Genomic DNA, 230,686 nt, shown 5'->3' on the forward strand with positions numbered 1-230,686 from the left:
CATAAATAGATGCCGCAATGAGCGCAATCGCTAATGCCAGAGCTACAAAACGATTAAAAGTAATGCGTGTAAATAAGATCACTAATAATGCAGGTAAAAATAGGGCCAGTATTAGTTTCCCAGTAACATCCATTACATATCCCTCTGCTCAGCTAATAGTAAACCGATACGATAATGGTCATTACTATAAATGACATGCTGTGTTAAACGGACTTCATTGTTACGGTCTAGCACTTCTAAACGACAATGCGCCGCATTAATTTGTAGTGCCTCATACAACTCGTTTTCTGTAAATACTGGCTGACCATTAACCTTTTGAATACACTCTCCAACCAGTAATCCCATTTTTTCTGCTGGTGAGTCTGGTAATACTGCTGCTATTATCGCACCTTTCGTACTCGGTGCTACAGCATACACATCCTTTTTATCTTGTACAGCGTAATAAATAGAGATCGCGAGACGAATGCAAACTCCTACCGCAAGTGTAATAAAACCAATAATAGGCTCAAAATATGCCCCAAGTCCCCCCACTAAAATCAGCTGTCCTAGCAACAAGACGGCACGACCAATTTTCGGAAGTTGAATGACAGGTACATATTTTCTCGTTTTTTTTGAAAAGCCAATGACTATAGGAAATAACACCAATGCAAATGTAGTTCCATCTATTGTAAAATGTGGCCAATACGGAAAATATGCTGGTATCGCTCCCCCAGGTATCACAAAGAGAATCGGCAACACCCATAGTTTCCTAGTACGATAAATAATCGCCTGCATGCCCCGCTTTGTTTTTTCTACACGTGGAGATGTCACGGTCGTAGCTACACGGCGAATAAGCATACCCTCAGCAATTACACAAAGTCCGGTTAAAATCGTAATCGTCACAATCGCGCCGTCCAATAAATCCATGCCTTCGATTGAAATCTTCCACCACGAATATGACCAATCATACGTATACATTCCCCATACAGCGAGTGTGGCAAGTCCCATCGTATAAATCGGGGATAACGCATTGACGAAGAAAAATACAAGAGCCACAACAGAAATTGCTAACAATACAAGTAAAAATGTTTTCGGTACTGTCAAACCAGCTACCACGCTAATGATCGAAATAATAAGCGCATATAGCCAGCCATGTTTCCATTGTCCAATGAGCTCTGTCCAGCCCCATACGATACGTCTATTGAAAAACTTACGCTCCTGCTTCACACGGCTATATCCTAAAAATATCGCTAATAAAATCGCTATATATACTACTGGATTCAATAAAAAGCGGCCAATCGCTGTTACAATCTCTATTAAAATATTACTAGCCATACGAACACCCGCCATTTCTATTTCAAATACTATGTTTTCATTGTATCAAACGACTCCTCGCTTGCGTAGTACAAACTCGTAGGAAGCATCATGCTTCTATCATTTTTACAATGAGTTCTATGACTATTGTTCAAGATTATGCATTAAAAAACTTGTTGCCATTTGGAACTGCACATCATTTTTACGATCTTCTTTGTAAGCCTTCAATGTTTCATTTAAACTATTAAAGAATGCGGTATCTACATAAACATCTTTTTCTTCTCTAGGTAACTTCTTATGTTCTCTATAAAGTTTAACGGCTGCTTCTGTTGCTTCATCTAAATAACCATCTAAACGAACAATATTATAACCTAGTTTTTTCAGAGCATTTTGTGTATACGCAATTTCTTCACTCATGTCCCCAGTTTTAAATTGCCCCGTTAATGGATGCAATTGAATTGCAAACAATTCATTTTGTTCGATTTCTAAACTTGCTTTAATGCCTTTTCCGTGAACCCATTCTCGTTTCGGTGTAAGCCATTTATTTGTCGATAATTTCAGTTCACCACCATTTGGCAGTTCCCACGATTCCTGCACCGTTCCTTTACCAAAACTCGTCACGCCTACTATTGAAGCACGTCCCCAACCATCTAACGCGCCACTCAATACTTCACTTGCCGATGCACTACCCTCATTTTGTAAAAGGACAATTGGTATTTTACTCATCGTACGTAAATATTTTTCATCAAAGCTTTCTGTACTCGTCTTTAGAGGCTCCATAGCTCCCTCACTATTTTGCATATAAGCAAATACCTTACCGTTTTCCATCATACTACTCACTAGCGCCGCTACGCTATGTAAATACCCACCCGGATTATCACGTACATCAATCACTAGTCCTTCTACATCTTTTCGTAATAATTTGCTCGTTTCAGCGACCCATTCTTCTGCAGTTTTCTCGCCAAATATAGAGATTTCCACATAACCAATCGCCGTATCTTCTACCATCACGACTTCACTTGACACTGTCTTATTGGAAATCGCAGCCCTCTTCATCGTCATTTTAATATGCTTATCCTCACTAGGACGGTAAACAACAATTGTAAGAGATGTTCCCTTTTCACCTTGAATTAAATGCATTAACTCACTCATCGTTTTACCGTCTACCCGCACATCGTCAACTTGTACAATTTCGTCAAGTGAACGCATACCCGCTTTTTCAGCTGGAGAAGATCGAACCGGTGACACAACAATAAACTTTCCGTTATTTTCTGATAATTCAATACCAATTCCAACTCTTTCTTCTGCCAACATTTGTCGATGTTGTGCCGCTTCTTCCTTCGAGTAGTAGGTGCTATACGGATCTTTAATGGCATCTGCCATCCCTCTTAGAGCACCTTCAACAAGTTCATCTTTCTTTGTACTATATACGGATTGATCTTGAATTAAATCCATTGCCTTATTAATCGAATCAACCTGCGTTACGCTTTGTTTGTTTTCCGCAATATTAAACCACCCAAAGTATAATCCACTACTTATCAACAAACCCATGATAAGTACGCCGACAATTGACGCAACTTTGCGCAAACTTTCCCTCCTTCGTCTCTTTACTGTATGACAAGCTTTTTTCAAAAATACAAAAAAAAATTGTCTCAAATATTTTGAGACAACTTTTTTCTAAAATGACAACTGTATTGACTTAGTCTAGAGCTTTTACATAACTTTCAAGCATCTCCACGTTCATCGGACCTTGAATTGCATTTTGAATGTAACCGTTCGAATCAATAAAGTATGTCGTTGGAATTGTTATTACCTGATAATCCAAACCAGCTTCATTTTCAGTGTCGAGTAAAATTGGAAATGTTAGTTCATAACTATCTTTGAATGTCATGACTGTATTTATCTTCGCATCATCTGATACATCCCGTTCAGCAGTGGTTAAATTGACTGCCAAGATTTCAACATTATGTTCTTTTGCATATTGCTCGTAATAATCTTGCATATGTGGCATTTCCGCTTTACATGGTGGACACCAAGTAGCCCAAAAATTTAGTATAACTTTTTTTCCACGTAAATCACTTAATGTTACCTTTTGCCCATCTAGCGTCGTTAACGTGAAATCAGGCGGTGTATCTCCCTTTTCTAGACCAATCTTTCGGTCTTCTACTTCTTGTCCGAGTGAAGCCGCATCGATTTCACGTTCCTTATCAATTTGCTGTTTCACATATGTACCAATCATCACCGCAACTAGTAATACTATGACAAGTAAACCTATATTCTTTTTCATTTCCTTCCCTCCACTTGTTGAATCATTATATAGCCAAGTACAAAGAGCAACATACTTACTCCTACAGCCGTTTGCCATAAGCCTTGTGGTTGAAACACTGCTACTATCATTAAAACCAATGTATATATCAATAATACGGTTTTAATAGCTGTCTTTTTCCATAGTATGAAAATCGTTAGTATACTTAGCACTATTAATGTCACAACTTCACTTTTCACTGGATTATCATTTAATAATACCACGAACCATTGATAAATAGATTGCGTTAAAAGTATAGCCCAAATACCCGCTGTTACTCCTTCTTCATCCAGCTGTATCTTTTGTTTCTTCCAGACAAATTGTACTAACACTGCTATCACACCCAAATAGACACCAGTTGTTCCCCCATTAAAATAAATAAGGCCTATTGGTTGCTCAATTACCGAACTGAAATCCGTCACGATTAAACTAAATTTCCACACAATGATAAACGTAAAGATGGCATCCCCATATAATCCCGCCCATTGTTTTGAAAATTGCATACGCAAAATGAACCACACAATAAAAAATGCCAATAATAATGCAATGGCGGTTGCTGGTAGAGTTAACGCACGTATTGAAAACCATTCTGTATTAATCACTCTATAAATCCTCCATCATGATTGATGGTATCAGCATAGCATACAATCATTTTCCATTATGAACATTTCATACCGTGTTCAAGAAAATGCCGTAAACATTTCTCCCACCATCAATTGGTGAGCAACAAGTTTGCAAAAATCCCATTTTATATAATAGCCAGCAATAAGTGAAGTGTATTTGGGCATTATCGGACATGTTTATTAGTTTATCACCCTACTCTCTATTTTTATTACCCAACTATTCAAGTTTATCGCCCACATTCCCTAATTTATCGACATCCACCTTACAACAAACAAAAAAAGCTATAAACTAGAAATCTTCTAGTCTATAGCTTTCAATTATTTATTATAGTGGAATATAACGTAGTGGATTTACACTACCCACTGCTTGTCCTTGCCATGTACCATTATGCAGTTCAAAGTGTAAGTGAGGACCAGTTACACGTCCTGTAGCACCCATTGTTGCAATTTGTTGACCTTTCGTAACAACATCACCTTTGCTTACATTAAATCCATTTAAATGCGCATAAACTGTTGTATAAATTGCTCCATTGATAGAATGCGTCAGAATCACGGCATTCCCATATGTGCTAAGTGGTGCAGCATATGAAACAACACCGTCTGTAGCAGCCCAGATTGGTGTACCAGTCTTATTGGCTAAGTCAATACCATAGTGGAATTCTGAACCACCACCAAAATTACGCCAGCCATAAGGAGACGTTAATCGTCCGTTTGTTGGCTTAACCCATGTACCATTTGACACTGGTGCATTTACTGATGAAGAACCATTATTCGAATTGCCTGCAGCAGCTGCTGCTTTACGTCTCGCTTCTTCTTGTCGAGCAATTTCTGCTAAACGATTTTGCTCAGAAACAATTTGCTTTTGCAAATCTGCACTAATCTCAAGTGCTTCTGAGTATTCTTTTTCAAGTAAAACTTTTTCAGATTTCAACTTTTCCTGCTCTTTTTCTAACTCGTCTACTAATTTATTTTTCTCAGCTTTTTGACCATCTAATGATGATTTTAAAGTCTGTAACTCTGTCTTTTTCTCTTCAAGCTTTTGACGTTTATTTTCAAGCGATTGCTTTTGCTCTTCTAGCGATTCCTTATCTTCCTTTTGGTCACGCATAATTTGACGATCCGCTTCTAGTAATGCATTTACTGCAGAGAATCGGTCGATGAAATCTACGAAGCTATTAGATCCTAGTAAAACATCTAAATAACTAACAGAACCACCTGCTTGAATCGCACGTGCACGCTCTTGTAAAAGTTCATCACGTTCTTTTATTTTTCGCTCTAACTCTACAATTGAAGCCTTTAAAGCTTCAATCTCAGCATTAGCAACATCAATTTCCGCTAAAACTGCTTGAATACTACTGTTAGTTTTGTTGATTTCTGTATTTAACGTTTGGATTTGATTAACTAATTGTTGTTGTTTATCCTCATTCGAACTAATAGCATTCTTTTTCTCATTAATTGATGAATTCAATTCGTTCTTTTTCGATTCTACTTGATTCTTTTCATCTTTTAAATCAGATAAAGTTGTTGCATACGCTGATGGAGTTTGGATAAAAAGAAATAGTGCAGCTATTGCTACAAAAAATTTTGTTGATTTACGCTTCGTACTTTTCACCGAACGAACTCCCTTCGACTGTTCCATAATTTTTTTTACAAATTGAACTATATCTTCAAGTGTTTTTTATAATACTGTTAAATTTTTAAGAACTTTCGCACTGACATGAAACTTCCCCAAATACCGATAAGAACACCTATTAGTAATAGTAAACTGCTTACTTGGTATACAAGTGGTGAGAAACTTAGTAATTGGATAAATTCGCCCTCTAATTTTGGAGCAACACTGTTATATACATTGTAGTAAAGGGTTATGACAACAGTAATAGGAATAATTGATCCTAAAATCCCGAGCCACATACCTTCCAACAGGAATGGTATACGTACGAAAGTATTCGATGCCCCTACAAGTTTCATAATTTCAATTTCATCACGACGTGCAAAAATTGTAATACGAATTGTATTTGAAATTAAGAAAATGGCTGTAAATAATAATCCTAAAATAAGCACAATCCCTACATTACGACTAGTATTTAACACATTAAATAACTTTTCAACTTTCCCTTCACCATACATAACTTCATATGTAAAGTCGTATTTATCAATTTTTTTCGCCAAACTTGCTGTTTGTTGTGGTTCTGAAGCCTTCACATAAACAACGTTACGTAATGGGTTACTTTGCTCAAATAGTTTAAAATCATCACCGAAATCTTTTACTAAGTCTGTTAACTCTTCTTCTTTCGTTGAATAAGTCATCTCATCAACTTCAGGTAATTTATCTATTTTAGCAAGTAATTCTTTTTCAGCTGCTTCATCGGCAGTTTCATCAATTAAAACTTTAATTTCGACATCGTTTTCTAAATCCGATGCTACCTTATTTAAGTTCATCATAATAAGCGCAAAGACACCCACTAATAATAGTGTAACTGTCACAGCACTAACTGAGGCAATCGTCATCCAGCTATTACGCCCAAGTGATTTAAAACTTTCCCTAAAATGACGTTTTAACGTATTAAATTTCATAACCGTAGTCACCTCCGTGCTCATCACGGACAATCATACCGCCTTCAATGGCAATAACGCGTCGACGAATTGTATTCACAATTTCACGGTTATGTGTAGCCATTACAATTGTTGTGCCACGTGCATTAATTTCTTCAAACAAATTCATTATCTCCCATGACGTTTCAGGATCAAGATTCCCTGTAGGCTCATCCGCAATAACTACTTTTGGTACATTAACAATTGAACGTGCGATTGAAATACGTTGTTGTTCGCCACCTGAAAGTTCATTAGGAAACATGCGGGCTTTATGTTTTAATCCCACAAGATCTAAAACTTCCATCACTCGACGACGGATTTCCTTTGGTTCTTCTTCAATTACTTCTAAGGCAAATGCTACATTTTCATATACATTTAAACGCGGCAATAATTTAAAATCTTGGAAAACAATGCCGAGTTGTCGGCGTAGAAAAGGTACCTTTTTATTTTTTAATGTCGCTAAATCAATACCGTTTACGATGATTTCTCCTGATGTTGCTTTTTCCTCACGGTACATCAGTTTGATAAATGTCGATTTACCTGCGCCACTTGGCCCCACGACATAAACAAATTCGCCTTGTTTTATACTGACGGAAATGCCATTTGTCGCAACGACTCCATTTGGATATTTCTTTGTCACATTTTTCATTTCTATCATATTTTAAAACCACCTAAATCTCTTAAACGTAAGATATATTTCACCTTACTATTATAACACTCAATCTATGTTTTTTTATTACAGTTTCATTTCATTCTACGACATTTTTTTACATTTAATATCTTCATTTCCAATGATCAAACGTTTCTACGCTAAAAAACTACAATAAGAATTAATATATATTAAGGTATACAAATAAACAGAAGTTGATTTTTGCTCCGAGTGGACGCTTTCCGCGGGCTTGGCTTCAATCTCCTCGTCACTGCGTTCCTGCGGGGCTTTCAGCTCAAGCTCATCCCTCTGGAGTCGCCACTCTCTGCAAAAACCAACTATTTCTCATTTAATTGATGAATCACAAGGTGAAACAATAATAATAATCTTTTACAGGAATGAAAAAGGACAAATAAGAGTATAGATTTGCCTATTATTTATACAAGGCAAGCCCCGCCACGTAGACTTCTGTGGGAAAACGAAGTGACAGCAAGAAAAAAAGCATTCAAGCTATACGTAACTTGAATGCTTATATCTAATTTATACTTGCTGCTCATCGGTTGTCGTATAACGTACTAAAACCGCACCTGTCTTTGATTCACCCTCGATAAACAAACGGTTCGCACCTTCTACTTCTTTATCGAAACGTACTAATTTTGATAAAAACTGATCTTGAGCTTCAATTTTCGATACATCCTGAATACCAACATCTACTTTACCAAAATTCGTCACAATTTTTCCGCTGAGTGACATTGTACGTGGAACATATAATTCAACCGTGCCGGCAACAGTCTGCGCTTTAATTTTAGACGAATTACTCGAACATGTTGTCACAACAACATGTCCATTCACTGATTTTGCCTCAACTTCATCGAGTGCACCATCTAGATAAACACGCCCATTTAATGTTTCAGCCTCTAGATCTTTGCCGCGAGCACCTGTTAATTCAATAGAACCGTTGGATGAATCGACTTTTGCTTTATTGAATGTTAGAGACGACCCTTTAATGGCTCCATTTAATGTTTTTAATTTCAATTCTTCAATCACTGTATCACGTAATGTAACGCTACCGTTCATAAGGCGAACTGATAATTTTTCAAGCTCCTGCACAGGAACAAGGACCTTCACATTTACTTGCGCTAGTTTTAAATGACTAAGAATACGCAATGTACCTTCTTCATTTTTCACAACAAATTGATTTAAGAAATTTGTACGTGTTTCCTCTTCACTTTCATTAATCACAGGGGCTTTCACCTTACACATCACTTGGATATTATCACTCTCGCTTGGCTCGAGCGAAAAACTCCCATTCGGTAAATCCACTAAAATATTTTTCACATCAGAAGCGACTAACTCTTCCGTATGTGCAAATTCCAATCTATCACCAAAAGGTGTGGATACATCAAATTCTTTTACTTTTTTCACAGCAGTATTCATCATATCCATAAAAATCGACCCTATTTGTGATAAATCTTTACGGAAATCATGCATTTCCTCTTGGAAATATTTCATATGATCAGCATCACTTTTCTTATGCTGCTCTTCCTTTTCCGCTTCTTTAAAGAAAGTATCTTCTGTCGGCGTCTTATCCATAACACTTTGAGTGGTATTGCTAGGTTTCTCTAATGCTTCTAATAATATAATCGCCTCTTGCGCTGAAATTGTTCCTTTTCCCACCAGCTCTAAAATTCGTTGACGTTCATTTTGCATAAATCAAAAGCCTCCCTCAGTTCGTTATACTATTATTACGCTTCGCACTATAAAAAGTTTCACTATTCAAAAAGAAAATGTCCGTATAATGCATATGACTGCACAATACGGACACATCGTCCAAACGTAAGGTTGATTTCCGTTCCGGCTAGACGCTTTCACACGAAAGCGAAGCAACAGGAGCACTCGCCTAGCCTCCACTACAATAAACAAAAATTCTAAAATCACGACGGACACTAATCCATTTATTTTGAAGCTTGTTCTAAAACCGCATCCATACGCTTACGATCACGTACTAGGATTGGTTTTAAGTATTTCCCTGTATACGAGCCTTCCACTTCTGCTACTTCCTCTGGTGTACCTGTTGCAATAATAGTACCACCTTTGTCGCCACCTTCAGGCCCAAGATCAATAATATAATCTGCTGTTTTAATCACATCTAAATTATGCTCGATGACTAACACAGAATCTCCATTTTCTACAAGACGCTGCAATACAACCAGTAATCTCGCAATATCATCCGCATGTAAACCAGTAGTCGGTTCATCTAAAATATAGAACGATTTACCTGTTGAACGACGATGCAATTCAGATGCTAGCTTAACTCGCTGCGCCTCACCACCTGATAGCGTAGTTGCAGGTTGTCCTAATTTCATATACCCTAAACCAACATCGACAATAGTCTGCAATTTACGCTGGATTTTCGGAATATTTTCGAAAAATACGACTGCATTTTCAATCGTCATATCTAAAATATCTGCAATACTTTTATCTTTATATTTCACTTCAAGCGTTTCACGGTTATAGCGTTTACCATGACAAATCTCACACGGTACGTACACATCTGGCAAGAAGTGCATTTCAATTTTAATAATACCGTCTCCACGGCAAGCTTCACAGCGTCCACCTTTTACGTTAAAACTAAAGCGACCTTTTTTATAACCACGCACTTTCGCTTCATTCGTCGTTGCAAAGACATCACGCACATCATCAAATACGCCTGTATATGTCGCAGGATTGGAACGTGGTGTACGACCAATTGGAGATTGGTCAATATCAATCACTTTCTCTAATGCCTCGATACCAGTTACCTCTTTATGCGCGCCCGGCTTCACTTTAGAACGATTCAACTTTTGTGCCAGTGTTTTATATAAAATTTCATTGATAAGCGTAGATTTTCCTGAACCTGATACACCCGTAACAGCAACGAATAATCCTAATGGTACATCAACTTTGACGTTTTGAAGGTTATTCTCATTCGCGCCTTTAATAGACAACTTACGACCATCTGGCTTACGACGTTCAATAGGTAAAGGAATAAACTTTTTACCGCTTAAATACTGCCCAGTTAACGATGCCGGATTTCCCATCACTTCTTGAGGGGTCCCAGCAGCTACAATTTCACCACCATGGACACCAGCGCCAGGTCCTACATCGATTAAATAATCAGCTGCTAACATTGTATCTTCATCATGTTCAACCACAATTAACGTATTACCAATATCACGCATATTTTGCAATGTACTAATTAATCGATCATTATCACGTTGATGTAGCCCGATCGACGGCTCGTCCAGAATATAAAGTACACCTGTTAAACGTGAGCCAATTTGTGTCGCTAGGCGAATACGCTGTGCTTCCCCACCTGAAAGAGTTCCTGCTGCACGACTTAGTGTAAGATAATCTAATCCAACATTCACTAAGAATCCAAGACGTTCCGCAATTTCACGTAATACAAGACGTGCAATTTGCATATCTTTTTCAGATAACGATAACTCTTTAAAAAAAGTATCTGCATCTTGAATCGAATACTGCGTTACTTCCCCAATATGCTTATCAGCTATTTTCACCGCCAATGTTTCTGGCTTTAAACGATAGCCTTTACATGAAGGACATGCTTGCTGTGCCATATATTTTTCCATTTGCTCACGCACATAATCCGATGTAGTCTCTTTAAAACGACGCTCAACATTATGTACTACGCCTTCAAACTCAATCATTTGGTCACGTACATTGCCAAATTCATTTTCATAATGGAAGTGAATTTTATCTTTACCCGAACCATATAAAACTTTATCCATCTTTTCTTTCGGAAGATCTTTTACTGGTACATCCATTGGAATGTCGTAATGATCACAAACTGCCTTTAATAACTGCGGATAATATTGCGAGCTTGTCGGTTCCCACGGTGCAATGGCATGTTCTAATAGTGAACGGTCCCAATCAGGTACAACAAGTTCAAGGTCTACTTCTTGCGTCGTTCCTAATCCATCACAACTCGTACAAGCCCCAAACGGACTATTGAATGAAAACATACGAGGCTCTAGCTCTCCAATTGAAAAGCCGCACATTGGACATGCATGATGTTCACTAAATAATAATTCCTCATGCTCCATCACATCGACTAACACGCGTCCTTCTGCTAAACGAAGAGCCGTTTCTAATGAATCACTTAAACGTGACGCAATACCTTCCTTTACCACGACGCGGTCTACAACAACTTCAATGGAATGCTTTTTATTTTTATCAAGGTCAATCGCATCATCTAAATCACGTAATTCCCCATCAATACGCACACGTACAAAACCTTGCTTTTTCAAGTCTTCCAGTAACTTCACATGCGTTCCTTTTCGTCCAGAAATCATTGGCGCTAGTAGCTGCATTTTCGTACGTTCTGGATATGTCACGAGTCGATCTACCATTTGTTCAATTGTTTGCGATGTAATTTCAATTCCGTGTTTTGGGCAAATTGGCTTACCAACACGTGCGTACAATAATCGTAAATAATCATAAATCTCTGTTACTGTACCGACTGTAGAACGCGGGTTACGACTTGTCGTTTTTTGGTCAATTGAAATAGCTGGTGATAGCCCTTCAATCGCATCAACATCCGGCTTGTCCATTTGCCCAAGAAATTGACGTGCGTAAGCAGACAGCGACTCCACATAACGACGCTGCCCCTCCGCATAAATCGTATCAAATGCAAGTGAAGATTTTCCCGAACCAGATAAGCCCGTTATAACAACGAGCTGATCACGTGGAATTGTGACATCGATATTTTTTAAATTATGTGCACGCGCACCTTGCACAACGATTTCTGTATTTTTCACAAAATCACCCTTCTGCCTTCAATTCAAAGATGGTATCACGAAGTTCAGCTGCACGCTCAAAATCAAGTGCCTTCGCTGCTTCCTTCATTTCTACTTCAAGAGAAGCAAGTAACTTCTCTTTCTCAGCCTTCGTTAATTTCTTACCTTTTGTTATTTTTGTAACATAAGTTTCATCTTCCTCCGCTACTTGTGTTGCACGTATAATATCTGGAATTTTCTTAACAATGGTAGTTGGTGTAATCCCATGTTCTTCGTTGTATGCCATTTGCAATGTACGACGACGTTTTGTTTCATCAATTGCTTTTTTCATCGAATCGGTCATCTTATCGGCATACATAATCACACGCCCATTAGAATTACGCGCTGCCCGTCCAATAGTTTGAATCAGCGAACGCTCAGAACGAAGGAATCCTTCCTTATCTGCATCTAAGATCGCCACCAGTGACACTTCTGGAATATCTAGACCTTCACGCAATAAATTGATGCCAATTAGTACATCATATGTACCTTTGCGAAGCTCTCGAATAATCTCGATACGTTCCAGTGTTTTAATTTCTGAATGTAAGTATTCCACTTTTAAGCCCATTTCCTTCAAATAAGCACTTAAATCTTCCGACATTTTCTTCGTTAATGTCGTCACAAGTACTCGCTCATTACGCGTAATACGGTCTTGTATTTCATCGATTAAATTATCAATTTGTCCTTCAATTGGGCGTACTTCAATAATTGGATCGAGTAAACCTGTCGGACGAATAATTTGTTCTACCATTTCAGGTGTATGCTCTATTTCATATGGCCCTGGAGTTGCTGACACATAAATGGCTTGATGAATATGATTCTCAAACTCCTCAAATCTTAATGGACGGTTATCCAGTGCGGATGGCAAGCGAAAACCATGCTCAACAAGGACACCTTTACGCGCCTGGTCACCATTATACATACCACGTACTTGCGGCAGCGTCACATGGCTTTCATCCACAACAAGTAGAAAATCATCAGGGAAATAGTCAATTAATGTGTAAGGTGTTGCCCCTGCTTCGCGTAAAGTTAGATGACGCGAATAGTTTTCGATACCTGAACAAAAGCCCATTTCACGCATCATTTCTAAATCATAGCGTGTTCGTTGCTCTAAGCGCTGTGCCTCTAATAACTTATCTTCCGAACGTAGTAAGGCGAGTCTTTCCTCTAATTCTTTTTCAATATTTTCAATGGCTTTTAACATTTTTTCTTCTCGGGTAACGAAGTGGGATGCTGGGAAAATCGCTACATGATCACGTTCTGCCAAAATCTCACCTGTTAACGCATTCACCTCACGAATGCGATCAACTTCATCACCGAAAAACTCAACTCGAATACAGTGTTCATCACGCGAGGCTGGAAAAATTTCTACAACATCTCCGCGAACACGAAATGTCCCGCGGGTAAAACTTACATCATTGCGCTCGTACTGAACATCTACTAGTTTTCGTAATAACTGATTGCGTTCAATCTCCATACCCGTCCGAATAGAGACGACCATCTCACGATATTCCTCCGGCGAACCTAAACCATAGATACATGATACAGAGGCAATGATAATAACATCCTCACGCTCAAATAGGGCGGAAGTTGCAGAGTGGCGCAGTTTATCAATTTCATCATTGATACTCGAATCTTTTTCGATATACGTATCTGTTTGCGGTACATAAGCCTCTGGTTGAAAGTAATCATAGTAACTAACAAAATATTCAACTGCATTATTCGGGAAAAATTCTTTAAACTCGCTATATAGTTGACCCGCAAGTGTTTTATTATGTGCCATTATTAGTGTTGGCTTTTTCACTTGCTGAATAACATTTGAAATCGTAAAAGTTTTACCCGTACCTGTTGCACCAAGTAAAGTTTGATGGCGTTTACCTGCATTTACACCTGCAACAAGCTCTGCAATGGCTTTTGGCTGGTCACCATTGGGCTGATACGATGATTGTAAATCAAATTGCTCCACATTTCCCCATCCTTTCCGTTTAACTCATACATTTATTCTAGCATAGCAGTATTAAAATATCGAACATTTAACGAACGTACGTTTCGATTGAGCGCAAGAAAAGTGGGAGAGTAATCATTTATCCTAGTGTCGACAAATACACTAGGTCTCATAGCTTTTTGCCTAGAAAATAGTTAAAAATACTGGTTTCGTCTTGCAAATACATATTTTATCCTCTGCTATTTTGTTATAGAATCCATGGATAAAAATTTCTCCGTTTGGGTGTCGTAGTTTTTGTAAGCGAATTACTCCCTGGCTCTTCGGATCACAACTACGACAAACCAAGTCTTTCCTCAACATATCCCATGAAAAAACCCGCTCTCCTATTACAGAAGAACGGGTTTGTCATATTATTCACTCGCAACTTGGTGTAACTCATCAAGTTCGCTTGCATAAAGATGAAAAGAGTGTTCATCTTTTTCATCGAGTGCTTTATCTATCAGAACAGTCAGTTGTTCTTCACGATACGTACGCTGGATACGATTTAAAAATAAATCTAAATAAATCTCGTTCAATAATTTTTCTGCCTCATTAACCTTTTCCGACTGACCGACAGCTCTCAAAAAATCTGTGTACGAATAATATTTATCCAACGATCTCACCTCGATCCTTTTCTAAATTATAAGAAAATTAAAATTAAATTGCAATGTACAATTAACTAAAAAACATTCCATTTACCGAATTTTCCGAAAATATCAACTGAATAATCCTACATTATTTGGTTAATTTTCTTAGTAAAATTCGTTAAATAGGCAATTATCTAATTTTACATTTTACCGTTATTCTTAGTATTACATTCAGAAATAAGGAGGAAATGCTATGTCAAACAAATATGTTAATGCTTATTTAATGTCATTTAATACGTATTTATTGCAACCAATAAAACACGAATCAAAAATTTTCACATGTGTAATTGACAAACACAATGAGTTAATCGTGACTCGTAAGCCGATGCATGTCATTCGAAAATCTTGTCTTTCTCTCGGTACAACCTATGAAGCTGCTAAAAATTCAGCTAGACGTTTCTTTGGAAACCAACATAAACTACCAATTGTTGTTGCCTATGATTTCGGACTTCCTTGTATATTTCTACCAACATATTCACCAAACTCTGAACATAATATCTGGATTGGATTGCATGCCATTAAAAATATTACTCCTAGTGAATCTGGTAGCCTTCTAACATTAATTAATGGCGTCCGAATCGAACTCCCTGTTAAATACGCATCAATTAGTAAGCAATTTGTCAACGCCTCGATGCTCTATAAACACTATGTAGAGGAACGAGAAAGGTTATCACATCACTCGCCTTTTCAAGAATTTAAGTGAATAACAATTCCACCTCATTCAGTCGGCACTTGGGTATCCACTAAAACAAGACTAAACCCACCTCTATCTCTCAACCAATAGAGGTAAAAGTTTTCTACCTAAATGAAGATAAAAAAAGCCTCAGGAAATTCCTGAGGCATTTCTATTATCCGATGCGTGAACGTAAATATGCGTTGATGAATGGATCTACATCGCCATCCATTACTGCACTAACATTCCCTGTTTCTTCATTTGTACGATGATCTTTTACCATTGAATATGGGTGGAATACGTAAGAACGAATTTGTGAACCCCAACCAATTTCTTTTTGCTCACCACGAATTTCATCGAGTTGTGCTTGTTGTTTATCAATTTCTAATTGATATAGTTTACCTTTTAACATCGTCATCGCTTTTTCACGGTTTTTAATTTGTGAACGTTCTGCCTGACATTGCACAACTGTCCCTGTTGGAATATGCGTAATACGAACGGCAGAATCGGTCGTATTAATATGCTGACCACCAGCACCTGTTGCACGGTACGTATCAACTTTCAAATCCTCTGTACGAATATCAACTTCAATATTATCATCAAATTCTGGCATTACATCACAAGATACGAACGATGTATGACGGCGACCTGACGAATCGAACGGTGAAATACGCACTAAACGGTGTACACCCTTTTCAGCTTGTAAATAACCGTATGCATTATGACCTTTAATAGATAACGTAACCGACTTAATGCCCGCTTCATCACCAGGAAGATAATCCACTGTTTCTACTTTGAAACCACGTTTTTCAGCCCAACGTGTATACATACGTAACAGCATAGAACCCCAGTCTTGTGACTCGGTACCACCCGCACCTGGGTGTAATTCTAAAATCGCATTGTTTTGATCATAAGGACCACTTAATAATAGTTGTAACTCAAAATCAGCGATCTTTTGTTTAAATTCTACAAGCTCATTGCCAAGCTCTTCTTGCAATTCTTCATCTGGCTCTTCACGCAAAAGCTCTAATGTCATATCTAAATTTTCATGTGTATCCACTAACTCTTTATACTCATTAACGATTGCCTTTAAGCCATTCCCTTCATTGATCACCACTTGTGCTCCTTGTTGGTCATCCCAGAAACCTGGCTCTAGCATCATTTCATCTAATTCTTGAATACGTGCCTCTTTGTTCTCTAAGTCAAAGAGACCCCCTGAAGTCCACCAATTTCTTGGCTGTAGTGTCTAACGTATTACGTACATCTGATAATTCAATCATGTATAAATCCCCCGAACATTTTTAGTGGATTTCTTTAAAATGAAATCCGTATCACTTTATTATAGCTTTTTTATTGTAGAAAACATACTTTTTTCCATTGAAGGCATATAAAATAACATCATCCTACACCATTTTAATTCTCTCATGTATACCTATGTCCAATAAGTTCCTAAAAGCAGAACAACTGGCCTTCTATATGGTAAAAATCCGCTTCGCTTTCGCGGGCACAGCGTAAGTCGCAACCCTTGCTACGCGCGGTTTGTTGCGCCTAACTTCTTGTGCTATTCCAGCAGGAGTCTACGCGGATTTTCACCTGTATATCAAAAAAATAGCTACTCTCAGCATACTATTTTTCTTTTAGGACAGCTCCCTATAAAAAAAATCGCCCCATGACGAGGCGAATTTCTATTTATTGTGCTGTGCCGTGGCAGTTTTTAAATTTCTTGCCGCTACCACAAGGACATAAGTCATTTCGACCAATATTTTCAGCTTTACGTACAGGTTGCTTTTTAGGTGCAGGTGCCCCGTCCTCTTTAGGATTCACAGCCTGTCCTTTTGCAACTTCCTCACGCTCTAAGTTGCTGCGAATTTCTGCTTTCATCGCATATTTCGCAACGTCTTCACGGATAGACGCTACCATATCCTCAAACATCGCAAAACCTTCCTGTTGATACTCACGTAGTGGGTCATTTTGACCGTATGCACGTAGGTGAATACCTTGACGTAATTGATCCATTGCATCGATATGGTCGATCCATTTCGTATCGATTGAGCGAAGTAAAATAACTTTTTCGAACTCACGCATACGTTCTGGTGTCAATTCCTCTTCTTTTTCATCATAACGTCTAGTGACAGCGTCTGAAATAAGCTTAGTAATTTCCTCTACAGATTTACCTTGTAAATCAGCTGCTTTTACAACACCTTCATCTAGAAGGTTTGCTGCAACATAATCTTCAATTGCTTTTAGATTCCACTCACTTTGCTCACCTTGCGTATAAAGACCAACAACATTATCAATTGACTGTGCAATCATTGACTCAACAAGCTCACGCATGTTTTCTGTTTCAATCACTTCATAACGCTCTTTGTAAATGATTTCACGTTGTTGACGTAATACATCGTCATATTGTAGTAATCGTTTACGTGCATCGAAGTTATTACCTTCAACACGTTTTTGAGCCGATTCTACAGCTTTCGATACAACTTTCGATTGAAGCGGCTGTGAATCGTCCATACCAAGCTTCATCATCATTGCTTTCATATTATCAGAACCAAAACGGCGCATTAATTCATCTTCAAGTGATAGATAAAACTGCGTTACCCCTGGGTTCCCTTGTCGACCAGAACGACCACGTAGCTGATTATCGATACGGCGAGATTCATGACGCTCTGTACCAATAACTGCTAAACCGCCAATTTCTAATACACCTTCACCTGGCTTAATATCCGTACCACGACCAGCCATGTTTGTGGCAATCGTTACCGCACCTTTTTCACCAGCAGTTGCGATAATTTCAGCCTCACGCTCATGGTTTTTCGCATTCAGTACGTTATGCGGGATTTTATGTTTATTTAATAAATTCGAAATAATTTCCGAAGTCTCAATCGCAACTGTACCCACAAGAACTGGTTGTCCAGCTTTATGGCGCTCCGCGATATCAGCAGCCACAGCTTTATATTTCCCTTCCATTGAAGCGAAAATTAAATCAGGACGATCATCACGAGCAATTGGCTTATTTGTTGGAATCGCAATAACACTCATATTGTAAATATTGCGGAATTCCTCTTCCTCTGTTTTCGCTGTACCCGTCATACCGGCAAGCTTTTCATACATACGGAAGTAGTTTTGGAACGTAATCGTTGCCATTGTCATCGATTCGTTTTGAATATCTACGCCTTCTTTAGCCTCAATTGCTTGGTGAAGCCCATCAGAATAACGACGACCTTTCATTAAACGACCTGTGAAACCATCAACAATAACGATTTCACCATCTTGTACAACGTAATCAACATCATTATGCATACTTACATGTGCCTTTAATGACTGGTTAATCGCATGGTTTAAACGTACATGTGTTAAATCGAATAAGTTATCGATCCCAAATGCTTTTTCCGCTTTTTCCACACCAGCATCCGTTAACGTAACACCCTTTGTCGATTCTTCATACGTGTAGTCTGTTTCCGCACTTAACATGCGCACAAATGCATTCGACTGCTTATACAACTGTGCTGATTTCCCAGCCTGCCCCGAAATAATTAACGGAGTACGCGCTTCATCGATTAAAATCGAGTCAACCTCATCGATAACAGCATAGTGTAATGGACGTTGTACACGCTCTTCTTTATAAAGCACCATATTATCGCGTAAATAGTCGAATCCTAATTCATTATTCGTACTATACGTAATATCAGCTTCATAGGCAGCACGTTTTTCTTCTTTGGATAGGCTGTTTAAGTTTAAGCCCACTGTTAACCCTAAGAAATTATACAGTTGACCCATTTCCTCAGCATCACGTCCAGCAAGGTATTCATTGACTGTAACAACATGCACACCTTTACCAGTAATCGCGTTTAAATAAACCGCCATTGTAGACGTTAGCGTTTTACCTTCACCCGTTTTCATCTCTGAAATATTACCTTCATCCAGAGAAGCGGCACCCATAATTTGCACACGGAATGGATACATCCCAAGCACACGTCTTGATGCTTCTCGGCTGACCGCAAATGCTTCAGGTCGAATAGACTCTAAACTTTCGCCATCTGCATAGCGCTTTTTAAATTCTTCTGTTTTTGCTTGTAATTGTTCATCTGAAAGCTGTTCCATCTGCGAAGCTAGTGCTTCTACCTGGTCAGCTATTTTTTCTAATCGTTTTAACTCACGTTTGTTGAAATCGAATAATTTATTTAATAGGTTTGCCATGAATTTTTTTCACTTCCTATATAGTCTCAACTTTCATTTTACCATTGTCTAACAACTTCATGCAAACTGTCCCTCTATCAAAAGGTGAGGGCACAAAAAAACTCCCGCATTTGCGGGAGCTTTATGAGCATATTAAGTTGTTTCAATTAATCCATACTTACCATCGCTACGTTTGTAAACGATGTTAGTACCATTCGAATCAGCATCAGTGAAGATGTAGAAATCATGTCCTAACATATTCATTTGTAAAACAGCTTCTTCTTGGTCCATCGGTTTTAAATCGAATTGCTTCGTACGCACAATTGCGTATTCTTCTTCATCTGTGGGCGTATCTCCCACTGCCTGAGTTGTAGCAAAGTAATGCCCTACACCTTCACGCTCACGGAATTTACGATTCACCTTTGTTTTATGTTTACGAATTTGACGTTCTAATTTATCGACAATTAAGTCAACTGCAGCATACATATCATTATGACGTTCTTCTGCACGAAGCGTCAAATTTTTCATTGGAATGGTTACTTCTACTTTTGTTTGTTTGTCATTATAAATTCTTAAATTTACATTTGCATTTGCGTTAACATCTTCATTAAAATAACGCTCTACTTTTTCGATTTTGTTCTCTACATATTCTCGAATTGCTGGAGTTACCTCAATGTTTTCACCGCGAATGTTAAAGTTTAGCATGTAAACTCCTCCTTCTATAACTACCTATACTATATATTTCAACACAAGTGTGCGAAATCCTTCTAGAAAAACAAATTTTTTAAAAAAATTAAGCATTAATTTTCAGCTTTTTTTCTGCCATTATTTCCTTTTTTCGACGAAGTTTTAGTTCTTCGACAATTAAATCTTCAAGTGGTGCTTGGTTATTAAAGAAAATTCCATATTGCTTACCTTTCATATAAGGGCGGCTCCACATCACTTCCCCATAGGCCACAATTATTTGTGAATCAATAACAAATCGTATTTCCAATTGAGGACATATCGCTTTGCCAGCATTAAGATCCACTGTCGAGAACATTTTAATTCCTCTAGGGCTAATATCAATAATTCCGCCTATTGCCGCTTCACCTGCTTCTGCTTTTCCATTCTCAACAATTGTAAATGTTGTTTGTAGCGGCTCCTCAAATTTATATCGAAACCCTTCTGAACGTTTGAAAAACATAAACTACACCCCCGCGAAAATTCCCTTTTTTTTACTTAAGTATTATTATCCATAAAAAGAAAGAATTAAACTAGAGAAGGAAGTATCAGTTTTCATGAACATTTTGTGCCTATATTATACAAAATTACGAAACAATAACAAGCCTTTTTGTTCTTATCTCAAATTCCCTTTTACACCTAATATCAACCAACTAACAATCACAAATAAAAGGTTATAAAGACCCAATATAGCTGTCTGCTATAAGGTATTTAAAACTACTTAAATTAAAGAAAAAAATCATCTTGTTATTAACAAGATGATTTGTCTAAAACACGTATTTTATACATGTACTTCATTTCCGCTTCCGTACTGTTGTTGGCGGTTTATGCGAAGAACTTCCTTCCATGTATCACGGAATTCCGTCATTAATCCCTCAATTTCTTCAATAATAGTAATATCACTTTGAATATTCGCCTCTACAAGACGATGATTCATATATTCATATAATGGTAACATCTGTTTAGATATCTCAATATCCATATTCAATGTAGACATTAACTCAGCAATAATAGCTTGTGACTTTTGAAGATTCGTATTCTTTTCTTGAACATTCTTTTCTTGAATAGCTGCTTTTGCTTTATTCAAAAACTTCAAGCAACCGTTATATAACATTAGTGTTAATTCACCAGGTGAAGCTGTTGTGACACTATTTTGTTTATACGCGTTTTGTGCTGTTAAATTTGCTGCCAATTAAAGACAACTCCTTTTAAGAATTACTTAGTTACTTTTAGTTTAAACGATTTTACTCACAAAGGCGAATAAAGAATTACAATTTATTTCTTTTTACCGTAATACATACCATCCATTACTGGTGAAGCTGTTGTTAATTCTTTTTATCATAATAACGTCCATCCATCACTTGCACGTTTGCATAAGGATTCAAATATTGCTGTTCATTTTTCTTCGCATTTTGTAAATCTTTCATATCTGCTTGGATCGACTTCATCACTTTATCTAGGCGCTCTTTAATTCCTGTATCTAGCTCTGCTAATGTCGCATGTGCCTTGTTCGTTAAATCCACCTGAAAGCCCTCTTGCTGTAACTGTTCAACCAACACACCTCGTTCATCTAAATATTGATGAACTTTTTCAATAAACACATCGCGTTCGTCCTCTGATGGTAAGATCGTTAAATGTTGGTATAACTTTGCAGACACCTGTAATAAATCTTGTACGGTATTCATATTTGCACCCACCTATTTCCTATCCTTGTTGCATGAACATTGACGATTGTGAATTTGCCTTGTTAATGGCTGATTCCATTGCTGAGAACTGCTTCCAGTAACGCGCTTCGACCATTTCTAATTTTCGTTCCCATGTTTTGATGCGAGTTTCCGTATCCTTTAAGCTCTTACCAATTGAATATTCAGAATCTGTCATTGTCGAGCGTCCGGCTTTTTTCTCAATAGAAATTTCAAACGATTTCATTGATTCACGCAATTTATCTACATAGCCACGTGTATCAACTACTTTACCATCTACAACGTCGTCCTTTTTACCACCCGAATTTTTAAATAACTTTTCAACTGCATCCGGATCTTCTTCTATTGCTTTACGCAATTTGTCCACATCAATTTCTAATGTGCCGCCTTCATTGTATTTCTTAGATGTAGTAATACCGATATTAAATAACGAATTAAATTTAGAGTCGCTTAATCCTGGATTGGTTTGGTACACTAAAGAACGCATATCCGTTAGACCATTTCGAATCAGTGAATCACTTCGGAGTAAGCCGCTCTTCGCTTTTTCTTCCCAAAGCTTAATTTCATTCTCAGACATGTCCTTTTTTTGCTCAGCTGATAACGGTTTATAGTCTCGGTATTTAGATTCCTTCGTTTGATCTGTAAAATCTTTTACTAAAGCGTTATACGTGTCCACAAAGTCCGTAATTGTTTTCATCATGTCGTCTACGTTTGTAGTAGAAGTTATTGTGATAGGCGGTGCTTTCGGTGCAGCATTTACTTTAGCATCGTCAATGATTTTATAACCGTTTCCGTCAATTTCCTCAACATTATTACTATCCAATTTAAAAATTCCAGCTGCTTTTGCATCAGCCTCAGCTTTAACAAATGTCTCTTCTGCATTTGTACGGCGATTAATTGCAGCAGTTTCATTAGCTTCTGCTGTATTCTTTAATTTCAATTTTGAATCTTTATCTACCTCAGCTTCGGCAACCGTTTTATAACTATCTAGCTGATCACTTTCTAATTGACGTAAGGCTTGCTTTTGATTACTACTTAATGCGCCTAATTTTTTACCTAATGCTTGATCCGCCTCATCCGTAGATTCTTTTAAGCTAGCAATCTCAGCATTAAAATCCTTTTCTGATTTCCCAAGTAAACTTTTGATTTTAGTTACTTCCCCTGATTTCAATCCATTTAAGAAGCCTGCACCTATTGTTTCATATTCTTTCAACTTTGCTTCATTTTGCATTTTATTAAGATCATCATCACTTAATGTTTTTAAGGTTGTAAATTGTTCACGAGAAACCCCTGATAACTTAGCTTTTAAGTCGTCCGAAACCTCAGTAGAAGGAGCCTTTTTTAACCAATCTGCGAATGCTACATCAGAAGATATATCTGGTGATGATCCTCGAATCGCAGCTAAATCACCTGTATCACCTGTACTTAACTTTTTCAATAAATTAGGGTTTTTAATTTTGTTATAGGCTTCTTGTTGTTCTTTAGTTAACTCGGTATTTGAAAAGACTTTATTATATTCAGATTCATAAGCACTTTTTGCGGTATTATATGCACCTGTTGCATCAGTAACTTTATTTGCTAAATCAGTAAAATCTGCATTTTTAGCATTCTTTAATTCCGTCAACGCTGCTTTATATTTATCCGAAATCGTTTGTGTGCTATTAAATGTATCTTTTAATGTTACATTATAGCCATTCATTTCAAATGAGTTTGATGCACGCTCGGTAGCAATGCCATTCACTTGGAAAATGGCATTTTGACCAGCTTCTGATTTTAGCTTCATTTCACTTACATTACCGGTAATTTCAACATTACCTTTACCAGTATTTTTAGCAGTGAAAGAAAATCGACCATTTTCAAATACAGCCGATACACCAGCGTTACTTTCGTTGACCTTTTTGACAAAATCGTTCACTGTCATATCAGCAGTAATTTCGATTTTTGTTGTGTCTGCTGGCATCTTCCCATTTGCATTAATTGCTTTGAATTCAATTATACCCGATGCAATTGAACTCATTTTAGTTGAGCCAGTCGCGTTAATTTGCTCCCCGACTGAACGCGCAGCTTTAGCTAATTGCGAAACACCCTCGATTGATAAAGTACCCGATGCCTTCCCTGTTGCTTTGGCAGAAACTAAATTTGAGTTTGAGCTAGTCGCTGTCTTAGAATTCAAGGGTTTTATCGATAAATTTTTTGAAAGATACGTATCAAATGTTTTTAGCTTTGTGTTGACACTACGATAGGCTTCACGCTGCCATTCATATGTTGTTTTCTTTTGAAATAACTTATCTAAAGGTGCTCTCTCTGCAGTCATTAATTTTTTTACTAACTCATCGATGTCCATTCCGGACGCTAAACCTCCAACTCGCATTACCATACTATTTTCCTCCTTATTTTTAAACCGTTTTAAATTTTTTCATCTACAATCATGCCAAGCATTTTTTGCATTTCATAAAATGCATCTAAAAGCTTTTTCGGCGGAATTTCTTTTACTACTTCATCTGTATCGCGATTTACCACTGTTACGTAATAGCGTTCTAGGCCTTCGTGATACATAAATTTAGAAGCGCTATGATTAACTTCAAGCATTTCGTTCATTTTATTGACTGCCTCTTGAACCTTTGCCTTCGTTTCCTCGCTATTATCAGCTGGCTGTACTTGTGTTGCCGACGTTACATCCATCATCTGTTTTTTAGTAGCCTCGCTTCCTTGCTTTACTACCTTCTCAGCGACAAGTGAATTCGACATATCGTTTGGCTTTGCCGTTGCAACATCAATATTCGTATTGCTTGATATACGCATGCTCTCCATCCTCCTTGAATCTATTACAGGCGTTTTACTATTTATAATATCGGATAATAAAAAGAGAATTCCAGTTTTTCTTTGAATCATCAAGAAAAAACTGAAATCCTTTTATTTTTTGTAATAAACCTCCGCTTACTTTACTTGTATTTACATCAAAGAAAATATAGGTAACCCATTTGAATAGTCTACTCGGATTTGTGTCAGAGAACTTTCAACTATGTAGTTCACTTGTTGCTTATTTAGATTTTTATGCTTAGGCATTTTCACTAAAGCATATTCCACGAGCTCTAAAAAATTCGCATCCAAACCGTGATTAGTTGATTTGAATATAACTCCATCTACTTTACTTTGATCAATTACTTCAAAGTTTACATACCTCAAGTTATTGAATGCATGTTGTTTATCCTGTACTTCTACTAAATTATCTGTTGTTCCGAGACAAGAATAAATATATGCTCCATTATTAAAATCCTTGTATATATTATGAAGCGATAATGATTTTTTATCCTTTAGTAAATTTTTCGCAATATAGTCAAATTCCATAGATATAGTTGTTTGCCCATATTTAATATATAAGTATCGATTAGAATTCAAATAAGCAGGCTGTACCCATGCTGCGTTATCAATGATTCGCTCAAATAAATGGGGGGCTAGCTTATTTGCTAAATGGAGTAAATAAGCTCCTTGTGATTGTCCATAGCCAATTACTCTCGTATCATTAAACATTAATTGATTTTCCTGTAAAATAATTTTAACTGCCTCAATTGCTGTTACTACATCGATTGCTTGCATATAACTCATATCTACAAATTCATTAACAGTTTCATCTACTATTGCAACAACAGGTACTGTTATTTCATACTGACTAACTACCGTCAAGAAATTTGAAGGGTTCTCTTTAAGGTTAGCAACATCTTCCTTTGTTAATAGAGACTCGAAATTATTCAAATTATACCTAAAATAGTCTGTATCCTGCATAAAACGACTACCAAAATAATCACATTGTACCGTTACAGTATTATATTTATCCGCAAACCTAGCTCTCATTTTTTTATAAATATTGGAATCAATATGTCCACCAAACCCTGGTACAAAAACAAAAATCCCTGTATCTTCATTCGTTCCAGCTTCAGGAATTGAAAAATCAATTCTTAAATTCCGATTATTATATCCATTATATATATTGGGATGTGCGGGTATATTTATAGATTCATTGATCGCCAATTTAATGCCCCCTATTAAATTTTTATCTATCTATTCAAAATAAATTGTTCGGAAATATATCCTCCTCAAAAGGAAGATGTATATTATCAAGCTTTATTTTTTCTAATCTCCTCAAACAATTAATTCATTCGAAAAACAGATAATACTCATGATTTAATTACTAATCATCACAAACATATACCCATAACCCAAAGCTTCTAATCCCTCACGTACACCTTCTAAATAAGCAGGATTATGCTCAATAACTTTTGCAAGTTGCTGTATATATACAATTACCATTTCTTTCGTTAATTTTTGTTCATTTGCAGCAAGACCAATTAGATGCAGCTTAATAAGATTAAAATAAGATAGTCATATGGAAAAAGGTTTTTAAATACATAATTCACTACATAGTTTTCAAGCATATATTTTTGCTTATTCATGAATGATTCATAAAAGTCCATATACGACTTTAGAGCCTTTCAATAACTGAATCATTTTCTTTTTATCCGCCACTACTTCTGGTTGATCAAATGGATTCACTTCAAGTAAGCTCGCACTAATGATACATGCTTTCATAAAGAATATCATCAAGTAACCAACATGATATGCATCCAGCTTTGGATACTGCATACACTTCATTTAAAGAACATCCCGCTAAATAATTTAAAACCATCTAGATTATCCGAAATAAATGGAATCTCAATATTTTCTTCCGTTTTCTAGAAATAAATGAATGTTTCAAACATGCTACGACTAACTTCTTGGACAAACTGACCAATCGCATGCAAATCTGTTGAGTAATTAACTGTCGAAGGATAAAACCTTTATGTTCTTTCCCTTCACTTTCACCAAATAATTACTTCCACTATTCGTGCAACTTGTTTAGGCGTGGTTCGAAGAAAGCTAACAGTTCTAGACTATACCCTTGTTTTTAAAGCTCATATCGTACAAAGCATATTGATACGAATCATTGTTACTATTAATTTCGACCGCTACTTTATAGTTTCTAGCTTTTTTAACAAGGTTTCCACAATATAGCTTACTTGCTCATCAGTTAACCCTGGATGTAACGGCAATGTCAGCGCTTTTTCATACCAAGCCTCCGCTACTGGACAAAGACCTTTCTCATAGCCAAGCTCTTCGTAATACGAGTGCCAATAAACTGGAATGTAATGCACATGCACACCAATATTCGCTTCACGCATTGCTTCAAATACTTTTTTGCGATCCACACCTTCTAGTTGAACAATATAAAGATGCCAGCCTGAAGCTGTTTCTGAAAGCTGGGCAGGCGTTTTAATTCCAGATACCTCAGCAAAGGATTCATCATATATCTTAGCAATTTTACGGCGACGAGCAATAAAATCATCAATTTTCTTAAGCTGGGAAACGCCTAGTGCGGCCTGCATATCGGTCATGCGATAATTGTAACCAAGGTCGACCATCTCGTAATACCAGCCACCTTGTTCAGCAGCATAATCCGTTGCCTCAATACCATGCGAGCGGAATTGGAGTAATTTCTTATAGTAGTCCTTATTGTTTGTCACAATGATACCACCTTCAGCTGTAGTTACTGGTTTCACGGGATGAAAGCTAAACATTGTCATATCAGCCTGCGACCCTACTTTATGCCCTTTGTATTCCGCACCTAATGAATGTGCACCGTCTTCGATTACGACAAGATTATTTTTACGCGCAATTTTCATAATCGCGTCAATATCGACAGGCTGTCCTGTGAAATCAACCGAAATAATTGCCTTCGTTTTCGACGTGAATTTTTTTTCAATTTCAGTTGGTGAAATATTGTAAGTTACAGGATCAATGTCTGCAAACACTACTGTTCCACCCTGGTAGCGCACACAATTTGCGCTCGCAGCAAATGTAATTGGGGACGTAATAACCTCATCCCCCTCACCAATCCCAGCTGCATAGCATGCACCATGTAGGGCTGCTGTTCCATTGCAAAACGCAACTGCATATTTTGCACCTACGTAATTCGCCACTACTTGTTCGAATTCAGCAATTTTTGGACCTTGTGTTAAAAAAGGAGAACGTAAAGTTTCGATAACCGCTTGAATATCTTCCTCATCAAGATTTTGACAACCGTAAGAGATGAATTCAGTTGATTTTTGCATATCTTTTACTCTCCTTTACAAAAAGCAGATATTAATGGTGGATCTAGTTTTGGTAACTTACCATCTAAAAATTGATCGACAATATCATTATTATATGTGTTATAAACGAAACGTAGATGCTGCGGGAGCCAATCCACTCCCACCCAAATCTTCCCATTCCCTTTTTGTGTTACATACTTAATTTCTTCTAATGACAATTCCGAAATAATTTTGGACAAGTCTTCAGTAACTTGTGTGACTGCTTTACACGCAACATCATGCAGTCCATCACCGTAAGCAAGTTCTGGCACGGAATGATGGACAATGCCACCTGCATCTAAACGCTCTGTTAACCGATGGATTGTCATACCTGCCCAATTAGGTCTCAACATGAAAAATGGCCAAAATAGCGTTGTATTTCCTTTATACCATGGCGATAGTCCCCCATGTATATTCCATGAATGCTCTGGCATTACAGATAATAACTCATTGCTCAATTTATGCACTCCGTAACTAATCGCTAAGTCGAATTGTTGAGTTGCTACCCATTCCATTGTTTCAGGACTATTTAGATTTTGCATCGAAACCTTTAATGTAGGAATCTCAACATTTATATGCTCATTCCCTGCAAAATGACTATGTTCTGCCTCATCACGGTCTGAAAAATGGCGAATAAAATTCTCTCTGTCAATGTCCTCTAACCCTATTGGTGGGGTTGGAACAAAGCTTCCTCGAATTTCAATTATATGTGCAGCAACAATTCCAAGCTCAGCCATTTTATTTACTAAATATAAATGTCTCGGGTGTGAGCCTGTTAATAATAATAATTTCATATTAAAGCAACTCCTACTCTTCATAAAATGGTCCAGCGAGTAGCCCATTTTCTATTAATAAGTTGATCGTTTGGATATAGTCCACCATTTTATAATTTTGTTTTGAAATAATGTCAGATAGTAAATGCTGTCCATCAGAATAATTCAATACATGCATCATTTGATTCAATTGTTGACGATTGTCCAATGTTGTATTATTAGAGCGACCTCTTAATGCTGGTGCATTGATATCTGGATATAAATTATATTTATCCAGCTTAGGCTCACCAAAAGGCTTTAAATTCATATAATAACCGTTTAATTCTTGAAGTTTTAAAATCTGTTCTAGTTCATTTACACTTTCCTCCAAAGATTCAATTGTCATATTTTCTTTAGTATCTAGTGAATTGTGATAACCCTGATATTTGCCATACGTCATTTTGGAAAATTGCGTAATAGGTAAATTAAACCCAGGTGAGCAATAGTGACGCTCGTCAGACCCGTTATTCGGATTGAATGGTAAAATATTTATATTTTCGCCTTCTTTATTCACTAAATAGTCGAGTAATTTATTTAAAGGTGTACTATCTTTTCGAGATCTTTTTAAAGTTAAATTATAATCTTTTCCACCAATGCAAGTAATGACAGCTCCAGAATAAACCTTCTTACGTAAATGATCACCATATTTATTTAAATACGAAATAGCTCCAATTGTTTCAGGAATAAACACAAATCGGTACGTTAACTCTCGATCTTCCCATTGTTTAATTCGGTTATATAGAAAAGTCGTAACAATCGGTCCACTTAGTTCATTATTCGCCATCGAAGGATGACAAATGTATGTACTTATTAAAACTTCTTTGTCCGATTTACCTGGAAGAACAACCTGTGCAAAGTTTAACTCACCATCTACTTTTTCACTATCGATATATGCATAATAATTTCCATCAGTTAAAGAGTCTAGCTGATTTTGGCTCATACAAAAACCCCAACGTTCCTTATAATAAGAAATCACATATGGAACTGCATCCGGTTTATTTGGTATCGTATGAATATTTTTTTTCAGCTCATCTAATGTGAACCACCCATCAACCGGTTCACTATAATTTACAACATGTAAATTCAAATCAGTAATATCGATAATTTTATTCCCTTGCTTGTCCTTAATCCACGCTTCACGAATAACCCATTCTTTTGGAATTTCCCAATCAAATACTTCAGTTCCCGTTGGAATTCCTTCCATTTTAAGTGGAATATATTCTTGTAAAATTCGAATCGTTTCTCGTACACCCTCACCTGTAATACTGCGCATAATTGGAAAAAGGCGGTCGAATAATTCATCCATTTTTTTTAGTTCTTCACTCACAATAATAACTCCCAACTTAACGGTGTACCTTTTTGTACATCTTTCTTAATCGCTTTTCCTAAAACTAAATCAAAATATTTCGTTGGCAAACCTAAACCAGGTCGGACATTTCGGACATTTTCCTCCGTTAAAATATCCCCAGCATTTAAATCTTCACCAATGTATAATGAACGGCGGAATTTCGTTGAATCTTTTTCTGCATCTGTTGGTCCATACTGTATATACCCTAAACTTTGCCAAGCACGCTCTGTTTCCTCAACCAGCATTTTCAATTCATGTGGCTCCATTGAAAACGCTGAATCTACCCCACCATCAGCGCGTGATGTTGTAAAATGTTTCTCAATGACTGTAGCACCTAATGTAACCGCAGCAACAGATACCCCCACACCCATTGTATGATCTGACAAACCAATTTCTGTCCCAAATAGCTCGCGCATATGTGGTATTGTGGCTAAGTTTGAATTTGCTGGTGTAGCAGGATATGTACTCGTGCATTTCAATAAAATGAGTTGGTCATTACCTTCTGCACGCATCACACGGACCGCCTCATCCAACTCCGCAGCAGTAGCCATACCTGTTGAAATAATTACCGGCTTCCCTGTACGCGCCACCTTGCGAATTAATGGAATATCTACATTTTCGAAAGACGCAATTTTATATGCAGGTACATTTAATGATTCTAAAAAATCTACCGCTGTTTCATCAAATGGTGAACTGAATGCCAATATGCCAAGTTCTTTTGCTCTGTCAAAAATCGCTTCATGCCATTCCCATGGTGTATACGCTTCTTTATAAATGTTGTATAGCGAGTTTCCCTTCCAAAGATTAGCGTCATCTTGAATGAAAAACTCATCTGTATGGACATCCAATGTAATTGTATCAGGTGTGTATGTTTGTAATTTTAAAGCATCTACACCAGCCTCAGCAGCTAGCTCAACTAAGTGTAATGCACGCTCAAGTGATTGGTTATGGTTACCTGACATTTCCGCAATAATGAACGGTTTTGTATGACGCCCAATTTCTTTCGGTCCAATTTTAATCATTTCATCAACTCCAAAATTTTTCGTAGCCAAGCATTGGGGTGCTTGTTTGCGGTCAATTCAAGCCCCTTGTTTCCAACTTGTTGAATATGTAAATTATTTAGTAGCTGTTTATATGTGTCGGCAGTCACTTGCCCATGCCAACCAAGGTTAATAACAGCGCCAAGTTCATGCGCATATTTAGTCGTTACCATTTGATTATCGGCAACAATTGTCGCACTTGAAGGAAGTCCAACATAACAGCGCTCCCAAGTAGTTGCCCCTCCTGCACCAAGTGCAAAATCTGCTTCCTTCATTAATCGTGCCATATAATTTATTTGACAGTGGAAATGGTAACCACGCTGTGCACAAGTTTCTTCAATTTGCTCTTTATACACATTGCTAATTCCTACAACGACATCAATATGTTCAAATTTAAACGACGTTAATGCCTCTAACACTTTCATCGTTTCATTTGTTGGGTCGGACCCACCCATGAAAACGAGTAATCTTTCCACTTGCTTATTTCGCTCACGTATATTTGCCCTTGCTTCTATAAACTCATCACGCATCATCAAATATTTCGGACCTAATAGCTTCACACAATGCGTTGGTACAAGCCCGTTATAACGCTTTTTAAAATTCGCTACAACATTTTGATCCAGTAGTAAATCACAATCATGTGGGCGATTTGCTAAATCATCAATAATCATGATGTTCGTGGTGAAAGCTCGGATATCACGCTCCCAATTTTCATCAATCTTATAATGATCAATTATGTATAAATTCGCTTGCTCAGCCTCAACAATATTATAAAACCCTTCAGCTGCCACATAGTCGATCAAATTCCCTTGCAATGGCTCCATCCAAAACTTCACGTCACAGCCATTGTCACGTAAATTTTTCGCTACCGTTAAACAACGTATAATATGTCCAGAACCAATCTCTACGGAAGCATCTGCACGAATAATTACTTTTCTCATTAAATCACCGGCTTTTGCTCGATATGGGCATTTATTTTCGCTATTTCAGGTGTATCTTTTAAAAATCTAATGACTTTTCCGCTTGAAACAAGAGGGTCATCAAAATGTTCTGCCACCGTTTGAATGAGTACATAGTCTTCCTCAGTATCAAGCGTAATACGCAACTCTGGAGCATTGCGATTCTCTGGTGCTTTATACGTTACCACTTCAAACTGTTCTTTAAATTCATACCCATAATACGTAACATGCTCACGATGACGCGGCTCTTGTCCTACTTCATGAATTTTTAATAGTGCTTCATATGAAATTAATTCCACTGCTAGTCCACGTGGAAGCTCACCATCAATTAGTACAATATCTTTCTGCTCTTGTTCCATTAAAGATACTATTTCTGACGCCATTTCATAGTCCACAAATGGACAATCTGATGTCACACGCATTACATAATCAGGCTCATATTCCTTTGCACAATCTACAAAGCGAGATAATACATCATCCTCTGAACCACGGAAGCATTTAACATTATGCTTTAAACACCAAGCAACAATCGCATCATCTAGTGTCGATAAAGTAGTTGCGACAATCACTTCTTGCACGCCATAGATTTGCCTACAACGTCTTATTACATACGTCAATACCTCTGAATATCCCAGTGTTTTTAAAATCTTACCTGCAAGTCTAGTGGACCCCATTCTTGCTTGAATAATTACGATTGTCTTCAAATAATCACATCCTACGCTCGCTTAAAGAATTTCTATTATATTGTTCCATTATCCACATGTACCACTGTACCTGTAATCGACTTAGCTTGATCTGAAAGCAGGAAAAGCACTGTACTTGCCACGCTTGAAATATCCGTTTCCTTTTTCAAAGATGTTCTTTGATAAATACGTGCTTTTTGATCCTCTGTCAATGTCGTACTCAAAGCCGTTTCCATAAAGCCTGGTACGACACAATTAGAACGGATACCTTTGCTTCCCCATTCTCTAGCCGTATTTTTAGAAAATGCCTCCATTGCTCCCTTTGATGCTGCGTACATACCCAAACCTTTATATCCTGTATGAGCACTGATCGAGGATATATGCACAATTGAACCTCGTGTTTTATGCAATAACATATCTCTAATTGCATATTTCGATAAATGCATGGCTGAAAACACATTCACTTGGAACATTGTCTGCAATTGTTGCACCTTTAAGTTAGAAACAATATCGTCATAGGCCATTGCTGAATTATTAACAAGCCCGTAGATTGGTCCTATTTTACGAATCTTTTCCCTATATAATTGTTTTATGCCATCCACATCCGTTAAATCATAAGAAAGTGGTTTGAAACGGCTTGGGTATTCTGCTAACAGCTCGCCAGCAGCTTCTTCACTGGAACGACTAATACCAATAACGCCAAAGTCTGTTTCAGCTAATATTTGTTGAACAATTTCTCTCCCGACGCCTCTTGAATCGCCAGTCACAATAATCCACTTCATTTTCTGACCTTCTTTCCAGTTCGTGTAATAGGCAGTTCATCTACGAATTTAATAATGCGTGGAACTTTCCACTCTTGTAAATGAGTGGCTGCAAATTGTTTTATTTCTTTTTTCAACTCTTTTTCATCCGCATCATCACTTTTTATAACATCTGCAACAAGCAGTTCGCCCGTAACACTGTTCTTTTTAGACTTCACAACAATATCAATAACACCCGGTACTTGAACAAGTAAATTCTCCACTTCAAGTGGATTGACTTTGTACCCTCCTACATTGATCATATCCGATTGACGTGATAGAAATTTAAAATGTGTTCCATCAATCATTTCAACAAGATCTCCTGTATGAAACCATTCATCCTCTAACGACAGTGAAGCTGACTGTCCAAGCAAGGAGCGATGTATACATAATTCCTGTTGTGTTGTAATTTTCACCCACTGCCGATGCTCTTCTCTAATTTCAAACGTATCGCTTTGTGCTGCGAATAGGCTCCCCGCCTCCGTCGATGCATAAATATTCCGCATTTTCGCATTTGGAAAAACAGCCTTTAGCTTCTCTTCTAAAAACAAATCAAATTTTTCCCCACCAAAGGTTACTCTTTTGACCATCTGATACGTATTTTTCTGCAGGTATGGAAGAACATTTCTATAAAATGTTCCTGTAGCTGAAATATTAGTTACCTCATATTCCTCCAGTAATTCAGATACCTTTTTCATAGATTCACCAAAAATATAAATCAAGGTATTTTGATTGAGAAACGCTTGAAAGAGCACTTGCAGCCCAGCCATATGAGTTGGATTATAAGCAAAAGCCCAGACGTCATTTTCAAACTTCCTATGCATCTTTACGTTTCTTGTCAGTGTAAGGAAAGAATGGCTCACTTTTTTAGGACGTCCTGTTGTGCCAGATGTATACAGTGTTAAATGCCCTTTATCTATTTCTTTTATTCGTCGCACAATTTCATCCATGTCGTAGAAATTAAATCTATCCTCTATTTTGTTTATCCTTGTTATTGCATTAGCATCAATAGCTAATTCACTCATCTCTTTTTCTGAAAAATCACCATCCAATACTTCAATCGGATAGTCATAAAGTAAGCTATGAATAATCGCTAAAAAAACCTCATAGGGATGGTTATCCTTCACATATACGTAAGCAAATCCAACTTTCCTCTTATTCAAATCTACTAGCAGCTGTTCATATGTATAGGTAGTTTTATTATGTACTAAAAAAACCTTTTCCATATTATTCACCTTCGATTTTAACCATGATTTCACCGATTGTTTGAACGATGCCATCTTCAAAGATGTCTACATCAAACTCATCCTCAATGCGAACTGTCAATTCCGCTAACATTAAAGAATCTAAATCCAAATCTTCTCTTAAATCCATAGCAGCTTCTAAAGATTCAAAGGACTCACTCCCTGCTTCTTCTCGCATTTCATTAATAATTAATAACAACCTATTCATGTATTCATTCTCCCATTCTGAGCTTCAAATTCACATGTATACTTTTGGTATTTATGTAGCTTGAGCCAATCTTCTTTTAATAGCTCCAATAAGTTCAAATCAGCGTACGAACCATTTTTCAAAATATGATTTTTATATACGCCCACCATTCGATAACCATGCAACACATTCAACTTGATGACATTGCTATTCCCTTCCATCACTTCGGCCGTGATTTTGTGGAAGTCATATGTCGAAAACACATAATTATAAAAGTATGGAGGTATAATACCGCCATACAAGCGATACTTTTCTTCTCCAATATAAAAGCCCCAACTTGTTCTTTTATTCACATAATCAATATTATTTAAAGAAATTACTCCTACTAGTTCTCCCTTTATTTCAATAATCCAATAGGCATCAGTTTCAGAACTTGAAATTCTTCTAAACCACTTTTTCTGTTTATCCATATCTTTTTCAATATCCGTATTCATGAATCTAGTAACATCTTCCTGCGTTCTCCATTCCAGAACTTGCTCAAGATGTTCTTCTTTAAGTTTAATAAAGCGAATCATTCAAACCCCCATCAAACAACATTAGTATTAGCTTTTTATTACTATCAACTATATATCTATTTTATCGGCTTATTTAGCTATTTTTCCAAGTATTTATACAAACAAAAACGACCTTCATAAATTATTGAAAGTCGTTTAAGACGCGATTTAAAAATGACTAAATAGCATAGATTGAAGGCGTTAGAAAATCTATTTCTATTTCAATTTTAAAATTCATTAATTACTTCGACATCTCTATATTATAACTTTCTATCTGTTTTCTTAGATAAATTTAATGCTAATTCCAGATCATTATAATTTTGTAGCTGATTGAATTCATACCCATCTAGTCCATCAATTATCACATTTTCAAAGCCAAGTCTCCTGAAGAAACCTAAATACATTAATCCAGCATTATCCACGACATCTAGGTTTGAAACCTCATCTATTAAATATATGTGAACTTAAAGGTTGAAATCATCATTCAAAAAATTCCTCAACAAATTGCTCTGGATTTAAAAATAAGTTAAGGTTATTTTTTATTTTTCCATCATCCCAATTCCACCATTTTATTATTAATAATTTCTTTATTACTGTTTCGTTAAAACGGTAACGAATTAATTTAGCAGGTACGCCCCCAACTATTGCATATGGCGGAACATCTTTCGTTACAATTGCCCCCGCTGCTATTATCGCACCATCATGTATACTTACACCCGGCAAAATCACAACATTTGCACCAATCCATACATCATTTCCAATCGTAATTTTACCATTATATTCATCCCAATCTTCATCTGTTAATAAATTTGGAAAAAAACTATATTTTTCACGATATAATAGAGGGTGAGTAGTAATTAAGTCAATAGGGTGATTTCCTTCTGTACCAATCTTTACAGATTTGTTAATGGAACAAAATGAGCCTATTTCATTTATTAATTCGGGTCTAGCTATTGTTTCAAAATTTGCACCATAAGTATATCTTCCGATTTTCACTTTGTTATTTGAATAGACTTTATTACTAAAAGGGGAAAAAATAAGAATATTTGAGTCAATATCCCTTATTTGTTTTTCTATATCATCATACCATTGACTCGCTATTATTATAATATCAACGTCTACTTTATGTAATTGCTCAATTGAATATAACGGTTTCCCGTAAAACACTTTACTACTATTATTATTATCAAAAAAACATTTAATTTTTGATTCAAGTATACCAAATGTCCACATTACTTTTTCAGAAGCTGAACCAGTTCCAAAAACCGCAAAACTTTTATCAAAATTATTACAAATAATATCGTCAATTTGTTTTTTCCAAAGTGGAATAGTCAATAGTTACCTCCATAATACATTTATATAAATTTAAAATAATTATTCATTTAATTAAAATACGTGTATTTAATTTTAGATTTCTAATCATTAAAGACATGGTAATTAACCATGTCTTTAATGATTACTACTTGAGTACATAATAATAATTCAAATTTTACACAACTCTACCAAAAAGCAAGCCTCATAAAACCAATAATCTTACTAAGACTATATTTAAGAATTTAACTTTGCATTAAAATATAAATCCTCTGACTAAAAATTTAATTCAGGTTCACCATATTAGGTTAATTTATTTAATAAATTCTTTTTCAGAAATATAGTCATAATAGTTTACAGATTTATTTACTTTCTTTGATTCCTTATATGATAATGAATTATCATAAAAGGAAGTATTCTTCTTTGGGACTTTCCAATCTCCATAAGTATATTCTAAATATTTTTTATGTTGTTTAGGTGCTTTAAATATTTGATTTCTAAATTCAAGTTCATCATATCCTTCAAAAAAATGTTTAGGTGTTATATTTACTTCCTGTGTATACATTCCTTTTTCCATTTCATTTAAACAAGCCAAACTAACATGAAATAGGTCTTCCTCATTATGGTAACAATGAATTGAAATGTTAGCATAACTGTTATCAATATATTGCCTTTTGAAAATTTTCAATTGAAAATCTTCGGAAAGAAATTTGATATTACTCATTAACTTAACTAAAATACTATCTATATCTTTTGGGAAAATTGAGAGATCAATGTCATCATCCCAAGATAGCAACTGCTTTTCTCTAACAATACCTAATAATGTACCGAAAGAAATAAAACATTTTTCATCTTTTAATACTTCATTAATTTTACAAAGGAGGTTTGTTGCTTTTTCCCTTAATTCAGCCGTTTCAAATGGCTTCTTATTGATTTTTAGCTGACTTTTTGGTGGGAATTTCAGTTGATTTTTTGAAATACCTAATTCAAGTAATTGTTCTATTATTGAATCTATATACATGCTAGTGACTACAACAAAGTCATATTCTTCTTTACTGATATCTTTAAGTATTTCTGGATTAGAAATCGATATTCCATCAATCTGCTTACCTTGTTTTTTTTTATCATTATCTAAAAAACCAATTACTTCAATGTTATTTCTCTCTAAATTATAATACGTTTCGCCACCTATACTTGCTCCAAAAATATATACTTTTAATTTATCCATTAGTTCAACTTCTTTCTAAAATGACTTTCAATTATTTTGTACAAAATTTCTAAGTCTACAATTGAATTTTTTGCTCTTACATTCGATTCTAATTGTTTAAAAATCTCATCAAAATCATTCATTGTTAATCCATATACTTCAAATGATAAACTCAAGTTACATTTTTCAAATAAATCATATAAGTTAGGGATCAAGTCCATGGAAAAGCTAGTATTTTCACCAAACGCTTCTGCAATATAAGGTAAAGTTATACTCGCTGCAATTCCATGCGGAATATTTTTTTCTAAAGTCATATAATAAGACATTGCATGTGCTATTGACGTTTGGGTAATAGAAAATGCGACCCCAGCATGATAGGAGGCTAATAGCATTCTTTCACGTAATTCTATATTCGATAAATCCTCTAAAAGCATTGGAAGGACTTCTAAAATCGTACGAATTGCGTTATCTGCGTATATTGAAGAAATTTCATTACTATTTCTATTCCATATTGTTTCAAGGCTATGAGATAGTGCATCTAAACCTGTTTGCAATGTGATGTCTTTCGGAAGCGTTAAATGTAATAAAGGATCAAGAATAGCGGCTTCACAATAAAGTTTTTCATCTGAAATTGAATATTTCTTTTTGTTTACATCATCCCAAACTGTTCCCCACATTGTTACTTCTGAACCTGTACCGGCTGTCGTTGGTATAGCTATTATTGGTTTTACATCTACATTTTTCGGTAACCCCGTTTGTAATAGCGTTTTGAAATCTAGTTTATTACCAAAATTAGTCGGTGCTATGGCCTTAGCTACATCAATCACACTTCCTCCACCCAAAGCAACAATTACATCGAATTCATCATATTTTATTGATGAACGCATTTTTATAATTTGTGTTATTGTTGGATTGGATTGTACTTCATCAATAACACGAATTATCTCTGAATTATCACTTAATAATTCAGAAACAATTCCGCGTTTAACAAAGCCTTGTGAAGTGATCAATAATGCTTTACGACCATTAATGAACCTTGGTAAAAATTTTATAGCGCCTCTTCCAAATTCAATTTGTACTGGATTATTAACTCTATTCATTCACAAACATTTCCTTTGCCTTTTCATAGTCCTCAATAAAATCAATTTCCACCCAATTTTGCTCATCAATAGAAAGACAACGAATCTCACGACCATCATTAGCCATTTTTGTGAATGCATAAGTATCGTAAACTGTTAATTTCTCATCAACTAGTGCATCTTCAATATACTCAAACACTACTTTGGGATTATTAATGGCTGCAAGTCCAATCCATTCACCTGCACTTTCGTGTAGAGGGATTTCTTTATCCGATTCAATTAATTGTTTATTGGAATTTATTCGAACTTTCATCGCTTCTTCATCCGTAGGTTTAAAATCAACTGCTAAATCGATATCGGCTTTTACATTTATTTTGGTAATAAATTCGGTCATTAATTCTTCCGTAAATACAACATCTCCATGTAAATACAAAAATGGTTCAGCATTTAAAGTTTCTTTAACCGCATAGAGAGATCCCATATTATTACAATATTTATAATATGGATTGAAAACTGTTTTAACAGTGTCTCTGTCTTCAATAACATTTTCTATTAAATGTTTCTTAAAACCTGTCACTATAAGAACCTTCTCTATCCCATTTGCTTTAAGAATACGTAAGTTTCTTTCTAAAATCTTTTCCTTACCTAAAGATAACAAACATTTTGGAGTTTGTTCAGTTAATGGATATAATCGACTAGACAGTCCTGCTGCTACGATTACAGCTGTTTTCATCTTATTGCACCTCACTCAGTTCTTTAAACTTCATATTTAAGCATTAATATATTTCATAAATCTTTCTTTCACCTGTACTGGGGTAACAGTAGGACGCCCTAAATTCTCTTTAATTCCTTTTTGTGTTTTAAAATAACCAAATGTTAATTTTTTGTCCTCATTCCAACTTACTAAAGATGATTTTAAATCTTCAAGTGTTTTTAACTCATCTACTTTTTCATAGTTTGAACCATCAGCAATTTTCATGAAATCTACTTTTGAAGATACTGTTTTTTGACCGCCAGTTGATTCGTGTAAGCCATTATCTAATAATAAGTGATATAGATTTTTTGGAGAGTAATACGCATTTGTCGTCAGAGAACCCATTCTCATTAATAAAGATCCATCTCCATCAATTACAATTACTTTTTTATCTGGCCTTGCCATTGCCAAACCTAGGCCTACTGAGCTAATACAGCCCATTGACCCAACCATATAAAATTGATTACTATAATCACCTAATTCAAACAATTCACGACCAGTGACACCTGTTGTTGCCAGTAATACTGTATCTTCATCAGCTTGATTTTGTAACACTTCCAGAACTTCTAATCGTTTATATTCACCCTGTTCACTAGTACTTTTAATAATATTCGTAGGCTGATAACTAACACTTGATTGCCCCGTTAACTTCATAGATTCAAATGTATCCTTCCTAACAATAAAAAAGAACGAAGAACCACTTTCTATCACTTTATTAGCATATTCAAGTTGTTCAATTGCTTCATTGAAATCATTTGATAAAATTGCATTTTTCACATGCATTACATCAAGCATCTTATCAGTAATAGTTCCCATTAACTCATGTTGCGGCTCATCAATTACACCCGGTTCCCCTCTTAAACTTACGAAGCCCAATACCGGAATTTCAAAAGTATAATTTAATGAGGTTAGGGGAGAAACTGCATTTGTCAGACCTGAATTTTGACATAAATAAACACTCTTTCTTCCACCTAAATATGCCCCAGCCGTAATTGCTACAGCATCTCCCTCATTAGCTGCCATTACAAATTGATTATTATTTATTGCATAATTAATCATTGGTTTTAAAAATGAGCATGGTACTCCACTAAAAAAATCAAATCCTAATGACTTTAATTTTTCTCCAAAATACTTCATTGAAATCATTTTAAATCCCCTGCCTTCTGCAACTCTACCAAACTATCTACATCTACCCATGAACCACGAATATATTTAACTTTAACTTCAGCAATTTCACTTAATTTATTAAATACATCACTGATACGTAACTGTTCAATAGTTTTTTCAGTTTTAATCAACTCCAAAGCCTCTTTAAATTGTTGTACGCCTTCTGGAGAGAATTTACATAGGCCGATAAATTCACCTTGAATTTCATTCTCAACTAAAGTACTAGACATAGTTACTAAATTTGCATGTTGTTCAAATTTATTTTTGTTATATGCTTCTGATGTCTTTACATAATCTTTATAATCGCTCGTTACTTCTACATCAGCATCTACAATTATTGTAATATCAGCATCAGAAATTAGTAATTCATTTAAAACAAATGATTTAAATAGTACATCTCCATATGTTACTACTACATGATTTTTAGTTTGTTCTAAAGCTAAGTTTAGTGAATAGACTTCATTAGTTGTTTCAAATAAATCGTTATCAATAAATTTAATATTTGGATTTATAAATTTATCTTTTCCAAATCCACGGACAACTGAAATATCTTTAATACCTACCTCATTAAAATTTTCTATTAAATGATTTAAAATAGGTTTGTTATTTACATTAAGTAATGTTTTAGGAATATCACGAGTTAATTCATCAAACCCTTCACCTTTAGAAGCAGCTAGAATCACAGACTGGATATTTTGTCCATATGTAGGCAAATATTTCTTTTCAGCTTCTTTTAATTCATCTGCCCCCTGTAATTCGAAAATATGACTTACAGATGCGACCTTACCTTCAATATTAATTAAACTTTGATCTTCAAAAATTCGTTTTGTCGTTTCCTCCATTGCAGTAATAGCAGCACGTACATTATGATTAGCCCAAATGACTAAATTCACACCCCATTCAGCAAAATGACTTGTCGGGGTTGAATAGTATTTAGTAGGTACGATAATCACTGGATGGCGATTATCCCAAGCTTCCATAAATGCTTTAATCTCCGTTGCATCCGAGCGCTTACTATGCATTAAAATAGCATCAGCTCCAGCTTGACGATATGACTCTGCTCGTTTTAATGCTTCTTCTAATCCCCACCCTGCAATAAATGCTTCTACACGTGCAACAACAACAAAGTCCGGGTCTGAAGCAGCATCTTTTGCAGCTTTGATTTTCCCACAGAATTCATCAATATCAGCTAATGGTTGGGCTTCGCCATTGATAAATGAATTTGTCTTTGGAAATAATTTATCCTCAATACATACTCCCGCAATACCGCGTTGCTCTAATTTATGTACTAAACGGCGCATATTATTAAAGTTTCCATATCCAGTATCGCCATCAAGAAGAATTGGAATATTTGTAGCATCGCTCATAAACTCAATCACTTCCAGTACTTGAGTCCATGATGCTTCATTGTTATCACGAACGCCTAAAGCAGCTGATATAGATAAACCACTCGCCCATATTCCTTTAAATCCTGCATTTTCAACAATTTTTGCAGACAATCCATTATGAGCTTCCATAATAAATTCTAATTCCCCAGAATGAAGCATATTTTTTAGCATTGTTGTTTTTTTCATAATAATCCCCTATCTTTCTTTAACATATTAATTAGTTTATATTGCATTAAACAATTTCTTCCACTTTTTTAGTTGATAAAAGTTGTACTAGTCATTTTGTTCACTTATAAAAAAGAAAATCCCCAAGATAGGTGCACACTGCTTAGTCCTACTAAACAGGGAAAATCAAAAAGATATAGCTTACCAAATTTTCTAAGTTATATACCTTTACATTTCTGCAGATAATTCAGCTAATTTTTCAATAGTCAACCATTCTGCATTCTTATCACTCGTATACTCAAATCCTTCAGGTAACTCTTTCCCACCTTCTGCAAATTTCTTCGACCAAAACGAAAATTCTGGTTGAATCACGTAATATGTATCAAACTCTACTGTATGGCGTGCATCATCTTCCATAATCATCGCCTCATGTAGTTTTTCGCCTGGACGAATACCTACAATTTTTGTTTCACACTCTGGTGCTATTGCCTTCGCTAAGTCCATAATGTTCATGCTCGGAATTTTCGGTACGAAAATTTCTCCACCATGCATACGTTCTAAATTATCTAGTACAAATTGTACACCTTGATCAAGGGTAATCCAAAAGCGGGTCATACGCTCATCTGTAATGGGTACAACTCTTGTTTCACGTACCTTTTTAAAGAATGGTACAACACTACCTCGACTGCCCACAACATTACCATATCGTACAACCGCAAATCGCGTTGGATTGTCACCTACATACGAATTCGCAGCAACAAATAATTTATCTGACGCTAATTTAGTTGCGCCATATAAATTTACTGGTGCACACGCTTTATCAGTTGAAAGAGCAATCACTTTTTCTACACCACGATCGATAGCAGCTTCAATAATATTTTGAGCACCATTAATGTTAGTTTTCACCGCTTCAAAAGGATTATACTCACACGCATCTACATGCTTCATTGCAGCAGCGTGGATAACGATATCTACACCATCAAATGCTCGGTATAAACGATCCTTATCACGTACATCACCGATAAAAAAACGAATACGAGCATCTGTATATTCTTGCTTCATTTCATATTGCTTTAGCTCATCACGGCTAAATACAATAACTTTTTTCACACCTTGTTGTAGTGCTTTTCGAATGAATTTCTTACCAAAAGACCCCGTGCCACCAGTTACGAGTATTGTTTTACCCTCTAAAATATTCATCTCTTCACTTGCCCCTATCTATATGTCTATGTAATATGTATTCATTATATATAAATCTCTAACATTTTTATCGGTTAGTTTTAAAAAACATATAGACAAACCTACGAAATCATAATTTTTTCAGCAATTTATATAATTTTTGTTCATTCACATAACTAACTTTGTCAATCTTTGCCCCGTTATATGCTGTATTCGTAACAGTTAACGCTGTACGTTGCATTTTCGAATTGAACCAACGTAAAAATGTTTGTAAATTTTTTGTAGAGTAAATATTATCGCCATTATTTGCTTTTATTTTTGTGAGTGAATTAGTTTTCGTAACAATTCGGCCAGATGTCGAAGCTTCTGCATGTGTTGCATTCCCCGTAAACCCTAGATCCTGTCCAAATAACACAAGCTGCTTATACCCTAATTCCTCTATTAAACTAAAAGCAGTGGTTGCAACTGAACCACCTGATTCAATAAGCGTTAAATTTTTTTCAGCCGCTAATGATTCTGCTAATGGATAACCTTGCTGACAAAGTAAATAACGGGGCCCTTTATGTAGTTGCACAGCATCTGAACTTGCTGTACTTAAGTAAAACAGTGGTCCCTTATAGTCTACACCTTCCAGTTGACGAGTAATTGTTGACTTGGCATCTGAAATAATAACTGCAGTAGGTTTTATTTGATGAGCGAGCACCATTTTTAATGCGGAGCCAACAACAAAAATATCTACATGATTTTCAATATTTTTTATCCAATAAATTGTTTCGTTTAACGAAGGGCCAGAAGCAATTAAACAAGCTGCTTTTTTATGAACTACAGGATATGGTTCAAACAGTTCGTTAGCGACGTTAATATGGAAGTTTTGTTCCATTTGATACGCAAATTTTTTATAAGTTATTTGATTTATTTTAATATCCTCTAAAAAAGGAAGGATCGGATGATTCCCGAGTGCATTTAAAAATGAATTTGGAATTAATATTTGGCAATTCGTAAAATCAATGTGCGAAATATCATTGACCGCTTCCTTGATTGGTGTAAAATATAATTCCCGTTGGTCAAAGTAATATACATAGACAGGCTTTCCATTTGCTAATGACACTAGCTTTTCTGCATGGTAACCGAGTCCTAATCCAATAATCAAATAGCAAGTATAGGTAGAATCAAATTGCGATTCCACCCACTTCCAAGCATCCTCACGCGGACGATAATTACTATATAATTGTATGTCATTTAGCTTCAGCGTCTGTTCCCCATTTTTCGCTAAATCGACTTCCCAGTTCATTAATTATCGAATCCTTTTATTACTTCTACCTGTTCAAAGAAAGGTGCAATTTCATATTCAAACATATCGGCTACAAGCACATAATCTTGTTTTTCTAAGCCATTATTTATTTCAATCAAAAACTCTTGTATTTTCTCCATATTTAAATTAGCTGTTACACCATTACTCTTTAATAATTCGCTTACTTCCGAAAGCCAAAGAACCCCCTCTGAAAAGTCTTTAATGGCTTGCAAAGCATCAGTTTCTCTATCTTCTCTTAGACTGTTCGCAATATATTCCGCCCCAGCAGGCACTTTATTCACGTACAAATTATAGCTGCCAATTGTTTCATTTATTAAGTTATCCATTTTACTTACCTCACTTTTATATTTTTTTTGCTTCTTCGATTACATCCATTGTAAAACCTTTTGTTTTTTCGATAGCTTCTAACAGCCTTGAATACATTTCCTTATTTTGGTTATACACCCTTCTGTATGTATCTCTAGAACTTTCATTGAAAGTTGGTTCATAATTTCTCAAAACATCTAAAGTAATAGGGTTAGTAATATAATTTAGAGAGATTTGCTCAAATTTCATTTTTAAAATCCCATCTATTTTATCTAACTTTTTCAAAGTCTTTGTTTCAAAGGATAGATTTGATTTATTTTGACTCAAGACTTTCAGCGCTAATTTTAATTCTTTAATCAAATCATTATAACTCGCAATGTATTCATCCATTATTCTTATAAATTTCTGAATATCCGCGTTTGTTCGATCATTTACAACTTCCTTATTTAGTTGAGTTTGATCATCCACATACATCTCAAAGAAATCACTGAATGGGAGTTGATCTATCTCTTCAATTTTTGCCCCTCCCTCTGTACAATTATAAATTGCAGCATCATGATTACTATGCTTATGTAGTGCTTCAAAACTATTTTTCATTGATAGAAAAACATAATCTGTAGACACCATGTCTCCAGTATAACCAGGTATTTCAAAGAGTTCTCTTTTTTCTCTAAAGTTTGTATCAATTTTTTTGAAATGTTTATTACTTTCTGCATGTGATCTATTGTCCGTATAAGCTAAATCTTGACCAATCATTGCTATTGGTCCTGTTGTTATGTAGCTTGCTATCGAATAAGCAAAATTTGCTACTGAGGCCCCCCCTATTATAAGTGGTAATTCAATTGAAAGGATTTTATTAATATGTTCTTTGTACTCAATATTCAAAGAATCTACAAATGCATATTTATCATTTACAAAATCCCCCTGAATTTTATAATGGCTCGTCATTGCATAAATTAACTTCGATTTAATATTTTTTATCCCCTTAAAATGCTTGTAATTCTCGATGGCCCCATCGACAGTTACAATATAATCAGGTTCAATTTCTTTGTTTAAAAGGGAATTAATCGTAGATCCTGCTGCAATAATGATTACATGATCTTGCATTTTCTTTAACAGTGGTAATTGCTTTGTTAATGATGGCCCTCCAGAAGCGACCACCACTGGGCATGAATAATATTTTTGAAGTTTACTCAAAGAATTATTTTGATACACATCTAATAAATTGTGAAGATAATTTTCCTGCCATGAATCTGCATATCTTCTTAATGTATTTTCATTCACTACGTTAGACATTTGTACATCTTTTATTACTTTTAAAATTCCCTTCAATTCTTCAGGTAGAATTTTATCATAATTCGGAGAACAAATAACCTTTACTTTTTTATTAAAATTTTTTAGTGCTTTTTCAATTATTGCTTCAAATTCTAACTTTTCAAACTGAGAAATAACGCTATAACCCTTTTCACTTTCTCTCAAAAACGAATAAATTGGATCTATTATAATTAATTTTGAAGGATCATTGATCTTTGCAATCAATGTTTCTGCTAAATAACCTAATCCGTAACCAAATAATACGTGAACAACATTGGGTTCAAATTCTTTCTCAATAATTCTAGTTGACTCTTGAACAGGATTGTATTTACTATGTAATAAATATCCATTAACCATAACAGTTTCTAAATTATTTTTAGTTGGTAAATATTCAATATGATATTTAGACAAATCATTTCACCTCAAGCTTTATATCGTCAAAAACAAATAAAAATAAAGGAATCCATTCAAATATTCGAATGGATTCCTTTTTTATTATGAGTAAGTATTAACTAGATTAAGGATTAACCTAATAATTGTAATACGCCTTGTGGCTGTTGGTTAGCTTGCGCTAGCATAGATTGTGCAGCTTGCATTAAGATATTGTTCTTCGTGAAGCCCATCATCTCTTTTGCCATATCTGTATCACGGATACGAGATTCAGCAGCAGTTAAGTTTTCTGACGTTGCACCTAAGTTATTGATTGTGTGCTCTAAACGGTTTTGAATAGCACCTAAGTCAGAACGAGTAGCTGAAACTGTTTTTAATGCTTCATTAATCGTTGTAATTGCTTTATTAGCAGCAGATTGAGTTGAAATATCAACGCTATTAACCTTTAATGCAGTTGAACTCATATTATCAACTGAAAGTTTAATACTTTGATCTTGATTCGCTCCGATATGGAATGTTTTAGCTTTGAATGAACCAGTTAATAATTTTTGCGTGTTGAATTCTGTATCAGTAGAAATACGAGTGATTTCTTCAGATAAAGCGTTAATTTCTTTTTGAATATCTGCGCGGTCAGTAGAAACGTTTGTATCATTCGCAGATTGTACTGATAATTCACGCATACGTTGTAGGATAGCATGTGTTTCGTTAAGAGCACCCTCAGCAGTTTGGATTAAAGAGATTGAGTCTTGTGCGTTTTTCGTAGCCATATCAAGACCACGGATTTGTCCGCGCATTTTTTCAGAGATTGCTAAACCAGCAGCGTCATCGCCTGCACGGTTGATTTTGTAACCTGAAGATAATTTCTCAAGGTTTTTAGAAGCTTGTGCGTTGTTGAAGCCTAAGTTACGGTGTGTGTTTAAAGCTGAAATGTTATGTTGAATTCTCATTTGGAATTCCTCCTTGAATGTTTGTTTTTGTCATTCCACATCCGTGTGGAATGCTGTAAGTTCAGATCGTATTATGTACTTCTGTGCCTTACACTACTTATATCGTATTTAGTTTAGAATGTTTAATAGTTTTTTATAATATTTTTTATTTTCTTCTTTTTTATTTTCTATTTACTAATTACGCTAGCTTTTTAGTAGTTTAAAGCTACAGAAAACACCCTTATATGCTATAACTCATACACATGAAAGTTAGCAAACTAAATCATTATTGATGGAAACTTTTGAAATAAGTATTCCAATTATCAAATACAGATTCTCCATCACACAGAAGAGGAGGATATAAACAAAATTAGTGACATGCAACAAACACCGCAGGAAAACCCAGAACTATCCAAAATCCAATCGTAATCACGAAGAAGCATTTGCACAGATTAATGTAGATTATAGGAATTTTTGTATTATCGTACGAAATCGTTTCGACTAAGACTGATACTTTGATGTTGAAGAGAGTAAAATAATAAAAATGCCCCTATTATTATTTATGCCTAACGAGAGGGGGCAGTTTTTGTATCATTGTTTCTTTTTTAGTTGTTGTAAGAAGTTCGGTGCTGCAAATAGAGCTTCCTTATTTTGCTCTTGAATCGCTTTAAATACTTCCGAGCGGTGCACTTTTACTGTTTTAGGCGCAACAAAACCTAGTTTGACTTGATCGCCCTCGACAGCAAGGATTTTTATTTCAATTTGGTCACCAATCATAATTGATTCGTCTTTTTTACGTGAAAGGACTAACACTATTTCGCACTTCCTTCCAAATCACCTATTTGATAGCGTAATGGGTAGGACTTGTTATCCTGCAAAACAATTTGTTTACCTTGTTTTCTACTGACATTAATTATAATTGGTGCTAGTAAGTTAAGTGTAGAATCTTGAATAGTTTCCTTCATCGTGACAATCGAATAGGTAAGTACATCTTCTTCTTTGTCAATTTGTAACTGCTCTCGGTCTTCTTCACTAATCTCAAAGCTATAATCTTTTTTAAATGCAAATGGATAGGCTATTACAAAGCCAATTTCCACATGTTCAATAGACTGTAATAGTGCTAGTGGCAAATCTGCATCAAGTGGCAATAACACGAATTCTTTTTCGTCCTCTAGCCCGAGTAAACCTTGCTCAAATAGTAGGATATCCTGTTCTGTAATCTCTACTTCACCTAAAAATTTCGTATTTAGTTTCATCTATTTCGTGCACTCCTTATCCAATAACGTCAATTTGAACATCTGGTCTTTGTATCATTGTACCTGTTACGTTCCCTGGTGTGTAGTCATGTATCGGTTTGTTCACTTGTGCGTCAATTTTCGGATTTTGCCTTGTAATATTAATGTCAGTTGTGCCAGGTGTATAATTAATTTTTACCGAGTCGACAGATGGGATGAACTTTATATTGAAAGGGATGCGCTTTGGACCATGATTTTGCTTAGCAATCCCTTGAATTATCGCTCTCCCCTGATCCTTCCCTGCACCTTCCATCATTTGACGCCCTTCTCTTGCTCTACGGGCCATCCCTTGCATTGCTTCTTGTTTACCTTCTTGTGCGTACTTTGCACTCGACTCAAACGGACCTATTAAACCGAGATCGCGTCTTGACTGTGAAGAATCGATACGAAGCACGCCCCGTTTGGTGTTAATTTCGAGAATAGCTGCTGGTTGTTCGATTCTTTGCGTTGCATTCGGTTGCTTAATGATCTGCTGCGGTTTGCTAATATGTAAATCTACTTGTGCATCGGTTGTTCGTATTTGAATTTGCGGGAGTCTCATAGCTCTTTCTCCTTTCAATAAAAGCGTCTGAACAAATTGTCCAAACGCTTCTTTCATTTATCGAATAAAGTCTACTAATGTTTGTTGGATAATTTTCGCACCAACTGATAGCGCCGCTTGGTGTATCGATTCATTCGTTACTAATTCTGTAATAGCTTTTGAATAGTCAACAGATTCGTTATCACTCAATTGCTTTGTTACACTTACCTCACGAAGAGCAAGTCGGTTATCCATCATCTCTACACGATTTTGACGTGCACCAATGTCTGCTTGTGCTGCAAGTACCTGATTATGTATGGCTGTAATATCATCACTTGTACTTGCTGAAGTAACACCACCTAGTGCATCACCGATTTCTGCACCTGTTGTATTTGAATCTCCTAGTAAATCAGAAATTTTCCCCATCAAATCATCAATATTCTTAAAAAGTGTTTTCCCAGGTGTATTTACTTGAAGTTGAATACCATCGTAAATTTCTATTTTCACTTTCTCTTCGTTAACTGGTGGTGTTCCTTCAGGATAAAGCGGTTGACCTGTATTCGTGCCACTAAAAATATAGCTATCTGCTACTTTTGTATTGGCCACATCTTGAAGTTGTTGACGAATTTGGTCAATTTCCATTTTCATTTTTTCGCGATCTTCTGGTGTATTCGTATCATTAGCGGCTTGAATAACTAATTCACGAACACGCTTCATTTGTTCGCCCACCTGATTCAGTGACTCATCCGTTGTATCTAACCAACTATTTGCCGTAATCATATTGCGTTGATATTGTTCTACCTTCGCTAAATCACGGCGGTAGCCCATTCCATTTACTGCAATAACAGGATCATCGGACGGACGATTGATTTTTGAACCCGATTGGATTTGTTCTTGTAGTTTCGACATTTTACCGTAGCTATTGCTTAAATTACGTATCATATTATTAGAAAGCATTGATTGTGTTACACGCATATTATTGAAGCTCCCTTCTTTTAAGACGGTGGGCTATACCACCGCTTCATTCTTTCTATAATGGAAATGACATACCTGACACAGTAGATTTAATTTTTATAAACCTACGCGTCCCATGCCGTTAATAATTTTGTCTAATGTCTCATCAACAACGGTAATCATACGTGCATTTGCATTATAAGCTTGTTGGAACGTAATCATATTTGTCATTTCTTCGTCTAAAGACACGGCACTCACGGAGTCACGGCTATTTGAAATCATCAGGAGTTGAGACCCAGAACTGCCATAGCGCGTAAGTGCTTCCTCTCCATCTACACCAAGCTTACCAATCATACCTTTGTAAAAGGTTTGCATAGTTGCATTACCAATAGATCCAAAAGTTTTATGTTGCATATTAGCTAGTATAATTGCATGTTTACCGTTACCTTCTTCACCGTATCCTGAAGATGCTGCTAGAAGGTTTGAATTTTCTTTAATTGCATCCCTCACCTTAATACCCGCTGCACCAGTACCTTCAAAGAACTCAATACCATTTACAGAATCAAGGACAGCACCTGTCGTCTCGTCTACTCCCTTAAGAGTGTAGCCTTGTTTATGGAAGTCATTAAATTCTTTAATAAATGCATTGGCAAGTTGATCTAATTTCGCTAATGTTTCTGGGTAGTATCCTTTAACACCACCGCCCGCATTTTGGTATCCGTATGAATTGATTAAAGATAAGAACTTTCCTTTAGAAGCTTCAAAGTTTTCTTGTTTAATAGCTGGTTGAGCATTAGGTACATTGCCCGCTTCATGAGTTTCAGCTGATTCTACATCTGTTAACTGCATTTCTGTGAATACATTTTCTGTGTCATCACCATTAATCGGCCCTTTTGCTCCCATTGCTGTAAATTGCGCGAAGTCTTTCCCATCAACCAAGTCTCTTACAACACCATCTGCACCTTTATATGTAATTTTCAAACTACCCTCGGCAACATGAGATGCGTTCCCACCTGAAGGGACACGTTCAATAGAAACAGGTAGATAGCTATTTAACTCATCAACTAATACATCACGTGTATCGTACAAGTCATTCGGTACATGGCCACTTGGTTCTACCTCTTGAATTTGCTGATTCATCGCTGCAATTTGTTTAAGGAGTGTATTAATTTTCTTAGTAGAAACATCAATCTCATTACCAATATTACCCTGTATTGTCTTTAGCTGTGTATCCATATAATTAAATGATTCTGCCAAATGTTCCGCAAGACCAATGGCTACTTTACGTGCCGCAGCATCCCCAGGTTTTGCGCTGACATCTTCTAGTGACTTCCAAAAATTCTCGAATGCTTTATCTATACCGAATTCAGACGGCTCATTCATGATATCTTCCATTTGAGAAATTGCCTTTGTACGTGATTCCCAGTAGCCAAGCTTATTTGTTTCTTGGCGGAATTGACGATCGACGAATTCATCTCGAATACGTTGAATTGAGCCTACTTCCACCCCCGTTCCAAGATGACCAGGGTAATTAGGTGAATTCAACCCTGGTGTAGGAAAACCAGGTGTTGCTTGCATATTCACTCGTTGGCGAGAGTAGCCAAGCGTATTGGCATTCGAAATATTGTGTCCTGTTGTATATAAAGCTGATTGCTGTGTAAATAAACCACGTTTACTTGCTTCTAAACCCATAAATGTAGAACGCATGTGAATTTCCTCCTTTTAGTTGGTCATGACAAAAATAAGCAAACACAGATTTTGCGCAGGTGCAAAACCTATGCTTGTGAGTCAAAGTATGTTTTTTTGGCGATTGTGTTTGTGCCTCGTACCTCATTGCCAGAGTAATTGATTTGGCCTGGTTGAGGACGTAACATATCGAGAGTGAGATTGACGAATTGTAATGATTGGAAAATAAGCTTTTGATTGAGATCATTTTGCTTACGTAAATCGTCTATAATAAGTAATAAACGATTACGTACTTTTTCTAACTTTTCCTTATCAGTATCATTGTCAGCAACTTTGATGACATCGGCGACAGTCATTTTGTCAGCGGGGGCAAATCCTTTTGCTCCAAGGTATTCCGTTACCAGTAACTGACGCTGTTGCTCGAGCTTATCAATCGCTGCTACGTGCGCCTGCTCATCCTTGAGCATTTGGTCGAGTGCTTCCGTATTGTTCGTTTTTAAAAGCTCTGTTTTTTTAAAAGAAAGCTCTAGTAAGCTTTTGTGCATTCTTTCTAATTTTTCTAGTGTTGCATAGATGTTTTCTACAGACATACTGTCAGGCACCCTTTCTGTCGTTCTTTAGAAACGATAATATTTCAGCATATCTTCTGCGACTTTACGTGCATTTACTTTGTATTCACCTGAATCTAAATCTGCTTTTAACTGTTGCACACGTTCTGCACGTTCTGTACTATAAGTAGTCACGCCTTGCATGTTTTGTGCCGCTTTTGAAATTTCAATTTTGTCGGCAAATGATGCTTTATTGTCTGCTGATTTTACATTACGAACTTGATTTTTGTAGGCATTAACAGCGTTAACACCGTAAGTTGTAATTTTCATTGGTACTCTTCCCCCTATCTAAAAAGCTTATCTATCTATTATTTCGGACTGTACTAAACAATGTTAAGTTTTTCAAAATAAAAAGTGTGCTAATCCTTTTTCAATTAGCACACCGGCATATTAATTGTTTTTACGATCTGCATGATACGTGGCACGATCACGTTGCTGTACACTGTCACGGAATTCCTTTGCAGCATCAAACGTACGAAGTTCTTTTTTCAATTCATCCTGACATTTAGAACACAGTTTGCCCTTTGTCGTTAGATGACCACAGTTATCACATGGGTAACCCAAATTAGGAAACATTGCTGGCTGTAATCGACCTTTACGCACCCATCTGTATAATAAATCTTCGTCAGCTCCAGTTGCTTCTACTATTCGCTCAACCGTCGCTGCACGATTTTCACGCTTACGTAAAAAGCGATAAACTATTTGATATAAATCTTCTTCTGATTGTGCACATTTGTGACATACTTCTCTTAATCCTGTGTAATTAAAAAATTCATTACATTTTGGACAATTACGAACTTCTGCCATTTCAATTGCCTCCCCTTTGAATCCTATACATTAAATATAATTAACTAGTTTATACGCCAAATCAATATTCTCTCGTACATATTATACATGATGCTTTTGTAAATTCATCCACTGATTAACGTAAAAATACGAACGTTTTTTGCACCTGCTTCTTTCAAAATCGTTCTTGCATGTTGCAAAGTCGTACCTGTTGTTTTTATATCGTCAAATATCAAATATTCTTTATATTCAACTGTAGAATCATTACGTAGCCTAAATAATGGAGCTGTTTGTAAACGTTCTTTCCTCGTTTTAGAACTTTGTCTTTCTATCGTAGTTTTTTCTAACAGTTGAGTATAGGGGATTTGTGCTGCCTTTAATAGTTCATCCATATGCGCAAAAGTGCGTTCCTTTTGCTTTTCCACATGCATCGGGATAGGGATAATCGTTGCTTTTTCGTGTTTAAATAGTTTGTGAAGTTCCTGTCTAAACACCTTTGCGAGCGCAACATCTTGGAGAAATTTGTATTGGTGAAGGAAATCTTTCATGGCATCATTATAACGATAGAGGGATGTGCTTTCTAGCGAGGAATTTCGTTCGAATTTCGCTAAACAATTTTCACAAATACTTGGTGGAAATTGCTTGGATAAGAGTGTTTTCCATGAAGAGTTAGTTTGTAAAGGTCTCGAGCACAGTAAACAATGTGTCTCATTTTTATTCACGTTGAAAACCCCTCCTTATTACTGTGTAAAATAGTCGCTTTAGCCTCGTCCATTTCAACTGTAATGCCATGATGAAAAAATACAACATCTCCATCTGCATACGCTTGGTTTCGACCTACTCTTCCAGCTATTTGAATAAGTGCACTAGCCGTAAATATGGCCGATTCAGCTCCTACCACAGCAACTTGAACATTTTTAATCGTAATACCTCTTTCTAAAATAGTTGTTGTTAGCAAACCTGGGATTTCCTCATTTCGAAGTTTAAGTACTTTTTCTTTTCTTTCAGGGTCTTCTGCATGTACCGCTAAAATGTCAGGATGGATAGCTTGGAAAAGAGGTGTAACAACATCCATTAATGCTACTTTCGGTAAAAAAATAAGAAATGGTTCTTGTCGAGCGAGTCGCTCTTCTGTCCAACGCAAAAGTTTAATTGGGATTTTCCCTTTTTTAAATTTATTTTCATAGCTCCATAATGAACTGTAACGAGGCACAGGTAATGGATGGTTATGATAACGTTTCGGAATAAAGGAATATCCATCCTTTTTGTATTGTTGTAGTAACTTTTGTGAGGGGGTTGCGGTCACAAAGACAATAGGGGCTTCTTGCTTTTTTGCTATCTGGACGGCCGTCTGAAGTGTTTTGTCGAAGGTGTAAGGAAAAGCATCTGCCTCGTCTACAATGATCAGATCAAAGGCTTGTTGAAATCGGTACAATTGATGAGTCGTTGCCATAATAAGCTGAGCGTAGCCTGCTTGTTTTGGTGCCCCACCATATAATGCATGGATATTCGTGTTCGGAAAAACAGATTGAAAACGAGGAAATAGTTCGAGTACAACGTCTGTTCTTGGCGTCGCAATGCACACGCGTAATCCCTTCTCCAGCGCATAGTGAACAGATTGAAAAAGAATTTCAGTTTTTCCAGCCCCACATACCGCATTTATCAAATGGCTACGCTTGCGTTTCACACTTTCTAACATTTCTTCCGCAGCTTGTTGTTGCAGAGGTGTAAATCGACCTGTCCATTCAAATGAGTGTCGCCTTTGCTTGCACACTTTCGGCCCTCGCCAAACTAGTAATTTTGTACAACAACTAATCCGCCCCATATTCAAGCAATGTCTACAATAGACGCAGATTTTTTGACATTTTGAACAGTCAAAGTACGTAAATTGCTGTAAGTTATCATTGTAACATCGCATGCATTTTAGGGAGGGCTGTTGCTGGATACCTTCTATTACTTGAAAATAGTTATGTTGAATCGCTCGTTTAATTTCCATCTTTGTAAAAGATGTATATTCCTTTAGCCAAATTCGTCCCTCGTGAAAATCTCGCAATTGTGGATTCATAATCCAGCCTTTATATGATTTATACTTAGCTTTTTCTCTTTTCATCATTTCCTCCTTTTTCTGACTCATCATCATAACTTGGGGTTGATTTCCGCTCCGCCTGGGCGCTTTCCGGGGGGCGTCTAGCCTCCACTCCAATCAATAGGTACTTTAATAATATATCTCCATCGACTGTTGGTATTGAACCCTCTTTCAGCGCTTTTTCAAAGTATACGAAATAAAAAAACAGCCTCTACAAAATATGTAGAGACTTCGACAAAATTATTATTTACTGCTTCGTCCAACCAAGCCCCATAGCACCTTCACCTAAGTGTGTACCAATGACTGGTCCAAAATAGCTCAGTTTAAAATTAACGTTTGGGTAGTTTGCTGCAAGTTGTGCCATCCATGCCTCTGCCTCTGTTTCGCAGTTCCCATGAATCACAACGGCATCCATCGCCTCAAATTTACTAGCATCTGCTGCTAATAATTCTTCCGCTCGTTTCAATGCCTTCTTACGTGTACGAATTTTTTCAAACGGCACAATTACCTTATCTACAAAATGTAATACAGGCTTTACCTGTAATAGACCGCCGATTAATGCCGCCGCTGAAGACAAACGACCGCCACGTTGCAAGTGAGCCAAGTCATCTACAATGAAGTAAGCACGAACGTATTGCTGCATGTCTGCTAATGCATCCATTATTTCTTTTGCTGTTGCGCCCTCTGCAGCCATCTCAGCTGCACGTAATACATAAAAGCCTTGCACGGCGCAAGAAATTTCACTATCAAATGTGTATACATCAATGCCTTCGACCATTTCTCCGGCTTGGACCGCTCCTTGATATGTACCACTTATACCACTTGATAAGTGAATAGATACCACCTCATCATAGTCCTTGCTGAGCTCCTCATATAAAGCTACAAACTCGCCTATTGGTGGTTGCGTTGTTTTTGGAAATTCCTTAGCACCACGTACTTTATCGTAAAATTCGGATGCCGTAATATCTACTTCTTCTGCAAATAATTCTCCAGCTATGTTTACACTTAAAGGAATCATGCGAATATTTAAGCGTGATCGTTCCTCTGGTGTTGTATATGCGGTACTGTCTGTGACGACTGCCGTTCTCATGAATTTCCACTCTCCTATGTCTCATAGTTTACCGTATAAAGAAATGAATGTGAAACGAAATCTTACTTTCATCTCACATTCATTCACTATGTATTGAAGAAAGCATTAGAACTCTTAAAATAAAAGTGCTCTTTCAACTTTCACCCGAATTATCGAAGCAATTTCAAGAGGCTGTTGCTTTATCTAGACATCGATTAAAACTAAAACTTTCTAGTTTTTATAAAAATGGGTAATCCCTTCTTATGTGATTAATTACCTGTACTAGATTTTGAGTCATCTCCGATATAAAAGACACTCGTCACTTTCCAAGCATCATCTTCCTTTACAAAAACCGTAACTTGACGACCAGCACTTTCATGCTCAACATTCGTTTCTAATTGCAATGAATGCATCGACATATTTGCATAAACCTGCGCTTCATTTTTGCTATATTTAGCGATTGTTACATTTTCAACCTCACGTTTAATATTAAATTTCTCAAAAACTTCAGCTGCATAATCATGTTCTTCCTCATACTTAAAGCCCTTTGGATTCTTTGATACGGTATGCATATAACGATTGATTTCTTCTGCATTTAATGCCGCAATATATTCGTCAAATGCTGCTAAAATCGCCCGTTCTTCGTCAGCCGGTACATTTTCTGCTTTTTCTACTTCGCCGCCGTTCATTTCAAAGCCAACTGTACCATCATCAATAGCTTGTTGTCCTTCTTTGTTACTTAACTCATTCTCTTTATTACCACAGGCAGTTAACATCAATAAAGTTAAAACCGCCAGTATACTTTTTTTCAACATTTCAAAACCTCCCGCGCAATATTGTAGCATATAAACAAGTAATAATCTTTAGTAGGAATTTAGTTGCGCATTTCTATTTTTTACATTATATCCTTCTTTATGACGCTCTAAAAAGAAATTTGTTGCGCAGTTATTTAATTTTCAATACAATAAAAAACTGTCTTAAAAGCTACTCTATGCTAGAGTAGCTTTTAAAAACAGCTTTTATTCATGCCATATGCAATTTATCGTACTTCAACCCAACCATTTTTGATGGCTGTCACAACAGCTTGTGTACGGTCATTTACATTCATTTTTTGTAAAATGCTAGATACGTGGTTTTTCACTGTTTTTTCTGAAATGAATAGTGTCTCACCAATTGTACGATTTGATTGACCATCTGTTAATAACTGTAACACTTCACACTCACGTTTCGTTAATAAATGGAACGGTCTGCGAATTTCTGTTTGATGGAAGTTTCCTTTGTTTTCATGTTCAGAAAGACGACGGAATTCTGCCACTAAATTTTTTGTTACTTTTGGATGTAAATAAGAACCGCCATTTGCTACGACCTTAATCGCTTCTACGATTTCATCTGCATCCATTTCTTTTAGCATATAACCTAAAGCACCTGATTTTAAAGCATGCGTTACATATGTTTCATCATCATGTATCGACAACATAATAACTTTTGCATCTGAAAATTCACTGATTAAATCTGCTGTTGCTTCCACACCGTTTTTACGTGGCATATTAATATCCATTAACACCACATCTGGTCTGTTCTCAGCATATAAACTCACTACATCTGTGCCATCATCACCTTCAGCAACAACATCAAATGTATCTTCAAAATCTAAAATACGTTTTACTCCTTCACGGAATAGTTGGTGATCATCTACAATAATAATTTTAGTCATAAGTCTTTTACCCCCTAAATTTCTGCAACAAATTAATTCACACTGTTTCTAACGGAATTTTAAATAATACCGTTGTACCTCTATTAACTTCACTTTGAATAGACATCTTACCATGTAGTAAATCAATACGCTCTCGCATGCCTATAATACCAAAAGAGCTGTCTTTGACAACTTGAGGATCAAACCCAATACCATCATCTTTGATAACAATATTGACAGCATCCTTTAACCATTCAAGCTTGACCCAAATATCTTTTGATTCCCCATGCTTCATCGCGTTCGTCACACTTTCCTGTACAAGTCGGAAAATGGATACCTCATAGTTCGATGGAATACGCTTCTCTGTACTTCTTGATTGAAAATGAATCGACACCTCTGGATTATATTCAGTCACTGTCGATAAATATTTTTTAAGCGTTGGTATAATTCCTAAATCATCGAGTGCCATTGGACGTAAATCGTAAATAATTCGGCGTACTTCTGATAGTGCATTACGCACCGTTTTCTTCAAATCTGTAATTTCTGCAATGGCTTGTTCAATACCTTTTTCACGATACGTTCTTTCGATTAAATCCGTACGCATCAATACATTCGCCATCATTTGTGCAGGGCCATCGTGTATTTCTCGTGACAACCGTTTACGTTCTTCTTCTTGTGCTGAAATAATACGAATACCAAAATCCTGTTTTTGTTTTGCTTGTTCTAACGCTAAACCAACATGTTTCAAATCTGAAGTTAAATAATTTAAAACAACATTTACTTGATTTACAATATGATCAGCGCGTTCGATAGTATCCAGCAAACCTTTTAATCTTCTTTCCAAATCATCTCTCTTATCACGTAACTGCTTTTCCTCTGTTTTAATAACCGAGAGCTTCACTTGAAAATCATTGGCTGTTTCATATGCATCTCTTACTTGTTCTTCGGTATAATTATTAAAAGCTTTACTAACTAAGACGAGTCTTTGTTTAGCAAGTTGCGTGTTTTTCTCTAGTGCATCGCCTTCATCGATGACAACAGATATTTGTTTCCGAACAATTTCTAACTCTTTTTGCATATCTTCGAAGCTTCTACGGCTTTGTTCGCTTATAATGAAGATATCATCTTTAGAGCTCATAATTGTTTCTAACATTCGATTGAATACGCCATCAAGCGACTTTAGATCGAAAGTTTCAGTTGAAAACATAATGTATTCTCCAGTCTTTTTACCTTATTGTTTCAAAAAAAAATAACCAATTGCTTTTCATTCTATGTAAATTTAATAGGCTATTCTTATTATAGCACCTCAAACATAAAAATTAATATTTTTTCTTTACTAAATAAATAAATTCCTATTTATCCCACAGGAGGCTTACTCATATGAGAGAAAATTATCTAACAGTTAAAGGTTACGGTGAAAGTGAAATCATAATTTCCAAGTCGCGCTTCCTTACCTATATAGAGCGTGCAGAAACGGAAGAAGATGCGCTCATTTTTATTGAACGCATTAAAAAGATGCACCATCAGGCAACACATAATTGCTCTGCCTATATAATTGGTGAACACGATCATATTCAAAAAGCAAATGACGATGGGGAACCTAGTGGTACGGCTGGCGTCCCTATGCTAGAAGTGTTAAAAAAACAAGGGTTAAAAGATACGGTCGTTGTCGTCACTCGCTACTTCGGTGGCATTAAACTTGGCGGCGGCGGTCTTATTCGTGCGTATGGCAAAGCAACAACTGAAGGCCTACTCGCTGCACAAGTGGTCGAACGGAAATTACATCATTCTATGAAAATTGCCATTGACTATACATGGCTTGGAAAAGTTGAAAATGAAATTCGAGGTTCTGACTATACATTAGAGGACATTCGCTATTTAGAAGGAGTTGAAATCATTGTGTCTGTATTAAAAGAGCATGAAGATGAGTTTCGGAATTGGATAACTGAAATGACGAATGGACAGGCAATAGTCTCTTTTGAGCACGCACATTTTATCGAATTTAATGTAAAATAGACAATATTGATTGTCGAATATAGAACTAACATAGTATAATTTTAATATTGAACTATTTTTAAAGTAATATCTATTCAAGATCCCCCAAACTTAGAGGAGAATAACTACTAATATGAAAAAATTAAATACAAAAAAGAGGAAGTCTTCTAAATTTTCATTAACAATAAAAATTACGCTACTACTTGCTGCCAGTTTACTTATCTGTGCCACAGCTTATGGAGTATATATAACAAAACAAGCTGAGTATGCAGCAAATGAAGCCCATGAAGTTTTAGAAGGCCGAAATGTTTCAACACAACGTGAAGAAAAAGTAGAGGCAGTCAATGATAATGTATCTATTTTATTTGTTGGGGTGGATGATAGTGAAAATCGCGGACAAGGTTCTGAAAACTCTCGTTCCGATGCACTCATTTTAGCAACATTAAATAATACGACAAAAACAATTAAAATGCTTAGTATCCCACGTGATTCGTATGTCTATATTCCACAAGCTGAACGCAAAGATAAAATAAATCACGCACATGCTATTGGAGGAACACTCGCAACAATTGAAACAGTAGAAGAACTGTTTGATATTCCGATAAATTATTATGTTCGTATGAACTTTAATGCCTTTATCGATGTAGTCGATGCGCTTGGTGGTATCGAAGCAGAGGTTCCATATGCACTTCATGAAAAAGATGAATTTGATCGTAATACGGTGAATCTTCAACCAGGTTTACAGCAGTTGAATGGCCGTCAAGCACTAGCACTTGCTCGTACACGTAAGCAAGATAACGATATCGAACGCGGTAAACGTCAGCAAGAAATTTTAACAGCTATCATTAAAAAAGTCACTTCAGTTGGATCAATTACTAAATATGACGATGTCATCAAAGCTGTCGGTAATAATATGAAAACAGATATGACCTTCGATGAAATGAAGTCATTCCTTTCATATTTATCACAAGGTATGCCACGCATTGATTCTTTAACATTAGATGGATACGATGATATGTCTACAGGTGTATACTACTATCAACTAGATGAAAATTCAGTCGAAGAAGTGACAAACACACTAAAAAGTCATCTTGGATTAAAGGAATCATCTTCAAGTTTAACAAACGTGAAAACAGGTATTGATAATACGGCTACTGAAGATGACTCTTTAGCGAAAGAACCAACACAATAAACTTAAAATACCTCTCCTATTAATTGTAGGAGAGGCATTTTTTATTCAATGATAAAGCTATAAATACCGATACTCTCACGTCGAATGCTGATAAATGGCTATGAGTGCTGATTTCTTCACAGCGAACGCTGATAAAAGCTTACGAGTGCTGATTTCCTCTCAGTGAACACTGTACATATCGCCTGTATAAACAAAAAGAAGTTATCATGCATCTATACATGATAACTTCTTTTGTTTTATTTATTAAATATTCGTACGAAATTCAACAGTGGTTTGTAGTTTTTACCTGCCAAACCAATTATCTCAACGAAAATTTCTACGGCCACTAGAATGACTGTAATCAGTAAGATAGCACCCCATAATTTTGCCATTGAGAAGATGATTGCTGCTAATCCGAACATCATTGCAATACCATAAATAATGAGTACCGTTTGACGATGTGTAAAGCCCATATCGAGTAAACGGTGATGTAAATGTGATTTATCTGGATCTGACCATTTTTTCTTCATACGAACACGACGAACGATTGCAAATAATGTATCAGAAATCGGTACACCTAGCATAATAACTGGGATAATTAATGAAAAAAATGTTACGTTTTTAAAGCCGAGTAATGCTAATACGGAAATCATAAACCCAAGGAATAATGCACCCGTATCCCCCATAAAAATCTTCGCTGGGTGGAAATTATAAAACAAGAAGCCTATTGTCGCTACTGCTAAAACTGCAGCAATAGCTAATACGAACATATTGCTCATAATAAATGCCATTCCGGCCAATGTAATAAGTGCGATCGATGAAACACCGGCTGCTAGTCCATCCAACCCATCAATTAAATTAATGGCATTTGTGATACCTACAATCCAAAGAATTGTTAAAGGAATACTTAAAAGGCCAAAATTCAATTCACCGACGAATGGTAAGGTAATAAATTCAATTTGAATTCCGCCAACAAAAATAACAATGAGTGCTGCCACAAGTTGACCAAGCATTTTCGCCTTTGCTGATATTTCACGCATATCATCAACGACACCTGTTGCCACGATAATACATGCTCCAATAATAATTGCTACTAAAAGATATTTACCAGTATTTTGTGGTTGTGGAATACTTATTAAAAATGGATATAAAATACCTACACCTATTAAAAACGCAAGAAAAATCGCCAGACCTCCAAGTCGTGGCATAATTCGTGCATGGACTTTTCGATAATTCGGTGCATCAACAGCACCTATTCTGAACGCTAAGCGTTTAACTAGTGGAGTTAACAAAATGGAAGCAACAAATGCTGCTATTAAAGACACGTAGAGCATGTCTCTCCTCCTCAAAAATAATGATATGCAATTCAAGCCACTCTGATTATAGCACGAACTAATGCTGAAATATACTCTTTCTGTCCAAATCCAACATTTTTCTATTGGAGTATTTACCTATATTATATCTCCTTTATCTTGTAAGAAATGTAGTCAGTATACATAAAATTTGATAGAATAATGAAGTGTCTAACCACTAGACAACATTAAAGGAGCGTAAATTCATGTTCTCAATTTTCAAACGTAATAGTGAGCAAACTAGTGCTCGTCAATTAAAACGCTACTACAAAATAGTAGACCAAATTAACAGTCTTGAAGAAAATTATGTAAATAAGTCAGATGCTGAGCTAAAAGCTATGACTTTTGTTTTCAAGGAGCGATTGGAGCAAGGTGAACCAATCACTTCTATTATCCCAGAAGCATTTGCTGTTGTACGCGAAGCTTCAAAACGTGTATTAGGCATGCGCCATTTTGATGTGCAGCTAATAGGTGGTCTTGTATTAACAGAAGGAAATATCGCCGAAATGCCTACAGGTGAAGGAAAAACACTTGTTGCATCTCTGCCATCTTACGTACGCGCACTTGAAGGTAAAGGTGTACACGTTATTACGGTAAATGACTATCTTGCAAAACGTGACTACGAACTTGTTGGTCAAATCCACCGCTTCCTTGGTTTATCAGTTGGACTAAATGTACCGATGATGGAACCTGATGCAAAAAAAGAAGCTTATAATGCGGATATTACGTACGGTGTCGGTACTGAGTTTGGATTCGACTACCTTCGTGACAATATGGCGCACAGCTTAGCAGATAAAGTACAACGTGCTTATCACTTCGCAATTATCGATGAAGTCGATAGTGTATTAATCGATGAAGCGAAAACGCCACTGATCATCGCTGGTAAAATGGCGGCGAACGAAGAGCTACACCGTATTGCAGCCATGCTCGCAAAACGCTTTAAAGCGGAAGAAGATTATGATTTCGACGATGAAACAAAAGCGACTTCACTCACTGATCAAGGTATTGAAAAAGTAGAAGCAGCCTTCAACGTAGACAACCTATATGACCTTGAACATCAAACACTGTATCATTACGTCATTCAAGCGGTACGTGCGCACGTCATGTTCAAACGCGACGTGGATTACATCGTAAAAGAGGACAAAATCGAGCTTGTCGATATGTTCACAGGTCGTATTTTAGAAGGTCGTTCCCTTTCTGATGGTTTACACCAAGCCATTGAAGCAAAAGAAGGTGTGACGATTACTGAAGAAAACAAAGCACAAGCGCAAATCACAATTCAGAACTACTTCCGTATGTATCCGAAACTGTCTGGGATGACGGGTACTGCCAAAACTCAAGAAAAAGAAATTCGTGAAGTATATGGCATGGACGTTATTCAAATTCCAACGAACCGCGTACGCCAACGTACAGACCAACCTGATTTGGTTTTTAAAACACAAGAAGCGAAATACAAATACGTAGCGGCCGAAGTCAAAAAACGCCATGAAAAAGGGCAACCTGTATTAGTAGGTACTACTTCAATCCTGCAATCGGAAACAGTTGCTGATTACTTGAAGAAAGAAGGCCTAAAGTTCCAACTACTAAATGCTAAAACAGTAGAACAAGAAGTAGAGCTTATTTCTGAAGCAGGTCAAAAAGGGCGCATTACAGTTGCGACAAATATGGCCGGGCGCGGTACTGATATCGTATTAGGTGAAGAAGTTCATGAACTTGGTGGTCTGTATGTAATAGGTACAGAAAAACACGAAAGCCGTCGTGTTGATAATCAGCTACGCGGTCGTTCTGGGCGTCAAGGTGACGTTGGTGAAAGTCGTTTCATCCTGTCTATTGAAGATGATATGTTCCGTCGGTATGCAAAAGAAGATGTAGAGAAATTTACAACGAAAATGATTGTCGATGAAAACGACATCATTCAAAATAAAGAAGTACAAGAATTAATCGATCGTACACAACGTATCGTCGAAGGCTCGCAATACGGTATGCGGGAATACAATTTAAAATTAGACGACGTCATCAATGACCAGCGTTCTGTAATTTACGGTCTACGTGATAAAATTTTACTTGGTGATGATCTAATGGATCATTTGAAGCAAATGTTCTATGAAACAGTTGATTTCGCAGTTCGTGATGCAGCGCCTGATGAATTACCTTTCGTAGAGTGGGACTATGATGGTATGGAACAAGCTTTAAACAGCCTCTTCCTTTCTCCTGTAACTGTGGATAGAGAAGTCGGTAAAGTAACTGCAATATTAGACTCATTACAAGATGCAGTTGATGAGTTAACAACAAAAATGGAAAAATTCGCAGAGAATGATCGTGTCATTGCGGTAATTCCACAAGTAATGCTAAGCTACTTGGATAGTGGATGGGTCAAACACTTAGAAGCTATGGCTCACTTAAAAGAGGGTATCGGCTTACGTCATTACCAACAAGAAGATCCAATGCGTATTTATCAACGCGAAGGACTCGAATTGTTCGGTAAAAATTTCCAAGAATTACGTCGTGCAATTATTATTGAAATTACAGGCTTCATGAAAATGGTTGAAGCTGAACAGGAGGACCAACAATAATGGGTTTATTTTCATTCTTTAAAAAAACAGACAAAGTTGGACAAGAAAATACAATTGATTCTCAAGACTTATTAGGCAATGTGACATCTGATTCTCAAAATGATAACAGTAACGTTGTAACAAAATTATCATTCCACCCTGATTGGAATGTGCCACAAGAACAAAAATACATTTTCAACTTCCTTGCTAATGAGTTAGAACCATTAAAACCTAACCAATTATCACTTTCTTCGATTAGTATTGAAGAAGATGCTCGCTCTAGTAAATGGTTGGTACGTGCATTCTTCCGTTCTTCACTAGCTGAAGCGATTGAGCTAGGCGAAATCGAGCTATTTATCATGGATAAAAATGATGAGCTTGTCGCTTCGAAAAAATTCGACTTCAAAGCACTTGGCACAATTCCTGCCGAAAGTGCCCGCCCTTGGGTATTTGAATTTGAAAAATCAACTTTAATAACTAAAGAAATTCCTGAAGAAGGCTGGAAAATTGCATTTAACTTAGTGTCATTACGTGGTCACCAATTAGAATTGGATGCAACATGGGAAGAGCAATTACCAGAGGAACAAAAAGAAGAGCTTGCAAAAATCGTCAAAACTTTACCTGAATTAGGAGAAACAGAAGTAAACTTTACAGGTCTACAAGCTAAATTCGCTAATGATGGCAGTTTAAATGTTTCTATCTTTATTCGTAACGGCCATAACAAAGCTATTAATCTTGAACAATTACCTTTAGAAATTATCGATGCTAGAGATAAACAAATTGCGAAGGGCTCATTTAAAATGGATCCTATCTTAACTGTTCAACCTAACTCAACTAAACCATGGACGTTCATTTTCCCTCCAACATTAGTAAATCCAAAAGGTGCAGACCTTTCACGTTGGACAGCACGCGTTACACAATAATAATTTAAGTAACAAAGTCCATAAAATGAATTTTAGCCATTGTGGAAACGATTAATCGTTTCCACAATGGCTTTTTCTTCGGTGCCGTTATTTTCCGTTCCGGCGGACGCTTTCGCCCCAAGGAGTCGCCGCCTGCACTCCAATCAACTAGTTTTATCAATTTTTCTAAGTGCTTCATTCTTTAGGATTCATACCCACCCCTGAACAAAGAAAACCAACACTTTCTGTTCAAAATCGAACAAAAAGTGTTGGTTTTTACTTTTGAAGAACATTACATTTTAAAAAAGTTTTTAGTGCCCTCCTATGCAGAAAGAATTTAGCTGTCTATCTAATAATTATTTGGCCGTTTACTAGATTCTAAATTTCTCACATAAGCATCTTTATTATTAATAGGAAGGAATATCATTGAAACGTTTATAAGCTACTAATCTCGATGACCAATAAGAGTTAGTTACATCAGAGACTTCTACACCAACAGTACCTGCATGAATGAATTTGTTATTTCCTATATAAATACCCATATGTGAAATCCCAGCCTTATACGTATTTTCAAAGAAAACAAGATCACCTGCTAAAGGATTATTCACCTTCGTTGTTTTTCCGAAAAAGTAGCCTTCACTGCTATCCCGAGCAATTTTCAGACCCCCCTGATTGAATGCATAATAAATAAATCCACTACAATCTAAACCTATAGGCGAATTTCCGCCATATAAATATGGAGTTCCGATTAATGTATTAGCTACGTCAATTGTTTTATTATATATAGCTTGCCCGTTTGCAGTAGGGTTTTTTGATATAACTTGCGAGAGCGCATCTTCATAAGTTGGTAGATTTGTATATATCTCGTCTTTTTCACTTTCTATTACAACGGGATTAACCTTTAAGGCTTGTCCGATATAAATATTATCGGTTGTTAGAGCATTCCACTCTTTAATCTCTTTTAACGTCACATTATATTGGCGCGCGATTTTTGATAGTGTATCACCTTTCGCAACCGTATGTGTGACAACGGTTGGCTTTGGTACTTCGACAGGAGCATGTAACTCTACTTGTAGCTTTTGCGAAACAAATATCGTATCCTTCGATAAATTGTTCCATTTTTTTATATCTGCAATTGTTACTTGATGTGTTTGGGCAATTTTGGATAAGGTATCACCTTTCTGCACTATGTATGTTGCTGCATCTGCTGTCTGAATTGCGAAAAATGAAATTGCAATAGTACCCAAGGTGAATATTCCCCATTTTTTTGACTTTTGCATATCCAATTGCCTCCGTTCATGTTAGAATGTTTAATTGTATGTCTATCATACTAGATATTATAGCATTTATATATCGGAAATACTGACTATTTTCTGAACATTATAGCAACTCATATAAAATGCTATGATTTGCTACTAGATTACGATAGTAATTTAATTGTATAATTAATAATAATATGATAACATACACATCTGTATTTAAAATTATTTGAAAGTTTCATCTTTTCAATTTAAAGGAGTTTCTATTTTCTATGAAAAACATCATGTGCTTCATCAAAGAGAATCTAGCAGTTGGCTTATTGCTTTTTGCCTTGTTCCTTGGAGCAGGAAACATTATCTTCCCACCACTACTTGGTCAACAAGCCGGCGAAAATATGGTCCCGGCAATGTTTGGTTTCTTAATAACTGGTGTAGGTTTACCGCTACTCGCCATTGTTGCTGTGGCAAAAGCAGGAGGCGATTTACAACTTCTTGCGAATCGTGTGGGACCTATTTTCGGCATAGTTTTTACTTCAATTGTTTATTTAGCTATTGGGCCATTTTTCGCAGTACCTCGTACAGGCTCTGTGTCCTATGAAATCGGCATTGCACCTTTCCTATCAGAGGCAACAGCCAATCACTGGGCACCATTATTCATTACTTCTGTACTATTTTATATGTTAATTCTTTACTTAGCTCTGAACCCAAAAAAACTTGTCGATCGTGTTGGTAAACTTTTGACACCTATTCTTTTACTTGTAATAGTAGTATTAGCTGTCAAGAGCTTCGTGACACCAATGGGCAATCCTGGTGATGCAATTGGTAACTATGTTACAGCACCATTCTCTGAAGGTTTCATTCAAGGCTATTTAACAATGGATGTATTAGGTGCACTTGTTTTTGGAATTGTTATTTTACAAGCATTACGCGGTATGGGCATGCATGATCCTAAAAAACAAGTGAAAACTACAATTTTTGCAGGTGTTGTAGCAGCAATTGGGTTAGCATTTGTTTATATATCTCTTGGTCAAATCGGTAATACTAGTATAGATGTAATTGGTGCTTCTGATAATGGTGGTATTATCATTGCTAAATCAGCAGCTGTGTTATTTGGTAATCTTGGTAGCATTATTTTATCAGTTACTATTTTACTCGCTTGTATTTCTACAGCAGTAGGTCTATTAAGTGCCAATGCGCAATATTTTAACCGATTATTCCCTAAAATATCTTATAAAACATATATTATTGTTTTCACGATTTTCAGTTTAATCATTACTAATTTTGGACTATCAACTCTTATTAATACTTCGCTTCCAGTTTTATTAATCATCTATCCACTTGCGATGGTATTAATGGTATTATCTCTTGCAGATAACTTTTTCAAAGGTGGACGTATCGTCTATATTTTAGCGTTAATCCCTACATTCTTTGTGAGTATATATGATGGATTAAAACAGCTGAATGTCCAAATTCCGCTTTATGAGAATTTGTTGAATACACTACCATTTCATGAGCAAAGTCTTGGTTGGCTTATTCCAGCAATAGTCGGAGCAGCAATCGGTATTGTCATTCATAAATTGTCCAAATAGAGGACATCATAAGAGACACGTAAACCTTTATCGGTAGCGTGTCTTTTTTGTATTCGCTGTATTTCAAAAATTCATATATAATGGAGATATTTAGAAAAGAGGTGCAGATATTGAAAAAAGTATTGTGGTCTTTACTTTTCATCATTAGTTTGTTTGTCTTATCATTAGATCAGTCTTCTGCTGCTACAAATGAACAGCTCGTCAAAGAAATAAAAGAAATCATTACAGAAAATTATGTTGGTACAATTGATGGAAATTTAAATACTGCAAAGACCATACCAGAAATTATTGATATGCTAGATCCTTATTCAACGTACTTTACGAAAGAAGAGTATTATGAATACACAAATAGCATTAACCTCTCTACAACTGGAATTGGGGTTGTTATTGAAGAACATGATGATGGGATTCATATTTTACAGGTCATTGACGGCAGTGGTGCCTCTTCTGCAGGCCTTGTAGCTGGCGATATTATCACTACAGTAAATGGTCAATCCATTATCGGAAGCTCTGTACAAGAAGTCTCTACACTTCTTACCGGTAAAGAAAACACGCAAGTAAAAGTAACAGTGTTACACGAAGATGATCGTACTTCTGAAAAGACCATTACCCGTAAACTATTCACATTACCGAATGTTGAATCTGGATTATTATTTGGAGATATCGGCTATATTTCAATGTCATCTTTTTCTGAAGATGGGGCAAAATTAGTGAAAAATGCTCTTACACAACTTAAGCAAAGAGGCGCTTCATCCTTTATTTTAGATCTACAAAATAATGGTGGAGGTTATGTAACTACAGCAGATGAATTATCCGGATTATTTCCGAAAGCAAAGATTGCATATTTACTGGAAGAAGCACATGCATCTAAGGTAGTAAAAACTGTACAGCAAAGCATCAAATTCCCTGTAAATACACGTGTACTTGTCAATCGCTATAGCGCTAGTGCAGCAGAAATGGTTGCTGCTTCACTACAAGATCAAAAAGCGGCTATTTTATACGGTGAAACAACTTACGGCAAAGGCGCCATGCAAGGCTTCTTTGAATTACAAGATGGTAGTTATTTAAAATTAACAGTCGGAAAGTTTACAGGACCAAACGGTAAAACGATTCATGAAAAGGGTGTTACTCCAAGTATTCAAACTAAGTCAGACCCTATTTATAAGGCGCATTATGATGCTTTAAAAGAACAATATACAAATTATCAAGAACAAAAAAGCTTAAAAAATGTATCAACTACAAAAAATTTCACAGTGAATTTTTCACAAAAGTTAGCCACTACTGTTCCTAAAGAAAGCGTTCAATTAGTTTCTCTAGGAGGCGATGAGGTCGCCTGTACGGCCACAGTTCAAAAAGGCGATTCATTACTTATTACACCAACAACACCTTTAGAAAAAGGACAAGAGTACATGTTACTCGTACATCCAACACTTCAAACAGCAAAAGGCACTAAGTTAAAACAAGGTACCTACCTTCATATAGCTGTTGCAAAGTAAAAAATGGAGAAGTCCAATAAGTCCCTTTAAGCAGAACAACTGGCTTTCTATATAGTAAAAATCCGCTTCGCTTTCCGCGGCACAGCGTAAGTCGCAACCCTCGCTACGCGCGGTTTGTTGCGTCTTACATCTAGTGCTGTTCCCGCAGGAGTCTACGCGGATTTTTACCTGTATATCAAAAAAACAGCTACTCTCTGTATAATATCTTTCTTATAAGTCCCCTCCATTTTCATTGCACTTCTACCTTTCATTTCTTCTTCCATTCCTTTTGCCTCATTCCCCCTACCTACATTTTTTAAAACAAAAAACAGTGGTTTCCTCAAAATTAGGAACCACTGTCTTTTTGTTAGTGTTTTAAAAACTTTCGTTTCAATTTGTCCGTTAATTCTTTAACTTCTTTTACACCAAACAACAAATATGAACCGACTACTGTAGCACTAAAGATTAAAAGGCCTACAATAAATGTCACCCATTTATAGTCAAACACTAAGTATTTACTTGAGAAATATACGACTATAAAAATAATAATCATTGGTGGAATCGCTCTTAGGAACTGCAATTCTTTACTGAAAATACCCATTTTCAGATCATACTTGAAGCTTGCGTATACAACTAACATTACAAAGTTCACAATCGAACTAATTAGTGTACCCCATGCAATTGATACTACCCCAGTTGAATCAACAAGTAAAAAAATCACAGCAATATTTACAGCAAAAACATTTAATAAACTAAATACTACTGGTACCAACGAGTCTCCCTTGGCATAGTAAAAACGCGTAATATAGGTGTTCGCTGCAAGGAAATACATAGACAGTACGAAGATTGCAAACACTGGTACAGTATTTGCTGTTGATTGCTCGTCGAAATTTTTGTATTCGAAAACAACCTGTATCAAGTTTTCCGAATAAAAGTAAGAGTAAATTGTCACTGGAACAAGTAACAAAAGTAAATAATGTAACCCTTTAGAGTACAAGCGTTTTATGGAAGCATGGTCATTGTTGGCTTCCTTCTGACTTAAAATAGGATAAATAACTGTCGTTACGGCCGTAATTAAAATAGCCTGTGGGAATTGCATCAATTTTGATGCAAAGTTAATAGATGAAACTGCCCCTTCTAATTGTAGTAGTCCCGCAACATAGCGTTGTATCAGTGCATAAAGTTGAATCGTTGCACCGCCAAGCATAATAGGCACAACCATAATCCATAACTCTTTCGATGATAAATTACGTTCAAACGAAAAACCAACCTTATACGAATCTAATTTACGGTAGCCGATAATTAAAAAATACACCATTATCGCCGCACTTGCTAATGCACTAATACCATACCCTATTGGTCCGATTTTAATCGATAATACAACTGCGATTACTAAGAAAATTGCATTGTAAATTAATATCGCAAAACTCGATAAATGGAATTTTTGATTAACATTTAGTAAACCGCTGTACCAAGAAGACAAAACAAGTAAAATAGATGACGGCATCATCCAGTAATAGAGATTCTTCGTCGTCTCTAAATCACTTTGGCTAAGGCTTTTATCCTGATTAAAACTTTCTAAAATTGGATTTGCAAAGACTAACAAAATTAAAGTCATTAGTGATACTGTCGTAATAATAATTGTAAATGACTGTTTGACGAATAATGGGCGGTCCGTCGTTTCCCTGTTATAAATGGAGATAACAGCAGTCGTAAATGCCCCACCCACTACCAAATATAAAAAATTCGGAATCATATACGCAGTGAAAATACTATCGGAAATATGGCCACTACCATATTGAATACCTATGATCATTTCACGTAAAAAACCAAACACACGAGCAACAATATTAATAATAGCGACTGCCCCAACAATTTTTATAAATTTGTTCATAAGCCTTCGCCACCTTTAATGGCCGACTTATAAATCTCAATACATTGTGCAGTAATATTCTTTTCATCATGAATGGCTAACACATTTTCAACCGCTTCATGATTCATATATTGCTCTTTTGGTGTATTTACTGCTCGCAGTAGTTCCTCTGACAATGCAATAGCATTCTTAGGTGCAACTAAATGCCCCGCACCGTTACCAAGAAGCGACACCAGTCCACCTACCTCTGAAGCAATGACAGGTGTATCTGTCGCTAATGCTTCTAGGGCAACAAGTCCAAAACCTTCTAAATGCGATGGTAATACAAAGACATCACTTGCTTGGAACCACTCAACAAGTTCTGTCTGCTTTAATGGATCTACAAAGCGAACCTCTTCACTAATGAATGGGTGCAATGACTGTACAAAATTCTCATCTCTTCTTGAGCCTATAATCACCAGCTCCACTGGGCGACTAACTTTCGTCTTAATCATTTGAAATGCTTGTAGCAGCTCCTCTACCCCTTTTTGTTTAATAACATTACCAACAAAAAGGAAAATAAATGGCTCAGATGCTAATTGCAATTTCTTTCGAACAGTAGCTTGTTCTCCCTTTGTGAATACTTCGCGGTTCACACCCATACTGACAATCGAAATCTTTCCTTTAGCAATATCGAAATCCTGTTCAATTTGCTGAGCTAGTACAGGACCTACTGCGATAATATGCTCACTTTCATTTAAAATACTCGCCGTCCAGTTACGTATTCTTAGGCTCTTTTTAGCCATACGTTCAATATCTCCACCGTGTGCCGTTACAATGAACGGAATACCAAATAGTTTCTTTAATAACAACGACAGCATACCTGATGGAAAGACATAATGTGCATGTGTCACATCAATGCTTTTCCGACCTTTAAAGCCTTTCATCAATGTGGAAATTCCCCATTTTGAATATTTCGCAATCGTGTTTTTCTTGCCGGTCGCTGGGTTTGTATTAACAGCTATTTCTACATTTAGCCCTGCCTTTTCTAATGCAGTGACTTGATTTTTCACAAAAATGCCAAATGATAAATGATTAGATGTTGGATACATATTACTAATGACGAGAATTTTTTTCATAGACGTGTCACTGCCTTTTTCATTAATTCCTGACCATGCATAGCCTCTTGATGAACATGTGTAGCAATTTGTTTCGTCTCTGCAATTGATTGTTGCCAATTGCTACTTAGTCTTCCAACTATATCTGATAAAGCTCCCTCATCATCCTGCAAATCTTGCATTTGTAAGCAACGATCTGATGCATCAACAAAGGACATAAAGTCTTGCACTTTCGTATGGTAAGACACAGCAATAATCGGTGTCTCAGAATTTGTTGCAAGTATTAAGGAATGTAATCTTGTCCCAATCACGATATCTAGCGCACCTGTTACTTCTAACAAACGCTCAGGTACAAGATTTTCATCAATAATGCTTGTCTGCTGACTAAATTGCATTTTCTTTTGAATATCTTTTGTAACTGTTACATCCTGCGGAAATTTCGTTGCAAAAAATGTGATATTTACATTTTGATTGGCAATTACATTATCGAGGTTTTTTGCCATGCTTGTAATATACTTTTCATATTTTATAACGTCACCCTCTGGCCAATAGTTTGCATTATAATAAGGAACCGCCGAAACGCCAATATTCATAGGCTTTTCAGAATAGCTTTCACGGTCCATTTTCAATGTAAACGCTGGGTCACCGATAACTTCTATTGGCTTCTTTACACCAATGCTTTGTAGTAATTGTTTCGACTGCGGGTCACGTACAGAAATATTGGCTGCATAACGACACATTAAACGAATACTAATTTTCCCTGATAATGTATCAAGTGGGCCTGCTCCACATCCATAAATAATGTACGGAATATTACATTGCTTTGCCATCATTGCATACGTTAAATAAAGGTGGGCCTCACGTCTATAAAAATCCATCAAAATACCGCCGCCACCAATAATAAGGAGGTCAAAATTCGATACATACTCTTTATTGTTTCTAAATGTATGGATAAACGTTTTATATAAATTACCCTTTTTATAATACAATGGATAGCTATGTACCCCGTAGCGTTCGGATGTTTGTTGTGTGTTATTACTAAAAACGGTAATGTCCTCATTGGTTACCGAAAATGTTTGTTTTACTTGTTGAAGAATGCCGAATAATATGGATTCATCACCATTATTATCATTGCCGTAATTCCCCACAATACCTATTTTCATTCAACTACATCCTTTTACTTTTTAATACAGAGATTATACCACATATGAGCATTTTCTTTCTTTTTAAAAATAGTAAAAAGGCGACTTCACATAAAATTATATGTGAAATCGCCTATTTTTATTGATGAATTGCTCTGTATAAGAACAATCCAAAGTGAACACGACTAATTGACTCGTTTGGTTTATAAAGATTACCTGCATAGCCTGTTGTAATGTTATTAGCAGCTAGCTGCTGAATGTACGTGTATGCCCAGTCATTCTTTGGCACGTCCTTGAATACGATATTGCTCGTCCCTTTCAAGTCGTAAGCTATTGCCACAATTTTCGCCATTTGGGCACGAGTTAATGTTGCATCTGGGTCAAACTTATTATTTTCTCGACCACTCATAATACCCGCTTCAGCAACTGCTGCAATTTCCTTATAGTAAATATGATTAGCTGGTATATCCTTAAAGCTTGGATTTTTCACATTTGACGTATTTAAACCTAATGCACGGCTAATAATTACCGCCGCATGTGCACGTGTAAGCTTGTTATTTGGTTTAAATGTGCCATCAGAATATCCAGTAATTATTTTATTCGACGTTAAATACTCTACTTCCTTAAAATACGTATAGTTGTTTGGAATATCTTTAAACAAAGCTGGTTTTGCTACAGTCACAGTGACAGATTCACTTTTCGTACCTAATGTAGCAACTATTTTGCCCGTAGAACCTGGATTTTGTGCGGTAAATTTACCGTTACTTGTAATCGTTCCAATATTACCTTCAACTGACCATTTTACTTGAGAAGCATCGTAGACAATCGCTTTACCGCTATCATCTTTTGCATCTACTTTAAAGTCTACCGTTTCGCCTGCACTTACTGTTTTCGCGCTTGGCGCAATCGTTAAACTCGTAGGTGCGTCTACAATCTTAACAGGAAACGATTGAACAGCTGTGCCATCATGTCCAATATAAATACGATCATCACCAGCCTGAGTAGCTGTGTAGCTTAAGCCGTTAATCGATAATGTTTCATTTTGTGAAGCTAATGATAAATGCCCATCAAGTGGGAGTGCATTATAGTTTTCATCTAACACATATTGAACAGCTACACTAGAAGATGCGCCTACTAACATCGTTGCATTGTTTGTACTGTTAGAGAACTTAATATGCGTTGCCTTACCAGTTGGTGCATTACTTGCTGCAAGTAATGTTGCTGATACTAAACGTTGTGTGTTACCTGAATTGGAAGGTAGATTTGCTAGTACGACATTATTACTTCCATAATTACGAATACCCATTGTCGTCGAACCACCACCGTCAAGGTTTATGGCCTTTTCGACTCCAAGTGCTACTAAGTAGTTTGCTAGCTGGACCATGTTCATGCCTTTACTATGGCTTTGACGACCATCTACCGTAATGAAATGTACCTTATTCCCATTATCACTTGTTGCTACAACTGTACGTGGAGCAATTTCTTTTGCACGCGCGCTTGTTGTGCTCATCATAATATAAGGTTTGTTATCTCTTACTAGATACGGTCCACTTGCTAGCATAAATTGTGCGTTTTGCCATAGTTGATCGATTGAGAAGTTTACACTCATTTCATCACCAATTGCTACGTGACCTAGCTTATTATGCCAATCCCCACCTTGAAGTGATACGACAAAGCCAGTAGAAGGAATTGCTAATTTTTCTTTAGAGCCATACGGTTTTATTTGTGTAACTGTCCCTGTTAATGTTTGACCGAATGTATTTTCAGTAATCGGTGCTCCAGTATCCACTACGATTTCAAAACCGAACTCATTCGTATCTGTTGTTTTACTATAAAACTGAGGTGTATAAATCACAGCCTCATGAATATTTCGTATGCGATTTAAGCCAGACATTTCATAATTCGAACCTTTATGAGAAAGTGCTATATCAAAATCAAAATAGTCGATCATCCCTTTACCATCTGCAGTCATCCCGAAAGCAGTAGGCACGTTCATATATTGGTCGGAACCGCTTGAAACAGCTCCACCATTTAGGATTACATTATTTCTAGCGAGTAAAAACAATGGGTACCCTTCTGACATATTGTAAAAACTTGCATTAATGGCACCAACTACTCGATTACCTTCGCGTGAATGCCGATTTGCATTTGCTACTGTAGATTCTTTCCCATTGACAGCTGCAGGCATACCAAGTTGCACTTCTGTCGTTGGATCACCTACATTGATTGCCAAATGATTGATCGTATTTGTATTGGTATTACTGTATGTATATTGCTTATACTGAACACCTTTAGAAAGTGGATAATCCTTTTTGACTGTTTGAAATGCATATACATTTGCCGGACTATAAACCATTGACACCATTACGACTAAAATCAATAATAATTTTGCTATTTTTTTCATTTTTTTGCGCTCCTCTTACTTCCTTCAGCACGCATCTAAACGCTTATTGAATGAAGTTAATGCCTCTACTGAATGTCATAGTGTTTGAAAATCAGTTAGTAGCATTGATTCAATCCACTTTTGCTGACCCAAACTAAATTCAAAATCTGACATTAAATACACCGAGGTGTATTTGATAGAGTAGAGCTCTCACCTTCCTTTCTACATTTTACTTCTATAACACTATCAAAAATATTCCTAGATTGCTATAAAACATTCGTGTCATTTTACTCAATTTCACATAGTTTAAGAACTAATTTTGTCGTTGATACAAATAAAGTTCAAACAAATTACTCTTATAACCCCTATCATTCTCTGTTAAAATAAAGTAGAAATATAGGAGGTTAGAATATGAAAAAAACATTAAACGTCACACTACTTTTCGCACTAATAACTACATTATTATGGAATCCTGGTATTGCTACTGCAGATGAACTTACTGGTCATGCCCATGAAAATGGCCTACGTTACTTAATCTCTAAAAATGCTTTAGTCCCAGATACAAATGGTAGCTATAATGCAAATAATAACGTTACACGTGGCGAATTTGCTTCTTACCTATCAAAAGTATTAAATCTAACAGAGAGCAACGAGATTCAATTCAACGATGTCCCTGATACATATGCTTATGCGCTAGATATTAAATTTGCTGCAACTGCGGGCATCATTACAGGTTACAGCGACGGCTCATTCAAACCAACTGCTGCCATCTCTAGACAACATATGGCTGTAATGCTTGAAAGAGCTATCGATTATTTAAAAATCCCTAAAGGTACTTCTTCTATTACATTTAAAGATAATGATTCAATTGTCGCAGAGTACCGTCCTGCCGTAGCAGTTGGTGCGCATTTAGGAATCATTAATGGCTCAAACGGTTACTTTATGCCAGAAAAAAATGCAACTATCGGACAAGCTGCTACGTTTATTCAACGTTTAATGCTTCTTGCTGGTGATCAAGAAGCTAATGTTTCTACCTATATAATTAAAGAAGTTTCAAACGGTGCACTCGTTGGCAACCAAAGTTTCACAAACTTTGCAGATGCAGAAAAAGCACTGACAAAAAACAATCAAGTCATCGTACAAAATGACAAAATCATCAAAATGTCTTCTGGTTTTGTCGTAACAAATAAATATGTAGCGCTTGCTTCAGAAACAATTAAAGATCAAATCCCTGTTGCCGGGAACACAGAGATGGAATACTTAGGAAGCGATGCGACGCAAGTAAAGGTGCGATTAGCTGGCCAAGTAGGTTATTTAAAACAAACGGACGTTACTTTATTCCCATTCGCACTAAAGAAAGATCGTTCATATTATTCAAATGAAAACGGTGAAATTAAACATGTGATTTACGATCATACCACGAATAAATATTCTGCTAGCTATATTTATGGAAAAGCACCTGCTTTCATGAAGCCAAATGAAAAATACTATAGCTGGGATGGTATTTATTTCACAAATGACAGCGGTTCATCAAAAGGTAATGCTTATAACTACTATCAATTCCTACCTGCGCGTGCTACTACACAATATACAGCACAAGAAATTGATGATTATATTACAAATAAACTTGCTGAAATGGAAAGTTCCGGCGCCAGCATTTATAAAGATGCTACAACGAAAAGTAAATTAATTGGCTTAGGAACTACCTTAAAAGACATGGAAGCGAAACATCAGATTAATGCGATGCTTATATTAGCTCTTGCTCAACATGAAAGTGCTTATGGTATGAGTGACCACGCACAAAAGCTAAATAATTTATTTGGACTGTATGTATACGATACAAATCCACTTAATAAAAACTTTGAAAGTGTTACAGCCAATATCAATGAACTTATTGAGAAATTTTTACAACCAAACTACATTACACCTGGAGGCGCTCCTGGTAAAAATTTCGCTAATGGTGCTGTGATTGGCTCAAAAGCAATGGGCTTCAATGTAAAATACGCATCTGATCCATATTGGGGGGCTAAAATTGCTGGCCATTATTATCGGGCTGAAAAGGCAATGGGCTTTAAAGATGCAGGTAATCCGTATACAATTGGCCTAACAACAACGACAGGGTTAAACGTACGTCCAGAACCGACAACTGGCAATAGCCCACTATTTACGTATGCACGTAGCGGCATGCCTGTCATTGTGACAAATTCTGATGCAAATGGCTGGTATGAGGTTATTTCTGATAAGCTTCATACTGGACCTGCTTATATTAGTAAAGAATACATTCAAATTATTGAAACAGTTAAATAACAAAAAGGTGATATCCACGCTGCAGTGAGCAACGATGGATATCACCTTTTTAATAACGAACTTTATTATTTTCTGTTTTAATGACAGACGACGCAATAATAACGAAGCCAAGCATTAATATAAATATTAAATCGAGTAAACCTGTATGCATCGAAACCGTAAATAACGTAATCACAAATGCGTAGGCTACTGAATGGAAGCTACGAATACCACTTTGTTTTACTTTGTTGTAAATAAGTGAAATCAGTACTCCGTATAATAGGAATCCAATCGCTACTAGTAAATAACCACCATCTAAGAACAATTGCCCAATAAATGTCGGCGTTGTTGTTCTTGTTGGACGAGTAATATATTTACCCTCCTCCACACTTAACGAGTTTACAACCTCTGTTACTTTCATACGTGGTGAAATTTGCTCACCTGGTAAAACGGTATTGAAGATACCACGGTGAATTTCTCCTTTTAAGTAACCTTCCTCTTGCGTATATTCGATAATTTTACTCAACACAATATGTCCAGTTACAGTTTCACCATTCAATGCCCGCATCCATTTTGGTGTTAAGTTTACCTTTTGTTCAACCGTCAATAGTTTTTCTTCTTCCTCTACAGACAACTCAACATCTGGCTGGCTTCGGTCATTAAATTCTTTCGTTGTATCTTCAGTCACAACACGCATGAAACCGAACATCGTGAAAGCAACACCAATAACGAATAATGCCGAAAGGAACCAAGTTAGTTTCACTCGTTTAACAACGTAGTGGAAAATAATGATGCCTGTAAATAGCATAATGATTAGTGGCGTACGATAGCCCATTAATAAGAATAAGAACATTACGACTGCAAAAATCGAACCATACACTAGAGCCTTTTTCCACGTCATGTTCTTTTCTAAAATCATTTTGTACGACAATAATAACAAAATGCCGAACCATAATAATTGGCTAAAGAAGTTTAACTTTGGATCAAGATTTCGACGATTCGACTCATCAGAAATACCTAACCCACCGCCAAAAATCATCATTAAATAAGAAGCTAACCCAATCAATGTTAATAGCACAATAAAGTGGATTACATATTTCCCAAAGAAAGATAGTCCGAATGATGGAATTGTCCATTGCAGTTTATCAATGACATACACACCGATGTAATAGCATACAAGCGCTAATATGACAGCAGGCCAAATTGACACACGTACATTAAATAAGTCAAATCGATGGAAATCAAATAAGCTTGTAAAGAAATACAGCACTAATATAAAAGGTAAGAAGAAATACGGTGAAAATGTATCAATCTTATTGACCTTTGTAAAAACTTTTTTCAGTTTATCCATACATGTAATACATCTAATAGATGTTATTGCCCTCCTCTATGGTAAATTACGCATTGCGTTTAACAATGCAGTTATTTTTATTTTCCCCAATAAAACAAATGTTATTATATCATAAAAACAAATAGACTTATAGAAAGGATTCGACCGTTTTCGCAAGAAATAAATTCATTAATTCCATCTTTCTACAATTTTCAACAAACTATCTATTATTCGATAAATGTTGTGCTATATTAGCAAATAGAAATAAAAAAAATACCAAAAAGGCGGAAAATTATGAAAAAAATTTATACTTTGCTTATCTTAACTTGCAGTTTTATGCTATTTACAGCATTATCCCCTTCACAAGTTCAAGCAGCAACTCAAAAAATTGGTGTCGTTTTCTCAGAAAGCAGTGAGAAATATGCCAATACAATACATCCCGGCGGTACATATGAAGGACAAACAGTGTCACCTAAAGTGGATTATAGCTCGACCTACAACAAGGAGTTAAAAGCATTCCTTCTCTATCAACAACAAGGTTTTAATGTTGAAAAAATTTACGAAAAAGACCTAAATAACTTAGAATCATTAAGTCAATATGACGCTATCGTTTTTTCTTATACAGTCATGATGAATCATAAGCAACGCGAAAACGTAAAAATGTATGTACATAATGGTGGAGGCGCTATATTTGCTTTTCAAACAGCACGTAACGAATCTGCTAAATTCCCCAAACCAGGCCAAATGGATTTATCTCCATTAATTTATGATGTCGACTCATGGGTAATGGAATGGGATAACTTAACCGAAGTATTTAACGCTCGATTTATTGATGATATACAGTTGGGTAATTCTACAGTAAGTAACAAAAACACAGCACATCAAATTACTCAAAATGCTACAAAGGAACTTGGAAAAAACACATTAAATCTGAAGAAATCCGACACAGAGTGGGTCGAAATCATTAAGCCTTGGCAAGGTGGAAATTCCACACCAATATTGTTCTTCTCGAACTACGATTCTACTGATAAACCACAAACTATGAAGAAAAATGAGTTTGGTGCAGCACATGCCATTCAATATGGTAAAGGTCGTGTTGTACAAATTGGCTTTAAAATTTACGACTACATCAACATTACGGAAAAAGCAGATTGGCAAGATGGCGAAAATGGAGTTGCTTTCTCTACAACACAAGGGGATAAAGATGCACAAGCCTTCATGAAACACTCTCTAAACTGGGTTGCAGAAAATCATAACGACAATGTACCAAGAAAATATAGCATTTCTTTGAATTCTGACGGTGTGCAAAGCTATATTGCACCATCAGGTAAATTTGTCTTCTACTCTACTGTCACAGTAAAGAACAACGGTAACGTACCTGCACGTGGAACATTAAAAGTAGAAATTCTAGATGCAAATGGCAATGTAGTTGGTAAAGGACATGAACGCTATATTCCCGGGCTAGCTGCTGACACTACAACTGATAATGCCGACAAAAAGGATATTAGTACACACTCTGAGAAATACCAAATATTTATGCCAGGTAATTTAGCAGTAGGCACTTATACAATCCGCACTTCATTTGTAGAAGGTCGCGATGATCGTAAAAATGCCGATGAAAAATTTGCAACGGTCGCAGAAATTAAAACGCTCTCACGGGTAAAAGGTTCCAATAAAGCGGTAATTGGTACAGCACCTTTATTTTCAGATGTAGCCAATTCTGGCGGTGCTTACTACGATATTAAAAACTTACATGCACTTGGCATTATTAAAGGCAGCGGTGGAAAGTTCAATCCACAAGGTACTTTAACACGTGTACAAGCAACTGAAATGGTATTACGTGCATTAGGCATCGCTCCTTCTGGATCAGCTACACTCAATGCTAGTGACATTAAACCCGGAGACTATGGATACGCAGTTTTAGCAACTGGCGCTCGTCAGGGTATCATTTCCTTAGAAAATGGTAAGATTAATGCGCATCAGCCTATGACGCGAGCCAACATGGCACGTGCACTAGTAAACGGCTTCAAGCTACAAGGCTTCTCACCTAATACATTTACAGATGTACCATCTTCGCATGCTTATTATAAGGAAATACAAGCACTTTATGCACTTGGTATTACCACAGGCTACTCGGATAATACATTTAAACCAAACAACACTGTAACACGACAAAACTTTGCACAATTCGTCAATCGCACACTATACGCAAACTCAAAATAACATTACAGGCGTATTGATTATCTACGCTTCACCATTGTAGGAAGTTGATTTCCGATCAGGCTGACGCTTTACGGAGGCGTTCAGCCTGATCGGAAATCAACAAACATTCTAAAATCAAAACACTCCTTTTCGGAGCATTCCTTCACTCAGCCGGTTCCTTGAACAAACTCTAACGACCATTCATATAGATTTATTAATTCATAATGAGTAAATCGACTTCAAATATCTACCATAATAAAAACTACCATCTATTTTCATGCACATGGACTCGTCCTCACGCCTTGGCACAGCACTTGACCCCTGACCTGAGCGATTACATCACTTACCTGAGCGATTACATGGCTTACCTGAGCGTTCCCTTGGCTTACCCGAGCGGTTACATCACTTACCTGAGCGTTCCCTTGGCTGACCTGAGCGATTACATCACTTACCTGAGCGTTCCCTTGGCTGACCTGAGCGATTACATCAATTACCTGAGCGTTCCCTTGGCTTGCCCGAGCGATTACATCAATTACCTGAGCGTTCCCTTGGCTGACCCGAGCGATTACATCACTTACCCGAGCGTTCCCTTGGCTGGCCCTAGCGAATTGCTAAAGTATTAATCCATTCATAATACAGATACGATCTGCAAAAGCATTTACTTTAATCAAAATGGCATATTCTTTTTCAAATTTTTCTTTGTGTTAATTATCGGATTTGCATTTGCTCATTTAGAGTTATTAACTTAATTATGGATCCATACTAAAACATGTTCTTGACTTGATAACTATGTAAGCAATGGAACGGAAGGCGGCGACTCCTTGGGGATTAGTGATCTGACCCCCGGAAAACGTCCGCCTGGAACGGAAATCAACGGGTTCCTTGAACAACCTCTAATAAATCCTCACAAGAAGTCATTGACGAAATTGTTTTTCACCAACATGAAAACAGCGATTTCCCGAATTGGGAAATCGCTGTTTTATTTATTTAATAGAATCACTACCTTGTCTTTGAACTTGAGGTATCCCATTCTATCAATCTATTATTGTTTCGAATAATATTGTAAAATCCCGTTGTAAATAGATTGCGCATATAACTCTATATAACGTTCATTCGTTAGTTTGTTACGATCCGAATCATTCGTTAAAAAGCCTAGCTCTACTAAAATCGCAGGAATTAACTGATTACGAATTACATAGAACTGTTGCTCTTTAACACCACGGTTTTTCATATCTAAATTCGTTACAATTTGATTATTTACAAATGAAGCTAAATCAACGTCTTCCTGATGCATATCACCTGTTGAAATAGCATAATATGTCTCAGTACCTTGGGCTGAGGTATTTGCAGCCGAGTTTACATGGATACTTACAAAGATTTCACCATAGTTTGCATTTGTAAAGTCTACACGATCTTGTAAAGAAGGGTACGTATCACCTGTACGAGTCATTAATACCTTCGCACCAGCAGCTTCAAGCTTCTGCTTCACAAGTGTGCTGACCTTTAATGTAATTGCTTTTTCTGAATTAGAACCGTTCACTGTGCCCGGATCTTTACCGCCATGACCTGGATCAATAACAATAATACGATTTTGCAATGCATTACCGCCTTGGTTTAACAGTTTTAAATATGATTTATGGACAAAACCTGTTTGACCGCTAAATGTGATTTCTGCCCAATAGCCATTTATTTGACCAACTTGGACATACTCTCCTTTCTTCAGCTTACCTACAACAGTAGAAGTATTATTTGCCCCACTACGTACATTTAGATTATCAACCGTTACTCGTCCTAACACATTTCCTGAAACAGGAGGTGTCGTAGGTGGTGGAGTTGGTTCAACAGGCCCTTCCGTTTCAACATCAACTGTACTATTCGCGACAATATAGCCTGGTAGACCATCAACTACCGTTAAATAATAACCACCAACAGTTTTATAAACTGGTAATTTCACATCTCTTTTTATAGTTGCAATGACTTTAGAAGTAGAAGTTGCTTTTACGTATAAATTGACAGCAGCTGCCGTTGTCACTTCTTTCTGAACGGACCCTAAAACTTGTCCATCAGCGTCTAAAAATTGAGTATAATCTTTGTGAATATATGCGTATGCGCCTTTATACGTTACTTTCAACCAGTCACCTTCAACGGCATACACCGATAATTTACCGCCTTTATTGACAGTTCCCACAATATTTGCAGATGAAGATGAATCCTTAGATTTACGAATATTTACGCCATTACCTGTTACTTGGATTAATCCAATCACTTGCGACGTATCTGGTACTGATTCACCCTTTACAGGTAGCTCTAAACGATACTTTTCACTCTTTGCACGTGCGACAAATAATGCAAATTGTGAACGTGTTACTTGACTATTCGGATTATAATATTGTCCACTGCCTCTTGTAATTCCATTATAATAAATCGTATTTACATATTTAAGATAAGGATGTGTGATCCCAACATCCAAAAATGGAGAATCTATCTTTTCATATTCACTCGTATCTAATTTAAATGCCTTCGTCAAAACATGACTCATTTCATCACGTGTAATAGGCTTATTTGGTAAAAATTGTCCTTTTGTATTTGTAGAGAAATACCCTAATTGTATGGCACGTTCTACATAACCTGATAACTCTGTCCCTACTTGCACATCTGAAAAACTAGACTTACTTACGACTAATGGCTTATTCCCTGAAGCAATAACTGCCATTTTCGCCGCTTGTCCGCGTGTCACACTGTTAGCAGGTTTATAATATTGTTTCCCGTTTTCTGTATATCCCTTAATTACACCTAAATTAACTAAATAATTGATCTCTTCATAAGCTTCGTGCGTTTGGGGTATATCTTGAAAACCTCCACTTGCATTTGCACTATGTATAGTAAACATAGAAGCCGAAATGAATAAGACGCATAAAATAAGACTGATTTTTTTAATGTTCAATGTCTTATTTCCTCCCTTCCTGTTCTCTTAACCTGTATATTCTATCAAAATTCGCTAGATAAAGCATCATACAATATATAACTCTTTAGATTTCTTTTTTCTTTCATATCACCTCATTTAACTATAATTTTTCATAAAAAGAAGAGAGTTCGCTAGTGCAAACCCTCTCCAAATTATACATTATTTAAAAGAACTTTCCCTGCATTTTTTCAATTTAAATGTAGCCCCTATTCAAATTGAAAAAGAAAGATAATGAATTTGATTATTTTTGAATTCGCTCAATAAATGTTTCTAATTGTTTTACTTTTAACATCTCGTTATAACCAAAGCTTCCATCGTCGTTTCCAGATGTAATGCCGTTAGTTGCTAGAATTGAAATATACTCGGTAGCCCAGTGATTTTCTGGTACATCAGTAAATATAATACTTTCACCTTGGTTCTCGATATTAAAGGCAATTACTAATACTTTAGCGATTTGCGCTCGTGTCATTGGTGAAGCTGGGTTAAATTTTCCGTTTGAATCACCTTCGAAGATACCCAATTTTGCAACAGCAGCGATTGCCCCTGCATGCTCATACGTTGGTTTTATGTCAACAAAACCAGTTTCTTTATTTGAAGTATCAAGGTTTAATGCTTTTGCAATTTGGACCGCTACTTCAGCACGAGATGCATATACTGAAAAATCAATAGCTGAATCTTTTACTTCTGCTACTTTTTCCACTTGTGCTTGCTGCTCGCTATCTAATGTTGCAACACGCTTAGCGCCAATATATCTTGGACCCCAATAATAAGGATCATTCACATTTGAATAACTAACACCCTTACCAGTTTGTGAGTGTATCATTTTGTTGTTGCCTATGTATATCCCAACATGAGAGATACCACTGCCACTAGTATTAAAGAAAAGTAGGTCTCCAACTTGAAGATCACTTTTTGCAACCGCTGTACCTTGCTGATATTGTGAACCTGATGAACGATTAAGTTTAATGCCTAAGTCTGCAAACACTTTAGAAGTATATCCAGAGCAATCAAAACCACTTGTAGTTGTCCCACCATATACATATGGAGTACCTAAATATTTAGTCGCTGTTGCGGATAAGTCAGATGCTGTTGCCGCTTCAGCGTTATCTATTGGAGTTGTTGTAAATAACATAAATGATGCAAAAATCGGTAATAACCATTTCTTATTCATACTTTTGTTATACCCCTCTCGACTGCTCTTTTTTGCCTATTAATAGACTAACACAAATTTTACCGTTTATATTTTTCAATTGTGTAACGGTTTTTACCACAAGAGAAAACGCTGGTATATCAACGTTTTCACGTCTACCAGCGTTTGGAAGAGGGCTTTTTTTCCACATTTCTCAGTTCTTTGTAACATTCTTGTAATATATGATACGCTTTGTTACATAAAGACTTATTGACTAGAAAACATTTGTACCCAGTAATAATTTCCTTTGCTATCCTTCTCTACTGCAACACCCGTATTCGTATAATGAGCCTTCAAAATATTGTCTCGATGTGATGGTGAAGTCATCCAAGCCTTCACCGCAACTACTGGAGAAGGAATATTTCGTGCAAGGTTTTCACCCAAACTAGTATAAGAGTAGTCAAATAATGTCGCTAAATCCCATGCTTTACCGTAATAAGGTGATTCGTGCTCAAAGTAATTACGATTCACCATATCTTGTGCTTTAATGATTGCGATTTGTGTCAGTGGTGCATCATATGAAAGTGGTTCTACTTTGTATTTCTGCCGTTCAACATTTATTAATCGAATCACTTCTTGTGACCAATCTGTCGAAAAATTTACTGTAGGAATATAATCTTTTGATAGATAATCATAAGCTACTTCTAGCTTCGTCACTTTCTGACGAAAATCGATACTGCGCTCCACTAAAGCTGCTAACTGTGCACGTGTCACCAATCCATTCGGAGCAAAATGTTGTCGATCTACCCCCTGAATAACTTCGATATCTGCTAAAGATTCAATATAATCTTTAGCCCAATGTGTGGATGGTACATCATTGAACTTACTGTTATTTTTGGCGTCCACTTCAATTCCATACGAGAGCGTTAACATTTTTGCTAAGTGCATACGCTTTAAAGGCGCTTCTGGATGGAAGGTATCACTATTTTGCAAAACACCTATTTCTACTAATTTACAGATTTCTTTGTAGTATGGATGCGTTACAGGTAAATCCTCAAAGTTAGGTAAAAAAGAAGTTTCTAAATCTAGTTGCATGGACCGAGCAATAGCACTAGCCGCCTCCGCGCGTGTAACAGATTGATCTGGCTTAAAATTCCCATCGTCATATGTAGTCATATATTGCTTTGTCAACATATGTTGGATTGAGGAATTTGCCCAGTACGATACTGGTACATCTTTCACTAGGTTAGATGCTGCAAAAACTTTATTAATGCTAGCTGAACTTCCAAAACAAAACGCAGCTTGTAAAACAATAGATAGTAAGATAATGCTTGATATTTTTTTAAACATAGATGCCTCCTAATAAGCATTACTTGTATAAAAACTCCAAATTAATATCTCCCAAAAACTTTTTTCAATTGTTAATAATTATTTTCGCCTTGTCTAAATATTCATTATTAAGTATTGTGCTAAATTCGATGTTTGAGACTGGACAAAAGCTATTGACTTATACTAATTGGGTTACATGCAGCCTACAATCTGCATATTCTAAGATAACACCATTACCTTAATTTTCCTATAATTTATTAAAAAAACCACTCTAAAAATGACATTAGAGTGAATTTTTGTTTATTCAATACCTGTGATATAAAAATCGTCCTCAAACTTTTCAAGCGCACGATAAATGAATAACGTCATTTGCCCTCTTTTCACATACGTATAAGGAGAAAATTGAGTAGTAGAAGTTCCTTGTGTGATTGAATAGTTTACCAACGTCTGAATATATCGATTTGTTTCAGTATCATTAGTGAAGTCAGTAAAAGGTGCCGATATTTTCTTCGCCTGCTCCAAATGAAATCCAAGTGTTATAATTTTCGCCATTTGACTTCGTGTAATTAGGTTACTTGGATGATAGTTTTCGCTTTTTTGAATAATATCTCCCGTCGCAAGTGCCGCGATGTGTCCATAATATAAATGAGAAGTTGGGACGTCTTTAAAACCTGGATTTTCTACATTTTTCACATCTAACTGAAGTGCTTCTGCTAAAAAGTACGCCGCTTCCCCTCGAGTTAAATTCGCATATGGACTAAATGTTGTAGAAGTCGTGCCAAAGACAATCCCTTTACTATATAAGTCACTAACCGCCTTGTGTAATTCCTCTTCACTACCATCATTCTTAACATCCGTAAATGGAATGCTAGCAGCAGTTGTTGGTACCGCATATACAAAAGATCCCGCTAAAACTGAAATTGCTAAAGCCATCATATACTTCGACTGCTTACCTTGTTTCATGAATACACTCCCTCTTTAACTAGTAAAGGAGCCATCCTAAAGTATTTTTTAGGACAACTCCTTCATCATGGCTCAATATTGCATGTCCAGATATTCTTGCAGTACGCGGTAATTATACACAAGACCCTGTTGTTCAATAGTTAGTCCGCTATATAATTTTTGCGCAGATGAAACTTTCTTCTCAAAATTTCTGTCTTCTGGGTCAATAACTGCGATAGCATCCACTACTTTTAATACTACTGCTACATCTTTCTCTGCTTTTTTTAGTACATCTTCGTTAAGTACTTGTCCTCTTAACTTTGAATTTAAAGCTTTATAAGCAGCCGATGCGTTTGCTACATCTTGGACATATGTGCTAGAAGTTGTCGATAAACCCGCAATAAGCGCCACTACTTTCTTAACATCGCTCATGTTTTGCTCTGCTTCAAGCAAGATAGAATAATTCGGAACTTTTTGCTTATCTGTAGAACTTAAACTGTTATAATCTCTACGCGCCGATTCAATCATACCCAAGTACATTTTGTCGCTTGGTTTTAACTCAGCAATGCTCTTAACCACTTTAATGACACTATCTAGTGATAATACAATTTGTTCATTATAGACATATCTGCGTTGCGTAGCTGACAATTTATCATAAGCTTTTAAAATCTTTTGATATTGACTCTCGATGTCCTTCGATGTCATCAACCTATCAATATCTTCAACAACGCTTTTAACCGGCTTCATAAGCTTTTCTTGGTCTTGTAGCGTTTTGTAGTTTTCAACTGCTTTCTTTTGATCGCTAGGCAAAGCATTATACGCAGCTCGGATTTCTTCGATACGTTTAATATATTGCTTTGGATCTACCGAAGGCAATTCATTAATCATTTGCGATACGTTAGCAGCACCTAAAATACTTGTTTCTGCTGCTTGTAGCAAGTAATAGTTCGTTACATATTGCTTTGCATCCGCTGTAAGTGCATCGTAAAGCGCTCGTGCCCTTGTTGTATCTGCATGGAATGTTTTACTAGATGATTTTAGTTTACCAATTAACTCAATTACTGTAGATACTGGCTCATAGTTTTGTAATATAGCAATGTTATTGACATATTTCTTCTGGTCTCTTGTTAATTTGTCATAAGCTTTTCGTGCTGAATTTACTTTACTTACAAAGTTTTTCTGCTCGGGATCTAGGCTTTCAATTTGTACCATTACATTCAAGATTGGTTTAACTTCTCTTTCACGATTTGTTAGATCTTTAATGTTCGACACTAATTTCTTTTGACCAGACGAAAGCTTGTCATATGCTATACGTGCATTCATCAGCTTTGTTAAATAATCTTCTTCCGCTGGTAAAGCTGCATCAATAAGAGCAATAACTGTATGGGCCGATGTAAGCTCTGTTTCTGCTTTTACAAGTAATTCGTAGTTAATGATGGCCTCCTTTTTAGCTGCAGGAAGTGCATCATAATTCGCACGCGCTGTTTGTAAATCTTTCAAGAAAGTCTTACTCGTTGGCTTTAATGAAGCGATTAAGCCGATAAGTGAGGCCACATCCTCAACAGCTGTTAAGCTTGCATAGTTTGTCACACGTTTTTGCGACACTTCATCCAGTGCGTTATATGCTTTACGCGCTGCGAGCACCTTTTTCGTATAATCTTTACTATTAGGGTTAAGTGCTGCAATTAAATTAATGACCTTTATAACATCTTTATTATTCTTTTCATAAGTTGATAAAGTTTTTTCCTTCTCTACTAGCCTTTTCGCATTTTTGTTCATTGTTTTATATTCAGCGGTTAATGCTGCTACTTTTGCAACAAATGTTTCTACTGGCTCATTTGCTAATGCATCGATACGATCATCAAAAGCCTTTGCAGTTGTAATGTAGCCTCTTGCTGTTTGAAGTGCACTGTGATTTGTCACGAGTCCTTGTGCTGTTACTGCAACATAAGCATTCTCAGCTGCAAGAACATCATCTTTGTATGTTTTTTTCGAAATACTTAATGCTTCGATTTGGGCAATCACCCCAATTGCTGCAACTTTATCACTTAGATTGTTGTAGCTTTTCACAAATGTACGCTTTGCTTCATCCAACTTTAAATACGCACTATTTGCTGATTTTGCTTTTTTAATATAGTCCTTATTTGCAGGATCTAACTTTTCAATAAGTGCAATCACGTTTAACATAGATTTTTGTGATTTCTCAAAATCCGTTAACACTTTAATGTTTGTCACACGCTTTTTAGTAGCTGCGTCAAGTTTTTCATATGAAGCTCGTGCCGTTAGCATATCTTGCACAAGATCTTTCGAGTCACTTAAGCCATTAATGTTAGCGATCACAGTAGCTAATGCTGCCTCTACATTCGAAAGATCAGAAAGCTTTTTAATTAGATTTTCTTTAATATTATCTAGTGCTACTTCTCCTGTTGCATTTAATGCTTCGACTGCTGCTTTTAATGTCGCGATTTGTGTACTGTAGTCTGCTGTTGTCGGCTTAAGTGCATTTACTTTTCTCGATAAATCTACGTAATTAAAATACAAAGAAAGCTTTTCTTTATTCTGTACCAAATTTTTTCCTGTAGCGTCTAATCTATCGAAAGCTGCTTGAGCATTGATTGTTAGGCTTTCAAATGTATTTGCACCTGGTTTTAATGCATCTATTAATTTATTTACATTATCTGCTGCTGTTAAATTCGTTAATGTATTCGTATACTTTTTATAAGGTGTAACCGCATCATTATTTGGATTATAAGCTACAACAATTTTCTTTTGATCCGCTGAAAGAGCATTATAGGCTACCGTTACCTGGTCTGCCGCTACTTTAATCGTTGCAGAATCCGCTGTAGAGTTATCTAATAGTACAACCAAAGCATTTAGATTTTTAACAGCTGTAGTTGTTGCCGTATTATCATCAACCATTTTTAAAAGCTTTGCGATATCCGCTCCGTTAGTTTTAAAATAATTATTACGCTCCGCATCATTATAACCAAATTGTAGCGAAGTACCACGTATAGTCGGAGCAATAGTACGAGCTTCATTCACAAGTGCTTTATTCACAGCTATTTTATATTTTTCTTGGACTGCTAGATAAGATAAGTCCCCCGCGTTTACACTATCTAAAAATGTTGAATATGTACTTTCAACAACAGCTACATCATTTGAAAAAGTCTTGCTTGAGTAGTTTAATAAATTTATACTCGTACCAATTTCTTTTAACTTAGTTAGTAGACGTCTTTGCTCCACTATGTAGTTATATTTTGCTGTAATAAATTCAATCTCATCGTCATGAAAATCTGCTTTATCAAGGGCAGCTACATCACCTTCTGCTATAACCATTTCATCTGGTGTTGACTTTACAGATAGTTTGCCGAATTGTGCAATCATTTTTTCCCTTGTTTCCGTTGTCGCTACTGCATTTATAGATGAAGTTTGCTCCGTTTTTGGTGTTATTTGCGACTGTGCTTCAGTTTCCTGCGCGTTAGCGATTGCTGCTGGGGCTAATAATAGGCTTGTTAATACGCCAACTTTTAATTTACTTTTCAAATGACCCACCCTTTCACATTTTACTTATATAGGAAAATCGATATGTACATTTTCATTTTTAATTCCTTACTTTAGTATCGGTTTGGACAATATGTTTTCAAGCTATTTTCACAATCCGCTCTCTACTCTATCGTAAACTTAGAATAATTTGTGGTTTATGATGTTAATATACTGTAAATAAAGGAAGTTATTTTCATAATACTATATAATTGTTTTGTATGACGTTTTATTTGGATTTATCGATAGGATAAACGGTAAAATTCAGCTATTTTCATATATAATAATCATCAAACAAGGTGTATACTACATCTTTGACATTTACTATTTTTATAGAAAGGAAGCTGTGTATGTTCTATCATTACAAATTTTGGCATAGTTTAACACATCCAACCTACTTCACACAAATCGTAGAGAATGGTGAAATAACAGGATACAAAAAACGTTCATTCACGGTTTTCATCTTATTTATCCTCTTATTTGCTGCACGTGAATTTTGGGGAATGGGCACAGAAAGTTTAACTACGTTGTTCGCAATGGATTCTCATGATGAATATTATATGGCTCGCCTACTCTCAATGGTTGGTGCAATATTGTGGGCCATTTTATATTTTTGCTTCCACTATTACGGTGTTACTTATTTTTTGCACCTCTTAACGGAAATTCCGTATAAATGGATTCAAAAAGTCCAGCTTTATGTCGTGACGTTCTTGCTGCTGGAAAAAGCTATTTTATTTGCAGTTTTCTACGGAGTTGGCTATTCAACGACCTTCTCATTCTTTTCACTAGCACCACTGGCACAGCGGTTTATTGATACTGATTTCGTTTTATTCGCTATCAATCAATTAACAGTCGCTACTGTACTAACAATCGTCGTGCAATTTACATTCCTCTCAAAATGGGAAGAAGAAACAAGTAAAAAATCATTAATGGCAAAAATCATTTTCTTACAAATCTTCATGGCTATTTTCGTAGGCATGGTTAGCGTTTTACCTCTTCAAGAATGGCTTATTAGGGGGTTAGGTTGATGCACTTTCTAAAAGCGAGACCTTGGACGAGCATTAGCATTGTCGTTGCGGCTATTTTAATTGGCTTAAATGCTTATTTTGTTTTTAAAGATGATAGCAAGGTTGCACGCTCATATTTTATCGATGAATTTCAAAAAGCTTATACTGGTGACAATGTAGAACGTATCAATAAGGAAACAATTGTGGCACCAGCGGAAACATACACAATCTCTGCTGATGCAAAAAGCTTATCGGCCATTTCTGTTAAACGTGGTCAAGAAGTGGCGGCAACCGATTTACTTGCTACCTATAAAACAGAAGAAGTAGATGATGAATTAACAAAACTCGAGGCGGAGCAAGCGGCTTATGAAACGGAGTTGAGTGATTTAGAATCAGCTCTCTCTCAAATTGAAACTGACTCTACTGATCCGACAAGCTCCATTAACACAGACCAAATAAGCGAAAAGTTGGCAGTTACTGTCGAAATGGAACTGGCTGGTCAAAATTCGACATCGACAGCAATTGCTATTTTAAATCGACATATTGCCGAGACAAATCGACATATTGCATTAATAGAAGCGCAAATAGCACAATTACAAGCTCGTCAAGGCGTTATCAGTCCTGTTGATGGGGTTATCTCGAACATTACAGAAGAGGCTGGTTCAGTTACTTTTGAAATTTATTCTTCTGAAAAAGCAATGCTAGCGTATTTATCTGAAGATGAATGGCAAAAAGTTATAGCTGGACAAACTGTGGATTTTGAATTGCAGCATTTCGAGGATGCCTTAACTGGTGTTGTCATCGAAAAACAAATGATTGCAACAACTAAGGATTCAACTTGGGCAAATGAATTAGGAAAATCTGTGAAGCTACCACAACCTTCTAACTATGAAGTAATGTTACAACAAGACGATGTTCTAGAAGGAATCCCATTTTCAACAGTCGGCAAAGCTTCCATTATAGTAAATGAAGCTATCGATTCATTTAAAGTAGATAAAAATTGGGTGAAATCTTCAAAAGATGATGGACACAGTCTTTATATTGTTGGTCAAGACGGTAAAATCCGTCTTGAAGATATTCAGATCGAATTCGAAACAGCAAAATCTACTATTTTCACTGGCTATTTAGATGAAGGAACACCGATACTATCTAATGAAAAGCGTAATATCATGGCACGTACATTCCGTACGATGCCCGTTGAAAAAATAGAATGGCAACACTTTAAAGAGTTAAGCTGGAAAGAGTATATAAAATATATTACTTTTTAATAGAAGAAAACTCCTCGCACATGAGGAGTTTTTCTATTTATTTCAAGACCATTATCATTAATATGGCGGCTCTTCCATTTCTTCTTGTGTAGACAGCTCATAGTACATCGATGTCACGCCACTAACTGCGTAAATTGAGCCGTGCACATATAACTTCTGCCCATTCTCGCCCATTAGACGAACTGAAAAGACCGCATTGCCCGTACCAACTCGCTTCACCGTCACGCCATCTTTCGAAAACGCGACATCTAAAAGTTCCTCATCAATTAAAGCCCCTGTATACTGCTCAACCTTATAGCTTTGTACTTCAAAACCAATTTCTTTGGTTGGTACAAATAATTCTTTTATCTCTTTTGCTTCTGATAAATAGATATCATATCCATCTACGGCAGCGTGAATACCTACACGTACTGACTTTCCTGCATCGTCTGAAAATGTTGCAACGTACTCGCCGGCTTCCAACAACGTCAGTTCATAGGCTGTACCACTCGGAATACTTTCTTTTTCCCATCCATCAAAACGGTAAGGCTTATACGAATATACTTTTGGACTTACCGTATGGCCATCCTTTGTTTCTAGCTTTAGATTCTTGGCGTTTATGCCATGATCCTCCTCAAAGAATAACACAGTTCCTGGTGACAATTCGTCCGTTTCTTCACAAACCATTTGCAGTTTGCCATCAACCATTGTTACCGTTACGCGGTACTTATTCAATCCAATGTACTCATAATTCTCATCACCATCTAATTTATAGGAAGCTACTACAAAAGAACCCGTTCCTTCATGTAATGCCTCAATATCAACTTTATCATTTTGCAAACGTACGCGGAAAAACTCTTCCTCAGTCCCCGCTATCCAGTTGTTCGCCGCAATAACCTCAATGACATCTCCACCTAAATCCTTCGCTTTAAATGATTGCCTTACTCTATTTTTCTCCAAATTCTCAATGCGTTGAATGAACAACGCTAACTGTGAACGTTTCACTGTCTCCTTCAAGCCAAAAGTATCTGCTGTCACGCCTTTTGTAATATTATTTTCATAGAGTGGTCCAATTGAATAATATGCATTTGAATTTCTCACAATATCTTTAAATGGCAAATTTCCATCGTAATCATAGTCAGTTAAATTAAATGCAGCTGTCAGCATACTTGCCATCTGTTCTCGGGTAATTGCTCGATTCGCACCAAATGAACCATCTGCTAATCCAGACACAATGTTGGCATTTTGCAACGCAGCAATCGCACCGTAGTACTCATCATTAGGCAATAGATCAGTAAACTTTGGATCTACTACTTTTTCTGTATCTAACTTCAGTAGCCCTGCTAATATTTTTGCTGCTTGTCCACGTGTCACGTCCGCAAATGGCTTAAATGTCCCGTCTGAATAACCACTAATAATGCCCCGCTCTACTAAACTTTGTACAGCCGCCCCGTATTCTTTTGTATAATCAACGTCTGTAAATCCTTTCGCTGCTTGTACAGTTGGTGCGGCTACAATTGCACTCGTCATGAGAGCCGTTATTAGTGCTCCCTGATATAGTTTATAATTCTTCACCTGTCCATCCCCTTAATGTTCTTATAATCTACTATATAATAATACGTTAAAATCGCCTTTTAGTCTCAGTATTTTCCATATCAATACTACTGTCTAGGTTGACAATATAATATTATTTTAGATACCTTGATGCAGAAACTTATTCACAAATTCATAGTTAGTAACTAATACTCCTATTTTATTGTTAAATTCTTCTCTAACTATATTTATTTCTGTTCTCTCCTTAATATTCATCACTTTCATGTAGTAACTCTATTTAGTTTTACATTTAAAACTAAATAGAGTTACTATATTCACAAAAAAAGAGCACATGCCCTATGCCGCATGCACTTTCCAAATTCAATATTTGATTAAAATTTACTAAAATATTGTTTCTCATAGAAAAAATATTTTTCAAAAGGTACTTTTACAAAATAGGTAGTAAAGTATAAATCTATTCATTAACAAACAGAGGAAAAAATGAGCCTTACTAGCATTTATTTCTAATCACTTTATTTTGATTTAAAATCACTAATTACCCCAAATGTATCCAATATTAAAAAGAATACATTTCAATCGTTTGTTTGAAAAATAGAATATTCAGAAATTACAACATAAAAGAAAGGCTTAGGTTTCCCTAAGCCCTTCCTTTACTAGTTATTATTAAGGTTTTACAACGTTAACTTTAACTTCTTTTTTGTGCTCGTTTTTCGCTTTTGAGTTATCTGTAACTACTTTTGAAGCTGGGTTAAGTGTTTCAATTGTAATATCTTTTGTTAAGTCTAATGTTACAGCATTAGATCCACTACCTTTAGCCACTTTAAGAACTAATTTGTTCTCGAAGCCAGATGCTACTGTTGCTGTTAATTCACCTGTTGCTAATACTAAAGTATCTGTACCTTGTACAATTTTGAATGAATCGAATACATCAACATCGATACCTGATAAATTCATTGCTTCGCTGTATGTTAATTCAATTGTTTTGTTGTCAAGAATTTTAGCACTTTGTAAAACTGGTGCAGTGTTATCTTCTACAGCTACAGTACCTGTGTAAGATTTAAGTGTTTTAGTACCTACAGTGTTCTTAATGTTAGCTACTGTGAATACAGATGCTTTATCATCTTTAGCAATTGATTCTTCTGGTAATGTAATAGTAGCAATTGTTTGGTCTGTATTAAGAGTGATTGTAGTGCCAGCTGGAAGTGGCTTGCCGCCTAATGTATAGTTTGCAAGATCTGTTGCTGAACCTTCAACTGCGCCACCTTTTACTGCCTCTGGGAATGTTACAGTAATAACATCGCCTGAAGTAGTTGGTACGTTAGTTATTTCAAACTCAGAATCTTGTTTACCTTGACCGAAATCGATTGTGTAGTTGAACGCATCCGATTTGTTACCTGCTTCAGAGAAATCTTTTACAAGATCTTTGCCAAATGAAACTGCAAATTTACCTGTGATAGTTTTAGGTGTTGATAAAGTATAAACTAATTTCTTACCGTCAGCTGAAATAGTTCCTGTTAATCCTGCAAATGTTGTATTATCAATTACACCATTTTCGTTAACTACTGAACCAAAGTCAGGAGTAGTAGTAACAGTAGTTACTTTTTCACTGAAGTTAAATTCGATTGCTTCAACTTTTCCATCAGCATTTTTAACTACGTTATAACCTGTCGCTACTGGTTTAGCTACATCTTTTGTTAATGTAACATTTTGTACTGAATCAGTAGTTTTGTTACCTAAATTATCTTCCATATCTTTAGGTAATACAACACTTAATGTACGGCTATCTTTGTTAGTGTACAAAGTTTCTGTTACAGAAATTGTGAATTGAGTGTCGTTTGTATCCGCCACTGGAGTAATGACACCAGCAGTAACATCTTTAAGCGTTTCATCTTTAACTGTAATACCTTTAACAGTAGCAACGTTCATTGGTTTGTTGAATGTTACTAAAATTTCTTTGTCACTTCCACCAGCTGAAACTGTTGCTACTGGAGTAGTAGCATCTACTGCTACTGTAAAGTCTGCAGACATTGTTACTACTTTGTTACCAGCAACATCTTCTGCATTGATAACTTCTACAGTATGTGATTTACCAGCTTCAAGACTTAAACCAGTTAATTCAATTGTATCTGAAGTAGTGCCTGTGAATGAAGTTACTGTAGCATATGCACCATTAACTTTCACTAACGCTCCAGCTTTTACTGGCTCAGATAATTTAACTTTTGCTGTTTTAGCAAAGTTACCATTTGTTTTAGCTTCTACGCTTACAATTGTTGGAGCTACTTTATCTTCATAAGTCATTTTACCAACATATTTTTCTGTCTTAACTTCTTTATCAGCTTTTGTTTTGATAGCTTCAACTACTACAGTTGCGTCTTCAACTTTAATAGCACTTGCTGCTGTTAATGTTAATGTTTTACCATCTTCTGATAATTTCGCATCTGATAAAGTAACACCTTCAATTTTCACTTTATCAGCAACATCTGTTTTATCTACAGGTTGTGTAAATTTAACTTCAACTGTTACACCATTAACCGCAGTTACTGATACTACTTTATTTCCAGCTACTTCATAAGTAACAACTGCTGAATATGTTTTTCCATCGATAGCAAATTCTACTGTTGTTTCTTCATTTACTGGAAGTGCTTTTTCTAATGTTACTGTATGAACAGAATCATCTGATAACGTTACTGCTAAAGTTGTTGCATCCTTAACTGTTACTGTTTTAACAGTTAGTTCTGCTGGAGTAACGTTTGTAATTGCGCGGTGTAAGAATGACGCGAATTGACCACGAGTTAATGAATTTTTCGGATTAAATGCAGTAACTTTTGTAATCTCTTTGTATTCTAATGCGATAATCGCTTCACGGTTTTCGTCAGACATTGCTTTATCTAAGTCTGTGATTTTAGATTCAAAGTTTTCTGCTTTATAATCAGCAATTAAATCTTCACCGTAAACAGTTTTAATAGCACGTACTAATACAACTGCCATTTGTTCACGAGACATGTTGTTTGCTTGCATTAATTTGTTGTTAGAACCTTTGAATACGCCAGCATCTTTAACAAGTGCTGCATATTGTACTAATTCTTGGTCTGCAGAATCTGTTGCTAGGTCATCGAAACGAGCTACAGTTTTGTAGTCCTCTGGAATTTCGTATCCTTCAGATACTAACCATTTACCTAATAATTTTGTTACGTTACCACGAGTTACGATAGCATTTGGTTTAAACGTACCGTCTGTATAGCCGCTGATGATTCCAGCTTCAGCTAAAGCTAAAATTGCATCCTTGTGATCATTGTTTTCGATATCTGAAAAGCTTGCTGCGCTTGCTACTGGTACGATCGCTGATGCTACTAATGCCGCTGATGCTGCGCTTACAACCCATTTATTTTTAGTCTTGTTCATTGTAAAACCTCCAAAACAAATTTAGCCAACTAATATGTGACTACTAAAATTAGTATAAGGGTAATAGAGAGACGGTATCAAAGGTAAGATATGGAGGGAATATTATGGTAATCAAAATTTAGGGTTGTTTCCATGTAATTTGTAGGTGTTTTTATAGAAACAATAGGTTAAAAGAATTATTTTCTATAAATGTATTGTGTATCAATGCCAAAAACCCATAAATTACAAGAATAATTTTGCACTTTAAATAGTGAATTTTTGTGGTATATCTTGGATAAAACTAGTGAACAATTGCTAATTTTACGTTACAATAAGATAGATTGATTCTCATTTTTTTTTGACCATATTTACTATATTTTTTCACTTTTTTTATAAGGATGGGGATTTTAAGAAATGGTTTTTAGTAGTCTTATATTTTTATATGTATTTTTACCATTAGTACTAATTTTGTACTTCATATCCCCTAGGATGTTACGAAATACAATTCTACTGTTGGCTAGTTTATTCTTCTACGCATGGGGCGAGCCGAAGTATGTGTTTTTAATGATGCTATCCATCCTACTGAACTATGTATTGGGCATTGTTATTGAAAATACCAAGTCTCGTTCTAAGAGAAAAACGCTGCTGTGGCTCGTTATTGCCAGTAACCTAGCGATTTTAGGTTATTACAAATATGCAGGTTTTTTTGTAGATTTAGTGAACAATTATTTGAATGAGCCAATTGAATGGCAGGCTGTGCCGCTACCTATAGGCATTTCGTTTTATACATTCCAAGCACTGAGTTATGTCATTGATGTGTACCGAATGGATGTGAAGGCCCAGCGGAATTTCCTAAATTTATCACTATTTATTACATTATTTCCACAGCTTGTCGCAGGACCAATTGTACGCTATCAAACTGTTGCTGAGCAGATTAAAAAGCGACTTTCTACTGCTGAGGATTGGATGATTGGTGCCCGCCGTTTTGTACAAGGCTTGGCAAAAAAAGTGCTCATAGCAAATCCTATGGGCGAGGTGGCAGATCACGTCTTTAGCCTATCAGGCGGGGATTTGACAACAGGTACAGCATGGCTTGGAATTTTAGCGTATTCGCTTCAAATTTACTTTGATTTCTCTGGTTATAGTGATATGGCAATTGGGCTTGCGCGCATTTTCGGTTTTAAATTTGAAGAAAACTTCAATTATCCGTATATCGCACAATCCGTGACTGATTTTTGGCGTCGCTGGCATATTTCACTGAGCAGCTGGTTTAGAGATTACGTATACTTCCCACTCGGCGGAAGTCGTGTAAGTCATCAATGGAAGTTGTATCGAAATTTACTCATCGTGTGGACATTAACTGGTTTTTGGCACGGGGCAAGTTGGACCTTTATGGCATGGGGCTTTTACTACGGTATCTTGATTTGTTTAGAAAAGTGGATACTTCTGAAATGGCTTGACCGCATTCCACGCTTCTTCCGTCATGTTTATATGCTGATTATTGTGTTAATCGGGTGGGTATTCTTTAGAGCGAATGACTTTACATATGCTTTTATGTTCATTAAAACAATGTTTGGCCTAACAGATGTTGGTCTCTATAATTACGAAACGATTTTACTGGCAAAAGATTATGTGATTTACTTTATCGTCGCCCTTATTTTTGCGTTACCCATCTATAAAGTCTATCAAAGTTGGAGCGAGGAACAGGCTACAAAGTACACATCTTTTGACTGGGGGCTACGCTTTGTACAAGCAATTTACTACGGCGCTCTTTTACTATTCATCACAATGTTTTTAGTGAACGCAACACATAATCCATTCATTTACTTTAGATTCTAGGTGGTACATCATGCGAAAATTTCAATATTACCTTTTTCCTATAACGTTTTTTTGCATTATTTTCGGTGGCTTTTTGATCCATGTACTAACTGTGGATCGCTCACAGTCTGAAATGGAAAATCGACCACTCGAGTCTGCAAACCTTTCTCCTAGCTTGAAAGAGTTTTTTTCTGGCGAATGGTCGAAGCAGGTCGAGTCTTATGTTTCAGATCAGTTCCCTGCACGTGACTGGTGGATGCGTGACTACGTCTTCTTCCAGCGTGCTATGGGCAAAACCTATTTAAACGATAAATACGCTGTCGATGAAGCGAGTGGGTGGATAATTTCTAAGCCTGCACCTGCGAAAACTGAGCAAGAGCTAGTTTCATTTGCCAACGATTTGCAAAAGCTTAGTGAAGAATTAGCTACAAATAATATCCCGTTTACGTTTTATTCTTTACCTGCAAAAGCGACTTACTCACGTGAGCCAAGTCCGAAATTTATGCCCGCTGATGCCGGTATTGAAAACAATACCAATATACATACACTCTTAACAACTGCTGGCGTAGATAATATTAAGTTACAAGAAAACATGACTGACAACTTTTCAGCAGAAAGAAATTTCTTTAAAACCGATCATCACTGGACGATGCGCGGTGCTTATTCTGGTTACGAGGCACTAATCGCAACACTAAGCGACAGGCTTGGTGAAGCAGTGCAGCCAATTCCTTATAATGAAGCGAATACAAAGTGCTTGCCAAATGACCTTGCTGGCTCATGGAATAAAATTCTCTACATGACCGTCGAAAATAGCGACCAAATTTGCTACAACGAGCCCGCTTCCTTTGCTACACAGTTTACAATATTCGACGGAACAATCGAGGGGGGCGTGACAGCTCCTTATGAGGCGATATACGGTCGCGCGAAGCATATGGATCCCAAGACACTTGTAAATTATGCGGATGCCTATAGTCGCGACTTCGCAGAGTTAACGATTGTGAATAAAGATTATGACAGTGACAAACATCTCGTTGTCATTAAAGATTCATACTTTAACGCTATCCAGTTCCATGTAGCGAGTCATTTTAAAACACTTACTATTTTAGATTTGCGTTACTTAGAGAAAGATGTAATTTCTTATTTACAAAGCATGCAACCCGATCATGTTGTGCTTGCATACAACGATCGTAACTTACGTCTGATGCCGGAATAACATTGGTTGTGTGAGATCTATCGGCGGTTGTTGATGCTTTATCAGTGATAGTTGAAGTTCTATCGGCTATTTTTACTTTTCTATCAGCGATGCTACAATTTCATTCTACTGTATATAAACAAGGCAGCGATTTCCGTTAATCAGAAATCGCTGCTTTTGTTTTACTATTCGTATTTTTTATTTTTCCAACGATCCACTGACTAAATGGTAATAACGAAATAAGCTTCGTCAGTATGATACAAACGAAGAGTGTCCATAGTACTAACAAAGGTACTCGGACTAGCGTCTTGTCAAAATGCTCTACAAACCAGTCTGTCGAAAATCGTAGCACTTCCCAATGCATCAAATAAATCATAAACGCATACTTGCTAATTATGCGTATTGGCGCAACATATGGTATAGACTGCCCCCACGCTATGACAAACAATACGATACTTGCCACGAGTGGCACTAAATCAAGACGTCGCGAATGTACCTCCGTATATCCAAGTTGCATGCGAATATATAGATATACACCTGATAACAAAACAAGGAAGATTGTCGCCACACGGTATCTTTTCGCAAGCACCGCTATTTGTGAATAGTACATGCCTATTAAATAAGCTAACGCAAAATATCCAAGCCAGCCAGTAAAGAATAAACGCATGATAAGCATATTGTCTTCAAAAAATGGGTACGGCAGTAATATGACCGCATGATGAACAAGCGACATAATTACACACATTGGTAAAAACCAAACTGGCGACCACTTAAAGCGCTTCATCAACGCAAAAACTGCATATAACTGCATAATTACTACGACAAACCAGCCTGTAAACCCACCAAAAATCAAATTTTCTATGTATTTTTCCACTAACAATCCATTTCGATAAATCGATTCTACTATTAGTGCATCCACAAACGCCCACACTAAAAAAGGCACAAAGACAAACTGTAACCGACTTGGCCAAAAACCAGGCGGTACCTGTTCGCGATAACGATTAGCCAATATTAATATCGACAGCACAATAAAAGATGGAGTCGCAAAACAGAGGGCAATCCGTAAAAACATATACATCTCATGCTCTGGCGACTTCCCGACCGTTGAAATGATCCATGACGTGGCGTGTAGTAGCAAGATTGATAGACACGCCATCACTCGTAGCATATCCCACTCTTTAATCACAAGCATTCTCCTAAAAATTATTTCTCTATATCTATAAGGATTTCATATTTTGCTATGAAATGCAAAGAGTAAATTCTATTAATGCACTAACAATAAGCATCAAATAAGAAAACCCACTTTCAAAATCAACTGAAAGTGGGCATTTTTTAGGTACATTATAAACTTAACTATTGAAAGCAACTTGCATACGCTCTAGCTTCTCACTAGCCGCTTCTGCTGTTTCTCCAATAACACCGAAATAGAACTTACATTTTGGCTCTGTACCAGATGGACGGATCGCAATCCATGATCCATCAGTCAGCACAAACTTCAGTACATTTTCTTTTGGCAAGACAATCTCTTCAGTGGTACCGTCCGCTAAAATTGCGATACCTGTTAAATAATCTTCATAACGTTCAACCGCTATACCTGCAATCGATTCAGGCGCATCCTGACGTAGGTTATCTAAAATAGCCTTCATTTCTTCTTGGCCATTCTTCCCTTCAAATACCTGCGACACAAGAGCTTCTCGATAAAAACCATATTGACGGTACAATGCTTGTAAGCCATCTAATAATGTCTGTCCATCTTTTGCATAATGTGCAGCCATCTCAGCTACCTTTAACGCAACCTGCACAGCATCCTTATCACGCACAAACGTTTCGATTAAATAGCCATAGCTTTCCTCATAGCCAAATAGATAAGTATATGCACCACTTTTTTCATACTCTGCAATCTTTTCAGCGATGTATTTAAAGCCGGTTAACGTATCCACTGTTGTCACACCAAACTGCTCGGCAATCGCTGTTCCTAACTCAGACGTCACAATTGTTTTCAATAGCACACCGTTCTCCGGAAGCGTACCATTCGCTTGCTTTGTCGATAATAAATAATGCAATAATAATGCACCAAGCTGATTACCTGTTAGTAGCTCATACCCTGCACCGCTTTTCACCGCAACTCCAAGTCGGTCGGCATCAGGATCTGTTGCTAGTAGAAGGTCTGCGCCTACTTCCTGCCCAAGCGCCATCGCGTATGCAAAGGCAGCTGGCTCTTCAGGATTTGGATAAGAGACAGTCGGAAATTCCCCGTCCTGCACAGCTTGCTGCTCCACAATATGTACATGCTTAAAACCAAAAGCTTTTAACCCTTCACGAACAGGCACTAGCCCCGCTCCATGTAAAGGTGTATACACAAGCTTCATATCTAGCTCAATATTGTCATTCTCTTTTAATGTTAAGAGTTTTGTTAAATACGCACGATCAAAATCCGACGACAACCAAGTAAGAAGACCTCGTTGCTCTAACTGCACAAGTTCCTCAACCTCAATTGCAAAAATATCCTCAATTGCATTCATATGTTGGACAATTTCATTTGCATATTCTGGCGTTAGCTGTGCGCCGTCTGTTCCGTATACCTTAAAGCCGTTGTATTGCTTCGGATTATGGCTAGCCGTAATGACAACGCCCGCGTACGCATTTAGCTCACGCACAGTAAATGACAACTGTGGCGTCGGTCTTGCGTCCTTGTATACATACGCACGGATATTATGTGTGCCTAGAACGCGTGCTGTTTCGCAAGCAAATTCATAAGAAAAGTGACGAGTATCATAAGCAATCACAACGCCGCGTTGTTTCGCCGCTTCACCATTTGAAGAAATATAGCGAGCTAGTCCTTCTGCCACTCGACGAATCGTAAAGATATTCATACGGTTTGTACCAGCACCTAACACGCCACGCATGCCACCCGTACCAAATGATACATATTGGTAAAAACGATCTTCGATAGCATCGGTATTCCCTACTATCTCTTCTAGTTCCTCAGACAAATAACCCGGTAGCTCTACTTTCTGCCACTGATGATAAAGCTCTTTCACAACAACCATTACTTTGCCACCTTCTCTTCTTTCAACAACTCTAGCATTTTACGTTTATATGCCTCGACACCAGGTTGGTCAAACGGATTGACCTCCAGCAAGCACGCACTCATCGCACAAGCCTTCATAAAGAAATAAATCAAATACCCGAGATGATAAGCATCAAGCTTAGGCAACTCTAACTGAATAACAGGTACCTCACCCTCGGCATGTGCGAGCGCCGTCCCTTGCTTTGAAATCGCATTGATTTCATTAAAAGTACGATCCACTAAATAATTCAACCCATCTTCATTACGCGAATCAAATGGCACCGCTAAATCCCCTTCAATATCGTGGAAATGCAGCAATGTCTCAAACATCACACGACTACCTTCTTGGATAAACTGCCCAATCGCATGTAAATCTGTAGAAAAATTCACTGTCGAAGGGTACAAACCTTTATACTCTTTTCCTTCACTTTCACCAAATAGCTGCTTCCACCACTCATGGAACTTGTTTAAGCCAGGCTCAAAAGAAGCTAACAATTCAATTGTATAACCCTTTTCATAGAGCATATGACGCATCACGGCATATTTGTAAGCATCATTGTAGGCCAAATCCGACTCCGCAAGCTCCGTTGCTGCATGCCTAGCACCATTCATTAACGCACGAATATCAACACCAGCTACCGCTACAGGCAATAAACCAACAGGCGTCAACACCGAATAACGACCACCGATATCACTCGGAATCACAAATTGACGATAACCAGCATCATCGGCAATACCTTTTAAAATCCCTTTTTCGGCATCTGTCGTCACAACAATACGTTCCGTCACCTTTTCGCCATAACGCTCTTCCATATACAAACGCATCACGCGAAACGCAAGTGCAGGCTCCATCGTTCCACCCGACTTCGAAATCACATTAACGTATACCTGCTTTGTATCTAAATACGCCAGAAGCTCCTTGATATATGCCCCACTCATATTAAGACCAACGTAAACAACCTCAATACCGCTCTTAGCCAGTCCAAAATAAGGCATCAATGCCTCTTGAATCGCACGTGCGCCTAAAAATGAGCCACCAACTCCTACAACAACGAGCACATCTGCACAAGCACGTATTTCACTTGCCACACGTTCAATCGAAGTTAGTAGTACTTCATGATCCTGTAATGGCGAACCCATCCAGCCTGTCAACTCATATTTCGGTAAAGTTTCATGAATTGCCTGCACACGTTCCTTATATTTTAAAATATCGCTATCATCTAGCGAACAATTCAGCAATGTTGTTTTCACTATTTCTGTAATCACTATAGAATCCTCACTTTTTAAGGAAAAATTTGATAAGTACATTATGGCATACAATGAAAAGAAAACCAACTCGAATTGTATCGAGTTGGTTAGTTGTTAACATTGTTTTAAATGCCAAGCCCAAGCACTTTTCACAATACCTTCAATATCGATTTTTGCCTTCCATCCTAAATCCTCATAAATCTTCTGAGCGTTTGCTACTAGCTTGGCAGGATCACCTGCACGTCGTTCTACATAATTCACTGTAGCCAGCTTTCCTGTAACATCCTCACAAGTTTTAATAATCTCTTTTACAGAATATCCGTTGCCATTCCCTAAATTATAAGTTGCTGTTTCAATAGTGCCATTTAACAATCCTTGAAGTGAAAGTAAATGAGCTTTAGCTAAATCTGATATATGAATATAATCACGAATACAAGTACCATCTGGTGTGTCATAGTCAGTTCCAAATACTGAAATAGATTCTCTTTGACCCAATAAGTGCTGAAGGATAATCGGAATAAGATGTGTCTCTGGATTATGACTTTCACCTATCTCTGCTGTTTCATAAGCACCTGCCGCATTAAAATAACGCAATACAACATAGTTCATTTGATAACTTTCGGCAAAATCTGCAAGCATCTGTTCAATCATTAATTTAGAACGCCCGTAAGGGTTAATCGGATTTGTAGGCGTTTTTTCATCAATCAAAGCAACAGTTGGAATGCCATATGTTGCAGCAGTTGAAGAAAAAATAAACTTATCAATGTTATTATTCTTCATCACTTTTAACAAATTTAATGTTGCAGCTACGTTATTTTCATAATATTTCATAGGATCAAGTACTGATTCACCAACTAAACTAAAAGCCGCAAAATGCAACACCGCATCAATGCTATATGTATCAAAGACATTTTGGATCGTAGCAGTATCTCCTAAATCACCTTGTACAAAAGTCGCTCTTGAATCCACCGCCCAGCGATGGCCCGTACTCAGATTATCTAGTACCACAACATTATGTATTTTGACTAGTTCTTTAACAAAATGGCTACCAATATAACCAGCTCCACCCACAACTAAAATCATACAGTTTCACCACTTAACTGTTTAGCTTTTCTCAATATTAGTTCCTTGACGCCTTCACTTAAATCCTCTCGGTCGAGTGCAAAATCAATAGTCGTTTCAATAAAACCAAGTTGCTCACCCACATCATAGCGGCGTCCCTCAAACTCATAGGCAAATACACGTTGAATTCCATTTAAGGATTCAATTGCATCTGTAAGTTGGATTTCGCCACCCTTTCCTTTTTTCTTTTCATCTAAGAAACGGAAAATTTCAGGTGTTAACACATAGCGACCAATAATGGCATAATTTGATGGTGCATCTTTAAGCGCAGGCTTTTCTACAAATTGAGTTACTTGCATCAATCGCTCATCTGTATTAACAGGGTCAATTACACCATAACGATGTACATCCTTATCAGATACTTCCTGGACCCCTATCACACTAGATGATGTTTTTTCATATTGTCCCATTAACTGTTTTAAACACGGTTCATCACTTCGAACTACATCATCGCCTAACAACACAGCAAACGGCTCATCTCCAATAAATTTTCGCGCGCACCAAATTGCATGCCCAAGCCCCAGCGGCTCCTTCTGACGAATATAATGTATTTCCACATCAGCCGATTCCTGCACCTTTTCAAGCATATCAAGCTTTCCTGTTTCAATTAAGTTTGTTTCTAGTTCAAAAGCATTATCGAAATGGTCTTCAATAGCACGTTTCCCCTTACCTGTAACAATAATAATATCTTCAATTCCAGAAGCAATAGCTTCTTCTACTATATATTGAATCGTCGGCTTGTCTACTATTGGTAGCATTTCCTTTGGCATTGCTTTTGTAGCAGGAAGGAAACGTGTGCCTAGACCAGCTGCTGGAATAATAGCTTTTCGGATTTTTTTCATAAAGCATCACTTCCTAATAAAAATAGAAAAAAATTCATTTTTTGAATCATTCATCATTATTAAATCATTTATTGTGGTACTTACTCCATTAAGAAAACGGCAATTGAGAAAATCAGTTAATACAACTAAATATAATCTTACCTGTTTGACACACACTAAATACATGGCTAGATTTCTTTATAACTGATTTTCTCAGGAGTAATTTCTCCTTAGGAATTATGCAAAACTAAATATACCTTGGATACAGAATCCTTCAAATAAATATATTTTTGAAGTGCTCCAATCCTTATTTATCCCTATATAATTCATCCTATATAATTCATATAGATACTTCAGTTAATAAGCATTTTTATTTATAAACCCATTGATAATCGTCTTCAAAATAATTCTAATATCAAACAACAATGTCCAGTTTTCAATGTACTGTATATCATGCTCTATTCGATCTTCAATTGAAGTATCTCCACGCAACCCACATACTTGAGCCCATCCAGTGATCCCTGGTCTCACATGATGTTTTATCATATATTTTGGTATTTCCTCTTTAAATTGATCGACGAAATACGGTCGCTCAGGTCTTGGTCCTACAATACTCATATCACCTTTGAGTACATTAAAAAATTGGGGGAACTCATCAAGACTTGTTTTTCGCAGAAAAGTGCCAAACTTAGTTCTTCTTGGGTCATTTTCTACAGTCCATTGCGTATTAGAAGCCCCGACAGCCATATGCTTCATAGACCTAAATTTATACATATAAAACGTTCTACGATTCAGCCCTACACGCTCTTGTTTAAATAAAATAGGACCTGGAGAAGTTAGCTTCACACCAATTGCGATTAACAATAGGATAGGTGATATAACAATAATCGCACAAAATGCAAAGACAATATCAAAAATACGTTTAAGTACTCTATTTACATATTCATCTAAAGGTATATCTCTCACATTGATAACTGGTAAATCCCCAAATCGTTCAAAATGCGGGGTAGCTGGGAGTATGTCATAAAAGTCTGGAACGATAGATACTCGAACACCAGCTTTCTCGCAAGCTAAAATAATTTGATGGTATTTAGAAAAAACATTTAAAGGTAATGCAATAACTACTTCATCAATTATTTTATTTTCAAGTATTGTTGGTAGCTCCTCTATTTTACCTAATATTTTCTGTTTACTATTAATTTGTTTAAAATCATCCAAAAAACCGATTACACTAAGCCCATATTCAGGATGGTTCTCCAAGTTTTCAATATACCTTTTTCCAATAGAACCCGCTCCTAAAATTAAAACAAACTGTTGATTATAGCCTTTTTTTCTCATTGCTCTTAAAAAATACTTAACTAAAAAACGATATGTAACGATAATTAAAAATCCTGTAAGTATATATATTGCTAAGAACATCCTTGATATATCAATCGTTTTAACGATAAATAAAACACTTAATAAAACAAACATACTATAGATTTGCACTTGAACTATTTTTGAAATTTCGTTTGCAAACCTCATTTTCCTTTTCGGAACATATAAGCCAATCAAAAATCCAGTAGCTAGGAACGCTACAGAATAAACAATGTTCCAAATAAAATAATCTGTTAGTGGTAAATATGATCCTTGTTGCTCTTTATTAATGACAAATCGAAAATACCATGCAACAAAAAATGAGATTTGAATAAAAACAAAATCTGTTGTCATGTATAATTGTGTAATAAAGCGCTCTTTCCCTCTTATCACTTCAATCACCTATTTATTTTTCAAATTTAACGAACTCTTTTTAAAAAGTTATTTATTGTAGCAAATGTTAGTTTTAAAACTATTCCCATATAGACTACACTATTAACGAAAAAATTATATTTTGTTGCAAAATGCTTTATGTGGAATAAATACATTGCTCTATGAAACTCATACACAATTTTATATGGTTTTCTTCTGCTACTTGCGCCTTTATAATGGGTAATTGATACAGTAGGGTTATAAACAATTCGCCAACCAGACTCTTTGATTCTATAACACCAGTCTATATCTTCTCCATACATAAAAAATTCTTCATCTAAAAGACCTACTTGCTCAATTGCTTCCCTTCTAACCATCATAAATGCGCCGACTAAACAATCAATGTCATGTACTTCGTTCATATTCATGTAACTTTTATGATAGCTATTATATTTAGGGCTATTAGGAAATTTTTTTGCTAAGCCTATCAGATAATAAAAGGATGCTTCTGGAGTAGGAAAACCTCTATGACAAGCCTTATCCAAGGTGCCATCAGGTAAATTCACTTCACAACCAACAGCTCCAACATTCGTTTCTCCATCCATAAAACGTATCATTTCATCTAATGTATCTTCATTTACAATAGTATCAGAATTTAACAATAATATATATCGACCATTACATTCTTTTATCGCTTGATTATTCGCCTTGGAAAATCCGACATTTTCCTTATTAGATATAACATACACAGGAGGGAATGTCTTTTTTATTTGTTCTACAGAGCCATCTGAAGAAGCATTATCTACTACAAAAATCTCATATTGAAAATTCAATTTTGAGTTTATAACAGATTGGATACAATCAATTGTTAGCTTTTTTGTATTATAATTAACGATTACTATACTTAAATCCATTTTTTATTCTTTTACCATATCCCTTTAAAATATTGATAAATTTTTTTTGAAGGAACCTTTCTATTTGATCTTATATACTTTCTTTTAATTTTTAAAGCATTGTATTCTTTAAAAAAAAGTTTATATGCGCTAAAAAGCTTTGGTTCTTTGAGAAGCATATAGATTAAACAAGCTGTTTCATATATAAAGATAAAAGGAAAATGCATTAAAAAGTATAATAAACTATCATTTTTGAACACATAATAATGCCTATTAATATATGAATGTTTTCTAGTTTTAAGAGTAATATTTTCCCTCGATTTATTATCCTTCCAGCCCCGTTCATGTTTCGCTATTGCTTTAGGAATGAGACATATTTCCCAACCTGCTAATCTAGCTCTCCAACTAACATCTACATCTTCTTTATAGGCAAAAAAACTTTCGTCAAAAAAATGTCCATCTTCTGAAATCATTTCTATCATTTCTCTTTTATAAACAGCAGCTGCCCCAGAAACCCCAAAAACACTTATATATGAATCATACTGCCCATCATCCACTTCGCCACTACCTCGATCAATGGCACGGCGATTTTTCTTAATATTAATTCCCGTACTATCAATAATACGTTTATCTAAGTCTCTATATAATTTACCAGTAGTTGCACCAACATTTTCATTTTGCTGCATATATTCCATAATATACTCAATATAATGTTTATCTAATATCACATCTGGATTTAATACTAAAACATAATCTGTGTCAGCATAACGTAAGGCTTGATTATGTCCACCTACAAATCCATTATTCACGCTATTTTGAACAAAGTAGACATTCGAATAATGGGAAAGAACATCTTTAATATTATCACTTGAATTATTATCGACTACTATTATTTTTTCAACTGGATATGATTGAGAAATTACTGAATCTAAACATGCTTTAATATAATTCGCACTGTGATATGTAACTATTTGAACAGCTATACTAGCCAAATTACCCCTCTATTCCATTTATAATACATTTTAATTATAACTTTATAAACAAAAATAACAATCTATAGAAGATTGTTATTTTTGTTTAAATAATCATATAAAGCGTCTTTCCAATGCCTTCTAGGAGTAAAACCATTAACATGTAATGATAAATCCCCTAATACAGAATACGTAGGACGTTTTGCTGGTCTTGGGAATTGCTCTGAAGTTAAAGGATTGACCACGATATCCTTTTCTGTCACCTTAAATATCTCATTAGCAAACTCGTACCAAGAGCATGTTCCGCTATTCGTACAATGGTAGATACCATACTTCTCCGTCTGCACTAATTCAATTAAAAACTCTGCTAAATCAACTGTATAAGTAGGAGAACCAATTTGGTCATGAACAACACCAATTTCTGGTTTTTCTTCAGCTAACTTCAACATCGTTTTAACAAAATTCGGACCAAATTCACCATAAACCCACGCCGTTCTTACAATAAAATATTTAGTACTCAAGGTTTTTGTTAAAAACTCACCTTCATATTTGGATTGTCCATATATACCTAATGGATCTACATTCATATATTCCGTATAAGGCGAATTTGCTTGACCATTAAAAACATAATCTGTACTAATATAACAGATTTTTGCTCCGATTTTTTCGGCTGCCACAGCTAAATTACGCTGCCCTATTCCATTTACTCGAAAAGCAAGTTCTTGGTTTGTTTCCGCTCCATCTACATTTGTATAGGCAGCAGCATTAATAATGATATTTGGTTGAATATCATTACATACAGCAACAACTTTCTCTATATCAGTGATATCTAACTCCGTTTTAGTAAATGCAAACAATTCATGCTCGCTACTGGATAATTGCCTAACTAGCTCCTGACCTAGTTGTCCATTAGCCCCTGTTACCATAATCTTCATTACAATTTACCACCATATTGTTGTTGATAATAGTTTTGATAATCTCCTGAAATGATATTTTCCCACCAAGATTGATTTTCTAAATACCATTGCACAGTTTCTTTTAAGCCTGTTTCAAATGTATACTTTGGCTCCCAGCCTAACTCTTGCTGGAGCTTAGTTGGATCAATCGCATAACGACGGTCATGACCTAAACGATCTTCTACATATTGGATTAATGATTCTGGTTTATTAAGCTGCTTTAAGATTTCTTTGACAACTTCTAAGTTCGTTTTTTCATTATGTCCACCTACATTATAAACCTCACCATTAATGCCTTTATGTAAAACTAAATCAATCGCACTACAATGATCTGTTACATGTAGCCAATCTCGCACATTCTTACCGTCGCCATAGACTGGTAGTTGCTTATCATTTAATGCATTAATAATCATTAAAGGAATTAACTTCTCTGGGAAATGGAATGGTCCATAGTTGTTTGAGCAACGTGTGATATTCACAGGTAAACCGAATGTTTCATGATATGCAAGTACTAAAAGATCTGCCCCAGCCTTACTTGCACTGTATGGGCTATTTGGAGATAATGATGTTTGTTCAGTAAAATAACCTTCTGCTCCTAGAGAACCATACACTTCATCAGTCGATACTTGTAAATATTTTTTCACATTGTATTTCTTAGCTGCATCTAATAACACTTGTGTTCCTTGAATATTCGTTTGCACAAAGATTCCAGGGTTTGTAATACTACGATCTACATGCGATTCTGCTGCAAAGTTGATCACAGCATCTACGCCATCGCCAATTAGTTGATCCATCATTTGAGCATCTGTTATGTCAGCCTTTACAAACTGATAATTGAGTTTTCCTTCAGATTGCTTTAGATTCTCTAAATTTCCTGCATATGTTAAATCATCAACATTTACAATTGAGTACTCAGGATACTTATCCACCATGTAATTTACAAAATTACTGCCAATAAACCCTGCTCCACCTGTTACTAGAATTTTCATCAATCTATCATTCCTTACCTTTATAAATGAATTGAGTTTCTAAATCTTTTAAATTTGGATGCCTTGTATCTTTATCAGATAATATAGGATTCGTTATAGGCCAGTTTATTTTTAAATCTGAATCATTCCAGGCAATACCACGGTCATGGTCTGGAGAATAGTAATTATCAACTTTATATAGAAATTCAGTATTTTCTACCAATGTACAATAACCATGTGCAAAGCCTTGTGGTACTAACAATTGCCTTTTATTATCCTCACTTAAAATAAACCCTTCCCACTGTCCATATGTAGGGGAACCTTCACGAATATCAACAATTACATCATATACCGCACCTTTTGTAACTCGCACTATCTTTGTTTGAGCAAATGGCTCGAGTTGGTAATGTAAACCCCTTAGTACGCCACTTTCCTTTGATAAAGCATGATTATCTTGTACAAAATTAAAAGAAAACCCTTGTTCTTCCAATAATTTAGCGTTATAGGTTTCCATAAAAAAACCACGATGATCCCCAAAAACTTTTGGTTCCAAAATATAGGCATCTTTTAGTTTTGTTTTAATAAAATTCACTTTATAGGACCCCTTATATCTTTTTATTTGCGAGTGAAACTAAATACTGACCATAACCATTTTTCTTTAAAGGCTCTGCAAGCTCCAATAGCTGTTCCTTAGAAATATAACCTTTACGAAAAGCAATTTCCTCTAAACATGCTACTTTTAAGCTTTGACGTCTTTCAATTGTTTCAATAAATGTTGAAGCTTCTAATAGTGATTCATGTGTTCCAGTATCAAGCCATGCAAAACCACGACCTAATAATTCTACATGAAGATTTCCAGCTTCTAAATATGCTTTATTTATATCAGTAATTTCAAGCTCTCCACGTGGAGATGGTTTGATTGATTTTGCGATTTCTACAACACTATTATCATAGAAATATAGACCTGTTACAGCATAAGTAGATTTTGGCTCCTGTGGTTTCTCTTCAATAGAGATAACCTTGCCATTGTCATCAAACTCTACTACACCGAAACGTTCAGGATCTTTTACATTATAACCAAAAACAGTCGCTCCATTTCTTCTAGTAGCAGCTCTTTCTAACATTGATGTAAATTTGTGTCCATAGAAAATATTATCTCCTAAAATTAATGCTACAGAATCATCTCCTATAAATTCTTCACCTATCATAAAAGCTTGCGCTAAACCATCTGGAGAAGGCTGTACTGCATATTCCAATCGAATTCCTAAATCCTGACCATTACCTAGTAATTGCTCAAAACGTGGTGTATCCTCTGGTGTTGAGATAATAAGGATTTCCTTAATTCCTGCTAGCATTAATACTGATAGTGGGTAATAAATCATTGGTTTATCGTATATCGGTAATAACTGTTTGGATACTGATCGAGTAAGCGGATATAGACGTGTACCACTACCTCCAGCTAAAATTATTCCTTTCATGAAATTCACTCCTAAGCTGATTTTTTTTCTAAAATATATTTCGATAAGATATATGTTACCGGTAATGAAATTATTATAACTAAAATGGGTGCGATCATTTCGTTGACAATACTATTTTTCACTAACAAATTCAGAACAATAACATTAATGATATATTGAACAACATATACAATAGGGTATTTGATTGCTTTACTAAATGTTAACTTAACTTTAAATACATATTTGCTATTCAGTAAAAAAGAAATAGCAATTCCACTTATGTATGAAATAGAGTAAGAAATATTATAGCTAAAAAATAAAAGTAGCATTAAATAAATACCATAGGTTGCTATAGTGTTAAATCCACCTACAAATAGAAAACGAATAATCTCTTTATTCATATACTTCGTCCACAATATAACCTGGTTTTTTACGCGTTTCATCAAGAATACGCCATAGATATTCTCCTATTATTCCTAGCATCATCATTATAATTCCTTGTAATAATGTCACTAAAGCTATAATTGTCGTCCACCCTTGTACAACTACATAGCCAGCTAAATAAGCTCCTATCGTAAAAAAAGCATATATAAAACTTAATGCCGCTACTATAAACCCTAGCATCGTCATGAAACGAATTGGGGCATATGAAAAACTCACAAACGAATCTACAAACAACTTTATTTTTTTCGAGAGTGTCCAACGTGATTTACCATGTTCTCTTTCTTTTCGGACATATGGAATAAATTCTTGGTCATAACCTAGTGAGAAAATTAAACTCATAATATTCGTATTCTTTTCACTAATCAAAACTAACTCTTGAACAACTTGTCTGTCAATTAAGACAAAATCGAAACCGCCTTTCGGATATCCTTTAATGGCAAACTTTTCCATTAAATAATAATACGTATTAGAGAATAGTTTTTGAGAAAAACTTTCTTCTCGGTCAGTTCTTGTTGCCATCACTACTTTTTTACCTTGCTCCCAGCTTGCCACCATTTTCTCAAATAACTCTGGTGGGTCTTGAAGATCAGCTGAAATAATTCCAACACAGTCTCCCGAAACGTAATTTAGTCCTGCCTGAATCGCTTGCATTGACCCATAGTTTTTACTTAATTTTATTACTCTAATTCGAGAATCTTTTTTCTTTTCTTCAAGTAACAATTGTAAAGAATTATCCTTAGAACCATCATCAACAAAAACAAATTCTAGTTCATAATTCGGGAACAAATCTGTTAATGATTGAAGTTTTGGTATTGTATGCGGTATGTTCAACTCATTAAAATAAATAGGTACTAAAATTGAAAAAACTTTCTTACTCATAGTTATTTATAACCTCTACAACTTTTTTTACTTCATCCATAGTCATTACAGGGCTAATTGGTAAACTTAAAATTTCATTATGAATTTTTTCAGATATCTCAAAACTTAAATGGTTCCATTCTTCATAAGCCTTTTGTCTATGTGGAGGAATTGGATAGTGAATAATCGTTTGGATAGCGTTGTCAAGTAAATATGTTTGTAGATTTTCACGATTTTCTGTACGTACTACAAAAACATGCCATACGTGCTGACTATCAACTTCAACTTCAACTTCAACTTTTGGAAGTATAATTTTGCCATTCTTAATATTTTCTAAATAGTACTTTGCTATTGTACGTCTATGATTATTTTCATCATCAAGAGAATCTAACTTTACAGATAGGACAGCAGCTTGAATTTCATCTAATCTACTATTAACTCCCTTATAAAGATTTTCATATTTTTTATGAGAACCATAATTTCTATAGGCCACTAATTTAGTGTATAGTGCTTCATCATTTGTTGTTATAGCTCCACCATCACCAAGTGCCCCTAAATTTTTTCCTGGGTAAAAACTAAATCCTGCTGCATCTCCAAGATTACCCACTTTTTTGCCTTCATAAATAGCACCATGAGCTTGAGCACAATCTTCTATAACTTTTAAATTATATTTTTTTGCAATTTCATTAATTGGACCCATGTCACAACTTTGTCCATATAAATGAACAACCATTATAGCCTTTGTTTTATCAGTAATGTGCTTTTCAATATTTTCAGGATCAATATTATATGTACTTAAAGCTGGCTCTACTAAAACTGGTGTAGCGCCATTTGAAGAAACAGCTAAAATTGAAGCAATATACGTATTTGAAGGTACTAAAACTTCATCACCTTCGCCAATATCATATGCTTTTACTATTAGAGAAAGTGCATCTAATCCATTCGCTACCCCAATACAATACTTTGTCCCACAATAAGCTGCAAATTTCTTTTCAAACTCATTTACAGATTCACCAAGAATATACCAGCCAGATTTTAGAACCTTATCTAATGCGGCACTAATTGAATCATAATGCTTTTCATTTAGTTTTTTTAAATCTAAAAATTGAATCATTTATAGTTCACCCCTATTATAATTGAGCCACTTCTCCTGTTGGAGATTTTATATATTCCTTGCCGCAACTACATTCAGCTTTTTCAGAGATAAAATGCAATTTCTCTGTACATTCACAAATATGATATTTAAACTTTGCAGGATTCCCAAATACTACTGAGTACGCTGGAACGTCTTTTGTGATAACCGAGCCTGCTCCAACTAAAGAATATTTACCAATTACAGTACCTGCGATAATTACACTATTTGCACCTATACTTGCACCTTCTTCGACTAAGGTTTTTAAAAATGCCTCAGGATATTGCTTACTTCTTGGCATTAAATCATTAGTAAAGACAACATTAGGACCTAAAAATGCATTATTTTCAACTTTTACTCCATTCCAAATATATATCCCCGATTTAATCGTAACATTATCGCCAATCTCAACATCATTCTCTATAAAACAATGGTCACAGACATTACAGTTCGAACCTATTTTAGCACCTTCTAAAATATGTACAAAAGCCCATATACGCGTGTCTTCACCTATATCCTCGGTTTCAACAAGTGCATGTGAGTGTTTAAAATAACTCCCCATCTCATACCTCCTGAACTTTTTGTGAATATACTTCTAAAAATTTATCATAGTCACGAATATAATCATTGCTATCATATAACTCTGATGCTAATACTAAAAGCACACAATCCTCGGAAAAATCATACATCTCATGCCAATCATTGGGTTCTAAAATTAATACTTTATTAGGTGAATCCAGTATGACATCTTCTTGTCGTTTAGTATTATCTAAGTATACTTTACAGGAACCTGATACACTAATCAAAGCCTGTCTAGTTTTGTAATGACCATGAAACCCCCTTCTTACACCATCTTTTGTTCCATAAATATAAAATACTCTCTTAATTTCAAATGGTATGTTCTTCATTTCTTCGATTACCGATAGATTACCTCGCTCATCACCAAGCGTAGATATTTCTGTTATTACGCTGTTTCTCACAATAATTCCTCCGAATTTAATGTTGTTTTGTATAAAAAAGCAAACTGAAATTTTTCAGATTCAAATTTTGAATAAAAATTCAAACCAATTTATTCTATCTGTTTGTAAATCTAAAAGAAACGAAATTATGAAAGCCGCTACTATCAAAGAAATCGCCCCTATTATCCACCTTTTAGTTAGTCTACTTTCAACAAAAGTATATCCAGCAAAAGGAAGTAGTAATAGGAAGATAGGATACCCAAACCTTGATTCTATTGCTGTACTTGCTACGAATAGTGTATAACAAATCGCTGAAACGAGAAGACCAATAAATTGAAAATCAATTTCTTTTTTTCTTATCACTTTAAATATTCCATAAAAAATTAATATCCATATAAAATATAAAAACCCAGATCCTAGTATTCTACTAATTGGGTAAAAATCATTAATATACGTATCAATATATCCCCAGTCTAAAACACCAAAAACATGTACTACATATACAAAAATAAAAACAAAGAAATCCTTGTATATAAGTTCATAAATACCTATATCTTCTTCAGACTGAATAGGGTTAGCCCAATAAAGTTGTGGTTGCTCATCTTGAATAACAACTGTACCATATTTCAACATTTCCACAGCCCATTTACTTTGATTTTCATATAGATTTTCATGTATTAATGGTGTAAAATCGTTAAATTTCGTTACATTCATATATAACTGTGGCAAAAAAACAAATGTTGATATTATTGCAGCAAAAGCGCATTCTACAAATAATCTTTTTTTTCTCCTCTCACTATATTTAACGATTTTATAAACTATCAATACTAAAATTATAGGTAAGAAAATAAGAGATGATGGTCTTATCATAATTGCTGAATAAATAAGGATAAATGCAATAAAATTATTTCTAAATTTTGTATTATCACAAAATTGAACGATAACAATTGCCAGTACCGAAAAACAAGTTGCCAATATATCTGTTAAAAAAAGTGTAGTTGATTGAATTAAATAAGGATTCAATAACCCAAACCCCGTAATAAACAAAAATACCTTCTTTTGGTTTTCAACTTTAAATCTTTCTATAGATTTTACCGCCAAAAAAAAGATTGTATATAGATATACCCCATACTGAAAAATGCTCATCAATATTTTACTAATAAATGCATCCTCGCTCGATGAAACAACTAAAAAAAGGGAAATAATGAATGAATATAAATATGTTCTCAGTTCATTTTGAATTTCAAACAAACCTAAATTTTGTATATCTTTTGCGAAATTAAAATACCCTACTTCGTCATGGTAGCTAATCTTGTAGTTTAACGACAAATAATATATAAATATTGCCAGTGATAGTACAGTTATAACCGCATATACTAACTGTTCTTTCAAGTTCAGTGTTTTTAAAAACTTAATAATAAAATCACTTCCTAATTGTTTCTTTTATTAAAATCTCCAATGTATCAACCCTATAGTTATGCAAACTATTCCATATTAAGTTAATTATATCGAAATCGCACTATATAAGTTTAAATAAATAATTACAAAAGGAAATTTGTGGACTACTCTTGTTACAAAACAAAATCAGCTACCGAGGTAAATTTACATAATACCAAGAGCCTGATGGTTCTGATAACTTAACTATAATATATTCTGAATTTACAATAATACTTCCTTCATGAGGCCAATTAGGTATTTCATCCATATTTATTTCATTAACACATTCTTCAATCATTTCTGCAGATGGTTCCAAAAATTTATATCCCAATATCCGCAAGAAATTATGAATTCTAACATTGTTCCCATTATCCCATTCGAAAAATGATGCTCCCAATGTATCAAACTCAATAATTCTTGGATTTGATTGATGACTATATGCCCCTATAAACACTACTGGTTTTGATAAATCTCCTCTTGAACTTGTTAGAATATCCTCCGAAATAACATTTCCAATATTTTCATCCATTTTGTATCTTACATTATCACCATAAAAAATCATATTTAAAGATTGGATTTGGACAAATAATAAAAGACATATCACTATTACAGATATCCCCTTAACCCATACTATTTTTTCTAGTAAATAAATTACAAAAAACCATACAAAAGCAACGAATAAAGGTAAAGCTAATAAAGTTCTATAAGGCATCATATTACCAGTTAATATACATAAAGAAAACGGAAGTATAGGTAAAGTTAAAAATATTGTTACCAATAAACTCTTTTCGTCGCTGCTTCTTTGATTAAATAGCATTAACATAAGAATCATAACCATAGCAATTAGTGAAAAGAATAAAATATTATCTAATATATTTATATTAAAAAACTTCTGATACATTCCTTGATATATATCATTAATTATTACTTTTGCTGGTGCATTTCCCCATCTAATGAAACCATCCACATAACCACTACTTGGCCAAAAGAGTTGAAACAGTTTTTCTATTAGATAAAAGAGTATTAGACTTGAAATAAAAGTAATAATCGCATTAAAGATAAATTTTTTGCTATCCTCTTTTTGCCCAAAATATATCCACAAAAAACAGACAATTGTTACCCCTAACATAAATACAGTTGTAAACGCTTGATACAATGATATCGCTAGCGTCAAAAATATACTTGCCCAAAGTATATTTAGTTTCTTGTTTTCAGTGGCTCTTATTATATAAATAATACTCATTGGAACTACTATCAGTCCTAAAGCAATTTCCAAGTTATAAGTGCTGAATGAAAAGAAAGAGGCATTCACGCTTGGCAGTGCTAAATACATTCCTATAAAAATAACCATTGATATTTTAGACAATCTATTTATCGATAATTTATTTATTATGTAAACCCAAATTAATGCTGAAATAGCCATAAATACAGCTGCTAATAAAGTAGTTAAGTATGGTATGTACGCAGTATTTAAAAATAACAACTTGGTTATGCCTATACCAATCCTTCCCTGTACAAACCATGGAGCATAATCATTCCCTCTATAATTTACTTTTTCTTCATCAATTGATAATGTGAAATTTACTATTTCATATCCATAGCATAGTATTAACAGAAAAATAGTAGGCCATATTATTTTTTTCTTCTCACAAAAAAACTTAAATTCTTCTAAAAAATTTTTCACTCATACATCTCCCTATTTATTTAATATTAAATTCTATAAACGGAAAATATCTAATCACTTGTTTGATTGTGGGTATTCATTAAATGATATACATTTTTACATTACCTTAACTCCCCGTATCCAATTTAGAGAAAAAGGAAAAAGAGCTACCTCAAACTTTAATTCAAAAGATAGCGCGACTCTCTCCTTTAAAAGGTTCATTAAAGGGAAAATAAGGGTTGTCATATTCGGTAATTCAACTCTATTTTCGTTAGATGGAATGATATAGTCATATTCCCCAAAACATGTAACAGGTTGTGTACTATAATAATTAAAATAATGAATAAATTAATAAGTTGAAAGTCAACTCTTTTTTATTCAGTCTATATTATATATTTGACTTTTAATGAGAGTTATATCAAGTAAATAAAAATCCCTCGATTCAATCTCTTCCCCTCCCATTTTCTTCAAATTATTATAGACTATAAACACAGGATCAAACCCTTCTATTTTTTCTTTAGGGATTATCACATAATCAATTTCAGCCCACTTTAAATACCTTAAAAATTCATCTTCAGATGAAACAATTTCAGGGTTACCATACCACGCTGAACCCAACCCACCATTAATGTTTTCAAAACGACAAGAAAGATGATTCAATACTTGTTCTGAAACTTCATTTGTACCAAATCCTACTGCTCTAGCTTTATCGGATTTAGAAACAATATATGTTTCTATTTCAGTTAATCCAGACTCTTGGAACATCTCTTTATTTCTTACATCATCATCTAGCTCTTTTTCTACAAGTGAATAATTAACCACATCAGTTCCCCATTGCCAAGACCAATGCGAAACAAAAGTTATCATTGTTTGGGTTGGAATAAACAATGCTAAAGAAAAGTAAATCATAGTTTTAATAAGATTTTTTTTCAATTTAGTGAATCCTACATAAAAAATTAGAGATGTAGAAATCAATGGAACGATGTAATAATTACCATCCCCACCTTTGTTAAAAATTGAAGCAGAAATCACACCTGATACTAACCAAGGTAGAAAAATGATAAAGTCATTCAGAAGTAAATTCCGCATTTTTACTTGACGAAAAATTAGCAAGCATATAAAAACAACTAACATATAAAATGATAAATTTCCTGTCCATGAGTTAATAATATGAGGAAAATCCTTTGGATCAAACAACAAATTATACCATCTACCTATATATGTAAACGTCTCTTCAGAAAAACCAGGTAACTGAGGGATTTTATTGAATGGATATTTCAATTCAAATCCTAACCTATCCCATAAATTAATTAATAGTGGAAAGGTTGGATACCCTGTCAAAATATACGTTCTGTAAAATATCCCCCCTAAAACAAATAAACTACTCGAAAGAATAACAATCTCAAGTTTTAGAATTTTTAAAACCCTATTCTTCATCATACCAAAAAACTTTAACGCTTTTTCTTTATCTTGCACTAAATAATAAAACAATAATAACAACATACCTAAAACTAGCAAAGGAACATATAGAAAACTCGTTATTTTTCCTCCTAATGATAAGATAAGAGGACAAATAATCATAAAGGCATACTTATAATAAATAGGTTTTCTCAATAAAAGTAAAAAGTAATATGCACTTAACAACAATAAAAAGGATGTAAATAAATCTGTTTTAGCTGTGGAAGCCATATTTGCAATGGTTGGAATACTAGATAATAAACATGACAGAAAAAGAGCTTCAAAATCACTTGTTCCCATTAATTTAGCAAAGGAAAATATTAATATTATTAGCAATAAAAAGATTATAGTGTTAGCTGCATAAATAAAACTATAATCACCAAGTCCACTTATTGGTACAAAAAAAAGTTCCATCAACTTAGGATAATAATGAACAAACTGTACTAAGCCTAAATTATCGAAAAATGAATTAGTACCCACTAATACATGCTCTGGTCTTAATCCATACCATATAGAGTCATAGTCTATCGCTCTATTAGATTTAGCGAATTCTACCAGAATTAAACTCAATAAAAAAGAACTTAACATTAGTTCCCCACGATTGAATCTATATACTGACTGAACTATTCTCCATGTTAAAAAAGGTACTTTCTTTTTTTTAATAAAGTAAAGCAGACTGAAAATCGAAAGAATAACTGTAAGAACTCTCAAATCATCAATTGTTCCTTTTCCTAATAAAGAAAGAAACATAGCAAACATGCTCCAAAAAGATAACCCTACTACGAAATAAGCAAGATAATTTGAAATATTTTTCCCCCTAGATATTTTAAAAATCGAAAGAATACAGCCTCCCAAAACTATAATACACTCTATATAAGTATAAGTTACAATCGTACTCACTAAGACTTGATGGAATTTTAAATAAAGTAACGATAAAAGGAATACCAAAAACAAAGAGATGTATGGTTTAAAAACTAATATGACTAAGGCGAAAACCAAAAGTAATATGAGCAGTTCTATCCCTCCCTGTATTGTTTCAGGCTGAGATAAATGCCAACCATAAATATCTACTATTATGTTCTCAAATGCCACAAATTGAAAAAGCGAAGAAATTACTATAATAACAAACAGAGATATTTTTAGATTAATTCTTTTTTGTTGATTTAAAGAAAACAATATTTTCGCCTCCCCACTAATAGAAGACTTTTACTATCACTCATTAATCTACTCCTCCAAATCTCTCTTTCATATAAACATTCATATACCTTTTTAACAAAAAGTATTCATGTGTAATCGTCACCAACTCTTATTCATCCATTGCCCCTATGCCAATACTAATCATATCCAAAATTACATTTTCATGATAAGTATTAGCATATCCGTGTTATGTAAAAAAATAACAATTTTACGAATTAAATACATCATATGTAAGTATTATCGAACATTGATCGTATTACTGGGCAAGTTCAATCCACATAAAATACTCTCCTAGTATGGCAATGATTGTCTATCTTGTGCAACAGCCACGTCTATTCCTGCTTCATAAAATTTTTATGATTGTAGCTCTCTATAAAATAGCCGCGAATAAACTCCGAATACAGCAGGTTCTATGATATATTCACCTACCAAACGAAAATGAAATCCTTGCGGTAACATCAAAATTTTTGTTTGATTTTAAATTTTAAAATTTTCACCACTTCACACTGATTAATTTTAAAGTTTGATACTATCTTCTTTTTAAAATTAATTTGCTTAGAAGGTATTTGTATATTTTCCACTGCATATTTTTCACGTATATATTTTGTTTGCTCAATTAGTTCTTGTTTTCTTTTTAAAAAAGCTGTTTTCTGAAAAGGAACTTTATAAATGGAAGTAATTTTTTCAATATACAAGAACTCGTACATAGTAGAAATTTTAAGCCAAAAATCCCAATCCTCTAAAACCTCCAAAGATTCATCCATTCCTCCTAATTCATCATATATCTCTTTAGAAAATAAAACAGATTGGATTGGAAAGTAATTTTGAATTAATAATAATTGCTTATTAAATTTCAAATTAAACTCAATACTATAGCATACTTCTTCATAGATATATGGGTTCATAGAAATTAACTTTGTCGGTGTCTCAAATGCAACACTATACGCTACTTTGTAACTACGATTATTTATTAAAGAAGTAACTAATACTTCTATATGATCTGCATATAATAAATCATCATCATCCAAAAAACTAAAATATTCCCCTGTAGCAAGTGCTAAACCTATATTAGCTAGTTTTGTTCTACCAACTTTTTCGTTCGTAGCATAATATTTAATGTTTAAACTCTTAAAATTGTTTTCCACTAATTCTTTAGATTTTGGAAAACCATCTTCTACGACAATTATTTCTATATTTTCGTATGTTTGATTCTTTATGGTAGTTAGCGCTTCCTTTAACATTTCAGGTCGTTGATTCGTTCTTACAATGATAGATACTAGTGGGGTTTCAATTGGTAAGGCATTATGAAATTCATGGCCTAGTCTATGAATTTCATAATTCCAACCACAAAAATTCCCCTCCATGTTATTTCGTTTACTTTTAAACATCTTAGAAAATGACTTCATTAGTATCTGGCCCAATTTTAAGTAGAATTTTAAGTTCCTATGCTTTATCGTCCATAGTAAGCACATTACGTAACCTAAAATAATATCTTTAAAACTCCCATATTTATATCTTAAAAATAAATTACTATTTATTATATTTAAAAGCTCATTTTCTTTGTTAACATTACTTTTCTCAAAAGTATAGTGATAAATTATACTTTTTGGTACATATAAAATTTGATAACCAGCATTTCTAATTCTCCAACTTAAGTCTACATCTTCCCCATACATGAATATTTCCTCATCGAAGCCACCTATCTTTTGAAAACATTCTCTTCTTACTAATAAAGCAGCTGCACTACTCCAAGAAACCTCAAGTGTTACTGGATTATAATGCTTTGGATGTTCATAGGGAAATTGTCGTGACTCCCATGCTCCGACTGTAATACCATCATCTATCAAAGCTTGGTTTATTAAGTTTACTAATGTATCTTGATGTAACTCTGTATCAATATTTAAAAAATAAATATACGATTGATCAGTTTTGGACACTGCGATATTATTAGCAGCTCCAAATCCAAGATTTTTTTCTTGCTTTAAAATCGCATAACTCCCAAACTTCCCCTTAAAAATGCAACTATTCAACAAATCATATGAATTGTCTTTTGAATTATTATCAATAAATGTTAAATGAATCTTCTCTAAAGGATAATTTTGTTTTTTTAAGGAATTCAAAAAATCTTCAATCCATCTTTCAGAATTATAGATTACAACAATTATATCTATAGAAATCTGCATTATATAGCTATCCTTTTTAATTTAGTTAGAAACTTCTTCTTTTATACTTTTTTTAAATACTTCCGTAATTTCCTCATTAGCCATTTTTCTATTATTTAATCCGTTTGTAGAGAATACATAATCATCATTAATAATTAAATTATTATCAGCATAAAATTGAGATATAGATTTTAACATTAATTTTGGATGATATCTAAAATTCAAATAATCTTGCTCTTTTTCTTTTCTCTCTTCATCAAACATAATATGATGGTGAATTAATAACGAATTAGGTGAATTAACTAACAGCTTTCCCTCTTTACGTAATTTATACGATATTGCTGCATCTTCATAGACGTTAGGATAACCCTCTACTATCGGAAACCATCCTTTAAACAAAGTAGCTCCTACTGGATTCCAATCAGTATTATATCTTTCTAAAGTACTCAAATCATGTACATTTTTATTAATATTATAAAGCTTAAATTCTACTCTTCCATCATTTATCTCCTCAAACCCACCTGTAAACTGTAATGTTTGATTAGGAAACATTACTCTACAAGTGACCGAACCAATATTGTCATCTTCTTCAGCCCTAACAAGCAATTCCTCAATCCAGCCTTCAGTTACTTCAATATCATTATCTAATGATATATAATAACTACCTTTCCTTGCATAATTGAGTGCTTCTTTCCTACCTAATGACGGCCCAATATTTTTATCAGAATATATAACTTTTACATTTGGAATTGGTTCAATATGCTTTTTAATAAACTCTACACAGGTTGTAGAAGAACCATTCTCATATAAAATAATTTCATGTGGGATATTCACTGTCTTTTTAATAGATTGAATAGACATTAAAGTTTGATCTTCTTTACCATATGAAACCATAATAAAAGAAATAAATTTATGGAAAGTTCCATTTTTTATATCTCTGCGCATTTTCGCTTGATTGCTTATATTAATTGACATTGCATATTGTTTTTCTCTAACGGTTTCCGAAGTCTGTTTGTCATGGATTCTATGTTTGTATAAAAACTTTGGTACATGTACAAATGCGTTGTTAGGGTAATGGAATGCTACTCTAAGCACCATATCATAATCTTGTGCTCCGTCGTATTCTGAATTAAAAATACCAACCTTTTCAAATACATCTTTACTTATTAATTTAAAATGCGAGGCATACATTCTAACATCCAAATGATCCTCAAAAATACTATCTTTTGGAAGATGATCACAACCAAATCTCCCAATCTCTTGTGATTCATCATTTATATGAATTCTGTTTGAAAAAGAATATTTAGTATCTGGCTCCCAATACTTTAAAGACTCTTCCACAGCATTTAACATTAATATGTCATCACAGTCTAGAAAAGCAATTATGTCACCTGTTGCTTTTGCTAAACAAACATTTTGAGTGGCAGATATTCCTATATTTCTCTCGTTTTTATAAATACGAACAAAATCATAATGTTTAAAATTGTTTAAAATTGTTTCAACTTCTGACATTGGAGAACAATCATCAACAAGTATAACCTCTTTATTCTCATATGTTTGATTAACTGCAGATAATATACAACTTTCTAAATAGTCGATATTATTATAAACAGGGATAATTATAGATACTTTTTTTAATCCCTCTTCATTGATTAATTCTGTTTCTTGATTTAACATTGCCTTTTGATTAACTCTATTCAAATAAACCTTTTTAGCAACTTTTCTTAAAGGTGAAGGTAATTTCTTCGCAAATAAAAAAATAAATCTTTTAAACCTTCTACTTACTACTTTCAATTGATTCTTTCCTGTTCTTAACATTCTACCAGCCATTCTCATTGGTTCTGTTATTCTCCACGATTTCGAATTCATTAATGATTCTAATTGTTTGTTTACTAATTGTTTCTCAAATTCTACTTTACTAATTTCATTTTTCATTGATAAAATTTCATTTTTCATTGATAAAATTTCATTTTCAAAATGAGTTATTTCTAGATTTTTTTCGTTTAAACTACGATTTAAAGAATCATTTTCATTTTCAATATTCGATATTTTCATATCTTTCTCATCAATAATATCTATTAAGTGATTCTCAGGGATACCGCTTATAATTTTCAATCTAACGTTCACATGTAATTCTCTATTTATATTTTGAGATATGTTATTAATATATATAATAGGATGTTTTCCTAAACTAACTAGCTTTAAAGAATTTTGAGATGGTAATTTTATTAAATTTCTTGTCTCCAAATCTTTATACATATTTTGTGAGGATATAGTTTTAATCAAATGCAAATCTTCTTTACCGATATCTTTAGAAAAAATCTCGATTTTTTCTAAAGATATTACTGATTGCTGATAGCATGGCTCTAATCTAAGTCTATTAATATCTAAACCTTTTAACTTTAAAGCATAATCTTTATACTCATTGTTCAATTCAATAGCTACCATATTATAATTAAGTTCTTCAGAATCATTTTCTACAAAAATATGCATAAAGTCTTTTGGAGATTGTTCATTATATAATTCATCTATTTTTATATTGTTCTTTAAATAATTTAATTTGTACTCTTCAAAATCTTTTCCAACATATTTCGAAAAATTACTCTCCATTTCCTCAAAATAAGGAATATTTGCTGTTTCCATTTCCAACATTTCAAAAATTTCTTCAATTATAAGTTCTTTAGCAAAATGCCCTGAATATTTTGTCTTAAAAATCAATACTGCTCTATAAATTATATAATCAATAGGTACGGGGAATTTAAAAATCCACTCATAATCTATAGTTATTATTTTAGTATCTTTCTCTAAGAAGATTATATTATCAAAATTCAAATCAACATTAGCCAAATTCATAGCTGCAATACCTTCAAGGTTTGAAGCATCACCGAAAATATTTTTAAAGTCGATTGTTTGATAAAAAGCACATTGTTCTTCATTTAAAAATAAGGACTTATACCACTTAAGCTTTTCTACAAACCCATTTTTATCCTTATTAAAAAGCTTTTGAACTAAAATTCCATCAAGACTCTCTCCCTCAACAAAAGGAAAAACTATGCCTTTATCCTGCATTTTTACTTCAACTGGATTAAAAAAAGATTCTTTATATTCTTCATAATTATTATATATATTCTCTAAATGACTCTTTGCCGCTTGAGAGTACGCTTCTTTTAACACATATTTCGAATTTTTTTCTTCATATATTATGGTTTTTAATTGAAAAGCTTCTCTACGATTAATGCTATATTTTATACTATTAATCCTCAAAATAATTCCCCCTACTCTACACTAGCAATGATTAGGAAAGAATTGGCGAAGAAACTAAAATTATCATTTATATTTAATAAATCATACACAATATCTTCATTAAATAATTCAAACCTGTCATTATCATAATTATGGATTAAATCTCTAAGCTCACCTGCTTTAGGCTTCCTATTGTCTGAAAAAATCTGAAATGGTAGTTTATAATCTGGAAGAGGATAATAAAATTCGGTATTACCTAACATACATTCTTCTAGTAATCTTTGTAACTCATTCTTTGAAAATGTACATACTCCTTTGGGCTCCCTATATCCCTCAATTGAATCAAAAAATTCACCTGTATGATCTTCTCGTGCTCCTGCCCAATATTTCAAACCAAATTTATTTTCAATAGCAATAAATAATTTACCATTTGGCTTTAATAAACTTTTAATATAATTCAAAAATTCATGGAATGGTTTACTTGAATTGGAGAATGAAGGGGCATATTCTAAAACACCAATTAATGTAATATAATCGAACTTGCGTTCAAATTTCATTTCGTTAAAATTACCAACAAATATCTCAATGTTCTCCGAATTTTGGTGCCTATAAGCATTAATAAGCGAACGTCTTTTAGACAATTCTACACATGTCACGCTCTTCACATTTCTACTTAACGCACCTGTAATAGCTCCACAACCTGCTCCTATTTCTAGAACATCACTATTTTCATTAAATGGATACCATTCAATAATATGTTCTCTATATTTAGATAAGTGATATAAAATAGGCCACCTCGTATCATTTTTTATCACATCATCAAAATCTTTATGGCCTTGAACGATTCTTAGTAACTCATCTTCAATCTCTCCATCACTATATTGATCTTCCCCTGTATAATATGTTAAATTCATTTTCACATTTCCAATTTGCTCAATCATATTTTTCACCTATTGTATAGTGGATATTTCAATCATAGAGTTTAAATCAAAATAACCTACTGTATTTTTAGAAGATATTACTTGAAACGAAATAATATCGTATAATCGATGATATACTACAAATTCACCATTTTCAAAACCCGTACATCCCAATGATAAAAGGTAATTACCAGCTTGTAGACTCATTTTTTGAGTAAATGAAACTTCCATTATCGTTCCATTTCTAGATGTATCAATTACAATATTCTCAACCATTGTATTAGTACCTGTGATTTCAGTACCTTTTAAATCTTTAATTGTAAATGCAAAAATAGGAAATTCTAATGAACATTCAAAATGTACTCTTACTTTGAATTGACATTCACTTCCTTTTTCTATTGTTGAAGTTAATTCGTCAAATTCATCAAAAATCCCAAAATCAATAATCTCAGCTTTATTATCACCATAATTTAGATGGCCAGAATTGATTTGATAAAAACTTTTCCATTCATCTAATTGAACTTCCTTTTTAACATATTCATTTGTTAGTGTAGGTTTATGTAAATTAACTACAAGCTTTTTAAATAAATCTACACCCTCTTTTGCATTGTATACCCCTAAAGATTCTCCATCGTTTAAAACTAATACATTATCACAATATTTAATCACACTACTTAAATCATGTGTAACTAGTAATATTGTTTTCCCCTGTTTTTTAAATTCTTCAAACTTCTTATAACATTTTACTTGGAAAAACATATCTCCCACTGCCAATGCCTCATCTACAATTATAATATCTGCATCAACATTAATCGCTACTGCAAAGGCTAAACGTACATACATGCCACTTGAATAAGTTTTTACTGGTTGATCAATAAAATCTCCAATATCTGCAAACTTTTCAATTTCTGAAAATCTAACGTCCATCTCTTCTTTTGAAACACCTAATATAGAACCATTTAAATAAACATTCTCTCGTCCTGTATATTCTGGATTAAAACCGCTTCCCAACTCTAATAAAGCTGCAACACGACCATTTACCTTAATTTCACCTTCAGTAGGAGTTAAAGTTTTTGCTATTATCTGAAGCAATGTACTCTTTCCTGAACCATTTTGTCCTACTATGCCAAAAGTTTGTCCTTTTTTAACCTCAAAACTAATATCATACAATGCACTAAATTCTCGATAATACATTTTATTACCAAATGATAAAGTTTGTTTTAGGCGGTCTATTGGCTTTTCATATATTTGATATTTTTTAGATAAATTTTTCACTTCTATTGCAACATTATTACTAGAGGACATCTGCAAAACCCTTTCTCGTCTTTTTAAACCAAATATATCCTAAAACAGCAATTACTAAGCCTACAAAAAATTCAATAATTAACCAACTCCAATTTGGCTGTTGGCCCCAAATAATGGCTCTTCTCATATCTTCAACTACATAAGTAATTGGATTTAAAGAATAAATGAATTGAAATTCTTCTGGGATTGAAGATATAGGGTAGAATATTGGACTCATAAACATTAATGCTGGAACGGCAATAGAAATAATTTGACCTATATCTCTTATATACACACCTAAAGAAGCTAAAAACCATGCTAGTCCTAAAGAAATTAGTAGTAGCGGTAAAATAATTATTGGAAAAAGTAAAGCAGTCCAATAAAACGTCCCTGTTAATACTAAAATCGCCAACAAAAGTATTAAATAACTGATTAATGTTTGGAAAAGAGCGGAGCCTAAAGCAACAATGGGTAGTATTTCTAGAGGGAATATTACTTTTTTTACATAGTTACTATTGGCTATTATTAAATTAGGTGCACTTGATACAACTTCCGAAAATACATTAAATACAATTAAACCTGTAAATAAAATAAGAGCAAATTCAACTTTGCTAGTTTCCCCAGTTGTACCCCACCTCGCTTGAAATATAACACTAAATACAAAAGTATAAATTGTTAACATCATTAATGGTGTGATAAATGACCAAATCATTCCTAAATAAGACCCTTTATATCTGTTCGAAATTTCTCTTCTCGTAAATTGATTTATTAAAGACCTTTGAGAAAAAATATACTTTATTTGCGTTACCACTGAATCCAACATTTTGCATACTCCTTATTAAAACCATTTCATTACCGATATAGTTACTAACTGAAAAAAGAATAGAGGAACAACGTTATTCCTCCCACTTTTCTATTATCTTAATTTCCTATAGAAAACTCTTTTTTATTTGTCATTATCAACCCCATAACAATCATCCACGGCGCTGCTATTCCCGGCAGTGTATCATTAAATATTGCTTGGAATAAGAAGGCTAATACCGCTATAGCTAACACAGTAACACTACTGTTTCCTATTAAAATATGTTTAAGACTCTTCGATAAAGTAAATACTACTAACACTAAAAAAGCAATAAACCCTATAATCCCTGTACCATACAAAACGCCAACATACATATTATGAGGCTTATCCACAATAACCGCTTCGGTTTCAAGATTCGCTCTTGCATCTTTATTGTAATGTGGGAAATTGTACATTAATGTATCAAGACCGTAACCAAGAAGAGGTCTATCTTTGACTAACTCCATGGTATATGTCCAAATATAAACACGCCCTGAACCAGCACCAATACCTGTGCCTGCGATTTCTGGCAGCTCAAAGCTATTGTCAGATGCATATGCTCGGTTGTCAAAATTGAAAAGACTTTCGTTTAAAACCACTGCCTCCTCTTTATATGGATTACTAGACATAAAGAATCCAAATGTTTCATCCCAAACTTTCGAATTTTCTCCCGCTAAAACATGAATACTAGCTACTGAGATAGCACAGAATGCGGCAATTTGGATGAAAGCAACTACTTTCTTTTCATTTTTAAATGCAATCCATAGGAGTAAAATCATCATTGCTAGTATAGTTAAGAAACCACTAGTTGATAAAGACATGAATACTATAAATACAGAAAGTACAGCCATAATAAAACTAAAGACTTTATCAAATATCTTCTGATCTATTATACTTTTAGATAAAAACATTACCGCAATAATTGCAAACATCCCACTCATATAGTTCCCGTGGTTTAATGTTCCTAATAACACCGATCCTTCACTTAAAGATGCTCCCTCAGGTAAAAATAAAGTAAAGAACTTTTGAGCCCAAACTTTTTGAAGTAAATCTTTACCGTAAAAATTCAATGTAATAATAATAAGATTTATTAAAACAAATGGAATTGTTGCATATACAATATATTGAATAGCCTTTTTCGGATAGTCAATATTCATTGCAATGAAGAATAGCGCTAGGTAGCATAACCAGCTAATTGCACCGTCTGATCGGTTGGATAAACCATCTAGTGCGATAGAAATATTCGGTGAAAAAATTGTAGACAATACAATTGCTACAGCAAATGCACCAATCGCATAATTCAATTTTGTTTTACGAATTTCGCCATTCATAAACAAAATTTTCGCTAAGAACATTAAACTTGCTATCACAGTAATTATTAGTAATGTTAAAGCCTTATAGTATGTAAAGAGATCACCTTTCATCCCACCTGTTAAGGCACTTAAATTTGTAATAAGCGGTGATTGGACTTCAATAACACTTGCCATCACAATTAATGGAACTAAGCCAATAACAATAAGAAGTAATCTAAATATCCATTTGTCTATAGATTTTTGTGATTGTAAATCTTCTTCCACATCGTGATAAGCTACTTTTTCGTAGAACTTACTCATTTTTATGTACCTTCCTTTATTGCGGATTTTCGATTTGTGCTAGTAATGAAGTAACGTGCTCTTGATAATTTGGCATTTGCTCTAATGTCCAAGCCGATTCTTGGCATTTCAGAAGTACAGTTTTTGCATCCTCGTATCTTTCAGCAGCTACAAATACCTCGCCCAATTGAATCATAAACATCGCATCTTCAGCCTTATATGGATTAATATCTAACGTTTTTTGCATATATATCGCCGCTTGCTTTGCATCACCCTTATTAACAGAGATGATTGCTGCTAAATAATTTGCAATCTCCGAATTCGGCTCAGCCTTTAAAACCTGAGAAATAGCTTCCCATGCCCCTTCATAATTGCCATCTGTTTGTAATTGTACGGCCTGACTATATAGTACCCCATTCGTTGCAAATTCCTCATCCTGCTTGCTGGCCATAACATTCGCCACAATCAGACCAATTACAACAAATGCCACCATGCCCGACAATATATATTTTCGTACTGGTTCAGTAAATGTCATTAAACTCTACCTTCCTTAATTTACTTCTATTTTACATGCATGGTTATTATACTATAAATTAGCACTTAAATGTCGTAAAACTTGCCGTCCTCTCAGGTTCGATATCAAACATCATTATCATCGCAAACAATATTATTAATTTTTTGTGATTTTTAGAGGTGTAGGTAAGCTATTTCAAGGACCCTTTCCTTCTACCAATGACACAGCTTTTAGTTAATGAATCTTTCTTATTCATCGAAAACTAACTTTTTAGTTTTTCCGCTTCAAAAATAATACATTGAGTACACCATTTTTCGAAAAAATAAATAAGTTCACATATAAATTTAAAAGGAGAAAATGATGTCCCAAAGATAAATACTCTTATGTAGAAAATTTCTGATTTCCAGAATTAATTTTTTACAGTCTTTTTCATTATTGAAACTACAGTTTTACATTCAACGACTACTTTTGGATTAGCTTTTTACTAATATGCCGCTTGCAAAGTAAACTTTACATCTCCACCAGGCCTCTCTGGAATAAGAACATACTCTTTCTCTCCATCTTTTAAGTATGACACTTTCGTTAGAGAGTTTTAGGTTTTATTGATGTACTTTTTGAATCATATTCAGTCTTTTATATGGTTACTATTTCTTAACATAGAAAGTTGTCACATTTTTTGTCCCATGTCACTAAAGACAGCGTTACTTACTGCTAATGGGTACTCCAAAGTTTTGAAACCGTAACAATGTCTACACCTTTTTCAATTAACCTTGTCGCAAATGGGTGTCGGATTATGTATGTGTAAATTGGAAATCCAAGTTTTGAGCCAATTTCCTGCTACATCTGTCGGATGCCTTCTCTGTACAATTTCCCTGCCCGTTGGCTCAAAAATAGAAAGGGACTTTCTTTGTGTTTGCTGTCGTTCCGTTCCCCTTGTAGGTACTCATCAATTGCTTCCAGCACGTCTTGACGCAACGGAATGATGCGCTGTTTGCCACCTTTTCCATTAACTTCCAGATGACCTGTGAAGCGATCAATGTCTCTGAATTGAAAGTGAATGAATTCACTTTCACGTATGCCTGTAAATAATAAAACTAAAAATATACAACGATTTCTGGTGGTTTCGCTTATTAGCTGATTCAGTACTTTTTATACTTGTTTCTTTGTCAGAATTTCAATTTCTTTCTTTAATTAGTAAGCAATTTTGATTCGATCACGCTTTAAAATGATGTACTGTTGCTTTCCTAATCCCTGCTCTAATAAAAAATCATTGAATACTTTGAGTGAATTGGTTGTCTTATTAATCGTAGCTAGTGATTTGTTCTGCGCTTGTAATTGCTCCTTAAAACGGTCAATTAAGTATCGGTTGATGATTACTGAACCTTCCCGCCTCACACGCTGCTAAAAGGCGATATAGCTCTTTACATCCCTTGTGTAACTTTCAACGGTCAATACAACGCTTCTACTATATTCTACAATGTAAGAAATGTTGTTATTATTGGGTTTGTCATGTTTTTTCTCCTTCAAAATGCACATTAATGAAAAAAAAGATAATAAACGTTCTTCGCTCATTACCTTCTTCTTTAATTACTTCCCATTATTTTCAGCTTCCTTTTTCAATTCACCTGTCAGCTCAGCACTGTTATAACTGCAATTACAGTCGCTATGAATACTTTTTCCCATAGGAATGCCTCCCCCCCCTTATCATGACCACTAATGGCAGAATAATAAATAATGTCATCAATTTTTTGGTACGCAAAATAAGCACATGCTATGTGTAGCATGCACTTTTCAATTTCTAACCCACAGGAATTTATTTTTGTCATGAGTTCGGCCTTAGAAATGTCATGAGTTCAACTAAAAACAAGTTAATCACCCAACACTTATTTTTTCTAAATAGGCAATGTAATGACGAATTACGCTTCGTAGCTTTACATCCTGTATTTGATTGAGTAAATAAAGATTCTCATCTATCACGATTTTTTACTTCTTCTACAATCTCAAATGGCTTTACTGGCATAGATCGGAAATTAGTGTAATAGCCCATGTATTCTTTTCTCGCTAAAACGTTTGAACATTTATCAGTATTTGCACATATTTTTTAACGTACATGATCATCACTTCCTAATTTATTGAGAATTACCTCATCTTTTAATAACCAGACTTCATTAGGATCAACAAAACCTATTTCTACTAAATATTACAAGGTGTTCATCTCCATTTTCATCAATGTAACTAGCACTTTCTGTTCCAATTTAACCTTTTAAATGGTCAACAACTTCTGCTGGTACAAGCCTTTCATCTACATCCTCTTTTAAAGAAGTACTGTTTCATAGCTTACTTCACTAAGCGGAACATAGACACCGTACTTTTCCATCATCACTTCTGCTAATCGTTTGAATGCGTTCAAGACTCTTCACTTCCTTTACATGTAGCCTGATTCTTTTAATGAGCGGAATGAATCTGATACCATTATCAAATGATCCAGTACTTCCACCCCAATGATTTTACTTGCTTCTACTAAACGTTCAGTTACCTCTGAATCTTCTGGACTTGGTGTTGTATCGTTCAAGGGATGATTGTGAGCTACCAAACAGCTAGTACAATTAGAAAATTATGAGTGCTTTCATTTCTTCTCTCGGATGAACGATGCTAGCATTAATTGATTCAGTGTGAACCACCTTCAAAAGCTGTGGTTCATTCTTTATCGACAATCCAAGCACCACAAATTTCTCCCTGTCACTTTCTCCGATGAAGTACCGAATGATGTTTGCTGCATCCTCTGGTGATCGCACACGTCTCCCCTCGAACATCTGTGAACCCTTTCTCTCCAACACCACATCTACTAGCTGAATTCTCTTTGCAGGTACTTTCTTTTGTTTCTCTTCCATATGAACTCATCCTTTAAAATTTGAAATAGCCCTTCACTCCATTTGGAATGAAAGGCATTAAATCATTGCTTCCTATTTATATTAACTATTTGAAAGTCGAGTTGTTACGGCTCAAGACATGAGCGAAGGCTAAAGATGCAATAGAAAAGCCCTACACAGCCGTAGCCATGTAGAGCCTTTCTCTCCTAACTTCACTCAATGTATTTTCATAAATTGTAGTGTATTGTCAGAATCATTTGCGCACTCGGTGCGCGGTATTAAACGAATACTCTTAGTATTTACGAGTAAATGTTAATGCCGAGATACCACCTGTGTATGTTGCAGTGTATTCTTTACCACCAAGTGTTAATGTAACTACTGAACCAGCTGCTAAAACTGGAGAAATAGTAAATGTTACAGTATCACCTGAAGTAGTTGCTACTGTACCATTCGTTACAGCTACACCAGTTGTATTAGTTCCAGCAGTAAATGTAATTTCTACTGTGTCACCAGAAGTTGTAGTAATTTTAGCACTTTCTACTGGTACTTCTTTAGTTGCAGTAGGAGCGTTTAATGCTGAATCAATTACAGGTGGTGTTACTCCAGCTGCAAATGTTACTGCAGCAACGTTACCTGTACCTGTTACTGATGAACCAGTTACTTTAGCAACTAATTCCGTAATAGTTGAGTTAGTTAATGCAATGTGTTCTTTAATGTTTAGGATTACTACTGCTAAAGATGAACCTGTAGCATTAAATGTATTACCATCTCCACCATTAACAGTAGTTGTACCTGTAACAGTTACATTATCTAGAGTGAAATCATTACGAACTTTATCTGTTACTTCTAAATCACCATCTAATACAAGGTTTTTAAGTGTTACGTTATTACCTTGAATTTCAATAGTAGCCTTTTTAGCAGCTCCAATTGTACCAGCAGTTAAAACTGGTGGTGTAGCTGATGAATAAGATCCAAAGTCATATACAGAGTTATCATAAGCTAACACAAGTTTAACATCGTCTTTTAAGGCTACACGAGATGTAGCATCTGTATTTTTAAAGATCTTTTTAGCTGTATCAGTTGCCTGAGTAAATGTTAACTCATCATTTACAGATAAATCATGCTCGAAAGTATCTTCAATAAATTGACTATTTCCTGTGTATAGAACTGCATCATCATAAGAAAGTTCATATACTACTGAACCATTAGAGTTTGATAATAAAATACGGTTAGTATTTTTATCAATTGCAATTACTTTACCAGTTACAGATTGTCCTGGTGCGATACCTTCAGTAGTTACTTTGCTGAAGTATGCTGAAGCTGATAAGCTTGGTAGGCCTGCAGATGTAGCGTGTACGCTAACTGTGTTACCATTTGTTGAAACAGCTTTAATAGAAGCGATACCATCTACAGTACGAACAGTGAAGTTACCAGAACCTGCGCTACCTTGGTTTACAGTACCTAAATATGCATTTGTTTTAGCATTATAAATTGTTGCTGCTGAGAATGTTGTATCAACTTGGAAGTTAACGTTAAACTCAGTACCGTTGAAGTATGCTTTATTGTTTTGATCAACTGTTTGGTAAGAGAATGTAGCTGCTTCTGTAACAGTAGGAGTTGTTTCATCTTTACCATTTACAGTTAACTTAGCTGTTGTAATTTTTACATCACCAAAGTAAACAATTTCCCCAACTTCTTGTAAGTCATTTTTGTCTAAACCAGTTTTATCGCCAGTTTCAACAAATACTGTCGGTGTTGCATAGCTATCTTTGTTACCGAATAAAGTGAATGAAACTTCACCCTTTGAGTCCGTAGCTAATGCAAACTCTTCTGTTTCTTTAGTGTTGTCTAATTGGTAAACAATGTGACGGTTGTTATCAACTAAGAAGATAGGACCAGTAGTTTTTAATGCTGAACCACTAGCAACAGATACTTTTACAACTGTTCCACTTGGAGCAAGCTTGCCAGCTTTATCAGTTACTACAGCTTTATAGTCACGACCACCAGTGTTTGCAGTATCTTCTGCTAATTTAGTAGAAGCAGATTTACCAGTAGCAAGTGGTGCATCATCGCTATAAGAGAATACTCTTGCAGATGAATTAGAATTTTTTTGACCAAACGTTGGTACGGTACGGTATGCTGAAGCATCTTTTGTACCCACTGAAGTTAATTTAACACCCAAAACTTGGATTTTGCTGAAGTCAACTGTTGGAGCCTTAGCAAATAATTCTGTTGGGTTGAAACGACCATATTGACCAGAAGCGTTTGCTGGATTTTCTTTTTGGTCAGCAAAAACGATTGGTGTTACTTTACCGTTGCTACCTGATAATGTGAACGTAGCTTCACCATTTTTATCTAATTTAAGTTTTACTACTTTAACGTCACTTTGGTTACCTAAAGAAGTAGTAAATTGACCTGGATAGCTTAAGCTAACTCCATTTGCATCAATTACATCAACTGCTTTTACAGCTTTATCAGGAGTTACATTTAAATTTTCCTCGAAAGCGATATTTACATAACTTCCAGCATCATATGTTTTACCGTTAATTGTAAATGATCTGTCTTGATATTCAGTGTGTTCAAGAGCTGCTTTCACTTTGTAAACTTTTTTAGCACCATTATTAACTGTATTGCCCTCTGTTACTTCAGCAATAGTTAATGGTTGGAATGCTGCCCAGTAAACTTTACCGAATGAACGAGCTGTTGGATTACCAGTTGAATATGCTTGTACTTCGTCGCTAGTTGCTAATTGGTTAGCAGTCGAAGCGTAACGAGTGTAAGTATAAGTAGCTACACCGTTTTCATCTGTATGTGCTTCAGCAACGATTGCAGGATTTAAAGAACCACCTGGATTTTGAGCGTTACCTTGAGCATTAACAATGTTAAATGTTACAGGAATCCCTGCTTTTGATTGACCTTCAGCAACTTTCACTTGAGCTTTTACAGTTACTTGTTTACCAAGTGGAGCCTGTACTGATTGCTCAACAACGTCAATAGCAGTTGGAATTACAGCTGCTAAACCTTTGAATGAACCAATTTTTTCGTCATTTAAAGTCACAGTGTATTCTACGTCAGCAGTTTGAGCAGATGTTGTTAATACAACCACTTTTTTGTTTGTTTGTTTTACAGCTTTGTTGCTGATTTCTAAACCTTCGATAGCGAAGTTAAGCTCATTAAGGTTTCCAACTTCTTCGTCGAATGTTACTTCAACAGTTGTGTTATTGATAGCTTTAACTGCAGCATCAACTTCAGCATTAAGTACGTTTTCGATTGTACGGTGTAAGAATGAAGCGAATTGACCGCGAGTTACGCTTTCAGCTGGGCGGAAGTTAGATACGTTAGTAATACCAGCGTACTCTAATGCTACGATCGCGTTACGTTGCTCTGCAGAGAAAGCTTTGTCAAGGTCAGAAATTTCAGTAACGTGACCTTCTTCTTTGTACTCAGCTACTAGATCTACACCAGCGATTTCTTTAATAGCACGTACAATAACAACTGCCATTTGTTGACGTTGCATGTTTTGTGTGTAGTTTAATTTGCCGTTTGAACCAGCGAAAACGCCTGCATCTTTAGCAAGTGCAGCATATTGTACTAGTTCTTCTTCAGCTGTTAGAGCTAAATCGCTGAAGCGTTGTTCAGTTTTCCAGTCTTCTGGAATTTCTTGGCCTTGTGCTTCTAACCAACGACCTAACATTTTAACCACTTGTCCGCGGTTGATTGTTTGGTTTGGTTTGAATGTGCCGTCAGAGTATCCGTTAATGATACCTTCTTCAGCAAGTGCGTTGATTGCTACTTCATGGTCGCTGCCTGCAACGTCCTTGAATTCAGCTGCTGATGCAACTGGTACGATTGCAGATGCTACTAAAGTAGCTGTTGCAGCCGTTGCTACGAATTTTTTGTATTTCTTTGGTTGGTTAGCCATAGAAAAATTTCCTCCTCTTAAGTTCAAAAATTATGTTTATACTACATAGTCATGCAGTAAATAAACAACTACACATAAAAGTATAGTTGTATCGCCAAAAGTTGTCAATCATATTTTGGAAAACTTACGTAAAATTTTCCGGAAAATATAGGATACCAACTCTCTTACTCTATTGTCGGTTATATACAGATTTTTTTCAAGTCTATTCCTCTATTTTCCTTAACAATTTTAATTTTCCATTATTGGTGCACGAAAAAAGCTCAAGCATATAATATGCTTGAGCTTTTTTCGCTTGGGCTACCAACCGTTTTTTCCTTGCAGGGAATTCTATTATTTCATAGAGGAAATTCCTATACACATATAGTCTAACATTTTCCATTTCAAACGACAATACAATTTTCAAAATTTATTGACGCTTTTTTCGTGCTACCTCAATTAAGAATAATGGTAATGCCATTTGACGCTTGATACGCTTAGGCTCTTTCAACAATCGATAAAACCATTCAAGACCAAATTTTTGAAAAATCTCTGGTGCACGCTTTACTGTGCCAGCAAGTACATCGAACGATCCGCCAACACCTTGGTAGATTGTTGGATGCAACTGATTGCGATTCGCGTTAATCCAGTTCTCTTGTTTAGGACTACCCATTGCGACGAAAAGTAAATCGGGCTTGGTTTCGTTAATGCGATTGATAACAACTTGCTCGTCCTTTTCGTAGCCGTCCTGCGTACCGACTATTTTAATAGAAGGAAATAATGATTCGAGCTTCGCTTTCGCTGCATCCGCCACACCTGGCTTCCCACCGTAAAGGAAAATTGGTTTACCTCGCTTAGCCGCTTCTTCACAAAGTTTCATCATCATATCGACGCCCGTCACGCGTTCACGAATTTGCCCTTTTTGAATTTTTGAAGCAAGAATGACACCAATGCCATCTGGAATTTGAAATTCCGCTTCATTTAAAAGCTTTTTCAGTGCAGGGTCTTCTTTCGCTTTAATAATTTTTTCAGGATTGATGGCCACAACGAGCGCTTTTTCTTTTTTCTCTATGCGCTCGAAAGCCATGTCCATTAATTCATCGTAACCTTCCGTGTTGACGTTGATGCCAAGTACTGTTTCTTTCATTAGTTTTTCGCATCCCCTAGTAAGTGGAAATCAAAGCCTGCTTGCTCCCAGTTTTCACGGTTAAGACAGTTTTTCGTATCGAAGACGATTTTAGATTTTGCTGTGATTTCTGCTGCGTTAAGTGTTTTAAATTCATTATGATCCGTTAAGACAACAATGATATCGGCATCTTTTGTTGCTTCTTCTAAACTTTGCGTTTGTGTTACGTGTTTGTTTTCTTTGATGTGTGGATCGTAAGAAATTACATCCAAGCCTAGATTTTTTAGTTCATCGATGACGATTGTAGATGGGCTTTCGCGCATATCGTCGACGTTACCTTTGAAGGCTAGTCCAAGAACAGCTACTTTGCCACCTGCAATTTTGTGTTGATTTAGGATAGCTTGCGTTTTTTGTGCTGTAAAACTTGGCATGCTGTCATTCGTATTACGAGACATATGGATAATTTGTGCTTGCTCGCCACCAAGTTCTACTAAGAACCATGGGTCAACTGCGATACAGTGTCCACCTACACCCGGGCCTGGGAAGTGTACATTGACACGTGGGTGATAGTTCGCAAATTTAATGGCTTCCCAAATGTTAACGTCCAACTTATCAGCCATTTTCGCAAGCTCATTGGCAAATGCAATATTAACATCACGGTACGTATTTTCCATTACTTTCACTAGCTCTGCTGTCGTAGCATCCGTAATGTGTATTGTCCCTTTTACAAAAGTTTCATAAAGTTCTTTTGTTAGTTCTGATGATTTTGTATCAATACCACCAACGATACGGTCGTTATTTACCAATTCTTCAAACACACGACCTGGGATTACACGTTCTGGTGAATGCGATACAAATAAATCGATACCAAATTCAAGATTTGCTTTAATAAGTTCTGGTAGCATTACGTTCTCTACCGTCTTCGGTGGTACAGTCGACTCAAGAATAACTAAGTTGCCCTTTTTTAAGTAAGGTACTATTGACGCCGTCGCTTGACGCACATACTCAAGGTTCGCTGTATTATCTGGATTGATCGGTGATGGTACAGCAACGATGAACACATCTGCTTCTTGTGGTGTCGTTGATGCTGTTAGGAACCCATCATCTACTGCTTTATTTAAACGCTCTTGTAAGTCTGTCTCTTCAATATGAAGCTTTTTCTCTTGAATACTTCTTACTGCTGCCGGATTTACATCCACGCCGTGTACTTTTATGCCATGATTGGCAAACATTACCGCCGTTGGTAAACCAATATAACCAAGCCCAATAACACAAATTGATTTTGTCATCATTTAAACTTCCTTTCGTTTCAAAAACGAGTTGATATTTTATGTGAATGTTTCGAATGCAATCGCATTTGTTCTGCAATATAGTATACATCTTTCAGCCGAAACTGTGAATAAATTTGTCGTTTCATGTATGCAACCGTGTTGAAACTTGTGAATTAATGACTATATTGTGGTTTTTTCAGCGTTTGTGTCTGGAATTTCAGCGGTCACGGTAGCTCAGGTAAAGTATAAATCCGATTTTTAGTGGAGCCGCCACGTACTTTACAAGAGGCTTGCAAAATTCGTTTAGCAAGATGGGTGTTTTCAATATTTAAAAGCTGTCGGCATTGTTTATTTGTAATAGTGTTACCAATAAGCATGTAATAGTCACGCAAAGCTTGGATATGCGCACGTACACAAGTATGCTGACAGTTAGCACAATGCCAAGTTCTTTTTTGTCTTGTCATGGAATAGTGTAGACATTTTTCACAGCGAATACCCATTTGTATAGAATTAATGTCGATATTATAGTAGCGGCATAACGGATACGGTGTCTTTGTTTTTATGTTTTTCATTATTTTGCTTGTGATGTTTTGTATGGAAGTTGACTCGGTGCAAAGCGGAAGCGTGTGTATATACATAGGTAGATCTTTTGCCATAAGGATTGGCAGCCCCTCGCCCTCTCTTTGAATTTGAACATTATTGAAGGGAAATACAATAGCTCCATAAATCGGTATAGTAATATTATGCTGCTGTAGGAAGTGTTTCATTCCTTGTATATATTGTTCAAGTTGAATTTCTGGATGTGTAAATACTGTAACTTCTCCAGTTTCAGTTGTGCGGACTAGTTGTCTCGGGTTATTTTTCAAAAGGACGGTTCCTTTTATGTTTTTAATCTCTAGAATAATAATTCCATTGGGAGTTACGATGAGGATGTCTATCTGCACTGCGAAGACTGAAGGAAGGATGACATTATGGAAGAGTTGAAAATCTGTAGAGAGTGTTTGAAGTTCATTCATAATGTATTGTTCGCCAAAATCACCTGCTTGCTGGCGTTTTAATTCTTGTTCAAACTTTGGAAATTGTGGGTGTGCTGGATGAAGCCTTGCGAGGAGTGCCTCTAAACCAAGAGTGAAAGGGGATGGTGAGAATGGTTTTACAATCAAGTCGATTTCTCCTTTTTCACTAACTATAGCAGGTAATTAGAGGCAAAAAAATAGTGTGATTAATAATAAAATCTTTCGCATGTTTCCTACAACCTTTTCCCTACATAAAAAATTATAACCTTCAAAACGTGATAATTCCTTTGCAAATTTTATAGATTGGATTACTTTCTTCCACTATCCAGCAACATTAAAATCGAATGCGACTGATGCATGTGCATCGCTAATACATATTGACTTGCCTGCAACAATATTTGTGCCTTCACCATGTTCATCATCTCTTTCGCAATATCAGCATCACGAATACGAGATTCAGCCGCTGTTAAATTTTCTGCGGTGTTCATCGTTGCATTGTATGCGTGCTCCAAACGATTGTGGTAAGCACCGAGTCGTGAACGTTCTTCAGAAACAAGCTTCAATGCCTTGTCCATTGTAGAAATTGCTTTGTCTGCATCCTCGCGTTTAGCAATCGATACCGTGTCATCAAGACCGAGCGCCCCGGCCCCCATATCGTTAATGTACATCTCGATTGTCTGTCCAGCGTTTGCCCCGGCTTGAATTTTAAGTCCATTCTTTGCATTATCTCCGTTCAACAGTGTTTTTGTGTTGAACTCCGTATCTTTTGATATACGGTGAATTTCTTTTTTCAGCTCCTGAAACTCCAGATTTAACAGCTCACGGTCACTATCTGTCAACGTATCATTCGACGCTTGAATCGCCAACTCACGCATTCGCTGTACCATGGCATGTGTTTCATTGAGAGCACCTTCTGCTGTTTGAACTAGTGAAATACCATCTTGGATATTTTTCGCAGCCATATTCAGACCGCGAATTTGCGCCCGCATTTTTTCTGAAATTGCAAGACCTGCTGGATCATCTGCTGCACTATTAATGCGATAGCCCGAAGAAATTCGTAAAAGTGATTTATTCATCGCATTATAATGCCGATTCATATTACTTAAGATAGACATCCCTGTTGCCGACCATTTGCCAAGCATATTTCCACATCCTTTGGGTGTAATATTTTTGTTTATTTCAGCGGTTTTGGTACTAACTATTTCAGACTGTTTTATCAGCGATTACTTGGTTATTTCAGCACTCACTGATTAGATTTCAGCGGGCACTGGCTTTTTTCAGCACTCACTGACTGGATTTCAGCGTTCACATGTTTTTTTCAGCACTCACTAACCCGATTTCAGCGTTCACACACTTTTTTCAGTACTCGCTAACTGGATTTCAGCGTTCACATGCTTTTTTCAGCACTCACTACCAAGTTTTCAGCATTCCCCTACTTTTTCAGCACTCATACCCGCTCTACCCTACTCTATCCAACAATATTCTAGAAGTTAGATAAAAACACCCTATTTTTCTCATTAGAAAATGGGTGCTTGTTAGATATATCTTGTATTCAATTTTCGAAACCTCCGAGTTGAATGTTCTTTTGTTCTAGTAACTCGTAAAACAGTACTTCATCACGATATAATAGCGCTCGGTCAATTTGATATTCGAAGTTTTTTTCTTCGATTTCCGCCATCAACTGGTCAATTTCGTTGACTGGTACAGAGGAATGTATCGGTGCAGGTAATTTTAGAGTTGCGCCTTCAAGTATCGGTACTAGGTGTTCGTGGACATTTGTAATCAGTAAGAGTTGATAAAGAGGTAGTCGAATGAATCGGTTCCCTTTTTGAAATACGAATACTTCGGATAGGTTTTCAATTTGTTGCGTATGCAGATTGATGATCATTTCTTTACCTTCAATGGGAATGAAGTGAAAAATTTCCTCATCTTTTAAAATAGAAAAATATTGATAGGCAAAGACTAGACGCAGCTTTTCTCCTGTTACTTTTGTATAGAACGGTTTCATATATTGAACGTGCATCATTTTTCATCCCTCCTATTTATCTGATTATTCAGATTTTAACATATAAAAAAATTTTTGTTAACACGCTTTTCCACTATTTACATCTTTCTAATCATTCGACTTATCATGCGCCGATTTTAAACGTATAATGGAGAGACAGTCTTTTTTTTGGAGGAGAGGTTTTGGCTTTGTCTATTTCGCAATTGGCTAAGGAACATCAACAATTTATATTCGCAAAATTGAAGGAGGCTGAGCAACATCTACACCCATCCTCTACAGAAGACGAGGAGCTCGTGCGTCGTGCTGTCTTTTCAGTACGTAATAAATCAATTGCATTTGAACGCTTCAATCCGACGACTTCTATATTATATGCAATCGTACAGGATGTAAGACCAGCTTCACTAGAAATTGATTTTGCTCGTGAAACATTAATATGTAGTTGCCCGCAGGATAAATGGTGTCGCCACAAGGTTGGGGCATTGCTAGCACTTTATCAATATTTCGATTCTGTGCAGAATTGGTCTGCGACTTGGCGTGCGCAAAAATCTGTACAATTGAAAACACTTGCCGATGAGCGTAGTCCTGAGAGCTGGCAAACGATGGCCGATGAAGTCATGAAACGTCTGCTTCCACCAGGTCGAGTTCTTGAAGGTTACGGATTATCTGCGATTCGGACGGATGCGTTAGAGCGTCTTCGTCGGCACATGCCCTTTGAGCGCGAATGGCAGCCACTTTATAAATTATTTATGGAATTGACAATACTCAATACGATTTGGCGTCATTTAAACGAAACACCAGGCCATTCTTTTGATACGCCTTATATGAAGTATTTCGTAGAACAATGTGTACATGGGCTAGAGGATACATTTAGTGAATTTAATGCACGCTCTCGCCTTTTTGCAACTGACCCTTTTTATGATGCATTGCAGCTAATCGCTCGAGAATTCCTAGTAGAGCGACAAGAGCTTTTTGCAAACCGACTACAAATCTATATGCTACTATGGGCGGTGATTTTTTATGAAAAACCACGCCGTGAACAGGAATTAGAAGCAATGATAGTGTTAGAGCATGACAATTCTGATGTATCTTTTCATGCGGTTAAGCTCATGTTTTATGTATTATTGCAAAAAGAAGAATTGTTGCAAGCAAATATGACTGATATATCTATCGAAAATATGTCAGACCTTTTTGAACTTGCTATTTTCGCAAAACGAGCAGGTGAATTCGCTTCGCTTACGACCATTTTACGGACAATGTTGCCATTACTCGGTCCATTTTTACAAGAGGTCGTTCCAGTTGCACAGCGAGCACAATATGTTCGCAATTTGCAGAACCTTTATGAAGAGATCACATTAAATGAAGACGAGGAGGCATCTCTTTATAGTGCATTCGGTATGCACGGGTTACAGCCGTTTTCGTTCTTCCTTATAAAAAAAGAACGTTATGAGGAATGGGCAGCCTTGCACCAAGTAAATGTATCTTCACTTTCTTATTTAGAAATGTGTGGTTTAAAGGATGTCTTACAAGGAGCCCCGGCTACAGTACTTCCGCTCTATCACGTTTATGCGATGTCCGAGGTGGAACAAAAATCGCGCATGAATTATAAACAAGCGGTACGAATTTGGAAAAGTATGCGCAGTGCTGCAAAACGTGCTGGAAAGACGGCTTATTTTGAAACATATATGCAAACGATTCGTGCAGAATTTAAACGTCTACGCGCCTTACAGGAAGAGATTGAGAAAGGAAACTTAGTATGATGACTTTAAGTAATGCCCCATCCTCATTTATGAAAAAAATCAAACTCCATATAGAGGCAGTTCGTGATGGTTATTTTGCGGTGCAGGGCTTTACAGCTGGTGGCGTACCACTTGAGGCAGGTTCACTCATTTCCTCGCTTTTTTTCAAATACGAAGCGAATGTGTATGGCTTGCTCGCTAATCGTACGGACTTATCTGTAGAAGTATCTACTGCTGAACTACTCGATATCTTTTCGACTCGCTATCAGCACCCCTTTATTGATTGGGCTGGTATGGATGAAAACAGTAACACGCTATTAGAGCGTGTTGCAACTTTGCAACGCTATTGGCAGGAACCATCCCTTTGGGAGCACGCTATAATAGCTGATGATTTTTCATCACTAACATTTGAGCTTGAAGACATTGACCACGTTCTACTAGATACTGCAGTGTCACAAAAGCTTATGTCTGCTGGACTTTTCATATCAGATATACCAAAGCTACTGCCATTTTTCTCACGCGGTGGCTGGCCGCTAGAGCAGGACCGCCAGTCTGGAACTGTGAAGGTATCACTTCGCTTAAGTGAACCCGAACCGGATTCCGATGTTTGGCTTCTTGAAACAGTCCTCAGCTCTGCGACGACCAAAACTTATTGGACTCCTGCAGTACGAAAACGTATGTTACCGATACAAGATGTGTTGCCTGCAAAATGGCAGGATGCCGCGACAGACATTCAAATGCAACAGGCTCAAATTGTAGAATTACTTTCATTAGAAGATGTCCGAAGTGATCTATTTATTTATCTGACACTAGAAGATTTAGAGGTACGAGCATTTTTGCGTGAAGATTTAGCACGACTTCAGGCACTTGGCTTTGATGTCGTGCTGCCAGCTTGGTTAAAAGATTTAAAGCAGTCCAAAATGCATGTACGTGTAAGTACAGGGAACGTAGCAACCAAAAAAGTTGCTGGTCTCGATGATATTCTGACTTTCAAATGGCAATTTTCGATGAATGGTGGATCGATTTCAGCCGAGCAATTTAAAAAGCTTGTCGATGAGAAGCGTGAATTTATCCGTATCGGTACGGAGTGGTTCCGTGTTGATGCCAATTGGATGCAGGAAATGCGTGCACTTATGGAGCAAGCTGAAAATGAAAGCTGGACGGTGCGAGAATTATTATTCCGTGAACTACCAGAAGATTTGTCGATTCCACTTGAAGAAGAAGATGCCGATGATGCTATTCGAGACGATCCTCTATTTGCATTTGAATTACAAAAATCACTTAAATCTTATATGGATCAATTACAAGAGAAAAAAGGCTTACCAGCTGTCGCACCACCCGCTTCACTACAAGCAGAACTGCGACCTTATCAGCAAGAAGGTTTTGAGTGGCTTGTCTTTATGCGGGAACAAAGTTTTGGTGCCTGCTTAGCCGATGATATGGGCCTTGGTAAAACGGTGCAGCTCATTTCGTATTTACTACATGTATATGAGACAACTGATGCGACAAAGCCAACCATCATTATTTGCCCTACATCTGTACTGGGTAACTGGCAGAAGGAATTAGCGCGCTTTGCACCGTCATTAACAGTCTATACGCATTATCAGGCAAATCGAGCAAAGGGTGAGGATTTCACACAAATTATCGAGCGAGAGATGCCACAAGTCATCCTTTCAACATATGGCACAGTGTCGCAGGATACTGAATTCTTACAAGAGATTAACTGGACGGCAGTAGTACTCGATGAAGCCCAAAACATTAAGAATATGCAAACGTTGCAATCCCGTGCCATTCGCAAATTACAGGGTACACATCATATCGCTTTAACAGGTACACCTGTTGAAAACCGTTTATCTGAGTTATGGGCTATTTTTGATTTTATTCATAAAGGTTACTTAGGCAGCTTTGGTCGCTTTAACGAAGAATTCATTTTGCCTATTGAAAGAGATGAATCTGAAAAACATAAGCAAAAATTACGCGCAAAAATTCAGCCATTTTTACTGCGTCGAACGAAGCGAGATCCGCATTTGCAGCTTAATTTACCTGAAAAGCAGGAATCACATGCTTACTGTCCATTAACAGCCGAGCAAGCGTCTTTATATGAAGGATATATTTTAGAAACGTTAGATCAGTTAGAGACATTAACTGGCCTTCAGAAAAAAGGCCGTGTATTAAAAATGTTAAGTAAGCTTAAACAATTATGTAATCACCCTGCCTTGTATTTAAAGGAGCCGTTTGAGGATGCTTCATCCATGCTTACACGATCTGTAAAATTAGAACGTATTGTGCATATGGCAGCAGAAATTGTGGACAATGGCGAACAGTGTTTAATATTCACCCAATATATCGGTATGGGGCAACTGTTACAGCATTGCTTTAGTGAATTATATAATGTGGATGTACCATTTTTAACGGGTGCCATGCCAAAAGCACAGCGGGACCGATTAGTGGAGGCATTTCAGGCGGGTGAGTTTCCGATTTTCATCTTGTCATTAAAAGCTGGTGGTACTGGTCTTAACTTAACTGCTGCAAATCATGTCTTACACGCCGATCGTTGGTGGAATCCTGCTGTCGAAAATCAAGCGACAGATAGAGCCTATCGAATCGGGCAAACCCAATTTGTGCAAGTGCATAAATTTGTAACGATTGGCACAATTGAAGAAAAAATTGATAAAATGTTGGCACAGAAATCTTTATTGTCAGAAGAACTGATTCAATCAAGTAAATGGTTAACTGAACTCGATGATCATGAACTTCGTGATTTAATGACACTGGATTACAATGTAACAACTTAAAGGATATGCGCCAAGATACGAACGATCTTGGCGCTCTTTTAGTTGGCAAATTTCATAGAACAATGCTTCTTCTTCCTACTTACTTCATAAATTCATATTTAGTTGTGAGAAATGTCCATCGCTGTGCGGTCAACAGCAATGATGATGTTATTTTTTAGTACATCATTCCCTTCCCTTAGAGTCAATACGGTTCAAGTTTCATCAACTACAATAGGAGAGTGGCGGATCAGATAATTGTAATACTTGCTCCGTATGTATAGCTTAGACGGCTATACTACTGGCAAATTAACTTCCTCCTGCGGCAGTATAAAGTCCTTCAAGTGATTTTGTTCACTTCGTACTGATTGTGGCGGTAATACTGCATTGTCACTGTCACGTGGCTTTAACTTGTAAAACCGGACATCTTCTACAACAACTTCCGTAATGTATACTTTCGCACTTTCTTCGTTGACAAAAGATCGAGATTGGATCCTTCCATTTACGCCAATTAACGACCCTTTTCCGCAATATTTCACAATATGCTCTGCCAGTCTTCCCCATACTGTACAAAGAATAAAATCAGCTTCAACTTCACCTCGGCTATTTTTGAAATTGCGGTTGATGGCTAAAGAAAAATGCGATTGTATACGATTGCCTGAAAGTTCACGTAACACAGGATCTTTCGTTAATCTACCAACTAAACCAACTTGATTTATATGATTCACCTCCTCTGTTTTTGATTAGTCTCATCGTACAAGATAACCTTAAGATATGGCAAAAATCGATTTTTAACATTTGCTTCTATTTCCTTAAGTAAAATTTAAATTTGATGCATTTTATTTCTTCTTATTTCGACATTATGTTTATCACATCCCTTAGGACTGTAATAGGCAAAGAACTTTCACGAAATATTAAATTTCGTATTTTTTTATATGTTATACTTAAGCCAATGATCGACTCAGGAGGACTCTTAATGAAAACATTTAAAATGCTTTCCTTCGACCTTGTCACTGAGGATGGTATGCAAAACTTCCCACTTGTCGATGGCATTGTGATTAATCAAGAAAACAGTCATCAATCTTGGATTCTTGAGCTGTTTATCTCTCAAAAATACCATTCTACTTTTAGCGAATTACTTGAAAAAAAGGCCGTCTTCGATGTTCGAGCTGTTATTTCATTTCCTGAAAATGACCCCGCTCCCTTTCGCGTTGCAGTCCATACTATTCAAGAAATCGGCGATAATTTATCCGTGCTTTTAAAAGGTACTTTAAAGACTAGACGTTCAAAATATGCTGAGCAATTACTTGCCGAGCTACTCTCTGAAGGTATTTCAGTTGAAGAATTACTTAATCGCTTCTCACACGATATGAAGATGCGCCCCAAACTTAAAAATGATTGATTTATGCTAATAACGACACGTTAAATTTACGTGTCGTTATTTTTTTTCTGGACAAGAAGGAAATATACTGTACAATTTGGTGTAAAAATCAGGGGGATTTTAAATGGAATTTGGTGTACGTCAAAAATCGTTAAAATTATTATGGCTGGAGGCCTTACAGCGACGGTTAGTAGAGGGAGATTGGGAAGCCGATTATTATGCTGAGCAATACCGAAGGCTAGATGCAGGCTTTGCTGGCGAAAAACGTGTGGACCGTGAATGGCAGGAAATAATATGCCCAAATACTTTTTTTATAATGCATAATTTAATATTCTACAATGCAGCAAATCATTCACACCAAGTCGATACCCTCTTTATTTGCAGTCATTTTATGTTGATTATTGAAATCAAAAACATTAGTGGTCGACTGGATTTCGATGAAACAACACATCAATGCACTCGCACAAAAGCTGATGGCGTAGTTGAGGGATTCCCTAACCCCATCACGCAAATTCAACGGCATGCTCAATTTTTTGATACTATTCCCCAAAAACGTTCTCTTCCCAGCGAATGCGCCATTATTTTCTCCAATCCATCTGCTATTATTGGCAGACATCCAAATACTATCCCTATATTACATGTGGCAGGACTTCAACAGCATCTTAATGCACTGTTCAAAAAATATCCAAACCCACATTTAACTGATGAATATGTAAATAATTTTGTACAAACATTGCGTGATCGACATCATCCACAAGTCGTACCTACTAAAATTGTCCCTTCCCGATTTCGTCATGGTGTTCTCTGCCCAAATTGTCGGTATAAACGTCAAATGGTGCATCTTCGCGGTACTTGGTCATGCCCTAGTTGCAACTATAAAAGTGCTGCAATTTTTGCTGAAGCATTGCATGACTACAGATTATTAATTGGGCCTACTATTACAAACCGACAACTACGTGCATTTTTCGGTATTAATTCTAGCGATGTTGCAACTCGCCTATTGAAAAAATTTCAATTTTCTAGTACGGGTACTTATAAAAATCGCGTATACTTTTTACCCGACAACCTTCTTGAGTATATGAAAACTTTTTATGAATGATTTTGAGGGTATTTCTTTTCTTCGAGCGTATTTACACCGGTTTCGCGGGTTTTTCTTCTCACCAAGCGTATTCACAACGGTTCCGCGGGTTTTCACTTTCTCTCCGAGCGTATTCACAACGGTTTCGCGGGTTTTTCTTCTCACCAAGCGTATTCACAACGGTTCCGCGGGTTTTCACTTTCTCTCCGAGCGTATTTACAACGGTTCCGTGGGTTTTCACTTTCTCTCCGAGCGTATTTACAACGGTTCCGCGGGTTTTTACTTTCTATCCGAGCGTATTCACAACGGTTCCGCGGGTTTTCACTTTCTCTCCGAGCGTATTTTTAAATAACAACAAAAGAGTGACTCCAGCTAATGGAATCACTCTTCAATCTCTAACGTGTATTTACATTTTCACGTTAACGTACTACTTTTTCTTCAACTACGTCTTCTTTAATAACATCATTAGTACCATTCACATTTGGATTTCTTACTTCTGGAACGACACCATTTTCATTAACAGTACCATTATTATTGACACCATTTTCGTTTACAGCGCCATTGTTATTGACACCATTATCGTTTACAGTACCATTTTTATCGACACCATTTACATCACGATCATAGGTGTCATTATTTGTGTCTGGAGTTACGGCATCCTCCACATCATCTACGCCTTGACGAATGTCATTGCCTAAATCATTCATTGGGGTTTCTTCGTTTGCTTTATCTCCCCAGTTACAGCCACCCAACAACATGGTAGCCAGAATCATTGTGAAAAGTGGAATTTTCCACATAAAAAAACCTCCTTTCTCCTTTATGTTCTATGTCACACAATACAAATGGATGTGTATTTGTGATCTAACATAGATTGCCCGAGAAAAGAGGGAACTATCCGATTTTCTTTGAAAAACTATTTTTGTTTTTCTTTTAAAAGCTGTTCGATATAAGCTGCTTCTGCTTTACAAGCGTAGCTATAATCTGTACCTAGCTCTTTTTGCAGTGCCTCAATTGTTTCGATTTGTTTCGCTGTCGGTTCTTCATTTAAAATTTTTGCAATTACCTCGTCAATTTTTCTCGCCATCTCTTCATGGAATTCCGAACTCATTAAAATTTCAGTTGGAATTTTTTCTACCCAAGCTGCATTCTCTTTGAAATATGCTTGCCAGCTTGCAATGAAGTCCTCCATTGAAAAGCGTTCGCCATCCCAACCAATACTTGCTAAGTACGATTCAAAAGATGTAGAAATTGAACGTGTAATGCTAATTTTAACCCCTGAAGACAATTGCTTATACATCTAATATAATCCTCCTACATTTTAAAGCCTCAAATTACCTATAATTATCAATACCGAAATTCTTTAACCTTACCATTTTATATCCTATATCCTATAAATGCAAATTAACTCTGTTTCGGTTGTTCAGGTCCAATCGCAAATAAAATATCCACTTCACACGCAAGTTCACCGTCTACAGTTGCAATGCCATGACCTTTTCCCATAGAACCACGTAATTTAACAAATTCTACTTCTAATCGAAGCTGATCACCTGGCACAACTTGACGTTTGATACGACAATTATCAATACCTGTTAAAAATACGATTCGTCCTTTAAACTGTTCTGCATTTAATAACGCAACACCACCGACTTGTGCAAGTGCCTCTACCATTAATACACCCGGCATGACAGGGTAGCCTGGAAAATGCCCATTAAAAAATTCTTCGTTTATCGATACATTTTTTAAACCAACTGCACGTTTACCTTCTTCTAATTCCAAAATACGATCCACTAATAAAAACGGATAGCGATGCGGTAAAATTGCTTGAATTTGCTCTACTGTTAACATTCCTTTTCCCCCTAAAAGTATGTATTGATGTGAAAAGAAAAGTATGGTAAAGAATATCGCTATTCTTTACCATTCATTATGTCAAAAATATGCTGCCATGTTCCTGCTTTTAGGACATCCATTGCTTTTCCTTCACCAATCACGCTATAACCAACCATCGCACCTACTACAGCAGCAACCACAACTACAATAAGAACAATTACGACACGTAACCAAATCGGAATTAATCGTATTTGCACCCATCGAACTTCCTGTTGCTCGCCATTCGAACGACTTTTCTTCTCTTCTGATGGCGTATCAGTTGTACGTGTCGGTACTGAACGGCGACGTGAAATCTTTGTCATAAATTGTACTCCTTCATACTTAATCAATTACGCCTTTGCGTAATTGCATCCAGATTTTGAATTGTGCTCGCACAATTAACTCCTTTCAAAATCTGTGATATCCGTCGGAGACTTTAGCATGATTCCAGTGGATGTTTATTCACCACTGGAATCATGCTAAACGTGAAAAAATGAGCACAGCTTATCGGATACCATTTATTAGCCCTAACATTTGGTCTGCTAGTGTCACAGATCTCGCATTAAACTGATAAGAACGCTGCGTTTGAATTAAGTCTGTCATCTCTTTGGATAAGTCCACGTTAGACATTTCAAGCATACCACTTTGTAAGCCAATTTGCTGACGATTTGCTCCCTGCATATCCATCAGCACTTCCGCTTCTGTAAATCCAAGCTCTGCTAGATTATTCGGTAAACCTACATATGTACCAGAAATATGCTCCATCACCTGAGGTTTTTGGAATTCTGTCACTGCTAGATCTGTACGAATAACATCTCCATTTGCATACGTTGCTTCTAATGTACCACCTTCACGTATAGCAAATCCAGTTACATTTTCAGGAAGTGTAATAGCTTGTCCTGTCGCATCAGCAACTGGATAACCATCTGCATTAACAACCATCACTGTACCATTATTTAATGGAGATACGTAGAAATCACCTTGACGTGTATATACCGTTTGTGTTCCGTTTTCACCGTTCGGCATTAACACATTAAAGTATTGCTTTGGCTTATTAAAAGCGAAATCTAGATCGCGATCTGTCTTTTGTAATGAACCTTGTTTATGATTTGTTTGAATTTGACCAATCTTTGCTCCGGCACCATAACGGATACCAACAGGCGTTTGACGCTGAGCAGGGTCTAATTTATCGTTGTTGAATTGCTGATACAACAATTCATTAAAAGTCGATTCCTTTGTTTTATAGCCATGTGTATTACTGTTAGCAATATTATTACTTATCGTATCAAGCTTACTTTGCAATTGCCCCATTGTGTTAGTTGCGGTAATCATTGTACGTAGCATTCGAAAACGCCTCCCTATCGCTTATTATATTTTCCCGATTTCGTTTACAGCCTTTTCCATGCTACGGTCATATGCTTGCAAGACTTTCTGGTTGGCCTCAAATGCACGGTATGCCGTCATTAAATCCGTCATCGTTCGTGAAGAATCCACATTGGAGCCTTCTAAAAAATTTTGACGTAGTGTAAAGTTTACACCATCTGTACCGTAAGCAGTTGGTAAATCTCCACCATCTTGCATACGTAGTATACCATTATCTTGCTTCTGTAGCAGGTTCGGGTTCGCTGCATACGACACCCCAACACGTGCCACTTGTTGATTATTCACGTAAATGGCACCATCTTGATCTAATTGGAAATCATCATTCTGTAATTGAATACGTTGCCCTGCATCGGATAACACATATAGACCTTGTGCATTCACTAAATAACCTTGGCCATCTAAAGTAAAGTTCCCATTGCGTGTATAGGCTTCGCCACCTTCAGGATGCTCTAAGCGGAAGAAAATCGAACCAGTTACGCCATCTTCATTTTGCGGTAAATAGCCATCGATTAACGCCATATCCGTTGTTAAATCGGTGCTATAGATTTGACCTTGTACATAGTTTGGTAACGTTTCTTGCATATAAACACCTGTATTTAACGCACCGACTTGATTCATATATTGCGCACCAGCTTGTTGGTTTGCAGGTGCATTTGTTTTTCCAACACTGGACAACAACATATCTGGGAATGACCGAATTGAAGACTGATCTGCTTTAAAGCCTGGAGTATTGGCATTGGCCAAGTTATTGGATAGTAATTCTGTTCTTCTTTGTTGAGCTATCATACCTGTTGCTACTGTATAAAACCCTTTAAACATAGGAATCACCTCGTCTTATTTTTTCGTATGTCTAGACAAATGCGCCATCCTTCTCAAGGTCACTACAAATCCTCAAGTAATCATTGCTTGGCAAAGCTAGACGGGCTCATTAGACTATTTCTTATAAAGCTGTAGGTGCACGATCAATATTTTCAAGCATAATGCCTGTACCAATTGCCACACAGTCCATTGGGTGCTCTGCAATAAAAACAGGTACCTTTAACTCTTCAATTAGTAATTGGTCTACACCGTGAAGTAATGCGCCACCACCGGTAATGATGACACCACGATCGATGATATCTGCCGATAGTTCTGGTGGAGTCTTTTCTAGTACGTTTTTTGCTGATTGCACAATCATAGCAACCGATTCATGTAGAGCACGCTCAATTTCATCTGAATGAATACTAATTGTACGAGGTAGCCCCGTCACCATATCGCGACCTCGGATATCCATAGAATCGTTGCGGCCACCCTTAAATACAGTACCTATCGTCATTTTAATCGCTTCAGCTGTACGCTCACCAATAAGTAATTTATATTCTTTTTTAATATATTGTAAAATATCATTATCAAATACGTCACCAGCTACTTTAATGGATTCACTTGTGACGATATCGCCCATTGATAGCACAGCAACATCTGTTGTACCACCGCCGATATCAACAACCATATTGCCGCTCGGTTGGAAAATATCCATACCTGCACCAATGGCAGCTACCTTTGGTTCTTCCTCTAAGTATACTTTTTTACCACCAGACTTTTCAGCTGCTTCACGAATGGCTTTTTGCTCGACACTCGTAATATTTGTTGGACAACATATTAAAATACGTGGCTTCGTAAAAAAGCCCTTTAAATCTAATTTATTTATAAAGTGTCTTAACATTGCTTCTGTTACATCAAAATCAGCAATGACCCCATCTCGTAATGGACGAATAGCTATAATATTACCAGGAGTACGCCCTACCATTTGGCGAGCCTCTTCCCCCACAGCTAGTACTTTATTTGTTTTTTTATCAATTGCCACCACAGATGGTTCATTTAGGACAATCCCTTTACCTTTTACGTGGATTAATACGTTCGCGGTTCCTAAGTCTATGCCAATATCTTTTGAAAACATTCAATTTTCTCCTTCCCACCAGTTCCAACTACATAACGTTCGAGTTTATCTATTTATCTAGAATATTTTATCATAAGCCATTGGTAATTTCACCTAAATTCCGAGGAAGATATTTACTATGTAAAAAGTTTTATACCATTTTTCCTATATTATATCCAAAGTGATTTAAGATATTAAAAAAACTAAAAAAAGAACGAATCATTCTTGACTCGCTCTTTCCTTCCATTTGTTCTTCGTTGCCTCTCCTCCACGAATATGGCGTACGGCCTTGTGGTAGGCAAGAATTTCTTTTACTTGCTCGGCTAATCCTTCGTGAATTGTTGGTAATCGTTCCGTCAGATCTTTGTGTACCGTACTTTTCGAATAACCTGTCATTTTCGCGAGGACACGCACAGTTTCACGCGTCTCAATCAATAATTCACCGAGGCGAATGCAGCGCTTCCGAATGTGCTCGTGCACGTTCTTCGTCCTTTCCACAAAATTTCACAAAATGGCTTGGGCATCTGAAGCTCGCCTGCGCATTTCTTCACCTTATGTAAGGATAAAGCTATTCAGAACAAAAATTGCATTTTACGAGTAAATTCGCCTTGGTGTCTTTTTGATATCGGCCGAGAATTCCCCTCTATTCTGAGGGTGTAAAGCCTAACAATTTTTTAGGATTAACATAGGCTCCATTATCTAGCACCTCAAAGTGCATATGATTGCCTGCAGTCGGATTCCATTGGTTATCTGTTGAAGTAGCGATCTGTTGTCCTTGCGTTATCTGATCACCCGTTTTGACTACAATGTCTTTCACAGAACTATAATGTGTTTGCATTCCATTTGGATGCTCAAGCATAATTTTATTACCAGTAAACTCATCTAGCTTTACTTCTAGTACTTTACCACTCATCGCAGCTACAACTTCAAACTCTTCACCATTCATCGCAAGTGATACACCTGAAGATGTTTTAAATGTTTGATTAAATACCATTAAGGCCTTTTCACGCGATTTCGGATCAGCTTCTACATCATAAAACTCTTGTAAAACTTGCACTTTATCCAGATTCGCTTCCTTGAATGGATACTTCATCGTTTCTGTACGTGCATTTGTTTCCACAACTGGGCCTGGTTCTACTTGTGCTAAATCTGGTTGTGGTGCCTCTTCAACTTTCGTTACGAGTGTACTATAACCGAATAACATCGCTGCCAACATTACAGCGCCTCCAGCATACACAGCTGGCCAAAACCATGGTTTCTTCTGCCATTGTCCTTTTTGAGAAGGTTGACTATTTTTGTCTTCTCTCATTTTCATCACCTCTAGTTGCAGTGTAAACAACTAGTGATTATTTTAAACATGCATCTATTTTTTTTATCTCTATTTGTTGATAATAATAGTGTAAAATCTCTTCGGCTGTCTTTCCTGAACTTGCCATGGCTTCTGCGCCGTACTGGCTCATCCCTACTCCATGACCATAACCTTTTGTTGTAACTTGCACTTTTTGAGTATCCATATTAAATGAAAACTCAAAATCTGTTGAAGGAAGTTGTAATAGTGTTCTAACCTCTCGACCTGTCCATACATCATTTCCTATTAGAAGCTTTTCCACACGTCCAGAAGCATTTAAAGCAAGCTGTACGCGCTTAAAATCCTTAGGCTGCCACTTTATATCCCATAAGGCATTCCATTCGTCTAATGACCATTCTTGCATTGCCATGAATTTCGGAGACTTCTGATCAGACATACTCGCAACACTTTGCAAATATGCTAACTCATTGCCACTATACCCATAAGCACTTTCTGTTTTCCCATTACTTGTGGAATGAAACATGGCAGTAATTAATTCTTCATTATAGAGTAGTACTTGTCCTTTCGTTTCTTCAATAGCTTCGACAATTTTCTGCTCATTTCCCAGGAAATCTGAATTCCAATTGCTCTTTCTCTTTGTTTCATCATAATAAACCTGTCTAGCTACAGTTGGAGCAATTGCCTTCTCTCCATAATTTGTCGTTTTTAGTGCGTAAGTACGTGCAGCAATGGCCTGTGCCTTTAATGCTTCTTTATGAAAGGAAACTGGCATTTCAGCTGCTACAACACCCGTAATGTATGTTTCAATGGGAATCTTTTCCGATTGACCTTCTACCTCAATTAATATCTTGCAGTCAGGATCTTGTGCCTTTTGAGCCTTTTGAGGGCTCTCTTCTCCTCGTTTCTCACTAAATGCCACAGGTAGTGCATATAATGCACCTACCAAACAAAAAACGCCAATTGTCATTAACCATTTTTTCATAAGAGATAATATGCTTTTTTTTCCCAACATATGCGCAATCATCTAGTGTATATAAAAAAACCTCTACTAGATATATATGTAGAGGTTTACGCTATTGCAATATTACATTGCTATTTAAATAGTTGTTTGTGTAGTTTTCCCTGTTGCAACTTCAAGTGTTGCGACACGTTCAATGTCCGCACCTAGTGAAGCTAACTTTCCATGGAAGTTCACGTAACCACGGTCTAAATGATGTAGCTTCGTCACACGTGTAATTCCTTCAGACACAAGACCTGCCAGTATAAGTGCTGCTGCTGCGCGCAAATCCGTCGCTGCGACTTCAGCACCTTGTAGTTCTGTTGGACCTTCAATAAACACAGAGCGTCCTTCAATTTTCGAACTTGCATTCATACGTCTGAATTCTTCTACATGCATAAACCGATTTTCAAACACAGTTTCTGTAATAATACCAGTGCCCTCAGCTGTTAACAATAATGCCATCATTTGAGACTGCATATCTGTTGGGAAACCTGGATGAGGCATTGTTTTAATATCTACAGCTTTTAAAGTTTTTGATACGCTTACTCGCAATCCTTCGTCTAATTCCGTAATTTCAACGCCCATTTCACGCATTTTAGCAATTAATGCCGTCATATGCTCTGGCACAGCATTTTCAATCGTCACATCGCCCTTTGTAATTGCTGCAGCCACCATAAATGTTCCAGCTTCAATACGATCAGGAATAATGTAATGCTCCGTACCATACAATGTGTCAACGCCTTCAATACGAATCGTATTTGTACCCGCACCAATGACACGGCCACCCATACCATTAATAAAATTAGCAAGATCTACAATCTCAGGCTCTTTCGCTGCGTTTTCAATAATTGTCGTACCTTTCGCTAATGCAGCAGCCGTCATAATATTTTCAGTTGCACCTACACTTGGGAAATCTAGATATACATTTGCTCCCTGTAAACGGTCTTCTACCTTCGCTTCTACATAGCCATGTCCAAATGAAATTTTCGCACCCATTGCTTCGAAACCTTTTAAATGTAATTCAATAGGACGAGAACCAATTGCACAACCACCTGGTAATGCTACACGTGCATACCCATTACGTGCAAGTAGCGAGCCCATTACTAAAATAGATGCACGCATCTTACTTACATATTCAAACTGTGCTTCACTTGAAAGTTCTTTTGATGCATCAATATATACTTCATTCGCTTCTGGAATATATGTTACGTCTGCATTTAAACTTTTAAGCACTTCGTTAATTGTATAGACATCTGCTAAATTTGGGACTTCTTTAATTACATTCTCTCCTTTAGAAGCAAGCAATGCTGCTGCTAGGATCGGTAAAACTGCATTTTTAGCGCCTTCTACACGCACTGTTCCGTGTAACTTTTGACCGCCAGTCACAATAATTTTATCCACCGTACGTCCCTCCGAATTCAATTTCTCAACCTATGAAAATCTTATTTATCATAAGATGTATAATGTCATTTTTAGTAAACAAACAAATTTATAATACAACTTTTTGCACGCTCGTTCAAGCGCCCAAATCACTATTTTAAGTCATTTTTTAATATATTGCTATTTATTTATTGTACGCACGTACTCATTTTTTTGTGAATGTCCAAATAAAAGGAACAAATGTATTAATTTTTATCCTCACCACCACTTAGTTAAAATAGAATTTCATACAATTTCTATTAGAATATTACTATGTGCTTTATAGGGCCACACAGCATTTCTGTGTAGCCCTACAAAACATGTAATACTTAAAACAATTACGCATTGGCGCAATTGTACCTAACGCTTCGCTTTCGCACGAAAAAGATTGTGAAAATCGCCGAATGCTTTGATATGATTCAACCAGGTTTGAACCTGACACTATGCTTTCAGTACAAAAACATTAATACGCCCCTGCATATTTGGCTAAAAAATTGCCGAATCATTTTAAAACAAGTACTGAAGTTGCCCAGACCAACCTGAAATCTGCAAGAAAAAATTCGACACGCCAGTGCCAATTGCAATACTGAGCAAAATATAGATCAGCTGTATTTGAAATACTTTATTTCTTTTAAATAATTTCTCTACCATGAAGGCTTGCAAAGCGTAAAAAGTAATAGCAATAAAAAATATATGCGAGAAAATGCCGATTAAAGCCTCTTGCCCTACTGCTTCATAAATTTCCACGTAATTTCCTCCATTTCGGTCCTTAATCATATACACCCAAAGGTAATCGTTACTGTCATTACCGCTTTTAATACATAACCAAGATTCATCCATTAAAAAACGGGCAGATCAAATCTGCCCGTTAAAAATTGAATTAGATATTACCCTCACGAACGTTGATACGATTCAACGCACGTTTTAGAGCTAGCTCAGCGCGTTGGAAATCAATGTCATCTTGCTTCTTTTGAAGACGTCCTTCAGCGCGTGTTAACGCCTCTTTTGCACGAGCAAGATCGATATCAGAAGCTGCTTCAGCAGAAGGAGCTAAGATAGAAATCTTCTCTGGACGAACTTCAACGAAACCGCCACTTACAGCTACAAATTCAGTTGAACCATCTTCCTTTTTAAGCTTCACTGCACCAATAGCAAGTGGAGCCACCATAGGAATATGGCCTGCAAGAACACCAATTTCACCTGAAGTTGTTTTAGCGATAACCATTGTTACCTCAGAATCGTATACTGGGCCGTCGGGAGTGACAATATTGACTGTTACTGTCTTCATATTTTTTCCTCCTCGTCCCTAGTATTAAACCTCTACGCCCATGCTTTTCGCTTTTTCAACTACTTCGTCAATTGATCCAACTAGACGGAAAGCATCTTCTGGTAAGTGATCCCATTTGCCATCAAGGATTTCCTTGAATGAACGAACAGTTTCTTTTACAGGTACATAAGAACCTTTTTGACCAGTAAATTGTTCCGCAACGTGGAAGTTTTGAGATAAGAAGAATTGAATACGACGAGCACGTTCTACTGTTTGTTTATCTTCATCAGATAACTCATCCATACCTAAGATAGCAATGATATCTTGTAATTCACGGTAACGTTGGATTGTACGTTGTACACCAGTAGCTACTGCGTAGTGCTCTGCGCCTACGATTTCAGGTGATAATGCACGAGAAGTCGAAGCTAATGGGTCAACCGCAGGGTAGATACCCATTTCAGATAATTTACGCTCAAGGTTAGTTGTTGCATCTAAGTGGGCGAAAGTTGTAGCTGGAGCCGGGTCAGTATAGTCATCGGCTGGTACGTAAATCGCTTGGATAGAAGTTACAGAACCTTTGTTAGTAGATGTGATACGCTCTTGTAATTTACCCATTTCAGTAGCAAGTGTTGGTTGGTAACCTACCGCAGAAGGCATACGACCTAATAGGGCAGAAACCTCAGAACCTGCTTGTGTGAAACGGAAGATATTGTCGATGAATAAAAGTACGTCTGCACCTTGCTCATCACGGAAGTATTCCGCCATTGTAAGACCAGTTAAAGCTACACGCATACGTGCACCTGGTGGCTCGTTCATTTGACCGAATACCATCGCAGTTTGCTTAATAACGCCTGAATCGCTCATTTCGAAGAATAAGTCGTTCCCTTCACGAGTACGCTCACCTACACCAGCGAATACAGAGATACCTGAGTGCTCTTGTGCAATGTTATTGATTAATTCTTGGATTAATACAGTTTTACCTACACCGGCACCACCGAATAGACCGATTTTACCACCTTTGATGTATGGTGCTAATAAGTCTACTACTTTGATACCTGTTTCAAGGATTTCTACTGTAGTTGAAAGTTCATCGAAAGTTGGAGCTTCGCGGTGAATTGAATCACGACGAGCATCAACAGGAATCTCTTCACCTAAGTCGATTACTTCTCCTAGTACGTTAAATACGCGACCTAGAGTAGCTTCACCAACTGGTACTGAGATAGCTTTTCCTGAGTCTGTTACTTCTGCTCCACGTTGTAAGCCATCAGTAGATGACATTGCAATTGTACGAACAGAATCATCACCTAAATGAAGTGCAACTTCTAATGTTAAAGTTGTTGCTTCTTCATTCGGACGTGCAATCTTAACAGTTAATGCGTTATAGATTGCTGGTAATTGGCCGTTGCTGAATTTTACGTCAACAACTGGACCCATTACTTGTTGAACGTGTCCTTTATTCATTACTGTGTACCCTCCTATCGTATTCTTATACGACATTGGGAAGCTTTAGCCTATTCTAAGGCTGCAGCTCCACCAACGATTTCTGTAATTTCTTGTGTAATAGCCGCTTGACGTGCACGGTTGTATTGCAATGATAGATCTGAAATAAGATCAGAAGCATTATCTGTTGCATTTTTCATAGCCGTCATACGAGAAGCATGTTCACTTGCTTTTCCGTCTAAGATTGCGCCGTATACTAAGCTTTCCGCATATTGTGGAAGTAGTACTTCAAGAATTGCTTCACCAGATGGCTCGAATTCATAAGAAGCATTTGTGCTAGCAGGTGCGATATCAGTTAACGGAAGAAGTTTTTTCTCTGTCACATCGTTTTGAATAGCACTTACGAAGTGATTATAGTACATATAAAGTTCATCATATGTACCATCAATGAACATACCAACAGCATTACGAGCGATTTCTTTAATATCAGCGAATGTAGGTTGGTCTGGTAGAGCAACAACACTGCTAACAACATTATGATCACGTTTTACAAAGTAATCACGAACAACACGACCTACTGCTAAAATCACGTATTCGTCTTTTGATTTATGACGCTCGTTAATTGTACGTTGTACTTGGCGAAGGATGCTTGAGTTATAAGCCCCTGCTAGACCACGGTCAGAACCAATGACTAAGTAAGCTGTCTTCTTTACAGGTCGAGTTGTTAACATTGGATGCCCACTGTCTTTCGAACCTGCTGCGATAGAGCCAACTACGTCCTGGATTTTTTCCATGTAAGGAACGTACGCTTTAGCATTTTGCTCTGCACGACGTAGTTTCGAAGAAGAAACCATCTGCATCGCTTTCGTAATTTGTCTCGTACTCTTTGTAGAATTAATACGACCTTTTATTTCGCGTAAGTTTACCACTGGTATTTCACCACCTTTTGTTTTTTAATCGAGATTCAACTAACTTTGAACTTATTCAGATTTAGCGAAAGTTTTTTTGAAAGCATTGATTGCTGCTTCATACTCAGCGTCTGATGCAAGTTCTTTAGTAGTACGAACGTGATCTAAAACGTTAGTGTGGTTTGTATCTAACCAGCTTAAGAATTCACGCTCAAAACGAACGATGTCTTGTACTGGGATATCATCTAAATAACCTTTAGTTAATGCATAAAGGATAGCAACTTGTTTTTCAACTTTAAGTGGTTTGTTAAGGTCTTGTTTAAGAACTTCAACCGTACGTTTACCACGCTCAAGTTTAGCAAGTGTAATTTTATCTAAATCTGAACCGAATTGAGCAAATGATTCAAGTTCACGGAAAGCAGCTAAGTCAAGACGTAGTGTACCCGCAACTTTTTTCATTGCTTTAATTTGAGCAGATCCACCAACACGTGATACAGAAAGACCGGCGTTAATCGCTGGACGTACACCCGAGTTGAATAAGTCAGATTGTAAGAAGATTTGTCCATCAGTAATTGAGATTACGTTAGTTGGGATGTATGCAGAGATATCCCCAGCTTGTGTCTCAACGAATGGAAGAGCTGTAATTGAACCGTTTTGATACGTTTCATTTAACTTAGCAGCACGTTCAAGTAAGCGGCTGTGTAAGTAGAAAACGTCACCAGGATAAGCTTCACGACCTGGAGGACGCTTAAGAAGAAGTGAAAGTTCACGGTAAGCTGATGCTTGTTTAGAAAGATCATCATACACGATTAATACGTGTTTACCTTGTAACATGAATTCTTCTGCCATAGATACACCTGCAAATGGTGCTAGGTATAATAATGGTGCTGGTTGAGATGCAGCTGCAGTTACAACGATTGTGTAATCTAATGCACCGTGCTTACGTAAAGTTTCAACTACGTTACGTACAGTTGATTCTTTTTGCCCGATAGCAACATAGATACAAATCATGTTTTCGCCAGCTTGGTTTAAGATAGTATCGATCGCTACAGAAGTTTTACCTACTTGACGGTCACCGATGATTAATTCACGTTGACCACGACCGATTGGTACTAAAGCGTCAATCGCTTTGATACCTGTTTGTAATGGTTCGTGTACTGATTTACGAGCCATTACACCGAAAGCTGGGCTTTCGATTGGACGAGATTTTTTAGCGTTGATAGGACCTTGTCCATCCACTGGTTGACCAAGTGGGTTTACAACACGACCAATTAGTTCTTCACCAACTGGTACTTCCATAATACGACCTGTACGACGAACTTCATCGCCTTCTTTGATGTCTGTGTATGGACCTAGAATAACGATACCTACGTTACCTTCTTCTAAGTTTTGAGCCATACCCATAACACCGTTAGAGAACTCTAAAAGCTCTCCAGCCATGGCGTTGTCGAGGCCATGAGCAAGAGCGATACCGTCACCAATACGGATAACTGTACCAACTTCGCTTACTTTAAGCTCAGATTCGTAATTTTCAATCTGTTGTTTGATCAGCACGCTGATTTCTTCAGCTTTGATGCCCATGTAGTGTCACCTCTCACATTTCTAAGATATTAACCGATTAATTCACGTTTTAGACGTTCAAGTTTACTTACAACAGAGCTGTCATAAATGTGGTTACCGATTTGAATACGAATACCACCGATTAATGATGGGTCAATTTCGTTTGTAATTGTTAATGATTGTTTACCGACACGTTTTGCAAATGCTGCTGAAATGCTTGCGCCTTCTTCAGCTGTAAGAGCACGTGTTGAATAAACAGTAGCTTCTGCTTTGCCTTGAGCTTGTGCTGCAAGGTCTACATACGCCTCTGCAAGGTGTTTCACTTCGTTAATACGCTTTTTCTCAACAAGTAGTTGAATTGTGTGTACAAACTCAGCTGTGCTGCCTGCAAAGATTTCTGCTACCATTTGTTTTTTGCGTTCGATAGAGAACTTAGGTGCGCTTAAAAGTGTAAGAAGCTCTGGTGAACTTTCTAATACTTTTGTTAGCTCCTTTAAGTCTGCTCCAACTTCAGCAAGAAGATTTTTTTCTTGCGCTAATTCAAATAGCGCTTGAGCATAACGTTTTGCTACAGTTGAATTACTCATTGAGCTTCCCCTGCCTTCGCAATCGTCTCTTCAATAAGAGCACGGTTGTCTGCCTCAGAAATTTCTTTGCTAAGGACTTTAGATGCTGCAAGTACAGATAATGAAACGACTTCTTCACGTACTGCTGCGATAGCTTTCTCTTTTTCATTCTCGATTTCACGTACAGCCGATTCTTTTAAGCGGTTAGCTTCATTGCGAGCTGCTGTAAGAATTTCTTCTTTTTGCAATTCGCCTTGTTTCTTAGCGCCTTCAACAATCGATTGTGCTTCAGTACGAGCTTCTTTAAGAAGGCTCTTTTGTTCTTCTAAATATTGATGCGAATCTTTGCGAGCTTTTTCAGCTGCTTCGATTTCACTAGCTACTAATTCTTCACGTTGTTGCATGATGCCCATAAGTGGACCCCAAGCGAATTTTTTTAGTAGAGCCATTAATGCTAGGAAGATAACTAAAGTAGCAAGAATATCACCACCGTTAAATCCACCGCCTGCACCAAGTACAAGATTATCTAAAAACACGATTGTTTCACTCCCTTCAAGAGCTTTGACTTCAACATAGTAATTTGTGAATATTGCTTAGAAATTTACCTATTTTAAAAAGCTATATATACACATAGCTTTTATCTGTTCCAAAATGAAGGGCGAAGAGTCATCTGGTGAATCCTACTTCGCCACTAACTAAAATTCAGCTTGTACTGAATTATTTGTTCATTACGATGAAAGCTACTACTACTGCGATGATCGGTAATGCTTCTACTAAAGCTACCCCGATGAACATTGTAGTTTGAAGAACGCCACGTGCTTCTGGTTGACGAGCGATACCTTCTACTGTTTTTGAAACGATAAGACCGTTACCGATACCTGCACCTAGTGCACCTAAACCGATTGCTATTGCTGCTGCTAATAAACCTAATGAACCTGTCATTGAATTGTTTCCTCCTTGGAATTGTATGATATTTTTTTTAAGCAAAATAGATATTCTATCAATGCTTTATATTAATGGTCATCGCTCACTTTGTGAGCCATGTAAACCATTGTTAACATAGTGAAGATGAAGGCTTGAATTAAGCCGATGAATAGAGAGAAACCTTGCCATGCCATCATTGGTACGATTGCACCAACTGCACCGAAGATACTTGATGTAGCTAAACCTGCGATTAATGTAAGTAAAATCTCACCCGCATAAATGTTACCGTAAAGACGCAGACCCAGTGTTAATGTGTTTGCAAACTCTTCAATAACCTTTAATGGGAACATGAATGACATCGGTTTGAAGAATGTACCAACATAATGACCAGTACCACGCATTTTGATACCGTAGTATTGCGTTAATACTAAAATCATTGCTGCTAGTGTCATCGTAACCGTTGGATCAGCTGTTGGTGATTTCCACCAAAGCGTATGATCGTATACGATAGCGAACGGAAGACCTAGTAAGTTGGATACGGCGATAAACATAATAAGTGTAATACCTAAAATGTGGAATCGACCACCTGTTTTCCAGTCCATGTTGCTTTGAATGATGTTCTTTACGAAATCCATAATCCATTCCATAAAGTTTTGCATACCAGTTGGTTTTAGTTTTAAACTTCTAGTTGAGATAAAGGCAATTAAAAAAACGACGATTGCCGCAACTAGTAACATCATAACTGTTGATAAGTTAAAAGTTAAGAAACTGACTGGTGTCCATAACGGAGCTTCGTGATTCATTGTTATATTTCACCTCTCTTTCTAATAATGCACATTAGTGGTTCCTTACATGAGATACAATTCTCTCGACAAAGAGAAAAACGTACGGAATCATTAGCCCTATGACCGTGCTAATTAAGTGAAAATAGTTTGGCAACGAGATGGCTATAGCGACTGCCGCCACACCTGATCCAAAACGAAGCATTGTGCCAAGCGAGCCTATTTTCTTCCCTTCACTAATGGAACGATCAAACTTGTCCAAACGTCGAACTAAAATCCAAAAATTATACGTACCAAAGAATGCACCGATTGCGATGCCTGCAAATACAGTCTGATAGGACGTAAAGCCCCAGCCTAATGCGCAAAGTGCGAGCAAAAAAAATAACGCTCTCTTCTGCACAGCAAAAATGTGATGCAAATCTAGCATTGGTCTGTAGTCTCCTGAATCATTTTTTCGAGTAAAGAAAACGTTTGCTGACCACTTTGTGAAATCAGAAAAGAGCAGTGAACAAACTACTCACAGCGTAAAAGTAATTGCAGTGTTACCTCGAAGTTACATCTGTAAAGTCTAAGAAAAATCTTACTACTATTACTTACATCGGTATCAAACCGATACGCACAAAACGTTGCAAATCGACAAGTTTAGTTTCAACTGTCGATTTAGTAGAAACTTGATATAACAAGCGTTTCAAGAGCACTATAAACGAATAGAAACCCTTGTCATTCTTACCCTTTGTAAGCATACAATAGGTGATATTTGAAGTCAATTAGTAATATAGAAAAACTTCACAACCACTATTCCCTTGTCAAATTCTTGACAAATTTGTGTATGAAATATTAATATTTACTAAACTTTTTTTGACATAATGCAAAAAAAAGCTAACTTACGACATTATTTCGCTCGTAAATTAGCTTCGTTTTTTAAATAAGTGCATTTGACTCATTTTAATGTGTTCGACCTAGTATATTACTTGCTTTTTTGCAAAAAATCTATCAACGCACTGACAATTCGTTCAGATGCATGTCCATCTCCGTAAGGATTTGAGGCTTTTGACATTGCATCATAAGCTTCTGTATCATTCAGCAACTGCTTTGCAAGTGTATAGATTGTTTCTTCTTCCGTGCCCGCTAACTTTAATGTACCTGCTGCGATACCTTCAGGGCGCTCAGTTGTGTCGCGTAACACAAGTACAGGTTTACCAAGTGATGGTGCTTCCTCCTGTACGCCTCCAGAATCCGTTAATATCATATACGAGTTTGCCGCAAAGTTATGGAAATCAAATACTTCAAGCGGCTCGATTAAATGTACTCGCTTATTATCCCCTAAAATTTCATTGGCAATTTCACGGACAGCCGGATTCATATGTACTGGATACACTACCTGTACATCATCATGTTCAGCTAAAATACGTGTAATCGCACGGAACATATGGCGCATCGGCTCACCTAAGTTTTCACGACGGTGTGCTGTTAATAATATCATGCGATCACTACCCATTTTTTCAAGTACCGGGTGTGTGTAATGCTCACTTACAGTCGTTGCAAGTGCATCAATCGCTGTATTACCAGTAACAAAAATTGTATCTGCATTCTTGTTTTCATCCAGCAAGTTTTTCTTTGAAACTTCAGTTGGTGCAAAGTGAAGATCTGCCATAACACCCGTTAGTTGACGATTCATTTCTTCAGGGTAAGGCGAGTACTTATTCCATGTACGAAGACCCGCTTCCACGTGACCAATCGCAATTTGATTGTAAAATGCAGCCAAACTCGCAATGAAAGTAGTCGCTGTATCACCATGTACTAATACGATATCAGGCTTTGCCTCTTTCATAACTTTATCGAGTCCTTGCAATGCATTTGTTGTTACATCGATTAAAGTTTGACGGTCTTTCATAATATTTAAATCATAGTTGGGTGTGATTTTAAATGTTTCTAACACCTGATCAAGCATTTGGCGATGTTGCGCTGTTACTGTCACGATTGATTCAATTTGTTCTGGATGCTTTTGAAGTTCTAGCACAAGAGGCGCCATTTTAATAGCTTCTGGTCTTGTACCGAAAATCGTCATTACTTTCCACTTTTTCGTCAAAACAATTTGCACCGTCCTTTGTTTTTATATACTATGAAACGCCCTTCTATGAAGAAGGACGCTCCTAAATGTTATTATGTTGCAAAATACTAGAGTTCTATACTTTTCTTATTTAGTACCGAATAAACGATCTCCGGCATCACCTAAACCTGGAACGATGTAGCCATGGTCATCTAATTTTTCGTCAAGTGCAGCGATGTAAATGTCTACATCCGGATGCTCATCTTGAATAACTTTTACGCCTTCCGGGGCTGCGATTAAGCACATGAATTTAATGTTCTTCGCGCCACGTTTTTTCAGTGAGTTGATTGCTTCTACTGCTGAACCACCCGTTGCAAGCATTGGGTCTACAATAATGAAGTCGCGTTCTTCTACGTCTGCTGGTAGTTTCGCATAGTATTCCACTGGTTTTAATGTTGCAGGATCACGGTAAAGTCCAATATGACCAACTTTTGCAGCTGGAATTAACTTTAGTACACCATCAACCATGCCGATACCAGCACGTAAAATTGGTACGATAGCAAGCTTTTTACCCGAAAGTACTTTTGTTTTTGCTGTTGTAACAGGTGTTTCAATTTCGATTTCTTCTAATGGCATGTCGCGTGTTATTTCAAATGCCATTAATGTTGCCACTTCGTCTACTAACTCACGGAATTCTTTTGTTCCTGTTTTCTTATCACGAATATAAGTTAACTTGTGTTGGATTAATGGATGATCAAATACATATACTTTGCTCAAAGGGGTTCTCTCCTAACAGTTCGGATTTCATTTTTATCTCACCTAGTATAACAGAAAAAAGGAGGTGTCTCAAAAATAAATTCGAGATACTTCCTTTTACGTTTAGAGAGCTTTATTGAGTAAATTTTTCAAAAACTCCGTAAAATATTAAGCATCTAATATCCCTTCAAGTTGCTCAATGGTCATAGGTTTATAATAGTAATAACCCTGTCCTACCTTGCAGCCAAGTGTACGTAATATTTCTACCTGTTCTTCAGATTCAATACCTTCTGCCACCGACGTCATACCTAAATTTAGAGCAAGCTGAATAATTGAACGGACAATAGCTAACGTTCCCGCTTCTTCAATACCATTAATAAAGCTACGGTCAATCTTCAACTCTGCGAACGGTAGCTTTTGTAAATAGCTTAACGATGAAAAGCCCATTCCGAAATCATCGACCGACGTTTTAATGCCATAGTTTTTTAATTCTCGAATTATCATGAGTGCTGTTTGGAAATCCACTAAACCGATATTTTCTGTTACCTCTAATATTATGCAATTTGGATCAATCTCATATTTTCGTAGTAACTCAACAATGGTCTTAATAAAATGTGGATGATAAAAATGATCTGGTGAAATATTTACAGCTACCTTTACTAGATCTTTACCTGCACTCTTTCTTTTTAAAAGCCATTGCAAGACAAGTTCTAAGATTTGCAAATCGATTTCTCGCACTTTCCCAGCATTTTCTGCTACAGGGATAAATATTTCAGGTGAGACAAAACCAAGAGTTGGTGATATCCAACGAGCTAGCGCTTCGATACTATGAATTTCACCTGTTCTTAAATCTACCTTTGGCTGTAGATTCACAGTAATCTCTCTATTTTTCAGTGCATAAGATAAATGATTTAACACAGTCATTTGTTGTTCTAATTGTTCATTATGGTTTTTGGTAAACGTTTCTGTATGCGTACCTGGCTTTTTACTTGCAAAGGATAAAGCACTATCCGCAAAACGAATCGCATCTGCAATTTTAATGTCTTTATTAAATGGCGCAATCCCCGTTTTCAAGGTAATGTATATTTGCTTATCACCTATGATAAACGGTTTTTGAATTAAATCTTTTATACGCGCATCATAGTTCATCATATTTTCGTGAGCGACTGTTCTCGAAATAATTAAACTAGAACTTGTAAAACGCGCAATATATTCATTCTTCTCGTTTTTATTTTCGATGAATCGACGTGCGATTTGACGAAGCAGCTCATCCCCGGCTTCGCGCCCATATAACTCAACAATTTGATGAAATTCACTAGGCTTCAATATTTTAACGAAACCCTCTTGCCCTTTATTTTCTACTTTCTCCAGCACATTTAAAAAGCTATGTCTATTTGGCAAGCCAGTTGTTATATCTGTATAGGCTAAATCTAAAATTTGTTTTTGTGTTTTCGAGTAAGTATGCGCCAATGCCACAAGCGCAGCAATTTTTTGAAACAACTCTACAAAGAAATCCTCATCACTAGGATACGAATTATAATATATCGCAAATAACCCGATACAATGCTGTTGCTGATTACGAATTGGAATAAACCACCCCGATCGTTTCCCCATTAATGCTGCAAACTCTTTGTGTGCATCCGGAATGTCTACAAGCGTTAAATTCTCAGCTATGATAAAATCATTCGATTGCATAACTGTGGTGTAAAAATCATTACTTTCATATAAAATGGGGATCTGATCCACCCTAGTATTCGCAGTAAATACTAGTAATTGATTCGTGCCTTCCTTTGTTAATACCATACTAGAAACATTCGGCATAAAAAATTCATTTAGACCATTGCAGATAATACGCATCTTTTTCTCAAGAGAATTATCCTTCTCAATGGCTTCAAACATTGCTTTTTCAAGACGCATTATAAATTCCTCAGTATGATAGTAGGTAACATCTTTGATGAGCAGTAATACATATTCCGTTTCACACTCCTCATTTTGAAAAGGGAGCGCTTGTATCTCAGCCCAGAAAGGCGGTCTATTATTGCCATCATGATATAACTTCGCTTGTATCATTGTACCGTTTGATATCTTTTCTTTAATCGAGTCGACGTCTACTGTTTGTATCTCTTGAGAAAGCATCGAAAAATAATCCATACCTTTTAATTGCTCAGTTGAATAACTTGTCAACTCACAAAAAGAGTCATTACAATAAAGGATATTATAATTAACCTTGACATCGACGACTACATAGCTTTTTTTAGAGTTCTCTCCTAATCTATAAATAGAAGTAAGTAAATGGTCATTTCGCTGAGTTACTTGTCGCATCATCATAAAAACCTCCCTTCACAAATTCAAAGTGTTTCTCTCTATTTTATATTTTACATAAAAATTCAGAATATTGTCGATATTTTTTCGCAAATTCATTTTTGAAGGACATATTTTGTCCTAAGTATATAAATATCTAATTTAGTTGAACTTAAGACTCCCGCATATTGCTGCTATACATTCGCGCTGGCCGCGCGATCTCATTCTTCACGTTCATACGGCATGCTAGGCGCGAATGTACAAAGCGTTGCTTACTCTCTTGAATCTTTAATGCAATACATATAATTAATATTTTTATTTATTGAAGTTGTCCAATAAGCCCCCAAAGCATACCAGATTTACTCTCTACATATTATTTTCACTTTTAGGATAGCTATTGCTTATCTAATAGAAAAAAGATACTCCTGACAGTTATCAGAAGTATCTTTTTAAATCTATAAAATTATGCGTATAGTGGATGTTTATCAGTTAAAGCTTTTACGCGTTCAATTGCATCTTTTTTCACTGCTTCATCCTCAGGGTTTTTCAGTACAGCTGCAATAATTTTGCCAACTTCTTTCATGTCTTCTTCTTTGAATCCACGAGAAGTAACAGCCGGAGTACCAATACGGATGCCACTTGTGACAAATGGTGATTCTGTATCGTAAGGAATTGTGTTTTTGTTTGTTGTAATTCCTACTGCATCAAGTGCATGCTCTGCAACTTTACCAGTTAAACCAAGTGATTTAGCGTTTACTAATACTAAGTGGTTATCAGTACCACCAGAAACAATTTCTACACCTTCAGTGATTAGCGTATCTGCTAGAACTTTTGCATTTGCTTTAATTTGTTTTGCATATTCTTTGAATTCAGGTTGTAACGCTTCACCAAATGCTACAGCTTTTGCTGCGATTACGTGCATTAATGGACCACCTTGAATTCCTGGGAATACAGATTTGTTTAACTTTTGCTCCCATTCTTTAGAAGCAAGGATTAGACCACCACGTGGACCACGTAATGTTTTATGAGTAGTTGATGTTACAAAATCAGCGTATGGTACTGGAGATTGGTGTTCGCCTGCAGCTACTAAACCTGCGATGTGTGCCATATCTACCATGAAGTATGCACCGACTTCATCAGCGATTTCACGGAATTTAGCAAAATCGATTGCACGTGGGTATGCAGATGCACCCGCAACGATTAATTTTGGTTTATGTTCTAAAGCCTTTTGACGAACATCTTCATAGTCGATTACTTGAGTATCTTTTGTTACACCGTATTCTACAAAGTTATAAAGAATACCTGAGAAGTTAACAGGTGAACCATGTGTTAAGTGACCACCATGAGAAAGGTTCATACCAAGAACTGTATCACCAGGCTCTAAAATTGTATGGTATACTGCCATGTTAGCTTGTGCACCTGAGTGAGGTTGCACATTTGCATATTCTGCGCCAAAAATTTCTTTTACGCGATCACGTGCGATATCTTCTACAACGTCTACATGCTCACAGCCGCCATAGTAACGTTTACCTGGGTAACCTTCAGCGTATTTGTTTGTAAGTACTGAACCTTGTGCTTCCATTACTGCTTCAGAAACAAAGTTTTCAGATGCGATTAACTCGATATTTGCTTGTTGACGTTTTTTCTCTGCTAAAATTCCATCTAGTACTGCTTTGTCTTGTACTGCTAATTTCTCGAATGCCATAATTGAAAAATCCCCCTAAGTAAATGGTTATTTAAAATACTTCTCATAAATGTAGAAGTGATCTTACTTATATATTGCACGTTCGCCACCTATTAGCTTTGGACGTGTTGTTGCAATTGTGACAACTGCTTCTCCAATAGTGCGTACGGATGTACGAATAGGAACAGCCACCGCTTTTAAATGCATACCAATTAGTGTTTGACCAATATCAATACCTGCATGTGCACGTATCTCTTCAACAACTACAGGGCTTGAAAATTGTGTATATGCATACGCAGACATAGAACCACCTGCCGTGCGTACTGGTACGACCGCAACAGGTTCATAGTCGAAACGTTGCGCTGTATCAGCCTCCATCGTAATCGCACGATTAATGTGCTCACACCCTTGAAACGCTAAATGTAGCTGATGTTTCTTTGCAAAAGTATGTAACGGTTCGAAGATAGCTTGTGCGGTTTCAAGCGCGCCCGCTGTGCCAATTTTCTGACCAATCACTTCAGACGTAGAGCATCCCACGACAAAAATAGTATTTGGTCGTAAAATTACCTGCTCTTCGAATTCACTGAGTAACTGAGTCAATTGCGTTTGTATCTGTTGTACAACCACTAAGCTCAGCTCCTTATTTTACAATTATATTAGGCATTCGCGCCGCAAGCTAAAGGGCGCGAATGCTCTTTTTTTACTGTTCTAGTTCAGCGATTTTTTCAACACGACGTGTATGACGACCGCCTTCAAAATCAGTTTCAAGCCATGTTTGTGCGATTTCACGTGCAAGTCCTGGACCAATAACACGCTCACCCATAGCTAAAATGTTTGAATCATTATGGCAACGAGTTGCCTTTGCACTAAATACATCATGAACTAATGCACAACGAATGCCCTTAAATTTGTTGGCAGCGATGGAAATACCAATCCCTGTTCCACAAATTAAAATACCCTTATCAAAATCCCCGTTTGCAACACCTTCAGCAACTGGCTTTGCATAATCAGGGTAGTCTACCGAATCATCAGATTGTGGACCAAAGTCTTCATAGCTAATGTTTAGCTCTTCTAACAGTTGCATAATCTCTCGACGTAAGTTGTTGCCTCCGTGATCAGATGAAATTGCTATTCTCACTGGGTTCCCTCATTTCGAATTATAGTCAACACTAGTTTACCACTTCTTCTTGGATAATAACACGCCTTTTCTTTCATTTTTCATACTATTTTTTCTGGAAAGGCGAACGTTTCTTGTTACTCACTTTATAATCGTTCATTTTTCACGGTATATTTTGTGGATATTATGAATATTTTGTTGATAAATTCGTATTACGTACAATAAATTACATATTTATCCATTTGAAATTCTCTCGTTTTTTCGTTCTTATTTACATAATTAAATCAAAAAAAATCGAATTCACTAGTCACCCTAATGAACTCGATACTTATTTAAGTTTTACGGTCAAATCGCTGAATTACTTTAAATAACTCTTCAGACTGCGCTTTCAAACCATGCGCTAACTTTTCAACTTGCTCAATTGAATAGGCTTGCTCCTCCGTGGCACCTCGAACTTCTTGTGCCCCAGCAGATGTCTCTTCAGCAATTGCTGCGACCTCTTGTGATTGGCGAGCTGTCATTTCAATATTGGACATTTGTTTCTCAATTAATGTAGAGATTTCCACCACAGATGTAGCCATTTCATGGACACTTGAAGACATGTTCTCAACTGCTGCAGTTGTCTCAGATACACGTTCAGCTTCTTTTGTCGCAAAAGCTACTTGATGATTCATTTGTTTCACAACGGTTTCCACATTTTGTTGCATGGATTGGATTAAAGTTGTAATTCCCTGTACTGCCTTAGCACTTTGATCAGCTAATCCTCTTACTTCTTCTGCTACAACAGCAAATCCCTTCCCTTGATCGCCTGCACGCGCAGCCTCAATAGATGCATTTAATGCGAGTAAATTTGTTTGTGCCGCAATATCTCCAACTAAGCTAATAATTTTTTCAACTTGTCCTGCATTTTCTTCTAATGAACGGATACTTTTTAACGCTTCATTATTGCCAGCTGCAATTTGTCGGATGCTATTGACTAGTGTTTCAATTGCATTTGTTGTTGTCGTTAAATTTGCTAAAATTTCTTTTGTCTGCGAAGCAGATTGTACTGCCCTTGTATTTACTTCTGTTGCAAGTTCTCTCACATCTTCAATTGCCTCTGCAGTATCCTGTATTGCAACGGAAGAAGCCTCTGCACCAGCCGAAATATGCTTGACCGTACGTGCAATACCTTCTGCTTTTTTAGAAGCAACGGCGGTTTCATCTGATAAATGAATAATAGATTGATTGGTTTCTTGGAAATTGTGGTCAATACTTTCGACCATTTGACGTAAATTCAAGATCATTTGTTGGAAAGCTTCCGCAACTGAGCGAATTTCATCGTGTGTTCTTGGCATCGATACATCTTTTCCTATTTTCCCTTCGGCTACCCTTGAAGCACTATGCTCAAGTTGCTGCAATGGCTTTACTAGAACAACACTGAAAATTGCAGCCAAAATCCCAGACCAAATGATCCCTAAAAGGTAAGTCACCACTTCAAATGTTTTGCGATTGGTCTCTGGAAAAAATGTAGGTTGTACAAATTCGATGAAAATAAAACTAACTGTATATGTTATTAAAGCCAGTATACTAACAAATAATACAAGCTTACGTCTTAAGCCAAATTGTTTTTTCATATAGTTTTTCAATTCCCTTCGATTTTTTTGACCAACCTATCGATTAACTCCTTTAGCTCTCGAAATGTTACTTCATAAATCCTTTTATTTCCTCCGTATGGGTCGACAACATCTTGCGATTCATTAGTCTGGACATATTCTTTTAACGTAAATATCTTTTGCTCAAATGCTGGAAAATTAGCAATGATACTATCTCGATGGGAAGATGTCATCGTTAATATTAAATCAGCCCATTCAATTTCCTCACTAGATAGCTGTGCTGCTTGATGTTGATGCTCTATATTTGCTTCGTCTAATATTTGCTTCGCATATTCGGACATTTCTGTATACGGTATTGCATAAATACCTGCCGAGCGCACATTGAGATTTTTTACTTGTTTACCTTTTAAAATCGCTGCTGCCATCGGACTGCGACAAGTATTGCCAGTACAAACAAAAAGTATATTCACACTTATCACCCTCCTAATTCAATTGTTGTTATTTCACGGCAAAAATACTCATAATAATAAATACGATACCTGCAATTAATTGTAGATTTGTACCTAAAAAATGCTCATTTTTTCTTGCAATAGTTAATGCAACATATGAACATATAAATGCACTCGCACCCGCACTCATAATAAAAATTGTTTTCTCTAAATTTAGCATACCAAAAGAAACACTTACTGAAAAGGTATCTAGGCTTGCAGTAACGGCTAATAATATTGGAGAAATCGTTCTTTTCTCATTCTTATTTGAAAACAATAGTAATTGTAAGCCAATACAAAATAATAGAATACTAGAAATCCATTGTCCCCAGTCCAGTAGGAAACGAACGATGTAATTACCTAATTCAAATCCTAACAGCGGGAAAAGCATATGTAGTGAAGCTGTCCACACTGACAATAATAAACGATATCTTACAGTCGGTAATAATACGTATAGCCCCATCACATCAACGGACGTTAAAATACCCGCAAGAATCCCCTGCAATAACGCACCCCTTCACTCCCTAATATTTTACCATTTTATGCTCAATAATTCACGATTATCCTACATTGCATCCTAAATAAACCTTCTTGTGACAGTTAAATTCCAACAGTGCTTTTGCAATGTGGTGCGACTATCTAGATACAACCAAAAAGTTTACTTTCTTTCTATAGTAAAGATAAAAACTAGCCTATTTCACACATGTGAAGTAAGCTAGTTTTACTTTTTATACGGTATACCTTTTCCCTGCGGCAGCTTTTTCAAGTCTATTCATAATCGCTGCACCAACACCCTCTTCTGATGTTGTCGTTACTAAAATGATCGTTGCTTCTGTTTTATCACATGCACGTAGTGCGTGATACAGCGCTGCACCCATTTCTTCTTTGACACCTTCTTCACCAATCGAAAAGAAATAATCTGCATGGACTTTTGCAAAGTTGCGAGGTGCTAAAAGTGCAACTTTTTGACCTTCAGTACGTAACTTGTGTATAGCTTGAGATGCTATTACCTCATTACAATCGATTAAATACACAGGTGCATTCGGTGCATAATGTGTATATTTCATACCTGGAGCTTTTGGTGTTGATGCCATGCTTTGTTCGACCTTTGTCGGCTGCATAACTGGACCAATTGCTACTTCTAGCATTTCCTTCGTAATACCACCTGGTCGCAAAATAACAGGAGGCTCATGCGTGACATCTAATACTGTCGATTCTAAACCAATACCGGTTGAACCACCGTCTAAAATATATGGTATACACCCTTGCAAATCTTCCTCTACATGAATAGCCTCAGTAGGGCTCGGCTTCCCACTACGATTTGCACTCGGTGCAGCAAGCGGTTTTTTTAGTTGTTGTAGTAGCTGGAGCGCAACGGGATGGTCTGGCATACGAATCCCAACTGTATGTAATCCGGCTGTCACACTTTTTGCCAATATATTGGGTTTTACATTCATCACCAGGGTTAATGGACCTGGCCAGAATAAATCCATGCATTTTTTTGCGGCTTCCGGAATCTCTTCAATATAAAGCTCTGCTTCTTCTTTCGTACCAATGTGAACAATAAGTGGATTATCTGAAGGTCGTCCCTTTGCTTCAAAGATTTTTTTCACAGCTTTATCATCTGTTGCAATAGCACCTAAACCATAGACAGTTTCTGTGGGAAAGGCTACAACTTCTCCTGCATTTAAAATATCCACAGCCTGTGCATAATTTGACTGACTATTCACATTACTATCCACAACTTTACGAATTGTTTTCATGATAACCCTCCCTTCTTTACTTCGTTTTTACCGACTTACACACATATTGTTAGTAACTTTCAGAAAATTGTGCATAAGTTATCTAAATTTGTACATAACTCAGTCGAAAAATCCTTTAACCCATTCCCAAATAAAAAAGGTAACTGGCTCTTCTTTTTCTTCTTCTTTTTCTTTTTCTGGTTCACAAACTGACGGGAAAATGTTGCACCACCAGTTATCTCCACGTCCATCACCAATTTTCACAACAATAGATTGATAGACATTTTGTGGATAAAAATTTGCATTTTGACGCTTCGGAGGAAATAAGTTATCCCCAAATGTAATTTGTGTGGATAATTGTGGATAATTTACCTTTATTTCTTCCTCAATTTGCTGCTTTAATAACTCAAATTGCTCATCACCCTCAGATTGTGCATTTGCTACCTGAAGAAAGTAAGGCTTTAAACCCTCTACTAACTGCTCTTTTTCTAATTGATCGGCAGCCGTATTGCTATTTGCAACAACTCGAATGCGAAAATCAATTTCTTGTTCACTATTGCTAGTTTCCTTTGCTAATCCTACTAACTCTGGAATATATAATATGCACAACTGTAACACTAGCGCCAATAACACTAGTTTTACAAACGCTAGAAAAATATTTACTTTTGAAAATCTAATAATCTTATATTCATTTAACATAAAAAATCCCTCCTTGCTCGACATTGTCGTCAAGAAAGAGATTTTTTATGCATGGATCTCACAAAAAACCATACGTGGTTTTCCATTAATATCTTTTTCCACAGTTACTGTAGCTTGTGGAAAACTATTTTTAAAAAAATTTGCAACTGCTGTACCTTGTGTATAACCAATTTCAAGTCCAATAAGCCCCGGCTTATTCATCAAGGATGGCAACTGCTCAGATAATTTTCGATATAACATAAGTCCGTCCTCTTCTGCAAAAAGAGCACTATGTGGCTCATGTTCAAGTACTACACTAGACATTTCCTGTGCCTCATCCAAAGCAATGTATGGTGGGTTGGATAACACAATATCAAATTTTTCACCAGCAAGTGGTGCAGCTAAATCTCCAAGACGAAAGTCAATATCAGCCTCTAATGCTTGTGCATTCTTTTTCGCTGTCGCTAAAGCTGGCGCTGATAAATCAGTAGCTACTACTGTCAGCTCAGGACATTCAAGTTTCATTGAAATCGCAATTGCCCCACTGCCAGTCCCAATATCCGCAAGTTTAAGTCGTTGCTGACCAAACAATTTATTCACACGATTTATCGTACCAAGTACTAATTCTTCCGTTTCAGGTCGGGGAATTAACACCGATTCATCCACAAAAAACGTACGTCCATAGAATTCTTCGCTACCAATACAATACTGTACCGGACGACCACCTGCATGTTCCTCAATTAACGCGACAAACTGCTCGGCTTGTTCAGATGTTAACTCATCGTACATATGCATCATTACACCCGAATAGGTTGTGCCAAGTACATGCTGCATCACAATGCGTGCAGCTGTTTCCTCATGACCTTTATCCACCAAAAAAGAAGAAGCCCAATTAAGGGCCTCAAATACTTGCTTATGCATCATCATTTAATCGTTCAAGCTTCGAAGCTTGCTCCTCTAACATAAGTGCTTCAATAATTTCGTCAAGTTTACCTTCTACGATTTGGTCTAACTTCTGAATTGTTAAACCAATACGGTGGTCAGTAACACGGTTTTGTGGATAATTGTATGTGCGAATACGTTCAGAGCGATCTCCTGTACCAACTGCTGATTTACGTACTGCGTCAATTTCACTTTGTGCTTCACGCATATACATATCTGCTACACGTGCACGTAAAATTTTCATCGCTTTTTCACGGTTTTTAATTTGTGAACGCTCATCTTGCATCGATACAACTACACCTGTTGGTAAATGGGTCATACGAACAGCTGACATCGTTGTATTTACCGATTGTCCACCGGCACCAGATGATGCAAATGTGTCGACACGAATATCTTTTTCATGAATTTCAACATCAACTTCTTCGACTTCTGGTAGACATGCTACTGTAGCTGTTGAAGTATGGATACGACCTTGCGATTCAGTTGCTGGCACACGCTGTACACGGTGAGCACCGTTTTCGTACTTAAACTTTGAGTAAGCACCTTGTCCGTTAATCATAAAGATCACTTCTTTAAAGCCACCCATTGCATTTGGTGTTGCTTCCATCAAGTCAATTTTCCAATTCTGCGTTTCAGCATAACGTGAATACATACGGAATAAGTCACCAGCGAAAATGTTTGCTTCATCCCCACCAGCAGCACCACGAATTTCCATAATAACGTTTTTATTATCATTTGGATCTTTAGGAATTAATAATATGCGAAGTCGTTCCTCAAGCTCTTCTTGTTGTTCTTTTAAGCTATTGAACTCTTCCTTCACCATTTCGTGCATGTCAGGATCTTTTTCGTTGTCTAACATTTCACGTGCATCTGCTAATTGCGCTTTTACCTCTTTATATTCACGGTAAGCATCTACCGTTTCTTGAATATCAGACTGTTCTTTTGAATAATCGCGTAATTTTTTGCTATCATTCACGATGTCTGGATCACTTAAAAGCTCATTTAGCCTTTCATAGCGATCTTCTACTGCCTGCAGTCGATCAAACATGGTCTTCACCTCTATAATTTTAATTATACAAATATAGTTATTTTCAGTATTTCCTTACCCTAGTATAAGAAAATTTTTGTATATGTGCTACTTTTTCTTATAACGATGGATGTGCATGACACTTGCGACAAACTGGATAGTACGAATCATTACCACCGATTTTAATTTGGTCACCTGTATACACTGGTTTTTCGCTTTCATCCACACGTAAATTCATCGTCGCCTTTTTGTGACAGAACCAGCAGATGGTTTTCATTTCTTCAATTTTATCAGCATATGTCAACATATACTGACTTCCTTCGAAAAGTTCATTTTGGAAGTCATTTTTTAAGCCAAAGCCCATCACTGGAATATCTAATTCGTCCACGATATTCGCTAACTGCAGCACATGCGCTTTTTTCAAAAATTGTACTTCATCGACGAGTACGCAATATGGCTTTTCCGCATTGTTTTTTACAAGCTCAAAAATATCTGTATCTTCATAAACAGGGATCGCTTGCTGACGTAAGCCAACACGACTTGATACATAACCTACTTCGTCACGTGTATCTAACCCTGATGTAAATATCATCACTGGTTTTTTCTGTTCTTCATAGTTATGGGCAACTTTTAAAATCTCAATCGATTTTCCACTATTCATTGCTCCATGTTTAAAATATAACTGTGCCATTCTGTCTTCTCCCTTTCCTCGCATCACGCTGTGGGGTCATGGTAAGTGGTGGATGTTTTGATCAATTACGCCTCGGCGTAATTACGTCCAGATTTTGAAATGTGCGTGCACAATTAGCTCCCTTACAAAATCTATGACATCCGCCGGAGGCTTCATTTTCATTCAGCGTTTGTTGCTGAATGAAGATGAAGATTGTCCCAAAATGACCGCTAAATTTCTTTGACACTGAAAAAAATACCTGCCAAGCACATGCTTGGCAGGTATTAAACTATTATTGTTCGTTTTTAAGACCGTATTTTTTGTTGAAACGATCAACACGTCCGTCAGCAGACGCGAATTTTTGACGACCAGTGTAGAATGGGTGACATTCGTTGCAGAACTCGACAACGATGTTTTCTTTCACTGAGCCAGTCTTGAAAGTATTACCACAAGAGCAAGATACTGTTGCTTCTTTGTAATCTGGGTGAATTCCTTGTTTCATATTCGGTTTCTCCTCTCGCCCTGAACCATCTGGAACAGAGTATTTTTTCGAACTGTACCTTACATAGCCCGAATATGTCGGCTACATATGTACACGTTACATACATTTGATATATTAGCACATTGACTATAATCATTGCAAGAAAAAAATCGATTCTCAGCTATTTTATTATAGTGAATCAGATGATTTTACAAAAAGCACTCAACATAATCACCCATCGAACAAAATAAAATAGGTGATCATTTTTACAACAAGCCCTTACCTTTTGTTGCCTTTTTCATATCTTCATTCAATTTTTCAAAAAACTCGTCGTTAGATTTCGTTGTACGCAATTTTCTTAAGAAGCGCTCTGAGAAATCTGAAGAATCCGAGAATGTTTTACGAATTGCCCAAAGTTTTTCTAGTTGTTCTGGTTCAAGAAGTAATTCCTCTTTACGAGTGCCTGATCGGCGAATATCAAGTGCTGGGAAGATACGGCGCTCTGCTAACTGACGATCTAGATGTAACTCTAGGTTACCAGTTCCTTTAAATTCCTCGTAGATGACTTCATCCATACGTGAACCCGTATCAACTAAAGCAGTAGCTAAAATTGTTAAGCTACCACCCTCTTCAATATTACGTGCTGAACCGAAGAAACGCTTTGGACGATGGAATGCAGCTGGATCAATACCACCTGACAATGTACGACCACTTGGTGGAATGACTAAGTTATAAGCACGAGCAAGACGTGTGATAGAATCCATTAAAATAATGACATCGCGCTTATGTTCAACTAAACGACGTGCACGTTCTAATACGATTTCAGCAACTTTAACATGGTTTTCTGGTACTTCATCAAACGTTGAACTTACAACATCAGCTTTTACAGAACGTTCAATATCTGTTACTTCTTCTGGACGCTCATCAATTAAAAGTACGATTAACTCAGCATCTGGATAGTTTGTCGTAATGGCATTGGCAATTTCTTTTAGCAATGATGTTTTACCAGCTTTCGGAGGCGCTACGATCAAACCACGTTGACCAAAACCAACTGGTGCCACTAAATCCATAATACGAGTAGAAATATTACTTTGAGTTGTTTCTAATTTGATATGGCGATCTGGGTAAAGTGGCGTCAAGGCTGGGAAATGCACGCGTTCTTTTGCAACTTCCGGATCTTCTCCATTTACTGCGTCTACTTGTAGTAAGCCGTAGTAGCGCTCATTTTCTTTTGGAGGACGTACTTTTCCAGAGACCTTATCTCCGTTACGTAAGTCAAATCGGCGAATTTGAGATGCCGAAATATAAATATCCTCTTTACTTGGTGAATAGTTGATTGGTCTAAGGAAACCAAAACCTTCCTGAGATACAATTTCCAGTACACCTTCCATAAAGAAGAAACCTTCTTGCTCTGAACGCGTTTTTAAAATTGCAAAAATCAATTCTTTTTTCGTTAACTTGCTATAATAAGAAATTTTATATTGGCGTGCAAGGGCGTATAGCTCCTTTAGCGTCATATTCTCTAATTGCGAGATTGTCAAAGTTGACATAGACACAGCTCCAGTCTTTTTAATGTTATTAGTTTATTCAAATTGGGAAAATCGTTGAAGTTTAGATGATCGAAGAATTATTTTAGAAGAAGGTACCTAGTACACATAATATGTACTAGGTACTTTTTTAGGATTAATTACTCCTCGGCGCTATTACGCCCAGATTTCAAATTGCGCTTGGACTAAGTGATAAAGGTTAGTTAGTGTTTGTCACAGGGACGCGACGTATTTAGACTAGCATCCTCCATCACTTCTTTTAAAATCTATGACATCCGTTGGAGGCTTTAACACTATTATGTTGAAGTTATTTTCAATAGCTAGGTTTTTTTTCTAGTGCGTGACGACCTTCGACGAAACGTACAGTACCTGATTTTGCACGCATAACAACTGAATGAGTTAATGCATAAGTACCTTTATATTGAACACCTTTTAAAAGCTCGCAATCTGTCACTGCTGTTGCAGCAAAAATTGCATCATCACCTTTAACAAGATCATCTAGATAAAGTACTTTATCTACATCTATACCCATTTTTTTACAACGTTCTAATTGTTCTTCATCTTCGGGCACTAGCTTCGCTTGGAAATCTCCACCTAGGCACTTTAGGGCAACAGCAGAAATAACGCCCTCTGGCGCACCGCCCATACCGAACATAATATCAATACCTGTTTCATCAAATGCTGTATTAATGGCAGCACCAACATCGCCATCCTGAATAAACTTAATACGAGCGCCAGCTTCACGAATTTCATCTACAATCGCTTGGTGACGCGGACGATCTAATAGCGTAGCAACTACGTCTGAAACGTCTTTATTTTTTGCTTTTGCTACTTGTAATAAGTTATAAGTAACAGATGCATTAATATCGACTTTACCAGCTGCTTCTGGTCCTACTGCAATTTTCTCCATATACATATCTGGTGCATTCAGAAGATTGCCTTTGTCTGCAATCGCAAGGACTGTCATTGCGCCGTTCGTGCCTTTTGCGACAATATTTGTACCTTCTAAAGGATCGACCGCGATATCTACGCTTGGACCACCATTACGAAGACCAAGCTCTTCTCCAATATAAAGCATCGGAGCTTCATCCATTTCGCCTTCACCAATTACTACTGTAGCGTGCATTGGAATTGTATCGAACATAACGCGCATTGCTGTTGTTGCTGCATCATCTGCCTCAATTTTCAGACCACGACCCATCCATTTTGCGGATGCGATTGCTGCTGCCTCTGTTACACGTACTACTTCCATAGATAAACTGCGTTCCATTGTTGTTTTGCCTCCCGTTATCGGCACTATTACCGAAACTTATCAAATTCGCCTAGGCATATTCGGCGTCAAAATTTTCGAATAATGCATATGCACTAAAGAAACTACGATCGCCACCAAAGGCTTTAATCTTATTCAGCCGGGTTTAGGTGCTTACTGAAAAAAGCTAAAACCTGTATTCATCCCTACAATTGAAGGGATGGAGACTTCAGCTGAATAAAATTAAAATTACCTCTATTGTAACACAACTATTTCCAAACGTTTACCCACTCTTTATTCCTTATGCTCGCCAACACCGACCATTATTGTTTCACGTCGAATATCAGCGCCTAAGTCACGTAATTTTTCAATAAGTGAGCTATACCCACGTTCAATGTGATAAATATCGTGGATTTCTGTTACACCTTCTGCTAAAAGTCCTGCAAGTACTAATGCAGCACCTGCACGAAGGTCAGTTGCAGTCACGCTAGAACCTTGTAATTGATTTGGTCCTGTAATAATTGCCGTGTTACCCTCAACACGGGCGTTGGCATTCATACGACGAAGTTCATCGATATGTTTAAAACGCGCTGAGTAAATCGTATCTGTTACTTTCGAAGAGCCAAGTGCTTGTGTCATTAAGACAGAAAGTGGCTGCTGAATATCCGTTGGAAATCCTGGATACACTAACGTCTTTACATCAACAGATTGCAATGTCGATAAATCAGTCTTCGGAATAAAAATACTTTCTTCGCCAATTTCAATTTTCACACCCATTTCACGAAGCTTTGCCGTTATTGCCTCTAAGTGAAGTGGAATAACATTGTCAATTGTAATACCATCACCGACAGCTGCTGCCATAATCATAAACGTAGCTGCTTCAATACGATCAGGAATAATTGTATGCTCTGTGCCATGCAACTCATCAACACCCTCGATACGAATCACGCTCGTACCTGCACCTTTAATATTTGCACCCATGTTTGTTAACAGTGTAGCAACATCAATAATTTCAGGTTCTTTCGCAGCATTTTCAATTACTGTTCGCCCTTTTGCACGTACAGCCGCGAGCATAATATTAATCGTCGCACCGACACTTGCCACGTCTAAATAAATTTTCGCTCCGATTAGTTCATCCGCTCTTAAATAGATTGCCCCATGCTCGTTTGTTATCTTAGCTCCCAGTGCTTCAAAACCTTTAATATGCTGGTCGATTGGACGAGGGCCCAAGAAACAACCTCCTGGCAAACCAATAACTGCCTTTTTAAAACGCCCAAGCATTGCACCCATTAAATAATACGAAGCACGTAACTTTTTCACATTCCCATTAGGTAACGGTAGTGCAATCATATTCGACGGGTCAATTTCCATTTTCCCGTCTTTAAACGATACTTCACCGCCGATTTCCTCCAACAATGCCTTTAACGTCCAAGCATCAGAAATTTCCGGTATTCCTCCAATTGTCACTGGAGAGCTCGCCAAAATCGATGCAGGAATTAAGGCGACTGCACTATTTTTTGCACCACTTACTTTAATTGTACCTTTAAGACGATTTTCGCCAGTAATTTTATAAACATCCATTTCGCGTTCTCCCTTGTAATTGGAAAGTAAAATATTTTTCATCATTTTCTAACCACTCACGCTACGTCAACCGCGTCACGGTAATCTGTTAGCTGTTAACGAAGCGAATGTACTTTTCATTATTTGTTAAACTGTATATTCTTATTATTCGCTTTTTCTCTTATTCCAATCCGCTAAAAATCCTTCGATTCCTTTATCAGTTAATGGATGATGGAAAAGTTGCTTTAACACCTTGAAAGGAGTTGTAGAAATATGTGCCCCAGCAAGTGCTGCTGCTGTTACATGTTGAGGATGACGAACTGAAGCTGCAATAATTTGCGTCTCAATATTATGGATTGTAAATATGTCAGCAATTGTTTCAATAAGTTCAACACCATTTTGACCAATATCATCTAAACGGCCGATAAATGGAGATACGTATGTAGCACCTGCACGAGCAGCCATTAACGCTTGATTTGCACTAAAAATTAATGTTACGTTTGTTTTAATGCCTTTTTCTGAAAAGAATTTACAAGCAGTTAAACCTGCTGGAGTCATTGGTAATTTCACTGTAATATTTGGCGCGATTGCAGCTAGCTCTAGTCCTTCTTTAATCATACCTTCTGCATCAAGTGCAATCACTTCGCCACTGATAGAACCATCAACTAGCTCGGCAATTTCACGTAGGCGATCGTGGAATGATACATTTTCCTCTTTTGCTACTAAAGATGGGTTTGTTGTAACTCCCGATAAAATCCCCCATGCATGGGCTTCTTTAATTTCCTCATAATTTGCTGTATCAATAAAAAATTTCATTATATTTCCTCCTCGACTTTTTAAGCCTACTTTATCAATTAACTGTTATTTTTCGGTTCTCTTAAAAAACAAGAGAAGGTCGATTACAAGCATCAACACTTCTCTTATTGTACACAATATTTATCTAAATTGCTTTTAACATGTAACGCATGGTAAAACAAAAGTTATGCTTTTTGTGAGCTACCGAATTCGCGCATTTTGCCAATTACTGTTGCTTTAATCGCATCACGTGCAGGGATTAAATATTTTCGTGGGTCATATACGTTTGCATCATTTGCTAATACTTCACGAACCGCTTTTGTTGCAGCAATTTGGTTTTCAGTATTTACGTTGATTTTTGCTGTTCCTAGAGAAATAGAACGTTGGATATCTTTTGTTGGGATACCTGTACCACCATGTAATACTAATGGTAGGTCCGCTAAGTTTGAAATCTCTTCCATTTCTTTGAAACCTAAGTTTGGCTCACCTTTGTATGGTCCATGAACTGAACCTAATGCTGGTGCTAAGCAATCAATGTTTGTCGCTTCTACAAGTTGTTTACATTCTGCAGGATCTGCATACATAATACCGCCGATAACGCCATCTTCTTCGCCACCTACTGTACCAAGCTCTGCTTCTACAGAAACACCTTTAGCATGTGCATATTCAACAACTTCAGAAGTGATTTTCACGTTTTCTTCAAATGAGTGATGTGAAGCGTCAATCATTACAGATGTGAAGCCTGCATCAATCGCCTCTTTACATTTATCAAAACTTGAACCATGATCAAGGTGAATAGCTACAGGTACTGTAATGTTATAGCTTTCGATTAATCCTTTTACCATGTGTACTACTGAGATAAAGCCACCCATGTATTTTCCAGCGCCTTCAGATACACCTAAGATAACTGGAGAGTTTTCTTCCTGTGCAGCAAGTAAAATTGCTTGTGTAAATTCAAGGTTATTGATGTTGAACTGACCTACTGCATAACCTTCTGCTTTTGCCTTATTTAACATGTCTTTCATAGATACTAATGCCATGATAAAAATCCTCCTTTTAGGACTATTTTGTAAACATAAATTTGCTTTCTAATCATAGCAAAAATAGAGTACTCTGAAAAGTATTTTCAGCTTACTCTATTTTATGTACGGAAAATGTAACATCCCGTTCAATATTTTCTCTGTTTATGGGAACATTATCAAATATATGGATGGTTAATATTGATATTTAAACCATACTCTATCACCATTTAGAAACATGTGTACTTATGTCTGATAGCAAGTTTAAGCTTTTAAAATTTTATTCACTTCATCACGTACTTCAAAAATATCAAAAGGTTTAGTAAAGTAACGAATTGCGCCTAAATTTAGCGCCTCTTGTACAATATCAAGCTCTCCGTATGCAGTCATCATAAATACAGGAAGTCCTGGCCATTTTTCTTTCAAACATTTTAAAATCTCAACACCATTCATACCTGGTATTTTCATGTCTAATAAAACGCAATCTAACTCATGTTCCTCCGCAAAACTCAATGCTTCTATTCCGTTTGCTGCAAGATATGTAGCATATCCCTCTTTTTTTAACACCTCATTTAAAAGCAAACGAATTCCCTGCTGATCATCAACAATTAGTAAACGTTTCACCTTCTATTCATCTCCTCAGTAAAATATTATTAGAGTAATAATCATCCCGAAATTTTTCCTTTATATGTATAATTCTCTTTTTATTTCTTAATACCTCCCACTATTATATTTTTTGTTTTTGATTTATATTTTTCGCAAATATATAATATTGATTGAGGTGGAAATATGTCGAAAATACTCACAACTCAATTGAGTGGTTTGTTACAAAGAATAACACAAAATGAAGAAGAAGCAATCGAAGAAACTGCACGTTTATTGGCGCAAGCAGGCATTGGTGCAGGTAATATCTATTTTGCATGTTTTGGTGAAATGCAGGCAGTTGAAGTTAACGCGCTAAATGCTGTAGAACGTTTTACAAAATTGTTACCGTGGTCAAACGATACTATATTGGAAGAAGCGGACCGTGTATGTATTTTTACACGAAGCGCATTTGACGAGGACGCTCTTGCCCTTGCTCAAAAATTAAATGACGATTTCATTCCATTTGCGGCTGTTGCTAGTGAAGTCCCTACTACTGAAAATCCATTAGCTGAGTTAGCATACACATATATTTCAACACGCATTCGCGGTGGTTTGCTCCCAAATGATCTAGGCGAGCGAATTGTCGTACCACATACTATAGCTGCTCTATTTATTTATGAGGCAATAAAAATGGCTTTCGATGAAATGTTGTCTCTTGATGACGAAGAACTATAAACAATTTTAACGCTCCATCATGTAATAAGCTCACTTTCCTATGTCGATGGGAAAGTGAGCTTTTTTTCAAAAGACCCGTTGATTTCCGTTCCAGGCGGACGTGTTCCTGAAGGTGAGCCTTGAGCCGCTTCGTCGCGGTGCTCCTGCAGGGTCTCAAGCTGCTCGCTGATCCCCTAGGAGTCGCCGCCTCCACTCAAATCAACTTGATATTTTCTTATCAAGATAGTAAAAAGAGATGCGACAATCTAATTTTGAATAAAAAGAAGATGGACTACTGTGCAGGCGGGCACCTTGCGTTGATCTGATGGTATTACTTATATCATTTGTATTCATCATCCAAAGTGAAGAATAGTATTTGATGAAAGTGCATATTAATTTTTAGATTGCTAGTTGATTGGAGTGGAGACTAGGCGACTCCAGGGGGATTAGCGTCCTAGATGAGACCCTGGAGCGAGCTTGCGAGTGAAGCGGCTCATCGGACGCCCCCCGGAAAGCGCCTAGCCGGAACGGAAATCAACCTTACGTTACTGTAGTTAAGGAACTTTCAAGTTTGTTTTTTTGTGTAGAGACCATTTTAAGAACGATTTATTCACGCAAATTCTATGGACCAGATACTTTATCAACAAAATAAAGCTCACTTCCCTTGTCTAAGGGAAAGTGAGCTTTTATTTTGTCTTATTTTATTTAAATGTTGCACCAATGAAATCACGGAATAATGGTTGTGGACGGTTTGGACGTGACACTAACTCTGGGTGGAATTGACAAGCAACGAAGAAGTTTTTCTCTGGTAGCTCGATAATTTCCACTAGTTTACCGTCTGGGCTTGTACCTGAGAATACAAGACCTGCCGCTTCCATCGCTTCACGGTATTCATTGTTGAATTCGTAACGGTGACGATGACGCTCATAAACAAGCTCTTTGCCATAAGCTTTGCTCGCTTTTGAACCTTCTTGTAATTTACATGGATATAAACCAAGTCGTAATGTACCGCCAAGGTCTACACTTTCATTTTGATCTGGTAAGAAATCAATAATTGGATATTGTGTTTCAGCATCTAGCTCTGTTGAGTGTGCGCCTTCTAAACCTAATACATTACGTGCAAATTCTACTGTTGCAAGCTGCATACCAAGGCAAATACCTAAGAATGGTACGTCATTTTCACGTGCATATTGCGTCGCAAGAATTTTACCTTCAACACCACGGTCGCCGAAACCACCTGGCACTAAAATTGCATCTGAATCTTTAAGCAATGAAGCAACATTATCAGCATCTACATGCTCTGCATTGATCCAATCAATGTCGATATCAGAGTTAAATGCGTAACCAGCATGTTTTAATGCTTCTACAACAGAAATATAAGCATCTTGCAGCTCTACGTATTTACCAACTAATGCGATTCTACGTTTGTTTGGTAAGTTTTTCACTTTATTTACAAGGTCACGCCATTCTTCCATATCAGCCTCTGGTGCTTCAATGCCGAAGTGATCTAGTACGATATCGTCAAAATCTTGTGCGTGTAAGTTAAGTGGTACTTCATATAAGTGCTCTGCGTCACGAGATTCGATAATTTCATGTGGTTGCACGTCACAGAATAACGCTAATTTTTCTTTCATTTCTTGTGGTACTTCTTGTTCAGTACGCACCACAATGATGTTTGGCTGAATACCTAAAGCACGTAATTCTTTTACAGAATGTTGTGTTGGTTTTGTTTTTAACTCACCAGCTGCTTTAATGTATGGAATTAACGTACAGTGTACGTACATAACATTGTTATGACCAAGATTTGTTTTCATTTGGCGAATCGCTTCAAGGAATGGTAGTGATTCGATATCCCCTACAGTTCCGCCTACCTCTGTAATAACAACGTCTGCATTTGTTTCACGACCCGCACGTTGAATACGCTCTTTAATCTCGTTTGTGATATGAGGAATTACTTGTACAGTTCCCCCGTTATAATCACCACGACGTTCTTTTTGTAGAACTGTTTGGTATACACGACCAGAAGTCACTGTTGAGTGTTTTCCTAAGTTAATGTCGATGAAACGCTCGTAGTGACCTAAGTCTAAGTCAGCCTCAGCGCCGTCATCTGTAACGAACACCTCACCATGTTGATAAGGACTCATTGTACCTGGGTCAATATTGATATATGGGTCAAATTTTTGGATTGTTACTTCTAATCCGCGGTTTTTAAGTAAACGTCCTAGAGATGCTGCAACAATACCTTTTCCAAGTGAAGATACAACCCCACCTGTTACGAAAATATACTTAGTCATAAAAAAATCCTCCTTATAAATCTAAAATAGCTTTTAAAAATAAGAAAAGCCGAGAATGTATGCAAATGATGCATGCAATTCGAAGCTGTAAAAGTTTCTATCTCTTTTATACTTTCCTTTTTTAAAAAATAAAAAACGCTCCTCCTGCATAGGTTTGCAGGGGGAGCGTATTAAATACACGGTCAATCTCCTCTTTTAAGGAGCCCAAGTAAAAGATTAAACGGAACTACGAAAGAAGTCAAGATTTTTTACTTCAAGCGTAAAAAGAGAAAATTTAAGCTGCATTCGGAAAATTAAATATCTTCCTCTAACTCATCTTCTACGTCAAATTCTTCTTCTTCGATAAAGTCTTCATCAATCTCTTCGATTTCTTCGATTACTTCGATCTCTTCAATTTCTTCGTCATCATCAAAATCGATGTCTACTTTTTCTACATCAAGGTCTTCTTCTACGAATTCTTCGTAGTCTTCATCGAAGTCGATATCATCTTCTTCTATATCAAGATCATCATCATCGTCTTCAACGACTGCTTTTGCTTTTTTCTTGTGCGTTTTTACAGAAGGAGCTGTTTCTTCTTCAATTTGTTCTACTTTAAACCATTCACGTAGGCCCCATCCATTTTCTTGGTTGTATAAAAAGCGGCCATCCACATTCAGGTCAGTATAGAATTGTAGTAAACGCTTTTTAATTTCAGCGTCTTTTAAACCTGTAAGTTCCTTAAGTATTGTTAATAAATCATTTAATGGAATCGAAGTGCGTTTTTCTTCTAAAATTGCATGCGTTAAATTAATTAACGACTCTTCAGCTAATTGTTCTTTTGTCATTTCACGAAAATTCAATTCGTGCACGTCCTTTCTCTCATCACATTTAAGATGTTTTAAATTAATTGGTGCATAATTAGAAAATTATATAAAAAGCGCACTTTATAAAAAAAAGCCGCGCAAAAGTAACCTTCTATACCATAAGCATAATACCCATTATATACAAAGTTTTAACCTCTTTGCTAGCTTCAATTACTGTTTTTTATATCAATCATTATTTTAATACCTAAGTAAAATAAATATATCGACAATAATAGCAAAGGAATTGCGCCAACTTGCTTATTATACAGGAAAATAGCCCCCAATACTAAAGCTAAAATGATAATGTAGTGAATAATGGATTTCATCCTCTACTACGCCCCCTTTGTTCAACAGTTCTATTATAGCGAAAATGAAAAAGCAGTGCCTAATCTAATGACTAGACACTGATAAATTATAGAAACATTATACACCAACTAGTTTTAATTGTAATATATAGAAATAGTATACGAATTTATATTTACATATTTCGTCGGAATTGACCGCCAACTTCATATAAAGCTTTCGTAATTTGTCCCAAACTTGCTACTTTTACCGTATCCATTAACTCTTCAAAAATATTGCCATTGTTCACAGCTACCTTTTGCAAGCGATCAAGTGCCGCTTCCAATTCTACATCATGCTGTTGCCAGAAGCTTTGTAAATTACGAATTTGCGTTTCCTTTTCTTCTGTAGATGCACGCGCGATTTCCATATTATCAATCGCATCAGCTGTTGGTGGGTTTGGATTTAAATAAGTATTAACACCAATAATCGGTAACTCACCTGAATGCTTTAACATTTCATAATGCATGGATTCCTCTTGAATTTTGCCGCGTTGGTATTGAGTCTCCATCGCACCAAGAACACCACCACGATCATTGATACGGTCGAATTCCTCTAGTACCGCTTCTTCTATCAAGTCTGTTAATTCTTCTACAATAAAGGCACCTTGTAACGGGTTCTCATTTTTCGCCAAACCATGTTCTTTCGTAATAATCATTTGAATTGCCATTGCACGGCGAACTGATTCTTCCGTTGGAGTAGTAATCGCTTCGTCATAAGCATTAGTGTGCAACGAATTACAGTTATCCTGTAGTGCCATCAATGCCTGCAACGTCGTACGAATATCATTAAAGTCAATTTCTTGGGCGTGTAAACTACGACCAGATGTTTGAACATGATATTTTAATTTTTGAGCACGGTCATTCGCACCGTATTTATCACGCATCACGACTGCCCAAATCCGTCGAGCAACTCGACCGATTACTGTATACTCTGGGTCTAGTCCATTGGAGAAGAAGAATGATAAGTTTGGTGCAAAATCATCGATATTCATCCCTCGACTCAAATAGTACTCAACATACGTAAAGCCATTTGCCAGCGTAAATGCTAGCTGCGAAATCGGGTTCGCACCCGCTTCTGCGATATGATAGCCTGAAATCGATACTGAATAATAATTACGTACTTTTTGGTCGATAAAGTATTGTTGAATATCACCCATCATACGCAGCGCAAATTCCGTCGAGAAAATACATGTATTTTGTCCTTGGTCTTCTTTTAAAATATCGGCTTGTACTGTTCCACGCACCACTTGTAATGTACGTGTCCTCACATCAGTGAATTCTTCTATTGTCAACGTACGACCAAGCTCTTCTTCACGCAATTTCACTTGCTGATCGATTGCGGTATTCATGAACATTGCTAAAATTATTGGCGCTGGTCCATTAATAGTCATCGAAACAGACGTGGACGGTGCACAAAGGTCAAAGCCTGCATATAGCTTCTTCATATCATCTAGTGTACAAACTGATACCCCGGATTCTCCAATCTTCCCGAAAATATCTGGACGATAATCTGGATCTTCACCATATAAAGTCACCGAATCGAATGCGGTAGATAAACGCTTTGCATCATCGTCTTTCGATAAATAATGGAAGCGTTTATTCGTACGTTCAGGTGTCCCTTCGCCAGCAAATTGCCTCTTAGGATCTTCACCTTCACGCTTAAACTGGAATACACCAGCTGTATATGGGAATTCGCCCGGTACATTTTCGCGATATACCCAGCGTAAAATTTCACCATAGTCAACGAACTTCGGCAAGATGACTTTAGGGATTTTCGTACCCGAAAGACTTGTTGTCGTTAAAATCGTACGAATTTCTTTATCACGAACTTTTGTGACAAACTCATCGCCAGCATACGCTTCTTTTAATTTTTGCCAATTATCCAATATACGCTTCGATTCTGCGGTTAATTCATCTCGGACACCCTCTGCTAAAGAAGTAAGAGATGCGACAAGTGCATCATCTGCCGCTTTCTCATTTACAGCTGCAATTGCACCCTCTAATTGGAATAAACGACGTGCAAATCCTACTTGCTGTTCTGATTTTTTATGGTAGCCACGCACCGTATCCGTAATTTCACGTAAATAGTAGCGACGATCATTTGGAATAATGACATCCTGCTTTTGTGTTTTAGCAAATTGTTCATAACTCGTTTCCCAACTGCTACCTGTTTTCTCATTAATCGTAGCAACTAACGCCGCAAATAAAGCATTTGTCCCTTTATCATTAAATTGGCTGGCAATAGTGCCATAAACAGGCATACTATCAATTGGTGTTTCCCATAACTCACGTGAACGCTGCAATTGTTTTTGCACTTGGCGAAGTGCATCTTCTGAGCCTTTGCGTTCAAATTTATTGATGGCAATTAAATCAGCAAAATCAATCATATCGATTTTTTCTAGCTGTGTCGGTGCACCGAATTCACTCGTCATGACATACATAGAAAGATCTGTGTACTTTGTAATTTCCGCATCACCCTGACCAATCCCACTCGTTTCCACGATGATTAAATCATAGCCAGCGACACGCACAACATCTAATACATCGCCAATCGAAGCCGATAACTCTGTACGTGAGCCACGTGTTGCTAAGCTACGCATATATACGCGATTATTAAAAATTGCATTCATACGAATACGATCACCTAGTAATGCCCCACCTGTTTTTTGCTTTGTCGGGTCAACAGATAGTATTGCCACACGTTTATCCGGAAATTCTTTTAAAAAACGACGAATCAACTCATCTGTTAACGAAGATTTCCCGGCTCCACCTGTTCCTGTAATACCAAGAATCGGTGTGCCTTTCGAACGTTTGCGTGCTTCTGCTAACATCGCTATCGTTTCTTCATCATTATTTGATTCGGCTGCAGTAATTAAATTTGCTAACAGCTCAGGGGTTTCTGTCGTTAAAACGTCTAGCTTCTCCTCATAGCCACCTGTTGCAGTAGGGAAATCTGTACCTTTAATTTGTTCATTGATCATCCCTTGTAAACCTAGTACACGCCCATCTTCAGGCGAAAATAAACCTGCAATGCCGTATGCATGTAGTTCTTTAATTTCACGAGGTAAAATAACCCCGCCACCACCGCCATAAATTTTAATATGTGGTGCTCCTTTTTCACGCAATAAATCATACATATATTTAAAGTATTCCATATGCCCGCCTTGATAGGAAGATATCGCAATACCTTGTGCATCCTCTTGAATTGCAGCATTTACGACTTCCTCAACTGAACGGTTATGACCTAAATGGATAACCTCCACTCCGCTCGATTGCAAAATACGTCGCATAATATTCACCGATGCATCATGCCCATCAAAAAGGCTTGATGCTGTAACAAAACGAACATGATTTGTCGGACGATGTACTTCTACCTTTGTCATATGAAATCCCCACTTTCTCCCCCAATATTAACTTACTATAAATAAAGGCTCATACCAGTTGATTTCCGTTCCGCCAGCGTGCTTTCCTGGGGGCGTCCGGTAAGCCGCTTCACTCGCTACGCTCGCTCCAGGGTCTTACCTGTGACGCTAATCCCCAAGGAGTCACGCTGGCTCCACTCCAATCAACAAACGCTGCATTTAAAATGTCACCCACGCATTATGGTGAAGAACCTAAATAAAAGACTCTGCACCAAAATCTGTACGGGACAGCACATTCCACTCCAGGATGACACTTCGCTTTCCGCGCAAAGCAAGAGCTTCCTAATGGCGAACCTTGACTTGAGCCTCCTCGTCGCATCGCTAGGGCACTGAAATACTCTAAACTAGAATTATTTTATAATATTTTTTTGCATAGTCATTCTTCTACTATGCAAGGATTTTGCGCGGCGGCGTTAGACTCCTGTTGCTGTCGCTTCGCTTTCGCACAAAAAACATCTGCAGGAACAGCACGAGACGTAAGACGCAACAAACCGCGCGTAGCGAGGGTTGCGGCTTACGCTGTGCCTGCGGAAAGGGAACGCCAGAGCGCAAAATCCCTAGGTCATATTTTCATTAGAGAATTTATTAAAAAACAATTTTTCAGTGCCCTCACGCTGGTCCCCCAGGAGTCGCCAGCTTCCACTTCAATCAACGAGCATTCTAAAATTGTTATGCTCATCAACCAAGTGTCATCCCAACTTATGATGATAAATCAAAAAAATTAACTTATTATGAATAAAAAGCCGGTAATTGCAATGTAGCACTATGCAATTACCGGCATATCTCTTAGCAATACTTACGTTAAAACCCCTTAATGCCCGAAATGAACAATGTTGTTTGCATTTCAATATACTCTTCGAGCGTATGATGACGATGAAGCGCCCATTTACGGAACGCCCAACTTTGTCCTTGCACAACTAAATTATTTGCTGCCATATGAATCTGCTTATCGGTCATCGAAATTTCCCCTGACTCCACACAACGTTTAAGTAAACGCTCTAATACAGCAACAATCTCAAATTCCTTACTAAATACATAGATTTGTGCTTCTTTTGCTAAGGATTTTGTCTCTTGGTACATGATTGTCAATTCATCCAGCATGCCATCTACTTGTAAAAAGTACTCACGAATGGCCGCCTTTAACTCCTCAACCGTGCCTTCCTTTATTTCAAAGCTCGCTAAACTTTCCATCGACTGCTTATAGATACTATCGCAAACAAGATAGAGGACATCTTCCTTCGTTCGAATATATTCATAGAGTGTACCAATGCTGAATCCTGCAGCTTTAGCAATTTCTCTCGTCGTTGCACGATGGAAGCCTTTTTCTTTAAACAACTTTATTGCACCTTGAATCATTTGTTCACGACGAATGGCAATGAGACTTTCATCTTTCACAGTAGACTGAACTTGTGGACCTTTTGTTTTCTCAGTCATAGATTATTTAGTTAGCATACGTGAGATAACAAGACGTTGAATCTCTTGTGTACCCTCGTAAATTTGAGTTATTTTCGCATCACGCATGTAGCGCTCCACTGGATAGTCCTTTGTATAACCATAGCCACCAAATACTTGAACAGCTTCTACTGTTACATTCATCGCTGTGTCACCAGCCATTAATTTCGCCATTGCCGAAGCTTTACCATATGGTAAGCCGTTTGACTCTAACCATGCTGCTTGATACGTCAAAAGTCTTGATGCTTCAATAGATGTCGCCATATCTGCCAATTTAAATGCTACACCTTGATTTGCCACAATTGGTTTACCGAATTGTACACGCTCTTTTGAATAATCAACAGCTGCATCAAGTGCACCTTGAGCAATTCCAACCGCCTGTGCAGCAATACCATTACGTCCGCCATCAAGTGTTGTCATTGCGATTTTAAAGCCATCACCCTCTGCACCCAGTAAGTTTTCCTTAGGCACACGACAATTTTCAAAAATAATTTCAGTCGTTGGTGATGAACGGATACCTAATTTCTTTTCCTTCTTACCAACTGAGAAGCCCTCAAAGCCCGCTTCCACGATAAATGCTGATGTGCTGTTTTTTGCTTCTGGATCAGTTACCGCAAATACGATATATGTATCTGCAACACCACCGTTTGTGATGAAAATCTTTGAACCATTTAAAATATAATCATCACCATCACGTTTAGCATAAGTTTTCATGCCACCTGCATCCGAACCTGAACCCGCCTCAGTTAAGCCATAAGCTCCAATATGCTTGCCTTCTGCCATTGGGCGAAGGTATTTTTGCTTTTGCTCTTCAGTACCAAATTTATATACCGGCCACCCTGCTAAAGATGTATGTGCTGATAACGTTACCCCTGTTGAAGCACATACACGTGATAATTCTTCTACTGCAATTACATATGCAAGGTAATCGAAGCCTGCGCCACCATACTCTTCTGGCCATGGAATTCCTGTTAAGCCTAACTCCGCCATTTTGTCGAAAATCCCACGATCGAATTCTTCGTGTTCGTCACGTGCCTCTGCTGTTGGTGCTACTTCATTAATTGCGAAGTCGCGAATCATTTCACGTAATTGCTCATGTTCTTCTGATAATTGAAAATTCATTGTCATATCCCCTTTTATTTAAGTAAATGTTTACTAATAACAATTTTTTGGATTTCACTTGTACCTTCATATATTTCAGTTACCTTCGCGTCACGGAAATAACGCTCCACAGGATAATCTTCGGTGTAGCCGTAGCCACCGAAAATTTGAACTGCCTCAATTGCCGTTTGAACCGCAGCACGTGACGCAAACATCTTAGCCATCGATGCTTCTTGCCCACATGGTAAACCTTTAGCACGTAAATCTGCTGCTCGGTACACAAGTAGTTTTGCCGCTTCCACAGCTGTTGCCATGTCTGCAAGCTTGAAACCAACTCCTTGTTGTAACGCAATAGCCTTACCAAATTGCACACGTTCTTTCGCATAAGCTGTTGCCGCATCAAGTGCCGCCTCTGCAATGCCTAAAGACTGCGCTGCAATACCGATACGACCTACCTCTAAATTGGCCATCGCAATTTTAAAGCCTTCTCCTTCTTCTCCAAGGAGATTGCTTGAGGGTATACGACAATTATCGAACGTCAACTGTACCGTACGTGAACCATGCAAGCCCATTTTATTTTCGTCTTTCCCAACGATTAAACCCGGTGTCCCCTTCTCAACGATAAACGCTGAAATGCCACGCGTCTTTGCCTCTGAACTAGTTGAAGCAAAAACGATATAAACATCTGCTTCACCGCCATTTGTGATGAACACCTTCGAACCGTTAATGACATAATCCTCGCCATCTTTTACCGCTTTTGATTGTAGTGATCCTGCATCTGAACCTGCACTAGGCTCCGTTAAACAAAATGCTCCTAAATACTCTCCTGAGGCAAGCTTTGGTACATAGCGTTGTTTTTGCTCGTCGTTTCCAAAATAAATAATTGGATTCGTGCCAACTGACGTATGTACTGATAAAATAACACCCATTACCGCGCTAACCTTTGATAGTTCATGAATAGCAATAATATACGATGTAAAATCCATCGCTGAACCTCCCAATTTCTCAGGAGCTGTAATACCCATTAATCCAAGTTCGCCCATTTGCGTAAGTAGCTCACGCGGAAACTCTCCAGCTTCCATACGCTCTACCCAAGGCTCAATCTTTTCTTTCGCAAAATCACGAACCATATCACGCATCATGATTTGCTCATCTGAAAACTGTAAATGCATCTATGTCACCCCATCTTGTATAAACGCGCACCCATCCCATCAAACTTATCCTGCTACCACTAAAGGTAATGCATTATTCGTAAACGAAGAAGCCTCTACCCGATTTCTTCCCAAGCCAACCTGCTGCCACGTATTTACGTAGTAGTGGACATGGACGATATTTACTATCTCCTAAGCCTTCATGTAGAATTTCCATAATCGATAAACATGTATCTAAGCCAATAAAATCAGCTAATGTTAGTGGGCCCATTGGATGATTCATACCCAGTTTCATCACATCATCAATAGCCTCTTTTGACGCAACGCCTTCATACAATGCATATACTGCTTCATTAATCATTGGCAATAAAATTCGGTTCGAGATGAAACCAGGGAAGTCATTTACTTCCACTGGTGTTTTTGACAATTTCACTGTCATTTCTTCAACTGCTTTATACACCTCATCCGTTGTTGCCAATCCGCGAATAATTTCAACAAGCTTCATTACTGGCACAGGATTCATAAAGTGCATACCGATTACTTGCTCTGGCCGCTTTGTCACTGCAGCTATTTCAGTAATTGGTAGAGATGATGTATTCGTAGCTAAAATCGCATGGGCTGGTGCAATAGTATCTAATTGCTTAAAGATAGACTGCTTGACGTCCATATTTTCTACAGCCGCTTCGATAATGATATCTACTTCACTAGCATCTTGTAAGTCTAGTGACATTGTAATACGCCCTAAAATAGTTGCTTTTTCATCTTCTGTTTTACGGCCCTTTTCAACGTCACGTGTTAAGTTTTTTGTAATAACACCTAAACCCCGTTCGAAAAATTCCTGCTTCACATCATTGAGTTGGACAGCATAACCGGCCTGCGCACAAACTTGTGCAATACCAGAACCCATTTGTCCAGCACCGATGACCATTACTTTTTGAATCCCCATCATGCATTTCCCCCTGTTTTTGGTACTTCAATCATTACAGCATCACCCTGTCCGCCGCCTGAGCAAATCGCTGCAATACCAATACCGCCACCACGACGTTTTAGCTCATGTGCAAGGGTTAAAATAATGCGTGCCCCAGATGCCCCAATTGGATGCCCAAGTGCTACTGCACCACCATTTACATTTACTTGTTCTGGGTTAAGTTCAGCTAGCTGATTACTAACCAGTGCAACCGCAGCAAAAGCCTCGTTGACTTCGAAAACATGGATATCTGCTAATGTTTTCCCTGTCTTTTCTAAAAGCTTATTAATAACTAGCCCTGGTGTTTGCGGGAAGTTCCTTGGTTCAACAGCAATTTCAGCATGACCGAGTACAATTGCAAGTGTTTCTTTACCTTCGCGCTGTGCTCGCTCTTCACTCATTAAAACAAGCGCACAAGCTCCATCATTGACACCAGGTGCGTTGCCGGCTGTGATTGTACCATCCTTATCGAAGGCAGGCTTTAGCTTTGCTAGCGCTTCCAAAGACGTACTAGCTCGTGGTGCCTCGTCTACTTCAAAAAGCAATGGATCACCTTTTCGTTGTGGTATTTTTACAGGCACGATTTCCTCTGCAAAATAACCCTTTTCAATTGCCGCTAATGCACGCTCATGACTTCTAGCAGACCAAGTATCTTGTTCTTCACGACTTAATGAGAATTCCTTGGCAGTCGAGTTACCGTAGCTTCCCATATGTGGTCTTGCTGCATCAAATGCACAAGATAAACCGTCATAAATCATGCCGTCAATCATTTTTGTATCGCCCATGCGTAAGCCTGTGCGACCATTTAATAAATAGTAAGGTGCATTAGACATGGATTCCATACCACCCGCGACAATCACTTCTTCGTCCCCTAAACGAATTAATTGATCCGCTAGTGTGACAGCGCGCATACCGGAAGCACAAACTTTATTAATTGTTTCAGTCTTCACATCCACCGGTAAACCTGCTTTAATAGCTGCCTGTCTTGATGGAATTTGTCCCTGACCAGCCTGCAATACTGTACCTAAAATCACTTCATCCACTGTTTCTGGAGCGACTCCCGCTTTTTCAAGCGCCCCTTTAACCGCAACTGCGCCAAGGTCACTAGCGCTTAACGAACTTAGGCTACCATTAAATTTTCCAAAGGCTGTTCGTGCCCCCGCTAAAATAACTGTTCTATTCAAGTAAAACACCCCTTTTGTTTTACACTTATCGACAAGCATTCGACTAAAACCCCTAACGACTGAACGCTCGCTCAACAGATTTCAATAAAAAATGGGAGTCATTAGATAAACTCCCATTTCTACTTAGTTATATTTTACAAAATAATTATTTATTGTGCAATTTAAATTTTTCAGAAAATAATAAAATTGCTTCAATAACTATTAAATCCCTTCGTTTAACTCCACTTTTAGTTCTCTCCATTACCTTCAACTGAAGCAACAACCTCTTGAATGGATTCTTCTTCAGGTACTTCCTGAACAGTATTCACTTTTTCACCAAATACTGAACGCTCTAATAATTCTGCTACATCGAACGTGCTAATCGTATCTTCTACTTCTTTAGCCTTTGTACCATCCTCAAGCATTGTTAAGCAGTATGGACAGCCTGAAGAGATAACTGATGCGTTTGTTTCTAATGCTTGTTCTGTACGCGCAACGTTAATGCGGTTTCCAACATGCTCTTCCATCCACATTAAACCACCACCAGCACCACAGCACATTGCTGATTCACGGTTTCTTTCCATTTCAACAAGCTTCACACCTGGAATACCTCGTAAGATTTCACGCGGTGCATCGTACACATCATTATAACGGCCTAAGTAACATGAATCATGGAAGACAATTGTTTCATCAACCTCGTAATTCATTGCTAGTCGGTTTTCTTCAATCAGCTGATTTAAAACTTCCGTATGGTGATATACTTCACCTTTCCAACCGAAGTCTTGGTATTCGTTTTTGAAAATATTATAGGCGTGTGGGTCAATTGTGACGATTTTCTTCACATCATTTTTCTCAAACTCATCGATATTCGCTGTTGCAAGCTCCTGGAATAAGAACTCATTTCCAAGACGACGTGGTGTATCTCCTGAATTCTTCTCTTTGTTACCTAAAATAGCGAATTTCACGCCAGCTTCATTTAATAATCGGCAAAACGCGAGCGTAATTTTTTGTGAACGGTTATCAAACGCACCCATCGAACCTACCCATAGTAGGTATTCCATTTCTTCGCCTGATTTTTTCAATTCCTTCACCGTTGGAATATTGATAGTCGGATCAAGATCACGCCAATTTTCTTTTTCTTTACGGTTTAAGCCCCATGGATTACCTTGTCGTTCGATGTTTGTCATCGCGCGTTGTGCATCCGGGTTTACTTTACCTTCTGTCATTGTTAAGTAACGACGAAGGTCAATAATTTTATCGACATGCTCATTCATTACCGGGCATTGATCTTCACAGTTACGACAAGTAGTACAAGCCCAAATCTCTTCTTCTGTAATAACATCCCCGATTAATGATGGGCTGTAAATGTCTTCAATCACTGCACCTTCAGCGCCTGCTGCCATTGCAAGCTGATTGCCTTTTGTATTCGCGAACATTTGATACGGCACCCACGGCTTTTGTTTTGTCACAACAGCACCTGTAAATGTTAAATGGTCACGTAATTTCACGATTAAGTCCATCGGTGACAGCATTTTCCCAGTACCGGTTGCTGGACACATATTTGTACAACGACCACATTCTACACAAGAATATAAATCAAGCATTTGCTTTTGTGTAAAGTCCTGAATACGCCCAACACCAATTGATGGGATATCATCTTCACTTTCTGCATTTTCGCCCGCTTCTTCTAGTGCCTCGAAGTCGATAGGTGTTAATGTTCCCACACGATCTAATCGATTCATGTAGACATTAAGCATACTTGTGATTAAATGGAAATGTTTTGATTGTGGTACATAGACTAAAAACGTCAATAGAATAAGTAAATGCACCCACCACATAGCGTAAAATACACCCGCTGCTACAGATTCTGGTAGGAAACTAAAAATAGCTGCAATACCTGATGCTACTGGCTCTGTATATGTTAAGCCTTCACCATGCCAAATTAGGCCCATACCATTTGCGAGTAATGTCGAAACCATTAATCCCCCAATGAAAATTAACACAAGACCATTTTTCCAACCACGTTTTAAACGCACAAGCTTTTCTACATAACGACGGTAGAACGCCCACACCACCGCTATTAAAATCATCAACACCACTAACTCTTGTGTAAAGGTGAATACACCGTAGAAAACACCAAGTGGTAGATGAGACTCTGGTGCTAAGCCTTTCCAAATCAAATCAATGGCACCTAACTGCACCATTAAGAAGCCATAGAAGAACATCACGTGGATTAAACCACTTTTCGCGTCCTTTAGTAACTTATTTTGACCAAGTACATTGACCATTAAATATCGAATACGTTCACTAATGCTCTCATCAAACTCAACTTTTTTACCTAATTGCACATATTTGTATCGTGTTTTTAACAAGTAAATGAATAACCCAGCTGCATACAGTACAACAACAACTGTCAACACAATGTTAGCAATTAATAACGGACTCATAATTAGTCCCCCCCTTTGAATATTGCGAATCCCTCTTTGTAGTAAATTTGCTAGTTCATACGTAAATGTATGCCATTTTATCAGTATATTCATATTTTAATAATGAATGAGCATTCAGTCAACATAAAAATATAAAAATTTCTGATAATTCATTATCATATACTTTACATAAAAAAAACTACCCTAAAAAATTTTAATTTTTTTAGGGTAGCTTTTAATTTATTTAAACACCTTTGCACTTCGTACGTACTCTACATCCGCAACTTTTAAACGTGCATTTACAACACGTGCTGCTGCAAATAAATAATCAGATAAACGGTTTAAATATTTCTGCACAACCGCTGGTACATCTTCAATCTCTTTCATTAGCGTTACCATTTGACGCTCTGCTCGGCGCGCTACTGTACGTGCAATGTGTAAAGTAGCTGCCGCTGGTGCACCCCCTGGTAAAATGAAACGCTCTAAAGGTGGTGCTTCTTCAGTTAGCACATCGATACGAGCCTCCATTGCTTCAATTGGCGCTTCCGTCAATTTATAATGACGCTCCTTCATCACATTTGCTAGATCGCCGCCACCATCGAAAAGCTCGTGCTGAATCGTTTCTAAATCACCTAAAATATCCTTAAATAATTCACGGTCTAACTCACTCATCGCCTTGCCGATAAAGGAATTCAGCTCATCAATTGTACCGTACGTTTCTACGCGTAAGTTGTCTTTATCTACGCGACCACCAATAATGCTCGTTTTCCCCTTATCGCCTGTTTTCGTGTAAAGTTTCATTCTTCTCATCTCCTAAGCTTTTGTTTTATAGTTATGAATGGCTTGCACTGTCGTTTCAAAAACGCCCTTACCAATAACCTTTCCTACTGCTGTTATAGGACCACCATAAATCATTTCTTCTCCATTTTGTGTTGCTGCTATGAGTAGACTATCAGTTGCAGTACCTGTCGCAATGGTATTCGTTCGATTATCACGAATATCTTCCGATTGCAACGCCTTCGTCTTCGCTTCGTTGGCAGTCATCATCGCTTGGAAAAATGCTTCTTCTGATAGACAGCCATTAATTATAACCCATGTGTTAATCGTCCCAACGTACGGCTGATCTAGTCTTTCATGTGTACGAGATACGTCTACAGCGTTACCAACACCTGCAGTCACCATGACAAACACACTACCAAAATCGGTTTTGTATTCATTCAAAGCAACAAGCTTTGTTGAAACAGCTGTCAGCATCACTACTGTTCCCGTTGTAGAAAAGTGCTCCCTTTGTAAAAATTCAGCTACTTCCTGCTTTACATCATTAATAATGTAATCACCTGGCACTGAGCGATTTAAAAAGCACTCATACCAACCTATCCCCGGATTATGAACAGCTGAAGAAACTGTTTTTAGTGGTATCTCTGATTTCATCTGAATGAATCCATCTACTACTGAAAAATTCTCATTCGTAATGATTGCTCGCTGTTGATCCTCAGTCGCTGCAGGCATGATTGTAATTTGCGGCTTTGGAATTTCTGGATGTGCATATGTCGTAACCCTAGCTTGATAGACTTCCTCAATTTGTGAGGCAATTAACACCTCATGCGGTGCACCAATCGCACGCATTTCTCCATTTTCCATCAATAATAACTCATCACAGTATAGCGACGCTAAGTTCATGTCATGCAACACCATAACTACCGTTAATCCGCATTCAACCGCTTCTTTACGTACCATATCTAAAATCTGTCGTTGATGCGCGATATCTAAATGGTTCGTTGGCTCATCTAGTAATAAAACTTCTGCTGTTTGCGCTAATGCTTGCGCTACAAAGACACGTTGCTGCTCACCGCCCGATAGAAACTCCATCGGCGTATTCTCATAGCGCGATACACCTGTTTGCGCCATTGCATGCTGAACGGCCTGCTCATCTCTGTCTGACCAGCTCGAGAAAAAACCCGTTTGATGTGGATATCGTCCAAGTGAAACTGCCTCACGCACCGAATTCGAAAAAGTATTTGCATGAAGCTGAGGTAGTACCGCCATTTTCTTCGCTAATGCACGGGCATTATAAGATTTGATGTTTTTCCCATCTAATGAAATCGAGCCACTAGTAGCAGGCAAAATACCACTCATCACTTTTAGCAGCGTAGATTTCCCGCTTCCATTGGGACCTAAAATGCCAAGCACTTTTCCTTTTTCAACGGTAAAACTTACATCTTTGACAATGGGTTCACCGCCATAACCACCTGATAACTGTTCAACCTTAATCATGCGCGCACCCCCTTACTTCTACGTTGTTTATAGAAAATATATGAGAAGACTGGTGCCCCGATAAATGCGGTAATGACACCAATTGGGAGTTCACGCGGCATAATAATGGTACGCGCTACTAAATCACAAATAATCAGTAACGTTGCTCCATTTAAAAACGATAACGGCAGTAGATGGCGATGATCCGAACCCCAGATCATGCGCGTCATATGTGGAACCACAAGTCCGACAAAACCAATGGTGCCTGATACGGCTACAGCGGCACCCGTTAACATTGAGCCACCTGCTAATATTAGATACTTACTGCGTTTTACATTCACACCTAAATGTTTCGCTCGCTCTTCACCGTACAATAATGCGTTTAACTCACGTCTTTGCGTCCATAGCATCACTGAACCTATTACAACAAACGGTGCAATCATTTGTACATATGGCCAGCCTCTCATCGACACAGAACCAAGCAACCAGCCGATAATTTGACGTAACTCCTCACCCGTTAACGCTACCATTAACGAAATGAGCGAACCTAAAAATGAACTAAAAATAACCCCAGTTAAAATAAGTGTTTCCATCTTCAGTGAACGATCGATAAGCCTTGCAAAACTCATAACCGCTATCATCGTCATGACTGCACCAATCATACTGAATGTCGGTAAAGTGTAAATGCCTACTACCGGAATCGATAGACCGAAAAATAGCGTCATGACTGCTCCGACCGATGCACCCGAAGAAACCCCTAATGTATATGGATCGGCAAGCGGATTTTTTAGTAGTCCTTGGAATGCTGCCCCTGCAATCGCAAGTGATGCCCCGACAAGCCCTGCAAGCATCACACGCGGCATCCGGATTTTCCATAGAATATTCGCTGCGGTTTCATCTGCCGCCTTATTCCATAGCACCTCTAGAGGAATGTTGACTGAGCCTATAGATACACCACACCATATGCTGACGATCAAGAGTGCAATCGCCGTTATATAGGCAAAAACTGTTTTACTCACTCGAATACCTCTGGGTAAATAGCTTTCGCTAATTCCTCAAGTCCATCTGCTAAACGGGGTCCTTGACGGCTTGTCATACTTTCATCTACTTGCACAATCGCATTATTTTTCACCGCAGTAATTGTTTCAAAACCTGCACGTTGTGGAATTTTTGTTAAGATGTCTGGCACATAGTCATAAGTGACCACGATAACATCTGGATTTTTCGAAATGATTTGCTCTGCGTCAATTTTAAACCAACCTTTTGTATCAGCTGCGATATTTTCAGCATGAATCATATCCAGTATCTCTTGCATAAACGTATCCTTGCCAGCAGTATAAATTTCAGGCTCATCCGAAGTCTCTACAAATACTGTTTTCGGCTCAACGTCTTTCAGCTTCGCTTGAATTTCCGCTACCTTTGCCTTCATTTCCGCAATCGTTTTTTCAGCTTCTGGCAGTTTCCCTGTTGCACGACCTAGTTGCTTAATTGTAGTATACGTTTCATTGAAATCTTTGGCATCCGCTACGACAAATACCTTCACACCTGCTGACTCTAGCTGATCTAATGCGCCTCCCAATGAGGCCATGCTAGATTCATGCGCGAAAACGATATCTGGTGTCAGTGCAATGATCTTCTCAATATTAAATTCCATACTGCCGACCTTTTCTTTCTCTGCTGCCTCTGCTGGATAATCATCAAAGTCATTCACGCCGACGATTTTATCATTTAATCCAAGATCAAATAATATTTCGGTATTACTTGGAATTAGTGAAACAATGCGTTCTGGTGGTGCTTCAAGCGTAATATCATTGCCAATTGTGTCTGTCATTGTAATCGGGAATGTTACTTCTTCCACTTGTGCATCAGCCTGTTGCTCTGTAGATGGCTGTTCTATTTTCTCTTCTTTTGTATTACATGCAGTGAGTAACCCTATTGTTAAACATGCAGATAATCCTATTTTCCAATACTTTTTCATTGCTGAATCCTCCTTAGAATATGTGGGCACGTACTTTATCGCCCACTTTGCATTATTTATCGATACACTTCGGCGTTTTATCGTCCTACTTCGTGGATTTATCGTCCATATTTTCAGCTTTATCGACATCCACCTTACAAAACATAAAAAAGCCCCATCGTCTAAAAAAACGAGGGGCGATGCTTGCACAATATTGCGGTCGCAAAAAATCACCACCCTATCCTCGTAGGCTGTTATGTGTTGCTCTATAAAGGCAGGTCTCCTGGCTCGTGCTACAAACGCTTTTTCATGCCTTCCCGAAAATCTTCAGTGGCTTGGTTTGAAAAAACTCACACTTACAGTGGCGGGACCGCATCGGAATTACACCGATTTCCCTTTTCACTTTATCCTTGGCAGATAAAGAACCTTTATCATTTTATTCAATCTTTTCTTATTATACATGAAAAAAGAATTATATAACGATAAAAAGTAGAGACTCTAAAACAGAACCTCACACTTTAAACAATATCTATAAAATACGGTGCAATTTTCATTGGCGCACACATTCCATGCAACGCCTACTGTTCTATCGGGCTCAACCTTAAATCCACATAAAAAAACAGTTTCCGATTTTCATCAGAAACTGTTTTGATATTTTCGGTCTTACATTTTTTCCGGAGCAGATACACCAATTAGACGTAATGCATTGGCAATTGTTGTGCGAACTGCAGTAATTAGGGCTAGACGAGCTTCTGTTAGCTCTTTGTTCGTAGCATCTAGTACTTTTTCTGCATTGTAGAAACTGTGGAATGTTGCAGCAGTTTCTTGAATGTAGTTTGCAATACGGTGCGGTGTGCGGTGTTTCGCAGCATCTGCTACTACTTTCGGGAAGTCGCCCACTTTTTTCAGAAGGTCGATTTCTTTTTCCGCTGTTAATAGATTCAAGTTGTCCGTTGAAGCCGCAAAGCCTTGTTCGCCAGCTGAACGTAAAATTGAAGAAATACGTGCATGTGCATATTGTGCATAGTACACTGGGTTTTCATTTGATTGTGATACAGCAAGGTCTAAGTCGAAGTCCATATGTGAATCGCCAGCTGTTTTCACAAAGAAGTAACGTACAGCATCTAAGCCTACTTCTTCTACAAGTTCACGCATTGTCACTGCGTTACCTGTACGTTTACTCATTTTGAACTTCTCGCCGTTTTTATACAGTTGCACCATTTGGATGATTTCCACTTCAAGTGTATCGCGGTCGTAACCAAGTGCTTGGATTGCTGCTTTCATACGTGGAATATAACCGTGATGGTCAGCACCCCAAATGTTAATTAACTTATCGAAGCCACGTACAATTTTGTCCTCGTGGTACGCAATATCCGGTGTAAGGTACGTGAATGAACCATCGTTTTTGATCAGTACGCGGTCTTTGTCATCGCCAAATGTTGTTGAACGGAACCAAGTCGCGCCGTCTTCTTCAAATACGTGACCATTCGCTTTTAATTTATCTAAAGCTACATCAATTTTACCGTTTCCGTATAATGAAGTTTCAGAATACCAAACGTCAAAGTTTACACGGAAATTCGCAAGGTCTGTTTTTAATTTTTCTAATTCTAAAGCAAGGCCATGTTGACGGAAGAAAGCAAAACGTTCTTCATCAGATTTAGCTAAAATAGAATCGCCATGCTCTTCTTTTAATTTACCAGCAATATTGATAATATCGGCGCCATGATAGCCATCTTCAGGCATTGCAGCATCCATTCCTAAAGCTTGCTTGTAGCGCGCTTCAAGTGAATACGCTAGATTATTAATTTGGTTCCCTGCATCATTAATGTAGTATTCACGAGATACCGCATAGCCTGCCATATCTAAAACGTTACATAATGAATCTCCTACAGATGCTCCGCGTGCATGGCCTAAGTGAAGGTCACCCGTTGGATTTGCAGATACGAATTCCACTTGTACTTTTTCACCAGCACCAGTAGTAGAACGACCATAATCAGCACCTTGCTCAAGCACTGCTGTTACTACATTTGCAAGGAAATCTTTACGTACAGTAATGTTCATGAAGCCAGGTCCTGCAATTTCGATTTTCTCGATATCTGTACCAGCTGTTTCAAGATTTTCTAAAATAGCTTCTGCAATCGCACGAGGTGGTTTCTTCGCCAATTTTGTCAATTGCATAGCAATATTTGTAGCATAGTCACCATTTGTTTTATCTTTTGGTGTTTCAAGATGAATATTTAACTCTGTGCCCGCTTCGACTAGACCTGCTTTTTCTACTGCCTGCGCAATCGCTGCTTTAATGGCTTGTTGTACTTGTTCTACTGCGTTCATCATTGTACCTCCGTAAATTTAATATCTAATGTATAATTGCCAACGGACTGTCCACTCATCAGTAAGTCGTATTGTACATAAAAATCTCCGCTTACTTCGTGTCGTGTAAATGTCATTTTTTTCGTTTGAATAACGAGTGGTATTGAACCGATTTCACTTTCATAATGCCCAATTTGTTGTTCAACTATATTCAGTGGTAGGCGCATTTTGACAGCCCCTGCGCGCATAATGAGTGCTTGCTCTTCGCCAAGCTTCATCGTTGTGCGGATCGTCTTATCTTCCTGCACCTCTTCATATTTCAAATACATACTACCTGCTTTTTCAAGTAGATGCCCATTTAACCACATTTCTAATGTTTCGGACTCTCCATCAATCGGACAAATCGTAGAAATGAGCTTAATGTTCACCTGCGATTTTGTATCGTTCGCCATCATGGATTGCTCCTTCTATATCTTTTACTATAACCTTCTTATTATAGGATGAATGTATGCCGTTTTTCAAGAAGGAAGTGAACGCTACGCCAAGCATTTCAATTAAATGTATAGTTTTAGCATCACATACGAAAAAAGTGCTCATTCGTGAAAATACGAAGGAACACTATCTTCTATATTTATTTAACCCACCCGAGAATCATTTCTCGTAGTAATTTAGAAGCTGTATTTGCGGTCATTTCAGATGAATCGTAAATTGGTGCCACCTCAACTAGGTCAAAACCAACTACATTCACGCCACTCTCTGCTATTGCATGAATTGATGCTAATAACTCTTTTGATGTAATGCCTCCGCAATCTACAGTACCTGTACCAGGTGCATGTGCTGGGTCTAACACATCAATATCAATCGTTATGTACACATTACGTCCTGCTAGTGTTGGTAACACTTCTTTTAACGGCTCCAGTACTTCAAATTTTGAAATGTGCATACCGTTTTCCTTTGCCCATTCAAATTCTTCCTTCATCCCTGAACGAATACCGAAAGAGTATACATTTTTCGGACCAATATGCTCTGCAATTTTTCGAATTGGTGTTGAGTGAGAAAGTGGCTCCCCTTCATATTCAACACGTAAATCTGTATGTGCATCAAAATGGATAATGGCAAGATCATCATACTTAGCTGATACTGCTTTCATTACAGGCCATGACACTAAATGCTCTCCACCCATACCAACTGGAATTTTACCGTCTTCTAAAAGCTTCACGATGAATTTTTCAATCTCTTCTAAAGAACGTCCGGCATTACCAAATGGAAGTGGAATATCCCCTGCATCGAAATACTTTACTTCATCTAAGTCACGGTCTAAATATGGACTGTACTCTTCAAGACCGATTGATACTTCTCGAATACGCTGTGGACCAAAACGTGAACCTGGACGATAACTTACTGTCCAATCCATTGGCATACCGTAAATAACAGCTTGCGCATCCTCATAGGTAGGATGGCTTTTTATAAAAACATTTCCTGAGTAAGCTTCATCAAATCGCATTTTTAGTCCTCCATTAAAGCCTGAACATAGTCAGCTTCATATATTTTCTAGTACAACATAATCACAGGATAAGAAACCTTCTTGCCTACTTTCTCGTATACTATATTGGAAAAGCAAATAAAAATCGTGTAATATCTACAACTGCGACGTTTTTGTCGAATGATAGAATTTCTTGAAATTAAATAGCGATTTCCAATAGATACAAAAAAAGTATAGTTGTTTTTGAACAAAGTGCAATAGTTTTTATGCATAAATTCGATTAAATGAGAATGTTCAGACACATACTGAGGCTAAGTTGTGAGAAAACGGGGTGAAGTAGGATGAAAAGAAAAAGCTATCAACGTAAGCAAAAGCGTGTGAAACGTACACGTAAAGCACTTACACTTTTTGTCGCCTTTGCATCTGCTATTATAGTAGGATTTATAGCACTGCGTATATATGTTCAAGTGGCTGGTGCGCCTCCATTAACTGTACCAAAAGCGTCTATTTTCTTAGACCAAAACGAAAATCAAATTGGTGACCACTTTACAAGTGAGCGTCGTTATTGGGTTGACCTCGATGAAATGTCACCCTATTTAAAAACGGCAGTAGTAGCTGTTGAGGATAAAGATTTTTATGAGCATCATGGCTTTGACTTTTCTCGTATTGCAGGGGCTATTTTAGTTGATATTAAGGCAGGTAGTAAAGTGCAAGGAGCGAGTACAATTACACAACAATACGCGCGTAACTTGTATTTAACACATGAAAAATCTTGGACACGTAAATTAAATGAAGCACTTTATGCTTATAGATTAGAAGTTTTTTATAATAAGGATGAAATACTAGAAGGCTATTTAAATACCGTATACTACGGTCACGGTATGTACGGCGTAGAAGCAGCTAGCCGTTACTATTTCAGTAAACCTGCGAGCGATTTAACTCTTGCAGAAGCAGCAATGCTCACGGGTATACCAAAGGGACCTAGCCTTTACTCGCCTATCGTTAACTTTGAAAAAGCAACAAACCGTCAGCATGTTATTTTAAACCTTATGGCCGAACAAGGTACTATTACAGAAGCAGAAAAAACACGTGCTAAACAAGAAGCAATTGTGCTTAAGAATGATAAATGGGTAGCCACTAAATCAATTGCACCATATTTCCTAGACGTTGCATGGCAAGAAGCTAGTGAATTACTTAAATCGAAAAACCTGGATATTAGTGAGGGTGGCTGGACAATCCAGACAACGATAAACACAGCTCATCAAAAGGCAGCTGAAGCAGCTGTTGCTGATAATATGCCCGCAAATGATCTACAAGCTGCATTTGTCAGTATGGAATCAAAAACAGGTGCAGTAACCGCGCTTGTTGGTGGACGAGATTATGCTACAAGTTCCTTTAACCGTGTAACACAAGCAAAACGTCAGCCCGGTTCAACCATTAAACCAATTTTGTATGCAGCGGCACTTGAAAACGGTTATACACCGTTAACATTCCTTGATGTAGGTGAAACAACATTTACCTATGATAAGGGGCGCCAAACATATGCACCGAAAAACGTTAATGGGAAATTTGCTGATCATGATATGTCCATGGCCCAAGCAATCGCTATTTCGGATAATATTTATGCCGTAAAAACATTAGAAGATATCGGCTTCAAAACGTTCCAAGAAATGGCGAGTCGCTTTAATGTAAATGTGGGTACCAAAAATAATTTATCGACTGCTCTAGGTACGGCCGAAACAACGTTATACCAAATGACAAATGCATTTAATATTTTGGCGTCACAAGGTCAAAAAACGACGCCAACAACAATCATCTCCATCAAAGATGCTAATGGTGAAATTATCTATGAAAACAAAGAAATCGAAAAAAATTCGGAACCTGTGATTTCGAAAAAAGATGCGTATATGCTCACAGAGATGATGACAGGTATTTTCGATCCTGTATATAGCGATTATTCTCCTGCAACAGGGATTTCCATTCGCTCTCGTATGACACATACGTATGCAGCAAAATCGGGGTCTACTAATAGTGACCAATGGCTGATTGGCTATACACCAAATTTAACTGCTGGTGTTTGGAATGGGTATGACCAAGGTAAAACCCTTTCTTCCAAAGAAGACATGGCCGCTACAAAACAAATATGGATAGATTTTATGGAAACTGTAAATAAAGGTACAAAAAATCAAGACTTCACAAAACCAAAAGGCGTTAAGGGTGTGGTCGTCGATATTGAAACAGGCAAGCTTGCAAGTAACGCATGTCCGAAACAGCGCCTTGTGTATCTTAAAACAGAGGATGTTCCAACAGAAAAATGTTCAAATTTCGATGTATTGGATAGTGATACGTGGGGTGAATTTTGGAACATGTTGCCGTTCTCCATTTTTAAAGGCGATAAAAATAATGAACAATAAATGAAACCTTTATACTTCCTATGCGTTCTAATGAGTGAAACTTCTCGACAAAGTAGTTGTACAGAAACTAGAAAGCTCTCCAAGATATCGTGGTGAGCTTTAGCCTAGACGTAACATAAACTAAAAAAAGCTTTCTCTTCCCCGGAGACGTGTCCGTGGGAACAGAAAGCTTTTCTTGTTTTTGGTCAGCGGAAAGGATGAGCATCATGGGGCATTCGGCTTGGGTTTGGGTAATTCAAATGCCGCATAGCGCTCATCACATTTCGCGAGACCAAGTGTCCTAGCTTACTAAATTGTAAGCTCTGCATCAAGTGTACTTTTTTTCAGAGACAGTTTCAACCACATATCGAAAGCGATTGCAAAATGTCACAGTTTGTTCAATCATTGCAAGTTGTTTATACAAATAAGTCTTGACGCAGCTGTTCTGCACTGCGCTTCCACATGTCAGGATTATGACCTTCTAGGAAGTCTGTCAGTATCTTTTTAGACGGTTCATCCATATGCGCAACAATAATATGACGTTTCATTGATTTATCCATTTTATTTACATGATCAGCTAAAATTTTATAGCCACGGCGTTTTTCACGATTAACAACCATCTCACACGCTGTAACACCTGCGTAGTAAGGGCCATCTTCTTTATGGTCAATAGTCACCCATACTAACCAATATGCTTTGCCACCTTCTGAATCTTCACGATTTGTTGTGAACTTGATGCCTCTTTCTACATCACTACGCGCATGCATCGCCCCAATTTCAATTGAAGCCTTGCCTTCTTCTATATCGATAATGACTGGTGACACGTTTTCCAGTGAAAGAGAACCGACACCAAATCCTTTATGGCCATCTGTAGGATCATTCTTAATAATGGTAAAGCCCATTTTTTGTTTTGATTTTTCTTCTTTTGTCATACTTTTTTCCCTCCATTCTGCTATTATTTAAATATACACCAAAATACCATTAAGGGGGCTATATAATGCCATACGTAACAGTTAAAATGATTGAAGGTCGCACAGAAGAACAAAAACGTGCGCTTGTCAAAGAAGTAACAGAAGCCGTTTCTCGTACAGTCAATGCACCAGTAGAAAACGTTACTGTTTTCATCGAAGAGATGTCTAAAAATCATTACGGCGTTGCTGGCGTTCGCTTTAGTGATAAATAATTTATAATTGTGGGTAGAGCAATTTTGCTCTACCTATTTTAATGTTCATGTCGATAAAATTCATAAGTACGGCGATAAACCAATGATCCATGTCGATAAACACACTAAGGAGGTGCTGCAAGGTGAATAAATTCAAAAAAACGCTACTTATTTGTGTGCTTATCCTAGGCCTTTTACTAATTTTTATCAATCCCATTCAAAACAGCATCATTGCACATTTAAGTAATCGGTTAAACACAACTGATTACACGGTAGAAGATTTGCAAACCAATTTAGATAAGGAAGCAGATTTTGATTTTGAAGCGGTGCAATCTTTGTCCATTACGGAAGTATTAAAAGCTCAAGCATCAATTGATAAACTTCCTGTTATCGGTAGCATCGTCATTCCTAAAGTACAATTGCAGTTACCTATTCTAAAAGGTGTTGGTAAATCTGCACTTGCTGTCGGAGCAGGCACAATGAAGCCTACTCAACAATTAGGTAAAGGCAACTACGCATTAGCCAGCCATTATTTCGAGGGCAAAGATATCTTATTTGGACCTCTCTATCGCACGAATATAGGCGATGCAATTTACTTAACAGATTTAACGAATATCTATGAATACAAACTGTCCGTGAAAAAAATAATCGAAGCAACCGATGTCTATGTCATTGAAGATACAGAAGACACCCGTTTAACACTCATTACATGTACCGAGGACGGCCAACAGCGACTCATGGTGCAAGCTGACTTTGTCACACAGTATCCAATGATCGAAGCACCCGAAGCGCTTTCTGAAGCATTTTCTGCAAGTTAGGAATACATAATATTAGGGTCATTCAAAAGATAGACTAGTAAGGATAATTAATCTATTTTACTCCTTTTAGTTGCTAAGTATCAGTGATTCTTCGTGAAATAGCAAAAAACGCTCCTTGAGAATTTCTTCTCTTGGAGCGTTTTTTAGATTGTTATTTTGTTTCAACGTTACGACGGCGTAAGAAGAATACGCTTGCCGCTACTAGTAATAAACCAATGGCAATCATACCTGTTTGGTCTGCCCCATTTGTTTGTGGGAGCTTACCTTTTGCCAGCTGTGCTTCCATTTGCTTCGCAGCTGTTTTTATCTTATCAATATCAACAGTTTTGCCTACTGCTAACTGATCTTCTTTTGAAAGCTTAGAGTAGTTATTTAGGAAGTCTTTGTACTTATCTAAAGTATCTTGACTCGGCGTTTTTGTTGCATTGTAAGGTGGTAATTTTTTGCCTTGATCAATGATTTCTTGTACAGATGTACCACCGTTCGAATTTCCAGGAGTATCCGTAGTTGTATTTCCTGGATTCGTTGGATTTTCTGAACCTGGGTTACCCGGTGTTGGATCTTCCGGATTCACTGGTTTCTCTGAATCTGGGTTATCCGGTGTTGGATCTTCCGGATTCACTGGTTTCTCTGAATCTGGCTTACCGGGTTTTGGATCTTCCGGATTCACTGGTTTCTCCGAATCTGGCTTACCTGGTTTTGGATCTTCCGGATTCACTGGTTTCTCTGGATCCGGATTACCTGGTGTTGGATTCTCTGGATTTACTGGTGGTTCTGTTGGAGGTGGTGTCCAACCACCGCCACCGCCAGTTGGTGGTTTCACAGTTGCTGAACATGTGTCAGTAACTGTGATGTAATTGATGTATGCGTTACCTTCATATACGTAGTAAACACCTGGCTCTACAGTATAAGGTACTGTTGCTACGCCATTTCCATCTGTCTTTGTAATTGCTACTGTGTTGCCTTTTCCATCCTTAATTGTTACATCTACATTAGGACGAGAATTACCATTCACATCTTGAACTGTCAGTGTGAAGATTGGACACGAGTTTTCTGGAACTTTAACTGCCGCTCCACACTTACCATCAATATAGCTAACTGTTATCTCACCAAGCTTAACGCCCGCTTCGTTAAATACTGTGTAGCTTTGACCTTGTTGTAACTTTGTCTTATCTTCAAAGACAATTTTACCTGTTGCATCAGTTTTGCCTGTTTCGACTACTTGACCTGTTTTATCTTTAATCGTCACTTTTACGTTTTCACCAACAGGAGCTAAGTCTTTGTCATTCACTGTTAATGTAAAGTTTGGACAAGCGTTTTTAATAGCTACATCCTTACAATTTTCAGTGTAAGTTACTTTCACCTCATTAATTTCCTCACCGATTGAACCGTCTGGATTTGCCTCATAGACCGTCACTTTTCCTGGTGATTGCGTCGATGGTAATTTAATTTCCCCATCTGTATCTGTCGTATAAGTTGTTTCCGTACCCGCTTCATCCTTCACAATAACCTTCGTATTCGCTTTCGGCGTTACCCCATCTGGATTGATCACTGTAATTTCGAAAACTGTACATACTTTAGGATATTGAATTTTGTCTTGACACTCTCCATCTTTATAACTCACTGTTACTTGACCTAAAATTTTCGAAGGATCTTTTGTGTCTTTAACCGTATAGCTACCAGGAACAGTTTCAGATGGTAATTTTACTTGACCTTCATCATTTGCTGTTAGATCAAGTGTCTTAGTAGTAATTACACCTGTAGAAGTATCTTTAACATCTACCTCTACACTAACTTTAGTATCTTTTTTCACGTTGCCATCTTCATCTCTTACAGTAATTGTGAAGACTGAACATGCATTTGGTGGAGATGGTTGAACATCTGCTTGGCAAAGACCCGCTACATAGCTCACTGTTACTTTGCCTAGTAAGTTTTCTTCCTTATCATAAACATAGTAATCTTTACCTTGTTCATATTTTATCTTATCATTTAAGGTTACTTTACCATTCTCGTCAGTTTTCACAGTATTATCAACCACAACTTTATTACTGTCTTTAATGATTACATTTTTCTCAGCTTCTGGTTTACCGTTCACATCTCTAACTGTAATTGTGAAGTCTGGACATGCTGGAGCTAATGATACTTCATCCAGACATTCCCCTGGTGTAAAGCTTACGTCAATTGTTCCTAATTCCGCTTTACCTTCAAATACTTTGTAAGAGCCTGCTAAGAATGTAGATGGTAATACCACTTGACCATTTTTATCTGTTTCAACTGTTTCTACAACCACACCAGCACTATTTTTAATATCCACTGTAACTAATGGTCTTACATTTCCATTCTTATCTCTAAGAGTAAATGTGAAAAAGTTACATGTTTTTGTTGAATCTACTTTATTTTTAATCGTTGTGATTCCGATTTCTGTAGTCTCATCTTTAGTAAATTTTTTAGTCGCGTCAGCTGGAAGTGTGTAACCTTCTGGAGCTTTTGTTTCTTTTACTAAATATGTTTTATATTTGTATTTTTTTGTCGTAACAGCTTCACCGTTTGCATCTGTTACTAATTTCTCTAAAAATACATCGCCTGACGAATTCCATAATTCAAATTCGGCGCCTGATAATGGGGCAGTTGTTGTATCATCTACCTTTTTAATCTTTAAATAACCTTTACCATTTACAGCGCCACCACCCGCTTCATCCCAACTAATCTTGAACGAAGAGCCTGACGTGTCTTGACCAGAGGTTGCTGTATGCCCTTCAAAGGATACACTATTCTTAATAGTTTTTCCTATATCCCCCATAATAAATGAGTCATATACTAAAATGTAAGGTTTTTCAATAGGATTTTCAAATGTTAACTTAAATGAATCATCCGTTACCTGTAAACGATAATCAGCACCTTCAATATCCGATAAGGTTAATGGAGCACTTAACTTCACCCCACTATTATTAGGTAAATCAATACTAGTACCATTATTAATAGTACCGTTACTTGGAATATCTGTTACCTCATACAGCTCAAACGATTCTTTTAATAATTTTTGATCTCCTTCAATAGTATCTTTTACTTTAGAGCCACCTGCTATATAGGATTGGCTAGGATTAATCGTTACTTTCCAATGTGCTAAATCCTCTTTTAAACCTTTACCTTGTATACCGAATTTATCAATATACTTACCACCATTTGTAGGTTTAACTATAGCTTCTTCACTAAAAATAACTGTCTCATTATCATCTAGTAATGTAGCTAGGTTTGAATAAGTAGCAGCAACTTCCTTACCTTTTAAGCTTGTTTTATACGTAATACGATGGGCATTTTCAATCATACCTAGTGTATGTTCTATATTATTTCCACTATGGCTAACAGTACAAGGTGTCCCTGTATCTCCACATACTAGAGTACCTGGAATTGTTGCCCCATTATCATTGTTAACTGGTTCTCCTGTACCTAAAGTTAACTTTTCAACTTTAAACGAACCAGGTAAGAACGTTTGATCTCCCGTAAACGTATCTTTGAACACCGCATTCGTTACTTTGTGTAAATTATAGTTTGTAATGACTGTCCAAGTGATTTCTTTGGTTTGAGCATTATATACACCCGTTTTTTTACCGTTATCTTTCGTATAGTCACCTGGTGTAACTGGTATATTTTGTTCTGAACCATCTATTGGTGTAAACACATTACCAACCCATGAACCGATTTGAGCTTTATTCGAATAACTCTTTTTCGGATTTTTCGCTGGATCGAATTTCGTTACATACGTAATTGTTTCTGCCTTCTCTAAGGAAGTGTAATGAATTTCAAAACCTTTTGTCGTTTTATCAGTTGCATCCGATGCTGTGTTTGAACTATCATCAATTAGTTTTACAACACCTGTTTGCCCTTGAACTGATGATTTCACCAACTCTAGTTCTTGGCCACCAAATGTATCCTTAATGATAAAGCCAGTCATTTTACGTGCATCTTGGTTCACCTTCAGTGTCCAAGTAATCTCTTTTGTTTTGTAATTAACAGTAGCTGATTTTTTTAGGATTACTTGACTAACATCTGTACCGATTTCTCCTGAAGTTATATCATCCTGCATAGTGATTTCATTTTTCACAGTAGTTGAACCTTCAACTCGGCTATCTAGTTTTGTTTTATAAACAATTTTATATGCTTGTCCATTCGGGCTTGCCTTAGATAAATCAAGTTTAAATGTTTTTTGCCCAACTGCACCAGTGTTTACATAATCATTGGGTTTTTGTAATTCAATTGGGTTTACAGCTTGTCCATCCGTATTAATATCAACTTTGTGTATGCTAACAATTTCAGAGAATGTATGAGCCCCAGTCAGTTCATCATTTAAAATACCATCTACATTCTTTTGATTGTAGTTATACTCAACTTCCCATAAGATAGTGCCCTCAACAGCATTATAGCCATTTGATACAGCTTTTTTCTTTAATGGCTCGTTAAATTTTACAGTTATACTATCCGAATCTATTTCTTTTTGGTTAGTACCTTCTAATAATTTAGCGGTATTTGTAAATGTTTTAGTTCCTGTAAACTCTTCGGTAACATTTGTTGTATATGTTACACGATAAGCATCTTTAATAGTGCCTAAATCAAATCTAAGTACATTACCTGTTGTCGAAGTATTACTTGGCTGAATAAAAGTTCCAGAACCTGTTTTCCCACCATTCATACTTATGTTCAACTTCTCAACTTGAATAGTGTCAATATCGACCACTACCCCCGCTGGTAATGCATCTTCAAATTTTGCTGCATTTATGGTATCCTCTGCTGTGTTTAAATCAATTGTCCAGTCAATTTTAGTTGGATTCATATCGCGGTCAGCTTTACCAGATTTCGTCATACCCTTTAGAGGACTTTCAAAATTTACTGGAATTGTTACAGTGTCCCCTTTAAAATCGAAAGGTATCTCAACCTTTGTTGAACCATCTAAAATTCCTTGGCTGAATCCCCTACCAATGAAGAAATACCCTTCTAAACCATTTGGCTCTTCTGTAAAAGTAAATGTTACTTTATTATTTCCATCTACTTCAAAAGTTCCTACCCCACCTGATAATTCTCCACTACGAGGTGCACCTTTAGTGAATTCCTTAGGGAGCTCAAATGTAAAAGTATCATTAGCTTTATACACTGGAGTATCAGGTACTGCCCACTCAAAAGCAATATACGCAGTGTCAGTTACATTTGGTTTAAAATCCTTTAACTCTCGGTTACCACCTATCAGGTTCCCATCGTCATCATATGGTGCTTTTTCATAAAGTTTAACAGTTCCAATTTCAATAATATTTGTCGGTATTTCGACACCTGCTGTAGGTGGTGTTGTCGTCACCCCTGCTGTAGGTGGTGTTGTCGTGATTGCTTGTACATTATCCAATGTACTATTATTTGTTGGATCTGTTTCTGATCCCGTTCCAACTCCATCAGCAAACACTGAAATTGGAGAAAACACTGTTTGGAACATGAGCAACATCGTCAGAATAGCGATATTTAGTTTTTTCTTCATTCTTCTCTCCTTACTAAGGCGAAAACTAACAAATTTGTCGACGATACTAATCTCTTAATTTAAGATAAGTGATTATACAAACTATATATATTAGCCTCTTCCCTTATTTTTTATCGCCTTTTCGAATACATGTTTTTCTAAAAAGTACTCCTTAGAAGCAAGCTATCTTGATGTATGTAAAGCCATGATGTTCACAGCTGCATGTATTCTGATTTAATGTTGTTGGGTCGATGATAATTAGCCCCACCCCCTTTCAAGTTTTCTCTCCATTATAAAGATTTAAACTAAACATTTTCTGAACAACTTTTCTAAAACCATCGTCATCATGGATTTTAATAACACACAGTTTTACTATAAAATTAAGTGTATTAACCTTAAAATTCTAAAAATGTATTTTATAGTTTTATCGACAGTTTTCACACCCTCAATAGTATTAACGGTAAATATTTTCAAAAAAATTACCATTTATAAAAAACAAGAATTATAACTATATAAATAGCAATAATTAAACATTATTTATTGTGAACACTCGAGCTGAATTCCCTTCTGTCCAATTCGCATATGTGCAGTCAATTTAGTCTCTATAACCGTTCTGATAAAATGTAAAACCTACTTACCTATAAAATAAAAAAAGTGTTATGCACACATATGGTGCATAACACTGTTAATTCCCTTGTAATAACTTACATATTTTCTTTTTCACATCTAAATGGGTGCTTGTATCCTCAAGGAAATCCATAGGAAAGTAGATTTTATGGTCGCGCTTCATTTTTCCTGAAATAGAATCGACAATAATGGATTCCGTCGATAATTCATGCAACTCTCCATTTTTCATTTCGAGGAAAATCGGAACACGCACATTTTCCTCACCCGGTCGATAAAAATCATAAGGTAAGTCAGCTGTCGTATCATGAACTAAATAATATTCTGGATTCAAACCAGCTTGTCTAAATAATGCTTGTAACTTTTGATATCTATCCAATTCAACAATTGGATCCAAGTCGATATATTGAAAGAGTTTACGATTCACAAACCGACGACTTAAATCACTTAAAATCGCATCGTCTTCCTTCATCCAAAATTGGAAATATGTAAAAAGTATACTTTCATCCAATGATAGATAATCTTCAAGCGTAATCTCATTTTTAAAAAATGCTTTAAAATGAGTCGGTTCATGCTTAAACTTATAGCCTTCCAGATTTAATTGCTTCGCACGTTTTAATATATTATTCAAAACTACTTCCGCACTGCGCGATACTGGATGGAAGTAAACTTGCAAATACATTTGATAACGACTCATAATATAATCTTCCACCGCATGCATCCCAGTCGATTTAATGACCACTTGGTTTTCCCGTGGACGCATAACGCGTAAAATACGCTCCATATCAAAATGTCCGTAGCTAACCCCTGTAAAATACGCATCTCGTTGTAAATAATCCATACGATCGGCATCTATTTGACTCGAAATTAAGCTAACCACAAGCTTATTTGGATAGGTTTTTTCAATAACTTGGGATACTTTCTCTGGGAAATCTGGTGACACTTTTCTCAGCACCGCATTCACTTCTGTATCACCAAGAAGGATTTGTCTCGTATAGTATTCATGATCGAGTTCAAAAACATTTTCAAATGCATGCGAAAATGGCCCGTGTCCTAAATCATGTAAAAGTGCTGCACAAAGCACTAGTAGTCTTTCGCTTTCATCCCATTCTGGACGACCTACAAAAATATCATCGACAATACGGCGTATAATTTCATAGACGCCAAGCGAGTGATTAAAACGGCTATGCTCTGCCCCATGAAACACTAAAAAGGTCGTGCCTAGCTGCCGAATTCTGCGTAATCGTTGAAATTCTCGTGTACCAACTAAGTCCCAAATTGCCTGATCTCGTACATGGACATAGCGGTGAACAGGATCTTTAAACACTTTTTCCTCTTGTAATTTTGCTTCTGCATAATGTGTCATTTGCACAGCACCCCATTTCTTTTCCTGTATTTCTTCTATTATATGAAATAAACAGGCACTTTACACGGTTTTCAAGGAAAATCAACCTTTTTAGTAATATTGCACGCAAAATTTCATCTAGACACAAAAAACTACCTTCAACATAGTGAAGATAGTTTTTTATCATTTATTTTTTAATTTTGTTAAAACTTTTTCCATAAGCTCTTCCTCAGTTAGTGCTGCGACAGGTCTACTATTTACAAAGGTAAATGTTTTTTTACGACCTGGGCCACAATAAGAGTGACAGCCAATTTCGATGGTTGCATCAGGATCGATTTCCTTTAAT

General features: G+C 36.7%; 191 protein-coding genes and 1 riboswitch (2 of these 192 cut by a window edge). Of the genes, 21 read left to right on the forward strand and 170 right to left on the reverse strand.

What is annotated here, in order from left to right; translation table 11 throughout:
• The 12 genes from ACIQ2D_RS06300 to ACIQ2D_RS06355 form a co-directional block, all read right to left on the reverse strand.
• On the reverse strand, positions 1–133 hold the 5' portion of the coding sequence (locus ACIQ2D_RS06300; RefSeq protein WP_402861076.1) for a DUF2198 family protein. It extends 101 nt beyond the left edge of the window; the window shows 133 of its 234 coding nt (coding positions 1–133); its start codon is at positions 131–133; the stop codon falls past the left edge of the window.
• On the reverse strand, positions 133–1,314 hold the full coding sequence (locus ACIQ2D_RS06305; protein WP_402861079.1) for a PDZ domain-containing protein: 1,182 nt from the start codon (positions 1,312–1,314) through the stop codon (positions 133–135). The genes ACIQ2D_RS06300 and ACIQ2D_RS06305 overlap by 1 nt, the downstream gene beginning before the upstream one ends.
• Before the next feature lie 123 nt (positions 1,315–1,437).
• Positions 1,438–2,844: a S41 family peptidase gene (locus tag ACIQ2D_RS06310; protein ID WP_402861675.1), complete on the reverse strand. Its 1,407-nt coding sequence runs from the start codon at positions 2,842–2,844 to the stop codon at positions 1,438–1,440.
• A gap of 148 nt (positions 2,845–2,992) precedes the next feature.
• The gene (locus ACIQ2D_RS06315; RefSeq protein WP_402861083.1) at positions 2,993–3,580 is read right to left on the reverse strand and encodes a redoxin domain-containing protein; all 588 of its coding nucleotides are present in this window, start codon (positions 3,578–3,580) and stop codon (positions 2,993–2,995) included.
• The gene (locus ACIQ2D_RS06320; RefSeq protein ID WP_402861086.1) at positions 3,577–4,200 is read right to left on the reverse strand and encodes a hypothetical protein; all 624 of its coding nucleotides are present in this window, start codon (positions 4,198–4,200) and stop codon (positions 3,577–3,579) included. The genes ACIQ2D_RS06315 and ACIQ2D_RS06320 overlap by 4 nt, the downstream gene beginning before the upstream one ends.
• Positions 4,201–4,546: 346 nt before the next feature.
• Positions 4,547–5,833: a murein hydrolase activator EnvC family protein gene (locus ACIQ2D_RS06325; protein ID WP_402861089.1), complete on the reverse strand. Its 1,287-nt coding sequence runs from the start codon at positions 5,831–5,833 to the stop codon at positions 4,547–4,549.
• A gap of 77 nt (positions 5,834–5,910) precedes the next feature.
• Complete coding sequence (gene ftsX / locus ACIQ2D_RS06330; RefSeq protein ID WP_402861092.1) at positions 5,911–6,795, reverse strand: permease-like cell division protein FtsX; 885 nt, start codon at positions 6,793–6,795, stop codon at positions 5,911–5,913.
• Entirely contained in the window at positions 6,785–7,471 is a 687-nt protein-coding gene (gene ftsE / locus ACIQ2D_RS06335) for a cell division ATP-binding protein FtsE (RefSeq protein ID WP_402861095.1), read from the reverse strand. The genes ftsX and ftsE overlap by 11 nt, the downstream gene beginning before the upstream one ends.
• Before the next feature lie 531 nt (positions 7,472–8,002).
• On the reverse strand, positions 8,003–9,172 hold the full coding sequence (locus ACIQ2D_RS06340; protein ID WP_402861098.1) for a DUF4097 family beta strand repeat-containing protein: 1,170 nt from the start codon (positions 9,170–9,172) through the stop codon (positions 8,003–8,005).
• 245 nt (positions 9,173–9,417) lie between these two features.
• Positions 9,418–12,282 carry an excinuclease ABC subunit UvrA gene (gene uvrA, locus ACIQ2D_RS06345; RefSeq protein ID WP_402861101.1) on the reverse strand — a complete coding sequence of 955 codons (2,865 nt, stop codon included), beginning with the start codon at positions 12,280–12,282 and terminating at the stop codon, positions 9,418–9,420.
• Between the two features lie 4 nt (positions 12,283–12,286).
• Positions 12,287–14,266, reverse strand: a complete 1,980-nt coding sequence (gene uvrB / locus ACIQ2D_RS06350) for an excinuclease ABC subunit UvrB (protein ID WP_402861104.1) — start codon at positions 14,264–14,266, stop codon at positions 12,287–12,289.
• A gap of 389 nt (positions 14,267–14,655) precedes the next feature.
• Entirely contained in the window at positions 14,656–14,898 is a 243-nt protein-coding gene (locus tag ACIQ2D_RS06355; RefSeq protein WP_402861107.1) for an IDEAL domain-containing protein, read from the reverse strand.
• 226 nt (positions 14,899–15,124) lie between these two features.
• On the opposite strand from ACIQ2D_RS06355, the gene ACIQ2D_RS06360 reads away from it, so the two are divergent.
• The gene (locus tag ACIQ2D_RS06360) at positions 15,125–15,634 is read left to right on the forward strand and encodes a competence protein ComK (protein ID WP_402861110.1); all 510 of its coding nucleotides are present in this window, start codon (positions 15,125–15,127) and stop codon (positions 15,632–15,634) included.
• A 145-nt stretch (positions 15,635–15,779) separates the two neighbouring features.
• On the opposite strand, the gene prfB is transcribed toward ACIQ2D_RS06360, so the two are convergent.
• The 45 genes from prfB to ACIQ2D_RS06585 all read right to left on the reverse strand — a co-directional run bounded on the left by prfB (position 15,780) and on the right by ACIQ2D_RS06585 (position 60,402).
• A protein-coding gene (gene prfB, locus ACIQ2D_RS06365; RefSeq protein ID WP_402861678.1) for a peptide chain release factor 2 occupies positions 15,780–16,881 on the reverse strand; the annotation gives its coding sequence in 2 pieces (ribosomal slippage) (positions 15,780–16,808 and positions 16,810–16,881; 1,101 coding nt in all).
• A 412-nt stretch (positions 16,882–17,293) separates the two neighbouring features.
• Positions 17,294–19,804 (reverse strand): preprotein translocase subunit SecA, encoded by a 2,511-nt coding sequence (secA, locus tag ACIQ2D_RS06370; protein WP_402861113.1) that lies wholly within the window; start codon positions 19,802–19,804, stop codon positions 17,294–17,296.
• A 132-nt stretch (positions 19,805–19,936) separates the two neighbouring features.
• On the reverse strand, positions 19,937–20,488 hold the full coding sequence (gene hpf / locus ACIQ2D_RS06375; RefSeq protein ID WP_402861116.1) for a ribosome hibernation-promoting factor, HPF/YfiA family: 552 nt from the start codon (positions 20,486–20,488) through the stop codon (positions 19,937–19,939).
• Positions 20,489–20,576: 88 nt separating this feature from the next.
• Positions 20,577–20,969, reverse strand: coding sequence for a PilZ domain-containing protein (locus ACIQ2D_RS06380; protein ID WP_402861119.1), 393 nt, complete (start codon positions 20,967–20,969; stop codon positions 20,577–20,579).
• A 318-nt stretch (positions 20,970–21,287) separates the two neighbouring features.
• A complete protein-coding gene (fliS, locus tag ACIQ2D_RS06385) occupies positions 21,288–21,698 on the reverse strand; it encodes a flagellar export chaperone FliS (protein ID WP_402861122.1) in 411 nt (136 codons plus the stop codon).
• A 133-nt stretch (positions 21,699–21,831) separates the two neighbouring features.
• Positions 21,832–22,191 (reverse strand): flagellar protein FliT, encoded by a 360-nt coding sequence (fliT, locus tag ACIQ2D_RS06390; RefSeq protein WP_402861125.1) that lies wholly within the window; start codon positions 22,189–22,191, stop codon positions 21,832–21,834.
• A gap of 19 nt (positions 22,192–22,210) precedes the next feature.
• On the reverse strand, positions 22,211–24,586 hold the full coding sequence (gene fliD, locus ACIQ2D_RS06395) for a flagellar filament capping protein FliD (protein WP_402861128.1): 2,376 nt from the start codon (positions 24,584–24,586) through the stop codon (positions 22,211–22,213).
• A gap of 29 nt (positions 24,587–24,615) precedes the next feature.
• Entirely contained in the window at positions 24,616–25,011 is a 396-nt protein-coding gene (locus ACIQ2D_RS06400) for a flagellar protein FlaG (protein WP_402861131.1), read from the reverse strand.
• Positions 25,012–25,161: 150 nt separating this feature from the next.
• The gene (locus tag ACIQ2D_RS06405) at positions 25,162–26,238 is read right to left on the reverse strand and encodes a DUF2920 family protein (protein ID WP_402861134.1); all 1,077 of its coding nucleotides are present in this window, start codon (positions 26,236–26,238) and stop codon (positions 25,162–25,164) included.
• 429 nt (positions 26,239–26,667) lie between these two features.
• Positions 26,668–26,859 carry a hypothetical protein gene (locus ACIQ2D_RS06410; protein WP_402861137.1) on the reverse strand — a complete coding sequence of 64 codons (192 nt, stop codon included), beginning with the start codon at positions 26,857–26,859 and terminating at the stop codon, positions 26,668–26,670.
• Positions 26,860–27,212: 353 nt separating this feature from the next.
• Positions 27,213–28,355, reverse strand: coding sequence for a UDP-4-amino-4,6-dideoxy-N-acetyl-beta-L-altrosamine transaminase (gene pseC, locus ACIQ2D_RS06415; RefSeq protein WP_402861139.1), 1,143 nt, complete (start codon positions 28,353–28,355; stop codon positions 27,213–27,215).
• A 5-nt stretch (positions 28,356–28,360) separates the two neighbouring features.
• Entirely contained in the window at positions 28,361–29,167 is an 807-nt protein-coding gene (locus tag ACIQ2D_RS06420) for a formyltransferase family protein (RefSeq protein ID WP_402861142.1), read from the reverse strand.
• A gap of 13 nt (positions 29,168–29,180) precedes the next feature.
• Positions 29,181–30,512 carry a DUF4910 domain-containing protein gene (locus ACIQ2D_RS06425; RefSeq protein WP_402861145.1) on the reverse strand — a complete coding sequence of 444 codons (1,332 nt, stop codon included), beginning with the start codon at positions 30,510–30,512 and terminating at the stop codon, positions 29,181–29,183.
• The gene (gene pseI, locus ACIQ2D_RS06430; protein ID WP_402861148.1) at positions 30,509–31,555 is read right to left on the reverse strand and encodes a pseudaminic acid synthase; all 1,047 of its coding nucleotides are present in this window, start codon (positions 31,553–31,555) and stop codon (positions 30,509–30,511) included. The genes ACIQ2D_RS06425 and pseI overlap by 4 nt, the downstream gene beginning before the upstream one ends.
• Positions 31,552–32,514 carry a UDP-2,4-diacetamido-2,4,6-trideoxy-beta-L-altropyranose hydrolase gene (gene pseG, locus ACIQ2D_RS06435; RefSeq protein WP_402861151.1) on the reverse strand — a complete coding sequence of 321 codons (963 nt, stop codon included), beginning with the start codon at positions 32,512–32,514 and terminating at the stop codon, positions 31,552–31,554. The genes pseI and pseG overlap by 4 nt, the downstream gene beginning before the upstream one ends.
• Complete coding sequence (locus tag ACIQ2D_RS06440) at positions 32,514–33,236, reverse strand: cytidylyltransferase domain-containing protein (protein ID WP_402861154.1); 723 nt, start codon at positions 33,234–33,236, stop codon at positions 32,514–32,516. The genes pseG and ACIQ2D_RS06440 overlap by 1 nt, the downstream gene beginning before the upstream one ends.
• A gap of 35 nt (positions 33,237–33,271) precedes the next feature.
• A complete protein-coding gene (locus ACIQ2D_RS06445) occupies positions 33,272–33,997 on the reverse strand; it encodes an SDR family NAD(P)-dependent oxidoreductase (RefSeq protein ID WP_402861157.1) in 726 nt (241 codons plus the stop codon).
• On the reverse strand, positions 33,994–35,241 hold the full coding sequence (locus ACIQ2D_RS06450) for a class I adenylate-forming enzyme family protein (protein ID WP_402861160.1): 1,248 nt from the start codon (positions 35,239–35,241) through the stop codon (positions 33,994–33,996). The genes ACIQ2D_RS06445 and ACIQ2D_RS06450 overlap by 4 nt, the downstream gene beginning before the upstream one ends.
• Before the next feature lies 1 nt (position 35,242).
• Positions 35,243–35,467 (reverse strand): acyl carrier protein, encoded by a 225-nt coding sequence (locus ACIQ2D_RS06455; protein ID WP_402861163.1) that lies wholly within the window; start codon positions 35,465–35,467, stop codon positions 35,243–35,245.
• On the reverse strand, positions 35,464–36,021 hold the full coding sequence (pseH, locus tag ACIQ2D_RS06460) for a UDP-4-amino-4,6-dideoxy-N-acetyl-beta-L-altrosamine N-acetyltransferase (protein ID WP_402861166.1): 558 nt from the start codon (positions 36,019–36,021) through the stop codon (positions 35,464–35,466). The genes ACIQ2D_RS06455 and pseH overlap by 4 nt, the downstream gene beginning before the upstream one ends.
• Positions 36,022–36,480: 459 nt before the next feature.
• Positions 36,481–37,335 (reverse strand): CatB-related O-acetyltransferase, encoded by an 855-nt coding sequence (locus ACIQ2D_RS06465; protein ID WP_402861169.1) that lies wholly within the window; start codon positions 37,333–37,335, stop codon positions 36,481–36,483.
• A gap of 289 nt (positions 37,336–37,624) precedes the next feature.
• The gene (locus ACIQ2D_RS06470) at positions 37,625–38,539 is read right to left on the reverse strand and encodes a LicD family protein (protein WP_402861172.1); all 915 of its coding nucleotides are present in this window, start codon (positions 38,537–38,539) and stop codon (positions 37,625–37,627) included.
• On the reverse strand, positions 38,539–39,618 hold the full coding sequence (locus ACIQ2D_RS06475; protein ID WP_402861175.1) for a phosphonoacetaldehyde reductase: 1,080 nt from the start codon (positions 39,616–39,618) through the stop codon (positions 38,539–38,541). Before ACIQ2D_RS06475 ends, ACIQ2D_RS06470 begins: the two co-directional genes overlap by 1 nt.
• The gene (locus ACIQ2D_RS06480; protein ID WP_402861178.1) at positions 39,611–40,330 is read right to left on the reverse strand and encodes a phosphocholine cytidylyltransferase family protein; all 720 of its coding nucleotides are present in this window, start codon (positions 40,328–40,330) and stop codon (positions 39,611–39,613) included. Before ACIQ2D_RS06480 ends, ACIQ2D_RS06475 begins: the two co-directional genes overlap by 8 nt.
• A 36-nt stretch (positions 40,331–40,366) precedes the next feature.
• On the reverse strand, positions 40,367–41,497 hold the full coding sequence (gene aepY, locus ACIQ2D_RS06485) for a phosphonopyruvate decarboxylase (protein ID WP_402861181.1): 1,131 nt from the start codon (positions 41,495–41,497) through the stop codon (positions 40,367–40,369).
• The gene (gene aepX / locus ACIQ2D_RS06490) at positions 41,494–43,092 is read right to left on the reverse strand and encodes a phosphoenolpyruvate mutase (RefSeq protein ID WP_402861184.1); all 1,599 of its coding nucleotides are present in this window, start codon (positions 43,090–43,092) and stop codon (positions 41,494–41,496) included. Before aepX ends, aepY begins: the two co-directional genes overlap by 4 nt.
• Positions 43,093–43,299: 207 nt before the next feature.
• Positions 43,300–44,271, reverse strand: coding sequence for a UDP-N-acetylglucosamine 4,6-dehydratase (inverting) (gene pseB / locus ACIQ2D_RS06495; protein WP_402861187.1), 972 nt, complete (start codon positions 44,269–44,271; stop codon positions 43,300–43,302).
• A gap of 109 nt (positions 44,272–44,380) precedes the next feature.
• Positions 44,381–45,541, reverse strand: coding sequence for a motility associated factor glycosyltransferase family protein (locus ACIQ2D_RS06500; RefSeq protein ID WP_402861190.1), 1,161 nt, complete (start codon positions 45,539–45,541; stop codon positions 44,381–44,383).
• Entirely contained in the window at positions 45,541–45,888 is a 348-nt protein-coding gene (locus tag ACIQ2D_RS06505) for a DUF8042 domain-containing protein (protein ID WP_402861193.1), read from the reverse strand. Before ACIQ2D_RS06505 ends, ACIQ2D_RS06500 begins: the two co-directional genes overlap by 1 nt.
• A 16-nt stretch (positions 45,889–45,904) precedes the next feature.
• Positions 45,905–47,593: a motility associated factor glycosyltransferase family protein gene (locus ACIQ2D_RS06510; protein WP_402861196.1), complete on the reverse strand. Its 1,689-nt coding sequence runs from the start codon at positions 47,591–47,593 to the stop codon at positions 45,905–45,907.
• A gap of 113 nt (positions 47,594–47,706) precedes the next feature.
• On the reverse strand, positions 47,707–48,519 hold the full coding sequence (locus ACIQ2D_RS06515; protein ID WP_402861199.1) for a flagellin N-terminal helical domain-containing protein: 813 nt from the start codon (positions 48,517–48,519) through the stop codon (positions 47,707–47,709).
• A gap of 570 nt (positions 48,520–49,089) precedes the next feature.
• Positions 49,090–49,311 (reverse strand): carbon storage regulator CsrA, encoded by a 222-nt coding sequence (gene csrA, locus ACIQ2D_RS06520; protein ID WP_402861202.1) that lies wholly within the window; start codon positions 49,309–49,311, stop codon positions 49,090–49,092.
• Positions 49,311–49,754 carry a flagellar assembly protein FliW gene (fliW, locus tag ACIQ2D_RS06525; RefSeq protein ID WP_402861205.1) on the reverse strand — a complete coding sequence of 148 codons (444 nt, stop codon included), beginning with the start codon at positions 49,752–49,754 and terminating at the stop codon, positions 49,311–49,313. Before fliW ends, csrA begins: the two co-directional genes overlap by 1 nt.
• A 16-nt stretch (positions 49,755–49,770) precedes the next feature.
• Positions 49,771–50,334 (reverse strand): DUF6470 family protein, encoded by a 564-nt coding sequence (locus tag ACIQ2D_RS06530; protein ID WP_402861208.1) that lies wholly within the window; start codon positions 50,332–50,334, stop codon positions 49,771–49,773.
• Positions 50,335–50,391: 57 nt separating this feature from the next.
• The gene (gene flgL, locus ACIQ2D_RS06535; RefSeq protein ID WP_402861211.1) at positions 50,392–51,288 is read right to left on the reverse strand and encodes a flagellar hook-associated protein FlgL; all 897 of its coding nucleotides are present in this window, start codon (positions 51,286–51,288) and stop codon (positions 50,392–50,394) included.
• Positions 51,289–51,384: 96 nt separating this feature from the next.
• Positions 51,385–52,974 carry a flagellar hook-associated protein FlgK gene (gene flgK / locus ACIQ2D_RS06540; protein ID WP_402861214.1) on the reverse strand — a complete coding sequence of 530 codons (1,590 nt, stop codon included), beginning with the start codon at positions 52,972–52,974 and terminating at the stop codon, positions 51,385–51,387.
• A 68-nt stretch (positions 52,975–53,042) separates the two neighbouring features.
• Positions 53,043–53,543 carry a flagellar protein FlgN gene (locus ACIQ2D_RS06545; RefSeq protein ID WP_402861217.1) on the reverse strand — a complete coding sequence of 167 codons (501 nt, stop codon included), beginning with the start codon at positions 53,541–53,543 and terminating at the stop codon, positions 53,043–53,045.
• Between the two features lie 27 nt (positions 53,544–53,570).
• Positions 53,571–53,831: a flagellar biosynthesis anti-sigma factor FlgM gene (flgM, locus tag ACIQ2D_RS06550; protein WP_402861220.1), complete on the reverse strand. Its 261-nt coding sequence runs from the start codon at positions 53,829–53,831 to the stop codon at positions 53,571–53,573.
• 120 nt (positions 53,832–53,951) lie between these two features.
• On the reverse strand, positions 53,952–54,368 hold the full coding sequence (locus ACIQ2D_RS06555; protein WP_402861223.1) for a TIGR03826 family flagellar region protein: 417 nt from the start codon (positions 54,366–54,368) through the stop codon (positions 53,952–53,954).
• A 104-nt stretch (positions 54,369–54,472) separates the two neighbouring features.
• Complete coding sequence (locus tag ACIQ2D_RS06560; protein ID WP_402861226.1) at positions 54,473–55,069, reverse strand: ComF family protein; 597 nt, start codon at positions 55,067–55,069, stop codon at positions 54,473–54,475.
• Complete coding sequence (locus tag ACIQ2D_RS06565; RefSeq protein WP_402861229.1) at positions 55,066–56,457, reverse strand: ATP-dependent helicase ComFA; 1,392 nt, start codon at positions 56,455–56,457, stop codon at positions 55,066–55,068. Before ACIQ2D_RS06565 ends, ACIQ2D_RS06560 begins: the two co-directional genes overlap by 4 nt.
• Before the next feature lie 223 nt (positions 56,458–56,680).
• Entirely contained in the window at positions 56,681–57,523 is an 843-nt protein-coding gene (locus ACIQ2D_RS06570; RefSeq protein ID WP_402861232.1) for a DegV family protein, read from the reverse strand.
• A 248-nt stretch (positions 57,524–57,771) separates the two neighbouring features.
• Positions 57,772–58,317, reverse strand: a complete 546-nt coding sequence (locus ACIQ2D_RS06575; RefSeq protein WP_402861235.1) for a DUF3225 domain-containing protein — start codon at positions 58,315–58,317, stop codon at positions 57,772–57,774.
• Positions 58,318–58,541: 224 nt separating this feature from the next.
• Positions 58,542–59,216 carry a response regulator gene (locus ACIQ2D_RS06580; protein WP_402861238.1) on the reverse strand — a complete coding sequence of 225 codons (675 nt, stop codon included), beginning with the start codon at positions 59,214–59,216 and terminating at the stop codon, positions 58,542–58,544.
• Between the two features lie 37 nt (positions 59,217–59,253).
• Positions 59,254–60,402 (reverse strand): sensor histidine kinase, encoded by a 1,149-nt coding sequence (locus tag ACIQ2D_RS06585; RefSeq protein ID WP_402861241.1) that lies wholly within the window; start codon positions 60,400–60,402, stop codon positions 59,254–59,256.
• Between the two features lie 173 nt (positions 60,403–60,575).
• On the opposite strand from ACIQ2D_RS06585, the gene ACIQ2D_RS06590 reads away from it, so the two are divergent.
• Positions 60,576–61,211, forward strand: a complete 636-nt coding sequence (locus tag ACIQ2D_RS06590; RefSeq protein ID WP_402861244.1) for a YigZ family protein — start codon at positions 60,576–60,578, stop codon at positions 61,209–61,211.
• A gap of 112 nt (positions 61,212–61,323) precedes the next feature.
• A complete protein-coding gene (locus ACIQ2D_RS06595) occupies positions 61,324–62,382 on the forward strand; it encodes an LCP family protein (protein WP_402861247.1) in 1,059 nt (352 codons plus the stop codon).
• A 236-nt stretch (positions 62,383–62,618) separates the two neighbouring features.
• Here the strand turns inward: ACIQ2D_RS06595 and ACIQ2D_RS06600 are convergent, their stop codons facing one another.
• Entirely contained in the window at positions 62,619–63,695 is a 1,077-nt protein-coding gene (locus ACIQ2D_RS06600; RefSeq protein WP_402861250.1) for a glycosyltransferase family 4 protein, read from the reverse strand.
• A gap of 224 nt (positions 63,696–63,919) precedes the next feature.
• Between ACIQ2D_RS06600 and secA2 the strand changes: the two genes are divergently transcribed.
• Both secA2 and ACIQ2D_RS06610 read left to right on the forward strand, forming a co-directional pair.
• On the forward strand, positions 63,920–66,286 hold the full coding sequence (gene secA2, locus ACIQ2D_RS06605) for an accessory Sec system translocase SecA2 (protein WP_402861253.1): 2,367 nt from the start codon (positions 63,920–63,922) through the stop codon (positions 66,284–66,286).
• Positions 66,286–67,188, forward strand: coding sequence for an accessory Sec system S-layer assembly protein (locus ACIQ2D_RS06610; RefSeq protein WP_402861256.1), 903 nt, complete (start codon positions 66,286–66,288; stop codon positions 67,186–67,188). Before secA2 ends, ACIQ2D_RS06610 begins: the two co-directional genes overlap by 1 nt.
• Positions 67,189–67,574: 386 nt before the next feature.
• Here the strand turns inward: ACIQ2D_RS06610 and ACIQ2D_RS06615 are convergent, their stop codons facing one another.
• Positions 67,575–68,447: a C40 family peptidase gene (locus tag ACIQ2D_RS06615; protein ID WP_402861259.1), complete on the reverse strand. Its 873-nt coding sequence runs from the start codon at positions 68,445–68,447 to the stop codon at positions 67,575–67,577.
• Positions 68,448–68,698: 251 nt separating this feature from the next.
• Here ACIQ2D_RS06615 and brnQ point away from each other — a divergent pair, with 251 nt between their 5' ends.
• The gene (gene brnQ, locus ACIQ2D_RS06620; protein ID WP_402861262.1) at positions 68,699–70,015 is read left to right on the forward strand and encodes a branched-chain amino acid transport system II carrier protein; all 1,317 of its coding nucleotides are present in this window, start codon (positions 68,699–68,701) and stop codon (positions 70,013–70,015) included.
• A gap of 101 nt (positions 70,016–70,116) precedes the next feature.
• A complete protein-coding gene (locus ACIQ2D_RS06625; protein ID WP_402861681.1) occupies positions 70,117–71,511 on the forward strand; it encodes a S41 family peptidase in 1,395 nt (464 codons plus the stop codon).
• Positions 71,512–71,857: 346 nt separating this feature from the next.
• Here the strand turns inward: ACIQ2D_RS06625 and murJ are convergent, their stop codons facing one another.
• The 4 genes from murJ to ACIQ2D_RS06645 all read right to left on the reverse strand — a co-directional run bounded on the left by murJ (position 71,858) and on the right by ACIQ2D_RS06645 (position 78,006).
• Entirely contained in the window at positions 71,858–73,384 is a 1,527-nt protein-coding gene (murJ, locus tag ACIQ2D_RS06630; RefSeq protein ID WP_402861265.1) for a murein biosynthesis integral membrane protein MurJ, read from the reverse strand.
• A complete protein-coding gene (locus ACIQ2D_RS06635; RefSeq protein WP_402861268.1) occupies positions 73,381–74,481 on the reverse strand; it encodes a glycosyltransferase in 1,101 nt (366 codons plus the stop codon). Before ACIQ2D_RS06635 ends, murJ begins: the two co-directional genes overlap by 4 nt.
• Positions 74,478–75,623 carry a polysaccharide pyruvyl transferase family protein gene (locus ACIQ2D_RS06640; protein ID WP_402861271.1) on the reverse strand — a complete coding sequence of 382 codons (1,146 nt, stop codon included), beginning with the start codon at positions 75,621–75,623 and terminating at the stop codon, positions 74,478–74,480. The genes ACIQ2D_RS06635 and ACIQ2D_RS06640 overlap by 4 nt, the downstream gene beginning before the upstream one ends.
• Positions 75,624–75,741: 118 nt before the next feature.
• Entirely contained in the window at positions 75,742–78,006 is a 2,265-nt protein-coding gene (locus ACIQ2D_RS06645) for an S-layer homology domain-containing protein (RefSeq protein WP_402861274.1), read from the reverse strand.
• A gap of 390 nt (positions 78,007–78,396) precedes the next feature.
• Here ACIQ2D_RS06645 and ACIQ2D_RS06650 point away from each other — a divergent pair, with 390 nt between their 5' ends.
• Positions 78,397–80,292, forward strand: a complete 1,896-nt coding sequence (locus ACIQ2D_RS06650) for an S-layer homology domain-containing protein (RefSeq protein WP_402861277.1) — start codon at positions 78,397–78,399, stop codon at positions 80,290–80,292.
• A 49-nt stretch (positions 80,293–80,341) separates the two neighbouring features.
• Here the strand turns inward: ACIQ2D_RS06650 and ACIQ2D_RS06655 are convergent, their stop codons facing one another.
• Positions 80,342–81,622: an oligosaccharide repeat unit polymerase gene (locus tag ACIQ2D_RS06655; RefSeq protein ID WP_402861280.1), complete on the reverse strand. Its 1,281-nt coding sequence runs from the start codon at positions 81,620–81,622 to the stop codon at positions 80,342–80,344.
• Positions 81,623–81,895: 273 nt separating this feature from the next.
• On the opposite strand from ACIQ2D_RS06655, the gene ACIQ2D_RS06660 reads away from it, so the two are divergent.
• Positions 81,896–83,824: an S-layer homology domain-containing protein gene (locus ACIQ2D_RS06660; RefSeq protein WP_402861282.1), complete on the forward strand. Its 1,929-nt coding sequence runs from the start codon at positions 81,896–81,898 to the stop codon at positions 83,822–83,824.
• 1,021 nt (positions 83,825–84,845) lie between these two features.
• Here the strand turns inward: ACIQ2D_RS06660 and ACIQ2D_RS06665 are convergent.
• The 5 genes from ACIQ2D_RS06665 to ACIQ2D_RS06685 all read right to left on the reverse strand — a co-directional run bounded on the left by ACIQ2D_RS06665 (position 84,846) and on the right by ACIQ2D_RS06685 (position 93,711).
• Positions 84,846–86,747 (reverse strand): N-acetylmuramoyl-L-alanine amidase, encoded by a 1,902-nt coding sequence (locus tag ACIQ2D_RS06665; RefSeq protein ID WP_402861285.1) that lies wholly within the window; start codon positions 86,745–86,747, stop codon positions 84,846–84,848.
• A 262-nt stretch (positions 86,748–87,009) separates the two neighbouring features.
• The gene (locus ACIQ2D_RS06670) at positions 87,010–87,939 is read right to left on the reverse strand and encodes a C40 family peptidase (RefSeq protein WP_402861288.1); all 930 of its coding nucleotides are present in this window, start codon (positions 87,937–87,939) and stop codon (positions 87,010–87,012) included.
• Between the two features lie 225 nt (positions 87,940–88,164).
• A complete protein-coding gene (locus ACIQ2D_RS06675) occupies positions 88,165–89,247 on the reverse strand; it encodes a CAP and S-layer homology domain-containing protein (RefSeq protein WP_402861291.1) in 1,083 nt (360 codons plus the stop codon).
• Positions 89,248–89,526: 279 nt separating this feature from the next.
• Positions 89,527–90,189, reverse strand: a complete 663-nt coding sequence (locus tag ACIQ2D_RS06680; protein ID WP_402861294.1) for an S-layer homology domain-containing protein — start codon at positions 90,187–90,189, stop codon at positions 89,527–89,529.
• 72 nt (positions 90,190–90,261) lie between these two features.
• Positions 90,262–93,711 (reverse strand): hypothetical protein, encoded by a 3,450-nt coding sequence (locus ACIQ2D_RS06685; protein WP_402861297.1) that lies wholly within the window; start codon positions 93,709–93,711, stop codon positions 90,262–90,264.
• Between the two features lie 347 nt (positions 93,712–94,058).
• On the opposite strand from ACIQ2D_RS06685, the gene ACIQ2D_RS06690 reads away from it, so the two are divergent.
• Both ACIQ2D_RS06690 and ACIQ2D_RS06695 read left to right on the forward strand, forming a co-directional pair.
• Positions 94,059–94,736, forward strand: coding sequence for a hypothetical protein (locus ACIQ2D_RS06690; RefSeq protein ID WP_402861300.1), 678 nt, complete (start codon positions 94,059–94,061; stop codon positions 94,734–94,736).
• The gene (locus tag ACIQ2D_RS06695) at positions 94,736–95,983 is read left to right on the forward strand and encodes an efflux RND transporter periplasmic adaptor subunit (RefSeq protein WP_402861303.1); all 1,248 of its coding nucleotides are present in this window, start codon (positions 94,736–94,738) and stop codon (positions 95,981–95,983) included. The genes ACIQ2D_RS06690 and ACIQ2D_RS06695 overlap by 1 nt, the downstream gene beginning before the upstream one ends.
• 57 nt (positions 95,984–96,040) lie before the next feature.
• Here the strand turns inward: ACIQ2D_RS06695 and ACIQ2D_RS06700 are convergent, their stop codons facing one another.
• A complete protein-coding gene (locus tag ACIQ2D_RS06700; protein WP_402861306.1) occupies positions 96,041–97,537 on the reverse strand; it encodes an S-layer homology domain-containing protein in 1,497 nt (498 codons plus the stop codon).
• A gap of 642 nt (positions 97,538–98,179) precedes the next feature.
• Positions 98,180–100,918, reverse strand: a complete 2,739-nt coding sequence (locus ACIQ2D_RS06705) for an S-layer homology domain-containing protein (protein ID WP_402861309.1) — start codon at positions 100,916–100,918, stop codon at positions 98,180–98,182.
• Positions 100,919–101,311: 393 nt separating this feature from the next.
• Between ACIQ2D_RS06705 and ACIQ2D_RS06710 the strand changes: the two genes are divergently transcribed.
• Both ACIQ2D_RS06710 and ACIQ2D_RS06715 read left to right on the forward strand, forming a co-directional pair.
• Entirely contained in the window at positions 101,312–102,736 is a 1,425-nt protein-coding gene (locus ACIQ2D_RS06710) for an MBOAT family O-acyltransferase (protein WP_402861312.1), read from the forward strand.
• Positions 102,737–102,746: 10 nt separating this feature from the next.
• Entirely contained in the window at positions 102,747–103,928 is a 1,182-nt protein-coding gene (locus ACIQ2D_RS06715) for an alginate O-acetyltransferase AlgX-related protein (protein ID WP_402861315.1), read from the forward strand.
• Positions 103,929–104,064: 136 nt separating this feature from the next.
• Here ACIQ2D_RS06715 and ACIQ2D_RS06720 read toward each other — a convergent pair whose 3' ends face one another.
• From ACIQ2D_RS06720 to ACIQ2D_RS06895, 36 genes are all read right to left on the reverse strand, one after another.
• Positions 104,065–105,093: an acyltransferase family protein gene (locus ACIQ2D_RS06720; protein WP_402861318.1), complete on the reverse strand. Its 1,029-nt coding sequence runs from the start codon at positions 105,091–105,093 to the stop codon at positions 104,065–104,067.
• Positions 105,094–105,256: 163 nt separating this feature from the next.
• Positions 105,257–106,957 carry a phospho-sugar mutase gene (locus ACIQ2D_RS06725; protein WP_402861321.1) on the reverse strand — a complete coding sequence of 567 codons (1,701 nt, stop codon included), beginning with the start codon at positions 106,955–106,957 and terminating at the stop codon, positions 105,257–105,259.
• Entirely contained in the window at positions 106,957–108,216 is a 1,260-nt protein-coding gene (locus tag ACIQ2D_RS06730) for a glucose-6-phosphate isomerase (RefSeq protein ID WP_402861684.1), read from the reverse strand. Before ACIQ2D_RS06730 ends, ACIQ2D_RS06725 begins: the two co-directional genes overlap by 1 nt.
• 123 nt (positions 108,217–108,339) lie before the next feature.
• Complete coding sequence (gene galE / locus ACIQ2D_RS06735) at positions 108,340–109,308, reverse strand: UDP-glucose 4-epimerase GalE (protein WP_402861324.1); 969 nt, start codon at positions 109,306–109,308, stop codon at positions 108,340–108,342.
• Positions 109,305–110,189, reverse strand: a complete 885-nt coding sequence (gene galU / locus ACIQ2D_RS06740; RefSeq protein ID WP_402861327.1) for a UTP--glucose-1-phosphate uridylyltransferase GalU — start codon at positions 110,187–110,189, stop codon at positions 109,305–109,307. The genes galE and galU overlap by 4 nt, the downstream gene beginning before the upstream one ends.
• A gap of 336 nt (positions 110,190–110,525) precedes the next feature.
• Positions 110,526–111,917 carry an undecaprenyl-phosphate glucose phosphotransferase gene (locus tag ACIQ2D_RS06745; RefSeq protein ID WP_402861330.1) on the reverse strand — a complete coding sequence of 464 codons (1,392 nt, stop codon included), beginning with the start codon at positions 111,915–111,917 and terminating at the stop codon, positions 110,526–110,528.
• 26 nt (positions 111,918–111,943) lie between these two features.
• Positions 111,944–112,810: a glycosyltransferase family 2 protein gene (locus ACIQ2D_RS06750; protein ID WP_402861333.1), complete on the reverse strand. Its 867-nt coding sequence runs from the start codon at positions 112,808–112,810 to the stop codon at positions 111,944–111,946.
• 11 nt (positions 112,811–112,821) lie between these two features.
• The gene (locus ACIQ2D_RS06755; protein ID WP_402861336.1) at positions 112,822–113,781 is read right to left on the reverse strand and encodes a glycosyltransferase family 2 protein; all 960 of its coding nucleotides are present in this window, start codon (positions 113,779–113,781) and stop codon (positions 112,822–112,824) included.
• Between the two features lie 62 nt (positions 113,782–113,843).
• The gene (gene rfbD, locus ACIQ2D_RS06760) at positions 113,844–114,695 is read right to left on the reverse strand and encodes a dTDP-4-dehydrorhamnose reductase (RefSeq protein WP_402861339.1); all 852 of its coding nucleotides are present in this window, start codon (positions 114,693–114,695) and stop codon (positions 113,844–113,846) included.
• Complete coding sequence (rfbB, locus tag ACIQ2D_RS06765; protein ID WP_402861342.1) at positions 114,695–115,705, reverse strand: dTDP-glucose 4,6-dehydratase; 1,011 nt, start codon at positions 115,703–115,705, stop codon at positions 114,695–114,697. The genes rfbD and rfbB overlap by 1 nt, the downstream gene beginning before the upstream one ends.
• Before the next feature lie 7 nt (positions 115,706–115,712).
• Positions 115,713–116,276 carry a dTDP-4-dehydrorhamnose 3,5-epimerase gene (rfbC, locus tag ACIQ2D_RS06770; RefSeq protein ID WP_402861345.1) on the reverse strand — a complete coding sequence of 188 codons (564 nt, stop codon included), beginning with the start codon at positions 116,274–116,276 and terminating at the stop codon, positions 115,713–115,715.
• A 13-nt stretch (positions 116,277–116,289) separates the two neighbouring features.
• Positions 116,290–117,162 carry a glucose-1-phosphate thymidylyltransferase RfbA gene (gene rfbA, locus ACIQ2D_RS06775; RefSeq protein WP_402861348.1) on the reverse strand — a complete coding sequence of 291 codons (873 nt, stop codon included), beginning with the start codon at positions 117,160–117,162 and terminating at the stop codon, positions 116,290–116,292.
• Positions 117,163–117,173: 11 nt separating this feature from the next.
• Positions 117,174–117,542 (reverse strand): GtrA family protein, encoded by a 369-nt coding sequence (locus ACIQ2D_RS06780; protein ID WP_402861350.1) that lies wholly within the window; start codon positions 117,540–117,542, stop codon positions 117,174–117,176.
• Complete coding sequence (locus tag ACIQ2D_RS06785; RefSeq protein ID WP_402861352.1) at positions 117,535–118,464, reverse strand: glycosyltransferase family 2 protein; 930 nt, start codon at positions 118,462–118,464, stop codon at positions 117,535–117,537. Before ACIQ2D_RS06785 ends, ACIQ2D_RS06780 begins: the two co-directional genes overlap by 8 nt.
• Positions 118,457–119,557 carry a DegT/DnrJ/EryC1/StrS family aminotransferase gene (locus tag ACIQ2D_RS06790; RefSeq protein ID WP_402861355.1) on the reverse strand — a complete coding sequence of 367 codons (1,101 nt, stop codon included), beginning with the start codon at positions 119,555–119,557 and terminating at the stop codon, positions 118,457–118,459. Before ACIQ2D_RS06790 ends, ACIQ2D_RS06785 begins: the two co-directional genes overlap by 8 nt.
• 16 nt (positions 119,558–119,573) lie before the next feature.
• Positions 119,574–120,137, reverse strand: coding sequence for an acyltransferase (locus ACIQ2D_RS06795; protein WP_402861358.1), 564 nt, complete (start codon positions 120,135–120,137; stop codon positions 119,574–119,576).
• Between the two features lies 1 nt (position 120,138).
• Positions 120,139–120,555, reverse strand: coding sequence for a sugar 3,4-ketoisomerase (locus ACIQ2D_RS06800; protein ID WP_402861361.1), 417 nt, complete (start codon positions 120,553–120,555; stop codon positions 120,139–120,141).
• Positions 120,556–120,615: 60 nt separating this feature from the next.
• On the reverse strand, positions 120,616–121,926 hold the full coding sequence (locus ACIQ2D_RS06805) for a hypothetical protein (RefSeq protein ID WP_402861364.1): 1,311 nt from the start codon (positions 121,924–121,926) through the stop codon (positions 120,616–120,618).
• Positions 121,927–122,122: 196 nt separating this feature from the next.
• Positions 122,123–123,655: a glucosyltransferase domain-containing protein gene (locus tag ACIQ2D_RS06810; RefSeq protein ID WP_402861367.1), complete on the reverse strand. Its 1,533-nt coding sequence runs from the start codon at positions 123,653–123,655 to the stop codon at positions 122,123–122,125.
• A 357-nt stretch (positions 123,656–124,012) separates the two neighbouring features.
• Positions 124,013–126,268: a hypothetical protein gene (locus ACIQ2D_RS06815; protein ID WP_402861370.1), complete on the reverse strand. Its 2,256-nt coding sequence runs from the start codon at positions 126,266–126,268 to the stop codon at positions 124,013–124,015.
• A gap of 479 nt (positions 126,269–126,747) precedes the next feature.
• Entirely contained in the window at positions 126,748–128,472 is a 1,725-nt protein-coding gene (locus ACIQ2D_RS06820; protein ID WP_402861373.1) for a glycosyltransferase family 2 protein, read from the reverse strand.
• A 21-nt stretch (positions 128,473–128,493) separates the two neighbouring features.
• Positions 128,494–131,715: a glycosyltransferase gene (locus ACIQ2D_RS06825; RefSeq protein ID WP_402861376.1), complete on the reverse strand. Its 3,222-nt coding sequence runs from the start codon at positions 131,713–131,715 to the stop codon at positions 128,494–128,496.
• An 11-nt stretch (positions 131,716–131,726) separates the two neighbouring features.
• On the reverse strand, positions 131,727–132,635 hold the full coding sequence (locus ACIQ2D_RS06830) for a class I SAM-dependent methyltransferase (protein WP_402861379.1): 909 nt from the start codon (positions 132,633–132,635) through the stop codon (positions 131,727–131,729).
• Between the two features lie 9 nt (positions 132,636–132,644).
• Positions 132,645–133,919: an ABC transporter ATP-binding protein gene (locus ACIQ2D_RS06835; protein WP_402861382.1), complete on the reverse strand. Its 1,275-nt coding sequence runs from the start codon at positions 133,917–133,919 to the stop codon at positions 132,645–132,647.
• The gene (locus ACIQ2D_RS06840) at positions 133,909–134,721 is read right to left on the reverse strand and encodes an ABC transporter permease (RefSeq protein ID WP_402861385.1); all 813 of its coding nucleotides are present in this window, start codon (positions 134,719–134,721) and stop codon (positions 133,909–133,911) included. The genes ACIQ2D_RS06835 and ACIQ2D_RS06840 overlap by 11 nt, the downstream gene beginning before the upstream one ends.
• A 98-nt stretch (positions 134,722–134,819) precedes the next feature.
• Complete coding sequence (locus ACIQ2D_RS06845) at positions 134,820–136,352, reverse strand: O-antigen ligase family protein (RefSeq protein ID WP_402861388.1); 1,533 nt, start codon at positions 136,350–136,352, stop codon at positions 134,820–134,822.
• A gap of 16 nt (positions 136,353–136,368) precedes the next feature.
• Positions 136,369–136,866 carry a tetratricopeptide repeat protein gene (locus ACIQ2D_RS06850; RefSeq protein ID WP_402861391.1) on the reverse strand — a complete coding sequence of 166 codons (498 nt, stop codon included), beginning with the start codon at positions 136,864–136,866 and terminating at the stop codon, positions 136,369–136,371.
• Positions 136,867–137,682: 816 nt separating this feature from the next.
• Entirely contained in the window at positions 137,683–137,988 is a 306-nt protein-coding gene (locus tag ACIQ2D_RS06855; protein WP_402861687.1) for a tyrosine-type recombinase/integrase, read from the reverse strand.
• A 1,282-nt stretch (positions 137,989–139,270) separates the two neighbouring features.
• The gene (locus ACIQ2D_RS06860) at positions 139,271–139,417 is read right to left on the reverse strand and encodes a JAB domain-containing protein (protein WP_402861394.1); all 147 of its coding nucleotides are present in this window, start codon (positions 139,415–139,417) and stop codon (positions 139,271–139,273) included.
• Between the two features lie 34 nt (positions 139,418–139,451).
• Positions 139,452–139,736 carry a JAB domain-containing protein gene (locus ACIQ2D_RS06865; protein WP_402861397.1) on the reverse strand — a complete coding sequence of 95 codons (285 nt, stop codon included), beginning with the start codon at positions 139,734–139,736 and terminating at the stop codon, positions 139,452–139,454.
• A 271-nt stretch (positions 139,737–140,007) separates the two neighbouring features.
• Positions 140,008–143,637 (reverse strand): S-layer homology domain-containing protein, encoded by a 3,630-nt coding sequence (locus ACIQ2D_RS06870; RefSeq protein WP_402861400.1) that lies wholly within the window; start codon positions 143,635–143,637, stop codon positions 140,008–140,010.
• A 406-nt stretch (positions 143,638–144,043) separates the two neighbouring features.
• Positions 144,044–144,760 carry a WecB/TagA/CpsF family glycosyltransferase gene (locus tag ACIQ2D_RS06875; RefSeq protein ID WP_402861403.1) on the reverse strand — a complete coding sequence of 239 codons (717 nt, stop codon included), beginning with the start codon at positions 144,758–144,760 and terminating at the stop codon, positions 144,044–144,046.
• The gene (locus ACIQ2D_RS06880; protein WP_402861406.1) at positions 144,760–146,028 is read right to left on the reverse strand and encodes a nucleotide sugar dehydrogenase; all 1,269 of its coding nucleotides are present in this window, start codon (positions 146,026–146,028) and stop codon (positions 144,760–144,762) included. Before ACIQ2D_RS06880 ends, ACIQ2D_RS06875 begins: the two co-directional genes overlap by 1 nt.
• Before the next feature lie 206 nt (positions 146,029–146,234).
• The gene (locus ACIQ2D_RS06885) at positions 146,235–147,173 is read right to left on the reverse strand and encodes a nuclease-related domain-containing protein (RefSeq protein ID WP_402861409.1); all 939 of its coding nucleotides are present in this window, start codon (positions 147,171–147,173) and stop codon (positions 146,235–146,237) included.
• Between the two features lie 161 nt (positions 147,174–147,334).
• Positions 147,335–148,168 carry a flagellin N-terminal helical domain-containing protein gene (locus ACIQ2D_RS06890; protein ID WP_402861412.1) on the reverse strand — a complete coding sequence of 278 codons (834 nt, stop codon included), beginning with the start codon at positions 148,166–148,168 and terminating at the stop codon, positions 147,335–147,337.
• A 410-nt stretch (positions 148,169–148,578) separates the two neighbouring features.
• Entirely contained in the window at positions 148,579–149,052 is a 474-nt protein-coding gene (locus tag ACIQ2D_RS06895) for a transcriptional regulator (RefSeq protein ID WP_402861415.1), read from the reverse strand.
• 161 nt (positions 149,053–149,213) lie between these two features.
• Here ACIQ2D_RS06895 and ACIQ2D_RS06900 point away from each other — a divergent pair, with 161 nt between their 5' ends.
• The gene (locus ACIQ2D_RS06900; RefSeq protein ID WP_402861418.1) at positions 149,214–150,788 is read left to right on the forward strand and encodes a hypothetical protein; all 1,575 of its coding nucleotides are present in this window, start codon (positions 149,214–149,216) and stop codon (positions 150,786–150,788) included.
• On the forward strand, positions 150,785–153,562 hold the full coding sequence (locus ACIQ2D_RS06905) for a DEAD/DEAH box helicase (RefSeq protein WP_402861421.1): 2,778 nt from the start codon (positions 150,785–150,787) through the stop codon (positions 153,560–153,562). The genes ACIQ2D_RS06900 and ACIQ2D_RS06905 overlap by 4 nt, the downstream gene beginning before the upstream one ends.
• A gap of 269 nt (positions 153,563–153,831) precedes the next feature.
• Here the strand turns inward: ACIQ2D_RS06905 and ACIQ2D_RS06910 are convergent, their stop codons facing one another.
• Positions 153,832–154,266, reverse strand: a complete 435-nt coding sequence (locus ACIQ2D_RS06910; protein ID WP_402861424.1) for a single-stranded DNA-binding protein — start codon at positions 154,264–154,266, stop codon at positions 153,832–153,834.
• Positions 154,267–154,514: 248 nt separating this feature from the next.
• Here ACIQ2D_RS06910 and ACIQ2D_RS06915 point away from each other — a divergent pair, with 248 nt between their 5' ends.
• Together ACIQ2D_RS06915 and ACIQ2D_RS06920 are read left to right on the forward strand one after the other, a co-directional pair.
• Positions 154,515–154,940 (forward strand): YwpF family protein, encoded by a 426-nt coding sequence (locus ACIQ2D_RS06915; RefSeq protein WP_402861427.1) that lies wholly within the window; start codon positions 154,515–154,517, stop codon positions 154,938–154,940.
• Between the two features lie 103 nt (positions 154,941–155,043).
• A complete protein-coding gene (locus ACIQ2D_RS06920; RefSeq protein ID WP_402861430.1) occupies positions 155,044–156,018 on the forward strand; it encodes a nuclease-related domain-containing protein in 975 nt (324 codons plus the stop codon).
• Positions 156,019–156,416: 398 nt separating this feature from the next.
• On the opposite strand, the gene ACIQ2D_RS06925 is transcribed toward ACIQ2D_RS06920, so the two are convergent.
• The 42 genes from ACIQ2D_RS06925 to ACIQ2D_RS07130 form a co-directional block, all read right to left on the reverse strand.
• Positions 156,417–156,794 carry a hypothetical protein gene (locus ACIQ2D_RS06925; protein WP_402861433.1) on the reverse strand — a complete coding sequence of 126 codons (378 nt, stop codon included), beginning with the start codon at positions 156,792–156,794 and terminating at the stop codon, positions 156,417–156,419.
• Positions 156,795–156,910: 116 nt separating this feature from the next.
• On the reverse strand, positions 156,911–157,294 hold the full coding sequence (locus ACIQ2D_RS06930; protein WP_402861436.1) for a hypothetical protein: 384 nt from the start codon (positions 157,292–157,294) through the stop codon (positions 156,911–156,913).
• Between the two features lie 104 nt (positions 157,295–157,398).
• On the reverse strand, positions 157,399–157,842 hold the full coding sequence (gene fabZ, locus ACIQ2D_RS06935) for a 3-hydroxyacyl-ACP dehydratase FabZ (protein WP_402861439.1): 444 nt from the start codon (positions 157,840–157,842) through the stop codon (positions 157,399–157,401).
• Between the two features lie 59 nt (positions 157,843–157,901).
• Positions 157,902–158,186, reverse strand: a complete 285-nt coding sequence (locus ACIQ2D_RS06940) for a DNA-directed RNA polymerase subunit beta (RefSeq protein WP_402861442.1) — start codon at positions 158,184–158,186, stop codon at positions 157,902–157,904.
• A gap of 181 nt (positions 158,187–158,367) precedes the next feature.
• On the reverse strand, positions 158,368–159,207 hold the full coding sequence (locus ACIQ2D_RS06945) for a flagellar hook-basal body protein (protein ID WP_402861445.1): 840 nt from the start codon (positions 159,205–159,207) through the stop codon (positions 158,368–158,370).
• A gap of 24 nt (positions 159,208–159,231) precedes the next feature.
• A complete protein-coding gene (locus tag ACIQ2D_RS06950) occupies positions 159,232–160,065 on the reverse strand; it encodes a flagellar hook-basal body protein (RefSeq protein ID WP_402861448.1) in 834 nt (277 codons plus the stop codon).
• 121 nt (positions 160,066–160,186) lie between these two features.
• Entirely contained in the window at positions 160,187–161,182 is a 996-nt protein-coding gene (gene mreB / locus ACIQ2D_RS06955; RefSeq protein ID WP_402861451.1) for a rod shape-determining protein, read from the reverse strand.
• A 198-nt stretch (positions 161,183–161,380) separates the two neighbouring features.
• The gene (locus ACIQ2D_RS06960) at positions 161,381–161,641 is read right to left on the reverse strand and encodes a sporulation transcriptional regulator SpoIIID (RefSeq protein ID WP_010858004.1); all 261 of its coding nucleotides are present in this window, start codon (positions 161,639–161,641) and stop codon (positions 161,381–161,383) included.
• Positions 161,642–161,804: 163 nt separating this feature from the next.
• On the reverse strand, positions 161,805–162,470 hold the full coding sequence (locus ACIQ2D_RS06965) for a peptidoglycan DD-metalloendopeptidase family protein (RefSeq protein WP_402861454.1): 666 nt from the start codon (positions 162,468–162,470) through the stop codon (positions 161,805–161,807).
• Between the two features lie 37 nt (positions 162,471–162,507).
• Positions 162,508–163,452: a stage II sporulation protein D gene (spoIID, locus tag ACIQ2D_RS06970; RefSeq protein WP_402861457.1), complete on the reverse strand. Its 945-nt coding sequence runs from the start codon at positions 163,450–163,452 to the stop codon at positions 162,508–162,510.
• Between the two features lie 114 nt (positions 163,453–163,566).
• On the reverse strand, positions 163,567–164,871 hold the full coding sequence (gene murA / locus ACIQ2D_RS06975) for a UDP-N-acetylglucosamine 1-carboxyvinyltransferase (RefSeq protein WP_402861460.1): 1,305 nt from the start codon (positions 164,869–164,871) through the stop codon (positions 163,567–163,569).
• Between the two features lie 525 nt (positions 164,872–165,396).
• A complete protein-coding gene (locus tag ACIQ2D_RS06980; RefSeq protein ID WP_402861463.1) occupies positions 165,397–165,636 on the reverse strand; it encodes a DUF1146 family protein in 240 nt (79 codons plus the stop codon).
• 133 nt (positions 165,637–165,769) lie between these two features.
• Entirely contained in the window at positions 165,770–166,177 is a 408-nt protein-coding gene (locus ACIQ2D_RS06985) for a F0F1 ATP synthase subunit epsilon (RefSeq protein ID WP_402861466.1), read from the reverse strand.
• Positions 166,178–166,201: 24 nt separating this feature from the next.
• Positions 166,202–167,617: a F0F1 ATP synthase subunit beta gene (gene atpD, locus ACIQ2D_RS06990; RefSeq protein WP_402861469.1), complete on the reverse strand. Its 1,416-nt coding sequence runs from the start codon at positions 167,615–167,617 to the stop codon at positions 166,202–166,204.
• Positions 167,618–167,667: 50 nt separating this feature from the next.
• Positions 167,668–168,525 (reverse strand): ATP synthase F1 subunit gamma, encoded by an 858-nt coding sequence (gene atpG, locus ACIQ2D_RS06995; protein ID WP_402861471.1) that lies wholly within the window; start codon positions 168,523–168,525, stop codon positions 167,668–167,670.
• A gap of 51 nt (positions 168,526–168,576) precedes the next feature.
• Positions 168,577–170,085, reverse strand: a complete 1,509-nt coding sequence (atpA, locus tag ACIQ2D_RS07000; protein ID WP_402861474.1) for a F0F1 ATP synthase subunit alpha — start codon at positions 170,083–170,085, stop codon at positions 168,577–168,579.
• Positions 170,086–170,114: 29 nt separating this feature from the next.
• Complete coding sequence (locus ACIQ2D_RS07005; protein ID WP_402861477.1) at positions 170,115–170,651, reverse strand: F0F1 ATP synthase subunit delta; 537 nt, start codon at positions 170,649–170,651, stop codon at positions 170,115–170,117.
• Complete coding sequence (gene atpF, locus ACIQ2D_RS07010) at positions 170,648–171,166, reverse strand: F0F1 ATP synthase subunit B (protein ID WP_402861480.1); 519 nt, start codon at positions 171,164–171,166, stop codon at positions 170,648–170,650. The genes ACIQ2D_RS07005 and atpF overlap by 4 nt, the downstream gene beginning before the upstream one ends.
• Positions 171,167–171,347: 181 nt before the next feature.
• Complete coding sequence (gene atpE / locus ACIQ2D_RS07015; RefSeq protein WP_004269474.1) at positions 171,348–171,572, reverse strand: F0F1 ATP synthase subunit C; 225 nt, start codon at positions 171,570–171,572, stop codon at positions 171,348–171,350.
• Positions 171,573–171,643: 71 nt separating this feature from the next.
• Positions 171,644–172,357 carry a F0F1 ATP synthase subunit A gene (atpB, locus tag ACIQ2D_RS07020; RefSeq protein WP_402861482.1) on the reverse strand — a complete coding sequence of 238 codons (714 nt, stop codon included), beginning with the start codon at positions 172,355–172,357 and terminating at the stop codon, positions 171,644–171,646.
• Positions 172,358–172,391: 34 nt separating this feature from the next.
• Positions 172,392–172,763, reverse strand: a complete 372-nt coding sequence (locus ACIQ2D_RS07025; protein WP_402755534.1) for an ATP synthase subunit I — start codon at positions 172,761–172,763, stop codon at positions 172,392–172,394.
• Positions 172,764–173,303: 540 nt separating this feature from the next.
• Entirely contained in the window at positions 173,304–174,425 is a 1,122-nt protein-coding gene (gene wecB / locus ACIQ2D_RS07030) for a non-hydrolyzing UDP-N-acetylglucosamine 2-epimerase (protein WP_402861485.1), read from the reverse strand.
• A 108-nt stretch (positions 174,426–174,533) separates the two neighbouring features.
• The gene (gene upp, locus ACIQ2D_RS07035; protein ID WP_402861488.1) at positions 174,534–175,163 is read right to left on the reverse strand and encodes a uracil phosphoribosyltransferase; all 630 of its coding nucleotides are present in this window, start codon (positions 175,161–175,163) and stop codon (positions 174,534–174,536) included.
• 147 nt (positions 175,164–175,310) lie between these two features.
• Positions 175,311–177,467 (reverse strand): EAL domain-containing protein, encoded by a 2,157-nt coding sequence (locus tag ACIQ2D_RS07040; RefSeq protein ID WP_402861491.1) that lies wholly within the window; start codon positions 177,465–177,467, stop codon positions 175,311–175,313.
• Between the two features lie 439 nt (positions 177,468–177,906).
• Positions 177,907–179,148, reverse strand: coding sequence for a serine hydroxymethyltransferase (gene glyA, locus ACIQ2D_RS07045; RefSeq protein ID WP_402861494.1), 1,242 nt, complete (start codon positions 179,146–179,148; stop codon positions 177,907–177,909).
• Positions 179,149–179,211: 63 nt separating this feature from the next.
• Complete coding sequence (locus ACIQ2D_RS07050) at positions 179,212–179,754, reverse strand: TIGR01440 family protein (RefSeq protein WP_402861497.1); 543 nt, start codon at positions 179,752–179,754, stop codon at positions 179,212–179,214.
• A 73-nt stretch (positions 179,755–179,827) separates the two neighbouring features.
• A complete protein-coding gene (gene rpiB / locus ACIQ2D_RS07055; RefSeq protein ID WP_402861500.1) occupies positions 179,828–180,265 on the reverse strand; it encodes a ribose 5-phosphate isomerase B in 438 nt (145 codons plus the stop codon).
• A 311-nt stretch (positions 180,266–180,576) separates the two neighbouring features.
• On the reverse strand, positions 180,577–181,860 hold the full coding sequence (locus ACIQ2D_RS07060; protein ID WP_402861503.1) for a methyl-accepting chemotaxis protein: 1,284 nt from the start codon (positions 181,858–181,860) through the stop codon (positions 180,577–180,579).
• Between the two features lie 8 nt (positions 181,861–181,868).
• The gene (locus tag ACIQ2D_RS07065) at positions 181,869–182,309 is read right to left on the reverse strand and encodes a low molecular weight protein arginine phosphatase (RefSeq protein ID WP_402861506.1); all 441 of its coding nucleotides are present in this window, start codon (positions 182,307–182,309) and stop codon (positions 181,869–181,871) included.
• Positions 182,310–182,337: 28 nt separating this feature from the next.
• Positions 182,338–182,832: a manganese efflux pump MntP gene (locus ACIQ2D_RS07070; RefSeq protein WP_402861509.1), complete on the reverse strand. Its 495-nt coding sequence runs from the start codon at positions 182,830–182,832 to the stop codon at positions 182,338–182,340.
• 223 nt (positions 182,833–183,055) lie between these two features.
• Entirely contained in the window at positions 183,056–184,090 is a 1,035-nt protein-coding gene (locus ACIQ2D_RS07075; protein WP_402861512.1) for an L-threonylcarbamoyladenylate synthase, read from the reverse strand.
• 99 nt (positions 184,091–184,189) lie between these two features.
• The gene (locus ACIQ2D_RS07080) at positions 184,190–184,768 is read right to left on the reverse strand and encodes a stage II sporulation protein R (protein WP_402861515.1); all 579 of its coding nucleotides are present in this window, start codon (positions 184,766–184,768) and stop codon (positions 184,190–184,192) included.
• A 45-nt stretch (positions 184,769–184,813) separates the two neighbouring features.
• Positions 184,814–185,674, reverse strand: coding sequence for a peptide chain release factor N(5)-glutamine methyltransferase (gene prmC, locus ACIQ2D_RS07085; RefSeq protein ID WP_402861518.1), 861 nt, complete (start codon positions 185,672–185,674; stop codon positions 184,814–184,816).
• On the reverse strand, positions 185,661–186,737 hold the full coding sequence (gene prfA, locus ACIQ2D_RS07090) for a peptide chain release factor 1 (protein WP_402861521.1): 1,077 nt from the start codon (positions 186,735–186,737) through the stop codon (positions 185,661–185,663). Before prfA ends, prmC begins: the two co-directional genes overlap by 14 nt.
• Positions 186,738–186,834: 97 nt before the next feature.
• Positions 186,835–187,407 carry a thymidine kinase gene (locus ACIQ2D_RS07095; RefSeq protein WP_402861524.1) on the reverse strand — a complete coding sequence of 191 codons (573 nt, stop codon included), beginning with the start codon at positions 187,405–187,407 and terminating at the stop codon, positions 186,835–186,837.
• Positions 187,408–187,678: 271 nt separating this feature from the next.
• Positions 187,679–187,888, reverse strand: a complete 210-nt coding sequence (rpmE, locus tag ACIQ2D_RS07100) for a 50S ribosomal protein L31 (protein ID WP_053585252.1) — start codon at positions 187,886–187,888, stop codon at positions 187,679–187,681.
• 245 nt (positions 187,889–188,133) lie between these two features.
• The gene (rho, locus tag ACIQ2D_RS07105) at positions 188,134–189,417 is read right to left on the reverse strand and encodes a transcription termination factor Rho (RefSeq protein WP_402861528.1); all 1,284 of its coding nucleotides are present in this window, start codon (positions 189,415–189,417) and stop codon (positions 188,134–188,136) included.
• Positions 189,418–189,727: 310 nt separating this feature from the next.
• Positions 189,728–190,684: a class II fructose-bisphosphatase gene (glpX, locus tag ACIQ2D_RS07110; protein ID WP_402861531.1), complete on the reverse strand. Its 957-nt coding sequence runs from the start codon at positions 190,682–190,684 to the stop codon at positions 189,728–189,730.
• Positions 190,685–190,957: 273 nt separating this feature from the next.
• Positions 190,958–192,244, reverse strand: a complete 1,287-nt coding sequence (locus tag ACIQ2D_RS07115; protein ID WP_402861534.1) for a UDP-N-acetylglucosamine 1-carboxyvinyltransferase — start codon at positions 192,242–192,244, stop codon at positions 190,958–190,960.
• 144 nt (positions 192,245–192,388) lie between these two features.
• Positions 192,389–193,039: a fructose-6-phosphate aldolase gene (gene fsa / locus ACIQ2D_RS07120; protein ID WP_402861537.1), complete on the reverse strand. Its 651-nt coding sequence runs from the start codon at positions 193,037–193,039 to the stop codon at positions 192,389–192,391.
• A gap of 164 nt (positions 193,040–193,203) precedes the next feature.
• The gene (locus ACIQ2D_RS07125; RefSeq protein WP_402861540.1) at positions 193,204–194,058 is read right to left on the reverse strand and encodes a class II fructose-bisphosphate aldolase; all 855 of its coding nucleotides are present in this window, start codon (positions 194,056–194,058) and stop codon (positions 193,204–193,206) included.
• Between the two features lie 243 nt (positions 194,059–194,301).
• A complete protein-coding gene (locus ACIQ2D_RS07130) occupies positions 194,302–194,661 on the reverse strand; it encodes a response regulator (RefSeq protein ID WP_402861543.1) in 360 nt (119 codons plus the stop codon).
• Between the two features lie 165 nt (positions 194,662–194,826).
• Here ACIQ2D_RS07130 and ACIQ2D_RS07135 point away from each other — a divergent pair, with 165 nt between their 5' ends.
• Positions 194,827–195,357, forward strand: a complete 531-nt coding sequence (locus ACIQ2D_RS07135) for a DUF2529 family protein (RefSeq protein WP_402861546.1) — start codon at positions 194,827–194,829, stop codon at positions 195,355–195,357.
• A gap of 680 nt (positions 195,358–196,037) precedes the next feature.
• On the opposite strand, the gene ACIQ2D_RS07140 is transcribed toward ACIQ2D_RS07135, so the two are convergent.
• The 16 genes from ACIQ2D_RS07140 to speB form a co-directional block, all read right to left on the reverse strand.
• A complete protein-coding gene (locus ACIQ2D_RS07140; protein WP_402861549.1) occupies positions 196,038–197,630 on the reverse strand; it encodes a CTP synthase in 1,593 nt (530 codons plus the stop codon).
• A gap of 293 nt (positions 197,631–197,923) precedes the next feature.
• Positions 197,924–198,469, reverse strand: a complete 546-nt coding sequence (rpoE, locus tag ACIQ2D_RS07145) for a DNA-directed RNA polymerase subunit delta (RefSeq protein ID WP_402861552.1) — start codon at positions 198,467–198,469, stop codon at positions 197,924–197,926.
• A gap of 481 nt (positions 198,470–198,950) precedes the next feature.
• Positions 198,951–202,199 (reverse strand): fused isobutyryl-CoA mutase/GTPase IcmF, encoded by a 3,249-nt coding sequence (icmF, locus tag ACIQ2D_RS07150; RefSeq protein ID WP_402861555.1) that lies wholly within the window; start codon positions 202,197–202,199, stop codon positions 198,951–198,953.
• Between the two features lie 840 nt (positions 202,200–203,039).
• A complete protein-coding gene (locus tag ACIQ2D_RS07155; protein ID WP_402861558.1) occupies positions 203,040–203,672 on the reverse strand; it encodes a TetR/AcrR family transcriptional regulator in 633 nt (210 codons plus the stop codon).
• A gap of 3 nt (positions 203,673–203,675) precedes the next feature.
• The gene (locus tag ACIQ2D_RS07160; RefSeq protein WP_402861561.1) at positions 203,676–204,812 is read right to left on the reverse strand and encodes an acyl-CoA dehydrogenase; all 1,137 of its coding nucleotides are present in this window, start codon (positions 204,810–204,812) and stop codon (positions 203,676–203,678) included.
• A gap of 14 nt (positions 204,813–204,826) precedes the next feature.
• Positions 204,827–205,963: an acyl-CoA dehydrogenase gene (locus tag ACIQ2D_RS07165; protein WP_402861564.1), complete on the reverse strand. Its 1,137-nt coding sequence runs from the start codon at positions 205,961–205,963 to the stop codon at positions 204,827–204,829.
• 73 nt (positions 205,964–206,036) lie between these two features.
• Complete coding sequence (locus tag ACIQ2D_RS07170; RefSeq protein WP_402861690.1) at positions 206,037–206,888, reverse strand: 3-hydroxybutyryl-CoA dehydrogenase; 852 nt, start codon at positions 206,886–206,888, stop codon at positions 206,037–206,039.
• Complete coding sequence (locus ACIQ2D_RS07175; protein ID WP_402861567.1) at positions 206,888–208,093, reverse strand: acetyl-CoA C-acetyltransferase; 1,206 nt, start codon at positions 208,091–208,093, stop codon at positions 206,888–206,890. Before ACIQ2D_RS07175 ends, ACIQ2D_RS07170 begins: the two co-directional genes overlap by 1 nt.
• A gap of 227 nt (positions 208,094–208,320) precedes the next feature.
• Positions 208,321–210,519 carry a heterodisulfide reductase-related iron-sulfur binding cluster gene (locus ACIQ2D_RS07180; protein ID WP_402861570.1) on the reverse strand — a complete coding sequence of 733 codons (2,199 nt, stop codon included), beginning with the start codon at positions 210,517–210,519 and terminating at the stop codon, positions 208,321–208,323.
• 219 nt (positions 210,520–210,738) lie between these two features.
• Entirely contained in the window at positions 210,739–211,299 is a 561-nt protein-coding gene (locus ACIQ2D_RS07185) for a cob(I)yrinic acid a,c-diamide adenosyltransferase (protein ID WP_402861573.1), read from the reverse strand.
• A 12-nt stretch (positions 211,300–211,311) separates the two neighbouring features.
• Positions 211,312–212,772: a heme ABC transporter ATP-binding protein gene (locus ACIQ2D_RS07190; protein ID WP_402861576.1), complete on the reverse strand. Its 1,461-nt coding sequence runs from the start codon at positions 212,770–212,772 to the stop codon at positions 211,312–211,314.
• Entirely contained in the window at positions 212,769–213,770 is a 1,002-nt protein-coding gene (locus tag ACIQ2D_RS07195; RefSeq protein ID WP_402861579.1) for a FecCD family ABC transporter permease, read from the reverse strand. Before ACIQ2D_RS07195 ends, ACIQ2D_RS07190 begins: the two co-directional genes overlap by 4 nt.
• Positions 213,767–214,729, reverse strand: a complete 963-nt coding sequence (locus ACIQ2D_RS07200; RefSeq protein ID WP_402861582.1) for an ABC transporter substrate-binding protein — start codon at positions 214,727–214,729, stop codon at positions 213,767–213,769. Before ACIQ2D_RS07200 ends, ACIQ2D_RS07195 begins: the two co-directional genes overlap by 4 nt.
• Before the next feature lie 235 nt (positions 214,730–214,964).
• Positions 214,965–215,153: riboswitch (cobalamin riboswitch) on the reverse strand.
• A 218-nt stretch (positions 215,154–215,371) separates the two neighbouring features.
• The gene (argS, locus tag ACIQ2D_RS07205) at positions 215,372–217,039 is read right to left on the reverse strand and encodes an arginine--tRNA ligase (RefSeq protein ID WP_402861585.1); all 1,668 of its coding nucleotides are present in this window, start codon (positions 217,037–217,039) and stop codon (positions 215,372–215,374) included.
• Positions 217,039–217,470 (reverse strand): YwiB family protein, encoded by a 432-nt coding sequence (locus ACIQ2D_RS07210; RefSeq protein ID WP_402861588.1) that lies wholly within the window; start codon positions 217,468–217,470, stop codon positions 217,039–217,041. The genes argS and ACIQ2D_RS07210 overlap by 1 nt, the downstream gene beginning before the upstream one ends.
• A gap of 179 nt (positions 217,471–217,649) precedes the next feature.
• A complete protein-coding gene (speB, locus tag ACIQ2D_RS07215; RefSeq protein WP_402861591.1) occupies positions 217,650–218,522 on the reverse strand; it encodes an agmatinase in 873 nt (290 codons plus the stop codon).
• Between the two features lie 320 nt (positions 218,523–218,842).
• Between speB and ACIQ2D_RS07220 the strand changes: the two genes are divergently transcribed.
• Complete coding sequence (locus ACIQ2D_RS07220) at positions 218,843–220,915, forward strand: transglycosylase domain-containing protein (protein WP_402861594.1); 2,073 nt, start codon at positions 218,843–218,845, stop codon at positions 220,913–220,915.
• A 395-nt stretch (positions 220,916–221,310) separates the two neighbouring features.
• Here the strand turns inward: ACIQ2D_RS07220 and ACIQ2D_RS07225 are convergent, their stop codons facing one another.
• Positions 221,311–221,826: a YwhD family protein gene (locus tag ACIQ2D_RS07225; protein WP_402861597.1), complete on the reverse strand. Its 516-nt coding sequence runs from the start codon at positions 221,824–221,826 to the stop codon at positions 221,311–221,313.
• 65 nt (positions 221,827–221,891) lie between these two features.
• Between ACIQ2D_RS07225 and ACIQ2D_RS07230 the strand changes: the two genes are divergently transcribed.
• Both ACIQ2D_RS07230 and ACIQ2D_RS07235 read left to right on the forward strand, forming a co-directional pair.
• Positions 221,892–222,077, forward strand: coding sequence for a 2-hydroxymuconate tautomerase (locus ACIQ2D_RS07230; protein WP_024362848.1), 186 nt, complete (start codon positions 221,892–221,894; stop codon positions 222,075–222,077).
• Between the two features lie 122 nt (positions 222,078–222,199).
• Positions 222,200–222,874, forward strand: a complete 675-nt coding sequence (locus tag ACIQ2D_RS07235; RefSeq protein WP_402861600.1) for a class A sortase — start codon at positions 222,200–222,202, stop codon at positions 222,872–222,874.
• A 151-nt stretch (positions 222,875–223,025) separates the two neighbouring features.
• On the opposite strand, the gene ACIQ2D_RS07240 is transcribed toward ACIQ2D_RS07235, so the two are convergent.
• From ACIQ2D_RS07240 to ACIQ2D_RS07250, 3 genes are all read right to left on the reverse strand, one after another.
• Positions 223,026–228,392: a collagen binding domain-containing protein gene (locus ACIQ2D_RS07240; protein WP_402861603.1), complete on the reverse strand. Its 5,367-nt coding sequence runs from the start codon at positions 228,390–228,392 to the stop codon at positions 223,026–223,028.
• Between the two features lie 664 nt (positions 228,393–229,056).
• The gene (locus tag ACIQ2D_RS07245; RefSeq protein WP_402861606.1) at positions 229,057–230,361 is read right to left on the reverse strand and encodes an HD domain-containing protein; all 1,305 of its coding nucleotides are present in this window, start codon (positions 230,359–230,361) and stop codon (positions 229,057–229,059) included.
• Positions 230,362–230,523: 162 nt separating this feature from the next.
• Positions 230,524–230,686 carry the 3' portion of a YuzB family protein gene (locus ACIQ2D_RS07250; protein WP_008179127.1) on the reverse strand. It continues 65 nt past the right edge of the window, so only the last 163 of its 228 coding nucleotides appear in the window; the start codon falls outside the window, past its right edge — the gene reads right to left on this strand; the stop codon is at positions 230,524–230,526.

The organism is Lysinibacillus sp. NPDC097287, assembly GCF_044761695.1.
GTDB lineage: Bacteria > Bacillota > Bacilli > Bacillales_A > Planococcaceae > Lysinibacillus.

Bases quoted from the DNA above. Each gene is read 5' to 3' on its own strand.
- pseC (WP_402861139.1), bottom strand. From the start codon at position 28,355: ATGCAAAAATCAACTGAATTCATCTCTTACGGTTGTCAAAATCTTGAT.
- ACIQ2D_RS06470 (WP_402861172.1), bottom strand. From the start codon at position 38,539: ATGGATAAATTAAAAGTATATATTTTTGGAGCAAGTATAGGTGGCGAA.
- ACIQ2D_RS06600 (WP_402861250.1), bottom strand. From the start codon at position 63,695: ATGCTCTACGTGTCTTTAATAGCAGCATTTGTTGCTTCCATTTTGTTA.
- ACIQ2D_RS06570 (WP_402861232.1), bottom strand. From the start codon at position 57,523: ATGAGAACGGCAGTCGTCACAGACAGTACCGCATATACAACACCAGAG.
- ACIQ2D_RS06585 (WP_402861241.1), bottom strand. From the start codon at position 60,402: ATGTTTTCAACTGAAACTTTCGATCTAAAGTCGCTTGATGGCGTATTC.
- brnQ (WP_402861262.1), top strand. From the start codon at position 68,699: ATGAAAAACATCATGTGCTTCATCAAAGAGAATCTAGCAGTTGGCTTA.
- spoIID (WP_402861457.1), bottom strand. From the start codon at position 163,452: ATGAAAAAATGGTTAATGACAATTGGCGTTTTTTGTTTGGTAGGTGCA.
- ACIQ2D_RS06410 (WP_402861137.1), bottom strand. From the start codon at position 26,859: ATGAAGTGTATGCAGTATCCAAAGCTGGATGCATATCATGTTGGTTAC.
- ACIQ2D_RS07115 (WP_402861534.1), bottom strand. From the start codon at position 192,244: ATGGATGTTTATAAAATTACTGGCGAAAATCGTCTTAAAGGTACAATT.
- fliW (WP_402861205.1), bottom strand. From the start codon at position 49,754: ATGAAACTAAATACGAAATTTTTAGGTGAAGTAGAGATTACAGAACAG.
- galU (WP_402861327.1), bottom strand. From the start codon at position 110,189: ATGAAAAAAATCCGAAAAGCTATTATTCCAGCAGCTGGTCTAGGCACA.
- argS (WP_402861585.1), bottom strand. From the start codon at position 217,039: ATGAACGCAGTAGAACAAGTACAACAAGCCATTAAAGCAGCGATTGCG.
- ACIQ2D_RS07165 (WP_402861564.1), bottom strand. From the start codon at position 205,963: ATGCATTTACAGTTTTCAGATGAGCAAATCATGATGCGTGATATGGTT.
- ACIQ2D_RS06450 (WP_402861160.1), bottom strand. From the start codon at position 35,241: ATGGAAAAGGTTTTTTTAGTACATAATAAAACTACCTATACATATGAA.
- ACIQ2D_RS07075 (WP_402861512.1), bottom strand. From the start codon at position 184,090: ATGAAAACAATTCGTAAAGTTGTGGATAGTAATGTGAATAGTCAGTCA.
- glyA (WP_402861494.1), bottom strand. From the start codon at position 179,148: ATGGCATTCGAGAAATTAGCAGTACAAGACAAAGCAGTACTAGATGGA.
- ACIQ2D_RS06750 (WP_402861333.1), bottom strand. From the start codon at position 112,810: ATGGATTTAAGTATAGTAATCGTTAATTATAATACAAAAAAGCTAACA.
- fliD (WP_402861128.1), bottom strand. From the start codon at position 24,586: ATGGTAATGCGAGTTGGAGGTTTAGCGTCCGGAATGGACATCGATGAG.
- icmF (WP_402861555.1), bottom strand. From the start codon at position 202,199: ATGACAAAGGTAGAAGTACATCGTCCGACAAATCATGTTCGTTTTGTT.
- ACIQ2D_RS06865 (WP_402861397.1), bottom strand. From the start codon at position 139,736: ATGGAAGAGAAACAAAAGAAAGTACCTGCAAAGAGAATTCAGCTAGTA.
- aepY (WP_402861181.1), bottom strand. From the start codon at position 41,497: ATGATTTCAATGAAGTATTTTGGAGAAAAATTAAAGTCATTAGGATTT.
- flgK (WP_402861214.1), bottom strand. From the start codon at position 52,974: ATGCGTTCTACATTTATGGGTTTAGAAGCAAGTAAACGTGGTTTATTT.
- ACIQ2D_RS06530 (WP_402861208.1), bottom strand. From the start codon at position 50,334: ATGAGACTCCCGCAAATTCAAATACGAACAACCGATGCACAAGTAGAT.
- ACIQ2D_RS06400 (WP_402861131.1), bottom strand. From the start codon at position 25,011: ATGCGTATATCAAGCAATACGAATATTGATGTTGCAACGGCAAAGCCA.
- rfbB (WP_402861342.1), bottom strand. From the start codon at position 115,705: ATGAAAATTCTAGTAACAGGTGGAGCAGGGTTTATTGGCAGTAATTTT.
- ACIQ2D_RS06690 (WP_402861300.1), top strand. From the start codon at position 94,059: ATGTTCTATCATTACAAATTTTGGCATAGTTTAACACATCCAACCTAC.
- ACIQ2D_RS06940 (WP_402861442.1), bottom strand. From the start codon at position 158,186: ATGACAAAGATTTCACGTCGCCGTTCAGTACCGACACGTACAACTGAT.
- flgL (WP_402861211.1), bottom strand. From the start codon at position 51,288: ATGCGTGTAACACAATCAATGCTTTCTAATAATATGATACGTAATTTA.
- atpA (WP_402861474.1), bottom strand. From the start codon at position 170,085: ATGGGCATCAAAGCTGAAGAAATCAGCGTGCTGATCAAACAACAGATT.
- ACIQ2D_RS06695 (WP_402861303.1), top strand. From the start codon at position 94,736: ATGCACTTTCTAAAAGCGAGACCTTGGACGAGCATTAGCATTGTCGTT.
- pseH (WP_402861166.1), bottom strand. From the start codon at position 36,021: ATGATTCGCTTTATTAAACTTAAAGAAGAACATCTTGAGCAAGTTCTG.
- rfbA (WP_402861348.1), bottom strand. From the start codon at position 117,162: ATGAAAGGAATAATTTTAGCTGGAGGTAGTGGTACACGTCTATATCCG.
- ACIQ2D_RS07210 (WP_402861588.1), bottom strand. From the start codon at position 217,470: ATGGCGAACGATACAAAATCGCAGGTGAACATTAAGCTCATTTCTACG.
- prfA (WP_402861521.1), bottom strand. From the start codon at position 186,737: ATGTTTGATCGACTGCAGGCAGTAGAAGATCGCTATGAAAGGCTAAAT.
- ACIQ2D_RS06515 (WP_402861199.1), bottom strand. From the start codon at position 48,519: ATGAGAATTCAACATAACATTTCAGCTTTAAACACACACCGTAACTTA.
- ACIQ2D_RS06660 (WP_402861282.1), top strand. From the start codon at position 81,896: ATGAAAAAAATTTATACTTTGCTTATCTTAACTTGCAGTTTTATGCTA.
- ACIQ2D_RS06985 (WP_402861466.1), bottom strand. From the start codon at position 166,177: ATGAAGACAGTAACAGTCAATATTGTCACTCCCGACGGCCCAGTATAC.
- secA2 (WP_402861253.1), top strand. From the start codon at position 63,920: ATGTTCTCAATTTTCAAACGTAATAGTGAGCAAACTAGTGCTCGTCAA.
- ACIQ2D_RS06790 (WP_402861355.1), bottom strand. From the start codon at position 119,557: ATGATTCAATTTTTAGATTTAAAAAAACTAAATGAAAAGCATTATGAT.
- ACIQ2D_RS06945 (WP_402861445.1), bottom strand. From the start codon at position 159,207: ATGCTACGTACAATGATTACCGCAACTAACACAATGGGGCAATTGCAA.
- ACIQ2D_RS06615 (WP_402861259.1), bottom strand. From the start codon at position 68,447: ATGCAAAAGTCAAAAAAATGGGGAATATTCACCTTGGGTACTATTGCA.
- ACIQ2D_RS06780 (WP_402861350.1), bottom strand. From the start codon at position 117,542: ATGAATAAAGAGATTATTCGTTTTCTATTTGTAGGTGGATTTAACACT.
- ACIQ2D_RS07135 (WP_402861546.1), top strand. From the start codon at position 194,827: ATGTCGAAAATACTCACAACTCAATTGAGTGGTTTGTTACAAAGAATA.
- ACIQ2D_RS06455 (WP_402861163.1), bottom strand. From the start codon at position 35,467: ATGAATAGGTTGTTATTAATTATTAATGAAATGCGAGAAGAAGCAGGG.
- ACIQ2D_RS06555 (WP_402861223.1), bottom strand. From the start codon at position 54,368: ATGGCAGAAGTTCGTAATTGTCCAAAATGTAATGAATTTTTTAATTAC.
- secA (WP_402861113.1), bottom strand. From the start codon at position 19,804: ATGGCAAACCTATTAAATAAATTATTCGATTTCAACAAACGTGAGTTA.
- ACIQ2D_RS06650 (WP_402861277.1), top strand. From the start codon at position 78,397: ATGAAAAAAACATTAAACGTCACACTACTTTTCGCACTAATAACTACA.
- ACIQ2D_RS06965 (WP_402861454.1), bottom strand. From the start codon at position 162,470: ATGAGAGAAGACAAAAATAGTCAACCTTCTCAAAAAGGACAATGGCAG.
- ACIQ2D_RS06840 (WP_402861385.1), bottom strand. From the start codon at position 134,721: ATGTTGGATTCAGTGGTAACGCAAATAAAGTATATTTTTTCTCAAAGG.
- ACIQ2D_RS06545 (WP_402861217.1), bottom strand. From the start codon at position 53,543: ATGTCTGTAGAAAACATCTATGCAACACTAGAAAAATTAGAAAGAATG.
- ACIQ2D_RS06565 (WP_402861229.1), bottom strand. From the start codon at position 56,457: ATGAAAAGAGAAAAAGCTAAGTATAAATCATATAAAGGCTGGATTATG.
- ACIQ2D_RS06305 (WP_402861079.1), bottom strand. From the start codon at position 1,314: ATGGCTAGTAATATTTTAATAGAGATTGTAACAGCGATTGGCCGCTTT.
- ACIQ2D_RS06875 (WP_402861403.1), bottom strand. From the start codon at position 144,760: ATGAAAGAAACAGTACTTGGCATCAACGTCAACACGGAAGGTTACGAT.
- atpB (WP_402861482.1), bottom strand. From the start codon at position 172,357: ATGAATCACGAAGCTCCGTTATGGACACCAGTCAGTTTCTTAACTTTT.
- ACIQ2D_RS06890 (WP_402861412.1), bottom strand. From the start codon at position 148,168: ATGCTTGGCAAATGGTCGGCAACAGGGATGTCTATCTTAAGTAATATG.
- ACIQ2D_RS06795 (WP_402861358.1), bottom strand. From the start codon at position 120,137: ATGGGGAGTTATTTTAAACACTCACATGCACTTGTTGAAACCGAGGAT.
- ACIQ2D_RS06340 (WP_402861098.1), bottom strand. From the start codon at position 9,172: ATGCAAAATGAACGTCAACGAATTTTAGAGCTGGTGGGAAAAGGAACA.
- atpE (WP_004269474.1), bottom strand. From the start codon at position 171,572: ATGACAGGTTCATTAGGTTTATTAGCAGCAGCAATAGCAATCGGTTTA.
- ACIQ2D_RS07005 (WP_402861477.1), bottom strand. From the start codon at position 170,651: ATGAGTAATTCAACTGTAGCAAAACGTTATGCTCAAGCGCTATTTGAA.
- ACIQ2D_RS06915 (WP_402861427.1), top strand. From the start codon at position 154,515: ATGAAAACATTTAAAATGCTTTCCTTCGACCTTGTCACTGAGGATGGT.
- pseI (WP_402861148.1), bottom strand. From the start codon at position 31,555: ATGATTAAAATTGGACCGAAAGAAATTGGGCGTCATACAAAACCGTTC.
- ACIQ2D_RS06680 (WP_402861294.1), bottom strand. From the start codon at position 90,189: ATGAAACAAGGTAAGCAGTCGAAGTATATGATGGCTTTAGCAATTTCA.
- aepX (WP_402861184.1), bottom strand. From the start codon at position 43,092: ATGAAAAAAACAACAATGCTAAAAAATATGCTTCATTCTGGGGAATTA.
- ACIQ2D_RS07155 (WP_402861558.1), bottom strand. From the start codon at position 203,672: ATGACTGAGAAAACAAAAGGTCCACAAGTTCAGTCTACTGTGAAAGAT.
- pseG (WP_402861151.1), bottom strand. From the start codon at position 32,514: ATGAGAAAAGTAATTATTCGTGCAGATGCTTCCGTAGAGATTGGTTCT.
- prmC (WP_402861518.1), bottom strand. From the start codon at position 185,674: ATGATGATGCATAAGCAAGTATTTGAGGCCCTTAATTGGGCTTCTTCT.
- rpmE (WP_053585252.1), bottom strand. From the start codon at position 187,888: ATGAAACAAGGAATTCACCCAGATTACAAAGAAGCAACAGTATCTTGC.
- galE (WP_402861324.1), bottom strand. From the start codon at position 109,308: ATGATTTTAGTTGTGGGTGGAGCTGGTTATATTGGTAGCCATTTTGTT.
- ACIQ2D_RS06785 (WP_402861352.1), bottom strand. From the start codon at position 118,464: ATGAGTAAGAAAGTTTTTTCAATTTTAGTACCTATTTATTTTAATGAG.
- ACIQ2D_RS06315 (WP_402861083.1), bottom strand. From the start codon at position 3,580: ATGAAAAAGAATATAGGTTTACTTGTCATAGTATTACTAGTTGCGGTG.
- atpD (WP_402861469.1), bottom strand. From the start codon at position 167,617: ATGAATAAAGGACACGTTCAACAAGTAATGGGTCCAGTTGTTGACGTA.
- ACIQ2D_RS06580 (WP_402861238.1), bottom strand. From the start codon at position 59,216: ATGACTAAAATTATTATTGTAGATGATCACCAACTATTCCGTGAAGGA.
- ACIQ2D_RS06950 (WP_402861448.1), bottom strand. From the start codon at position 160,065: ATGTTTAAAGGGTTTTATACAGTAGCAACAGGTATGATAGCTCAACAA.
- ACIQ2D_RS06880 (WP_402861406.1), bottom strand. From the start codon at position 146,028: ATGACAAAATCAATTTGTGTTATTGGGCTTGGTTATATTGGTTTACCA.
- ACIQ2D_RS07185 (WP_402861573.1), bottom strand. From the start codon at position 211,299: ATGAAACTTTACACGAAAACAGGCGATAAGGGGAAAACGAGCATTATT.
- speB (WP_402861591.1), bottom strand. From the start codon at position 218,522: ATGCGATTTGATGAAGCTTACTCAGGAAATGTTTTTATAAAAAGCCAT.
- ACIQ2D_RS07240 (WP_402861603.1), bottom strand. From the start codon at position 228,392: ATGAAGAAAAAACTAAATATCGCTATTCTGACGATGTTGCTCATGTTC.
- ACIQ2D_RS06445 (WP_402861157.1), bottom strand. From the start codon at position 33,997: ATGAAGTGGATTATTGTGACTGGCGATTCAAGAGGCGTCGGGAGAGAA.
- ACIQ2D_RS06925 (WP_402861433.1), bottom strand. From the start codon at position 156,794: ATGTGGAAAATTCCACTTTTCACAATGATTCTGGCTACCATGTTGTTG.
- glpX (WP_402861531.1), bottom strand. From the start codon at position 190,684: ATGGAACGCAGTTTATCTATGGAAGTAGTACGTGTAACAGAGGCAGCA.
- ACIQ2D_RS06675 (WP_402861291.1), bottom strand. From the start codon at position 89,247: ATGTTTAAAAAAATATCAAGCATTATCTTACTATCTATTGTTTTACAA.
- ACIQ2D_RS07230 (WP_024362848.1), top strand. From the start codon at position 221,892: ATGCCATACGTAACAGTTAAAATGATTGAAGGTCGCACAGAAGAACAA.
- pseB (WP_402861187.1), bottom strand. From the start codon at position 44,271: ATGAATATTTTAGAGGGTAAAACAATACTCGTAACTGGTGGCACGGGG.
- rho (WP_402861528.1), bottom strand. From the start codon at position 189,417: ATGTCAACTTTGACAATCTCGCAATTAGAGAATATGACGCTAAAGGAG.
- ACIQ2D_RS07225 (WP_402861597.1), bottom strand. From the start codon at position 221,826: ATGACAAAAGAAGAAAAATCAAAACAAAAAATGGGCTTTACCATTATT.
- ACIQ2D_RS06830 (WP_402861379.1), bottom strand. From the start codon at position 132,635: ATGATTGAGCAAATTGGAAATGTGAAAATGAATTTAACATATTATACA.
- ACIQ2D_RS06715 (WP_402861315.1), top strand. From the start codon at position 102,747: ATGCGAAAATTTCAATATTACCTTTTTCCTATAACGTTTTTTTGCATT.
- ACIQ2D_RS06505 (WP_402861193.1), bottom strand. From the start codon at position 45,888: ATGGATAACTTAATAAATGAAACAATTGGCAGCTATAATTTGTACGTG.
- ACIQ2D_RS06310 (WP_402861675.1), bottom strand. From the start codon at position 2,844: ATGGGTTTGTTGATAAGTAGTGGATTATACTTTGGGTGGTTTAATATT.
- ACIQ2D_RS06635 (WP_402861268.1), bottom strand. From the start codon at position 74,481: ATGAAAAAAATTCTCGTCATTAGTAATATGTATCCAACATCTAATCAT.
- fliT (WP_402861125.1), bottom strand. From the start codon at position 22,191: ATGAATACCGTACAAGATTTATTACAGGTGTCTGCAAAGTTATACCAA.
- ACIQ2D_RS06575 (WP_402861235.1), bottom strand. From the start codon at position 58,317: ATGTTGAAAAAAAGTATACTGGCGGTTTTAACTTTATTGATGTTAACT.
- hpf (WP_402861116.1), bottom strand. From the start codon at position 20,488: ATGCTAAACTTTAACATTCGCGGTGAAAACATTGAGGTAACTCCAGCA.
- ACIQ2D_RS06905 (WP_402861421.1), top strand. From the start codon at position 150,785: ATGATGACTTTAAGTAATGCCCCATCCTCATTTATGAAAAAAATCAAA.
- ACIQ2D_RS06845 (WP_402861388.1), bottom strand. From the start codon at position 136,352: ATGAGTAAGTTCTACGAAAAAGTAGCTTATCACGATGTGGAAGAAGAT.
- mreB (WP_402861451.1), bottom strand. From the start codon at position 161,182: ATGTTTTCAAAAGATATTGGCATAGACTTAGGAACCGCGAACGTATTA.
- flgM (WP_402861220.1), bottom strand. From the start codon at position 53,831: ATGAAAATTACAACTTACGGTGTTAACGCTGTTAATGCCTACAAAAAT.
- ACIQ2D_RS06640 (WP_402861271.1), bottom strand. From the start codon at position 75,623: ATGAAAATAGGTATTGTGGGGAATTACGGCAATGATAATAATGGTGAT.
- ACIQ2D_RS06590 (WP_402861244.1), top strand. From the start codon at position 60,576: ATGAGAGAAAATTATCTAACAGTTAAAGGTTACGGTGAAAGTGAAATC.
- ACIQ2D_RS07080 (WP_402861515.1), bottom strand. From the start codon at position 184,768: ATGTTAAATGAATATAAGATTATTAGATTTTCAAAAGTAAATATTTTT.
- ACIQ2D_RS07180 (WP_402861570.1), bottom strand. From the start codon at position 210,519: ATGAGTCCGTTATTAATTGCTAACATTGTGTTGACAGTTGTTGTTGTA.
- ACIQ2D_RS06895 (WP_402861415.1), bottom strand. From the start codon at position 149,052: ATGATGCACGTTCAATATATGAAACCGTTCTATACAAAAGTAACAGGA.
- fabZ (WP_402861439.1), bottom strand. From the start codon at position 157,842: ATGTTAACAGTAGAGCAAATTCAAGCAATTTTACCGCATCGCTATCCG.
- ACIQ2D_RS06725 (WP_402861321.1), bottom strand. From the start codon at position 106,957: ATGGTTGTTGTGAAAGAGCTTTATCATCAGTGGCAGAAAGTAGAGCTA.
- ACIQ2D_RS06705 (WP_402861309.1), bottom strand. From the start codon at position 100,918: ATGAACAAGACTAAAAATAAATGGGTTGTAAGCGCAGCATCAGCGGCA.
- ACIQ2D_RS06645 (WP_402861274.1), bottom strand. From the start codon at position 78,006: ATGAAAAAAATAGCAAAATTATTATTGATTTTAGTCGTAATGGTGTCA.
- ACIQ2D_RS07040 (WP_402861491.1), bottom strand. From the start codon at position 177,467: ATGATGCGACAAGTAACTCAGCGAAATGACCATTTACTTACTTCTATT.
- ACIQ2D_RS06655 (WP_402861280.1), bottom strand. From the start codon at position 81,622: ATGGATAAACTGAAAAAAGTTTTTACAAAGGTCAATAAGATTGATACA.
- ACIQ2D_RS06475 (WP_402861175.1), bottom strand. From the start codon at position 39,618: ATGAATAGAGTTAATAATCCAGTACAAATTGAATTTGGAAGAGGCGCT.
- ACIQ2D_RS06595 (WP_402861247.1), top strand. From the start codon at position 61,324: ATGAAAAAATTAAATACAAAAAAGAGGAAGTCTTCTAAATTTTCATTA.
- ACIQ2D_RS06920 (WP_402861430.1), top strand. From the start codon at position 155,044: ATGGAATTTGGTGTACGTCAAAAATCGTTAAAATTATTATGGCTGGAG.
- ACIQ2D_RS06820 (WP_402861373.1), bottom strand. From the start codon at position 128,472: ATGCAGATTTCTATAGATATAATTGTTGTAATCTATAATTCTGAAAGA.
- ACIQ2D_RS06480 (WP_402861178.1), bottom strand. From the start codon at position 40,330: ATGAAAACAGCTGTAATCGTAGCAGCAGGACTGTCTAGTCGATTATAT.
- ACIQ2D_RS06710 (WP_402861312.1), top strand. From the start codon at position 101,312: ATGGTTTTTAGTAGTCTTATATTTTTATATGTATTTTTACCATTAGTA.
- ACIQ2D_RS06420 (WP_402861142.1), bottom strand. From the start codon at position 29,167: ATGAAATTATTATTATTAACAGGCTCACACCCGAGACATTTATATTTA.
- ftsX (WP_402861092.1), bottom strand. From the start codon at position 6,795: ATGAAATTTAATACGTTAAAACGTCATTTTAGGGAAAGTTTTAAATCA.
- ftsE (WP_402861095.1), bottom strand. From the start codon at position 7,471: ATGATAGAAATGAAAAATGTGACAAAGAAATATCCAAATGGAGTCGTT.
- ACIQ2D_RS07025 (WP_402755534.1), bottom strand. From the start codon at position 172,763: ATGCTAGATTTGCATCACATTTTTGCTGTGCAGAAGAGAGCGTTATTT.
- ACIQ2D_RS07170 (WP_402861690.1), bottom strand. From the start codon at position 206,888: ATGGGGATTCAAAAAGTAATGGTCATCGGTGCTGGACAAATGGGTTCT.
- ACIQ2D_RS06870 (WP_402861400.1), bottom strand. From the start codon at position 143,637: ATGGCTAACCAACCAAAGAAATACAAAAAATTCGTAGCAACGGCTGCA.
- ACIQ2D_RS06360 (WP_402861110.1), top strand. From the start codon at position 15,125: ATGTCAAACAAATATGTTAATGCTTATTTAATGTCATTTAATACGTAT.
- ACIQ2D_RS07140 (WP_402861549.1), bottom strand. From the start codon at position 197,630: ATGACTAAGTATATTTTCGTAACAGGTGGGGTTGTATCTTCACTTGGA.
- ACIQ2D_RS07245 (WP_402861606.1), bottom strand. From the start codon at position 230,361: ATGACACATTATGCAGAAGCAAAATTACAAGAGGAAAAAGTGTTTAAA.
- ACIQ2D_RS06835 (WP_402861382.1), bottom strand. From the start codon at position 133,919: ATGTCCTCTAGTAATAATGTTGCAATAGAAGTGAAAAATTTATCTAAA.
- rfbD (WP_402861339.1), bottom strand. From the start codon at position 114,695: ATGAAGATTATGGTAACAGGGGCTAATGGACAACTAGGTCAGGAGCTA.
- ACIQ2D_RS06500 (WP_402861190.1), bottom strand. From the start codon at position 45,541: ATGAACTGGGAAGTCGATTTAGCGAAAAATGGGGAACAGACGCTGAAG.
- ACIQ2D_RS06670 (WP_402861288.1), bottom strand. From the start codon at position 87,939: ATGAATAAGAAATGGTTATTACCGATTTTTGCATCATTTATGTTATTT.
- murJ (WP_402861265.1), bottom strand. From the start codon at position 73,384: ATGAACAAATTTATAAAAATTGTTGGGGCAGTCGCTATTATTAATATT.
- ACIQ2D_RS07190 (WP_402861576.1), bottom strand. From the start codon at position 212,772: ATGATTAAGGTTGAACAGTTATCAGGTGGTTATGGCGGTGAACCCATT.
- ACIQ2D_RS07220 (WP_402861594.1), top strand. From the start codon at position 218,843: ATGAAAAGAAAAAGCTATCAACGTAAGCAAAAGCGTGTGAAACGTACA.
- ACIQ2D_RS06850 (WP_402861391.1), bottom strand. From the start codon at position 136,866: ATGACATTTACTGAACCAGTACGAAAATATATATTGTCGGGCATGGTG.
- ACIQ2D_RS06930 (WP_402861436.1), bottom strand. From the start codon at position 157,294: ATGTATAAGCAATTGTCTTCAGGGGTTAAAATTAGCATTACACGTTCA.
- ACIQ2D_RS07060 (WP_402861503.1), bottom strand. From the start codon at position 181,860: ATGAAAAAACAATTTGGCTTAAGACGTAAGCTTGTATTATTTGTTAGT.
- fsa (WP_402861537.1), bottom strand. From the start codon at position 193,039: ATGAAATTTTTTATTGATACAGCAAATTATGAGGAAATTAAAGAAGCC.
- ACIQ2D_RS06380 (WP_402861119.1), bottom strand. From the start codon at position 20,969: ATGTTTTTCAAACGTTCAGAAGGGTTTCGATATAAATTTGAGGAGCCG.
- ACIQ2D_RS07200 (WP_402861582.1), bottom strand. From the start codon at position 214,729: ATGAAAAAGTATTGGAAAATAGGATTATCTGCATGTTTAACAATAGGG.
- ACIQ2D_RS07125 (WP_402861540.1), bottom strand. From the start codon at position 194,058: ATGGCATTAGTATCTATGAAAGACATGTTAAATAAGGCAAAAGCAGAA.
- ACIQ2D_RS06610 (WP_402861256.1), top strand. From the start codon at position 66,286: ATGGGTTTATTTTCATTCTTTAAAAAAACAGACAAAGTTGGACAAGAA.
- ACIQ2D_RS07160 (WP_402861561.1), bottom strand. From the start codon at position 204,812: ATGAATTTTCAATTATCAGAAGAACATGAGCAATTACGTGAAATGATT.
- ACIQ2D_RS07095 (WP_402861524.1), bottom strand. From the start codon at position 187,407: ATGGCACAGTTATATTTTAAACATGGAGCAATGAATAGTGGAAAATCG.